The sequence below is a fragment of the Microbacterium sp. zg-YB36 genome (assembly GCF_024623575.2).
Lineage (GTDB): Bacteria > Actinomycetota > Actinomycetes > Actinomycetales > Microbacteriaceae > Microbacterium.
This window is the reverse complement of the sequence record NZ_JANJFD020000001.1, coordinates 1,234,730-1,452,214: the sequence shown is the minus strand read 5'-3', so window position 1 is coordinate 1,452,214 and position 217,485 is coordinate 1,234,730. Positions and strand designations below refer to the sequence as shown.

Sequence of the window (217,485 nt, the reverse complement as noted above, 5' to 3'; positions counted from 1 at the left end):
GCGCTGTCGATCGAGGACCTGCGGGACACCTATTCGGTGTCGTACGAGACAGCCGCGCACCGGTTCACGAACCTCGCGACGATGCACCTGGACATTCCGGTGCACTTCCTCAAGGTGCACGAGTCGGGCACGATCACCAAGGCGTACGAGAATGACGACGTCAACTTTCCGACCGACCGCCTCGGCTCCATCGAGGGGCAGCTGTGCTGTCGCAAGTGGACCAGCCGCGTCGTGTTCGACGTCGACGACCACTTCAATCCGTACTACCAGTACACCGACACCGGCAACGGCACGTACTGGTGCACCGCGCGCGTGGAGGCATCCAGCGAAGGCGCTCACTCGGTGAGCGTGGGGGTGCGCTTCGACGACACCAAGTGGTTCCTCGGGCGCGACACCACCAACCGCGGGGTGTCGAAGCATTCCGTCGAGGTGTGCTGCCGGCGTGCCCCGGCCGACCTCGAGTCCGCGTGGCGCGAGCAGTCGTGGCCGAACGTGCGCACGCCCCGCACCCTGCTGGCGACGCTGCCGACAGGGGCGTTCCCCGGGGTGGACACGACCGAGGTGTACGAGTTCCTCGAGGCCCACGCCCCCCGCTGAGCCTGCCGCCCTGCGGGGCGCCCCCGCCCGCCGCTCCGGTGTCACTCGCGCACAGTCCCGTGCCGCGGCATCCGCCATTCGTGACACTCGAGCCCGCGCTCGGTCGCGCCGCGCCGCGCGGGCGCTCGGTCGTCGCGAACGCACCCCTGAGCGCGCGCGGAAGGGTCGGATGCGACGACCGAGATTCCAGGTAGGGGAGCCCAGGCGCTCGGTCGTCGCAAATGCGCGCTCGAGTGCGCCCGGGAGGGCCGGATGCGACGACCGAACGACCCCCGGGTTACGGGCCGCGCGACGGCCGCCGGGTCAGCCGAGCGCGGCGAAGGCGGCCCACAGCTCGGCGCGGAACGCGAACGCCGCCAGATCCCGCCCGAGCACGGCCTCGGCCGCGGCCAGCCGGGTGCGCACGGTGTGCCGGTGCACCCCGAGAGCGCGCGCCGCGGCCTCGTGCGAGCAGTCGGCATCCAGCCACGCGCGCAGGGTCGGCACCAGCGACGTCGCGTGGGCGGCGTCGTGTGCCACCAGCGGTTGCAGCAGCGCCGACGCGAGCGCCCGGCCTTCGTGAGTGGACAGCGCAGAGAGGATGCCGGTGCGCGAGGCATCTGCGAAGTGCGTCACCCCTCGTCCGCCGCGGTCGCGGGCGACGCGGGCCTGCTGGAGCGCGGCGTCGAACCCGTCGTACCCGGTCGGCGCGGAGACCCCGAGGGCCAGCGCGAACAGCGTCGCGACCTCATCGAGGATCTCCGTCTCCGCCGCGGCGACAGCCAGCACCATGCCGTCGTCGCCCTGCCCGTAGAACAGTGCGCCGCGTCGCTCGTCGGCACGCAACTCCAGCAGTTCGCCGAGGGCGTCGGATGCCGCGGCGGCATCCGTGACCGCCACGACGATCGGGGCGACCGGCATCGGCCCCCACGCGTCGCGCGAGATGCGCCTCGCCAGTCCCGGGTCGCCGGTGCGCAGCGACTGCAGCATCCCGGTGCGCAGCACGTCGCGCGCCCGTCCCAGTCGCTGATGCTGCTCGAGCGCGAGGCTGGCCATGGAGATCACCGACGTCACGACGTCGCGGCCTTCACGGTCCAGGTCACCCGCCGCGATCGCCACCACGCCGCGCAGCCTCCCGCCGCGGCCGAGGGTCTGCAGGGTGAACGCACGCCCGTCGCGCCGCAGCGACGAACCGGCGCGGGCACCGCGCCGCAGCACGGCGCCGACCTCATCGTGCACGCTCCGTGCAGCGTCGGCGTCGAGCGCGTCCGCGGGATGCTCACGCACCAGCTCGCCGGCCGCGTCGTACATGCCCACCCAGGTGTTCAGCTGGCGCGCCAGCTCGCCGATCGTGGCACCCAAGCCGTCGGGGCGCAGCGCCGCCAGCGAGATCGCCCGCTGCGCGGCCAGCGCCCAGCTGCGCCGGGCGTACGCCTGCGCCGCGATCGTCTCGGCGTTCGCGCGGGCGACCGCGATGAACGGCGTGTCATACGGCACCTCGAACAGCGGCATCCCGGCGTCCCGGCACGCCCGCTCCAGGGCGGGTGGGATGCCGGTGCGGGCGACCTCGGTACCGAAGCCGAGCCCGGCGACGGCGCGGCCGCTCAGCCGCCGCACGTAGTCGACGTACGGCTGCGCGTCCACGTCGCCGGCGGCGGCGAACTGGGTGCCGGTGGTCAGCAGCACGAGGTCGTCGGCCAGGAACGGGGTGGGGTCGGCCAGGTCCGAACCGTGCACCCAGCGGATCGGGCGATCCAGGGCGTCGCCCGGCAGATCGTGCACGTCGGACGCGAGCCGCAGGCGCAGTTCCCGCCTTCCCAGCAACGCCCCCAGCGTCGGTTCGAGGTCGGCTGTGGCCGCCACGGCACGCTCCGCTCTTATACGCCAGGTATAGCAATTGCCATGAAATATACCGCGTGGCGAGTGTCGTGACGCCCGCAGGCTCCTACGCTCGCCCCATGACCCTCATCGACGCGACCCCCACGACGCCGCAGGGCGGACCCGGCCTGCCGCAGGTGCGGCGGCTGACCACCGCCATCCCCGGACCCCGCTCGCAGCAGATCCTCGAGCGCAAGGCCGCGGCGGTCCCGGCGGGAGTCGGGCACACCGTGCCGATCGCGGCGGTCGCCGCCGGCGGCGGGGTGGTCGTCGACGCCGACGGCAACTCGCTCATCGACCTGGGTTCGGGCATCGCGGTGACCACGGTCGGATCTGCCCACCCGAAGGTCGTCGAGGCCATCACGGCGCAGGCGTCGCAGTTCACCCACACCTGCTTCATGATCTCGCCATATGAGTCGTACATCGCCGTCGCCGAGGCGCTCAACCGCCTCACCCCTGGTGACCACGCCAAGAAGAGCGCCCTGTTCAACTCCGGCGCGGAAGCGGTCGAGAACGCGGTGAAGATCGCCCGCAAGTACACCGGCAAGCAGGCCGTCGTCGCGTTCGATCACGGTTACCACGGCCGCACCAACCTGACGATGGCGCTGACGGCGAAGTCGATGCCCTACAAGAGCGGGTTCGGGCCGTTCGCCCCCGAGGTCTATCGCGCCCCGGCGTCGTACCCGCTGCGCGATGGGCTGAGCGGACCGGATGCCGCGGTGCGGGCGATCGGGCTCATCGAGAAGCAGATCGGCGCCGACAACCTCGCCGCCGTCATCATCGAGCCGATCCAGGGCGAGGGCGGCTTCATCGTGCCCGCCGACGGGTTCCTGCCGGCGATCGCCGACTGGTGCCGCGACAACGGCGTGGTCTTCATCGCCGACGAGGTGCAATCCGGGTTCGCCCGCACCGGCGCGATGTTCGCCAGCGAACTGTTCGGCATCGTCCCGGACCTGGTCACGACGGCCAAGGGAATTGCGGGGGGCATGCCGCTGGCCGCCGTGACCGGCCGGTCCGAGATCATGGATGCCGCCCATGCCGGGGGCCTGGGCGGCACCTACGGCGGCAACCCGGTGGCGTGCGCCGCCGCCCTGGCCGCGATCGACGCGTTCGAGAACGACGGCCTCATCGAACGGGCTCAGCAGATCGAGCAGATCCTGCTGAGCCGCCTGGAGGCCATCGCGGCCGCCGATCCGCGCATCGGCGAGGTGCGCGGCCGCGGCGCGATGATCGCCGCCGAGTTCGTCGACCCCGCCACCGGCGCCCCCGACGCGGCGCTGACCGGAGCGGTCGCGAAGGCGTGCCTGGCCGAAGGGGTGATCGTGCTCACGTGCGGCACGTACGGCAACGTGATCCGCTTCCTGCCACCGCTGTCGATCCCCGACGAGCTGCTCCACGAGGGTGTGGACGTCGTGGCATCCGCGCTCGCCGCACGATGACATCGACCTGACGGCCCACCGAAGGAACCCGCATGACTGAGATCACCCGAGACGTCGTCATCGTCGGGGCCGGTGTTGCCGGCCTCACCGCCGCCAACGAGCTGCGCAAGGCCGGGTTGTCCGTCGCCGTCCTGGAGGCCCGCGACCGCGTGGGCGGGCGGCTGTGGACCGACACGATCGACGGGGCCATGCTGGAGATCGGCGGCCAGTGGGTGTCACCAGATCAGGACGCGCTCATCGAGACGCTCGCCGACTTGGGCCTGGAGACTTTCAATCGCTACCGCGAGGGCGAGAGCGTCTACATCGGCCCCGACGGCACTGCTTCCCGCTTCACCGGTGAGGCGTTCCCCGTCGCCGCCGACACCGAGCGCGTGATCGCGGAGATCACCGAGCGACTGGACGCGATGGTCGCCGAGATCGACCCCGACCGGCCCTACGCCCACCCGAGGGCGCAGGAATGGGACACGATCTCGTGGGACGCCTGGCTGCGGTTGCAGACCGACGACGACGAAGCGGTGCGCAACCTCGCGTTCGCCACCGGGTCGGCGATGCTCACCAAGCCCACGCACGCGTTCTCGCTGCTGCAGTCGCTGCTCATGGCCGCGAGTGCGGGCAGCTACTCGAACCTCGTCGACGCGGATTTCATCCTCGACAAGCGGGTCGTGGGCGGGCTGCAGCAGGTGCCGCTGCTGCTGGCCGAGCGTCTCGGCGACGACGTGTTCCTGGGCCAGCCGGTGCGGACGCTGGCGTGGTCGGATGCCGGTGTGACCGCGACCGCGGACGGCATGACGGTGCGGGCGCGCGCGGCGATCCTCGCCCTTGCCCCCGTGCTCTACAACCGCATCTCGTTCGTCCCGGCGCTGCCGCGGCTGCAGCACCAGATGCACCAGCACCTGTCGATGGGGTTCGTCATCAAGGTGCACGCCGTGTACGACCGTCCGTTCTGGCGCGAGCGGGGCCTGTCGGGTACCGCGTTCAGCCCCTACGAGCTGGCGCACGAGGCGTACGACAACACCAACCACGGCGACGAGCGGGGCACGCTCGTGGGCTTCGTCTCCGACCGCAACGCCGACGATGTCTTCCGCCTCAGCGCCACCGAGCGCAAGGAGCGCATCCTCGAGTCGCTGTCGCACTACTACGGCCCCGACGCGAAGAACCCGGTCGTGTACTACGAGAGCGACTGGGGGAGTGAGGAGTGGACGCGGGGTGCGTACGCGGCCAGCTTCGACCTGGGCGGCCTGCACCGCTACGGCGCCGATCTGCGCACGCCGGTCGGCCCGATCCGCTTCGCGTGCAGCGACCTGGCGGGTGCCGGCTACCAGCACGTGGACGGCGCGATCCGCATGGGACGGCTCGCGGCGCAGGGCATCATCGAGGGGAGTCGCTCATGACCGCACACATCGTCGTGGGCTACACCGCCACCAAGGCAGGGCGCGATGCGGTGGCCTTCGCGTCACGGCTGGCCGCGGCATCCGCCGCCGAGCTCGACATCGTGATCGTGCTGCCCTCCGACGGGCGCAGCGTCATCACACCGCCGGATGCCGGGTACGACCGGTACCTGCGGGAACAGGCCGACACCTGGCTGGCCGAGGCCGCCGCCGGGGTGCCCGACTCCGTCGTGCACCGCGAGCAGGCCCGCTACGCCGACTCGTTCGCCGAGGGTCTGATCGACATCGCCGGTGAACTCGGCGCCGGTCTGATCGTCGTGGGCGCCGCGAACGGCGGTTCCCGCGGCCGCCACCGGCTGGGATCCACCACGACGCAGCTGCTGCACTCCTCCGACGTGCCGGTCGTGCTGGTGCCGCGGGGGGCGCGCAAGGTCGCCCCCGAGGTCGGCATCAGCCGGCTGACGGTCGCCGTCGGCACACGCCCCGGCGCGGAGGCCCTGATGGCCGAGGCCGTGACGCTGTCGCGGGCGACCGGCGCACCGCTGCGCCTGCTGTCGCTGGTGACGGTGGATCTGCCGCCCTCGGTGGACACCGGCGTGATCCGCATCGCCGGGGCTGCCCACGCCGAAGAGGTGCTCGCCGAGACGCGGCAGGCGCTCCCCGGCGGGGTCGAGGCCGAGGCAGTCGCAGCGCGCGGGGCGAGCATCGAAGAGGCAGTGACCCACCTCGACTGGCAACCGGGCGAAGTCATCCTGGTCGGCTCCAGCCGGCTCGCCCAGCCGCGGCGGCTGTTCCTCGGCTCCACGGCAGCGAAGATGCTGCACGAAGTCCCGGTGCCGATGGTCGTCGTGCCTCGCACCCGCACCCGCGAAGGAGCAGGAGCAGGAGCATGAGCCAGCAAGAACGCACTGCAGGCGACACCACGACCGGCGGCCTGTCCAAGAAGGGCCTGAGCGCCGGCACGGTCGGGCTGCTCGGCGCGATCGTCATCGGGATCTCCTGCATCGCCCCCGCCTACACCCTCACCGCGGCGTTGGGGCCGACGGTGTCGGAGGTCGGCTTCCAGGTGCCGGCGATCATCCTCGTCGGGTTCATCCCCATGCTGCTGGTGGCGTTCGGCTACCGCGAGCTCAACAAGCAGATGCCCGACGCCGGCACGTCCTTCACCTGGGGTGCCCGCGCGTTCGGGCCGTGGGTGGGCTGGATGGCAGGGTGGGGACTGATCGCCGCGATGATCCTGGTGCTGTCGAACCTGGCGGGGGTCGCGGTGGACTTCCTGTTCCTGCTGATCGATCAGATCGCCGGCAGCCCCGGGACGATCGCGGCGCTCGCCGCCGAACCGGGAATCAACGTCGCGGTGTGCCTGCTGTTCATGGTCGGGGCGACGTTCGTGTCCTACCGCGACATGCAGACCACGCAGAAGCTGCAGTACGTGCTGGTCACATTCCAGGTCGTGGTTCTGGTGATCTTCGCCATCGCCGCGTTCGTGCACGTCGCCGGCGGCAGCGCGTTCGACGCCAGCCCGGTGGAGCTTTCCTGGTTCAACCCGTTCGCCGTCGGCGACCTCGCCGCGGTGGTGGCGGGCCTTTCGCTGTCGATCTTCATCTTCTGGGGGTGGGATGTCACCCTCACCATGAACGAGGAGACCAAGGACCCCGAGCGCACCCCCGGCCGGGCAGCGACGCTGACCGTCGTCACGATCGTGGTGCTGTATCTGCTGCTTGCTATCGCGCTGCTGTCGTTCGCCGGCATCGGCGACGGCGAACTGGGGCTCGGAAACCCCGACATCCAGGACAACGTGTTCTTCTTCCTGTCGGGACCGATCCTGGGGCCCCTGGCGTTCCTGGTCTCCCTCGCGGTGCTCACCAGTTCCGCGTCGTCGCTGCAGTCCACGTTCGTCGGGCCATCCCGCACGCTCCTGGCGATGGGGCACTACGGCGCGCTGCCGAAGCAATTCGCCACCGTCAGCCCCCGGTTCTTCACGCCCGGGTTCGCCACCGTTGTGTCGGCGGTCGTGGCATCCGGCTTCTACGCCGTCATGCGTTTCGTCAGCGAGAACGTGCTGTGGGACACCATCACGGCGCTGGGCATGATGATCTGCTTCTATTACGGCCTGACGGCGTTCGCGTGCGTCTGGTACTTCCGCAAGCAGTGGTTCGATTCGGCCCGCTCGTTCTTCTTCACGCTGCTGTTCCCGCTCGTGGGCGGGGTGAGCCTGGCGGCGCTGTTCGTCATCACCCTGCGCGACAGTATGGAAGCCGACTACGGCAGCGGCTCGAATATCGCCGGCGTCGGGCTGGTGTTCATCCTGGGCGTGGCGATCATCCTGCTCGGGATCGTGATCATGGTGTGGCAGGCCATCAAGCGGCCCGCCTTCTTCCGCGGCGAAACCCTCTCAATCGATGCCCCGCCGAGCCTGCGCCGGGCAAAGCACAACCGAACTGGAGTCACATGATGACCGCAGCGAACGAAGCGAACCTGCTCGAACGGGTTCCGGCCCGCCTGTTCATCGACGGGGAGTGGACGGATGCCGCCGGCGGCCGCACCTTCGCGGTGCGCGACCCCGCCACCGGCCAGGTCATCCGCGAGATCGCGGACGCCTCGCCCGAAGACGGCATCCGTGCCCTCGACGCCGCCGTCGCCGCGCAGGACGCGTGGGCGGCGACGGCGCCGCGCACGCGCAGCGAGATCCTGCGGCGCGCGTTCGACCTGGTGCAGGAGCACAAGGAGGACCTCGCGCTGCTGATGACGCTGGAGATGGGAAAGCCGCTGGCCGAAGCCCGCGGCGAGGTGGGGTACGGCGGCGAGTTCCTGCGCTGGTTCAGCGAGGAGGCGGTGCGCATCGCCGGCCGCTACGGACTGAACCCCGAGGGCACCGGGCGGATGATCGTCTCGCAGCGCCCCGTCGGGCCGTCGTTCTTCATCACACCGTGGAACTTCCCGCTCGCGATGGCCACCCGCAAGATCGCTCCCGCGCTGGCAGCGGGGTGCACCGTGGTGATCAAGCCTCCCGAGCTCACGCCGCTGACGACGCTCTTCTTCACGCAGCTGCTGGTGGAGGCGGGTGTGCCCGCCGGGGTGGTCAACGTCGTCACGACGACGACCTCTGCCGATGTGTCGGGCCCGATCATCGCCGACCCGCGGCTGCGCAAGCTCTCGTTCACCGGGTCGACCCCGGTGGGACGCAAGCTCATCGCGCAGGCGGCGGAGGGGGTGCTGCGGGTGTCGATGGAGCTGGGCGGCAACGCGCCCTTCGTCGTGTTCGACGACGCCGACCTCGACAAGGCGGTCGACGGGGCGATACTGGCGAAGTTCCGCAACATCGGGCAGGCCTGCACCGCGGCGAACCGGTTCATCGTGCACGCCGCGGTCGCCGAGGAATTCACCCGCCGGGTGACCGAGCGGGTCACCGCGATGCCGGTCGGTCGCGGCACCGAGGACGGCGTGCAGATCGGCCCCCTCATCGACGACAAGGCGGTCGCGAAGGCGACCGAACTGGTGGCGGATGCCGTCTCGCGCGGTGCCCGCGTGCTCACCGGCGGCAACTCCATCGACGGCCCCGGCACCTTCTACCAGCCGACCGTGGTCGCCGGCGTCCCCGCCGGCAGCGCGATCCTGAGCGAGGAGATCTTCGGCCCGGTGCTGGCGATCGCCACCTTCACCGACGAGGACGAAGCCGTGCGCCTGGCCAACGACACCGAGTACGGCCTGGTGTCGTACGTCTTCACGCAGGATCTCGCCCGCGGACACCGGATGATCGACCGCCTCGAGACGGGCATGATGGGCCTGAACGTCGGGGTCGTCTCCAACGCCGCCGCGCCGTTCGGCGGGGTCAAGCAATCCGGTGTCGGGCGCGAAGGCGGCCTCGAAGGCATCCACGAATACCTCTCCACCAAGTACACGCTGATCCCCGTCGACTGACCGGGGGAACGGAGCATCATGAGCACGTATGCGGTCGTCAACCCGGCCACGGGCGAGACCCTCGCCACCTACCCCACTGCGACCGCGGATGAGGTGGAATCCGCCCTCGCCGCCGCCGACGCGGCCTACCGCGGCTGGCTGCGCCGGTCATCGACCGCCGAGCGGGCGCGGCTGCTGCGCCGCGTCGCCGAACTGCACCGCGAGCGCCGTGACGACCTCGCCGCGATCATCGTGCGTGAGATGGGCAAGCCCCTGGCCGCCGCGGAGGGCGAGGTGGACTTCGCCGCCGACATCACCGAGTACTACGCCGACCACATCGACCAGATCACCGGGGACACCCCGGTGGACATCCTGGGGGAGGGCACCGCTGTCATTCGCAGGGCGCCGCTGGGCGTGCTGCTGGGGATCATGCCGTGGAACTTCCCGTACTACCAGGTGGCCCGCTTCGCTGCCCCCAACATCGCGCTGGGTAACGCGATCCTGCTCAAGCACGCCTCGCAGTGCCCGCAGTCGGCCGCCGCGATCGCCGAGATCTACGCCGATGCAGGCTTCCCTGCGGGGGTGTACACCGACCTGCGGCTCACCAACGAACAGGCGGCCGAGGTCATCGCCGACCGACGGGTGCAGGGCGTCTCCGTCACCGGGTCCGAGCGCGCCGGCGCCGCCGTGGCGGAGGTCGCCGGCCGCAACCTGAAGAAGGCCGTGCTCGAACTCGGCGGCTCGGACCCGTTCCTGCTGCTGTCCACCGACGACCTCGACCAGGTGGTGCAGGCGGCCGTCGACGCGCGGCTGGACAACGTCGGGCAGTCCTGCAACGGCGCCAAGCGCTTCCTCGTCGTGGACGAGCTGTATGACGCGTTCCTGGAGAAGTTCACCGCGGCCATGGCGGCAGCAACCGTGGGCGACCCGTTCGCGGAGGACACCGTGCTGGGCCCGCTGTCGTCGGTGACCGCCGCCGAGCGCCTCGCCGACCAGGTCGACCGCGCCGTCGCGCAGGGGGCGACGCTGGTCACCGGGGGCACCCGCGATGGCGCGTTCTACCCCGGCACCGTACTCACCGGGGTCACGCCGGACATGGATGCCTATCAGGAGGAGTTCTTCGGACCCGTCGGCGTGGTCTACCGCGTCGCGGACGAGGACGAGGCCGTCCAGATCGCCAACGACACCGGGTTCGGACTCGGCTCCTACGTCTTCACGACGGATCCCGCGCAGGCCGAACGCGTGGCCGACCGGATCGAAGCGGGCATGGTCTACGTCAACCTCGTGCTCGCCGACTCGCCGGAGTTGCCTTTCGGCGGGGTCAAGCGCAGCGGCACCGGACGCGAACTGGGCCTGCTCGCAGCAGACGAGTTCGTCAACAAGAAGCTCATCCGGGTGGCGCCGGGTGCGGCGGGTGGGGACGGCGGGGCGTAAAGCACTGGCATCCGCGCCCCCTCCACGCTTGGATGTGGGCATGGACCAGACGCAGGAACCCGTTGCCGCCCTGTCCGACCAGGAATGCTGGGACAAGCTCGCCCAGCAGGAGCTCGGCCGCATCGTCACGCACGTCCACGACGTGATGGACATCTTCCCGGTGAACTACGTCGTCGCCGACGGGGCGATCCTGTTCCGCACCGCGCCGGGGAGCAAGCTGTTCGAGCTCAGCGTGAACGACGAGGTGCTGTTCCAGGTCGACGATCACACCGATGTCGACGCGTGGAGCGTGGTCGCCCGCGGCCGTGCCCGCGTGCTGGACACCAGCGATGAGGTGCGCGCCGCCGACGCGCTGGCGCTGCGGCCGTGGGTGCCCACGCTGAAGTACCACTATGTGCGGATCGATCCGCACGTGCTGTCGGGGAGGGCCTTCCAGCGGTGGCCGGAACCAGACCGCTACGGCATCGCAGATTACTGATCCCGGCCGCCGCCGGCCCCGGGTGATTCGCTGGGCAGTGAAGGCATGCCGTACACTGGGATGTGCAGTCGAAATCTGCATTCTTTCGCCGTGCCCGCCGACGGGAAGCCCCGCAGCGACACGACAGGAGTGCGATTTCACCCAAGACCTCCGGGTCTTAGGGCGGTAGCTCAATTGGCAGAGCAGCGGTCTCCAAAACCGCAGGTTGCAGGTTCGATTCCTGTCCGCCCTGCGCGTCAGCACATGCTGGCACACCAAGGTCACTAACAGGCGGAGTTGATGGTCCAGGACGAATCGAAGGGCGAGGTCGTCGAGACCGGCGATGCTCCGCGCGTCGCCCCCAGCGACACGCCGCGCTCGAAGAAGCCCAACTTCTTCCAGCGCATCGCCAACTTCTTCCGGCGCATCGCCAACTTCTTCCGCGAGGTCTTCGCGGAGCTCCGCAAGGTCGTGACCCCGACCCGCCAAGAACTCCTGAAGTTCACGGGGGTCGTGCTCGGATTCGTCGTCGTCATGATGGCGATCGTCTACGGTCTCGACTGGGTGTTCACCTGGGTCGTCCAGATCGTCTTCGGCGTCCCGAGCTGAGCCGCGCAGACGTACGCAATCCGGTGACCTCGGCTGAGATGTCACCGGAACCACGAACGGAAGAGAACCCAAGTGACTGAAAAATATGTCGACGACGCCGACTGGGCGACCGCCGCAGAGCAGTCCAGTGAGGACGACGAAGCCCAGGAGGGCAACGTGCTCGCCGCTGAGGAGCGCGCCGCCGAGCCGGCTGAGCACCTCGCGCTGCACATCGTGGACGACAACGCCGAGGACCAGGACGGCGACGACGCGGACCTGAGCGAGCTGGACGACATCGAAATCGACGACCCGGAGGCGGATGCCATCGTGAACGACGCCCTGGAGATCGACGAGGCCGCCGAGGTCGAGGCTGCTGCCGAGGTGCTCACCGACTCGCTCGCCGAAGAGCAGGCCGAGCGCGTCGCGGAGGAGGCCGACGAGGTCACTCCTTACGACGGCCCCGACGTCAACGGCGAGCCCGATGAGCCCGCCCTGGACGACGACTTCCTGAGCGACTTCGCGGCCGCCGCAGGTACCGCCAGCGCCGCTGAAGACGCCGACGAAGACGCCGAAGAGGACCCGTACGAGGCCTTCCGCACCGAACTTCGCAGCCTGCCGGGCAAGTGGTACGTCATCCACTCCTACGCCGGCTTCGAGCGCAAGGTGAAGGCGAACATCGAGCAGCGCAAGTCGACGCTCGAGGTGGAAGAGGACATCTACCAGGTCGAGGTCCCCATGGAGGACGTCGTCGAGATCAAGAACGGTCAGCGCAAGATGGTCACGCGCGTCCGGATCCCCGGCTACGTGCTCGTGCGCATGGAACTGAACGAGGACACCTGGTCGGTCGTGCGTCACACGCCCGGCGTGACCGGCTTCGTCGGCAACGCGCACAACCCCACGCCGCTTCGCTTCGAAGAGGCCTTCAACATGCTCAAGTCGCTCGTGGAGATCAAGGAGGTCGCATCCGCAAAGGGTGGCGGCGCCAAGGGCTCCGCGACGCAGGCGCGCTCCATCCCCGCCGAGGTCGACTTCGAGGTCGGCGAGACGATCACGATCAAGGAAGGCTCGTTCGCCGGTCTTCCCGGCACGATCAGCGAGATCAAGCCCGAGAGCGGCAAGCTCACGGTGCTCGTCTCCCTGTTCGAGCGCGAGACCCCCGTCGAGCTCTCGTTCGACCAGGTCACGAAACTCTGATTCGGCCCGGTGGTTGAGTAGCCGCCGCAGGCGGCGTATCGAAACCCCCGAACGCACCCGAGAACGCCCCGCCCGGCTCACGCCAGACGGGGCGTTCTCGCGTGCACCGGGCATCGGGTAAGATTGTGGGGTTTGCACGTTCGTTAACGCGCGCGCAGACGAACCGCCGTCCGGAACCGCCGGATTCGCGGGAGATGGATACGGTCCGCGCTAAGGACCGGTCCCTCGAGGAGAGGAAGCAACACATGGCACCCAAGAAGAAGGTGACCGGCCTGATCAAGCTCCAGATCAAGGCTGGCGCCGCCAACCCGGCGCCGCCGATCGGCCCCGCGCTCGGTCAGCACGGCGTCAACATCATGGAGTTCTGCAAGGCGTACAACGCCGCGACCGAGTCGCAGCGCGGCAACGTCATCCCCGTGGAGATCACCGTCTACGAGGACCGCAGCTTCACGTTCATCCTGAAGACGCCGCCTGCAGCCGAGCTGATCAAGAAGGCCGCCGGTGTGGCCAAGGGCTCCGCCGTGCCCCACACCACCAAGGTGGGCAAGCTCACCAAGGACCAGGTCCGTCAGATCGCCGAGGCGAAGCAGCCCGACCTGAACGCGAACGACATCGAGGCCGCCTCGAAGATCATCGCCGGCACCGCCCGTTCCATGGGCATCACGGTTGAGGACTGAGGGGATAACGAACATGGCTAAGTCCAAGGTTTACAACGCTGCCGCCGAGAAGATCGAGCCCGGCAAGTTCTACTCGTCCACCGAGGCGGTGCAGCTGGCCAAGGAGACCGGGTCGAAGAAGTTCGACTCGACCGTCGAGGTCGCGCTCAAGCTCGCCGTCGACCCGCGCAAGGCGGACCAGATGGTCCGTGGCACGGTCATCCTGCCGCACGGCACGGGTAAGACCGCCCGCGTCATCGTCTTCGCGACGGGTCCGGCCGCTGAGGCCGCCATCGCCGCAGGCGCCGACGAGGTCGGTGGCGCCGAGCTCATCGAGAAGGTCGCCGGCGGCTGGACCAACTTCGACGCCGCGGTGTCGACCCCTGAGCTCATGGGCCAGGTCGGTCGCCTGGGTAAGGTGCTGGGTCCCCGTGGCCTCATGCCGAACCCCAAGACCGGCACCGTGACCCCCAACCCGGCCAAGGCCGTGGAGGAGATCAAGGGCGGCAAGATCGAGTTCCGCGTCGACAAGCACGCCAACGTGCACTTCGTCGTCGGCAAGGCCTCGTTCACCGCTGAGCAGCTGGATGAGAACTTCAACGCCGCTCTCGAAGAGATCGTGCGTTTGAAGCCGTCCAGTTCCAAGGGCCGCTACATCCAGAAGGGTGCCATGTCGACCACGTTCGGCCCCGGCATCCCGCTGGATGTCAACGTGTTCTGAGCCACCGCGCTTACACGAAGGGACCTCGCCTTCGGGCGGGGTCCCTTCGTCGTTCCCGGGGCACTTCGCTTGATCCCTCGCCTGTCGCAGATGGTCGCCGCCGGCCGTCATGCGTGACAGGGGAGCGGGTGTTGCGGGCACGCGCGGACGGGTGACTCAGGCGTCGGGGAGCACCTCGAACGTGGCCTCGCCGCTCGGGTCGCGCTCAGTGACGGCGGCGTCGTCGACGCGGGATCCCGGCGGGCCCTCGGCCATCCACGCGAGCACCTCATCGACCTGGTCGTCGGTGCCCTCGATCTCCGCCTCGACCGAGCCGTCGCGGCGGTTGCGCACCCATCCCGAGGTGCCGGCATCCCGTGCCACCATGCGCATCGTGTACCGGTAGCCGACGCCCTGAACGTCGCCTCGAACGATCACGTGCACGCGCCTCATAGCCTCCATCGTGCCGTGCATCGGGTGTCACCGCGACCGGGCTCACCGCGGCAGCACGAGGCTGACCGCGAGCGCCGCCATCACGACGGCGATGATACCGTCGAGCACCCGCCATGCGCGAGGCGTCGCCAGCCATCGGCCCAGCACGCGCGAGCCGTATGCCAGAGCGAAGAACCACACGACGCTCGCGGTCATCGCACCCGCGGCGAACACCCAACGATGGTCGCCGTGGGTGCTGGCGACGCTGCCCAGCAGGAACACCGTGTCGAGGTAGACGTGCGGGTTCAGCCAGGTCAGTGCAAGGCACGTGAGCAGCACAGGGCCCAGGCGCGTGCCCGTCGAGACGGCGCCGTCCGGCGTCGCCGGAGCCGACTCCGCCGCGGGCGCCCCACCCGCCGCAGTCGCCCGGAGTGCTGCGCCCGACGGCCGCCACGCGCGCCGCGCCGCCAGCAGCGCGTAGCCGAGCAGGAACACCGCGCCCGCCCAGCGCACCACGTCGATGAGCCAGGGCACCGCCTGCAACACGAGGCCGAGTCCCGAAACCCCCGCCGCGATCAGCGCGGCATCCGACACCGCGCACACCGTCGCCACCGCCGCGACGTGTTCGCGGCGCACCCCCTGCCGCAGCACGAACAGGTTCTGCGCGCCGATCGCGACGATGAGCGAGAGGCCGAGCGCGAATCCGGCGGCGAGGGAGGGGAGCACGGTTCGACGCTACGACCGCGGCGGCTATCAGTACAGCTCAGGATTCTTCCGTACCATTAGCATGATTGATGATGCGAGTTCCTGCTGAGCTGGCCGAGACCCTCGCCGTCGTCGTCGACGAGGGCACGTTGGATGCCGCGGCGCGCCGCCTGCACGTGACCCCGTCCGCCGTCAGTCAGCGCATCAAGGCACTCGAGGAGCACGTCGGGCGGGTGCTGCTGGTGCGGGCGAAACCCGTGCGGCTCACCGAGGCCGGGGGAGCCGTGGTGCGCCTGGCCCGCCAAGTGGGGCTGCTCGAGCACGACGCGCTGCGTGAGCTCGGCGACCCGGACGAGGGTGGGGTCTCGGTGCCGCTCGCGGTGAACGCCGATTCCCTCGCCACCTGGTTCCTGCCACCGCTGGCGCGGCTGGCGGCGCGGCATCCGGTCGTGTTCGACCTGCACCGCGATGACCAGGACTTCACGGCAGCGCTGCTGGAGAACGGCACCGTCATGGGCGCGGTCACGTCGCGGGCGACCCCGGTCGCAGGGTGCGCGGTCAGCGCCCTCGGCACGCTGCGGTACGAGGCGGTTGCAACGCCGGCCTACGTCGCCCGCCACCTGCCCGACGGGGCGAGCGCGAGTGCGCTGGCTACCGCGCCGCTGGTGGACTTCGACCGGCGCGACGATATCCAGCGCACCTGGCTCGCCGGTCGCGGCGTCGACCCGGATGCAGCGCCGCGGCACTATGTGCCGGCATCCAACGACTTCGCCGCAGCCGTGCGACTCGGCCTCGGCTGGGCGATGCTGCCCCGCCTGCAGTCGCAGCAAGCGCTGGATGCCGGTGAACTGGTGCCGCTCGGTGGGGCAGGCGTGGACGTGCCGCTGTACTGGCAGCAGTGGAACCTGCGCTCCCCACTGCTGGACGCGATTGCCGGCGAACTGATCGCCGAGGCGCGGCGGGTGCTCGCCCCTTCCGGCGCATGACTCAGGAAGAACGCGGCCGTGAGCGGGCGGCAGCGGGCGGGTGGGCTCGGGGCGGTCAGTCGTCGCTGACTCGAAGCACCGACTTACCGCGGGTGTGCCCACGCTCGAGTTCGAGATGCGCCGCTGCCGCCTCGTCGAGGTCGAAGACCCGGTCCAGGAACACCCGGATCGAGCCCGACTCCAGCAGGCGCGCGAGCGTCGCGAGTACCCCGCCGTCCGGGATGACCTTGTACGACGTCGCCCGCATGCCGGCGGCCGCGGCCGCCTCCGCGTAGCCCGGCCAGCCACCGGTGGGCACCAGCACGTACAGCCCGCCGGGACGCAGCACCGACAGCGACCGCGAACCGGTGTCGTCGTACACGTTGCCGACCAGGTCGATCACGACGTCCACCTCGCCGGCGACGTCCTCGAAGCGCGTGGTGGCGTAGTCGATCGCCACGGATGCGCCGAGGTCGCGCAGCCACGAGAGGTTGCGCTCCGAACCGGTCGCGATGACGTAGGCGCCGAAGTACGCCGCCAGCTGTACGGCGAAGTGGCCGACGCCGCCGCTGCCGGCGTGGATGAGGATGCGTTGACCCTCGTGCGCATGGGCGGTCTCGACGACGAGCCCCCAGGCCGTCAGGGCGGCCAGCGGGACGCCAGCGGCTTCGGCGTGGGAGAGGGATGCGGGTTTCCGGGCGACCGACAGCGACGGGACGACCACGTACTCGGCGTAGGTGCCGCCGGACCGGGGGAACGGCACCATCCCGTAGACCTCCGTGCCGGGCGGCAGTGGGTGGGACTCATACGGTGTCTTCACGACGACGCCGCTGAAGTCGAAGCCGATCGTGCTGGGGTAGGACGTGATCCCGGCAGTCGCGCCGCCGCCGCCGCGCGTCTTGGCATCGATCGGGTTGACGCCGGCGGCGACGACGCGCACCAGCACCTCGCTGAGCACCGGCGCGGGCACCGGCACCTTGGCGACGTGCAGCACGTCGGCAGGGCCGGGCTTGTCGAACAGCACCGCCTTCATCATCGGGGGCGGGTCGGACACGACAAGGGGTCCCGCATCGGGTACGGCGGTCGATCTCAGCGGCCGGAATCTCATCGGTCGCTCCTTTCGCGCTCCGCGGGTGGCGGCAGGTGCTGCTCGGTTCGGCCCGGGATGGGGCTGGGGGTCCCAGTCAACCCGGAGTATGTCTCGCCCGTGTTACGCGGGTGAAAAGACTCGCCCCCGCGTCGCGGATGCCGCGCCGCCCGTGCCCGCCGCCTGCGGCATCCGCTCAGGGTCGCGTCCCCCGCCGCGCCCCCCCCCCCCGCGTCACACCACCGGGGGCCGCCGCCCCCGTGGGAAACACCCACTGTCTCGGCCACCAGCTGTGGTCTCACGGTCTTGGGGAGGGTGGGGACCCGCGCCGGGTCAGGCACGGGCGGCGAGGGCGTCGACGTTGGCGGGGGCCAGCACGTGCCGGGTGACCATGATCGCGGCCCCCAGCACCGCGGCGGTCTCGCCTGCTTGCGACTGCACGATGCCCAGATGCTGGGTGGCCAGCGGGATCGACCGCCGGTAGACGACCTCGCGCACCCCCGCGAGCAGGTGTTCGCCGGCGCGGGCGATGCTGCCGCCGATCACGATGAGGGAGGGGTTGAGCATGTTCACCACCGTCGCCAGCACCTCACCGACCTCGCGGCCGGCCTGGCGGGTCGCCGCGATGGCCGCCGGGTTCCCGGAGCGCACCAGCGTGACCACGTCCGAGCTCGCCCTCGCCTCGATGCCCTGTGCGCGCAGTTCCGCGGCGATCGCGGTGCCGCTGGCGATGGCCTCGAGGTCGCGTTCGTCGCCCGGTGGCCGGGGGGAGTCGTGGCTGTACGGCACCTGCACGTGGCCCATGTCGCCGGCCGATCCCTGCGCGCCGCGCTGCAGTTGCCCACCGGAGATGATGCCCGCGCCGATTCCGGTGGCGACCTTCACGAAGACCAGGTCCTCGACACCAGGCCAGCCGAGCGCCTGCTCGCCGAGCGCGAGGATGTTCACGTCGTTGTCCACGAGCACCGGCACCTGGTACGTCGCCTGCACGTACCCCGGCACGTCGAACCGATCCCACCCCGGCATGATCGGCGGGTTGGTGGGGCGGCCGGTGGAGTGCTCGACAGGCCCCGGCACGCCGATGCCGACCCCCACCAGCCGCTCCGGCGGGGCGCCGACGTCGCCGAGCAGTGCGTCGGCATCGGCCAGCACGCTGTCGAGCACCGGCTCCGGTCCATCGGCGATGTCGAGCTGCCGCGTGCGGGAACCCAGGATGTGCCCGGCGAGGTCCGCGACCGCAACGGTGGCGTGCGTCGCACCGAGATCCACGGCGAGCACGAACCCCGCGAGTGGATTGAACGCGATTCGCACGGGCGGCCGCCCGCCGGTGGAGACCGCCTCGCCTGCGGGGCGGACGAGACCGGATGCCAGCAGCGCATCGACCCGGGACGACACGGTCGACCGCGCCAGTCCGGTCAGCGTCGCCAGCTCAGCCTTCGTGCGCGCCCTACCGTCGCGAAGGATCTGGAAGATCTCTCCCGCCTCCGGATTCGCAGCTCCTGTGCTGCGTGCGGCATCGACCATGGGCACAGTAAATCACAGGACTTCTCCTCGACACCCGCACATCATTCGCATCTCAACTCGGTCCCTTTTGCCACCCCACTAGCAAAAGTCCCTCGCTGCTGTGAGAATCGCCGGCATGACAACGGGCGTCATCGAGACCGGCGTCGGAACGATCCGAACCGGGGTACTCGGCGGGGGCTTCATGGCCCGCGTGCACGCCGCCGCCGCGCAGGCGGCAGGCTCCCCGCTCGTCGCCGTCGCCTCCTCCACACCGGCTCGCGCCGCGGACGCCGCGCGCCGACTCGGGGCTGGGCGGATCGAGGCGGATGCCGCGGCGCTCGTGGCGGCATCCGATATCGACGTCGTGCACGTGTGCACTCCCAACGCCACGCACGCCCCGTATGCGCTCGCCGCGATCGCGGCCGGGCACCACGTCGTCTGCGAGAAGCCACTGGCGACGACCACCGCCGACGCGCGCCGGCTCGTCGATGCGGCGGCGGATGCCGGTGTGGTCGCCGCCGTCCCGTTCGTCTACCGCTACCACCCGATGGTGCGCGAGGCCAGCGCCCGCGTCGCCCGTGGGGATACCGGCACGCTGCTGAGCGTGCAGGCGGCGTACCTGCAGGACTGGATGCTCGCCGCGTCCGACGACGACTGGCGGGTGGATGCCGAATCCGGCGGCCCGTCGCGGGCGTTCGCCGACATCGGCTCGCACCTGTGCGACCTGCTGGAATTCGTCACCGGGGAGCGCATCGCGCGCCTGACCGCGGTGACCCGGCGCGTGTTCGATCGGCGCGCCGATCGCGAGGTGGGCAACGAGGACATCGCGGCCGTGCTCGCCGAACTCGGCTCCGGGGCCGTCGCGACGCTGCTGGTGTCGCAGATGGCCCCCGGCCGCAAGAACGGACTCGTCCTGGAGCTGCACGGCACCGGCGAGAGCCTCAGATTCGCGCAGGAGCGGCCGGAGGAGCTGTGGGTCGGGGGGCGTCACGGTTCCCAGCTGCTCCTGCGCGATCCCGCCACCGCCGATGCGGCATCCGCCCGGCTGCAGCGGATGCCGGCGGGGCACCCGATGGGGTATCAGGATGCCTTCGACAACTTCGTCGCCGACGTGCACACCGCGATCCGGGGAGGTGCGCCGGACGGGCTGCCGACCTTCGCCGATGGCCTCCGGGCGGCGCACCTCACCGAGGCGGTGCTGGCCTCGGCGGAGCGCCGGGAATGGGTGGAGGTGGACGCATGACCGACACCGCGCTGGCCGGCGCCCCGGTCCCGGCTGGTCCGGGCGACGTGGTGCTGCGCGCCCACGGCATCGGCAAGAGCTTCTTCGGGGTGTCCGTGCTGCAGGACGTCGGCATCGAGGTGCGCCGGGGCGAAGTGCATGGCCTGGTCGGCGAGAACGGCGCCGGAAAGTCGACGCTCATGAAGATCCTCGCCGGGGTCTACCAGGCAGACGCCGGCACGGTGGAGTACGAGGGCCACCCGGTCTCGTTCACCCACCCGAGGCAGGCGATGGATGCCGGGCTCGTCACGGTGTTCCAGGAGTTCACCCTGCTGCCCGAGCGCACCGTCGCGCAGAACGTCTTCCTCGGCCGGGAGCCCCGCCGCGGCGGCTTCGTCGACAGGCGGGCCATGGTGCGGCGCACCCGCGACCTGCTCAGCGACCTCGGCGTGACCTTCATCGACCCCGCGGGACGGGTCGGGTCGCTCACCGTCGCCGAGCAGCAGATCGTCGAGATCGTCAAGGCGCTCTCGTTCGACGCACGGGTCATCTCGATGGACGAGCCCACGGCGGCGCTGAGCGACCACGAGGTGGAGCTGCTGTACGCGATCATCCGCAAACTCACCTCGCGCGGTGTCGCCGTGATCTACGTCTCGCACCGGCTGAAGGAGATCTTCGACCTGTGCGACCGCATCACGATCCTCAAAGACGGTGCGCTGGTCTCCACCGATGCCACCGCAGACCTCACCACCGGTGAGCTGGTGCGGCGGATGGTCGGCCGCCCGATCCAGGCGTACTTCCCCGGGCCGGTCGCCGGCACCGAGCGGGGCGCCGCCCGGGTGGAGCTGGCGGGGTGCGGCAACGACTTCGTCGACGCGGTGACCCTCGCCGTCCACGCCGGCGAGATCGTGGGCGTCGCAGGGCTGCAGGGATCCGGCCGCACCGAGCTGGTCGAGGGGATCTTCGGGGTGCACGGCTTCAGCCGCGGCACGATGCGCCTGGACGGCCGCCCGGTGAAGCTGACCACCGCCCGCGCCGCGGTGAAGGCGGGGCTCGCGCTGGTCACCGAGGATCGCAAGGCGCAGGGCCTGGCGCTGAGCCAATCGGCGCTGGACAACACCCTGCTGGTGGTGCGCAGCGTCTTCGCAGGACGCACCCGCGCTGCGCGGCGTGAGGTACCCGGCATCCTGGGGTCCCTCGAGATCACCGCCGGGCGGCTCGATCAGGAGGTGCGGTTCCTCTCGGGCGGCAACCAGCAGAAGGTCGTGCTGGCGAAGTGGCTCGTCACCGCCCCGCAGGTGGTGCTGTTCGACGAACCCACCCGCGGCATCGACGTCGGCGCGAAGATCGCCGTCTACCAGCTGATGCGCCAGCTCGCCGCCGAGGGCAAAGCGGTGCTGATGGTCTCCAGCGAACTGCCGGAGGTCATCGGCATGAGCGACCGCATCCTCGTCATGCGCGACGGCGAACTCATCGCGGAGCTGCCGGCGGGGTCGGCCGAGCATGAGGTGCTGGCCGCCGCGACCGGATCCGACGACCTCGATCAGGCCCCGGATGCCGAAGGGAGGCAGCCATGAAGCGCGTGCGCCTGGACGCCAGTCTCATCGTGCTGGGCATCCTCATCCTCGTGATCGCGGTGGGTGCGATCCTGGTGGCGACCACCGGGCGCAGTTTCTTCAGCCCCGGCAACATCCGCGACATCCTCACCGGCATGAGCGTGCTGGGGCTCGTCGCGATCGGGCAGACCCTCGTGATCCTGGGCGCGTCGCTGGACCTGTCGGTGACCTACGTGATGAGTCTGGCGAGCCTCATCGCCGCGACGACCATGGCGGGAAACCCGGCGAACATCCCCTGGGCGGTCACGCTGACGCTGCTGGTGTGCGCCGGCATCGGCCTGGCCAACGGGCTGATCGTCACGGTGCTGAAGGTCAACGGGTTCATCGCCACGCTCGGGGTGGGGCTCATCCTGCAGGGCGTGCTCAACACGAACTTCCAGGGGAGCGCCGGCTCGGTGCCCTGGGCGTTCCAGCTGCTGGGCGCCACCGGCGTCGGGCCGGTGCCGGTGTCGACGATCATCATGCTGGCGCTGGCCGCGGTGGTGTGGTTCCTGCTGGATCGCACCCGTACCGGTGCGCACCTGTTTGCCGTCGGCGGCGACCCCGTCGTGTCGCGACTGTCTGGCCTGCGCACCCAGCCGCCGCTGATCGTCGCGCACGTGCTGTGCTCGGTGTTCGCCGGGCTCGCCGGCCTGCTGCTGGCCAGCCGCCTGGGGGTGGGCAGCCCCACCGTCGGGCAGCAGGGCGGATACGCGCTGCTGTCGATCGCGGCGGTCGTGCTGGGAGGCACGCTGCTGCTGGGTGGACGCGGATCGGTGTGGGGCACGATCGGCGGAGTCGCGATCTTCGCCGTCGTCGACAACGTCATGAGCGTCATGCAGGTGAACCCGTTCCTCAAGGACGTCGTGCGCGGAGTCGTCATCGTCGCCGCCGTGGCCGTCTACAGTCGCCGCGCCATCGTGCGCCGGCGTGCGCGGTTCGGCCTTGGCGGTACCCGCACCGGCGGGGATGCGGCGGCGGCCACCGCCGCTCCGGCGATGGTCGCCGCCTCCGCCGGCCTCATCGCCGAGGCCGAGCATGCGCCGGGCAGGCCCGGCTCAGGGGACGCACCGGAAGGTGGTGACCGCCGATGAACGCCATCCGCACCCTGCTGAGCCCGCGCGGGGCGGTGTTCCTGCTGCTGATCGTGCTGCTGGTCGCGGTGATCATCCTCAACCCGTCGTTTGCCCAACCCGGTCAGATCATGCGGTTCATCCAGCGGGTCGCCCCGATCGCGATCGTCGCCATCGGACAGTACTTCGTGATCATCGCCGGCGAGTTCGACCTGTCGCAGGGGTCGCTCGTCACCGCGCAGGTGATCATCGCCGGAAACCTCGTCGGGCAGGACGACTCCCGGACGCTCCCGGTGCTGGCACTGATGGCGGTGTTCGGCGTGATGGTCGGGATCGTCAACGGCCTGCTCACGACACTGCTGAAGGTGCCGTCGTTCATCGTGACGCTCGGCATGATGCTGGCGCTGCTGGGCGGGGTGATGTGGTGGACCGGCGGGGCCGCCACCGGTAACCCCGCCGACAGCTTCCGGCAAATCGGCCGCGGTGGCATCCGAGACCTGCCGCTGATCGACTTCGTGCCGTGGTCGGTGCTGATCCTCGCGGCCTGGCTGGCGCTGGGCATCTGGCTGACCACCCGGCCGCTCGGCAAGACGCTCATCGCCGTGGGCGACAACGCCCGGGCGGTGCGGTACGCCGGCGCCCGCGACTGGTGGGTCACCACGCGCGCGTTCATCATCTCGTCGCTGTCGGCGACCCTGGCGGCCGTCGTGCTGGTGGGCCACGCCGGCGTGCACCCGTCGGTCGGGCGCGGTTACGAATTCGTCGCTATCACGGCGGTCGTGCTCGGCGGTGTCGTGCTCGGGGGCGGCCGAGGTTGGATCGTCGCGGCCGTGGCAGGTGCATTCGTGCTCGAAGCACTGTTCCTGCTGATGAACATCGCCGAGGTGCCCGCGACGCTGCGCGATGCCGTGCAGGGCGTCATCATCATCGCGGCCGTGGCCTATTCGGGCGTCGCGTTCCGCGCGCGCCGGCCTCGCGCGGCACCACCCGCTTCTCCCGATCAGGGGAAGGAGCCCGACGCGCTCGCCGGCGCCTCGGCTCGACTATCCGCATCACCTGCCCCTGCCGCCGACGGTGGCACAGCAACCAGAGGAGACTAGAAATGCGACGATCAATGAAGATCGCCACCGCGGCGGTGGCCCTCGTCGGCCTGTTCGCGCTTGCGGGGTGCACGACCGATCCGAACGTCGACCCCGCCAACACCGAGAGCCCCGCCGCCGAGGAGGAGCAGGAGTGGTTCGACCAGGAGATGTACGACACCCAGCTCGCCCAGCGCGAGGTGGCGCCGGCCGGGCCCGAGGACGAGCCCTACCTGCAGCACATCGACGCCGAGATGGTCGACACGTCCGAGTTCGCGAGCACCGGGGCCAAGAAGGCGTGCTTCGCCAACGCGTCGATCTCCAACCCGTGGCGCCAGACCGGCTGGATCACCATGAACCAGCAGCTGCAGGCGCTGCAGGATGCCGGTGCGATCAGCGAGATGGAGACCCGCGACGCGCAGGACTCCGATGACACCCAGATCGCCGACATCGACTACTTCATCGCCGAGGGCGAGTGCGACGTGTTCATCATCTCGCCCAACTCCACTGCGGCTCTGACTCCGGCGGTGGAGCGGGCGTGCGAGACGGGCAAGCCGGTGATCGTGTTCGACCGCGGCGTGAACACCGACTGCCCGGTGACCTTCATCCATCCCATTGGCGGGTTCGCCTGGGGCATCGACACCGCCGAGTTCCTCATCGACAACCTCGAGGAGGGCGACAAGGTCGTGGCGCTGCGGATCCTCCCCGGTGTCGATGTGCTGGAACACCGGTGGGCCGCGGCCGAGAAGCTGTTCAACGAGGCGGGCATCGACGCGGTGGACTACTTCACCGGAGCCGACCCCGCCGAGATCAAGAACATCATCGCGGACGAGCTGGCCACCGGCGACGTGGCAGGCATCTGGATGGATGCCGGTGACGGCGCGGTCGCCGCGATCGAGGCCTTCGAGGATGCCGGGGTGGACTACCCCGTCATGACCGGGGAGGACGAGATGAGCTTCCTGCGCAAGTGGCAGGAGACGGGGCTGACCGGCCTCGCGCCGGTGTACTCGAACTTCCAGTGGCGTACCCCGCTGCTGGCGGCCCAGATGATCTTCGCCGGCGAGGAGGTGCCGGCCGAGTGGGTACTGCCGCAGAGCCCGATCACCGCCGAGGAGCTCGACCAGTACCTCACCGAGAACGACGGCATGCCCGACGGGCACTACGCCAAGTTCGGCGGCGAGAACCTGCCCGGATACCCCGAAGTCTGGCAGCAGCGCCAGATGCCATGATGCCCCGCACGATCGGCGTCAACACCTGGGTGTGGACCTCCCCGCTGACCGATGAGTCCCTCGCGCGCTTGGCTCCGCGCATCGCCGCGATGGGGTTCGGGGCGATCGAGCTGCCGCTGGAGAGCGTGGGGGACTGGTCGGCCCAGCGGGCCCGGGACCTGCTGGCGGAGCTGGGGCTCGCGGCGGTCGTAGTGGGGGCCATGGGTCCGGGCCGGTCGCTGCTCGAGCGCGCCGGCAACGTCGCGGCGACCCAGCAGTACCTGACGGTGTGCATCGAATCGGCGCGCGTGCTGGGCAGCCCGGTGGTGGCAGGTCCCTTCTACACCCCCACCGGCGTCGCCTGGCGGATGAGTCCGGAGGAGCGGGAGGATGCCACCGCGCAGCTGCGCCGGAACATCGCGCCTCTGGCCGACGCGGCATCCGCAGTCGGTGTGACCCTCGCGATCGAACCGCTCAACCGCTACGAGACGAGCGTGGTGAACACCGTCGAACAGGCGGTGGAGGTGTTCGGACCGCTGTTCGGGGCCGGGGTGGGCCTGGCGCTGGACACCTATCACCTGAACATCGAGGAGAAGCGGCCCACCGACGCGATCCGCGCCGCCGGCGCCGCGATCGCCCACGTGCAGGTGTGCGGCAGCGACCGCGGCCCGGTCGGCGACGACCACACCGACTGGCCCGCGACGCTCGCCGCGCTCGACGACGCCGGTTACGACGGGATCCTGGGCGTGGAGAGCTTCACGGGGGACAATGCCACCATCGCGGTGGCAGCGTCGGTGTGGCGGCCGCTCGCGGCATCCCCGGATGCGCTCGCCGAACGATCGCTGGCGTACCTGACCGCGCTGACCGCGCGCTGACGGTCATCCCACCCGAAGGAGCCGAGCCATGGCAGAACATCCCGTCACCCTCTTCACCGGACAGTGGGCCGATCTGCCGTTCGAGGAGATCGCGCGCCTGGCGGCCGGGTGGGGCTACGACGGGCTGGAGGTCGCGGCATCCGGGGATCACCTGGACCTGCGCCGGGCCGACGAGGACGACGCCTACGCGCGGTCGCGGCTGGAGATCCTCGATCGGCACGGACTGCGGCTGTTCGCGATCTCGAACCACCTCGCCGGGCAGGCGGTGTGCGATGCGCCGATCGACTTCCGCCACCAGGCGATCCTGCGCGACTACGTCTGGGGAGACGGCGACGCGGAGGGGGTGCGGCGGCGCGCTGCCGAGGACATGCAGCGCGCCGCGCGGGTGGCCCGCAAGCTCGGCGTCGACACGGTCGTGGGGTTCACCGGGTCGTCGATTTGGCCGTTCGTGGCGATGTTCCCGCCGGTGCCGGAGTCGGTCATCGAGGCGGGGTTCGAGGATTTCGCGACGCGCTGGCATCCGATCCTCGACGTGTTCGACGGGGAGGGGGTGCGATTCGCGCACGAAGTGCACCCGGGGGAGATCGCGTACGACTACTGGAGTTCGGTGCGGGCGCTGGAGGCCATCGATCACCGGCCGGCGTTCGGGTTCAACTGGGACCCGAGCCACATGATGTGGCAGAACATCGATCCGGTGGGCTTCATCTGGGACTTCCAGGACCGGATCTACCACGTGGACTGCAAGGACACCCGGATGCGGCCGCGCAACGGCCGCGCCGGGGTGCTCGGGTCGCACCTGCCGTGGGGGGACCCGCGGCGCGGCTGGGACTTCGTCTCAACGGGGCATGGGGATGTGCCGTGGGAGGACTCGTTCCGGGCGCTGGATGCGGTCGGCTACACCGGGCCCATCTCGATCGAGTGGGAGGATGCCGGCATGGACCGCCTGCACGGCGCCGCCGAGGCGCTGCACTTCGTGCGTTCCCTGCTGTGGCCGCCGCCCGACGCCCCGTTCGACGCCGCCTTCCGCACCCAGTGACGTTCGGTGTCGGCGCCGCTCAGTCGCTGAAACCACAGCTGGTCGCCGAGACGTTGGGAACTTCCCACGGTCTCGGCGACCAGCTGTGGTCTCACGGGGTGGGTGCTGGGGCTGGGGCCGGGGGCTCGGGCGGGGTGCCGGCGGTCAGGGCGTGCAGGAGCCGGGTGAGGTTGTCGATGTCGGCGACCGACCAGGCATCCAGCGCATCCATCATGGTGTCCTGCTGGGGGGCGCGGGCGGCTTCGAGCCGCTCCAGGCCCAGGGCCGTCGGTGACAGCAGGCTCGCGCGGCCATCGGTCGGGTCCGGCGTTCGCTGGATGAGGCCCAGCTCCTCCAGCTCACGCACGGTGCGGCTGAGCTGCCCCTTGTCCAGGAGCAGCTGTTCGGCCAGCGCCGACTGGGTGACCGACTCGCGGCGCACGATCGTGGTGAACACTTTGTAGGCGCCGGGGAGCATGCCGGGGTTCACCCGGTGGGCGTTGTCGGTGACGATCCGGCGGAACCGGTTGATCAGTTCGCCGAACTCGGCCTCCAGTGCGCGCACCGCGACGGTGCGCTCCACGGGGGTCTCATCGCCGGCCATCGCGCTCACTTTAGCGTCGGCTGTCGCGCGCGCCGGATGAGTCGGATGCGGCATCCGCGTCTACTACGGCATCCGTCTCGGCATCCGCATCGACCTGCGGCAGGGATCCCGTCGCGGTGAGGGTGGCCATCCCGACCGGGACCGAGACCGTCGCGAGGTCTGCCTCCGCCGCGCGCAGGCGCTCGGCGGTGGTCATGTTCGTCAGCGGGGTGCTGGGCAGGAACACGATCGCGATGAGGCTGATCACGGCGAACGGCACCGCGATGAGGAACGCGCGGGAGATGCCGTTGGCATAGATCTGCTCGAAGACGACGCGCAAGGCTTCGGGCATGGCGGCGACCTCGGGAAGCGCGCCGGTCTGCAGCTGCGCGGCCCACCTCACGCCTTCGTCGCCCAGGCTGGCCAGCGCCGCGGTGATGTCGTCGGTGCGTTCGGTGACGAGGTCGCTGACGCGGGTGGCCAGCGCGGCGCCCATCACGGCGACGCCGATCGTGCCGCCGAGGCTGCGGAAGAACGTCACCCCGGAGCTGGCGACTCCGATCTGACTGGGGTTGGCGGTGTTCTGCACCACGAGCACGAGGTTCTGCATCGTCATGCCGATGCCGGCGCCGAGGGCGAACATGTAGATCGACACGAGCACGAAGTTGGTGTCGGACTCGATGGTTGCGAGCATCGTGGAGCCGGCGACGAGCAGGACCGCGCCCACCACGAGGAACGCCTTCCAGCGGCCGGTCTTGGTGATCAGGGCGCCGACGCCCATCGACGCGATCAGCAGACCGGCGATCATCGGGATCGTCATGATGCCGGCTTCGGTCGGCGTCGCTCCGCGCGCGAGCTGCATGTACTGGCTGAGGTAGACCGACGCGCCGAACATCGCGATGCCGGTGGCGATGGATGCCACGACCGACAGTGAGAAGGTGCGGTCGCGGAACAGCGACAGCGGCACCAGCGGCTCGGGGGAGCGCAGTTCGACGATCACGAACAACACCGCGCCGAGCAGCGCGCCGCCGGCCATGAGCACGGTCTCCAGGCTCCACCAGGCGAAGGAGTCGCCGGCGAGCGAGATCCACACCAGCAGCAGCGACACCGATACCGACAGCAGCACGATGCCGAGGTAGTCGATCTTGGCCTTCACCTTCGGGCGTGCCGGAACCTTCAGCGTCCGCTGCACGATGATGAGGGCGGCGATGGCGACGGGAAGCGCGACGAAGAAGTTCCAGCGCCAGCCCCAGGCATCCGTGATGAGGCCGCCCAGGAGCGGACCACCCACGGTCGCGACGGCCATGACGGCACCGAACAGGCCCATGTACTTGCCGCGCTCACGCGGGCTGATGATGTCGGCCATCAGCACCTGGCTGAGGGCGGCCAGGCCACCGGCGCCGATGCCCTGGAGCGCACGGAAGGCGATGAGCGTCTCGGGGTTCTGCGAGAAGCCGGCGGCGGCGGTGGCGAGCACGAAGATGACGATCGAGATCTGGTACAGCAGCTTGCGGTTCATCAGGTCGGCGAGCTTGCCCCAGATCGGGGTCGAGATCGCCGTGGTCAGCAGCGTCGCGGTGACGACCCAGGTGAACGCCGACTGGCCGCCGCCGAGATCGTGGATGATGACCGGCAGCGAGGTGGAGACCACCGTCGAGGCCAGCATCGAGACGAACATGCCGAGGATGAGGCCGGAGAGCGCCTCGAGCACCTGGCGATGCGTCATCTTCGAGGGTGCGGCGGGGGTTGCCGGGGTGGACAAATGGAACTCCTTGGCGGGTCGGTGCGAGTCCGCGCGACGACACTGGCGACCGGAAAGTTGATGCGAGTCAATAGTTGAGACTGGTCAACTATAGGTCACTTGTTGACGTTCATCAACCAAGAGGCAGGGGCGGGCGCTACCGCGAATACTCACTCGACGCCGCGAATACTCACTCGGCGGCGGGAATACTCACTCGGCGAGGGCCAGGGCGCGGAAGGGTTCGCGCGGGGCGACGGGGGGAGCGATGAGGGCGCGGCGCTGGGTGGTGCGGTGGTAGAGCTCGTCGATCAGCGCGGTCGCGAGCTTGACCAGCTTGGCGATCTCGTATTCGTCCCGGTCGACCCAGGCGCAGCGCGGCTCGTCGCCGATCGGTACGAAGTCCACATGCTGCTCCCACGCCACGAGCGTGCGCTCGGCGCCGAGCACGTGCTGCTGCCACCACACCTGCCGCATGTACGACCGCGGGATCGACCGCCAGTGCTTGTTGGTCGTCTTGATCTCCGCGAGCGTCACCCGACCGCCGGCGTCGAGGCCGACCCCGTCGGGCGTTGCCAAGTGCCGCTTCTCGACCACGGCGTGAAACAGCGCAGACGAGGGTTGGATGCCATGGGTCGCGGCGACCCACGCGGCGATCTCCGGCTCGCGGCGGCGGCCGTGATCGGTGTAGGCGTTGCCGGAGAATCCCGAGCCCATCAGCTTCGCGTCGGCAGCCCGGGCGATCGACTTCTCGGACGTGAGGGATGCCACGTCGGTCGCGGTGATGCCGCGCGACCGGGCCCGCACCCACGCCACCCTGTCGCGGGAATCCGCGACGATGCGAGCGGAGAGTTCGGGGGTCACGTCTTCGACCCTAACCCCGCCTCGCGACGGCCGCAGTGCGGCACGCGGTCGGGCGGATTTGGCGGGTGCGATCACGTCACGTAGACTCGGAGCCAAGCCAAAGACCGTCGGTCATCGGTGTGCGCGCAAGCGCATGACGATCGAAGCTCTGCACAGCAGGGGCCCACGCAGGTGTACAGAACTTATTCTTCGGAATCCAGCTCCGTGCGCTTGCGCCGGAGCTTTTTTGTTGCCCGAGCACCGGACCGAGGCTGGCGCCCCGCCACTGCGGAGCGCCTCGTACATACCAAGGAGTGACCATGGCGCAGAAGGATGCATCGGTCGCCGAGCTCACGAAGAACTTCGAGAACTCGAACGCCGTCCTGCTGACCGAGTACCGCGGTCTGACGGTTGCCCAGCTCAAGCAGCTGCGTAACAGCATCCGTCAGGACGCGCAGTACGCCGTGGTGAAGAACACGCTGACCAAGATCGCCGCCAAGAACGCGGGGATCACCGCGCTGGACGACGACCTCAACGGTCCGTCGGCTGTCGCATTCGTGCACGGCGACTTCGTCGCCACCGCGAAGGCTCTGCGTGACTTCGCCAAGGCCAACCCGCTTCTCGTGATCAAGGGCGGCGTTTTCGAGGGCAACACCCTCACCGCCGAGGAGATCAACAAGTACGCCTCGCTCGAGAGCCGTGAGGTTCTGCTGGCGAAGGCGGCGGGCATGATGAAGGCGACGATGGGCAAGGCTGCGGCCACCGTCGACGCGCTTCGCGAAAAGCTGGAGACCGCTGAGGCCGCGTAAGCGACCTGCGGACTCTTTCCCACAAACCCCATCTATCTAGGAGATACATCATGGCGAAGCTCACCACTGAGGAGCTGCTCGAGCAGTTTGCCGGCCTGACGCTGGTCGAACTCAGCGAGTTCGTGAAGGCGTTCGAGGAGAAGTTCGACGTCACCGCTGCTGCCCCCGTCGCCGTTGCCGGCGCTGCTGGTGCGGCCGCCGAAGAGGTCGAGGAGCAGACGGCATTCGACGTCGTGCTCGAGGCCGCTGGCGACAAGAAGATCCAGGTCATCAAGACGGTCCGCGAGCTCACCTCGCTGGGCCTCGGCGAGGCCAAGGCCGTCGTCGATGGTGCCCCCAAGGCCGTGCTCGAGGGCGCGACCAAGGAAGCCGCCGAGAAGGCCAAGGCCGCTCTCGAAGAGGCTGGCGCGACGGTTACCCTCAAGTAATCACGCTTGTTCGATGAAGGCCCCGGATGCTTCGGCATCCGGGGCCTTCGTCATGTTCGGCGAGGTTCAGAGCAACGCGTCGGGGTTATGCAGTTGTGACCAATCGTCGTTGTGTGCACTCGGGCGTTCCCGTACCGTGAGCCTGGAATCGGTTCCCGTACATCGCTGTGCGAGCCCGGCGGGGACACACTCGACGAGGAGGCAAGATGTCGAACCGAACACGCACCCGGCTGACGATCGCGCTGGCCGGTATGGGGGTCGCAGCGCTCGCGCTCGCGGGATGTACGGGTGATGTGCAGGATGGTGGCGCTGCGGCGGACTGCGCGGATTACGAGGAGTACGGCACGTTCGACGGGGCCGAAGTCACCATCGGCGGCACGATCCTCGAAGTGGAGGCCGATGCGCTGGTGGAGTCATGGGCCGACTTCGAAGAGTGCACCGGGATCACGATCGACTATCAGGGATCCGGAGAGTTCGAAGCGCAGATCGCGGTGCTCGCAGAGGGCGGCAACGCCCCCGACATCGGCATCGTTCCGCAGCCCGGCCTGGTCGCGCGACTTGCTGACGGCGGCTGGCTCATCCCGGCATCCGAAAGCGTCGAGGCCAACACCGACGAATGGTGGGATCCGATCTGGAAGGAGTACGGGACGGTCGACGACGTGTTCTACGCGGCGCCCCTGATGGCCAGCATCAAGGGCTATGTCTGGTACTCGCCGGCCGAGTTCGAGGAGAACGGGTGGGAAGCCCCGACGACGATCGACGCGCTCATGACCCTGTCCGAGCAGATCGCCGAGGACACCGGCCGCCAGCCGTGGTGCGCCGGTTTCGAATCCGCCGAAGCGACCGGCTGGCCGGGAACCGACTGGGTTGAGGACTACGTGCTGCGCCAGTCCGGCCCCGATGTCTACGACCAGTGGGTGGCGCACGAGATCCCCTTCAACGACCCGCAGATCGTGGAGGCGTGGGACGGCGTCGGCGAGATCATCAAGAGCGATGAGATGGTCAACGGCGGATTCGGAAACGTCTCGACGATCGTCGCGACGAACTTCCGTGACGCCGGGCTGCCCATCCTCGACGGCGACTGCTCGCTGCACCACCAGGCGACGTTCTACTCGTCCTTCTGGCCTGAGGGCACCGAAGTCGCTGAGGATGGCGACGTCTTCGCCTTCCTGCTCCCGCCGGTCGACGCAGATGCCGGGCAGGCTGTCACCGGTGCCGGTGAGTTCCCGGTCGCGTTCCGCGACGCCGAGGAGATCGAGGCGGTGCGCACCTACCTGTCCAGTGACCTGTGGGCGAACAACCGAGTGAGCCTGGGTGGCGTGATCAGCGCCAACAAGGGACTGGACCCCGAGAATGCCGGCAGCGACCTGCTGCGTCAGGGCATCGAGATCCTGCAGGACCCCGACACCACGTTCCGGTTCGACGGTTCCGACCTCATGCCCGGCGCCGTGGGAGCAGACACATTCTGGAAGCAGATGGTCGCCTGGGTCACCGGCAACGCCACCACGCAGCAGGCCGTCGACGCGGTCGAGGCCAGTTGGCCGACGCCGTAGGCGGATCCACATCCCTGTAGGTCCGGGGCGGGAGGTGATGCCTCCCGCCCCGAACCGCCCTCGACGACGAGAGGTGCAAGCGCATGACGACCGGCGATCTGATCGGAAAAATCCTGCAGGTGGTGATGGGCCTCGTCGTCTTCGCGGCGGTCGTCGGGCTGCTGATCCTCCTGATGAGCCGTTCCCCGAAGCGTGGCCGCGACTACTGGCAGCTGCTGTGGTTCCTGCTTCCGGCCGTCGCGCTGCTCGCGGTCGGACTGATCTGGCCCGCGATCCGCACGACCGGGCTTGCCTTCCTCGACAACTCGGGCAACTTCAGTTGGTCGAACTTCGTGTGGATGTTCACTCAGCCCGCGGCGATCCGTACACTCATCAACACCGTGATCTGGGTGCTGCTGGTGCCTACTTTCGCAACGGCGCTCGGCCTGCTCTACGCCGTGTGGATCGATAAGTCCCGCGGTGAGAAGTATTACAAAGCGCTCGTGTTCATGCCGATGGCCATCTCGTTCGTCGGCGCCGGCATCATCTGGCGGTTCGTCTACGAGTACAAGGCGGCGGGCCGCGAACAGATCGGTCTGCTCAACGCCATGGTCGTGGCGTTCGGTGGTGAGCCGGTGCAGTGGATGCAGGCGGATCCGATCAACACGGTGCTCCTGATCATCGTGATGATCTGGATTCAGACGGGGTTTGCGATGGTCGTGCTGAGTGCGGCAATCAAAGGCATCCCGACCGAGCAGATCGAAGCCGCGCAGTTGGACGGAACCAACGCCATCCAGCGGTTCACCAACGTCACCGTCCCCGGCATCCGGGGCTCGCTCGTCGTCGTCCTCACGACGATCTCGATCGCCACCCTGAAGGTGTTCGACATCGTGCGCACCATGACCGGCGGCAATTTCAACACGAGCGTCGTCGCCAACGAGATGTACACCCAGGCGTTCCGCGCCAGTGAGGTCGGTCGTGGCTCGGCCCTGGCAGTGGTCCTGTTTCTCCTCGTGCTGCCGATCGTCATCTACAACGTCAACGTGCTTCGCAAGCAGAGGGAGATCCGATGAGCAGCGTGGCTCCAGTCGACCTGCCGACCGACGACGGACGGGATATCTACCGAGAGGTCCTGGAGCCGACCAAGGTCGCCCGCACAAAGCGCCGCCTCACCTCCCGCACGGCGACCGTCGCCGCCCTGATCATCGCGGTGCTGTGGACGATCCCCACATTCGGTCTGCTGGTCTCGTCGTTCCGCCCGGCCGAACTCATCGACTCGTCCGGCTGGTGGACGATATTCCAGAACCCCGGGTTCACACTCGACAACTACCGCGAGGTGCTGCTGTCGCCATCGCGGTCCTCCCCGCAGCTGGGCGCATACTTCGTCAACTCGCTGGCGATCGCGATTCCGGCGACGATCTTCCCGCTGGTGTTCGCGTCGATGGCCGCCTACGCGTTCGCGTGGATGAGGTTCCGGTTCTCGAACTGGCTCTTCATCTTGATCTTCGCGTTGCAGATCGTGCCGATCCAGATGGCGCTCGTCCCGCTGCTGCAGACGTTCTCGATCTGGCTGAAGCCGGGGATGGGGTGGCTGCACGACGTCATCCCGATCATCCCGGCGCAGAACTACCTGCCGCTGTGGATCGCGCACACGATCTTCGCGTTGCCGCTGACGATCTTCCTGCTCCACAACTTCATCTCGGAGATACCAGGCGAAGTCATCGAAGCCGCCCGAGTGGACGGCGCGTCCCACAGCCAGATCTTCCTGCGGGTAGTGCTGCCGCTGGCCACGCCGGCGATCGCATCCGTCGCCATCTTCCAGTTCCTGTGGGTGTGGAACGACCTGCTCGTCGCGTTGATCTTCTCCGGCGGTACGCAAGACGTCGCGCCACTCACACAACGATTGGCGGAGATGGTCGGCACTCGTGGCCAGGACTGGCAGCGGCTGACCGCGGGCGCCTTCGTCTCGCTGATCGTCCCGCTGATCGTGTTCTTCTCCCTGCAGCGGTACTTCGTCCGGGGCCTGCTGGCAGGCTCCACGAAGGGCTAGCGCGGCGCCGGCGCCAGAATCGCTGAAACCACAACTGGTGGCCGAGACCGTGGGAAACAACCACTGTCTCGGCCACCAGCTGTGGTCTCACGGATTTGGGGGCGGGTCAGGCCGGGCAGGAGAGGCGCTGGTGCATCGAGGTCATCGCGTCGATCTCGAACTGCTGGCCGTTGCGCATGCTCTTCGCGACGGCGAGGGTGCGCGGTTCGGAGCCCAGCTCGAGCACGGCTTCGGCCATCGGGATCGCGCCCTCGTGGTGGCGGATCATCAGCTCCAGGAACAGGCAGTCGGCGGCTGTGCCCTCGGCGTCGGCGAGGGCGGTGAGCTCATCGGCGGATGCCATGCCCATCGCCTCCCGCTCCTGCTCGGCCGTCAGCGGCTCCGCCGACGAGACGCCGTGGTCGTGTCCGGCCTCGGACTCGGACATCCACGCCATCGCCGGGCCGCCCGCCTGCGGAAGTCCCCACTTGACCAGCCAGTCGTACATCTCGCCTCGCTGGGCCGACTGGCCGGTGGCGATGTCGTAGGACAGTGCCCGGATGTCTTCGTCCTCGGTCTTGCGGTAGATCGTCATCGCCATGTCGATGGCCTGCGCGTGGTGCACCTGCATGTCGCGGGCGAACCCTGCCTCCGCCGAATCCGTCGTCGGCAGCGCCGGGCCGGATGCAGCGAAGGTCGAGAAGCGGCCGATCGCGAAGGCCACCGCGGCGACGGCGACCGCGATCAGGACGATCGCGATCCACCGGCGCCGCGGCGCCTCGGTCATGACTGCTTGCCGGGCGCGTCCAGCCCGCCGGTGCACGCGGCGTTCGGTTCGGGCACGCTCTGGCTGCGCCAGAACGCGGTGAGGAACTCCTCGACCCGCTCGTCGTCGGCCGAGTCGAGCTTCAGCTGCGCGTTCCAGCCGCTCATCACGACCGGGGCGTCCAGTCCCGTCACGGGGGAGAGGATCACGTAGCTGGAGGGAAGCTTGGCCTTGAGGCCGTCCAGGGCTGCACTGTCGACGGCATCCGGGTCGTAGGTGATCCACACCGCGCCGTGCTCCATCGAGTGCACCGCGTTCTCCTCGGGAACCGGCTCGGAGTACACGGCGCAGTTGAGCCAGCCGGCGTGGTGGTCGCCGCCGGCGGGCGGGCTCTGCGGGTACGCCACGTCGCCTTCGACGTGGTTGGCGGTGTTCTCGAACGTCTCGAGACCCGAGATGGACGACCCATCACCGTCGCCGCGGTCGAAGGTGACCGGCTTCGGCGTGAGCATGATGGATGCCGCGATGAGCGCGATGATCGCAAGGGTGGCGGCCCCGCCGACGGTCCACCAGACCAGCTTGCTGCGGCGGCGCTTGGCGAGCTGCCGCTGATACTCGGCGAGCTTCTCCTGCTTCTGCTGCTCACGCTGCTGCTTGACGGTGAGGGTGATGCCCGCCTGGGTGGCGGGGTTGCCGCTCACGCGCTTGGCGGAGGGGCTCGGGGGCGTCGGGGTCATTGTGATCTCGGCTCGATAGCGGGTGCGCAAGCGCGTGGGTGGGTTCAGCCTATTCGTGCGCATGGGCCTGTGGCTGGGAAGACGCTAGACTCGATCGGTTCTCGAATCGTTTCGACGTCGCCCGAACGCGACAGCTCTGGATACTGTGCTCGATACCGCCCCCGTTCCCACCGTCTCCGCATCCCACGGTCCGCACGCCGCGCGCCCCTCAACGGGGGCTATCAGCACGCTCGGTGCCAACCCGATCACCGCACCGGTTGTGGTGCATCCGGGCGACTCGCTGTCGACCCGCCGCCGCGTGCTCTACATCATCCTGCTCGGCGCGCTGACGGCCCTGGGGCCCTTCACGATCGACCTCTACCTCCCGGCATTCCCGGTGCTGGAGGCCGACTTCCAGACCAGCGCGGCCGCGATCCAGCTCACCCTCACCGGCACGATGATCGGCTTCGCGCTGGGTCAGCTGGTGGTGGGGCCGCTCAGCGACAAGGTCGGCCGCCGCATCCCGCTCATCGTGGTGACCGCACTGCACGTGCTGGCCAGCACCGCCGCCGCGTTTGCCCCCACGCTGGAACTGCTCTCGGTCACGCGCGTGCTGATGGGTGCCGGTGCTGCCGCGGGTGGCGTCGTGGCCGCTGCGATCGTGCGCGACCTGTTCGGCGGACGCCGGCTGGTCGTCATGCTCAGCCGCCTCGCGCTGGTGTCGGGCGTGGCTCCCGTCGTGGCCCCGCTCGTGGGTTCCGGGTTGCTGGCCGTCATGCCGTGGCGCGGCATCTTCATCGTCCTCGCCGTCTACGGCGCGGTCATGCTCGTGTGCGCCCTGCTGTTCCTGCCCGAGACGCTCCCGCCTGCCCGCCGGCGCGAGAGGGGCTCGACCACGGTGCTGCAGCGTTACCGCAGCGTGCTGAGCGACCGGGTCTTCATCGGCGTGCTCATCATCGGCGGCATGACATTCAGTGGCCTGTTCTCGTACCTGTCGGCGTCGTCGTTCCTGTTCCAGCAGACCTACGGCTTCGACGCGCAGCAGTACGGACTGCTCTTCGCGATCAACTCCGTCGGCGTCGTCATCGGCGTGCAGAGCGCCTCGCGGCTGGCGACCCGGTTCGGGCCGCAGTGGGTGATGGCGTTCTCCACCGGGACTCTCGTGATCGCGGCATCCGCCATCATCCTCTGCGACGCGCTGGGCGCGGGGCTGTGGGGCGTGATGATCCCGCTGTTCGTCTTCATGACCGCGTGTGGGTTCACCTTCCCGTGTGTGCAGGTGCTGGCGCTGGACCGCCACGGCAAGGCGGCGGGCACGGCGCAGTCCCTCATCGGCGCGGTGAACTTCGGCGTCGCCGGCATGGTTTCGCCGGTGGTGGGCTGGGTCGCCGGCGACGCCGGGATCACCCCGACCACGATGGCCACGGTGATGGTCGGCTGTGCGGTGATCGCGACGCTGTCGCTGTGGCTCGTGGTGCGGCCGAAGACGGTTGCGCGGCTGGCTCCGTAGCGTCCGCAGCGCATCGCGCGCAAGGCCCATGCCGGGTGACGGACTGAGCACGCACAATGGGCTCATGGATCCCCTTCGTCGCCCCGTGGCAGGACTGCTCGTACCCGGCCTCGTGCTCATCGCGTTCGCGTGCGGGCTCGGTGGCTGGATTCTGCTGCGGGGGACCACGCCGTTCATCGTCGACGACTGGTGGAACCTCACCCTGCTGCAGTGGACGGTGGAGCCGGTGACGCTGTTCTCCTACGCGATGAACTGGCTCGGCGGGGGAGTGGTCGGGGTGTTCGTCGTACCGATCGGCGGCGCCCTGGTGCTGGTGCTGCTGCGCCGCTACATCGGGGCGCTGTTCTTCATCGCCGCGTCGGTGTTCAGCGCCGCCGGGGTACAGGTGCTCAAGCATCTGTTCGGCCGCGCCCGCCCAGAAGAGATCATCGTGATCAGCGACTACGGATCGTTCCCGTCCGGACACACCGCCAACGCCGCGACGATCGCGGTGGTCGCGGTGGTGCTGTTCCCGCGCGTGTGGGTGGCCGTGGCCGGGGCGGTGTGGGTGGCGCTGATGGCGTTCAGTCGCACGTATCTGCACGCGCACTGGCTGAGCGACACCCTGGGCGGGGCGTTCGTGGGAGCCGGAGCCGCCCTCGTGGTGGCGGCGGCGTTCGCGGTGCAGCTGCGGGCGGAGCAGAACCGGGTGAGCCGCAGGGTCGCGTCACTGCCGGCGTGATCCGGTGTTCGGCACCGGCCGCCGCCGAGCGACCGGCGCCGAATGCGTTGTCGCGCGCATCCCGTAGCATCGGCGATCCGTGCAGGCTGTGCAGAACCCGGGGGTCCTGGCCGGGCGACCGGGATGCGGCCTAGCATCGGAGCATGGCATCGAAGCCCCCCGCCGACGACATCGACGAGTCGCAGATCCGCATCACCGCGCCCAAGACGGTGGCGGTCGGGATTCCCGCGGTCCTCAACTCCCTGCGCGTCGCGAACGACCAGATGGGCATCGCCCGGTCGGTACAGACCCTGGTGCGCATCAACCAGAAGGACGGCTTCGACTGCCCTGGCTGCGCTTGGCCCGAGGAGAACAAACGGCACGCCGCGGAGTTCTGCGAGAACGGCGCGAAGGCCGTCGCCGAGGAGGCGACGCTGCGCCGCGTCGGCCCGGAGTTCTTCGCCGAGCATTCGCTGGCCGAACTGCGCGGCCACGACGACTGGTGGCTCGGTCAGCAGGGCCGGCTCACGCACCCGATGCTGCTGGAGGAGGGCGCGACGCATTACCGGCCGATCGGGTGGGACGAGGCGCTCGAGATCATCGCCGCGGCGTTGCGCGACCTGGGCGACCCCGACGAGGCGGTCTTCTACACCTCGGGTCGCACGTCCAACGAGGCGGCGTACCTCTACCAGCTGCTGGTGCGGGGATTCGGGACCAACAACCTTCCCGACTGCTCGAACATGTGCCACGAGTCGTCGGGGTCGGCCCTGAACGAGACGATCGGCATCGGCAAGGGCACCGTCTCGATCGAGGACATCCACGACGCAGACCTGCTGATCGTGGCCGGCCAGAACCCCGGCACCAACCACCCCCGCATGCTGAGCGCCCTGGAGAAGGCCAAGCAGCGCGGCGCCACCATCATCGCCGTCAATCCGCTGCGGGAAGCGGGGCTGGTGCGCTTCGAGAATCCGCAGACCCCGCGCGGCATCGCGTTCGGCGGCACGACGCTGGCCGACCTGTTCCTGCAGATCCGTCTCGGCGGCGACCAGGCGCTGTTCCAGGCGATAGGCAAACACCTGCTGGAGGCGGAGGACCGCGACGGCGGGGTGTTGGACCACGACTTCATCGCCGCCCACACCAGCGGACTGGACGCCTACCGGCGTGAGCTGGCCGACGCCCGGTGGCCCGACTTCGAGGAGGCCACCGGCCTGACCGAGCAGACGCTGCGCACCGTCGGCGAAGCGGTGCGCACCTCGAAGTCCACGATCGTCTGCTGGGCGATGGGGCTCACCCAGCACAAGCACTCGGTGCCGACGCTGCGTGATGTCGTGAACGTGCTGCTGCTGCAGGGCAACATCGGCCGGCCCGGCGCCGGAGTGTGCCCGGTGCGGGGACACTCGAACGTGCAGGGCGACCGCACTGTCGGGATCTATGAGAAGCCGTCCGAGGGGTTCCTCGCGGCGCTTGACGGCGAGTTCGGGTTCCGGGCGCCGCGCGAGCACGGGTTCGACACCGTCGAGGCGATTCGGGCGATGCGCGATGGGCGGGCGAGGTTCTTCTTCGGGATGGGCGGCAACTTCGTCAGCGCCACCCCCGACACCGCCGTGGTCGAGCAGGGCATGGCGAACCTCGATCTCACGGTGCAGGTGTCGACCAAGCTCAACCGGTCGCACGTGGTCACCGGGCGCCGCGCCATCATCCTTCCTACGCTCGGCCGCACCGACCGCGATCGCCGCGGCGGCGCGGAGCAGCGGGTGACCGTGGAGGACTCGATGGGAGCCGTACACGCCTCGCGCGGCCGGCTCACCCCGCCCGCCGACGATCTGCTCAGCGAAGTCGCGATCGTCGCGCGACTGTGCGCCCTGGTCTTCGACGGTGCCGCCGTCAACGCCCCGCGGGCGGACTGGGCGGCGCTGGAGAAGGACTACGCGCTCATCCGCGCACACATCCAGCGCACCATCCCCGGGTTCGACGACTACGAGCAGCGCATCGAGAAGGGCCGCACCTTCTTCCTCCCCAACGGTCCGCGCGACGCGCGTCGGTTCGCCACGGTCGACGGCAAGGCGCGGTTCACCGCGAACCCGCTGGAGTACCCGCACATCCCTGAGGGGCGCCTGCTGCTGCAGACCCTCCGCTCGCACGATCAGTACAACACCACCATTTACGGCAAGGACGACCGCTACCGCGGCATCCACGGCGGGCGCCGGGTCGTGTTGATCCACCCGCAGGACATCACCGAGCTGGGCTTTTCCGACGGCGACCTCGTCGACCTGGTCTCGGAGTGGTCGGGGCCTGCCGGCGTCGAGGAGCGCCGCGCCGAGGCGTTCCGCCTGGTCGGCTACGAGACTCCCCGCGGCAACGTCGCGGCGTACTATCCCGAGACCAACGTGCTGGTGCCGCTGGATTCGGTGGCCGACGTCTCGGGCACGCCGACGTCGAAGGCCGTCATCGTGCGGCTGGAGCGCCGCCCAGCCTGATGCCGGTCCGGCGTGCACGCCGAGGCATCCGGCGCAAGACCAGGCGCGGACGGATGCCACGACGTAGCGTCGCGGCATGAGCGAATTGACGGCTCCCACCGGGCAGGAACCGGCGCTGCGTGCCGTGCCGCGGGCCGACGGGTCGGCGCCGCTGGCTCTTGTGCTGGGCGGCACCGGGTACATCGGCGGCCGACTGGTCCCGCGTCTGCGGGGCGCCGGGTACCGGGTGCGGGTGCTGGCGCGCGACCCCGCACGGCTGGCTGCCTTCCCCTGGGGCGGTGACGTCGAGGTCGTGGCCGGGTCCGCCGACGACGCGGCAGCCATGGCCGAGGCGGTCCGCGGCGTCGACGTCCTCTACTACCTCGTGCATTCGATGGCGGCCGGACCCGGGTTCGACACCGCAGATCTGCGGGCGGCGGAGACGGTCGCGGATGCCGCCGCCGCGGCATCCGTCCGTCGCCTCGTGTACCTCGGCGGGCTGCATCCCGCCGGCGGGGACCTGTCGCCGCACCTGCGTTCGCGGGTGGCGGTGGGGGAGGTGTTCCTGCGGTCGGCCGTGCCGACGCTGGTGCTGCAGGCCGGAGTGGTGATCGGGTCGGGCTCGGCGTCGTTCGAGATGGTGCGCCACCTCACCGAGGTGCTGCCGTATATGCCGGCGCCGCGGTGGGTGCGCAACCGCATCCAGCCGATCAGCGTGCGCGACGTGCTGTATTACCTGCTGTCGGCGGCACGGGTGGATGCCGATGTGAACCTGGCCGTCGACATCGGCGGGCCCGACGTGCTGCGGTATGGGCAGATGATGAACGGCTACGCCGTCGAGGCGGGGCTGCCGCAGCGGGCGATCGCGTCGCTGCCGGTGTTCACGCCGGGGCTCGCGTCGCACTGGGTGAACCTCGTCACGCCGATTCCGCGGGCGATCGCCCGCCCGCTGGTGGCATCGCTGCAGAACGAGTGCGTCATGGATGACCATGCCATCGACGACCTCATCCCGCTGCCCGAGGGTGGCCTCATGCCGTACCGGCGGGCGGTGGCCCTCGCGCTCGGGCGAGTGGCGGCCGACGACGTGGAGACCAGCTGGCAGGACGCCGAGGTGCTCGGGGCGCCGTCGGACCCGTTGCCGTCCGACCCGGAGTGGGCGGGGCGCACCGTCTACGTCGACGAGCGGTCGGCGTTGACATCGGCCGCTCCGGAGCGGCTGTGGGCGGTGATCGCCGGGATCGGCGGTGAGAACGGCTGGTACTCCACCCCGGTGCTCTGGGCGGTGCGCGGCTGGATGGACAAAGTCGCCGGCGGCGTGGGGCTCGCCCGCGGCCGGCGCAGCCGCTCCCGGGTGTCCGTGGGCGACGTGATCGACTTCTGGCGGGTGGAGACGGTCGAGGAGGGGCAGGTACTGCGCCTGCGCGCCGAGATGAAGGTGCCCGGCCAGGCGTGGCTGGAACTGCGGGCCACCGCGGCCGACGGCGGGTCGCGGTACGACCAGCGCGCGGTGTTCTTCCCGCGTGGCCTGGCCGGCCGGCTGTACTGGCTCGCGGTGCTGCCGTTCCACGGGTTCGTGTTCCGCGGGATGGCCAACCGCATCATCGCCACGGCCGAGGCCGAGGCGGCCGGGGCGCCGGCGGCGGGGCGGCGGAAGTCAGCCTGAGGCGGCGCGGGGGCCGGTTTTCGGGGCGGAATCGGTCGCTGAGGCTGAATTCTGCCGCGGCGGGCGGGCGCGGGCTGTCGGAATTCAGGCTGAGGTGATGTCGGAGCCGGTTTTCGGGGCGGAATCGGCCGCGCAGCCTGAATTCCGACGGCGCCGGGGCTCGTAGGCTGTGGGGATGCCGCACACCGCCGTCGTCGTGACCGTCTCCGACCGGTCCGCCGCCGGTCTGCGCCCCGACAGCAGCGGCCCCGTCGCCGTCGCCGCCCTGCGCGAGGCGGGGTTCACCTGCGACGACGCCGTGGTCGTGGCCGACGGCAGCAACAGCGTCGAGCGTGCCCTGCGGGATGCGCTCGCCGCCGGGGCACACCTGATCGTCACCACCGGGGGCACCGGAGTCTCGCCGCGCGACCAGACGCCGGAGGGCACCGCCCGGGTGCTCGACCGTGAGATCCCCGGCATCGCCGAGGAGCTCCGCCGCCGCGGCGCGGCCGAGAAACCCGCCGGTCTGCTGACCCGCGGACTGTCGGGGGTGGCCGGTGGCGCGCTGATCGTCAACCTCCCCGGGTCGCCTGCGGGGGTGACAGCCGGGATCCCGGTCGTCGTGTCGGTGGCCGGTCACGTCATCGACCAGCTCGCCGGCGGGGACCACCCGTGACCGCCGTGCGCCTCGCCCGCATCAGCGGGGAGGCCCTCGATATCGCCGAGCACCTCGCCGCCGTCGAGGACGACACCGCCGGCGCCGTCACGACGTTCATCGGCCGGGTGCGCGACCACGATCCGGATGCCGCGACCGCCGTGGTCGCGCTGGAGTACTCCGCACACCCCGACGCCCAGGCGACGCTGCACGCGATCGCTGACCGCGCGATCGGCGACGGCCGGGCGATCGTCGCCGTCAGCCACCGCATCGGGCGGCTGGAGGTCGGCGACCTCGCGGTGGTCATCGCCGTCGCCTCCCCGCACCGCGCGGAGGCGTTCGAGGTGTGCCGCGCCCTCATCGAGACGATCAAGACCGAGCTGCCGGTGTGGAAGCGTCAGGTCGAAGCCGACGGCACCAGGGCCTGGAAGGGCATCGGCGGCTGACGCGGCTGAAGCCCCGGCTACCCGCCGGCGAACGGCGGCAGCACGTCGACCAGGTCGTCGGCCCCCAGCGGGGTGTCGTCGTCGACGCGCGCACCGCCGACAAGCACGGCGCAGCGGGGCAGGATGCCGCCCAGCCCAGGCCGCTCCGATACGAGAGCGGCCCGCAGGTGGCCGAGGGTCGGTTCGTCCCGGTGCTCCTCGGCGCGGCCGGCCATCTCCTCGGCGGCGGCGAAATAGCGCACCCGGGCCATCAGGCCTGGCCCTCGCCCTGCCAGCCCGCGGCGAGCTCGGTGATCGCGGCCACGGCGGCGCGGACGTCGTCGGGGGTGCCGCCGGCGCGACCGGCGACGAGTCCGGCGACGAAGGCGCTGAGCGGCGCGGCAGGGCGCGCGACGCCGGTCGCGACATCGCGGGCGAGGTCGAGGATCAGCGCGATCGGCACGTCTTCGGGGCTCAGGTCGAAGCGCTCGCGCAGGGCAAGCGCCCACGCGTCCAGGGCCTCGGGCGGGAGGGTGCGATCGCTCATGGGGAGTCCTCCTGGGTGAACCGGCGCCGGGCTTCGGTGAGATCCTCCCACGTGTCCACGTCGGCGGTCTCGGCGGGGGGAGCGACGACGGTCGCGATGGCGAGGTCGTCGAGCAGCTCCCGCATGGATGCCCCGTGGCCCCGTGCCGGCAGCGCCGCTGCGCCACGGCGCAGCGGGGCGGTGCGGTACACCCCGGTCAGCCACTGCGGCCGCGACGTGGCGTCGGCCAGGCACAGGCCCTCGGTGTCGGTGGGAAGCAGCACCATGTCCCGGATGAGGCGGGCGGCGGCGGCCCCGGCACCCGGTAGGTCGCACGCGAGCACGAGGGTCCACTCCGGGTCGGCATCCCACGACGCCAGAGCCGCGGCGATGCCCGCGGCCGGGCCGCCGAACGGCGGGTCTTCCCGTACCCAGGTGACCTGGGCGGGGATGGATGCCGCGGCGATCGCGACCTCGGGGTGCATGGCGGCATCCGGTTGCGGACCCACGATCGTGATCGGCGTGGCACCGACGGCAGCGGCGGCCTCGACGGAGTGGCGCAGCAGGGTGCGCCCGCCCACGTCGAACAGTGGCTTGGCCGCGCCGTCCACGCGGGTCGCGCGGCCGCCGGCCAGCAGGATCGCGGCGAGGGTGCTCACGGCTCGCCTGGGCGCGTCCAGGTGCCCGAGCGCCCGCCTTCCTTCGCGGTGATGCGGACGTGCTCGATTGAGGAGGACTTGTCCATGCCCTTCACCATGTCCACGACGGCGAGTGCGGCGACGGACACGGCGGTCAGCGCCTCCATCTCCACACCGGTGCGGTCGGCGGTGCGCACGGTGGCTTCGATCTCGACGCCGTCGTCGACGATCGCGAGATCCACCGTCGCGCCGTGCACGCCGATGACGTGGGCGAGGGGGAGGAGCGCCGGGGTCTGCTTGGCCGCTTGGATGCCGGCGATGCGCGCGACTGCGAGCACGTCGCCCTTCGGGACCGACCCGTCGCGGAGTGCGGCGACGACCTCCGGTGCACAACGTACGAACCCGCGCGCGGTCGCGGAGCGCACGGTGGGCTGCTTCGCGGTGACGTCCACCATGCGGGCGTGACCGGTGGCATCCAGGTGCGTGAAGCTCATGACACCAGCATGACATCCACGGGGTCGCCGGGGGCGACCGCGTCGACCGCGGCTGCCACGATCGCGTAGGCCTCGGCGCGGCCGAGTCCGCCGGCCAGGTGCGAGCCGGAGCCCCCGGCGGTCGCCGGGCGAACGGTCCAGCGGGCGGGGTCGGTGCGGTCGATCACGGCGGGCAGGTACTGTCGGCGCCCCTGCGGGGTGCGCCAGCCCACCGCCGCCGGCAGGCGCAGGAGCGGCCGGTGCCGGTCGGTGCGGCCCTGCAGGGCGAGCAGGGCGGGGCGGACGAACGTCTCGAACGACACCGCGGAGCTGACCGGGTTGCCCGGCAGGCCGAACAGCAGCGGGCCGTGCGGCATCCGCCCGAATCCCTGCGGTTTTCCCGGCTGCATCGCGACCTTGGTGAAGGTCATCGTGCCGGCGAGTTCGTTCTTGACCACTTCGTAGGCGCCCGCGCTCACGCCGCCGGAGAAGACCACGACGTCGGCGGCGTCGGGGCCGCGGGTCACGCGGTCGAGCACGCGGCGGAGGTCCTCGCCGTCGTCGTCGACGCTGGTGCGCGCGACGACCATGGCCCCCGCCTCGGCGGCGAGGGCGGCCAGGAGCAGGCTGTTGGACTCCGGGATCTGTCCGCGGCGCAGCGGCTGTCCCGGTGCCACCAGCTCGGATCCTGTCGAGACGACCGCGACCCGCGGGCGGCGTGAGACGACCACGGTGGCGACGCCGGCGGCGGCGGCCGCTGACACCTGCAGGGCACCCAGGACGATCCCGGCGGGCAGCACCTCGTCGCCGCGGCGGGCGTCTCCGCCGGCGCGGCGCAGGTGCGCCCCCGGTGCGCGGGGCGCGTGGGTGACGGTCACGGAGCCGAGGGAGTCGGCGAGGCCGCCCGCGGTGTCTTCGAACGGCACGATCGTGTCGGCGTCGGTCGGCACCGGGGCGCCGGTCATGATGCGTGCGGCCTCACCGGCGGCCAGCGGCGGGTCGTCGGGAGTGCCGGCGGGCAGGTCGGCGACGACTCGCAGGGTGACGGCGCGGTCGGGCGCGGCATCCGCGACGTCGGCGAAGCGCACCGCGAACCCGTCCATCGCGGAGTTGTCGAACACCGGGATGTCCACGGCGGCCCGCACCGGTTGCCGCAGCGTGCGGCCGGCGGCATCGGTGAGGTCGCGGTGTTCGGTCTCGAGCAGCGGGGTGACGGTCAGGATGCCGGCGAGGTGCTGCTCGACCGACTGCAGTTCGCTCACGCGGGGACCGTCTCGAAGCGCCACTCGGCCAGGCCGCCCGCGAGTACCGACGCGTCGATCCCGGCCAGGCGCAGGGCGGCGGCCGCGCGCTGTGCGCGGAAGCCGACGGCGCACACGACGATGACGCGCGCCGTGGGGTCGGGGAGCGCGTGCGCGGGGTTGGCGAGGAGGGGGTCCAGCGGGATGAGGAGGGAGCCGGGGATGACGCCGGTGGCCGTCTCGAACGGTTCGCGCACGTCGAGCAGCGTCGCCCCGGCATCCTGCGCCGCACGGGTCTGCTCGGCCGTGAGCATGGGGACGGCGCTGGGGGTCTTGGCCGTGGGGGTTTCGGTGGCGGTCGTGGGCCGCAGCGGCACCTCGAGCTGGCGGGAGCGGAGGGCGTCGATCACGAGGACGCGGCCCAGCAGCGGCTCGCCGATGCCGGCGAGGAGCTTGAGTGCTTCGATCGCCATGATGCCGCCCACCTGGAGGCACAGCGCCCCGAGCACGCCGACCTGTGCGCAGGTGGGGACCTCGCCGACGCTGTCGGGCGGGTACAGGTCAGCCAGCCGCACCGCCGGGTGGCCCGCGGGCGGGGTGGACCAGAAGACCGTGATCTGCGCGTGGAACTCCTGCAGCACGCCCCACACCAGCGGCGTCCCGAGCCGTTCGCAGGCGTCGGCGACGGCGGAACGGGTCTCGAACGTGTCGGTGCCGTCGATCACGACGTGGGCGCCGGCCAGCAGCCGGTCGGCGTTGTCGGGGGTGAGGCGCTCGCGCACCGCGTGCACGACCGTCTCGGGGGAGAGGTCGGCGGTGACGCGGGTGGCCGAGTCGACCTTCGGGGAGCCGACGTCGGCGTGGCGGTGCATGACCTGCCGGTGCAGGTTGGAGTGCTCGACCTCGTCGTCGTCGATGACCGTGATCGAGCCGATGCCGGCACCGGCGAGCGCGAGGACGACGGGGGAACCGAGCCCTCCCGCACCGACGACGGCGACGTGCGCGGCGGCGAGGCGACGCTGGCCGATGTCCCCGAGCCCGGCGAGCGTGCGGTGCCGTGCCGTGCGCGCGGTCTCGGCGTCCGAGAGCGCGGCGACGGGCTCGACCAATGGCGGCAGCGGCATGCAGCCAGCGTACGCCCGCGGCATCCGCGCCCGCGTGGCGCGCCCCTGTCACGAATGGTCGCCGGGCGCGCCCGTTTGTGACAGGGGAGCAGGGGCGCCGGGGAGGGGACGACGGCTGCCGCGGGTGCGGGAAAATCGGGCTCGAACCTCCGCGGCTGCGGTGCTAGCGTCGGGGCGTGGACAGCTTCCGCATTTCCGAGGCCGCGCGCCTGCTCGGCGTCAGCGACGACACCGTGCGCCGCCTCGTCGACCAGGGCACCTTGCCGACGACGGGGGAGAGCCCGGCGCGCATCCCCGGCGATGCGCTCGCCGCGCACGCGACCGAACTCGCGCGCACGACGGCCGACCCCACCGACGTGCTCTCCAGCGCACGCAACCGGTTCGTCGGACTCGTCACGCGCGTGCAGATCGACGGCGTCATGGCGCAGGTCGACATCCAGGCCGGGCCCCACCGCGTTGTGTCGCTGCTGTCGGCCGAGGCCGTGCGCGAACTGGCGTTGGAACCCGGCTCCCTCGCCGTCGCGGTCGTGAAGGCCACCAACGTCATCGTCGAAACCCCGAAGGCCTGACGTGCGCGCGCGTCACGCCGTCGCCGCCGCGCTCGCGGCCATCGCGCTGACGCTGGCCGGCTGCGCCGCCGGCGCGACCGCCCCCGGCACCGGCACCGCCGCCGGCCCCGACGAAGACCCGAACGCTCCCGCCGCGCCCGCGGCCGACCCCGGCCCGGAACTGACCGGCGAACTGTCCATCGCCGCCGCGGCGTCGCTGCAGGCCGCGTTCGACGACCTCGCGACGGCGTTCGAGGCGCGGCATCCGTCACTGGAGGTGCTCCCCATCGCCTATGACGGCTCTCCCACCCTCGCGACGCAGATCGTCGAGGGTGCCGCCGTCGACGTGTTCGCCGCCGCCGATCAGGCCACGATGCACGCGGTGGTGGATGCCGGTCTGGCCACCGACCCCGCCGCGTTCGCCACCAACACCCTCGCCTTGGTTGTCCCTCCCGGCAACCCCGGCGGCGTGCAGGACCTCGCCGACCTCGCCGACCCCGACCTCATCGTCGTCGCCTGCGCCGGCGCGGTGCCGTGCGGTGCGGCATCCGAAGCCCTGCTCGACGCGGCGGGCGTGACGGCGAGCATCGACAGCCACGAGCAGAACGTCACCGCCGTGCTGACGAAGGTCGCGACCGGCGAGGCCGACGCGGGGCTGGTGTATGTGACGGATGCCGCGCGCGCCGCGGTCGACACGATCCCCGTCGCCGGTGCCGCCGACATCGTGAACCGCTACCCGATCGTCGCGCTCGCCGAATCCGCCAACCCCCGCGCGGCCGCGGCGTTCGTCGCGTTCGTCCGCAGCCCCGACGGGCAGGGCGTGCTCGCCGGCCTCGGGTTCGGGGCGCCGTGAGCGGGCCGGCTGCCCGCAACACCCGGCCGGCAGGCACCACCCGCCGGGTCCGGCCCGCCCGCGCCACGCGTGGGTTCATGCCGCCGGTGCTCGCGATCCCCGCGGTCGTCGGCCTCGCGCTGCTGGTGGTGCCGCTGGCGGCGCTCATCGGGCGGGTGGAATGGTCGACGCTGTGGGCGGATGTCACCGCGCCGGCAGCACTCGCGGCACTGGGACTGTCGCTGCGGACGGGGCTCGCGGCCACCGCGGTGTGCCTCGTGCTGGGCGTGCCGCTGGCTCTCGTGATCGCCCGCGCCGGCGCACGCACCGCCGCGGTGCTGCGGGCGCTGGTGACGGTGCCCCTCGTGCTGCCGCCGATGGTCGGCGGTGTCGCGCTGCTGTTCCTGTTCGGGCGCAACGGCTGGCTGGGGCAGGCGCTGGCGCAGTGGGGCGTGCAGATTCCGTTCACCACGACCGCGGTCGTGCTGGCGCAGACCTTCGTCGCGCTGCCGTTCCTGGTGCTGGCGCTGGAGGGGACGCTCCGCTCCACCGGCGTGGGCTACGAACAGACCGCCGCCGGGCTCGGTGCCGGACACTGGACGACGCTGTGGCGGGTGACGCTGCCGCTGGCCGCGCCGGGCCTGGTCGCCGGGACCATTCTGTGCTTCGCGCGCGCCGTGGGGGAGTTCGGGGCGACCGCGCTGTTCGCCGGCAACGCTCCGGGCGTCACCCAGACGATGCCGCTGGCCATCTACACCGCGTTCAACGGTGCCGGAGTTTCGCAGGGCACGGCGGTGGCGCTGTCACTGCTGCTGCTGGTGACCGCCGTCACGGTGCTGCTGCTGGTGCGCGCCTGGCGACCGGGAGCTCTGCGGTGAGCACGGCCCTGCACATCGACATCGACGTGGTCCGCCGTGGCTTCCGGCTGCAGGCGGCGATCGAGGCGGCACCGGGGCAGACGGTCGCCGTGATGGGGCCCAGCGGCGCCGGCAAATCCACGCTGCTGGATGCGCTCGCCGGTTTCGTGCGGCCCTCGGCGGGCACGATCCGGGTCGGCGACCGCGAGGTGTCCGGCCACGGCGTGCACGTGGCCCCGCACCGGCGCGGCATCGTGCTGCTCGGCCAGGATCCACGGCTGTTCCCGCACCTGAGCGCCCGCGACAACGTCGCCTTCGGGTTGCGTGCCCGGGGTGTGCCGCGCGGGCAGGCCGCAGCGGGGGCGGACGAGTGGCTGTGGCGGGTGGGCCTGCCCGGTGCAGGCGACCACGCGCCGCGGGAACTGTCCGGAGGCCAGCAGCAGCGGGTCGCCCTGGCGCGCGCGCTCGCGGCGGCCCCCGACGTGCTGCTGCTGGACGAGCCCCTGACGGCGTTGGACCCCGAGACCGCCGCCGGCATCCGCACCATGCTCGCCGAGCAGCTCGCCGCGGTGCACACCACCACGGTGCTCGTGACGCATGACGCGGTGGATGCCGCGGCCGCGGCCCAGCAGCTGGTGCTGCTCGAGGACGGGCGGGTGACCCAGCAGGGGCCGGTGCGAGAGGTGCTGCATGCGCCGACCACCGGGTTCGGAGCGGCGATCGCGGGCCTCAACCGGGTGCTCGGGGAGACCCGTGATGGCGCGTGGTCGGCGGGCGGGTTGCGACTGCCGGAGGGCGTCGTCGGCGCGAGAACACCCATCGGCCGCGCGCCAACCGACGGCCCCGCGGCCGCTCTGTTCCGCCCCGGTGCGGTAGCCGTCGACGCCGTCGCCGATCCGACCTGGACCGGCGCCCTCCGCGCTGCGGAGACAACGAGCCCGGTCGACGGACAGTGGCTCGCACGGGTCGTCCGCCTGGAGCAGACACCAGCCGGCGTGCGCGTGCACACCGCCGAGCCTGCGGTGGCCGCCGACGTCTCGGTGGACGACGTCGCCGCCTTGGGGCTGGCTCCCGGGCGACCGGTGCGGCTGCGCGTCGCGGCTTCCGACGTCCGCATCGTCGGTGTCGACGCCGATGCTGCCAGGATGGCGGGATGACTCACATCCGTCCCTACCGCCCCGGCGACGAAACCGACGTCGCCCGCGTGTGCCTGCTGACGGCGGATGCGGGCACGGATGCCACCGGCGTCTTCGCCGACGACGACCTCTGGGCCGAGGTGTTCGTGCTGCCGTATGTGGCCCGGCATCCGGACCTCGCGTTCGTCGTGGAGACCGACGACGGCCGCGTGGCCGGCTATGTCGTGGGAGTGCCCGATACCCGGGCTTTCGAGGAGTGGTTCGCGACCGAGTGGTGGCCGCGCTTCGCGGAGCGCTGGCCGAAGCCCGACATCGAGCGCAGCAGGCAGGACGGCACGCTGATCTACGCGTATGGTCGCGGCCCCGGCGCGGAGCCCTACGGCGACACGCATCCGGCGCACCTGCACATCGACCTGCTGCCCGAACTGCAGGGGCAGGGCTGGGGGCGCCGGCTCATCGACACGCTCGTCGAGGCGCTGCGTGCGCGGGGCGTCACCGGGTTGCACCTGGTCGCATCGGAGGACAACGCCGGCGCGCTGGCGTTCTACGACCGTCTCGGGTTCGAGCGGGTGCCCTCGCACGACGGCGTGCAGGCCTTCGCCCGCGACCTCTGACGCTTCACGTCGCTGCCGCGATGGGGAGATCTCCCCATCGCGTGGGTGACCGGCCGGTGGTGCACTGGATGCCAGGAGGTACCCGATGACCGCCGTCACCGTGCCGCCCGCCGCCGGGTGGGACTCAGCCGACGCCTGGACGGCGTTGCATCGGGCGGAGACGACTGCGCACGATCTCGCCGCGATCGCGGCGGCGTACCCGGACTACGCCGAGCAGATCGCCGAGCATCCGCAGGCGTATCCGGCGCTCATCGAGTGGGCCGGCATCGTCGCATCCACCCGCCGAGCCCCGCGCACCCCCGGATCGCCACCGCAGGTGGCCGGGCTCACCGACCTGATCGCTGGCAGGCGCCGCGATTCCGGGGCGCATCCGCTGGCATATTCCGCGGACGCCGATGCCTGGCGCGCGGCGGTCGCCGCCGGGTCCGCGCGGGGCCAGAGCGCCGATGCGGCGCCGGGCGCCGGCCGTCCCGTGACGGCCATCGGCCGCCTGGTGACGGATGAGGGCCGTCCGTTGACGGACGCGGGCCGTCCCATGACGGAGGCCGTCCGGCTGGTGACGGATGCCGCAGCCGATCGCGTCCGGTGGACCCCGGCCGGAGTGGAAGACGCCGCGGCCGACGCCACCGTGTCGACCGCCGAACTGGCGGCCGCCCGCGCCGCCGCGGCTGCGCTGAGCGTCACTGCTGCCGAACCGCAGCCCTGGTGGGTCACCGACGCCCCCGCGCCCGGTGACGCATTGGACGCCGCCGCCGCCCACACGATGCATCGCGCCGATTTCGCCCCGGTCGGCCCGCAGCGGGCGGAGGCGATCGCCGTCGGATCCGCAGCAGGCGAGGCCGCGGCGAAGGCCCAGTCGGCCGTACCGGAGCGCCCGGCACTGCCGAACCGCAGTGCCGCCGATGCCGCGGGCTCCTACCCCGTGGCATCCGCCCCCGCATCGGCGGTCGCGGCCGCGGTCAACGCCAAGGCCCTCCTCGCGCTGGTCTTCGCGTTCGTGCTGGCGCCGCTCGGGATCGTCTTCGGCCACCTCGCGCTGCGCGAAGTGGCCGCCACCGGCGAACCCGGCCGCGGCTACGCCCGCGCCGGCCTCGTCGTCGGGTACGCCCTCGCCGCGCTCACGGTGGCCGCGGCGACCATGACGGCGCTCGTGCTGCTGCTCGGCTGACCCCGGCCACCACGCCGGAGACGTTCGTGACGACCAAGGCCTCCTGCGCACGCGCTCGGTCGTCGCAAACGGCCCCGCCGCGGCCGACGCCGGGGGCGTTCGTGACGACCGAGGCATCCAGCGCCCGATTCGGTCGGCGCACACGGCCGTGTCGCGGCCCACTCCGGGGCATACGTGGCCACCGAGGCCCCGTCCTGTCCGGTCGTCGCAAATGCCCCTCCCGCGGCCGACGCCGGGGACGTTCGTGACGACCGAGGCATCCTGCGGCCGATTCGGTCGGCGCACACGGCCCACCCTGGCCCCAACGAGGGGGCGTGCGCGACGACCGAACGCGAGCGTCAGCGCAGCCGGCCGCTGTCGAGCCGTACGACCCGATCGACCAGGCCGGCCGGCACCGTGACGTGTGAGATCAGCACGACCGCCTGCTCGGGCGAGACCGCCTGCAGCAGGTCGGTGAGCAGCGCATCGGATGCCGCGGGGTCCACGCCCGCGGTGGGTTCGTCCAGCACGAGCACCGGGAAGCCGTGCAATAGTGCCCGGGCCAGCGCGATGCGCTGCGCCTGACCGCCGGACACGAGGGCGCCGCGTTCGCCGACGCGGGCATCCAGGCCGCCGCGCTCGACCAGCCACGGGCCCAGACCCACGCGCTCGAGCACAGCGACCAGCTCGTCGTCGGTCGCGGTGTCCCGGGCGAACAACAGGTTCTGCCGGATGTCCTCGTCGAAGAGCATCGGCTGCTGCTCGCACAGCCCCACCGTCAGCCGCACGTCGTCGGGGGGCAGCTCGCGCACCGACCGGCCGCCGATCTCGTACGTGCCGGTGCACTCCAGGAACCGCACCAGCACGTGCGCGAGCGTCGTCTTGCCCGCGCCGCTGGAACCCACCACGAGCAGCCGTTCCCCGGCGTGCACGTCCAGGTCCACTCCGCTGAGCGAGGGCTCCGCGGCACCCGGCCACTTCGCCGACACCCCGCGCAGTCGCAGGCCATCGCCCAGTGCAGGCGCCTGACCGGTGGCCGGCACGTCGTCGCGGACGAGTCCGGTGGGGATGCCGTCGGGCACCGCGTCGGCGATCCGCTCGGCCGACGCGCGCACCTGCCGCCACGAAGCGGCGGCCAGCGGCACCGCGCCGAACACCTCGAACACCGCCATCGGCACCAGCACGGCCACCGCGAGGGCGGGACCGCCGAGCCCGGCGGCATCCGGAGCCGTCACCATGACCGCGAGGATCGAGGCGGCACCGGCCAGCAGCGACACGATCGCCGTGGTTGCCGCCTGCGCGCCGGCCCGGCGCACCACAGCGCGGCGCACGGCGGCGTCGGCCTGGGCGATGCGGGCACGACTGGCGGACTCGGCGCCGTAGGCCAGCAGCACGTCGAGGCTGCCGAGGTGATCGGTGACGGCGTCGGCGAGCGTGGCACGCAGCGGCGCGATGGCCCGCTCGGCCCGTCCGCCGGCGGCCCAGCCCCACACCGTCGCGACGACGGCGGCCAGGAGCAGGCAGCCCAGCAGCGTCAGGGCGGCCGGCCACGACACGAACGCAATGAACACCACGGCGGCGATCGCGACCACCGCCGATCCGACGAGGGGTTCCACGACCCGCAGCGGCAGGTTCTGCAGGTCGTCGACGTCGTCCACGAGGGCACCGAGCACCGAGCCGCGCCGCGTGCGGGTGAGCCCGTCGGGGGCCAGCGGAATCAGTCGGCGCACGAGCGAGGTGCGCGTGGTGGCGAGCTGGCGCAGCGCCGCATCGTGGGCGGTGAGGCGCTCCAGATACCGGAACGCGGCACGCGAGAGCGCGAACGCGCGCACCCCGACGACCGCGGCGGTGAGGTACATCACCGCGGGCTGTTCGCTGGCCCGCACGATGAGCCAGGCGCTGACGGCGAGCAGGGCGACGGCGGATGCCTCGGTGGCAAAGCCCGATGCTGCGGCGCGCCAGAAGCGCCGCCACGGCGGCATCGCGCCGCGCAGCACGTCCGCGGCGGTCGTGGACGGTGCCCGGCGGGTCGGCTGCATCGTCATGCCGGCACCTCCGCGGCATCCAGGCGCACGATGCGGTCGGCGTACGCGCGTGCCGTCGTGCGGTGCGAGATGAGCAGCACGATCGCGCCCTGGTCGGCCATGCGCCGCAGGCTCAGCCACAGCCGCTCCTCGGTCTCGGCATCCAGCGCGGCGCTGGGCTCATCCAGCGCGAGCACGGATGCCGTGCCGCGCAGCTGCCGGTGGATCGCGCGGGCCACGGCGACGCGCTGCGCCTGCCCGCCCGACAGTCCCGCGCCCTGCACACCGAGCTCGTAGTCGGGGTTCAGGTCCTCGGCGCAGGCGAGGTCCAGCGCCCGGTGGATCGTCGCGGAGTCGGAGGTGTCGTCACCGAGGGCGACGTTGTCCGCGATCGTGCCGGCGATGAGCCCGGCGCGCTGCCCGGCCCAGCCCAGCCACCGATGCGGCGACAGTTCGGTCACCGGCGTGCCGCCCAGCGTCGCCTCGCCGTCGAACTCGGCTGCTCCTCGCAGGGCCGCGAACACGCTGGACTTTCCGGCGCCGCTGGCGCCTTCCAGCAGCACCAGTTCGCCGGCGTGGGCCACCAGGTCCACCGGCGGCAGCACGCGATCGCCGTAGCGCACCCGCAGGTCGCGCAGTACGAGCACTCCGGATGCCACTGTGGTGGGCTCGGGGGCCGACGAAGCGGCGCCGTCCGATCCCGCATCCGCCGCTGTGGCGCGGCGTGCCGCGCGGGCCTCGTCGAGCACCGCGAACACGTCGTTGGTGGCCGAGATGCCCTCGGCGGCGGCGTGGAACTGCACTCCCACCTGGCGCAGCGGCAGATAGGCCTCCGGCGCGAGCAGCAGCACGAACAGGCCGACCAGCAGCGCCAGCTCGCCGTCGAGCAGCCGGAAGCCGATCGACACGGCGATGATCGCCACTGACAGGCTCGCCAGCAACTCCAGCGCGAAGCCGGAGAGGAAAGACACCCGCAGCACGCGCATCGTCTCGTCGCGGTAGCGCTCGGTGACGCGCTGGATCGAGGTGACGGCGCGATGCTGGCGGCCGAACACGGTGAGGGTGGAAAGCCCCCGGACGGTGTCGGCGAACCGCGCGGCCAGCTGCCGCAGCGTCTGCCACTGCTTGTCCTGCACGGCGCGGGTGGCCATGCCGATGAGGATCATGAAGAACGGGATGAGCGGGATGGTGAGCACCACGGTCAGTCCCGAGACCCAGTCCATCCACCACATCACCAGGATGATCAGCGGGGTGGCCAGCGCGGTCTGCACCAGCTGGGGGAGGTAGCGGGCGAAGTACGCGTCGAGGGCATCCAGGCCCCGGCCGGCGGTGACGGCGAGGTGGGCGGAGTTGTGACGGGCGAGCCACCCCGGTCCCAGCGTGTCGACGGCTTCGACGAGGTTCGCGCGCAGCTGGGCCTGCACCCGGGCGGACGCGCGGGCGGCGACGACTTCGCGCAACCACAGCAGCAGCGCGCGCAGCGCGACGACGCCGGCGAGGGCGGCGAGGATGCCGGACAGCTCACCCCACGGCATCCCGTCGATCGCGCCGACGATCGCGCGGGTCAGCAGCCAGGCGAACGCGACGATGACCAGGGTCTGGGCGAGCCCGATCGCCCCGATCGCGAAGAAGAACGCCCGCGATGCGCGCGCGTATGTCAGCAGCCGGGGGTCGAGGGGCCGGCCGCCCGCGCGCGGTGGTGCTTCCGCGTCCTGCGAAGCCATGATTCGATCCTCCCACGGTGTGCCCGACGCGCCGGCACAGCAGACCGCCCCGGTCCGGCGCGCGACTCGCGCGGCCCGCGACGGGGACGGTCAGGGTTCAGTGCACCGTCGCGGCGGCCTTTTCGATACTCGAGCGCATGACGCGCTTGCGGAACACCCAGTACGTCCAGCCCTGGTACAGCAGCACCAGCGGCAGGAAGATCACCGCAGCCCACGTCATGATCGTGAGGGTGTAGTCGGTGCTCGACGCGTTCTCGATCGTCAGGTTGAATGCCGGGTCGGTCGTGGACGGCATGACGTTGGGGAACAGCGCCAGCCACAGGGTCAGCACCGCGAACATCACGGTGCCGGCGCCGAACCCGAAGGCCCAGCCTTCCCGGTCACGCCGGTTGGCGATGACGGAGCCGATCAGCAGCACCGCGGCGAGGACGGCGCAGGCCATAGACAGCATCAGCAGCGGGGCACCGCCGCCGGCGGCCATCGCCACCGTCCACACCAGGAAGATCGCGGCGACGACGACGGTGAGCATGCCGGACTTCGCCGCCAGCGCCCGGGCGTCGGTGCGCACCTGGCCGTCGGTCTTCAGCGCGACGAAGTAGACGCCGTGCGTGAAGAACAGCAGCAGCGTGGTCAGCCCCCCCAGCAGCCCGTACGGGTTGAGCAGGGTCAGCAGCGAACCGACGAACTCGTGGTCGGCATCCAGGGGCACTCCCTGCACGATGTTGGCGAAGGCGACACCCCAGAGGAACGCCGGCACGGCCGAGCCGATGATGATCATCTTGTCGAAGCCCCGCTTCCAGCGGAGGCTGTCGCGCTGGTGGCGGTATTCGAACGAGACGCCGCGGAGGATGAGGGCCAGCAGGATCAGCAGCAACGCCAGGTAGAACCCGCTGAACAGGGTGGCGTACCACTCCGGGAACGCCGCGAACAGGCACGCCCCGGCGACGATGACCCAGGTCTCGTTGAGGTCCCAGACCGGGCCGATGGTGTTGATCACCTGGCGGCGGGAGACTTCGTCCTTGCCGAGGAAGGGCAGCGACATGCCCACGCCGAAGTCGAACCCGTCGAGCACGAAGTACCCGACGAACAGCACTCCGACGATGAAGAACCAGAGATAGGCGAGATCCATGACGTGCTCCTAGTAGACCGTCGTCGGGGTGTCTTCGAGGGGTACCGGCTCCGCGGGGCCGTCGACGCCGGAATCCGGCACCGCATCAGGACCCTTCTGTGCGGCCTTGAGGATCAGCCCGAACTCCACCACCGCGAGGGCGGCGTAGATCAGGGTGAACGCGACGAGCGATATCAGCACCGTCCAGCCGGGGACGTTCGGGGAGACGCCGTCCTCGGTGAGCATGAGGCTGAACACGATCCAGGGTTGGCGGCCCATCTCGGTGAAGACCCAGCCCACGAGGCTCCCCAGCAGGGGCAGCGGCGCGGACCAGATCGCGACCCGCCACATCCAGTCCGCGACCGGACGGGTCGCCTTCTTGCGGGTGACCCAGAGGCCGGCGACCGAGATGAGGGTGGCGACGCCGCCCAGGCCCATCATCCAGCGGAACGACCAGTAGGTGACCCAGACGACGGGCATGTAGTCCACGCCGTCGCCGAACTGCTCGGTGTACAGCGCCTGCAGGTCGTTGAGGCCTTCGACGCAGCCGTCGAACGTGTGCGTCGACAGGAACGACAGCAGGTACGGCACGCGCAGTGACCAGATCTCCTCGGAGCCGTCGGGCGTGCCGAGGGAGAACAGCGAGAAGGAGGCATCCGCGCCGCAGGCGTTCTCCCACAGCGCTTCGGCGGCCGCCATCTTCATCGGCTGCGTCTCCACCATCACCAGACCCAGCTGGTCGCCCGAGATGGCGACGCCGATGAAGGAGATGATCATGAACCACATGCCGAACCGCAGCGATTTGCGCAGTGTCACCAGGTGCTGACCGCGGCGCAGGTGCCACGCGCTGACGGCGATGACGACGGCGGCGGCGAACATCCATGCGGAGAAGATCGTGTGAGGGAAGGCGGCCAGGACGACGGGGTTGGTCAGGACCGCCCAGAAGTCCACCATCTCGGCCCTGCCGCCGTCGGCGGCCATTTCGTACCCCACCGGGTTCTGCATGAAGGCGTTGGCGGCGAGGATGAAGTACCCCGAGAGGGTCGAGCCGAACACCACCATCCAGATGGATGCCAGGTGCAGCGCCTTGGGGAGCTTGTTCCACCCGAAGATCCAGACCCCGATGAAGGTGGCTTCGAAGAAGAAGGCCATGAGGCCTTCGAATGCCAGCGGCGCGCCGAAGACGTCACCGACGAACCGGGAGTACGACGACCAGTTCATCCCGAACTGGAACTCCTGCACGATGCCGGTGACGACACCCATCGCGAAGTTGATGAGGAAGATCTTGCCGAACAGCTGCGTCAGGTGCAGCCAGGCGATGTTCGCCGTGCGGTGCCACGCGGTTTGGAAGATCGCGACGACCAGCACCAGGCCCAGCGTCAGCGGCACGAAGAGGTAGTGGTACAGCGTGGTCAGTCCGAACTGCCACCGGGCCAGCAGCAGTGGATCCAGAAAATCCATCGGAGTCCTCCCTCGTGCGGTTTCCTTCGGGCTGAAGGTATCCGCGGTTTTCGTGCGCTTGAAGGGCGACCAGCCGTGAATAATCCCGGCTGTGGTCAGACCACAAAGTCCAGTTACGAGAGTACCCTTGAAATCGTGATTGCGGACACACTGTCGTGACGGTGACATCGGTCGCCATCGGCGTGCGCCCGACGACGGGCGTCGCGCCGCTCGGCGAGCGGTCGTCAGGGGCGCTGTCGGACACGTTCGGCCGCGTACACCGCGACCTGCGCATCTCCCTCACCGACCGCTGTTCGCTGCGCTGCACCTACTGCATGCCCGAGCAGGGCAACGAGTGGCTCGCGCGCAGCGGCATCCTCTCGCTCGACGAGATCGAGCGCATCGCCCGCGTGGCCGCAGGCGTCGGCATCACCACGTTCCGCCTCACGGGCGGCGAGCCGCTGCTGCGCACCGACATCGTCGAGGTGGTGCGGCGGCTGGCCGCCATCACCGGGCCCGATGGCACGCCGGTGGAACTGGCGATGACCACCAACGGCATCCGCCTGCCCGAGCTGCTGCCGGACCTGATGGCGGCGGGACTGCAGCGGCTGAACGTCTCGATCGACACCCTGCACCGCGACCGCTTCGCGGCGCTGACACGTCGCGACCGGCTCGACGACGTGCTGGCCGGCATCCGCGCCGCGCAGGCGTCGGGGCTGCGGCCGCTCAAGCTCAACGCCGTCGCGATGCGCGGCGTGAACGACGACGAGATGGTGCAGCTGGTGGAGTTCGCGCTCGCGCACGACGCGCAACAGCGGTTCATCGAGCAGATGCCGCTGGATGCCGGGCACACCTGGGATCGTGCGCAGATGGTGACCCGCGAGGAGATCCTCGCCGCGCTCGCCACGCGGTGGGCGCTCACGCCGGTGCCCGGTCGCGGCGGCGCCCCCGCCGAGCGGTGGCTGCTGGACGGCGGCCCGCAGACGGTCGGGGTGATCGCGTCGGTGACGGCACCCTTCTGCGGCGACTGCGACCGGCTGCGCCTGACGGCCGACGGCCAGCTGCGCAATTGCCTGTTCTCCACGGCGGAGTACGACCTCATGCCGACGCTGCGGCCGGCGGGCGGGCAGGGTGCGGAGCCGATGGATGCCGCGATCGAGCGGGTGCTGCGCGCGTGCGTGCACGGCAAGCTGCCCGGCCACGCGATCAACGACCCGTCGTTCCTGCAGCCGGCTCGGGGGATGAACGCCATCGGCGGCTGACGCCTACGATGTGCGCATGGGACGGATTACGGCACGCAAGCCCATCGTCAAGGTCACCGTGGGTGCGGGCGAGGTGCGCCGCGTCGACGTGCTGGCGGTGGAGGAGCCGCTGGAGATCCGCGTCGGGGGAGTGCCGCTGGCCGTGACGATGCGCACGCCCGGCCACGACGTGGAGCTGGCGACGGGCTTTCTCATCTCGGAGGGGATCATCTCCCGCGGCGACGAGCTGCGCTCGGCGATCCACTGCGGCGGCCCCGGCACCGGCGGCGGCGACACCGGCAACACGTACAACGTGCTGGATCTGACCCTCGCGCCGGACGTGGCGGTGCCGCAGCGCGACCGCAACTTCTTCGTCAGCAGCTCCTGCGGGGTGTGCGGCAAGGCGTCGATCGACGCGGTGGAGACCGTCTCGTCGTACGACGTCGCCGCCGACGCGGCATCCATCGACGCCCGGGTGCTCGCGAGCCTCCCCGACGAACTGCGGGTGCAGCAGGCGGTGTTCGCCAAGACCGGCGGGCTGCATGCCGCCGGACTGTTCGAGGCGGCGACCGGCCGGGCGCTGGTGGTGCGCGAGGATGTCGGGCGGCACAGCGCCGTCGACAAGGTCGTCGGGTGGGCGGCGCAGCAGGGCCGGCTGCCGCTGAAGGGTACGGTGCTTCAGGTGTCGGGCCGGGCGAGCTTCGAGCTGGTGCAGAAGGCGGTCATGGCCGGCATCCCGATGCTGGCCGCCGTGTCGGCGCCGTCGTCGCTGGCCGTCGATCTCGCGGTGGCGTCGGGCCTGACCCTCGTCGGGTTCTCGCGGGGCGAGACGTTCAACGTCTACGCGCACCCCGAGCGGGTGAAGACGGGTTGATCAGCCCCGCGCCGACAGCTGCACGATGCAGTCGCGCGGGTCGCACGAGGAGCGCATGCCGTCGACGGTGAGCGGGCCGCCCGCCTGGGCGATGACGCTCTGCATGAGGCTGAGGTGTACCGAGCACAGCACCTGACGGTGCGCGGCCTGCACTTCGGCGTGCGCACAGGGGGTGAGGTCGATCGTGAGGTCGGATTCGTCGACGATGGGGTCGAACCCGGCGTCGACGAGGTTCTCCACCAGTGCGTCCACCTGGTGCAGCGCCTCGGTGGTCAGCTCCGGCGGCAGCTCGCTGGGGAGCACCCGGCGCATCAGGTCACCGCGGTGGGCGGCTTCTTTCACCTTGCGCTGCTGGACGGCGCTGGACGACCCGGCGCCGTCGGCGGCGCTGTACAGCACGCGTGGCCGACCGCGAGTGGTGCGGTGCTCGACCTGCGACACGATGTAGCCGTCGTCGAGCAGGCGGTGCAGGTGCTCGCGCACCGTGTTCGCATGAAGCTTTGTGGCGCCGACGAGGTCGGTCACGGTGCGCTGCGGATTCTCCTGAATACGGTGCAGGATCTCCACTCGGGAGTAGCTGGAGATGGCGCTGTACCCTGCTGCCTTTGTCGTCACGGTCCCCATTATTCACGGAATCTGGTCTGACCGCACTCATCAACTTGCCGGAGTGGCGGCAAGGTCCTGTGATGGGGTGTCGGCTGGCGTCTGGGCCGCTGCTCCACCAGAGTGGGGGGATGATCGGTATCGTCTTCAACCCCACGAAAGTGGACCGTTCCGTGCTCGAAGACGCCCTGGCCACGCGCCGGGAACCGGTCGAGGTGCGCTGGTACGAAACCACCGTTGCGGATGCCGGGCAGGGATTCGCCCGCACCGCACTGGAAGACGGGTGCACCCTGGTGGTGGCAGCCGGCGGTGACGGCACCGTGCGCGATGTCGCTGCGGCGCTGGCCGGCACCGACGTGCCGCTGGGCATCGTGCCCGCCGGAACCGGCAATCTGCTGGCGCGCAACCTCGGGATCGGCCTGGGCAACCCGGCGGCGGCGCTGGCCCGTGCCATCGACGGCGAGGACTCCCCGCTGGACGTGGGTCACCTCGAACTGGGCGACCGCGGCGACGAGTTCATCTTCCTCGTCATGGTGGGGTTCGGCATCGATGCGCAGATGCTCGCCGAGACCGACGACGACGCCAAGGACAAGGCGGGTTGGCTCGCCTACGTTGGGGCGCTCGGCCGCGCGATGGCCGCGACCGATCTCGTGGACGCGACGATCGTGTTCGACGCGGACCTGCCGGTGACCGAACCCGCCCACACCGTGCTCATCGGCAATTGCGGCATGGTGCAGGGCGGCTTGCGCATCCTCCCCGACGCTCAGCCCGACGATGGGCTGCTGGACATCGTGCTGGTGGGCGGCGAAGGTCCGGAGGGCCTGCAGTGGCTGGATGCGCTGAAGTCGGTCGTCTGGGACAACGGCATCCGTCGAGCGGTCGCCCGCGACGACGCGGCCGTCGACACCGCCACCACCCGGCACCGCCAGGCGACGTCGGTGCGGGTGACCCTGCCCACGCCGTTGCCGTTCGAGGTGGACGGTGAAGAGGTGGGGAGCACCGCCGACATCCTCGCGACCATCCAGCCCGGCGCGCTGCTCGTGCGGCGCTGAGCCGCGGCATCCGCCCGCCCTACCGCGCTCACGAAAACAGGAGGACTCACCGGTACAGGACGTTTCTGTCGAAATCGTCCTGTGTCGGTGAGTCCTCCTGTCTTGGGTAGGACTCCGTCGGGTCAGCCGACCATGTTCGCCCGGGTGTTGGGGACGCAGTGCGTCATGACCAGCCCGGTGACATCGCGGGGACCGTTGTTGCCGAGGTTCCCCAGCCGGGCCAGTTCATCCTCGTTGAGGGTCTGCGACTGCAGCGGGGGCAGGTCCTTGACCTCATCGAGCGTGATGCCGAGCCCCTCACCGACGCGACGGCCGAGGTCGTCCTCCACCATGTAGAAGTGCCAGAGCATGCGCTCCTGCACCTCGCGGGCGGCCTGCGAGATCAGCTCGACGAAGTTGCGCACCAGGTCGTCACGCTCCCAGTCCTCCATGAGGAGGTAGCGCTGGCCGGCCTGGGTGTAGTCGTTCGTGCGCGGGATCCGCTTGCGCGTGAGGCGACCGACGATCTCGGGCCCCTGCTCGTCCGCGGTCGGGTACTGCGCTTCGCGCAGCCCACCGGTGATCGACGGCTCGTAGTTGACGTGCGGGTTCTCGCCGGCGTTGTCCTGGTAGTAGGCCATCTGCCCATCGCGCTGGTTGGTGGCCACCCGGGCGTGCTTCGGCGAGTTCACCGGCAGCTGCAGGTAGTTGGGGCCGACGCGGTACCGCTGCGTGTCGGAGTACGAGAACGTGCGCCCGACGAGCATCTTGTCGTCGGAGAAGTCCAGGCCGTCCACCAGCACACCGGTGCCGAAGGAGATCTGCTCGTTCTCGGCGAAGTGGTTCGACACGTTGCGGTTGAGCACCATCTTGCCGACGGTCTTGGGCGGGAAGTCGTTCTCCGGCCACAGCTTGGTGTCATCCAGCGGATCGAAGTCCAGCTCGGGGTGGTCGTTGTCATCCATCATCTGGACGCGCAGCTCCCACTCCGGGTACTCGCCGCGTTCGATGGCCTCGTAGAGGTCCTTCGAGGCGTGCCCGAGGTCGCCGCCCTGCACCGCTGCGGCATCCGCTTCGGTCATGGAGTGCACGCCGACGCTGGGGATCCAGTGGTACTTGACGAGTTTGGTGTCGCCCTGCTCGTTCACCCACTTGTAGGTGTTCACGCCGAACCCCTGCTGGGTGCGGTAGTTGGCCGGGATGCCGCGCGGGCTGAACAGGTTCATCAGCATGTGCATCGACTCGGGGGTCTGCGACATGAAGTCGAAGATGCGGCCTGGCTCCTGCCGGAAGGTGACCGGGTCGGGCTTGAGGGAGTGGATGACGTCGGGGAACTTGATCGCGTCGCGGATGAAGAAGACGCCGAGGTTGTTGCCGACCAGGTCCCAGTTGCCGTCTTCGGTGTAGAACTTCACCGCGAAGCCGCGGGGGTCGCGGGCGGTCTCGGACGAGTCGCGGCCGCCGATGACGGTGGAGAAGCGCACGGCGAGGTCGGTGCGCTTGCCGGGCTGCTGGAACAGCTTGGCGCGGGTGAACTGCGAGATCGGCTCGTTGCCCCACATGCCGGTGGCCTCGAAGTAGCCGAACGCGACGAAGCCGCGCGCGTGCACGACGCGCTCCGGGATGCGCTCGCGGTCGAAGTGGCTGATCTTCTCGAGGAAGTGGTAGTTCTCCAGCGTCGCGGGGCCGCGCGCCCCGACCGTCCGCTGGTTCTGGTTGTCGTAAACGGGGTGACCCTGACGGGTGGTCAGCACCGGTCGGTCGTCACCTTCCGCGGAACCTTGGCTCGATACGTCGGTCATGGTGTTTCCTTCGTTCATGGCGTCCCGGGTGGGGGACTGCCGTGTCTTGGCAGCGACGCTACCTGCGCCCGGCGATGGGCGCAGGCACTTGCCAAACCCGGTTTCGGCGCCTACGCGGGTTAGGTTGGGTGGGTGACCGAGCGCGTTTCCGTCGATGACTTCTGGGCCGGATGCCGCGCAGAGCTGCCGCAGTTGCCGGAGACGCTCCCCGAGGCGTGGGCGTTCGGAGCCACGCCCGCGCACGCCGATGAACTGCTGGCGCTTGTGCTCGCCGGAGTGAAGACGGGCACGGCATCCTCCCTCTGGGACTACCAGGAATCCGGCGATCCGCTGCCGCAGGAGGGCGAGTTCAGCATCATCCTCGACGGTGAGGGTGCGCCCCGCGCCGTGATCGAGACGACGCGCATCCGCACCATCCCGTTCGACGAGGTCGACGCGGAGCACGCGCACGCCGAGGGCGAGGGCGATCGCACGCTCGCGCACTGGCGCGAGGTGCACGAGCGGTACTGGCGGAATCACTCCGAGAACCCGCGCGGCTACGAGCCGGACATGCCGGTCGTGTGCGAACGGTTCCGCCTGCTCTATCCGCCGGCGGCGTCGGTAGCCGCGCGTCGATAGCGCGCGGCGATCGCGCCGTTGCGCAGCGGCTCCGCCGATATCAGTTCGAGGCGTCGGGTGCCGGGCAGTCCGCCCTGGTACAGGGTGGGGCCGTGGCCGGTGATCATGGGATGGATGAGGAACCGGTATTCGTCGATCAGGTCCAGTCGGTCCAGCTCCGTCGCGAGTTTGCCGCTGCCGACGAGCACTCCGCGCGGAGTCCGGTCCTTGAGCTCCCGCACCGACGAGCGCAGATCGCCGGTGACGTGGTGGCTGTTGTGCCACGGGAAGTCGCTTCGCGTCGACGACACGACGTACTTCGGCTTGGCCTCCAGCGTGGTCGCCCACGCGCGCATCGCCGGCGGCGCATCGACGTCGCCTCGTGCGACGGCCGGCCAGTAACTCTCCATCATTTCGTACGTGGTGCGGCCCCAGAGCATGGCGCCGCTCTCGTCCAACAGGCGAGTGAAAAGAGCGTGTGTCTCGTCGTCGACGATGCCCTCCTCGTGGTCGACGCACCCATCCAGGGTGACGTTGATGCTGAACGTGAGAAGACCCATCGGACGATTCCTCCTCTGCCATCGGCTCCTGCCGCACGGGCGGTGGGGCGTCATGTATACGGCGTGTACATGGACAGTAGGGTGGTCCGTGTCACTCGTCAAGAGTCAGGAGATGGTGCGAGGTGCAGACGGCGACGCGGGGCAGTTACCACCACGGTGACCTGCGCACGGCGCTGGTCGAGACCGGCCTGGAACTGACGCGCGCCGGTGGCCCGGACGCGCTGCGCCTGCGGGAGGCCACGCGCAGGGCCGGAGTCACAGCGCGGGCGGCCTATCGGCACTTCGCTGATCGCGAGGCGCTCCTGGCGGCGGTCGCCGCGAGGATTCAGGACAAGATGGCCCAGTCCATGCGCGAACGGATGGATGACGGCGAGAGTGATGAGGCGGGCGACCGTGCCATTGCTCGGCTGCGGGGCGTGGGCATGGGGTACATCGAGTTCGCGCTGCGCGAGCCCGGCTGGTTCCAGCTCGCCTTCTTCGCGCCCGATGGCATCGTGCGCCCGGATGGCCGCACACCCCCGCCACTCCAGCTGCTGCGGGAGGCTCTCGACGGCCTCGTCGCGGCCGGCTTGTTGAGCGCCGAACGGCGCGCGGGTGCGGAATGGTCGTGCTGGTCCACCGTGCACGGCTTTGCCGAACTCGCCATACACGGGCCGCTGCGGGGTCAGGATCCCGCGGATCTCCGCCCGCTCGCCGCGCAAGCGGTCGACGACGTGATCGCGGGCATCCGCCGTGAGGGCTAGGCCTGGGTGGTCGGCTGGGTGGTCGGTTGCCATCCGAGCGCGGGCGCGACGTACTTCGCGAACGACTCGATGATGCGCAGGTTGAACTCGACACCCAGCTGGCTCGGGATCGTGAGCATGAGGGTGTCGGCACTGGCGATCGCGGCATCCTGCAGCAGCTGCTCAACGAGCACGTCGGGCGCGGCCGCGTAGGTCTTGCCGAACCTGGACCGGATGCCGTCGATGTAACCGACGCCCTCGCTGTCGGCGGAGTGCCCGAAGTACAGCTCGTCCTCTGCGGTGGTGATCGGGAAGATCGACCGGCTCACCGAGACGCGAGGTTCGCCGGCATGACCGGCCTCGCGCCACGCGGCGCGGAACGCGTCGATCTGCTCGGCCTGCAGCACGTCGAACGGCACGCCGCGGTCTTCGGTCAGCAGCGTGGAGGACATCAGGTTCACGCCCATCGTGCCCGCCCACTGCGCGCTGTCGCGGTTGCCGGCGCCCCACCACACGCGCGAGCGCAGGCCGGGGGAGTACGGCTCGACCCGCTGCATCCCGGTGCCGCCGCCGAAGGGGCTCTCCGGGTCGCGCTGGGCCAGGCCTTCGCCGTCGATCGCGCGCAGGAACAGGTCGAAGTGTGCGCGGGCGAGGTCGGCGCCGCGGGGATCGGTCGACCCGGTGTACCCGAACGCCTCGTAGCCGCGCACGACGGATTCCGGTGACCCGCGGCTGACGCCGAGGGCGAGGCGGCCGTCGCTGATGAGGTCCACCGCGGCGGCCTCTTCGGCCAGGTGCAGCGGGTTCTCGTAGCGCATGTCGATCACACCGGTGCCGACCTCGATGCGCTTGGTCGTCGCGGCGATTGCCGAGAGCAACGGCATCGGTGAGGCCTGCTGCCGCGCGAAGTGATGCACGCGGAAGTAGGTGCCGTTGACGCCGAGGTCATCCATCCCCTGCGCGAGGTCGATGGCCTGGCGCATCGAATCGCCGGCGGTCAGCTGCCGGCCCTGGCCCAGGGGACCGTAGTGGCCGAACGAGAGCGTTCCGAAGCGTTGCATTCTCAGTGCAACGGATGCCGCGCGGCATCCATTCCGGTGCGTCGGGTTCGTGCGGGCTCGGGGGCCGTCGGTTCGGTCGTCACGAACGGCCGGTTGCGGGGCCGGTGGGGGACGTTTGCGACGACCGAGCGACGCGGGCGCGGCGGGGCCGCCGCACCGCGGCCGCGATGAGCCGCCAGCCCACCAGCAGGAACAACAGGGTGAGGGTCGCCACGATCACGAACGGCAGCGCGGTGCCCTGTCCGCTGAGCACGCGCAGCAGCATGCCGCCGGCGACGGTGATCGCCCAGATGCCCAGGCCGCTGCGCACTGGCGCGGCGGGGCGCCGCCACGCGCGCAGCACGAGCCAGCCGACCACGAGCGCCACGACGAATGGCCACGCCGTCGTGATCAGGCCCAGGCCGAACGCGTCGGACTCGTGGCTCGCGCGCCCCAACGCGGCGAACGCGATGACGAGCACGGCATCGAGGGCGAACGCGGCGAGGGCGGAGCGGGTCATGCCTCCATTGTCGGCGACGGCTACAGCGGCCCCAGCACGCGACACTGGCGTCAGCTTCGGGGTGCGGCCGCAGGTGCGGGGCGTTCAGGTGTCAGTTCGTGCCGCTTCAGCGCGGGCGAAGCGGCATCAGCTGACACTGGAAGCTGCGGGGGCTGCGGGCCCGGCGGTCTCGGGCTCGACCTCGACGGCCTCGGCGGTCTCCGCGACCAGTTCCAGCACGATCTGCCGCCAGCGCAGCAGGAACGCCGGCTCATCCAGGCGCCGGCGCCGCATCCATGAGGTCACTTCGTCGTTGGATTTGCTCGCGTTGCACGAGCGGCACGCCGGCACGACGTTGTCGATCGTGTACCGGCCGCCGCGGGAGATCGGCAGCACGCAGTCGCGCTGCAACCCCGCGCCGTCGGCGCCGCAATAGGCGCAGGCCGCCCAGGCATCCAGAATGCGGAACCACTGCGCATCGGTCAGATCGCTGCCCGACGCCGCCACCCGCTTCACGCGGCGGCGCTGCGCACGGGCGCGACGGGTCTGACGAACGGCCATGTCGCCAGGGTAACCAGCAGAGGGCGACGGATGCCGGTGGCGCGCGGCGCCGCGCCCGGTCCCGCGCCCACGGGGCGCCGCTAGCGTAGGGGCATGACTACCCAGGCAGAACGCGCCCAGACCCTGTCCGAACTGCATGCGGCATCCGAGATCCTCCGCGTCGTGAACGTGTGGGACGTCGTGTCCGCCAAGGCGATCATCGCCCTGCCCGAGACGAGGGCCATCGCCACCGCGGGCCATTCGATCGCCGCGACGTTCGGGTACCCGGACGGTGAGAACATCCCGCTGGAACTGATGCTCGACATGGTCGGGCGCATCGTCGCCGTCGCCGGTGACCTGCCGGTCTCCGCCGACCTGGATGCCGGGTTCGGCGACCCGGGCGAGACGGTGCGCCGCGCGATCGGCGTGGGCGTGGTCGGCGCGAACGTCGAGGACCGGCTCAAGCCGCTGGCCGAATCCGTCGCCGCCGTCGCGGCGATCGTCGCCGCCGGCGAGGCCGAGGGCGTGCCCTTCGCCCTGAACGCGCGCACCGACGCGTTCGTGCGCGCCGGCGACCGGCCGGTCGAGCAGTCGATCGCCGACGCGATCGAGCGGGGCCGCGCCTACCTCGATGCCGGCGCCGATGTCGTCTTCGTGCCCGGCCCGCTCAATGCCGACATCACACGGCAGCTGGTCGACGGCATCGGCGAGCGCAAGGTCAGCGTCATCGGCGCTCCGGGCGCGCTGACGGCGGCGGAGTACGAGGCGCTCGGTGTCGCGCGCATCTCGTACGGTCCGATGACGCAGCGCGTTGCGCTCACCGCGCTGCAGGACCTCGCCACGAGCCTCTACGCCGACGGCGTCATCCCCGCCGGCACGCGCGCGCTGAACTGACCGGCGCGACGGGCGGAGCCGTCTGCGGCCATAGGATCGAAGCGGCGTTTCGTACAGCGTCGCAGGGAGGTCGCAGTGAGCGACGCACAGGGCGCATGGGTTCTGGTCGACGGCGAGAACATCGACGCGACGCTCGGCGGATCGATCCTCGGCCGACGGCCCCAGCCTGAAGAGCGACCCCGCTGGGATCGCATCCTTTCGTTCGTCGCGCGCACCTGGCAGCAGCCCACGCGCGGGCTGTTCTTCCTCAACGCCACGACGAACCTGCCCATGACGTTCGTGCAGGCTCTCGTCGCGCTCGGCTATGAGCCGGTGCCGCTGTCGGGTCCCGCAGACGCGAAGATCGTCGACATCGCCATCCAGCGGACGCTGCGTGCACTGCGCGACCGCGACGAAGACGTCATGCTCGTCAGCCACGACGGCGACTTCGTCGAGGACCTCGGCGCGCTCGCCGACGGAAAGCGCCGCCTGGGCGTGCTCGGCTTCGGGGAGTTCCGCAGCAGCGGCTTCGTCGGCATCCCGGGACTGGAGACCTACGACCTCGAGTTCGATGCGGGCGCGTTCGACGCCGCGCTGCCGCGGATCCGGGTCATCCCGATCGAGGAGTTCGACCCGCTGCAGTTCCTGCGCTGACGCACTGGTTCACCTGTCACGTATCGTCGCCGCGCGCGACCATTCGTGACAGGCGATCCCACGGGGGTAGCGGTGCCGCGGCGCCCGCGCGCGGATCGCACGGCCCCGGCGCGGTTGTCAACCCGCAGGCGTCCTCCGGCGCTCTCGCCAAGACTGGATGCATCCAGGGCGAGAGGGAGCAAGCGTGACGTGTCAGCCGATCGAGTCGTACGCCCCGATCGGCGACGGCCGCACGGTCGCTCTGGTCGGCTCCGACGGCAGCATCGATTGGATGCCGCTGCCCGAACTGGCCTCCGACGCGGTGTTCGCGCGCATCCTCGATGACTCCACCGGCGGATGCTTCGAACTCGCCCCGGCGGCGGAGTTCACGATGCGGCGGCGCTACGTCCCCGAGACCAACGTGCTCGAGACGACCTTCACGACCGCGGACGGCGTGGTGCGGGTGACCGACGCGCTCGTCTCGGGCGTCGCGGGACGTCTGCCGTGGGCGGAGCTGGCGCGACGGGTGGACGGGGTGAAAGGCGAGGTGCCCATGGCATGGGCCGTGCGCCCCGGCACCTCGCTGCAGACCGCGTCGCCGTGGATCGAGCAGACCCCGCACGGCGCCGTGATCCGCTGCGGCCGCACCGGCATGAGCGTCGTCGGACTGGACCACGGCCCGTACACGCCCGATGACGACGGCGCGGCCGGACCGGTGCTCGCGGGAGCATTCACCACGACGCCCGGGTCGCGCCACCTCGTGGCGATCGCGGCGACGCACGACGAGCCGCTGCCGTTCCCCGACCCGCACGCCGCCGACGAGGGGATCGATCGCACCATCGCCAACTGGCGGATGTGGTCCCGCGTCTTCTCCTACGACGGACCCTGGGACGCACACGTGCAGCGCAGCGCGCTCGCGCTGAAGCTGCTGATCTACAGCCCTACGGGCGCGATCGCCGCCGCCGCGACCACGTCGCTGCCGGAGAGCCCGCGCGGCGGCAAGAACTGGGACTACCGCTTCGCGTGGGTGCGGGACCTCGCCTACACCGCGCACGCGCTGGTGCGGTTCGGACTGCGGGAGGAGACGCACGCGGCGCTGTCGTGGATGCTGCAGACGATCCGCGCCCACGGCCCGAACCTGCACGTCATGTACACGCTCGACGGCGCCCTCGTCCCGGCCCCGACCACGGCCGACGTGCCCGGCTGGCACGGCATCGGTCCGGTCGTCACCGGCAACCCGGCCAAGGAGCAGTTGCAGCTGGGGGTCTACGGCGACCTGATGGCGATCTGCCGCACCTACGTCGAAGCCGGCAACGTGCTCGACACCGGGACGGGACGCATGCTCGCCGGCATCGCGGACCGCGCCTGCGACCTGTGGCGCAACCCCGACTCCGGTATGTGGGAGCTCCCCGAACTGCAGCACTACACGTCCTCGAAGATGGGCTGCTGGAAGGCGCTGGACGATGCCGTCTGGCTCGCCGAGGCGGGTGTGATCCCGGGCAGTGCCGCGAGGTGGCAGGCCGAGCGCGATCGCATCCGTGAGTGGATCGAACAGCGCTGCTGGTCGGAGGAACGCGGCGCCTACGTTGCGGTGGCCGACGGTGACGACCTGGACGCCTCGGTGCTGCTGCACGCCGCGAGCGGATTCGATCGCGGCGAGCGGATGTCTCGGACGATCGACGCCCTCACCGCCGAGCTCGGTGCGGGCCCGCTGCTGTACCGCTTCACCGGCGCCGACCAGATCGAGAAGACCTTCGTCGCCTGTGCGTTCTGGCGCGCGCACGCCATGGCGTGCGTCGGCCGGCATGACGAGGCGCTGGAACTCATGGATGCCCTCGTCGGCACCGCCAACGACGTGGGCATCTACGCCGAGATGATCGATGAGACCGACGGATCGGCCTGGGGCAACACCCCGCAGGCGCTCAGCCATCTCGGGTTCCTCAGCGCCGCCCTGACCATCCGCGAACTCGTCCCGGAGCACAAGCTCCGCGGCCGTTGACCATCACGAGAGAGGAACACCATGTCACGGGACCAGTACACGTTCACCGACCCGGCGAAGCTCTACGCCGACATCGAGCCCGAGAACCAGGAGATGTCGGAGCCCGGCCTGGATGCCGAGCTCACAGACAAGGCCGACCTCGGCGAGGACAGCTACCGCGGCTCCGGCCGCCTGACCGGCCGCAAGGCGCTCATCACCGGCGGCGACTCCGGCATCGGCGCCGCCACCGCGATCGCGTTCGCGCGCGAGGGCGCCGACGTCGCCCTGTCGTACCTTCCGGAGGAGGAGAAGGACGCCGAGCGCATCGCCGGCATCCTGCGCGACGCCGGCGCGACCGTGCTGACGCTGCCGGGCGACCTCAAGGACCCGGCATACTGCCGCGACCTCGTCGCCCAGACGGTCGAAGGGCTCGGGGGCCTGGACATCCTCGTCAACAACGCCGGCAAGCAGGTCTACAACGAGGACCTGACGACGCTGACCGATGAGCAGTTCGATCACACGTTCAAGACGAACGTGTACGCGATGTTCTGGATCACCAAGGCGGCGCTGCCGCACCTGACCCCGGGATCGACGATCATCAACACCACGTCGATCCAGGCGTACTCGCCGTCCGGCATCCTGGTGGACTACGCCTCGACGAAGGCCACCATCAACGCTTTCACGAAGGGCCTGGCCGAGCAGCTCGCGCCCAAGGGGATCCGGGTGAACGCCGTCGCCCCGGGACCGATCTGGACGCCGCTCCAGCCCACCGACGGCCAGCCGCCGGAGAAGCTCGAGGAGTTCGGCGAGCAGACGCCCCTCGGGCGCATGGGACAGCCCGCCGAGCTCGCGCCGGCGTACGTCTTCCTCGCCTCGGCGGAGTCCAGCTACGTCATCGGCGAGACGCTGAACGTCAATGGCGGGATGCCGACCCCCTGAGGACGCCCGCCGCAACGATGAAAGCCCGTCCGGCGAACCGGACGGGCTTTCGTTTCACCTGCGCGAGAGGATCAGCGCTTCGGCGTGCGATTCTCCGCGCTCACCATCCACGAGAGCTGCTCAAGGCGTTCCAGCACCGCGTGCAGGATGTCAGCGCTCGTGGGGTCTTCCTCGTCGACGTCGTCGTGCACGTCGCGGCAGGTGCCGCAGACATCGTCGAGACGCTCGGTCATGAGGTCGATGACCTCGGTGGTGGCGATCTCGCCCTGCGGGAACTCCGGCAGGGTGGTGGTCTGCGCGACCACGTCGCTGCGGCCGTCGGGGAGGGCATGCAGGGCGCGCATGCGCTCGGCGATCGTGTCGGCGAATTCGCGGGCCGAATCGATGATCTCGTCCAGCTGCTGGTGCGTGTCGCGGAAGTTCGTCCCCACCACGTTCCAGTGGGCCTGCTTGCCCTGCAGCGACAGTTCGATGAGGTCCACGAGCACCTTCTGCAGGTTCTCGCTGAGGTCGGCCGTGGCGGTGAAGCCCTTCTCGGCGTTCTCCTCCTTGGTCAGCTTCGCGCCGGCACCGCCGCGGGCGCTGCGCCGGCGGTTGGGCGTCGCGGTCGTCGAGGTGCTCTTGTTCGTCGTGGTCTTCGCCATTTCGGGCTCCTGTTCGATCGGGGTGTCTACGAACGTAGGCCGGTGCCCGTAAGGTGTGCACGTGCTTGCAGCCGTGCGCGCTGAGTGCTAGAGGCCGGGCGCGCCGTGGCCGGCCCGCGCTACGCTCACGCCATGACGCAGGATGCCGGGGGCGGCGCGGTCGCAGCGGATACGTCGCTGCAACGCACGTACCGCTACCTGCGCCTGGGGGTAGCGGGGACGGCGGTGGCGATCGCCGTCGCCGTCGGTGTGGCCGTGCCCGACGTCGGCGTGCTGGAATCGATCAGCGCCTACTACTACACCGCCGCGCAGGTCGCCTTCGTGGGGGCGTTGATCGCGGCATCCCTGGGCCTGCTCGCCCTCTCCGGGCGTGGGCCGCAGCGCGCACTGCTGGACGCGGCGGCGCTGCTCGCCCCGCTCGTGGCGGTCATCCCGACCCCGGTCTTCGCGATCGCCGACGCCCCCGTGTGCGGCGGCGTCCCGTGCGTGCCCGCCTCCGTGCACCCGGCCATTGACAACGGCATCGTGACCTACCTCATCGTGGGCGCGCTCGCCGTGGTGGTGGCCGTCCTGATGGGCGTGCGGGCGGATGCCGGGGGCGCCGCCCTTTCGCGCACCTGGCCATCGATCGTGGTCGCCGTCGTCGTGCTCGGAGGCGTGTGGGCGTGGTGGGCGCTGGGCCGCGAATCGTTCGTCGGGTTCGGGCACGGGGTGGCGACGACCGGGTTCTTCGGGATCCTGGCGGTCGTCGCCCTGCTGGACGCGCTGCGCACCGACTGGGCGCCCGAGCCGCCGCCGTCCCAGGCCGTGCGCGTCGGGTACGCCGTGATCGCGGCGCTGATGGCGGCGGACCTGCTGGTGGTCACCGTCTTCGTGGCCGTCGGCAGGCCGGCTGCCTCGGACTTCCCGTTGGTGTTCGTGTGCGAGTTCGCCGCGCTCGCGCTGTTCTGCCTGTACTGGGTGCTGCGCACGACGCAGACGTGGGACCAACCAGACCCAGCGCTGGTCGGCGCCGGGTAGCCGGCGTCAGAGCACGCCGTCGACCTCGCCGCTGAGCCGGCCGTGCAACGCCGCGGTGGAATCGTTCATGCCGACCAGCTCCACCTGGATGCCGCGGGCGGCATACTTCGTGACGATCGCGTCGAGGGCGGCCACCGTCGAGGCATCCCATACGTGGGACCGGGTCATGTCGATCACGACCCGCTCGGGGTCGGCGGCGTAGTCGAACTGAGTCGTGAGGTCGTTGCTGGAGGCGAAGAAGAGCTCACCGTCGACGGTGTAGCGGGCCACCGGTCCTTCGGGGGAGTCGTCGACGGTGCGGGTGACGGTGGTGAAGTGGGCGACGCGCCGGGCGAAGGCCACCATCGCGGTGAGTACGCCTGCGGCGACGCCGAGGGCGAGGTTGTGGGTCCACACCGTGACCGCGACGGTCACGATCATCACGAGGGTTTCGCTGCGCGGCATCCGCTTGAGGGTGGACGGGCGGATGCTGTGCCAGTCGAACGAGCCCACCGACACCAGGATCATCACCGCGACCAGCGCGGCCATCGGGATGATCGCGACGATGTCGCCCAGCACCACGACGAGGATCAGCAGGAACACCCCCGCCATGAATGTGGAGATGCGGGTGCGCGCGCCGGAGGCCTTCACGTTGATCATGGTCTGGCCGATCATGGCGCAGCCGCCCATGCCGCCGAACAGGCCCGAGGCGACGTTCGCGACGCCCTGACCCCACGCCTCGCGGGTCTTGCGGGAGTGGGTGTCGGTGATGTCGTCGACGAGCTTGGCGGTCAACAGCGATTCCAGCAGGCCCACCACCGCGACGGCGAGGGCATATGGGGCGATGATCTGCAGCGTTTCCCACTGGAGCGGCACGTTCGGGATGAACAGCTCCGGGAGGCTGCGGGGCAGCTCGCCCTGGTCGCCGACGGTGGGAACGGCGATGCCGAAGACCACCACGACGCCGGTGAGCACGACGATCGCGATGAGCGGTGCCGGCACGGCGCGGGTCAACCGCGGCCACAGGTACAGGATCGCCAGCCCCACGACCACGAGCGGATACACCGCCCACGGCACCTCGGTCAGGTGCGGCAGCTGCGAGACGAAGACGAGGATCGCGAGCGCGTTGACGAAGCCCACCATGACGCTGCGGGGGATGAAGCGCATGAGCTTCGCGACCCCGAGCGCGGCGAGCAGGATCTGCAGCACGCCCGCGAGCATCACGGTCGCAATGAGGTAGTCCATGCCGTGCTCGCGGGCGACGGGTGCGATCACGAGCGCGACCGCTCCAGTCGCGGCGGTGATCATCGCCGGGCGGCCGCCGGTGAAGGCGATGACGACGGCCATGACGAACGAGGAGAACAGCCCGACGCGGGGGTCCACGCCGACGATGAGGGAGAACGCGATCGACTCGGGGATGAGGGCGATCGCGACGACCAGTCCGGCGAGCACCTCGCGGGTGAGCAGACGGGGGCTGCGCAGGGCCTGCACCACGGTGGATTCGATGCGAGGGCGGGCGGGGGCGGTCACGCGGACTCCTTGACGGGGGTGCGCGGAGGCACAAAGGCGGGCGTGTCGATTGTATGTTTTCCGGGGTGGCGGTCTGCGCGCGCGGCGTTGCGGTCTTGCCGGGGGGAGGGGATCTGCCGGGGTGAGGGCCGCTGGCGCGCAGGCATCCGCGTTCCGGCGGATCTCCGCATTCCGGCGAACGGATGCCGACCGGGACCCGCCCCGTAGGCTCGGGGCGTGATCTTCCGCACCTTCGACGACGGCGCTGTGCTGCGCGCCGCCCGGCCCGGCGACGAGCCCGGCATCCTCGCCCGCATCGTGGATCTCGCCGTCTACGAGCGCGAGCCGGATGCCGTGGCCAACACCGAGCCCGCCATCACCGCCGCCCTGTTCGGGGACGAGCCGCGCGTGTTCGCGCACGTCGTGGAGCGCGAGGGCGAGATCGTGGGGATCGCGATCTGGTTCCTGACGTACTCGACGTGGACCGGTCGCCACGGCATCTGGCTCGAGGATCTGTACGTGCATGAGCAGCACCGCGGCAGCGGATACGGCAAGGCGCTCATCGCGTCGCTGGCCGCGCTGTGCGTGGAGCGGGACTACTCGCGCCTGGAGTGGACGGTGCTGGATTGGAACGCGCCGTCGATCGCGTTCTACCGCGCGATCGGCGCCGAGCCCATGAGCGAGTGGACGACCCAGCGGCTCACCGGGGACGCGCTCGGCGAGCTCGCTCGGGGATAACAGACGAGCCGGTTCCGGGCAACCCCTTCACCACGGTGGGGCGTGCGCGACACGATGGGCGTGTCATCCCGTTCGGAGAAAGGAATGCCCATGGCCCGTATCACCGAGAGCATCGATGTCAACGTCCCCGTGTCGGTCGCCTACAACCAGTGGACCCAGTTCGAGTCGTTCCCCGAGTTTCTGACCTTCGTCGACTCGATCACCCAGGGCGATGACCAGACCACGCTGTGGAAGGTGACCGTCGCTGGAGTGCACCGCGAGTTCACCGCCAAGATCAGCGAGCAGCACCCCGACGAGCGCGTCGCGTGGAACAGCATCACCGGCGATGTCGACCACGCCGGTGTGGTGACCTTCCACCGGCTCGACGACACCACTACGCGCGTGACGGTGCAGCTGGACTGGACGCCGGAAGGCTTCGCCGAGAAGGTCGGCGCCGCGATCGGCTGGGACGACCATGCCGTCAAGAAGGACTTGAAGAAGTTCAAGGAGTTCATCGAATCGCGCGGCACCGAGACCGGTGCGTGGCGCGGCGACGTGAGCTGACCGCCTGAGACCCCGCCGCGCCTTGTGCCGGCGGGGTCTTCGCGTGGGTGCGGATGCCCTCCGTGCGCTCCGTAAGCTGGAGCCCGTGCCTGCCGTCCTCAACATCTCGGCGTATCTGTTCACCCGGATCGACGACCGCGAGACCCTCCGCCCGCTGCTGCGCAGCAGAGCGGATGCCGCGGGGCTGAAGGGCACCATCCTGCTCGCCGAGGAGGGCATCAACCTCTTCCTCGCCGGCGACGCCACCGCCGTCCGCGGCTTCGTGGCCGACCTGCGCGCCGACCCGCGCTTCGCCGCCCTCACCCCGAAGGAGAGCTGGTCCGAGGCGCAGCCCTTCGGCAAGATGCTCGTGAGGCTCAAGCGAGAGATCATCCGCATGGACCGCCCCACCATCCGCCCCGAGGCGGGCCGCGCGCCCGCCGTCGCCCCGGCGACGCTGCACCGCTGGTTGCAGCAGGGACACGACGACGACGGCCGCGACGTCGTGCTGCTGGACACCCGCAACGCGTTCGAGGTCGACTACGGCACGTTCCGCGGCGCGGTGGACTGGCGCATCGAGCGCTTCACGCAGTTCCCGGATGCCGCGGCGTCGCATCGCGACGACCTGGAAGGCAAGACGGTGGTCAGCTTCTGCACCGGTGGCATCCGCTGCGAGAAGGCCGCGATCCACCTCCGGGAAGAGGGGATCGACGCGTTCCAGCTGGACGGCGGCATCCTCGGCTACTTCGAGCAGGTCGGCGGCGACCACTGGACGGGCGAGTGCTTCGTCTTCGACGAGCGCGAAGCCCTGTCACCCGACCTCGCGCCGCGCTAACGCGTGCCCGTGTGCGTCTGAATCTCGCGGATGATCTCGCCGAGGACGCCGGACGCGAGCAACCCTGGCCCGAGCGGCCCGGCGGAGTCCTCGCCCAGCGGTGGCAGGAGGGCAAGCGCCGCCTTGGTCGGATCGCTCATGTGCGCGAGCTGCCACCGCACCTCGTCACGCGCGGCATCCGGGGCGTCGGGCGAGGCCAGCGCTGCGGCTCGCGCCGCGTAGGCGGCCGCACCCAGCGCATGAGCGCCCATGTGGGCGACACCCGCAGCCTGCGCAGCGGCCCGCGCCGCAGCCTTCGCGGCCGGTGAGTCGGCGGCGCCGGCCGCGCGCCCGGCGACGAAGCGCCGCTTGATCTCACCGGCCGCACCGAGCTCACCCCGGGCGAAGGCGCGCGCTCGGGCGATGGCGTCGCGCGCCCGGTCGTCGGCCGGCGCGTCCGCCTCGAAGATCCACAGCACCCGCTCGGCGCAGTCGGCCGCCCACGCGGCGACGGTGCGGCGATCGGGTTCGCTGAGCGCCTGCGGGGAGACCATACGGACACCCTGCCACGGCGCGAGTAGCGTCGAAGCATGGCCGCACGCATCGTCATCCTCACCGGGGCGGGAGTGTCGGCGGAGTCGGGGCTGGCGACCTTCCGCGCCGCCGATGGGCTGTGGGAGGAGCATCGCATCGAGGACGTCGCCACCCCCGAGGGCTTCGCCCGCAACCCGGCGCTCGTGCACGCGTTCTACGACCAGCGGCGCCGGGCGGCGCGCGCGGCCGAACCCAATCCGGCGCACCGCGCGCTCGCCGAACTGGAGCGGGCGCTGGAGGGGGATGTGCTGATCGTCACGCAGAACGTCGACGACCTGCACGAGCGCGCGGGGTCGCGCAACGTCATCCACATCCACGGCGAGCTTGCGAGCGCCCGCTGCACGACGTGCGGGCAGCGGATGCCGTGGGCCCAGGACCTGGCCGACGAGCCGCCGTGCCCGTCGTGTGGACACCGCACGCTGCGGCCGGACGTGGTCTGGTTCGGCGAGCAGGTGTACCGGCTGGATGAGATCTATGACGCGGTGGGGCAGTGTGAGGAGTTGTGGGTGATCGGCACGTCGGGCAATGTGTCGCCGGCATCCACCCTCCATGCGCTCGCCAGCGCGGTCGGCGCGAAGACGGCGCTGCTGAATCTGGAGACCCACGAGGACACGTCGCTGTTCGACGAGGTCGTGCTCGGCCCGGCATCCGTTGTCGTCCCGGAGTACGTCAGGCGGCGACTGGGCGTTTAAGCCCTTTCAAAGGTGCGCCGCGCTATCCTTGAGCCGGTGCGTCCGCAACGTGCGGCGCACGACACGGTGCATCTACCTGCTGGGAAGGCAAGGCGGCACGTCTGTCCGCTGGCCGAACCGAGGTACCCCACCATGTCTGCACCCGCCCCACGTGATCGCTCGCTGATCGACCACACCGGCCGGTCGTACTTCCCGATCGCGTTCATCGCGCGGCTGCCGTTCGCCATGATGGTGGTCGGCGTGCTGACGCTCGTGGTCTCGGCGACCGGGTCGGTCGCCCTCGGTGGGCTCACCTCCGCCGCCGTCGGCATCGGAACCGTGATCGCCGGGCCGCTCGTGGGCGACGCCGTCGACCGCCTCGGTCAGCGTCGCGTGCTCGTGCCGCTGGGGCTGGTCAACAGCGCGCTGCTGGCCGCGTTCCCGTTCGTGGTGTTCTCCGGCTCGGCCGAATGGATGCTGCTGCTGTCGGCACTGCTCATCGGCCTGTCCGCGCCGCAGGCTGCCGCGATGTCGCGCAGCCGCATGATCGCGATCATCGGTAACCTGCTGTCGCCGCACCGCCGGGAGCGCACCTTCTCCCGGACGATGGCGTACGAATCCGCCGCCGACGAGACCGCGTTCGTGATCGGGCCGGTGGTCGTCGGCATCCTCGCCTCGTTCATCGCGCCGTGGGCGCCCATCGCCGGCGCCGCGGTGCTGAGCTTCGTCTTCGTCACGGCGTTCGCGCTGCACCCCACCGCCCGTGCCGGAGCAGGCACGCACGCCGATGCCGGCCCCGCGGAGATCGCGCCGGCGCGCGAGCTGCTGCGCGCCCCGGTGCTGGTGCTGGTGGCGGCGACCTTCGCGGTCGGGATGTTCTTCGGCTCCACGCTGACCTCGCTGACCGCGTTCATGGAGGAGCAGGGCGACGTGGACTCGGCGGCGCTGCTGTACGGCCTGATGGGGATCGGCTCGGCCGTGCTGGCGCTGGCGGTCGCGGTGCTGCCTGCCCGGTTCGCGCTGCGGTGGCGTTGGCTGCTGTTCTCGGGCGTGCTGGCCGTCGCGACGCTCGGCTTCACGCTGAGCGGGTCGGTGCCGGCCGTGACGGTGATGCTCTGCATCATGGGACTGGGCGTCGGTCCGACCCTGGTGACGCTGTTCAGCCTGGCCGGGACGCGCAGTCCCGTCGGGCGGTCGGCGACGATCATGACCGTGCTCGGGTCGGCGATGGCGCTCGCGCAGTCGCTCGCGGCCGCCGTGACCGGTGCCGTGGCCGAGAGCGTCGGCGCGGGCGCGGCGATGGTGCTGCCGCTGGTCGCGGCCGTGCTCGCGTTCGCGCTGGGTGTCGTGAACCTCGTGGTGGAGCGCCGCGCGCGGGTCGCGTCGTCGTCGGTCGCGGCCGTCCCGGCATCCGTCCCCGCCGCGCCGCTGCGCGCCGCTGTCGAGTGAGTATTCGCGCCGTCGAGTGAGTATTCGCGGCGTCGAGTGAGTATTCGCGGCGTCGAGTGAGTATTCGCGCTGTCGGGCGCTGGAGTGGATGCCGGCTCGTTCGCCTGTCGCGTGATGTCGCTTCGCGGCCTCGGCACCGACAGGCAGAAACCGGCTTGCACCCCCGCGAGAGTTTCCACTAGTGTCTCCAACAGCGCCTTAGTAAGCGCTTACGTTCGCAATGAGGCGGTGGGTCAATGGTGACGGTGTACGACGTGGCGCAGGCGTGCGGACTGTCGATCGCAAGCGTTTCCCGCGCCCTCAACGGCCAGCCCGGCGTCTCCCAGAGGACCGCCGAACGCATCTGTCTGATTGCGGATCAGCTCGGCTACCAGCGCAATGAGGTCGCGCGTTCCCTGGTCGCGAAATCGACCCAGACCATCGCGCTGTTCGTACCGGACATCACCAACCCCTTCTTCCCCGAGTTGGTCAAGGGCGTGCAATCCGTCGCCGACGAGCGTGACCTGCTCCTGCTCCTGCTGGACGCACCGCGCAGCGCGGTGGCGCTGAGCGCTCGGCTCGCTGCGCTGCGGCGAAAGCAGGTCGACGGCATCCTGCTCGTCGCCAGCGATATCGACGCCGACACCGAAGAGCTCGTCGCCGGCACCCCCGCCGTACTCCTGGACCGTGGGCGCTCCGGTCGGCACGCCAGCGTCGGTGTGGATCAGGAAGCAGCCGGTTTCGCCGCGACCCGGCACCTCATCGACGCGGGCCACACGCGCATCGGACACATCGCGGGCCCTCAAGGGTTGGCGGTGTCGGAACTGCGTCGCGCCGGATGGGAGCGCGCGTTGCGCGAGGCGGGCCTCCCCGTCGGGGACCACCTCGTCGCCGTCGGAGACTTCGAGGAGGAGGGCGGGCACCGCGCCGGTGCCGAACTGCTTCAGCGTGAGCCGGGTATCACCGCGGTCTTCGCCGCCAACGACCTCAGCGCGATCGGCTTTCTCGCGTGCTGCTCGGTGCGGGGGATCCCCGTTCCCGAGCAGATGTCCGTGATCGGTCTGGACGGCATCGGACTGTCCCGCTACACGACTCCCATGCTGACCACGATCGCGCAGCCGATCCGCGAGCTAGGCGTCGCGGCGGGCCGACTTCTGCTTAGGCAGCTCGACGGCGACGGCCAGGCGCTGGATGTTGTGCTCCCGACGACGCTTGTCGAGGGCGCCAGCGTGAGCAGGCGAGGAGGAGCGTGATGCCGGGTTCGCGAGTAATGGTCGTCGGCTCGATCAACGCCGACGTGACTTTCGAGGTCCGCCGCATCCCCGTCGTCGGGGAGACGATCATCGCCGACGCCGTGCACCGAAGCTCCGGCGGCAAGGGGGCCAACCAAGCGCACGCGGCCGCGCGCTCTTCGAAGGATGTGCACGTGGCGATGGCCGGTGCCGTGGGGCAGGATGCCGTCGGCGCGCAGATGCGTGATGAGCTTGCCTGCGCCGGGGTCGATGTCAGCCTCATCCGCGAGGTCGACGAGGTGTCCGGCATGGCGATGATCGCCGTCGACAGCGAGGGTGGAAACGTCATCGTGGTCGCGCCCGGTGCGAACAACGCCTGGCCGGCGGAGCCGTACGTTCCCATCGACGCCGGCGACATCGTCGCCCTTCAGCTGGAGCTGCCCCTGGCCGTGGTGGAGCACGTCGCCGACACAGCGCACGCCCGCGGTGCGCGCGTGGTCCTGAACGCCGCGCCGGTCACCCCGGGCGCAGCGCGTCTGCTTCCCCTCGTCGACACGCTCATCGTCAACGAGGGCGAGGCATCCGACCTTCTGGGACTGACCGACTTCAGCCCGGATGCCGTCGCCGAGGTGGCGGCGCGGCACGATCTGAACCTCGTGGTGACGTTGGGACGACAGGGCGCGGTGCTCTCTCCGCGAGGCGGCGTGCCCTCCCGCGTTCCGATCATCGCGGTCAACACCGTCGACACGGTCGGCGCCGGCGATGCCTTCGTCGGCGCGCTGGTGGCCGCGCTCGCTGCTGGTGACGACCTGCTCTCCGCGGCGCGCCGGGGGGCGGCGGCCGGCGCGTTGACGGTCACCGCGCGCGGGGCGCGGCATCCGGAGCTTTCCGCCGACGTGATCGACGAGCTGTTGCGTCGACACCCCCTTCATGACGCTGACCAAAGATGAGGATTCCTGTGACAGACCCGAACGCCCAGGCCCGTGTTCCGCTGCTCGTCGACGTCGATACCGGCATCGACGACTCGCTGGCGCTGCTGTATCTAATGGCCAGCCCGGAAGCGGAGATCGTCGGCATCACCTGCACGGCGGGAAACGTCCCGGCGCAGCAGGTGGCGATCAACAACCTCGCGTGGCTCGAGCTGTGCGGCTACGACGATGTCGAGGTGGCCCTCGGTGCTGAGATCCCCATCGTGCAGCCGCTGATGACCACCGAGGAGACGCACGGGCCGCAGGGTATCGGGCACGCTGAGCTGCCCGCGCCCAGCCGCACCGTGTCGAAGCGGCACGCGACCGAAGTGTGGATCGATGCGGTGCGCCGACGCCCCGGCGAGGTCGTCGGCCTGGTCACCGGTCCTCTCACCAATCTCGCCCTGGCGATCAAGCTGTTCCCCGAACTGCCTTCGCTGCTGAAACGGCTCGTCATCATGGGCGGCGCCTTCAACCACCCGGGCAACACCACCCCGACGACGGAGTGGAATATCGCGGTGGATCCGGAGTCGGCGAAGATCGTGTTCGACGCGTTCAGCGGACTGCCCGCCGGGCGCCGCCCGATCGTCTGCGCGCTGGATGTCACCGAGCGCATCGAGATGAAGCCGGCGCACCTCGCCGCCCTCGCCCGGGCAGCCGGCAGCACGCCCGAGGAGGTCGTCTCACCCGAGGACGCGATCGGGACGCGCTCCACCGCGTCGAACGCGGTCATCCGTCATCTATCGGATGCCGTGCGGTTCTATATGGAGTTCCATCGCGCCTACGACCAGGGCTTCCTCGCGCACATGCACGACCCCTTCGCAGCGGCGATCGCACTGGACCCGTCGCTCGGGATCACCCGCGCCGCCACTGTCGACATGGAACTGGCGGGCACGCTGACGCGCGGTCAGACTGTCGCGGACTGGCGAGGCATCTGGGGTCGTCCGAAAAACGCCGACATCGTCGTCGACACCGATCCGGAGGAGTTCTTCCGCCGCGTCGTCGATCGCGTCGGCCGCCTGGCCCGTCAGGTCGGCTGACCGTTTTCACCCACCCGTAGAGAATGCAAGGAGGCATTCATGTTCAGCACCACAACAACCAAGAACGTCGATCCGAATCGGCTGAGGAACACCATCCTGGTCGCCGTCGGCTCACTCGTCATCGTGGCGACCTATCTCTACCTCGTGGTCGGGCAGCCGACCGAGGTCGCTGAGAGCAGCACGAGCCAGGCCTCGCTGATCGCCATCGGAGGCTACGTCATCGGCGCGATCCTGCTCGCAGCCGGATCCATCCACCGGCTGCCCACGGCAACGATCGCGATGATTCCGGTGGCGATCGCCTTGAACATCGTTGTCGGGCAGATCGTGGCGGTGCTCGGGCTCCCGGTGTACATCGACTCGATCGGCACGGTCCTCGTCGCGGCGCTCGCCGGTCCCGCGGCCGGTGTCGTCACCGGCATCCTGACCAATGTGATTTGGGGTCTGACACTGAGCCCGATCGCCCTGCCGTTCGCGGTGGTGCAGGTGATCATCGGCGTGATGGCCGGCTACGCCGCCCGGATGGGGATGTTCCGCCGGTTCTACCTCGCTCCGGTTGCGGGCTTCGTCACCGGAATCGTCGCCGCCGTGATCTCGGCGCCCATCTCCGCCTTTGTCTTCGGTGGCGCGACCGGTGGGGGCACGGGAGCGATCGTGGGGGCGTTCCAGGCGATGGGGCAATCGATCCTGGGAGCGACGACCCTGCAGGGCTTGCTGTCGGATCCGCTGGACAAGGCGATCACGTTCACGATCGTCGTGCTCATCCTGGCGGCATTGCCCAACCGGTTCCGGCAGCGTTTCCCGTTCGTGCGGCAGTACCGCGTCTTCGGCAAGGCGGCACCCACCGTCACGAGCAAGAGCGAAAGCGCGAGCTGACCACCCATGGCGTCGACGCTGTACGTCGATCGGGAGTCGCCGGTTCACCGGTTGAACCCCGTGACAAAACTGGTGACTCTGCTCACCCTGATCGTCGTAGTGTTCGCGATCCCCTTCTGGTGGGTCGCGGGCATCGCCGTCGTCGCCGTCATCGTGCCGGCCGCCGTCGTCTCCGGTTGCGGCGGCCGGCTCGCGAAGCTGGGATTCGCGATCCTCACGCCGATCATCCTGGTGCTCTTCATCGTGCAGGGGCTCACCTTCCCCGGCGGCAAGACCGCGCTGTGGGAGTGGGGCGGGATCGCCATCACGACCGAAGGCCTGTACTTCGCCCTCGGGATCGGCTCGCGAATCATCTGTCTCGTCTTTGCATCCATCCTCTTCGTCCTGACCACGCACCCGGGGGATCTGCTGTCGGCCCTCACCGAACGCGGGATGTCTCCGAAGTTCAGCTACATCATCAGCTCGACGCTGCAGCTGATCCCGGCCTTTCAGGATCGGGCCAACGGCATCCTGCTGGCGCAGCAAGCGCGGGGACTTGCCATCGGCAAGGGCCTGCGAGGCAGGGTTGGGGCGATGATGCCCTTGCTGGCGCCGCTCGTGCTCGGCATGTTCACCGACGTCGAGGAGCGGGCGACCGCGATGGAGGCTCGCGGGTTCGGATCGACGGCGAGGCGCACCGCCTTGACACCGGTCCCCGACACCACTGCCCAGCGCGTCTTCCGCTGGACGATGCCGGTCGTCGCCGTTGCCGCCATCGTCCTTCCCATCGTTACAGGAGCACTGTGATCACCCTCAGCGATATCTCATACGCCTACCCGGATGCGGAGCATTTCGCGCTCGAGCACGTCGACCTCGAGGTGGCGCAGGGCGAGATCGTCGGCATCGTCGGCGCATCCGGGGCCGGCAAGACGACGCTCGCGAAGATCATCGCGGGATTCATCCCGCATGTCGATGGCGGCGAACTCACCGGCACGGTCACCGTGGACGGCGCCGACGTCGCCGACCTCAAGCTGGCGGACGCAGTGGCGAAGGTGGGCCTGGTCATCCAGAACCCCTTCAACCAGATCTCCGGCGCGAAGTACACGGTGCGCGACGAGATCGCGTTCGGGCTGGAGAATCTGGGCGTGCCTCGTGCAGAGATGGCGCAGCGGGTGGATGCCGCAGCCGAACTGCTCGGGATCTCTCACCTGCTCGACCGCTCGCCTTACGCGTTGTCCGGCGGGCAGCAGCAGTTGCTCGCGATCGCGTCGATGGTGGTGCTGCGCACTCCGGTGCTCGTCATGGACGAACCCACGTCGCAGCTGGACCCCGCTGGCACCCGAATGGTCTTCGAGGTGCTGGCTGCGTTGCGCGACGCCGGGACGACGATTGTCGTGTTCGAGCACAAGGTGGAACTGCTCCGCCAGCACTGTGACCGGATCGCGGTCATCGCCCACGAGCGCGTCGCCGCGATCGGTGAACCTCGCGAGATCCTCTCGGACGAGCGCCTTGACCAGTGGGGGATCGAGGCCACCCGTTACGCCGCAGCTGCACGAGCAGCGGTCCGCCGCGGCATCCTGTCGGCGGAGATCGACATTCCGGTGTCACTGGAAGAAGCAGCCGCCGTCTTCACGGTAGGAGGAGCGAAATGACCGGCATGGACATCCGGTTCGTCGACGTGCGGTACACCTACCCCAACGGGGCGGAGGCGTTGCGTGGCGTGAACCTCGACGTACGCGCTGGCGAGCGCGTTGCCATCGTCGGGCAGAACGGTGCAGGAAAGACCACGCTCGCGCGGCATCTCAACCGCATCTTCGTGCCGACCAGCGGCACCGTCCACGTGGGGGATTGGACCACCGAACCGCGCACGATCGCGCAGATGGCCGAGCGTGTGGGCTATGTGTTCCAGAATCCGGATGAACAGATCTTCGCTCGCACCGTGATCGCAGACGTCTCCTTCGGTCCGCGCAATCTCGGACTCGAGGAGGATGCCGCGCGGGAGCGTGCGATGACGGCGCTGGAGACCGTCGGGCTCGCCGAGACGGCCGACGTGCATCCGCACCAGCTCGCCCTGTCCGAGCGCAAGCGGGTGGCACTGGCCGGAGTGCTGGCCATGCAGACACCTGTCCTGGTGCTCGACGAACCCACAACGGGACAGGACGCCCGTGGAATTGCGATGGTCGCCCGCGTCGTGCGGGAAGTCAGCGAGCAGGGACGCACCGTGATCGCGATCACGCACGACATGGACTTCTGTGTCGAGCATTTCGATCGGGTCATCGTCATGACACAGGGCCAGGTGCGCGCTGACGGCGCACCAGAGGACGTGTTCACGCAGCGCGAGATCGTCGAGGCCGCGCGCGTGGAGCCGCCGCAACTCATGCGCCTGGCATCACACCTGGGGTGGCGCGCGCAACCGCGCACAGTCGATGCGTTCGTCGACGCGGCGGCGAGCGAGCGCAGGGCCGTCGGGTGACCGCTGCGCTCGCCCTGCTCGCCTCGCTGTTTCTGGGTATCGCCGATTTCTTGGGCGGTGCGCTCTCACGCCGGGTGCCGCAGATCACCGTGCTCGTGCTCTCGCAACTGGTCGCAACGCTCGCCGTCATTCCGCGAGTGCTTGCGGAGCCCATCGGCGCCGACGCGCTCCCCGCCTATGGGTGGGGAATCGTCAGCGGCGTAGGGGCCGCCGTGGGTGTCTCAGCGCTGTATCGAGCCCTCGCGATCGGAACGATGGGGGTGGTCGCGCCGATCGCAGCGCTCAGCGTGCTGGTCCCCGTCGTCGCGGGTTTCGTCGGGGGAGATGCTCCGGGGGCGCTGCTGCTGGCAGGCATGACCGTCGCCATCATCGGCACGGTCTGTGCGAGCGGGCCCGAACTGCGTCGAGGCAAGGGCGGTGGCGGGCTGAAGCCGATCCTGCTTTCGCTTGTTGCCGCGCTCGGGTTCGGCGTCAACAATCTCGCAGTCGCGTGGGGGAGCGATTACGACATCTCCGCGACGCTGGTGGCCAACGTCGTGACGACGCTCGTCATCTACGTCGTCGCGATGCTGATGCTGCGCGTGGTCCCCCGTGCGAGGGGGCGCAACCTCGTCGGCATCGTGGCCATCGGCGTGCTCGGCTTTACGGCGAACCTCTGCTTCGCCATCGCGAGCGAGTCGGGGATGCTGTCGGTCGTCGCCGTGTGCGCGTCGGTCTTCCCTGCCGTCACCGCTGTGCTGGGGTGGTGGTTCCTCAAGGAACGGCTGCTCTTGGTGCAGATCCTCGGGGTGGCACTTGTGCTCGGCGGGGTGGCGGTGGTGGCGTTGTCGACGTAGGCCGAAGCAACGTCAGGATGCCGGCGCGGGGTACGGCCGCTCTTTCAGGAGCTTCGCCAGGTGCGCCGCATGGCGCGCGAGGGTTTCGGTGGTGCTCGCTACCTTCTCGGGCGTCTCGGGCAGGTCCTTGTAGTCGGTGGACTGCATGGCCTCGCCGTTCCAGTAGACGCCGCCCTGCGACGGGACAGTGAAGCCCACGTCATTCAGACCCTGGAACAGATCGGCGATGATCGCATGGGCGCCGTCTTCGTTGCCGACCACGACAGCGACCGCCACCTTGCCGGCGATGATCGGCCGGCCCTCATCGTCGGTCTCGGAGATCTCGGCATCCAGTCGCTCGAGCACGCGCTGCGCGACGCTGGACATGTGACCCATCCAGGTGGGGGTGGCGAAGACCAGGATGTCGGATGCCAGCACCCGCCCCCGGATCAGGGGCCACTCGTCGCCGTCGCCCATGTCCGCCTCGACGCCGGGCTTGACGTCGTGGTCGACGACGCGGATGCTCTCGCCGTGCACGTCGTACTTGGCGAGGGCGTCGAGCACCTGCCCGGCGAGGACGTCGGAGCTGGACTCGGCAGGAGAGGGCTTGAGGGTGCAGTTGAGAACGAGTGCGCGAAGCATGGGGCATCCTTTCGATCCCGCTCAGCCTATGAAGGCGCCGCAGCGACCGACGAGGGGTTGACAGCGGATGCGCGGTCCCCACGCCCGCGAATACTCACTCGACGCGACGAATACTCACTCGGCACCGCGAATACTCACTCGACGGCGCGAATACTCACTCGGTGGCTCAGGGACGCCAGGCTAGGCCGGCGGCGGCGATGCGGGTGGCGACCTCGGCGGCGGGGACGTGCTCGCCCACGTTCGCACCGCGCTCGAGCGCGACGGGGGAGTGCACGATCGTCTCGGGATACACGTGCACCAGGTTGTAGCCCTGACCGCCATCGTGACCGCGCGTCGAACCCACGACGGTCGCGAGATCCTGCCCGTACGCGCTGGAGGACGCGACCGACACCGGGATCCCGGCGAAGCTGCCGAACGACGGGTGATGCACGTGCCCGGCGAGGATCGCCCGCACGTCCGATCCGCGCAGCACATCGGCCAGTGCCTTCTGCTCGCGCAGCTCGACGGTGACCGCCAGATCCAGCACCGTCGGCAGCGGGGGGTGGTGCACGACGAGGATGCTGCCCTCCGGCGCGGGCCGCGACAGCTCATCGCGCAGCCACTCCAGTTGCGCCGGGCCTGCCTCGCCCCAGTGCGCGCCGGGCACGGTGGAGTCCAGCACGAGCACCCGCAGTCCGCCGAACCACCGCGTGAAGCAGATCGGCGCATAGGGGTCGGCCGTGCCGGCGTCGTCGATCGGCAGCTCTTCGCGCATCGCGGCGCGGTCGTCGTGGTTGCCCGGCGCCCACACGATCTCGGCGCCGATGCGCTCGGCGACCGGTTCCACCAGCGCCCGCAGGCGCCGGTACGCGGAGCGGTCGCCGCGGTCGACCAGGTCGCCGGCCAGCAGCAGCGCGTCGGGCCGCAGCCCGCTCGCCTCGATGCGCTTCAGCAGCGTGGCCAGGTGCCCGTCGGCATCCGCAGCGCCGTACAGCAGCTCCGGGTCGCCCGGCAGGTGCGTGTCGGCGAGGTGCACGAACACCCTGCGGGGGCGGGGGTACTCGCTGAGGATCATCGGATGGTCCCTTCGGGGATATCTCGGAGCAAGAGCAGTGAGGTCATCACGACAGCGGCGCTGCGGTCGCGCCGGGCACGAGCGGCCCGGCATGCGACCGGCGCACCACCGTGTCCTCGCCGGTGTCGAGCAGGTGCTGTATCGCTTCGATGGCGCCCCGCGCCACCTGTTCCACCGGAATGCGCACGGTGGTCAGGCCCAGCAGGTCCGCCCCGGGCAGGATGCCGTCGCACCCGGTGACGCTGAGGTCGCCGGGCACATCAAGCCCCGCCGCGCGCGCGGCGCGCAGCACGGCCAGCTGCCGGTAGTCCGAGGAGCACAGCACCGCGGTGATGCGCCCGGCGGATGCCAGTGCGAGCACGTCCGCGACGCCGTCTTCCGGCGCCGCGCCCACCGGGACGGCCACGACGTTCGCGCCGGCGGCTTCGAGCCATTCGCGCATCGCGGTGGCCCGCACGTGCTCGGGGAAGGAGGCCACCGGGTCGGTGGCGAGCACCGCGACGCGGCGGTGACCGAGGGCATGGATGTGCTGGGCGAGCAGCTCGCCGTGAGCGTGCTCGTCATACGCGACGGCATGGATGCGGTCACCGGTCTCGTCCCGGCCGGCGCGCAGGATCGGCACCTGGTCGGCGAACGGCATGAGCTGCTCGTTGGTCACGCCACCGGTGGCGACGATCAGGCCGGCGACCCGCATGCCCAGCAGCCGCTGCAGCGCCGTGACCTGCTTGGTGCCGCCGGTGTCGGCGCCGATCGTGACAGTGACCAGATCCAGGCCGCGCGCGTGGGCTTCGTCCTGCAGCCGCGAGAACAGCAGACCGTACGCCGGGTTGCTGGCGTCGCGCAGCATCAGCCCGACCGTCCCGGTGCGCCCGGCGGCGAGCTCGGCGGCCATCGTGTTGGGCACGTAGCCGAGGCGCGCGCAGATCTCGAGGATCCGCTCCCGCGTGGATTCGGAGAACCGGCCCTCGCCCTTCAGCGCACGCGTCGCGGTCGCCCGCGACACTCCCGCTGCGGCGGCGACGTCACTGATCGTCACTCGCAGCGGGGCGCGGTCGGGCGTCTCGCTCATGCGCCGTTCTTCCTCCTGGCGGCACGGCGGCCGCCGGCGACACCCGCACCCGCGCCATCCGCGCCCGCAGGCGCGACACCCGCACCCGCGCCGGCAGCAGCACGCACACCGGCATCCTGCGCCGCGCGTGCATCGCGCGCAACGGCGTCGCGCGCCAGAGCGCGACGACCGACGCGGCGCGGCGAGCCGGCCTTCGAGCCGCGTCCGTAGACGAGGTACATCGTGATCCCCATGATGACCATGAGCAGCACGGTATAGACGAAGGTGATCGGCATCGCGTCCAGGTTGTTCTCGCCGCGCGTGCTCTCCTGGATCGCCACGCCGAGCGGCTGGTACAGCGGGTGGTAGAGGAAGATCGCCGCGTCGTAGTCATCCAGCAGGCTGTTGAAGTTCAGCGCTGTGATGGCCGCGGCCGTCGGCAGCACGAGCGGGATGATGACGCGCCGGAACGCCGTCAGCGACCCGGCACCGAGGATGCGCGAGGCGTCCTCCAGTGAATCCGGCACCGACGCGAACGCGGCCTTGAGCAGGCGCAGCGTGAACGGGATCTTCACGATGATGTACGCGATCAGCAGCAGTGCCGGCGTACCGGTGAGCACCAGGTTGCCGATCCAGCCGTTGGGCTTGTCGAAGGTCATCACCAGCCCCAGCGCGATGAGCACGGTCGGCAGGATCCACGGGATGTGCAGCACGTACTCGATCGCCGAGGTGAGCGGGTTGCGGTAGCGCTGCAGCATCCGGGCGACGAACAGCAGCCCCACCACGGCGATCACCGAGGCCAGCGCGCTGTAGACGACGCTCACGACGAACGGACGCATCGCGTCAGCGGTCGTGAACACGGTGATGTAGTTGTCCAGCGTGAAGCTGTCGAACGTGATGCTGCCGGCGAGGATGCTGCGGGCGTCGACGAACGAGAACACCACGATCAGCACGACGGGGATGAGGTAGATCAGCCAGACGACGTATGCCAGCACGTGCACGACCGCGTTGGCGAGCGGGTTCTGGATCTGCTGCTTCTGGATGGGGGTGGCAACCTTGGCGACGGAGAAGTACACGCCGGACTTCTCGGCGCGGTTCATGATCGCCAGCAGGATGATGGTCGCCACACCCAGCACGATCGCCAGCAGCGCCGCGATGTCGCGGGTGACGGGGCTGCGGGAGAGGTCGACGATGAGCGGGGCGACGGTCTGGAAGTCGGGCCCGCCCAGCACGAGGGGAGCCGTCAGCGCGCCGAGGCCGATGAGGAAGGTCAGCACCGTGACGGCGAAGAGCATCGGTCGCATGACCGGCAGCACGATGCGTCGCAGGATCGTCCAGGTGGAGGCGCCCATGAGCTTGGCGGCCTCGATGGAGGCGTAGTCGATCTTCGCCAGCGATGACGACAGGAACAGCATGTGGTTGGTCGTGGAGGCGAAGGTCATCACGAACACGACGGCGAAGTAGCCCGAGAACCAGTCCCGGTCCAGATCCGGCCACCAGTTGGCTGCCATGTTGGTGATGAACCCGAAGCGGCCGTAGATGAAGTTGTAGCCGGCGGCCAGCACGATGCCGCCGTAGATGAGGGTGGTGGCGTAACCGAGCCACAGCAGGCGCGCGCCGCGGATGCGGAAGTACTGCGTCACCAGCACGATGAAGACGCCGACCACGTTGACGGTGATCGACAGCGTGATCGCCAGCAGGAAGCTGTTGCCCAGCGTGCTCATGGCCCGCTCGCTGCCGAACAGCTTCTCCAGTGCCCGCAGGCTCAACTGGCCGTCCGGGAAGAAGGTCGCGCCCAGCAGCGTGACGTTGGGGAGCACGAGGAACGCGGCGGAGAACCACAGCACCGCGATGCCGGTGACCCACACGATGGGCGAGCGCAGCATGGCGCGGATGCTGCCCGGCTTGCGGCCCCGGCGGCGCGGACGGCCCGGAGTGGGGCCGAGGGGTGCGGATGCCGCGGGCAGCTCGTCCGCCTCCGGTGGCGGGGGAGGAGTGGTCAGCGCCATCTCAACGCCCCGGGTACTGGAGCACCCAGCGGGGGTCGATGCCGAGGGTGACCTCGGTACCCGGCTCCCATCGCCGCGCGGCGGCCGTGCCGGCCACGCTCACCCGCAGCGGGGTGTCGTCCACGGTGACCGTGTAGACGCTGTGGCCACCGTGGTAGGTGCGGTCCTGCACCGTCCCGTACACCGGGGCGGCACCCGAGGAGGATGCCGTCTCGGTGCCGGCGACGATCGCGACCTTCTCCGGTCGCACGTAGCTCTCGGCGTGCTCGTCGAGGGCGGCCGCAGGCGTCCCCGCCTCTGCGCCGGAGCGCAGTCGGCGCAGCACCGCCGGCGACAGCCGGTTGCTTTCGCCGATGAAGCGGCAGACGAACGACGTCGCACTGCGGTCGTAGATCTCCTCGGGCGTGCCCACCTGCTGCAACTGCCCGGCATCCAGCACTGCGATGCGGTCGCTGAGCGTCAGCGCCTCTTCCTGGTCATGGGTGACGTAGACCGTCGTCACGCCCAGGTCGTTCTGCAGCTGCTTCAACTGTTCGCGAAGCTGCACGCGCAGCTTGGCGTCGAGGTTGGACAGCGGCTCATCGAGCAGCAGGATCTTCGGGGTCAGCACCAGCGCGCGGGCGATCGCCACGCGCTGCTGCTGACCACCGGAGAGTTCTGCGACGCTCTTGTCCAGCTGAGCGGATGCCAGGCCGGTGCGATCCGCGATCTCGTCGACCAGCCAGCGCTGCTCTGCCTTGGACGACTTGCGCACCGCCAGACCGAACGCGATGTTCTCGCGCACGTTCATGCTCGGGAACAGGGCGTAGTTCTGGAAGACCATGCCGACGCCGCGCTTCTCGCTGGCGACGTTGGTCACGTCCCGGTCGCCGATCCAGATGCGGCCGCCGCTGGGCTGGATGAATCCGGCGAGCGACCGGAGTGCGGTTGTCTTACCGCACCCCGACGGGCCGAGGAGGGTGAAGAACTCGCCTTCACGGATCTCCAGATTCAGCCCGCGCACCGCACGGTGTTCGCCGAAGGTGACGTCGACGTCTTCGAAGCGGATCACGATCGCTGCCTGTCCCTTGTTCAGCCGATGTATTCGAGAGTGACCTTCTCGACCCAGTCGCCGAGGTGCTCGCTCACGAAACCGAAGTCGATGTCCTGACGCGGCAGCTCTGCCAGCAGCGCGACGACCTCAGGGTTGGCCTCGGCGATCGCGCCCTCGTTGACGGGCATGGCGTTGAACTCGGCGGCGAAGGCACCCTGCACCTCGGCGCTGCCGAACCAGTCGATGAACTCCTGCGCGCGGGTCTCGTTGGCGCTGCCGTTGATGACGGCGACCTGTTCGGTGACGTACGGCACGCCGTACTCGGGGACGATCATGCCGGTTTCGGTGCCGTACTCGGTGTCGCGGGCCTCGATGGCGCTGGAGGGCAGCACGCCGTAGTCCACCTCGCCGCGGGTGATGCGGGCGTAGAGGTCGGTGCCTTCCACCACCGGGGAGCCATTGGCGTAGTACGCCTCGACCAGTTCCCAGCCCTCGTCGCTCACGCCGAGGTCGCCGTCTTCATCGAGGTGGCGGGTCAGCATGCCCGCCAGCACCAGCTGGGGGGTGGCCTGGCCGAGGGCCGGGTTCACTTCGTAGCGGCCCTGGTAGGCGGCATCCGTCGCCAGCTCGTCGACATCGTCGGGAGCGGTGGTGTTGGTGTTCTGGTCGTACACGGTGACGATGGCCTGCTCGACCAGCGGCCAGTAGACGCCGTCGGCGGGGTCCCCGGCGTCGGCGGGGACTTCGCCGCTCCAGCTGGGCTCGTAGCCGGCGATGGCCTCTTCGGCCTTGAGCTGCTCGAAGAACATCGTGTTGAGGCCGAAGACGACATCGCCCACGGGGTTGTTCTTCTCCGCGATGATGCGGTTGGTCAGGTCCGCGCCGCCGAGCCCGACGATCTCGATGTCGAAGCCGGCCTCTTCGGCCTGGGCCTGCAGCCACTCGCCACGGCCGTCGGAGTTGGAGTTGGTGTAGACGATGAGCGTCGCGTCGGCCGATTCGGCGGCGTCGCCGGTGTCGGCTTCCTCTTCGCCCGCGGCGCATCCACCCAGAGCCAGCACGGCAGCTGCCGTCGCTCCGATGATCGCCAGGTGCTTCTTGCGTGCTCCGAACATGCCGTGCCTCTCGCTCGTCCTTGAGGTGATTCCCACCGAAGGGACACTATCGCAATCGTTTGTGACAAAGGAACAACCTATGACCGGAATTAATGGCGCGGTCGCGCGTTCGCAACCCACTCGGCTGCGTCAGCGCATGCCGTCGTGTCAAGCCCCACTTCCGATCAGCGGCGATCGGGGATCGTAATGGGGAAGGAGCGTGACATGACCGACAAACGATTCCAGGCGCACGGCCCCGAGCAGATGCCCGACCGCCAGCCGGTGCCGGCCACCGCCGACCCGTCCGCCGATCCGAACCTGCCTGCCGGTGCGCCCTCGCGCTGGCTCGTCCCCGCCGGTGTGCTGGCCGCGGTGGCGACCGTGCTGTACGTGATCGCATTCCAGACCGGCCAGGTGCTGCTGCCGATTCTCGGCATCGTGTGGGTCGTGGCGCTGTGGGTGACGATGTTCCTGGCGTCGCGCGGCACCTCCGGCATCCACCGCAGCACCCGTCGCCTCGCGACGCTGATGATCGTGCTCGCCGCCGGCGCGGTGCTGATCTTCGTGGGGATCTACCTGGTCGCCACCCTCGGCTCCATGTCCTGACCGAAGCGACCGGGGACGGATGCCGCCGATGAGCACGAGCCTGCTGCTCATCTCCGACACGCACGTGCCCGCACGCGCGCGGGTGCTGCCTGCCGCCGTGCTGCGCGCCGCCGATGCGGCCGACCTGGTGATCCATGCCGGGGATTGGGTGACGGCATCCGTGCTGGACGAACTCGAGCAGCACGTCGAGGTGCTCGGCGTCTATGGCAACAACGACGGGGCGGATCTGCGCGCCCGGCTGCCGGAGATCGCACGGCGCGAGATCGAGGGGGTGCGCTTCGCGGTCGTGCACGAGACCGGCCAGGCGCGCGGCCGCGACGAGCGGATGCAGCAGACATTCGGCGACTCCGACGTGCTGGTGTTCGGGCACAGTCACATCCCGTGGGACACCACGGCCCCGGGCGGGCTGCGGCTGCTGAACCCCGGGTCGCCCACCGACCGGCGGCGGCAGCCGCGCCACACCATGATGACCGCGCGCGTCGAGGACGGTGCCCTGCGCGAGGTGCAGCTCGTCGTGCTCTGAGGCACACGTGTGGCACGCGTCGGCGTGATTGGCAACCCCCGCGCGCGGGTTTTTCGCCCGGGTGAGACTGAAGGACCACAAGGAGGCGTGATGAAAGCGATGACCTACCGCGGGCCCTACAAGGTGCGCGTCGAGAACAAGCCGGACCCGAAGATCGAGCACCCCAACGACGCCATCGTGCGCGTGGAGCTCGCCGCGATCTGCGGGTCGGACCTTCACCTGTACCACGGCATGCTGCCCGACACCCGGGTCGGCCACACCTTCGGCCATGAGTTCATCGGGCGGGTGGAGCAGGTCGGTTCGTCGGTGCAGAACCTCTCCGTCGGCGACCGCGTGATGGTGCCCTTCAACATCTTCTGCGGCAGCTGCTACTTCTGCTCGCGGGGACTGTTCTCCAACTGCCACAACGTCAACGCGAACGCCACCGCGGTCGGCGGCATCTACGGCTACTCGCACACCGCAGGCGGCTACGACGGCGGCCAGGCGGAGCTCGTGCGCGTGCCGTTCGCCGATGTCGGACCGATGGTGATCCCCGACGGGGTGGACCCCGAAGACGCGCTGATGCTGACGGATGCCTTCTCCACCGGATACTTCGGGGCGCAGCTGGGTGACATCACGCAGGGCGACACCGTCGTGGTATTCGGCGCCGGCCCCATCGGGCTGGCAGCGGCGCAGTCGAGCTGGCTGATGGGCGCCGGACGCGTGATCGTCGTGGATTACCTGGACTACCGGCTGCGCAAGGCCGAACAGATGGCCCATGCCGAGACGATCAACTTCGGCCAGGTGAACGACATCGTCCTGGAACTGAAGAAGCAGACCGGCGGACTCGGTGCCGACGTCGTGATCGAGGCTGTGGGAGCCGAGGCCGATGGCCACGTCATGCAGCACGTCACCGCGGCCAAGCTCAAGATGCAGGGCGGATCGCCCGTCGCGCTCAACTGGGCGATCGACTCGGTGCGCAAAGCCGGCACCATCTCGGTGATGGGTGCCTACGGGCCGCTGTTCAGCGCCGTCAAGTTCGGCGACGCGATGAACAAGGGCCTGACGCTTCGCACCAACCAGGCGCCGGTGAAGCGCCAGTGGCCGCGCCTGCTCGAGCACCTCGCCGCCGGCCACATCAAGCCCAGCGAGATGATCACCCACCGCATCCCGCTCGAGCACATCGCCGAGGGATACCACATCTTCTCGTCGAAGCTCGACGACATCATCAAGCCCGTGATCACGCCGACGGCGTGAGCCGACGGCATCCGAAGGAGACCGACATGCCGTACACCTCCGAAAAGCCCGGCGCGACTCCCGATCCCGACGAGCTGCGCGCCCGCATCCCCGGGTGGGGCAGTGACCTCGATCCGGCCAACCGCCCCGCGTTCCCGCGCGAGCAGCCGGACATCGTCACCGGCGCGCACTGGGACCTGCCCGAGCAGCAGCCGGGTGGCGCGAGCCGTGAGCGTTCCGTCGAGCACGAGCGCCTGACCCCCGTGTTCGGCACCGCGCAGCCGCTGCACGGTGTCGCCGGCCGCATCCGCCGCCTTGCCTATGACCGGTACAGCGAGGGCCAGACGGCGCACTGGATGCTGCTGATACTGGGCGACCGGGTGGATGCCATCACGGCGCACGTCGCATCGCTGGTGAGCAAGCGTCCCGACGAGCCGTTCACCCAGTCGGGTGTGACCGGAGAGGTGGCCCACCACCCGATCGCGTCGCGCTTCGGCCGCGGCCGGATCGACCTGAAGCACTCCTGGCTCGACCCGCTGCTGGTCGTGGGCCCCTGGGTGCTCGCGGTGTTCGCCGTGTTCAAGCTCGGCCGGGCGATCATGCTGCCCGCGTCGAAGCGCCACCGCTGACACCGGCTGTCTGCCTGCCCGCCGCCCGCCGCTTCAGGTGGCAGTTGTTGTCGCTTCGCGCGTGCTGAAGCGACACGAACTGCCACCTGAGCGTCGCGGCATCCGCGTCCGCGTCCGCGCGAATACTCACTCGAGGACGCGAATACTCACTCGGCGGCGCGAATACTCACTCGGCAGCGCGAATACTCACTCGGGCGCGCGCGGGGGCGGCGGAGCGGTACCACTGGGCGCAGAGGATCACGATCGTGGCGGCCTCCACCCACGCCCCGGCGTAGTACATCAACTCCGCGCCCGCGCGCACGTCCACAGGATCCAGACCTGCGGGCGGGTGTGCGTACAGGTATTTCGCGAGGATGCCGTGGGCCGCGATCGTCGCGATGAGCGCCACCGCGGTGAGCACGCGGCTCGGCGCGTGCGGCCGCGGGTCGAGTCCGATCACGGCGCTGAGGAACAGGCACCCGGCCGCCACGAGGTGGGCATGCACCAGCACATGCACGAGCGGCTGCGTGCGCATCGCGTCGAACACCGGTGTGAGGTAGATCAGCCACAGTCCGCCGGCGCTCAGCACCGCGGCGGTGACGGGGTGCGAGACGAACCGGGCGGGCGCGCTGCGCAGCAGCCGTGACAGCCGCCGGGCCGGAGTGACCTCGAGCGAACGCAGCGCAAGCGTCACCGGGGCGGCGAGCACCAGCAGGAGCGGCGCGATCATGCCGCCCAGCAGGTGTGCCCACATGTGTGCGGTGAAGCTCTCGTGGGCGGCGGCCGCGAGCGGACCTGCGGCGGCGGCTGCGCCGGCAGCGACACCGGCGCACCACAGGATCGTGCGCGAGACCGGCCAGTCCCGCCCGCGGCGGCGGGAGCCGAGGACGCCGCCGACGTACATCGCGATCGCGACGGCAGCGACAGCCAGCACCAGGAGGTCGAGCGAGAACCCGCCGCCGTGGGAGTGCGCGGCATCCGTCATCACCGGCATCCGCTCACTCCGCCGTGGTCTCGACGCGGGCAAGGGCCGCGCGGCGGGTGAGATAGGTGAGCACCACCCCCGCGACGATCAGGGCCACAGCGGTCACGTTCCAGACCACGTCGTAGACGAACACGTCCTCGACGTAGCGGATTTGGTGGATGCCGAGCAGTTTGTGATGCACGGTGCCGTCGTACAGCTGGAAGACACCGGTGCCCAGCAGCACGCCGCCGATCCACCGACGCCAGTGCAGCGCGTCGTGGCGGCGGAGGTCGGCCAGCAGGAACAGCCCCGCAATCGTCGCGAACCAGCTGATCGCATGGAAGACGCCATCCGAGACGAGCCCCAGCGCCGGGGTGCCGAGGTCGTAGAAGTGGTGCCAGTGCAGCAGCTGGTGGAAGACGGCCTCATCGATGAACGCGACAAGTCCGACGCCGAACAGCACGCCGGACCACAGGTTCTGTGCGGAGCGAGTCGCCCGCGGTGACGCCGCGCTCATCCTCCCGAGGGGTTGTCGACCGGACGGTCGTTCTCGTCGGTGGTGTCGGGCAAATCGGGCAGCTCAGGCAATTCGGGCTCTTCGGGCGCGCCGCCCGAAGCGGTGTCGGCCTCGACGTCGCCGTCGGGTGTGCCCTGAGTGTTGTGCGGATCGGTGCTCATGATCGCCTCCCATGATCTTCCATGAACCTGAAACCCAGTAGAGCACCGCGTTCGCACACACGCTCCGCCCTTGCGCGCGGGGGGCGGGTGTGGCAGTCGACTACGCGTCGGGACGCTCCAGCCGCACGTACGCGACCAGGGTCGACGCGAGGGCGGCGCCGAGGCTGCCGATGGCCATGTCGCCGATCGTGTCCTGGTAGGTGACGAAGATCGCGTCGGTGATGAAGGCGTAGCCGAACCACTCGATCATCTCCCACACCGCGCTGGCGGCCAGCCCCAGCACCGTCACGAGAACGAAAGCTGTGCGGGCGCGGAATGCCGGGTCGCGGGGTGCGGTCACGATCGAGAAGCGGGCCAGTGCGAGGTAGGCGACCACCGCGATCAACCCGGTGCACACGAAGTGGGCGACCAGGTCCCAGCCGGGGATCGTGCGGTACAGATCCAGCACGTTGCTCCACGCCGCCACCAGCACCGTCGCGCAGTACGCGATGTCGAGCCCCGCGCGCACGCCGAGAAAGCGCGGCACGAGCAGGGCGGGCAGGGCCAGGGACAGGATGCCGGCGTCGGTCGCGGTGCTCCAGATCGCCGCCGCCACGACGCTGAGCAGTGCCACGACGCGCAGCGCGTCCGCCGTCCACTCGGCCACGCCGCGGGGGCGCCGCAGGAAGTTCTCGATCACGCGGTGCCCTCCGGCCGCGGCATCCGCACGACCGCCTGCACCGGCAGGTGATCCGACGGCCAGCCGCCGTCGATGGACTGCGCGTTGATCCCGGCACTCTGCACCGCAATCCGGGGGGACACCGCGGTCCAGTCGATGCGGCGCCCGGGCCGGGGGTCGCGGTAGCCGCCGTAGGTGCCCCACTCCGGCGTCAGGGTGGCGGATGCCGCCGTCCAGGCATCCACGAGGGTGTCGCCGGACAGCAGTTCGCGGACCGGCTCGGAATCGGGGCCGGCGTTGAGGTCGCCGGTGACGATCGCCGGCCACGGCTGGTCGGCGACGAGCCCGCTGATCTCCTGCGCGGCGCGCACCCGAGCCCGCGCGGAGAACGCATCGAGGTGCGTGTTGACGGCGAGGAAGACGGCGGAGGTCGCCAGGTCGCGGAACGTCGCCTGCACGAGAACGCGGGGGAGGAGGTTGCCCCACGAGACCGAGCCCGGTTCATCGGGCCGGTCGGACAGCGCCTGCTGCCGCCACTGCAGCAGCTCCAGCCGGTCTGTGTCGTAGAACAGCGGGGATGCCTCGCCGCGCGGGCCGGGCTGTCGGCCGTGACCGATGAAGCGGTAGCTCGCCCCGAGGGCGTCGCTGATCGCTGCGGCCTGGTCGGGCAGCGTCTCCTGCAGGCCGAGGAGCGTGGGTCGTTCGGCGCGCAGCAGGGCCTGCACGCGCGGGCGGCGCAGTCGCCAGCGGTCGGCGCGCCGCGCGGCCAACGCCGGCAACCGCCGCCGGACGTTGAAGGTCATCACGTGCAGGTCGGGGGCGCCGGTGGGGCCGATCAGCGGGGTCATCGGGCACGCTGTTTCGGGGTCGGCACGTTCAGGCTGTGCAGTCCGCGGCGCATCGCGAGTTTCTGCCACCGCACCGGCGGGAACTCCTCGGGCCAGTGCACCGTGACGGTGTGCACGCCACGCCACACCCGGCGGCGGAAGCCGACGCGGTCGCCGAAGGGGCGCATCGAGATGCCCATCGCGGCGCGGCGGAGATACCGGATGCGGTGGCGGTCGCCCAGGTGGAACGCCAGGTCGAGATCGTCGTGCACCTCAGGGTCGTGCCGGTGGACCCCATCGCGCACCTCGCGCCAGGCGGAGGCGCGGAAGGCGAGGTTGGAGCCGAACAGGGGCAGGTGGCCCAACGCCGACGCCGTGACCACGGCATAAGCGCCGAGGTAGACGGCGGCCAGCGGCCGACGCAGCCGGCGGGGGCCGTCGATGAACCGGGCGCCGCCGGTGAACGCGGCGACTTCGGGACGTTGCTCGAGCGCCTCGGCCATCGTCTGCACCCACGTGTGCGAGGGGCGGCAATCGGCGTCGAGGCGCAGGATGTAGTCGCCCGTCGCGACGTCGTAGCCGCAGGCGCTGGCGGCCGGGATGCCGGGCTCGTCGCAGCGCACGACGTGTGCACCGAGAGCCCGCGCCACCTCGGCCGAGGAATCGGTGGAGCCGTTGTCGACGACGACGATCTCATCGGGCAGGCGGGTCTGCAGCGCGAGGGCGCGCAGGCACCGCCGCAATTCGGTGTCGTCGTCCTTCACCGGGATCACCACCGACACGGTGGGCCTGCTCCCGGTTTCTGCGGTCACGTCTCCTCCTCGGCGGCACGTGGGTGCAACGCTAACCCTTCTCCGCTCCGGCCACCGGGATTACGCTTACGCGCGTGCACCGGATCTTCACGCTCGTGGACGAGCTGGCCCGCGGCAAGGCGATGGCGAAGGTGCTGCGCGCCGCATGAACTGGTCCGGCCGGCCGCCTCGTTTGCGTGCGGGGCGGCCGGCCGGGTCGTGAGGGGTCAGGAGGTCGCCGGGGCGTCCGGGGTGACCTCGGGGGTCGGGACGTCGGACTGGTCGTCCTGGGGCGTCCGCTGGTTCTCGTCAGGCGTTACCTGGTTGGACTCGCCGTCGTCGGGCGTGGTGTTGTCACCGGGCATGCCGCCCCGCGGGCCACCGAAGGGGCCGCGGTCGGAGTCGCTCGAGTCCCCGGGCCGACCGGGCATGTCGCCGCGGTCGTCCCACATCTCCGAGTCGCCGGGTCCATCGGAAAGCTCGCCGACGGCTGCCGCCGTGGCGAAGCCGGCGCTGAAGCCGATGCCGAGCAGAAGCAGCACGGCCAGGATGGCTCCCACGATCCGCACCCACGTGCGGTGCAGGAACGGAGTCGTCTCGGCCTGGGCCGGCGCGGTGGGAACGTACGCGACGTGCTCGGTGTGCACGTGCTGCTGTGGGTGCGACGGGGTCGGGGGGACCGGTGCGTGCGCGCCCGGCGCCGGGTGCGTCGGCTGCGGTGGCGTGTGCGCGGCAGGCGTCGCGTGCGCGGCGGGGTCGGGGGTCAGGTCTTCCTTGTTCTGGTTGGGGTTGGTGTTCTCAGGCATGACCACACTGTCGCGCGCGCGTTCCAAGACGGTTCCAAGAGTCGGCCGGTCCAAGCCAGTTCATAGCATCGTGATCGGGGACTGTCAGTCAGCCCGGGCTGCGCCGTGCCTGCCGCGCGCCGGCAGCGTCAGCAGGAACGCCGTCCCCTGCGGCGACGTGCTCTCCAGCTCGATCGATCCGCCGAAGCGCGTCGCGATGTCGCGCACCAGCGCGAGCCCCAGCCCGAATCCGCTCCGGCCGCTCGGCTCGGTCGATCGCGCGAAGCGCTCGAACAGGCGGTCGGGGGCGATGCCGGCGATGCCGGTGCCCTGATCGATCACGCGGATCGCCACGTGCCGCCCGGCCGGCCGCGCCTGCACGCGCACCGCGGATCCGGCGGGGGAGTACCGCACCGCGTTGTCGATCAGGGCGATCAGCGCGCGGGTGAGCGCGGCGCGGTCGGCCCCGACCTCGAGCTCGGCAGGCGCGTCCACGACGATCGCAACCCCTCGCTCGGCCGCACGCGGCTCGATCACCGCCGCGGCGTCGGCGGCGGCCGCCGCCACCGGCGCGACCGCGCTCTCGTCCCCGGCGCGAGCACCCGCCGACTCGGCGCTGACGAGCAGGTCGGTCAATGCGGCATCCATCACCGCAGCATCCCGGCGCAGGTCCGCCAGCACCGCGTCAACGTCGCCGCCGCGTTCGGCGCGGTGCTGCGCCAGCTGGATGCGGCTGGTGAGCGTGGTCAGCGGGGTGCGCAGCTCGTGACTCGCGTCGGCGACGAACGCGCGCTGCACGCGGAGGGCTTCGGCCAGCGGCAGCGCCGCGCGTTTGGAGGCGTACCAGGCGATGACACCGAGGGCGATGACGCCGAGGATGCCGAGGGCGATCGCGAGGGGCACGACATCGTCGAGGTCGATGACGCGCGCTCGGGGACCGCCGTCACCGAAGTCGCCGAAGCCACCGTCGCCGTCGCGCGGCGGCCGGCGCTCGGGGCGCGAGGCGACGATCATCACGGTCACCGTCACCGCCGTGATCAGCCCGACGACCGCGGCGGATGCCAGCGCCACCCACAGGCCCGCGCGCAGTGCGGCGCGCTGCACCCGCCGCTGGTCCGCGGCGATGGCGGCATCCGTCTGCTCACTCATCGCGGTGTCCCGGCGCGGTAGCCGCGGGCGCGGACGGTGTCGATGATCTCGGGCGTGGACTTGCGCCGGATGTAGTGGACGTAGGTGTCGACGGTGGCGGCGGAGCCCCCGGGGAAGACGCTCGCGATGATCTCGTCGCGGGAGAACACGTGCTCGGGGCTGGAGGTGAGCAGTTCCAGCAGCTCGGTTTCGGCCTGCGTCAGCGCGATGCGGCCGTCGGACGGCGAATACAGCGCCTGGCTGGCCGGGGTGAACACCCAGTCGCCGATCTCGCGGCGATCGCCGGCGCCGCGGCCGCGGCGCAACGCTCGGAGCCGGGCGCGCAGTTCGGCGAAGTCGAAGGGCTTCACGAGGTAGTCGTCGGCGCCGGCATCCAATCCGCTCACCTTGTCGTCGACGGCGCCGAGCGCCGTGAGCATGATCGCCGGGGTGGCGATGCGGGCGGTTCGCACCGCTTCGAGCAGGTCGACTCCCGACATGCCGGGCAGGCGCCGGTCGATGACCATCACGTCGTAGCGGCGGCCGAGCGCGAGGCGCAGGCCCTCTTCGCCCGTGGTCGCGTGGTCGATGTCGTACTCATCGGCGAGCACTTCGTTGACGATCGAGGCGATCTCCGATTCATCCTCGACATAGAGCAGTCGAGGCTTCTGGTCCATCCGGCCAGGCTAGGAGAGCGGATGGGTGCAGGAAAGGGGCCGGGCAAGCCTCAGCGCTTAGACCTGACCGCACTAGGTTCGGCTTGTGCGTGAATTCGTGCGATATCAGAGCATGGTCCCGAGCCGGAGCGGTCGGTTCCCCGGCGTGTTCGCTCTCGCGAACGGCCTCGTCAATTCCGCGCTGCTGTCTCCCGACGATGCGATGTGGGTGCGGTCATCGAACGATCGAGCCAATGCCGCATACGCTGATCCGACGACCTTGGTCGCGAACTGCTACGACCCGATCGTGAATCCAGGAGCCCGCTCGTGGTTCAGATCCTCGGCGCAGGACCTCCTCGCGCTCACCCGCGGATACCTCGATCTTCTGGATCGTTACGAGGTCCGATGGGTTGAGTTACGGACGAACACGCCTGGCAGGATCACTTACGAAGACGATGTCCAGGTCGTCGCGGTCCCGTGCGCCTATCCCGATGGTTCGGTGTCTGACCGCTGACTCCCATGTTCAACTCGGATGCACCGGAAGACCTCGTTCACCGGTTCGCTCCAGACGTCCTGGTGTGTCAGCCTGTGGCCGGGAGGAACAGATGGCGAATCACAACGTGAACTCTGCCGAGGCGAAGGTGGTCGCGATCACGGGTGGATCCCGCGGGATAGGTGCGGCCATTGCCCGCCGACTCGCGGCCGACGGTTTTCGCGTAGCAATCGGATACCGCGCCGACGAGGCGAGCGCTGACGCGCTGGTCGACGAGATGCTCGCTCAGGGCTATGTCGCTCAGTCTTTTCTCGTCGACATCACCGACTTCGACTCGCTTGAGAGATTCCTTGACGGAGCGATTGAGATGGGCGAGTTGGTTGGCGTCGTTGGGAACGCGGGTGCTGTCCGCGCCGTGGGCGTTCTGACATCTCTCGATCCCTCCGAGATTCGTCGCGACATCGACGTCAACTTCCTCGGGCCCGTGCTGACCTGCCGCGCCGCCGCAACGCGTCTTGCCGACACCGGAGGATCAATCGTCCTCATCGGGTCAGCTGCCACAACGAGTGGCAGCCCGGGAACCTACGTTCACTATGCCGCCGCAAAGTCTGCCGTCGCGACGCTCACGGTCGGCCTCGCACGTGAACTTGCCTCCAGTGGAGTTCGCGTGAACTGCGTGGAACCCGGCACCATTTGGACCGACTTCCACGCCGACCCGGAGCGGCCAGCGAAAGTGGCCAGTTCCATCCCGCTCGGCCGAGCGGGAAGCCCCGAGGAAATCGCGGGAGCCGTGGCGTGGTTCCTGTCTGCGGATGCTGCGTATGCGACTGGCGCCGTGCTGAGAGTCGCCGGCGGTCTCTGACCTCGGCGCCCACGCCCGACGAGTCTCAGTCCGCCAGAAGCGATCGTTTGCGGCGATGGATGAAGGCACGCCGATCTGATGACTGCGGTTTCTTCGCCTCGACCGAGGCGATTACCAGGGGCACGGGGGTCCGGTCGGAAAGAGATCGTCTGTTGCTACATCAACCGCCCAGAGCCTCTTTTCCGCCTCCTAGAATGCTCTCATGATTGCCCTGGGCATCCGACGCATCAAGCCGGAGCATCGCGCAGAACTACAGGCCTGGCTACTGCGGGTCAATACCGAGTTGCGAGACGAGGCGATAGCAACTCTCGTCGCCGAGGGAGTGACGCACGAGAAGGCTGTCATCGTGGACACGAGCGACGGCCCACTCCTGGTCTACGCGATGGAGACGAACGACCCTCAGCGCGCTGAGGAGGTGTCGAGTGCGTCCGAATCATGGCTGGATGCCGAGCATCGGAGAGTGATGCATCTTTCCGACGGTGGCGCCCCTAGTCGTCGGAAAGTACTAGATGTCTCAGCGCCTATCGACCTCTCCCGGTGAGGCTCCCCAACGAACAGCACATCGCCCTCAGGCAGACCGCCCGCGGAGCACGCCGACAAGCCTTGCCGAACCGGGGTTACGGGGCGCGTTACCGGCAGCTCACGAGAGCGCCCGGCAACGTCACCGCAAACGATCGTTACCGGTTGATAATCGGGGTGCCCTGGTGAAATCTCATGCGAGGCGCATCGCCCGCGGTATCCCGCGCACTGGTTCGTAGCGTGCTTCTCTGCCGCGCCGTATCTGGCGCAGACTCTCGGCCTCGGGGTCGTTGCCCTCGTACTTGCTTCCCGCGTGCGTGACGGCGCTGTGGAGGTGTTCCGCTCGGCGTGATCTGACCGTCCCTATACGAGCGGTATCGGGTCGAAGATCGGGGATTCGGCGGCGCGCTTCGGGACGCCTGCATTGCGGAGGAGCCGTAGGCGACTGGCCATACGGAAGGCATCGGGGCGCCGGGAGGCATCCGCGAGGAAGTCGTCGAGGTAGACGGCAGCGGAGAATCCGACCGGCACGTCCGCATCAACGAGGACGTCCACGAGGTTGATGAAACGCTGTTGAGCCTCGGGATCGGCGGCGCTGAATGCCGGCACCTCCGTTATCGACCAGCGGCTGAACTCGCGGGCCCATTGCAGGTATTCCACCGTTGACGTAGGCGTGCGGCATAACTGATCGAATGTCGCCGTCAGCTCGCCGTTGTCTGTCGAGGCCACCGGGAATGATCTTCCCCGCACGGTGACACTGCGCGGCTGGAACGACCTGAGCGGAGGTGTCGCTGTCGACCAGGTGCCCGCTGCGAAGCCGCGCGTGTGGTTGTGGGTGACCGTCCGGTAGTCAATGGGGCCGTTGAGCGGCCAGACCTCCATGTTGGCTTTGATCAGGGCGATGCCCGGCTCAAAAATGTGGTTCCAGATCGGGTTAGGCAGAAGGTCGTCGGGCGCGTAGTTCGATGTCGCCAGGACAGTCAGTCCTCGAGCGAACACGTGGTCGAGCAGCCGCGTGAGGAGGCGAGCGTCGCCGGAATCATGCACGTGCAGTTCGTCGAAGAAGAGAAGCCGGGTGCTCCCAGCCACGTCATCGATCGCGCGTTCCACAGCGTCGCGTTCACTCCGGTGATTGTGGATGCTGCGATGCAGCTCGTCGAAGAATCCGTGGAAGTGAACGCGCGTCTTCTGCTGGATCGGAAGCGCCGCGTAGAACGCATCGGCCAACCAGGACTTGCCTCGGCCGGCGTCGCCGTGCACGTAGAGGCTGCGCGCGGATCCCCGTCGGACCGAGCCTCCGGTCAGCTCGCCGCCCAGCACAGCGAGCCGATCCAATGTGGCGCGTTGGGCCGGATCGAGCGAGAACCCGTCAGCGGAGGCCGCTGCCGCTACGGCGCGAACGAGTTCGTCTGTCCGTTTCACGGTTCCAGCGTGGCACGCCCTGACGTCATGACAGCTGTCCGGGGCGCCCCGTCCACCCAGGACGCCCCGAAATGCTGGTCGGATGCGACGCCGCTGCCGGGCCCTAGGCTGGCGCGCATGTCGCTGCTTTCGATCGTCCGCTCCGCCGCGGGAGCGGCCCTGCTGCTCAACGCCGTGCCCCACGGAGTCAAGGCCCTGCAGGGGGAGCCGTTCCCCTCGCCGTTCGCCGACCCGCCGGGAGTGGGGATGTCGCGGCCCGCTGTCAACGTGGTGTGGAGCGCGATCAACGCCACCGCAGGCTCGCTGCTGCTCGGTCGCGGCGTGCGCACCGTCGGCGAACGCATCGCCGCGGGGCTCGGCGCGCTCGGCATGGCCTTCGTGCTCGCGGCGCAGTTCGGCGACGTGATGCGGGGCGGCACCGGCCTGGCAGGCAAACGCGTCAGGAGCTGACCCCTGTCCTCGCCCGTTGAATCTGACCCGGGCGGTGCGCAGACTGGCCCCATGGATTTCGAGGTCTCCGACTTGCTCCGGCTCGAGACCGCCGGCTGGCAGTCGCTGTGCGACGGCACGGGGGGCGACTTCTACGGGTCGGTGATGACAGACGACGGCGTCATGGTGCTCGCCGACGGAACGGTGCTCGACCGCGCACAGGTCATCGCCGCGCTGGCTGACGCCCCGGTCTGGTCGGCATACGAGATCACCGACGAGCGATTGGTCGAGCTCGGCCCGGATGCCGCGGCATTCGTCTACCGCGGCCGGGCCTTCCGCGCATCGGGCGGTCCGCCGTTCGACGCCGTGATGTCGAGCGTCTACGTGCGCCGGGAAGGAACGTGGCGCCTCGCCGTGTACCAGCAGACTGCGGTGCCAGACGAGGAGAGCGTCGAGCTCTGAGACGGATGCCGCCCGGGGCGGCGGTGCGGAGGTTGTCAACCCGTTCCGCCGCAGCGGGGATCACGGTGGGATGGCACTCATCCGCTGTCCAACGAAAGGACGCCCCATGGCTGACACGACCGAGCTTGAGAAGCTGAACGAGCTGCTCAAGAAGTTCCGCTTCGCGATGGTGACCACGCGGCAAGCCGACGGCAAGCTGACCGCGCACCCGTTGACCGTGCAAGAGACCGAGTCCGACGGCGACCTCTGGTTCGTCATCGGTCGTCACGCCGCCGCCGCCCAGCACGTGCTGCACGACCCCAAAGTGGGGGTCTCGTTCAGCTCCAACGACGCCTGGCTGTCGCTGGCCGGCACCGCCGAGATCGTCGATGACAAGGCCAAGTTGAAGGAGCAGTGGAACTCGGGGCTCGAAGCCTGGTTCCCGCAGGGTCCGGAGGATCCCGAGATCGTGCTGCTCAAGGTCAACGCCGAGAGCGGCGAGTACTGGGACAGCCCGGGCGGCCGAGTCGCGAGCGCGCTGGCATTCGTCAAGCACAAGGTCACCGGTGAGCGCCTCGAGGGCGAGAACGAGAAGTTCGATCTCACGTGACACGTCCGGTACGCGAGGAGGTCGGCCCCGGGCAGGAGTCGGTGTGGGACTATCCGCGACCGCCTCGCGTCGAACGTGTCGACCGGCGGGTGCGGATCGAGCTGGGCGGACAGCAGATCGTCGACACCCGCGACGTCGTACGGGTGCTTGAGACGAGTCATCCGCCGGTCTACTACCTGCCGATCGCCGATTTCGCGCCGGGGTCGCTCAGCCCAGGCCAGGGGACGTCATTCTGCGAGTTCAAGGGGGCCGCGCGCTATCTCGACGTGCAGGCCGGCGAGGTGAACCGTCCGGCGGCGGCGTGGAACTACCCACGTCCCTCGCGCGGGTACGAGTTACTGGCCGACCGCGTGGCGGTGTACCCGCAGGCGATGGATCGGTGCCTCGTGGACGAGGTCGTGGTGACACCGCAGCCCGGCGACTTCTACGGCGGGTGGATCACGCCGGACGTCGTGGGACCGTTCAAGGGCGCGCCCGGCTCCACCGGGTGGTGACAGCAGAGGGGTGGGTGGCCCCGGCAGCGCGGCCACCCCCCCCACGCTTCGCTTTCGCGGTCAGCGGAGCGGTGTGCCCCATGTGCGGGGGCGCCCGGCCGCCCCGGTGGGTGGCCCCGGGGGGGGGGGGGGGGCGCCCCCCCCCCCCCCCCCCCCCCTCCGGTTCGATTACGCGGTCTGCGTCGCGGTGTCCCGCTTCGGCAGCACCCAGCCGGGGCGCACGAAGTGGCAGGTGTACCCGTGGGGGATCCGCTGCAGGTAGTCCTGGTGCTCGGGCTCGGCCTCCCAGAAGGGACCGGCGGGCTCGATGGTGGTGACGACCTTGTCGGGCCAGATTCCCGAGGCATCCACGTCGGCGATGGTCTCGCGCGCGGTCTGCTCCTGCTCGGGCGTCAGCGGGAAGATCGCCGAGCGGTAGCTGGTTCCGATGTCGTTGCCCTGCCGGTTGAGGGTCGACGGGTCGTGGATCTGGAAGAAGAACGCCAGGATGTCGCGGTACGTCGTCTTGGTGGGGTCGAAGACGATCTCGACCGCCTCGGCGTGACCGGGGTGGTGGCGGTAGGTGGCGTGGTCGTTCTGCCCGCCGGTATAGCCGACGCGGGTGTCCAGCACGCCGGGCTGGCGGCGGATCAAGTCTTCGACGCCCCAGAAACAGCCGCCGGCGAGCACGGCGGTCTCGGTGCCGGGGGTGCGGGTGATGGCTCCGGTGTCGGTCATGATGCGTGCTCCTCGTGCTGTCGTGTCAGCGGCCCGGTGGGGCTCCTGAAGTATTTCAGCCTCTGTGGGTCCCTGGCGCTGTGTCGGTCATAGAGAGCAACGGATGCCGGGGCGATTTTGGTCCCGTGAACCTGGGAGCGGGCTTTGAGTTGTGCGCGCTCGCCGATGATCAGGTGGCGGATGCCTGCCAGCCGCCGGGGCCGAGCTCGGCCGCGGAGCGCGCGAACTGATCGAAATACGCCCGCGAGACCAGTTCGCGGCGGCTCGTGACGCCCGCCTTGTCGAACACCGACTTGAGGTGATCCTGCACGGTGTAGGGGGACAGGTGCATCGCACCGGCGATCTCCCGGGTGTCGGCGCCGCGCAGCACCATCCCGACGACCTCGCGCTCGCGCACCGTCAGTCCGAAGGCGGCCGCGACGAGGTCGACGACCTCCTGCGGGCGGGCCTGCTCGATGGTCACGACCACGTCGCCGGCTCGGTCGCCGCTGCCGCCCAGGGGCGCGGCCTGCAGCACCAGCCACACGCCGTCGTGGCGCCGGACGCGCACGCGCGGCATCCGGTCGCTCTCGCTTCGCGTCAACCGGCGCGCGGCGCTGACCAGAGCCTGCACCGCCACCAGCGGGTCTCCCATTCCGGCGGCGGCGGACACCTGCCGCAGCTGCTGCTCGGCGGCGGGGCTCGATTGCACGATGCGGTCGTGCGCGTCGATCACGACCACGGCGGGGCCGGCGGCGGGCGGTTCGTCGACGCTGCCCTGCTGGGCGAGCAGGCCGGTGCGGATGCCGCGGGTGAACGCAGGCGCAACGGCCGCGATGAAGGCGATCTCGTCCGGGGAGAACGGCGCGTCGTCGCTGCCCCGGAAGACAGCGAAGGCGCCCCAGCTGCCGTTGCGGTCCGTGAACACGGCCCGGGCTTCGTCGTGAAAGTCGAACTGCGGCCGCAACAGCTGCGCCATGCGCGGGGAGCGCTCCACCTCGCCGGCAGTCGCCTCGTGCAGCCCGAGGGCGACCTCGCCAGCGGCGAGCATCGCGCTGTAGGTGGTGGGGTCGTCGCCGCCGTACTCGATCTGCGCCCAGAGGATGTCCCCTTCATTGCGTCCGGTGAGCGCACCGAGCTTGGCGGTGCTGGACACCATCGCGGTGGCCGGGTCGAGCGTCGACAGGCAGGCTGCGACGAACGGGACTGCCGTCTGCAGGGCGGCGGCGGCCTCATCGGCGAAATGCAGCAGTGGCAACCCGGCGCGCGACATCACATCGATGTCGCTGCGGGCGCGCCCCAGGGCGAGTGCCGAGGCCATGCAGATCAGTGTGCTCGCGCCGCGCGGATTGCACCATCCCCCAGGTTTCTGGGAGTGACGAATTCCCTTCTGCACTGGGATGGTGGCGCCGCGGGGGCCTCGGCAGACTCGGCGTCGGCCCTATCCGTACGAGACAAAATCGGAAGAAGTTGAAATGACACTGCAAGACCAGCCCGTCGACACGCGTGCAACGCAGTTGCGGGACGCGCTCGGGGACCGCATCGTGCTCGCCGGCGACGCCGAGTACGACACCGCCCGCCTGCCCTGGAACGTCGTCGCCGACCAGCGCCCGTTCGCCGTCGCCCGGCCCGAGAGCGCCGAAGATGTCGTGGACGTCGTGCGCGCCGTCGCCGCCGCAGGGTTGCGCGTCGCGCCGCAGTCGACCGGTCACGCCGCCGGGGCGCTGTCATGGGCGGACCTGTCCGACGTCGTGATCGTGAGCCTCGCGCGGCTGCGCGGGGTGACCGTTGACCCGGCCGTGCGCACCGCCCGGGTGCTCGGTGGATCGCACTGGAACGACGTGCTCGCCGCCAGTGCCCCGCACGGTCTGACCGCACTGCACGGCAGCGCGGGCGACGTTTCGGTCGTCGGCTACTCGCTCAACGGCGGGGTGTCGTTCTACGCCCGAGCGCACGGCCTGGCCGTGGGCAGCGTACGCGAGGTGCAGCTGGTGACCGCCGACGGTGCGCTCGTGCGTGCGAGCGCCGACGAGCACAGCGACCTGTTCTGGGCGGTGCGCGGCGGATCCGGCGCGTTCGGCGTGGTCGTCTCGGTCGAGATCGACCTGCTGCCGTATCCCGACGTGTTCGCAGGGATGCTGCTGTGGGACGTGTCGCACGCAGCGCGCGTCTCGCACGCGTGGGCGCAGTGGACCGCGGCGGCGCCGGAGAGCGTGACCACAGCGCTGCGCATCCTGCACCTCCCGCCGATGCCCGAACTGCCACCGTTCCTGAGCGGGCGGTCGCTCGTCGTGATCGATGGCGCGATTGTGGAGACCGATGCCGCGGCATCCGCCCTGCTCGAGCCGCTGCGCGCGCTGAGCCCCGAGATCGACACGTTCGCGCGCATTCCCGCGGCCGGACTCGTCGAGATCCACATGGACCCGCCGGCGCCCACGCCCTCCGTGTCGGCGCACGCGGTGCTCGGCGGGTTGCCCGCCGAGGCCGTCGACGCGTTCGTCGCTGCGGCGAATACCCCCGGCGTATTCGTCGCCGAGCTGCGACACATCGGCGGGGCCGTGGCGCGACCGGCTGCCGGCGGCGGCGCGCTGTCGGCGATCGTGGGGGAGTACGTCGTGCAGGGGATCGGTATGGCTCCCATGCCGGACGCCGTGCCGATGGTGGATGCCGCCGTGCGCGCGACCGTCGCCGCGCTGGCGCCGTGGCACACCGACGCGGTGGCGCTCACATTCATCGATGTCGCCGACGCCGATGCGACTCCCGCGTACGGTGCGGGGCTGGAACGGCTGCGGCAGCTGAAAGCCGAACATGACCCGCAGGGGGTATTCGTGCCGGCGAGGCCGTTCTAGGGCCGGTGCGCTCGGTCGTCGCGAACGATCCTTCGCGGGGGGGGTGCGGGGTCGGATGCGACGACCGAGCGCGCGGGCTTCGGCATCCACCCCGCTCGGTCGTCGCGAACGTCCCTGCAGCGCGCTCGCGGGGGCCGGATGCGACGACCGAACCCGGCCCCGGTCACGATGATCCGTGCCTCGCAGAAGCTGCGCCGGACCGCCGCCTCCGGCTCCGTCGCGCTCGTGATCAGCTGACCGCTGGGTTCACTCGGCGGCCTGCGGCACTCGCCCCAGTCGCACCAGGATCTCGAAGCGGTCGGGCACTCCCCAGTGCTCGACGATGCGGCCATCGCGCACGCGTGCGACGTCGATCACGGTGAAGCTCACCGGTCGCCCCGTCGCCGGTCCCAGGAACGGTCCGGTGTTCGTGGCCGCTGCTTCGGCGCGCACCCAGACGATGTCGTCGTGCTCGGCCCAGTCGGCGACCCGGAAGACGAGGTCGGGCATCGCGCGGTGCACGTCGGCGATGCCGCGCTTGACCTTCGCGATCGCCTCGAGGCCGCTGCCGGAGAGCCCGAACTGATGCTCGATGAGATCGGGCGAGCACAGCTCGTCGACGATGTCCTGATTGCCGGTGGCGAAGCCCTCGTGCAGCATCCGCTCGACCACCTGCAGGGCGGTCGATTCGATCCGTGTGGCATCCATGTCCTTGCCCCTCCGTTGGGTGCATTGTCTATGCATTCAATGCAGCAACACTGCAACGAATGCAGTAGCTAGTGTTGCTCTCGTGGAGCCGGACGTCAAGACCCATGGTTCGTCGTACCGCCAGGAGCAGGCGGAGGCGACACGCGTGCGTATCGCGGAGGCCGCGCAGAGCCTGTTCGCGCGCGATGGCTACGCGGCGACGAGCATGGATGCCATCGCGAAAGAGGCCGGCGTCGGCAACCGCACCGTGTACGCCGCGTTCGGAGCCAAGCGCGAGATCCTCAACCTCATCTGCGAGCGCTGGCTGGAGCGCGCCGACGCTCGGGGGCTCGCCCGCGGCATCCTGGCCGAGCCCGACCCGGTCGCACGAGTGCGCGGCGCCGCGCACTGGCTCACGGTGCTGTACGCCACCGACTTCGACGTCGTGCGCATCCTCGATACCGCCATGGACGAGGATGCCGACACCCGCGCCGTGCTGCGCGCGAAGCTTCGCGGCCGCAACCGGGTGATGGACCAGCTGATCGCGTCGGTGGAGGAGTCGCTCGTGCAGCCGCTGGCGGATGCGCAGGCGATCTACCGGGCGTTCGCCGCGCCCGGGGTCTTCGGCGAACTCGTCGTCGACTCCGGCTGGGAGCCGGAGCGCTTCGAGGAGTGGCTCGCCGGCATGCTGGTGGCGCAACTGCTGCGCGCGACGCCGTGATGCGGCCCGCGTCTTCGGACCCGTCCAACCTGCGAACTACGATCGAAGCACCGACCAACCCGAGGAGTCCCTTCGTGCCTGCAGCCGCCGATGCGCTCGCCCATGCCGACGACCTGGCCGCGTTCGTCGCGTCGTCCCCGTCGAGCTTCCACGCCGCCGCCCATGTCGTCGAGCGACTGCTGGATGCCGGGTTCACGCTGCTGAACGAAGGCGAGTCGTGGCCGCACGTTGCAGGCGGTCGCTTCGTCGTCGTGCGCGACGGCGCGGCGATCGCGTGGGTCGTGCCGCAGGGCGCGACCGCGCAGACGCCGGTGCGGGTGTTCGGCGCGCACAGCGATTCGCCCGGGTTCAAGCTCAAGCCGCAGCCGACGACCGGCAAGCTCGGCTGGCTGCAGGCGGGCGTGGAGATCTACGGCGGCCCGCTGCTGAACTCGTGGCTTGACCGTGAGCTGCGCTTGGCCGGCCGGCTGGTGCTCGACGACGGCTCGTCGGTGCTGACGGCGACCGGCGCGCTGTTGCGACTGCCGCAGCTGGCGATCCACCTCGACCGCGAGGCCAACGACCACCTGGCCCTGGACAAGCAGACCCAGACCCAGCCGGTGTGGGGTCTGGGCGAAGCGGAATCTGCGGACATCCTCGGTGAACTCGCGCGGGAGGCGGGGGTGGATGCCGCGCGAATCCGCGGCTACGACATCGTCACCGCCGACGCTGCCCGCGGCACCGTCTTCGGGCTCGACGACGTCTTCTTCGCGTCCGGGCGCCTGGACGATCTGGCATCCGTTCATGCCGGCGTCGTCGCGCTGGTGCGTGCCGCCGACGGGTTCGACGGCGACCACATCCCGATGCTCGCCGTGTTCGACCATGAAGAGGTCGGTTCGGGGACGCGGTCGGGGGCGGCGGGGCCCTTCCTCTCGGACGTGCTGGAGCGGGTGTGGATCGGGCTCGGCGCCGACCGCGAGGAGCAGCTGCGTGCGCTCGCTGCGAGCTGGTGCGTCTCGAGCGACGTCGGTCACGCCGTGCATCCCAACTACGCGCACAAGCACGACCCGGTGGTGCAGCCGAAGCTCGGGCAGGGTCCGATCCTGAAGATCAACGCGAACCAGCGCTACGCGACGGATGCCATGGGAGCGGCGGCCTGGAACGGCTGGTGCGCCGCCGCGGGAGTCGCCTCGCAGGAGTTCGTCTCGAACAACGCGGTGCCCTGCGGCTCGACGATCGGCCCGATCACCGCGACGCGGCTGGGCATGCGCACGGTGGACGTGGGCATCCCGATCCTGTCGATGCACTCCGCCCGCGAACTCGCCGGCGTGAGCGACCTGTGGGACCTGCAGCGCGTCGCGGAGGTCTTCTTCCGCGGCTGAGCCTCGCCGGGAGCGGGGCGCGCGGAGGTCACTCGCGGGGGAGCGGCTCGACCGCCGGCGCGGGGTCGGTGGCCAGCCGCGCGTGCAGTTCCACGTCGAAGCGGTCGTCGCCGTAGCGGAGCTTCGCGCGTTCGATCCCTTCGGCGATGAACCCGGCCCGGGTGGCGACGGCGCAGGATGCCGGATTGTTCACCCGGTGCCCGAGCTCCAGCCGGAAGAGGGCGCCGTCGGTGAACGCCCACTCCGCGGCGGCGACCACGGCGCGGACCGCCAAACCTCGACCGCGGAATCCGGATGCCAGCCAGTACGAAACCCACGCGGTGTTGTGCCGGGCATCGATGTGGGTGAGCGCGACGTTGCCGACCGGCAGCCCGGCGGCGACGATGACCCAGTTGCGCGTTGTGGCATCCGATCCGAGCGACTCCGCGATGAACGCGCCCGCTGCAGCGGGGGAACCCAGTCGATCGACGGGCAGCTGCGTCACGAGATCGGGCGTGGCGGTGACCGCGTCGACGAGTGCCGGTGCGTCGTCGGCGGTCCAGGCGCGCATCAACGTCGTCATCCGACCAGCGTATGGGGGCGGGCCGGGACGGGCTCACGCGTCGGCGGTCACGCGCCACGCCAGCCCGGGATAGTCGATGACCATGCCGTTATGGTCCACCGTGATGTCGGACGTGAACTCCCCGTCGCCGGTGCGATAGCGCACCTTGCGCTCGACGCCGTCGTAGTGCGAGCTGTACAGCTGCTCCTTGCGCAGCACCCGCAGCGTCGGCACTTCGACCCACGCCATGGCCAGCCGTGTCTCGTCGTGATCGCTGCGATGCAGGTCGAGTCGGCGGATCGGCATGACGTTCGTCACGGGACACAGCCCCAGGTCGCAGTCCACCGCATCGTGCAGGTCCACGTCCGGGCCGATGCCCGGCGCGGGCAGGTCAACGGTCCCGGTCTGCGCGACGGTCGAACGCCACTCGCCCGCGCTGTCGCGCCGCAGGTCGAGGGAGCGCGACCAGCCCTTCCCGAGAACCCGCACTCGCAGGTGTTGCGTCAGCCAGCCCTCGCCCACGTCGAGCGTCCACGACAGGGTGTACTGCCGCGTGACCGAGGAGCCGTGCGCCCGCATCGCGGCGGGCCGGAACCGCACATAGGCGGTGTCGATGCGCGACGGGTCGTCCTCACCGCGCCATTGGTATCGCTCGCTGTCCACGCATCCGGTCTACCTGGTGCCCTGTTGCGGGGCAATGGCCTTGCGTGGCGACGGATACCGGGTCATACGGCGCCGCGCGGCAGCGTCATGCGCACCTGCAGCCCACCCTCGCGCAGCGCGGTGATCTGCAACTGGCCGCCGTGCGTCCGCACCACGGACGCGACGATCGCGAGCCCCAGCCCCGCCCCTTCCTCCCCGGTGGGGCGGGCACGCCCCGCGCCGCGGACGAACGGCTCGGTCAGCGTCTGCGCCACCGCCGGATCGATGACCGGTCCGGTGTTCGACACCGTCAGCACGGCGGCACCGCCCGGTGCGGTATCGGTCGACACCGCCAGCTGCCCGCCCTCGGGCAGGTTGTGCACGAGGGCGTTCTGTACGAGGTTCGCCACAGCGCGGGTCAGCAGGCCGCGGTTGCCGTAGGCGGATGCCGCGTGCAGCGCCTCCTCGATGTGCACCGTGCCCGCGCCGCGCGAGCCCTCTCTCACGTCGTCGAGGACTTCCGCGACGAGCGTGGCGAGGTCGACCGCCTCCTTCGCGACGTCGCCGCGACCGGCGCGCGCGAGCAGCAGCAGCGCCTCGGTGCTCGCGATCGCCCGCTCGTTGGTCGCGGCGATACGCTGCAACACCAGGTCGATGTCGCGCCCCTCGGGGTCGGCCTGCGCGACCTCGACCATCGTGCGGATGATCGCGTGCGGGGTGCGCAGCTCGTGCGACGCGTTCGCGGCGAACCGGCGTTCCTCTTCGATCGTGTGCTGCACGCGGTCGAGCATTCCGTCGAAGGCATCCGCGAGGTCGGTCAGCTCGTCGCGCCGCCCGGGCAGGTTCACCCGATCGTCGAATCCGGCATCGCCGGCACGCTGGACGACCTTGGCGATGCGGTCGATGGGCGCCAGCATCCATCCCGCGAGGAACCAGCCGCCGGCCAGGCCGATGACGACCAACAGCGCCAGTGCCCAGCCCGCGCAGCGGACGAACACGTCCATCAGGTCGCTTCGGTCGGGCACCCAGCCGCCCTCGAGCAGCGTGAGGTTGCCCTCGGGCACGAACCGCAGCAGCAGCGCCCCGACCGCGAAGAGCGCGAGTCCCGCGATCAGCAGGAACACTGCATAGCTCAGGGTGAGCTTGACGCGTACGGACGGGCCGGGCAGGCGCGGCGTCACGATGCGGCATCCGTCATGCGATACCCGACGCCGGGGACCGTGTCGATCACCCACGGCTCGCCGAGCCGCTTTCGCAGTGACGAGATGGTGATGCGCACGGCGTTGGTGAAGGGGTCGGCGTTCTCGTCCCAGGCCCGTTCGAGCAGGTCTTCGGCGCTGACCACGCCGCCGGCGGCGTTCATCAGCACCTCGAGCACGGCGAACTGCTTGCGCGAGAGCGCGACGTAGTGACCGTCGCGGTAGACCTCGCGGCGGAAGGGGTCCAAGCGGATGCCGGCGAGCTCGAGCACCGGCGGGTTCCCCACCGCCGGGCGTCGCCCGAGGGCGCGCAGGCGCAGCACCAGCTCGCGCAGCGCGAACGGTTTGGTGAGGTAGTCGTCGGCGCCGGATTCGAACCCGGTCTGCTTGTCGTCGAGCCGGTCGGCGGCGGTGAGCATGAGGATGCGGGGGCCGCCGGGCGTGGCCGACAGCCGTCGGGCGATCTCGTCGCCGTTCGGACCGGGGATGTCGCGGTCGAGCACGACCACGTCGTAGCTGTTGACCGCCAGCTGCTCCAGCGCGGTGTCGCCGTCGCCGGCGATGTCTGCGGCGATCGCCTCGAGCCGCAGCCCATCGCGGATGGCCTCGGCGAGGAACGGTTCGTCCTCGACGATCAGCACCCGCATGCGCCCATCGTAGGTGCGCCGGTGTATCGGGAGCGTATGAGTTTTCGGCGATGCCCTGGCAACACGCGCCCGCGTGGGATGGGTGTCATGTTCCAGAGCACCCAGCGCCCCGTGCGCCGCCGTCAGACCGTCGTCATTGCGTCCCTCATCCTCGTGATCGTCGCGGTGCTGCTGAGTCTGGCGATGCTGTCGCCCATCCTGTGGGGTCCGATGAAGGCGGCGCTGCACACGCCGGGCGAGGCCGACGGCCGGCTCGCCGACGGCATCTCGGTGACGCTCGACGCGACGCACCTGCCGGCGATCTCGGGGCTCGACCCGGAGCTGCGGGAAGCGATGCTGCGGGCCGAGACGGATGCCGCCGCAGACGGCATCACGTTCGAGATCACGAGCGGCTGGCGCAGCGCCGAGCTGCAGCAGTGGATGCTCGACGAGCGCATCGAGCTGTGGGCCGATGAGGAGTTGGCGCGCCAGTTCGTCGCGACGCCGGAAAACTCGCACCACGTCACCGGGGACGCCGTCGACATCGCGTCGCTCGATGCGCAGCTATGGCTGATCGACAACGGATCCCGGTACGGGCTATGCCAGACGTACTCGAACGAGCGGTGGCACTTCGAACTCGCGACAGAGCCCGGGGGAGTGTGCCCGACGATGCTGCCGGATGCCGCGGGGTGAGGAGTCTGGGTCGGCGCCTCCTCTCAGCCCGCGGCGCGGTGGCGCGTGACACGCGTGCCGAGCTCGCCGAGCCCGTCGGTGATCAGCTCAGTGAGCCGGCTCGCGTAGAGGCCGGTGGGATCGAGGTCGGGATCGAACACGGTGATGCTTGCGCCGACGGCATACGGCGCCAGCGCGAGGAGCAGTTCCCGCAACTGGTTGGGAAGCAGCCCGCCCGGGTCGGGACTGTCGACCGCCGGCATGACCGATGCGTCGAGCACGTCGACGTCGAGCTGCAGCCAGAACCCGTTCATCCTTGCAGTGGCCGGGTTCGATGCCGGATACGCGCCCCAAACGCGGGGTATCGCGCGTTCGGTGCCGGATACGCGCCCCAAACGCGGGGTATTGCGCGTTCGGTGCCGGATACGCGCCCCAAACGCGGGGATCCGCGATCGCACGAGCCCCTGTCGCATCCGCCGTGAACGATATATCGTCAGGTATCGGTGAGACTCGCCGACAGTAAGAGGGGGACCATCATGAACGGTTCATTCGGTACGGGCGGCTTCGGCGGAAGCGGCAGCGGCGGAGCCAGCGGTTTCGGCGGCGCAGGCTCGCACGGCTTCGGCATCGGCGACCTCGGCCAGGGCGTGTGGGACGCGGTCGACCAGCTGCGCCGCGCATTCGAACCCCGCCCGAGCGGCACCAGTCGCATGGGACGCGGCGACGTGCGCACCGCGGTACTCGCGCTGCTCGCGGAGCGCCCGATGCATGGCTACCAGATCATCCAGGAGATCGAGGAGCGCAGCGGCGGCTCGTGGAAGCCCAGCGCCGGCAGCGTCTACCCGACCCTGCAGCTGCTTGCCGACGAGGGCCTGATCACCGCGGAAGAGGCGGGCGGTCGCAAGACCTACGCCCTCACCGAGGCCGGGCACATCGAAGCGGATGCCGCTGCAGGCAAGTCCGCGCCCTGGGAGAGCACCACCAAGGAGAACGTCCGCGTCACCGCACTGCCGAAGGCCGGCATGGACCTGGCTCAGGCCGCAGCTCAGGTCGGCCGCTCGGGCACGCCCGAGCAGGTGCAGGAAGCCGTCGAGATTCTCAACGAGGCCCGGCGCCGGCTGTACGCGCTTCTCGCACAGAGCTGATCCGCGTGACGACGGAGCGCCGGGAACCGCACGCGAGCGTTCCCGGCGTGGGGAGCATGCGCGCTCGCCGCGGGCGCATCCTGCGCTTCGCCGCGCGCTACATGCTGCAGTCGTGGTGGTACGAGCTGTTCCTGCCGCGCATCGGGCTGGCACGGGTGACGGCGCGCAGCCGCGCGGCGCGCATGACGCGCATCGCGGAGCGCTTCCACGTGCTGGCGGTCGAACTCGGCGGCCTGATGATCAAGGTCGGGCAGTTCCTGTCGTCGCGCCTCGACGTGCTCCCGCCCGAGATCACCAAGCAGCTCGAGGGGCTGCAGGACGAGGTGCCGCCGGTGCCGTTCCCGGCGATCCGGGAGCTTGCCGAAGCCGAACTCGGGGTGTCGCTCGACCGCGCCTACGCCTGGTTCGACGAGGTGCCGGTGGCTGCGGCATCCCTCGGTCAGGCCCATCGCGCCGGGCTCGCGCCGCTGGATGCCGAAGTGCTGGGCTCCGACGCGGTCGTGGTGAAAGTGCAGCGGCCCGGCATCCAGCAGGTCGTCGACGTCGACCTGGAAGCGCTGCGCAGGGTCGCGGTGTGGCTCAGCCGCGTGCAGGCCGTCTCGCGTCGCGTGGACATGCCCGCCCTCGTCGAGGAGTTCGCCCTGACGAGCCTCGCCGAGATCGACTACCTGCTCGAGGCGGGCAATGCCGAGCGCTTCGCCGAGAACGCCGCTGGCGACCCGCGTGTGTCGGTGCCCGAGATCGTGTGGGAGCGCACCACCCGGCGCGTGCTGACACTGTCGGATGTCACCGCGATCAAGATCAACGACGTCGCGGGGCTGCGCGCGGCCGGCATCGACCCGAGCGAGGTCGCGAACGTCTTCGCCTCTGTCATGTTCGGGCAGCTGTTCGGCGACGGGTTCTTCCACGCCGACCCGCACCCCGGCAACATCTTCGTCACGCCCGTGCTCGCTTCGGGCAATGGGACGGATGCCGCGGGGTCGCGGCCGTTCCAGCTGACTTTCGTCGACTTCGGGATGATGGGCGAAGTGTCGGAGTCGCTGCGCCGCGGCCTGCGCCGGCTCGTGATCGCCGTCGCCGCGCGCGACGGTAAGGGGCTGGTGGACAGCATCGGCGACGTAGGCGTGCTGCTGCCGTCGGCCGACACCCGCGAGCTCGAGCGCGCGATGACGCAGCTGTTCGCGCGGTTCGGCGGCATGGGGTTCGCCGAGTTGCAGCAGGTGGATCCGAAGGAGTTCCGCGACTTCGCCGTGGAGTTCGGCGACGTCGTGCGCGAGATGCCGTTCCAGCTGCCGGAGAACTTTCTGCTGATCATCCGGTCGATGTCGCTGGTTTCGGGGGTGTGCAGTTCGCTGAACCCCGCCTTCAACATCTGGGAGGCGATCGAGCCGTTCGCCGGTCAGCTGATGCGCGACGAGCAGGGCAACCTCGTGCAGGACGTGATGAAGCAGGCGGGCTCGGCGCTGTCGGTCGCTGCCGCGCTGCCGGGGCGTCTGGACGCGTTCATCGATCGGATCGAGTCGGGTGGGCTCGCGGTCGAGACGCCGCGGATCGACCGGCGCCTGGCGCGGCTGGAGCGCGCGGCGCGGCGGATCATCTCGGCGGTCCTGTTCGGGGCGCTGCTGGTGGGCGGCGCGCTGCTGCGGGGGACGGACGAGGTGTTCGGGATCGTGCTGATGTGGGCGTCGGTGCTGCCGCTGCTGCACGCCGTGTTCGCCGGGTGGCTCGGCGGCGGCGGGTCGCGCGGGGCGGGTTAGCGGAGCTCGCGCGGGTTCGAATCCTACGAGGAGAGCAACTTGCGGCGGTAGGGATTCACGACCAAGAGGCGCGGGTACGCGTACCGGCGAAGTCGCTTGGCCAGCTCCAGATACTCGCGGCTCAGATCGGTATCGGGCTCACCGTCCTTCAGGACGTATCGGTCGAAGATGCTGTTGTCGCCGGTGTACTGCAGCATTTTGGAAAGCCACAGGCGCGTTTCATCGATGGTCTCGGGTGACGAATCGGCGAGGAGTTTCTCTGCCTGCTCGATGAAGTCCACGGCGGCGGAGGGTCCGGGTCGGGCTACCTGCTTGAGAAGCGCCGCGAATCGGAGCATGTCCGTGGTCAAAGCGGAAACGTCAGTGTTCACCTAATCACCGTTCACATACGAGTCGTCGGGCACTATGCGGAGTTGGTGCAATGCGAAACAGCATATGCGTGCGGGGAAGGCGGAGAAAAGGATTGAGTTATGCGCGACAATCGGTCGCGCGACCAGGCCTCGCCAATACGGCTCGCTGAGGGCGTGGCGCACTCAGCGAGTGATGAAAGCCGACACGAGCCCGGGGAGCACAGCCAGAAAGGCGTATGCAGCCGGGAACAACGCGGCTAGTCCGACCACCGCCCATGCGAGCCGACGCCGGTGCGCGCTCACCACATCGGCGCGGAGCTTGTCGAAGGCGCTCAGATCGGCGACTGGCAGTGGCTGGTTCCCCCAGGTGGCCAGGTCGGACGCACGGTCGACGAGCTGAGCGACCTGGGACGCGTCGAGTGTCTGCGGGCGGCGACGCAGCCACCTGGCGAGCTGGGACGCGCGCAAGATGATCACCCTGTCGGGCCGCTCGCGCACCGTGATGTCCTTCGCACCGACGACGGCGACGATCGGGGTGACGGAAACGGGTGCGCCGACCGCGAGCGTGAGCAGCTTTGCCGCTCGGTCGGCCTCATGTTCGGCGTTGCGCAGGTGCTTTGTACGCTGCCCGTTGACGAGCAGCGCCTTTCCGGCCACCCATACCTTGCCGCCGTCGTGATTCTTCGAATTAATCGTGAAGACGCCGCCGGGTCCGATGACAACGTGGTCGATGTCGCTGCCCTTGGTGCCGACGGGAACTGCATGGATGGCATGCCATTCGGGGCCGACCTGGTCGAGCACGCGAGCGATCTCGAGCTCGCCGAGCGCGCCCATGTACCAGGGGCGAGCTTCGACGCCGAGCGGGGAGGCGCCGAAGAAGCGTGCAACTCCAGTGCGCGGTGGGGTCGCGGCGTGCTCGCGAAGCATCTCGGCAATGACGGCCGAACCGGGTGGGCGCAACCGCAGGGCGTCGGAGGCCTCGCGAGCGGGCGGAGTCGGTTCCCTGTCGGGAACCGGCACGGACGTTGGCGTCGGCGCTGGCGGGGGCACGGTCGCCGGTACCTCGCCACTAACACACGAGACGCACCGCACGCGGCGGCGGCCCTGTTCATAAATCGCTTCGGATCCTGCGGCCAGTGGCGTCGCGCAGAGATGGCATACCCCCGCGTATCGCAGCCGCATGCGCCGCTCGTTGTCAGCGATAGGTGTGTCAGTCATACGTCCCTCCGGGCATCGCGCCGAGTGATCAGCAGGCGGATGCCGAGACCGATCGCGGCCGTCACGACGGTGGTGATGATCGGTCGCAGGGCCAGTTCGGGGATGAGGAGCGCCGATCGGAACACACCGAGCCCGAAGTCGAGCATCTCGGCTGGATGGTCGACGTATACGCGCGCACCCAGGGCGCTGCCGATGCCGGTCATAGCCGCGGGTGCGACCCAAGCCAGCACCACTGCGACCACTGCCGAGATGACGCGGCCGACCGTGTTGATGCCTGTCCAAGCGATCGCGACGCCCACCAGCACCGGGGTCACCCACTGCGCAACGATGAGCGCGTCGGGGATACCGGCGGATGCCGAGCCGAACGGGACGATGAGCGAGGCTATCCACGCGCGCATAGCGATCGCGCCGACCGTGAGCCCGAGCAACGCGCCGGCGCGTGGCGCACGCACGATGAGTCGCGTGACGAGCGCCCCGACGGCGATCGTGAAGACCGAGCCGCCGGTCAGGCCCGCGAGGTAGATCGTGGACTCGACGCGGTCCTGCAGGCTGCCCGCGACGGTGATGGCGGTCTGGACCGTCGCGATGAGCTGCGGGACGACGACTCCCGCGATGAGGAGGGCAGTGGCCAACGGGATGTCGCGTGCGCGAAGCGCCCGGCCGGCGATGCCCGCCGCCGCCGCGCCGACGATCAGCAGCGCGAAGATCAGGTCCACGGCGTACTGGCTGAACGGCAGCAGCACGACCGGCAGGTCGGTCGGCTGGAAGGCCCACAGGTTCTGCATCGGCATGTGCGCGCCGGTCATGAGCCAGGGGAGTAGGCCGACGAGGGCGCTGGCAGCGCCGATGGCGAGAAATAGCCAGGGGGAGCGGACGCGCATCGGCAGGGCTGCGGAATCGGAAGTGGTGACTTCGGCGGTCAACGTGCCCCCTCTGGTCATGCCGCCATGGCGATGGTCGACAGCCTAGGGCCCTCTGATTCTCTATTCGTATTTGACGTGCTCGAATCCACCTCCAATTGAGGCGCAGCGACAAATGTAAAAGCGGTCGCCGATTACGAGCGCGCAACGAACTCGCTGATATGACTCGAGCGTTAGATCACCGCCGCGAACAAGTCACGTGGACTCGCTCGCAAAGGAGCCGACGCGCTAGGGCTTATCGGAGACTCAGTACCAGCCGACCGACTGCGACTGACCCCACGCGCCGCACGGGGTGCCGTAGCGGCCGGAGATGTAGCCGAAGCCCCACGCGATCTGGGTGGCGGCGTTGGTCTGCCAGTCGGCGCCGGCGCTGGCCATCTTGCTGCCGGGCAGTGCCTGCGGGATGCCGTAGGCGCCGCTCGAGGGGTTGTGCGCCTTGTAGTTCCAGCCGGATTCCTTCTGCCACAGCGACACGAGGCATCCGAACTGGTCGTCGCCCCAGCCGTAGCCGCCGAGCATCGAGCGGGCAGTCGCCTGCGCGTCTGCCGGGCTGCTGCCGCCGACGGCACCGCCGGTGGCGTAGACGGGGTTGGCAGGCGCGGCCGCGGGGGAGGACTCTTCCACCGCGGCGGCGGCGGTGGCGGCGGCCGCTGCGGCCTCGGCTGCGAGACGTGCCGCCTCGGCGGCAGCGGCTTCCGCAGCGGCCTTGACGGCGATCGCGGCGTCTAGCTGACCGCGCAGTCCGGCGGCCTGCTCGGTGACCGAGGCGGCCTCGGCGGTCACATCTTCGGTGACCTCCGAGAGATCGGCGAAGGGCAGCGCCTGCGCGCGCTCGAGTTGCTGCACCGACGTCGCAAGCTCCGTCGTGTCGACAGTGGTGACGGGGCTACCGATGTCGAGCCCGGATGCCGTGATGTCTGCCGTGACCGTCGTCGACGCCGTCATCGCGGACTCGGCGAGGGTACGCGCCTCATCGGCTGCGGAGGCGACCTCGATCGTCGAGTTCGACTCGACGGCACCGGGCTGCAGCGGAGCAGTCGACGATGCGAGCACGAAGTTCGGCGATGCCCCGGATGCCTGTGCGGTCGAGGCCGACGTTCCGGTGACTCCGACGGCGGCCACGAGGCCGACCGTCAGGGTTGCCACGACCAGAATCGGGCGGCGCTGGATGCGGCGCTCAGCGCGGCGTTCCGTGCGGCGCGCGGTGCGGCGATCGGGCAGTGACGTGGAGGTAGAAAGCAAGAGAAAACCGGTTCCGTATGTCGATGGCACGCCGATGTGCGACGCGTGGCATCCGTTCGGGCGGACGCAAGTGCCCGAGTCTGGTTGCACTTTCTGGACGGTTCCGGTGCGTTACCTGGGTGGTTCCTGGCAACGGCGTCGAGGAAAAGGCTCGATCAGCGCCGAATCGGCGCGTGGATTCGCGGGCTCAGACGAACCGCACCCAGTTCGCACCGTTGCCGGTTTCGGCCTGCTGCAGCAGCACCACGCTGGAGCCATGGACCGAGTACAGCGAGACCGTCGTCGAGCGCTCGCCGGCGGTGACGAGGTAGGCGCCGTCGGGGCTCACGGCGAATCCGCGGGGCTGCGGCTCGGTCTCGAAGAAGATCTCCGGAGCCGACACGGTGCCGTCGTCGGCGATCGACACGGCGCCCAGGGTGCTCTCGGTGCGCTCGGAGGCCCACAGTAGGCGGCCGCCGTCGGCCAGGTGCAGGTCGGCGCCCCAGATGAAGTGGTTCGCCATCGGGTCGGCACCGAACTCGCTGTGGCCGAGACCCAGCGTGGTGTCGTACGCGGTGGTTGCGCCCTGCAGGCTCAGCGTGCCGGTCTCGGTGTCGCGGGCGTAGTGCAGCACCTCGCCGGAGAACTCGGTCAGCACGTAGACGGCATCCTGCGCGTCGCTCAGCACGAGGTGCCGGGGGCCGCTGCCCTCGGGTGCCGCAACGGTTGCGGGGTCGAGGGGAACCAGGGCCAGGTCGTCGGCCAGCGCATACTGCGCGACGAGGTCGGCGCCCAGCGAGACGAAGTAGGCGAAGCGGCCATCGGCGCTGGGGAGCACGGAGTGCAGGTTCGGGAACTCGATACGCGACACCGGCTCGCCCACGACGCCATCGACGATGGGGGAGCTGATGCCGAAGCCGCCGCTGTACGAGGCGCCGAGCAGTCCGGCGCCGTCGCGGGTGAGCGCGAGGTAGTTCATGCCGCCGCCCTCGAGGTCGCGGCTGCTCTGCGGCGTGAGGCGCCCGCTCGCGCGGTCGAGCGACAGCGTCAGGATGCGGGAGGGGTCGTCCTTCGAAGCGCCCTTGACACCGGCGTAGACCAGGTCGCGGTCGGCGTCGACGGCGAACGTGGAGCAGCCGTTGAGACCGTCGGTGACGGCGAGACGGTCGAGCGTGCCCTCGGTGAGACGGAAGGTGCTGATGGAGCCGTCTTTGGCGTTGGCGACGAGGACGAGGTGCGAGTCGGTCATCCTTCGATCGTAGGTGGGAGGTGAGATCGGGCCGAAGGGGTTGCGCGTTGCGTCTCGTGACTCCGGCGCTCGCTCAACGACCGAAAGCGGCGAGGATCCGGCGCAGCGTGCTCTCGCCGAGCCGACTCATGCCGGGACTGGTCTCGCGGTAGTACCAGACCAGCCCCATCGACTGCTGCAGCGCCCACGCCGCGCCCCGGCGCCACTCGAGATCGTCGCACTCCAGCTCGGCGCGCAGCACCGCGCGCATGTCGACGTCGAGCAGGTGCCACGCCCCGACGAGATCCAGTGCCGGGTCTGCGGGCCCGAAGCCGCCGCCGTCGAGCACGCCGACGAGGTGCTCGCCGTCCACGAGCAGGTTGCCGGGGATCAGGTCACCGTGCGTCATCACATCGGGCCCGGCGGCGGGGAGTGCGCGCAGCTCCGCCCACAGCGCGCGAAGGCGATCCACCGGCAACAGCCCGACGCTGCGCTCGAAGCACACCTGCATCCACTCATCGGCATCCGTCAAGCTGCCGCCACGGCCGGACCCGGCGAATGCGCGCCCCCTCGTGTCGGCGGCGCGGAGCGACTGCACGAGGTGGACCAAGTCGCGGGTGAAGCCCTCGGAGCGCGCCAGTCCGTCGGGCGTCGCGACGGTACCCGGGAGCCACGTCTGCACCGACCACGGCAGCGGGTAGCCCGCACCGGGAGCGCCTTCGGCCACCGGAAGGGGTGTGGGAAACGGGCAGGATGCCGCGAGCTCGCGCATCGCCGCGGTTTCTTCCGCGATGAGGGCACGCGCCTCGCGCGGGTCGGCGTCACGGAGCGGGAACCGCGCCGCGAGGGCGTCGCCGATGCGGAAGATGGCGCTGACGGTGCCGTCCGTCGTCATGCGGTGCACCGGCTCGTCGCGCCACTGCGGAAACTGCTCGGCGATCAGCCTGCGCACGACGTGCTCGTCGATCGCGAGCTCGTCGGCGTGCATCGGCATGCGGTGACGTTAGCGCGGTTCGGCCCGCCTGCGGCTCGCTCAACGACCCGGGGTGCGGGCAGCGCACCGCGGCATCCGGGATTCGGGATTCGGCGTAGCCTGAACGAATGCCCGCCGACGAGACGCCGCAGTACGCGCGGGCGCAGCTGGCCGCCCTCGCCGACGCGGCCGCAGCCGGTGACGGGCCCGGTTTCGAGGCGCTCAACGAACTGCCCGCCCCCGCGGACGCCCGCGCGGCCGCCGTGCTGATCCTGTTCGGCGTGCTCGACTCGTCGCCCAGCGCGCACGATGCCCAGGATGCCGCGGTGTCGCGCGATCTGGACGTGCTGCTGCTGGCGCGCGCGACGACCCTGCGTGCCCACCCGGGTCAGGTGGCGTTCCCCGGCGGACGCATCGACCCCGGTGACGGCGGCCCCGTCGCCGCCGCGCTGCGGGAAGCGCAGGAGGAGACGGGGCTCGATCCCGCCGGCGTCGAGGTGCTCGGCCCGCTGGAGAACATCCCGCTCGCCTTCTCCCGGCACCTCGTCACACCTGTGCTCGGGTGGTGGCGGCATCCGTCGCCGGTGCACGCTGTCGACCAGGCGGAATCGGCCGACGTGTTCCGCGCGCCCGTCGCCGACCTGCTCAACCCCGCGAACCGCGGCATGACGGTGATCCATCGCGACGGCGCGGAGTACCGCAGTGTTGCGTTCCACGTGCCGAACGCGGACGGGGTGCACCTGGTGTGGGGCTTCACGGCGATGGTGCTGGACGCCCTGTTCGACCGGCTCGGGTGGACCGAGCCGTGGGATGCCACGCGCGAACTGCCGCTGGAAATCCTGCCCGATCGGTGAGGTGCGGGGCAGTCAGGTGACCGCTTGCTGCTGCTGAATCGGGACGAAGTCATCGATGAGGTACCGCTGCACGACGGCGCCGACCGAGGCGACCAGGTCGTCGTGTCCGAGCGCGACGATCGGCAGAATGTATCGGCCCTGTTCGCGTGGCAATACACGGCGGGCTGGTTCCAGGACCAGACCGGCCTGGACAACTCGACCGTGCTGCAGCCCGTCGACCGTGCTGCAGCCCGTCGACCGTGCTGTGCCGTTCACGCTCGTCAACCACTGCCGCTGGGACCACCTGCGCGACGTGCCCCCGGGGGTCATCGCCGACCGGATCACGTCTCCCGGCACCGCGCCCTCGAGCAGGTTGGTCTGCTCGATGCCCGACCACGCGAGCCGTGGTCGCGCGGGCGGTGAATCTCGGTGTTATTCGTCGTCGTTATTCGTCGTCGCGCCGGCACCACTCCACGAACTTCTGGGCGCGGCCGTCGGGCGCGAAATGCACCTCCCAGAGGTTGACGTAGGAGGAGTGCCCGGGGTAGGTGACGTGGCCGGAGATGATGCCGACCTGATCGTTCTCGACGAGCACGTCGAGGTTGTGCTCGGCCTTGGTCGGCTCGGGGTCGAGCCATTCCTCGATGATCTTGTCGATTCCGCGCGCCGCCTCCGGATCGTCGGGTTGGAAGAAGTACTCGGCATCCTCGGTGAAGATCTTCCGCACGTCGTCGGGGTCCTTCGACTCCCACGCCGTGATGTAACCGTTCAGCCATTCGCGTGTTCTGCTCATGCGACCGGTCTAGCGCGGGGGTCGGACATGGGCAACGGGGTGGTAGCGGCGGCCTCTCGGGGTCCGGGGTGGGGGATTCTTGAGTCCGGCATCCGTCGTGTCGGGGGTGGCTGCCATCATCCGGTCATGACTCGGTTCGCAATCGACGCGCCCACGGCGCTGCGGCTCCTCGCCGACGGCCGCCCGCTCGGCGCCGGACACTCGCTGGTGGCACCATCGGTGCTGCGCTCGCACGCGCTCTCGTACCTGTACCGAGCGGTGCGGGAGGGAACGCTCGACGAGAAACTCGGGCGCGCGCGCCTGGAGGGAGTCGCCGAGTTGAAGATCCGGTTGCTCGGCGACCGCGTTTCACGCGCGACGGCGTGGAAGCTTGCCGCGCAGCTGGGCTGGGAGGACACCCCGCTCGCCGAGTACCTCGCGGTCGCGGTGCTGCAGGCCGATGCTCTCGTGGCCGAGGACGCGCGACTGCTCGCCGGAGCGCAGGGGGTGGTCGCTGTCGCGGAGTTCGAGGAACTGATGAAGTGATTTGGTATGGGTCGGTGCGGCTGGGCCCGGTGCCTATGCGTCGGATCCGAAGCGGTTGACCAGGCGCGCCAGGGTGCGCAGGCCGCGCGAGGTCGCGGGGTGGCCGGTGAGCTGCTCGATGACCGGCGTGCCGTTCCCGTCCCCCTCGATGTCGTTCAGCGACACCGCCCAGCCGTCGGCGAACTCGAGGATCCGGCACCGGTACTCGGCGGCGGCCCGCACGACGTCGGGGTCGGCGATGTCGATGCTGCCGCTGCGACGGCCGTGGAAGCTCACCTCGCGCCGACTCGCGTCGGGCTGATCGGCGTGCCCGGCGACGATGCGCTCGATCTCGGTGAACGGCAGCGCGTGCGCGGCACGCTGGAGCCCGGTGCGGGCGGCCAGTGCGGTCACGGCATCCGCGATGACGGCTTGCGGATCGTCGGCGGTGAACAGGACCGTCCCATTGCTCTGGAACGTGACGGCGTCGGGAGCCCCGGCGTCGGCGAACGCCGCGAGGATGTCGGCAGCGGACGGGTGCCCGCGCTGGCCCTGGTTGACGTTGCGCAGGAATCCGACGGCGTAGATCACGGTCGGATGCTACGCCGCGGGGGAGCGGTGCGGCGGCGCCTCCCCAGCCGGCTACGCCGGCGAGTTGTCCACATCTCGCCCCAACCCTCGAACAAATGTCCGAGGGTAGGAGCATGATGTCGGTATGACCTTCCTCGCCGAGTTCGCCACGAGAGCGCAGGCCGTCAGCGGCCACGACGCTCTCGATGTCGAGCCCGATGCGTTGCTTGCGGCAGTGCGGAACCTGTCCGACGACGACGTCGTGGCGCTGTTCCAAGACTCCGCCGCGGTCATCGGGTGCGCCGAGCGGCTGCAGGTCGTGGCGGCGGCTGTCATCACGGAGCGGTCCGCGGCGCCGCACGGTGGTCTCGCGGGCAAGCGAGGGCATCGGTCGCCGGTGACGATGATCCAGGACATCACGGGCGGTTCGCGCGCGGATGCCACCCGCACGGTGCGGGTGGGCTCGTCGCTGCTTGACGACGTGGCGGCGGTGGAACCGCGGGATTTGGGTGCGCCGGGTGGGCCGGTGCCGGTGGTCGCGCCTCCGCCGCCGTGGCACGCGGGGCTACGGGCGGCGATGCTTGACGGCACGCTGACGACGGCGCAGCACGACGCGATCCGGCGCGGGCTGGGGGAGCCGTGCGACGGCGACGGGGCGGCGGCCGTCTGGGCGATCGCGGCCGAGCAACTCATGGACGAGGTGCACGGGATGCCCGTGGAAGAACTGGCCAAGCGGGCGCGCGCCGTGCGCGATGCGCTGGATCCCGCCGGCGCCGAGGAGCGGTTCGCGCGCCGGTTCGCCGCCCGCTCGTGGCGCATGTGGACCGACGCCGACGGCGTGCACCACGCGCGCATCGACTTCGACGACGAGATGTACGCGTGGGTGGACTCGATGATCTCCGCGGCATTGCGGCCGCGACGGGGTGGTCCGCGGTTCGTCACCGATGCCGAGCGCGCCGAGGCTGAGGCGCTCACGCACGACCCGCGCACGAACGACCAGCTGACCTACGACCTCATGATGGACCTGCTGCGGGCCGGCGCCCTCGCGTCCGCCGAAGACGTGTTCGGCGTTCGCCAGCCCGGCGTGCGGCTGATCGCGGTGAAGGATGCCGTCGGTCCGCGTGACGCGTTCGGGCGGCTGTTGAGCGTCGCCCACGTCGAGGACGGCGGGGCAGCGATGCCCGGCTCAGTGCTCGACCGGACGCTGTGCGACACCGCGTCGGTCGTGGTGACCGTCGACAGCTGTGGCAACCCGCTGGATGTGGGGCGCGAGCGGCGCCTGTTCACGGCGAAGCAGCGCCTCGCGCTCGCGGCGCGCGACGGCGGCTGCATGGCGCCGCGGTGCGACCGCCCGGCTTCGTACTGCGAAGCGCATCACATCGACCATTGGGGTGAGGATCAGGGCCGGACCGACATCGACCGCGGCATCCTGCTCTGCCGCTTCCATCACATGCAGCTGCACAACGCGGGGTGGAAGATCACCCGCGATGGGCAGGGACCGTTCATCCTGCACCCGCCGGGTGGGGGTGCGCCGATCGTGCTGCGGTCGAAGTCCCCGGTGAAGTGGGCGTGGGACCCGCCCCCCGACAGATCCGGTTGGCGCGCGGCGTGAGCGGCGGATCAGCCCGCGCCGGCCGCGCCCGTCTCGTCGGCCGCGCCGGCTGCCGCCGCGGCGGCTGCGGCCGCGACGGCTGCGGCCACCTGCTCGTACGTCGCCGCGTCGAACGCGACGATCCGAGCCTCTTCCACCGCGGTGTCGGCGGCGGCGATCGTCTCCACGGCGGCGGCGATGGCATCCGCCTTCGGCCAGCCGTAGATCCCGGCGCTGATCAGCGGGAACGCCACGGTGCGCGCCCCCAGCTCATCGGCGACCTGCAGCGAACGTCGATAGCACGACACCAGCAGCGACCGGTCGCGCTGACCGGCGGCGTAGTTCGGGCCGACGGTGTGGATCACCCACTGCGCAGGCAGGTCGCCGGCGGTCGTCCAGCCGGCGTCACCGGTGGCGAGCCCGTCCGGAAAGCGCGAGATGCAGTCTCGCAGCACCGCCGGGCCGCCCGCCCGGTGGATGGCGCCGTCGACCCCGCCGCCACCGCGCATGCCGTTGTTCGCGGCGTTCACGATCGCGTCCACCCGTTGGTCGGTGATGTCCCCGTGCACCGCGATGATCTTCGTCATGACGCCAGTGTCACCCGCGACCGCACTGCGCAGCGAGGGGTTGCGCCGCGTCCACGCCGCGGCACCCAGCGACGCGGAGTCCGTCGCCGCAGACTGCGCTGGGTGCGGCCGGCGTGGTATCCGTTGGGGGACCGAAGGGACGCCATGGCCACGACGAGCGCCGCCCCGCTGCCCGAGCTGCCCGACCTCACCGGCCGCAACGCGCTGGTCACCGGCGCTAGCGACGGGGTCGGCCGCGAGATCGCCCGCGCGCTCGCCGCCGCCGGCGCGCACGTCATCCTTCCGGTGCGCAACCGCGACAAGGGCCGCCGCGCGATCGACGACATCCGCCGCACGGCACCCGACGCGAGCCTGCAGTTGCGCGACCTGGACCTCGCGCGCCTCGACTCCGTCACGGCACTGGCTCGCGAGCTGAACGACGAGCGCACCCCGATCCACCTCTATCTCGCCAACGCCGGCGTCGTGATGCTGGGCGACAGTGAGCGCCACGTCACCGCCGACGGCTTCGAACTTCACTTTCAGACCAACTTCCTCGGCCACTTCGCCCTCACGGTGGGGCTGCTGCCGCTGCTGCAGGCATCGCGGGCGCGCACCGTGATGCAGACCAGCCTCGGCGCCGCGGTGTGCCGCATCCATTGGCACGACCTGCAGCTCGAACGCCGCTACGGTGCGCTGCGCGCCTACGGCCGATCCAAGCTCGCGCTGGCGCTGGTCGGCACCGAACTCGCCCGCCGCAGCGCCGCCGACGGCTGGGGGATCACCGTGGCGCAGGCGCACCCCGGCATCGCCCCCGGTTCGGCGATCGCGTCGGACCTGCGCCGCCGGCTGCCGCAGGGGTTCGTCCACGCGGCAGCGACGAACTTCGGCAACCCGCTGACGCAGGCCGCGCAACCGGCGCTGCAGGCGCTCACCGTGGATGCCACGGATGCCACGGACGCCACGGATGCCGCGGATGCCGCGCACGGCCACTTCTTCGCACCATCGGGGTTGCTGCAGATGGTGGGAGCCGCGCGCCGGCGGCATCCGTTCCGCCGCGTGGTGAACGCCGACGACGCGACGCGGATGTGGACCGTCGCGGAGGAGTTGTTGCGCACTGGTGCCCCGCGGGGCACCTCTGGACTAGCGTCGAGCCCGTGACCCACCGGCTCACCCTCGACCAGGCGCGCCGCATCGCGGTGCGCGCGCAGCTGCTCGACGCGGTGCGGCCCGGCGACGTCGTCGAAGTGGCCGAGCAACTCGGCAGCATCAAGATCGACCCGACCGCCACGATCGCGCCCTGCGAGCACACCGTGCTGTGGTCGCGCATCGGGTGGTCGTACGAACCGGGGCAGCTGCGCAAGGTGGTCGAAGGCGACCGGCTGCTGTTCGAGTTCGCCGGCACCTTCCGCCCGATGAGCATGCTGCCGCTCATGCTCCCCGAGATGCGGGCGTGGCCGCAGCGGGAGAGCAGCCGGCGGTGGCTCGAGGCGAACGACCGCTTCCGCGCCGACGTGATCGCGCGCCTGCGGGCCGAGGGGCCACTGCTGGCCGGGCAGATCCCCGATACCGCGCAGGTCAGCCGCCCGCCCGACGGCTGGTCGGGGGCCAACCAGGTTCCGCAGATGCTGGAGTTCCTCATGTGCCAGGGCGTCGTCGCGATCGCCGGCCGCGAGGGCCGCCAGCGCGTGTGGGACCTCGCCGAACGCGTCTACCCCGCCGACCTGCCCGAGTACGACCCCGAGGAGGCCGCGCGCCTGCGGAACATGCGGCGGCTGCAGGCGGCGGGCATCGCCAAACAGCGGTCACCGTGGACGCGTGTCGGCGACGCGGGGGAGCCGGCGACGATCGAGGGCAGCACGCGGAAGTACCGCGTCGACCCCGATGCGCTCGCCGCCCTCGACGAGGACGACGGCGGGCGCGTGGCCTTCCTCAACCCGTACGACGGGATGCTGTTCGACCGCCCGCGGCTGAGTGAGATCTTCGAGTTCGACTACGTGCTGGAGCAGTTCAAGCCCAAACCCCAGCGCCGCTACGGGTTCTTCGCGCACCCCATCCTGATGGGCGACCGGTTCGTCGGGATGCTCGACGCCGAGGTCGACAAGAGCCGCGGCGTGCTGCGCGTCAACGCGGTGCACGAGTTCCTGCCGTTCGAGCCAGAGGAGCACGAGATGGTGCGCGCCGAGATCGCCGAGCTCGGCGAGTGGCTCGGGATGCCGGTCGACGGGGAGGAATGAAGGCCGATGTCCAGCGTCAACCAGGGAAGCTGCGCCCGGCCCACGGGTCGTAGTCGACCTCAAGCGGCTCCTGCGCCGGGCGTTCGGCCTCGCGAACGTGCTGCAGATTGACGCGGATGCGGTACCAGAGCGTGCTCGACCCGCGCATGCCGTCCACGAGCACGTCGGCGGGGGACAGCTGCGACACGACCTCCGGATGCCGCGCCTTCCAAGCCTCCAACCCCGCCAGCGCCTCGTCCTTCGTCTTGGCGCGCGCGATCTCGATGAGCGGCATGGTCGACACGCGCCGCCCCTCGGCCGTGCCCGATCCGCGCGGCGCCCGCTCGGCCGGACCCAGCTGCTCCGCCAGCGCCAGCAGCGCGTCGAGCGACCCCGGGGCGTCGTCGATGCCGGCGTGCGGGTCGCCCCGCTCGGCGAACCGGGTGCGCACCGTCGGCACCGTGAACTCCTCGGGGCGGCGCGTGCGCAGCTCGTCCCACTCCAGCGGGGTGGACACCCGGGCATCGGGGAGCGCCCGCACCGAGTACGCCGATGCCACGGTGCGGTCCTTGGCGTTCTGGTTGAAGTCGACGAACACGCTCTCGCCGCGCTCCTCCTTCCACCAGTGGGCGCTGGCCAGCCCCGGCGCGCGGTTTTCCACTTCGCGGGCGAGCGTCTGGGCGGCCAGCCGCACGGCGGCGAAGTCCCACTCCGGCCGCAGCCGCACCAGGATGTGGATGCCGCGCGACCCCGACGTCTTCGGCCACCCCACGAGCCCGTGGTCGGTGAGCACGTCCTGCACGACGAACGCGACATCGACGATCTGCTGCCAGTCGACCCCCGGCATCGGATCCAGATCGATGCGCAGCTCGTCGGGGTGATCCAGATCCCGCGCGCGCACCGGATGGGGGTTCAGGTCCAGGCAGCCGAGGTTGACGATCCACGCCAGCCCCGCGGCATCCTGGATCACCGCCTCTTCGGCGCTCGTGCCCGACGCATACCGCAGCGTGGCGGTCTGCACCCAGTCGGGGTGGTTCTCCGGCACCCGCTTCTGGAAGAACGCTTCGTGGTCGATGCCCTTCACGAAGCGCTTGAGCACCATCGGCCGGTCGGCCGCTCCCCCCAGCGCGCCGTCGGCGACGGCGAGGTAGTAATCGACCAGGTCGAGCTTGGTCAGACCGGGTACGGGGAAGACGACCTTGTGCGGGTGGCTCACCCGCACATCGTGGTCGCCGATCTGCAGCATGACGGCGTCGTCCTTCGCGGATGCCATGCGGTCACGATACGCCCAGGGCCGCGGTGGCGCGGGGTTGTCGCGGCGAATGACGGGGACCGGTGCCCCGGGGGGCGCGACGTGCCTACGATGGGCTCCGAGGGGTCCAGCCGGATGCCTCGGGTCGAAGGGAGCACACATGGTGCAGGTGCGTGTGGCCGGTGTCGCCCTCGACCCCGAGGGGCAGCGCGTCGTGCTGCTCAAGCCCATCGACGCCCTCCCCGGCGAAGGCGCCATCCTGCCGATCTGGATCGGCGCGCAGGAGGCGACGTCGATCCTCATCGCCGTCGAGGGGGCGATCACCCCGCGGCCGCTCGCGCACGACCTGATGCGGTCGATGCTCTCCACGCTCGGTGCCGAGGTCGATCGCGTCGAGGTCGCGCGCATCGACGACGGCACCTTCTATGCCGAGGTCACGCTGACCTCGCCCCGCGGCACGCAGTCCGTCGACGCCCGTCCGTCGGATGCCATCGCGCTCGCCTCGCGTACGGCCGCCCCGATCTTCGTCGCCGACGAGGTGCTCGCCGAAGCAGGCATCCCCGATGTGCTCGCCGCGGCTGACGCCGAGGACAACATCGAGGAGTTCAAGCACTTCATCGACGACGTGGAGCCCGAAGACTTCCGCGAGTGACCGCGGTGCGCGCGTCGCTGCGCGGGCCTACACTCGGCCCATGATCTTCGCCAACGTGGGCACTCTCGGCGCCATCGCCGGAAAGCGCGATGCGCTCGTGGCGCTGCTCATCCAGCGCAGTGACACGCTCGATCATGTCGGATGCCTCGCCTACGAGGTGGGCATCAGCGACCGCGAGCCCGACACGGTCTTCGTGGTGGAGCTGTGGACGAGCGCGGACGCGCACCGCGCGTCGCTGACCCTGCCCGAGGTGCAGGCGGCGATCGCCAAGGCGCGGCCGTTGCTCAGCGGCGAGGTCGGCGGTTTCCAGTTCGACGTCGTCGGATCGCCGCTGCGCGACTGAGAGCGTCGTGCCCGCCGGATCCGAGGCGATTACTTCGTCAGCTGGCTGAGCAGTTCGGCGTGGTCGGTCGTGCCGGAGAACTCCGCGATGCGTCCGTTGGTCACGCGGTACATCGCGAACTCCGCGACGTTGACGTGCCGTCGCGTCGGCGCGATGCCGCGGAACGGTCCCTGGTGTGTGCCGCTTGCGCGCAGGTGCGCGGCGATCCGATCATCCTCGACGACGAGCTGGATGCGGCGCCAGCGCCAGTCGGGGAACGCACGGAACAACTCCGCCATGTCGGCGACCCAGGCATGGGCTCCGCCAGGCAGGTGCGCGCGCCGCACCGACGGATCGACGAAGGCGCGGATCGCTTCCAGATCGTGACGGTTGCAGGCATCCAGGTAGTCGGCGTACCACTCGCGCATCTCCCACGGCTCCACCCGATCATTATCCGCGGCGGCCGCGGCGGCGGCCGCGGCGGCCGCTGCACCCGGTGAAGCGTGAGCGGCCTAGATGGCGCGAAGCACGTCCGGGTCTGCGCACCCGCGCGCGAACCCTTCGAGCCGTCGGTCGATGTCGCGCTGCAGGACGCGCTCACCGATCCACTCCGCCACGGGCGCGAGCCAGCGGGGCCGGCACGCGAAGTTGTACTTCCACGTGGCGATCGTGCTCGTCGGGTCGTTCGGGGCGGGCGCGAACCGCCAGCCTCCGCCGAGCCGTTCAAAGAACCACGACCCCGTCACCATCTTCATCCCGACGTTCGTCGGCGGGTTGTAGGAGACGTATTCGCTGACCATGCGGAAACCGAGACGATGCACCGTCAACGTGCGGACGCCGGGCGCGGGCACTTCGGCGCCATCGACGAAATACTGGCGTCGAATGAAGGGGTCCCAGCGCAGGCGGGCTTCGCCGGTCGTCTGCGAGACGGCGAACGCCACCTCGACCGGCACAGGGATGGTGACCTGGGACTGAACGACGGGCATGAGTGTTCCTCCGGGGGGCCGCGCTCTGGCCGCGCTCTGCGGTTCTCCGCAACCTATCGCACGTCCCACCAACCACCCCTTGTACAAATGCATGTTTGTGATCAGAATGAGCGCGGAGGAACCATGACAGCTCCCGCTCTGGACGACGCGTTCCACGCTCTCGCTGACGGCAACCGGCGGGCGATCCTGGCGCTGGTGCGCGATGGTCGTCGCCCGGTGGGGGAGATCGCGACCGAACTCGGCCTGTCGCAGCAGATCGTGTCGCACCATCTGAAGGTGCTGCGAGAGGCGGGACTGGTCTCGGGCAGCCGGGCGGGCACGCGACACCTGTATGCGGTGCGCGTGGAGGGGCTCGCGGTGGGCAAAGCGTTCTTCGACGACTTCTGGCCCGAGCGCCTGACGCGCCTCAAGCAGGCGATCGAGCAGACCGGGGAGCGCGACGGGGGAGTCCGCGATGGCTGAGCACCGGTCGACCGTGGACATCGCGGCAGCGCCCGAGCGGGTCTTCGAGTACCTGGTGACCGCGGCGGGGATCACCGCGTGGATGGGTGACTGGGCCCGCGTCGAGCCGACCCCCGGCGGCGAGTTCGCCGTCAACATCGCCGGCTACGGCGCCCGTGGGACCTTCCTCGAAGTCGACCGGCCGCGCCGGGTGACCGTGTCGTGGGGCTTCGAGGGCAGCGACACCCTCCCACCGGGGGCGTCCACGGTGTCGTTCGAGTTGAGCGAGACCGCGGACGGCACGCGCCTGGAGGTGATCCACACCGACCTGCCGGAGGGAGAGGTCGCCGGCCACGTCGGCGGATGGGAGCATTTCGTCCCACGGCTCGCGCTCGCCGCAACGGGGCAGATCCTGCCCCCCGACAGCTGGACCCCCAGACCATGACCGAAATCGAAGGAGATGACCGGATGCCGAACACCACCACACCTGTTGCCATCGTCGACGCCTACCACCGCGCCTGGACCGGGGGCGACGTCGATCGCGCACTGACCTATCTCGCCGACTCGGTCGTGTGCTCCGCGCCCGACCCGGAGATCACGACGAAGGCGCACTGGCGGGAGTACCTCGCCGGGTTCGTCCCGATGCTCACCGGAGCCCCCGAGCTGACCCGCATGGCCGACGGCAGCCGCGTCGCCCTCTGGTACTACCCGCAGACAGCGGTCACCGACAGCACCCTCGCCAGCGAACTCTTCACCGTCGAAGGCGACCAGATCACCGAGATCCGCCTGGCCTTCGACCGGCTCGGCTACATGCCGGCACCGCCGCAGTGACCGATGAGAATCGATGACCGCCGCGCGCTCCTCGACAGGATCGTGCGCCTGCTGCCCGGCGGCTCGATCCGCGAGGTGGCGATGTTCGGGGCGATCGCGGTCATGTTCGACGAGGCGATGCTTGTCGCGGTAAACGGCGACGGCAGCCTGCTCGTGCGCGTCGCACCCGAAGCGGATGCCGCGCTGCTTCACCGCGGCGGAGCCGCGCGCGCCGAGATGGGTACTGGTCGATCCATGGGGATCGGATGGATGCGCGTCACAGGCAACACGATCTCCGGCGACGCGGAGCTGGCGCTGTGGCTAGAGCATGCGCTGCGCCGACGCGGGCGAGCGGTCGGAGAAATCGGCGGAGGATAGGGGATTCGAACCCCTGAGAGCTTTCACTCAACACGCTTTCCAAGCGTGCGCCATAGGCCACTAGGCGAATCCTCCGTGGCCCCGAAGGGCCGCGGGACAGTCTACCTGGTGCGCGAGGCCGCTCGTGCCGCAGGCCACCGAAGGGCCGGGTCAGGCAGGGACCCGCGCTGCGGCATACGCGCTGCCGGGGCGCACCACGAGCGAACGCGGCACCATCACCGCCAGCAGCCGCCGCCCGCGGGTGGCGCCGGACAGCAGTCCGCTCTGCACCGCCGACGCGGCAGCGGCCAGGTCACTGCGCTGCGAACTGGGCTGCGAACCACGCCCAGACGCCGCACCAACCGCACCCACAGCCCCAGCCGGCGCGTACGACGCTCGCTCGATCGCCGACACGAGCAGCGCCACCGCATCGGCGGGCACGTCGTAGTCGGCGACGAGGCGCGCGCCGAACGCCCGCGGCGATTCCGACGCCGGCACCGGGATGCCGAGGTCGACGGCCGTCTCCCGCACACTCAGCCACGCTGCGGCGGCATCGCCCCGGCCGGCTGCCGCCAACCTTCGTCGGCGCACGACGTCGCGCACTGCGCCGGGGATCGCCAGCGCCAGCAGGACTCCGAGCGCCGTCAGCGCGGTCGTGAGGGAGACTCCGCGGCTCGCGGCCTGACCTGCGCCCGCCTGGTCCTCGAGTTCCGGCGCCAGCGCCGGGTCGGTGGGGCCGGCAGACGGCACCGGTGCCTCCGCCGCCGCCGCACCCTCGGTGATGTCCTCACCGGCATCGTCGGCGGCCGGCACACGCTCGGGCAGGAACGACGTGGGCGTGCCGAGGCTCTTTGTCGGCTCGAACGACACCCAGCCGATGCCGTCGAAGTGCACTTCGGGCCACGCGTGCAGCTGGTCGCTGGTGACCTCGTACTGCGTCTGGCCGTCGACCAGGTCGCCCGTGCCGTTGCCGGGGAGGTAGCCCACCACGACCCGCGCCGGCATGTCCAGCAGTCGCGCCATCACGGCGAACGCCGACGCGAAGTGCACGCAGTAACCCTCCTTCTGCTCCAGGAACTGACTGATCGCGGCGATGCCCGAGCCGTCGAAGCCGTCGGCGACAGGCGCCTGCAGCGAATAGGTGAACTCGTCGCCGCGGAACCAGCCCTGCAGTGCGATGAGTTTGTCGTAGTCGGTCTCCGCACCCGTGGTGACCGCCAGCGCCGTCTGCAGGATCGTGTCCATCGGCACGTCGGGCAGCGCGTACGTGGCGTCGCGCAGCACGGTGCCGCCCGCGCTGGACGCGCGGATCTGCTCGCGGGTGGGGCGCGGCAGCTGGCTGATCACCTCGTACGCCTGACCCTGCGTGTTCGAGGTGCTGCTGATCACGGTGCGGTTGAAGGGCATCGCCTCCCACTGCCCGTCGAGGCCCTCCACGGCGACCGCCGGGAACGACACCGGCAGCCACGTCGAAGCGAGGTTCGTGATGTCGACGGTGGTGCGGTATTCGGTGATCCGCAGCGACTCGTCCACCTTCAGCTCGCCGAACCCGTACTCGCTGTCCAGCGGGAGGGTGCGGATGCGGTCGGGCTGCCATCGGCTGCCGTCGAACGTCGACAGCGTCGCCACCCGCAGATAAGGCGGCAGGGGCGAGTTGGCGCGCAGATACAGCACCGGAACGTTGTTCAGCCGCCGCAGGTCCTCGCCCAGATCCAGGCTCGGGTTGATCGTCGCCGCCACCCCGAGTCCAGCGGCCCCGGGCCGCATCGTCGGGGTGGGAAGCAGCGGGGTGACGGCGATGGCCACGACGACCGCGATCGCCCCGATGCCGACGGCGGTGGCGCCCACGCCGGCGCGGCGGCCGGTGTCGGCGGCCGGTGTCGACGGCGGCTCGGCGACCTCCCGCGTGCGGGTCTCAGCGCGCAGCAGATACAGGATCGCCACCGCCAGGAACGTGAACGACCACACGTCCATGTCGCTGGGAGCGGCGATGGCGGGAACCAGCCACACCGCGACCACGCCGACCGCCGCCAGCAGCGGCATCCGCGCCGTCACGACGACATGGTCGAGCGCGATCGCGAACAGCCCGACCGCGGCGACCAGCAGGAACGCGAGGCCCTCGCTGGCCTCCAGCGGCGCGGAACCGACGAGGATCTCGTTCATCCCGGAGGAGAACAGCGCCGGCACCTGGCGCACCGTCTCGGGAGTGGGAACAACCCACACCAGGCCGGTGTCGGGCAGATACACCGTCGTGAGGAAGACCGCCCACAGCACCAGTTGGATGCCGCTGACGGCCACCGCCGGCACCCGCCGGGCGTGCGCGAGGTGGCCGGCGGTCAGCAGCAGCCCGGTGAGGAAGAGCGACTCGCCGAGCCACTGCCCCGGAACGATGACCCGTAGCAGCGGCAGCATCGCCGCGACGACGACGCCCGCCACCGCGAGCGTGAGTCGCAGGTCGGGTCGCCGCCGCCGGCCGGTGCGCGGCGGCGGTGGAGCCGTGCGCTGGGTGGTGGTGATCGGGTTGGCGAGCACGTGCACGCTATCGAGGTGCGCCACGTCAGGCGACCACATGACCGGCCCCCCGTTCCACGGCCCCCGCCCAGGCGGCGGCGAGGTCGGCGTCCGGCCCGATCGCGGCGACATGCCAGCCGGATGCCACGGCCTGCGGCAGCGCGTCGGCGATGGGGGCGACGGCGAGCAGCACGGGCAGCGACGTGTGATGCGCGACGGGGGCGAGCGTCGCGGCATCCGTCTCATCGAAGTGCCCGACGATCACGACCACCGGCCCGCCGATCGCCCCGGCGAACAGCGGCACCAGCTGCGGGAGGCGGTCGTCGCGGCGGGTGAGGAGGGTGGCGAAGTCGATGGCGAGGATCTCGACCGCCGCCATGTCGCCGCCCTCGATGGGGTCGGCGAGGGCATGCCCGTCGGAGTCGATCACCGCCACGGTGTACCCCTCCCGCACCAACCGGGCAACCGCCGACACGCACGCACTGACGGCCGCTTCGAAGCCGGGGTCCAGGCCCGGCCCGCGCATCGCGGCGACGGTGAACCGGGGCGTGGACAGATCGATCACGACGGTGGCGGACGGTGTGGACTCCTGCTCCTCTTGACGCACCATCAGCTCATCACGGTGTGCGCTGGCGCGCCAGTGGATGCGGCGGCGGGAGTCGCCTGGCACATACGCGCGGGGAATGAGGTTGTCGGTGCCCTGCCCGAGCTCGTTGGTCGCGGCGTGTCTGGTGCCGCCCGCCTCGCCCGGCAGGTCGCTCAGCGCGGGAAGGTCGACGATCTCGGGTGCGACGATCACGGTGGTGCGGGTGCTGAGCACGTGAGTGCGCCGCACCAGCCCGAACGGATCGGTCGAGGACACCGTGAGCGGGCCGAGCGTGTGCATGCCCCGACGGATGCCGCGCACCCGGTAGTCCACGTCGACGGTGTGCGCTTCGCCGCGCAGTCCGGAATCGAGTGCGGGAAACACGCCGCGGGCAGAACCCTCGGCGCGGGCGCGCCCATCCGGGCGCGCGAAGCCGAAGCCGCGCCCCGCGCCGTCCGTCTCGCTGTCGGAATCCGCCTCCGGGCCGCTCCACGCCAGCCCCGGCGACAGGGTGTCGCGCCAGGCGCCGGGCCCCGAGGCGAGCGCGGCGCGCACCGACACCCGCACCGTGACCCGGCCTTCCCGTCCGACGGCGAGCACGTCCGGCTCCACGGTGCGGGTGAGACCGTCAGCCCGCCGCACCGCGAAAAGCGTGAACAGGGCCGCCCCCACCACCGCGAACAGCAGCATCGCCACGTACAGCAGCTCGACCAGCCCGCGGTCGGCGGCGACGATCAGGCACACCAGGCCCAGCAGCACCGCGCCGGTGCCCCGGATCGTCAGCGGCCACAGGCGTCCCACGGTCACCTCACGCGCGGGCGGTGAGCGGCACCCGCACGGATGCCGCGATCTGCGTCAGCACCGCGGCGATCGCGTCGGTGGTCGTGCGGGCGCGGGCGGTGCCGGCGCTGCGGGTGGCGATGAGACGGTGCGCGAACACCGGGACGAGCAGGGCCGCGATGTCGTCGGGGATGACGAAGTCGCGGGCGTCCAGGGCGGCGCGCACCTTCGCGGCCCGCACCAGCTGCAGCGTCGCGCGGGGGCTCGCCCCCAACCGCAGGTCCGCGTGCGTGCGGGTGGCCTGCGCGAGCGCGACGGCGTACTCCTCGACGGCGGGGGACAGGTGCACGCTGCGCGCCCACGCGATCAGCTCGCGGATGCGGGTGGCGTCGACGACGGGCGTGATGGCCAACAGCGGATTGACCGAGTCGCGCTGGCGCAGCATGAGCTTTTCGCTGGCGGCATCGGGGTATCCCATCGAGATGCGCATCATGAACCGGTCGCGCTGCGCCTCGGGGAGGGCGTAGGTGCCCTCCATCTCGAGCGGGTTCTGGGTGGCCACCACCAGGAACGGCTCCGGCAGCGGATGCGACTCGCCGTCGACGGTGACCTGGTGCTCCTCCATCGCCTCCAGCAGCGCCGACTGCGTCTTGGGGGAGGAGCGGTTGATCTCGTCGGCGATGACGATGTGCGCGAAGATCGCGCCGCGCTTGAACTCGAACTCGCGGTCCACCGGGTTGAACACCGACACGCCGGTCACGTCCCCCGGCAGCAGATCGGGGGTGAACTGGATGCGGCGCACCGTGGCATCCACCGATGCCGCCAGTGCCCTGGCGAGCATCGTCTTGCCCACGCCGGGCACGTCCTCGATCAGCAGGTGCCCCTCGGCCAGCAGGCACATCAGCGCCGACCGCACGGCATCCGGCTTGCCGTCGATCACGCGGGTGACCGAATCGATGATCGCTGTGGTCGACCGGGCGAATGTCTCTGCGGTGATCGGCTCGACGGACTGGTCGCTCATGCCATCCCCTCGACGGTGGCGGGGTGCGGCGCATCGATGCGTCGCTGCCACGATCGTATCCCGCGGGCGCGACCGGTGGGTCGATCGGGATACACTGGTGTCAGCTCTCCGCGAGGCGGCATCCAGGCCAACTCCCCCAGGACGGAAACGTAGCAAGGGTAACCAGGCTCTGCCGGGTTCGCGGAGAGTCTTAATCTTCCCCCCGGCACTGTCGCCGTGCGAGGGTCAGGAGCGACTGCGCTCGTAAGTGATCTGCACCATGCCGTTGCCGAACGCCCGTTCGCGCACCAGGCGCAGCCCCAGCCACAGTCCCTCCGGGAACACGCGCATGCCGCCCCCGAGGACGACGGGGCACAGCAGCAACTCCACCACGTCGACCAGTTCCATGTGCAGCGCGCTCTTGGCGATGGTCGGCCCCTCGATGGTCAGGTCCCCGTGCGACTCGGCCTTGGCCCGCTCGATCGCCTCGGCGGTGAGGGTGTGCTCCAGCCGCGTGCGCTTGGTCCACACCGCTCCCAGCGTCGAGGAGAACACGACCTTACGGGCGCGCTTCCAGGTGTGGGCGTACGCGGCCGACTCCGGCGATTGCGCGGCGGCGGACGGCTCCGTCTCCCACACCGCCATCGTCTCGTACATGCGGCGCCCGTAGAGGTAGGTGCTGACGGATGCCGCGTCCGCCGTGAGTGCGGCGATCACCTCTTCGTCGGGGACGGTCCAACTGAAATCGCCCTGCAGATCGGTGTGATAGCCGTCGAGCGAGGAGGCGACGGAGTAGATGACGCTACCCATGCGCACACTCAACCGGGCGGCCCCGCACACCCGCAAGGGGGGCCGTCGGGATTATTCACGGACCCCTGCCTGTTCGCCCGGCGGGGGCCCGCCTAGGGTGGGCGTGTGGCGCAGAGCATATACATCACCTCGGTCGAAGGTCATTCCGGCAAGTCCACCATCGCCCTCGGGGTGCTGGACGCCCTGAGCCGGGCGACCCCCCGGGTGGGGGTGTTCCGCGCGATCGCACGGTCGACGGACCGGCGCGACTACGTGCTGGAGATGCTGCTCGACCACGACGGGGTGGACCTCGAGTACGACGAGTGCATCGGCGTCACCTACGACGACGTCCGCTCCGACCCGGAGGGGTCGCTGGCGACGATCGTCGAGCGGTTCAAGGCCGTCGAGCGGCAGTGCGACGCGGTCGTGGTGGTCGGCAGTGACTACACCGACGTCGGCAGCCCGGCCGAACTGGCCTACAACGCGCGCATCGCCGCGAACCTCGGCGTCCCGGTGCTGCTGGTCGTCGGTGGGCGTGACCTCCAAGGTCAGAGCGAGCAGCTGGGCACCACCATCGCCCGCACCCCCGAGGAGATGGGGCAGATCACCTCGCTCGGCCTCGCCGAACTTGCCCACGGGCGCGCCGACCTGTTCGCCGTCGTCGCCAACCGTGCCGACGCCGATCGCCTCGGCGAGACCGTCGACGCCCTCACCGCCGCCGTCGCCGCAGCGCTCCCCGGCCGCGATATCCCGGTGCGGGCGATCCCGGAGGATCTGTACCTCGTCGCTCCGTCGGTGCGCGACATCCTGCACGCGCTCGAGGGCACGCTGGTCAAGGGCGATCCCGAGATGCTGACCCACGAGGTGGTGAACATCGTCGTGGCGGGCATGTCGATGGTCAACGTGCTGCCGCGGCTGACTGAGTCGGCCGTCGTGGTGATCCCCGCCGACCGTACCGAGGTGCTGCTGGCGACGCTGCTGGCTCACACATCGGGTACCTTCCCGTCGGTGGCCGCGGTCGTGCTCAACGGCCCGTTCCCGCTGCCGGAGACGATCGACAGCCTGATCGACGGGTTGGGGTCGACGCTGCCGATCATCGCGACCGACCTCGGCACCTACGACACCGCGGTGCGCGTCATGGGCGCCCGCGGGCGCCTCGCCGCCGACTCGCCGCGCCGGTACGACACCGCGCTTGCCCTGTTCGAGAAGCACGTCGACACCGAAGATCTCACCCAGGCACTCGGGGTGGCCAAGACCACCGTCGTCACGCCGCTGATGTTCGAATACGGCCTGATGGAGCGTGCCCGCAGCGCCCGTCGCCGCATCGTGCTGCCCGAGGGCGACGACGACCGCGTGCTGCGCGCCGCGGCCACCGTGCTCACCCGCGGCATCGCCGACGTCACGATCCTCGGCAAGGAGACCGATGTGCGGGGCCGCGCCCGGGACCTGGGTATCGACCTGACCGGCGCCGACATCATCAGCCCGTTCGACGGCGAGTACGTGGACAAGTTCGCGCAGGAGTACACCCGACTGCGCGCGCACAAGGGCATGACCTACGAGCGCGCCGCCGACACCGTCACCGACGTGTCGTACTTCGGCACGATGATGGTGCACCTGGGCCTGGCCGACGGCATGGTCTCGGGCGCCTCGCACACCACGGCGCACACCATCCGGCCGGCGTTCGAGATCATCAAGACCAAGCCGGGCGTCTCGGTCGTCTCGAGCGTGTTCCTGATGGCGCTCGCCGACCGCGTGCTCGTCTACGGCGACTGCGCCGTGATCCCCGACCCCACGAGCGAACAGCTCGCCGACATCGCGGTGTCGTCCGCGGCGACGGCGTCGCAGTTCGGCATCGAACCGCGCGTGGCGATGCTGTCCTACTCGACAGGCGAGTCGGGTACCGGTGCCGACGTGGAGAAGGTGCGGGCGGCCACCGTGCTGGTGCGCGAGCGCGCGCCGCAGCTTCCGGTGGAGGGACCGATCCAGTACGACGCGGCAACCGACGCCGCCGTGGCATCCAAGAAGATGCCCGGCTCCAGCGTCGCCGGCCGGGCGACGGTGTTCGTCTTCCCCGACCTGAACACCGGGAACAACACCTACAAAGCTGTGCAGCGCTCGGCCGGCGCCATCGCCATCGGCCCGGTGCTGCAGGGACTCAACAAGCCCATCAATGATCTGTCGCGCGGCGCACTCGTCGACGACATCATCAACACGATCGCCATCACTGCGATCCAAGCGCAGGGAGAGGCAACCGCATGAGCGTCGTGCTCGTCGTCAACAGCGGATCATCGTCGTTCAAATACCAGCTGGTCGAACCGGAGGACGGGCGCGTCCTCGCCTCGGGTCTGGTCGAGCGCATCGGCGAGTCGATCGGCGCCGCCAAGCACAAGGTCACCATGGGGCTGCCCTCGGGCGGGGGCACCGAGGCCGTGACGGCGACGGCTGCCACGTACACCCGTGAGCTGCCGATCCCCGATCACACCACCGGCTTCGGCGTGATGCTCGCCGCGTTCGCCGAGTGGGGGCCGTCGCTGACGGAGAACCCGCCGGTCGCCGTCGGTCACCGCGTCGTGCACGGCGGGGCGCGCTTCTTCGAGCCGACGCTGGTGTCCAACCTCGTGGAGATCAACATCGACGAGTTGTCGGTGCTCGCGCCGCTGCACAACCCCGGTGCGCTGCAGGGCATCCGTGCCGCCAAGGCCGCGTTCCCCGAGCTCGCGCACGTCGCCGTCTTCGACACCGCGTTCCACCAGACGCTGCCGCCGGCCGCCTACACCTACGCGATCGACAAGGACCTGGCCGAGGCGCACCGTATCCGCCGTTACGGGTTCCACGGCACGTCCCACAAATACGTCAGCCGCACCGCAGCGGAGTTCCTCGGCCGGCCGCTGGAGGAACTCAAGCAGGTCGTGTTCCACCTCGGCAACGGCGCGTCGGCGACCGCCGTCGACGGCGGCAAGTCCGTCGACACCTCGATGGGCCTCACGCCGCTGCAGGGCCTGGTCATGGGCACCCGCTCGGGCGACATCGACCCGGCGGTGCTGTTCCACCTCGCCCGCCGCGCCAGGATGACCATCGACGACCTCGACGACATGCTCAACAAGACCAGCGGCGTGCTGGGGCTGGCCGGGGTCACCGACATGCGCGACCTGGAAGAACGGGTCGGAGCCGGTGACGAGGATGCCACGCTCGCGATGGACGTGTACCTGCACCGGCTGCGCGCCTACGCGGGCTCCTACATGGCCCAGCTGGGCGGGGTCGACGTGATCGTGTTCACGGCCGGCGTGGGCGAGAACTCCCCGATCGTGCGTGCCGGGGCCGTCTCGACGCTCGGTTTCGCCGGTGTGAAGCTGGACCCGGAGCGCAACGAGGCACGAGGTCGCGGCATCCGCGTCATCTCCGCCGACGACTCCGCGGTCACGGTGCTCGTCGTCCCCACCAACGAAGAGCTCGAGATCGCCCGCCAGGCGCTCGAGGTCGTCGCCGGGCTGTGACGCGCAGGCGCATTCCGGCGTACAGAATGCGCGACTACGCTGACTGAGTGTCCACACGCACTCTTCCCGAGTTGACCTCCTACGACGCCGTTCTTTTCGACCTGGACGGGGTGCTGACTCCGACCGCCGAAGTGCACATGCACGCCTGGCAGGCGATGTTCACGGAACTGTTCACGGCGTGGGGCATCACTCCGCCGTACACCGAGCGTGACTACTTCCAGAGCCTGGACGGCAAGAAGCGCTACGACGGCGTCGCGAGCCTGCTGCGCAGCCGCGACGTGGAAGTCCCCTGGGGCGACCCGTCGGACCCGCCGACCGCCGACACGGTGTGCGGCATCGGCAACCGCAAGAACATCGTTTTCGAGCGGGTGCTGCGCGAGGAGGGCATTGCGCCGTACCCGGGGTCGCTGCGACTGCTGGACAAGCTGCAGGCGGCGGGGATGCCGGTGGCGGTCGTGTCGAGTTCGAAGAACGCCCGCGAAGTGCTCACCGTCGCCGGGCTCATCGACCGGTTCCCGGTGATCATGGACGGCCTCGTGGCCGAGCGTGAGCACATCCCCAGCAAACCCGCACCCGAGATGTTCCTCGTCGCCGCGCAGATGCTGGGCGTGGACCCCGCCCGCAGCGCCGCGATCGAAGACGCCCACAGCGGCGTGCAGTCCGCCGCTGCCGGTGGCTTCGCGCTCGTCGTCGGAGTCGACCGCGGTGTGGGGGCGCAGGTGCTCCTCGACGCCGGCGCTCACGTGGTCGTCGACGACCTCGACGCCTTCCTCGACTGACTTTTCCCGAACCTGACAACACCCGGAAGGCCCCCCATGATCGACCGCGATCGCTTCCCCGTCGACCCCTGGCGTCTCGTCGAGAAGAACTTCTCGCTCGAGGACGTCGGTGTGACCGAGACCCTGTTCGCCGTCGGCAACGGGTACCTCGGCATGCGCGGCAACCAGCCCGAGGGGCTGCACGGCCATGAGCACGGCACGTTCATCAACGGGTTCCACGAGACCTTCCCGATCCGTCACGCCGAGCAGGCGTACGGGTTCGCCGAGGTCGGGCAGACCATCATCAACGCCCCCGACGCGAAGGTCATGCGCATCTACGTCGAGGACGAGCCGCTGTCGCTGGACATCGCCGACGTCCGCGAGTACGAGCGGGTGCTCGACATGCGCGACGGGGTGCTGCGCCGCCACGTGCTCTGGGTGACTCCCAGCGGCAAGGAGGTGCAGATCGACTTCGAGCGGATGGTGTCGTTCGAGGAGAAGCACCTCTCGGTGATGTCCATCACCGTCACCGTGCTCAACGCCGACGCCCCCGTCACGATCAACTGCCAGCTGGTCAACCGCCAGGACGGCGAGGACGTCTACGGCGGCACCGCCGTCACGCCGCGCCGCGCCGGCTTCGACCCGCGCAAGGCCGATCGGATGCAGGAGCGGGTGCTGCAGCCGCAGGACTACTGGCAGGACGGCGCGCGCACCGCGCTGTCGTACCGCGTGACGGCGTCGGGGATGACCCTCGCCGTCGCCGCCGACCACATCATCGAGACCGAGAACGAGTACGACGTACGGGGCCTCATCGAGCCCGACATCGCCAAGAACCTGTACCGCGTGCAGGCCAAGGCGGGCGTGCCCACCACGGTGACCAAGATCGTGACCTACCACACGTCCCGCGGCGTGCCGGCGCGGGAACTCGTCGACCGGTGCCGTCGCACCCTGGATCGCGCGCAGAGCGTGGGCGTGCCCGCCTTGTTCGAGCAGCAGCGCCAGTGGTGCGCCGACTTCTGGGAGCGCTCGGACGTCAAGATCGCCGGTCACGACGACCTGCAGCAGGCGGCGCGCTGGTGCCTGTTCCAGCTGGCGCAGGCCGCGGCCCGCGCCGACGGCATGGGCGTGCCGGCCAAGGGCGTCACGGGGTCGGGCTACAGCGGCCACTACTTCTGGGACACCGAGATCTATGTGCTGCCGTTCCTGGCGTATACGACCCCGCGGTGGGCGCGCAACGCCCTGCGCATGCGGTACCTCATGCTGCCGGCCGGCCGCAAACGCGCCGCCCAGCTGAACGAGGCCGGCGCGCTGTTCCCGTGGCGCACGATCAACGGCGAGGAGGCGTCGGCGTACTACGCCGCCGGCACCGCGCAGTACCACATCAACGCCGACGTGTGTTTCGCGCTGGCCAAGTACGTGCGCGCCACCGGCGACCTCGACTTCCTCTACACCGACGGCGTGGACATCGCGGTGGAGACGGCGCGCCTGTGGGCGACGCTGGGCTTCTGGCGCACGAGCGACGGCATCCATGACGACGACGATGACGCCGACGGCGACACGTTCCACATCCACGGCGTCACCGGGCCCGACGAGTACACCACCGTCGTCAACGACAATCTGTTCACCAACGTCATGGCCCGCTTCAACCTGCGCTTCGCGGCGCGGACGATCCGCGACATGCAGCAGGACGCGCCCGACGCGTACCAGCTGGCGGCGGACCGGCTGGGACTGGAACCGGGTGAGGCGGAGTCGTGGGATCGCGCGGCCGATGCCATGCACATCCCGTTCAGCGAGGCGCTCGGCATCCACCCGCAGGACCACGTGTTCCTGGAGAAGGAAGTCTGGGACCTGGAGAAGACTCCGGCGGACCGCCGGCCGCTGCTGCTGCACTTCCATCCGCTGGTGATCTACCGCTACCAGGTGCTCAAGCAGGCCGACGTCGTACTGGCCCTGTTCCTGCAGGGCAACCACTTCACCGACGAGGAGAAACTCGCCGACTTCAACTACTACGACCCGCTGACGACGGGGGATTCCACCCTGTCGGCGGTCGTGCAGTCGATCCTGGCGGCGGAAGTGGGCTATCAGGAGCTCGCGCTGGAGTACTTCCTGGAGTCGATCTACGTCGACCTCGGCGACCTGCACCACAACGCCTCCGACGGCGTGCACGTGGCATCGGCCGGCGGGGTGTGGACGGCGCTGGTGTCGGGGTTCGGCGGCATGCGCGATCACTTCGGCGACCTGTCGTTCGACCCGCGCCTGCCGGCCGACTGGCCGTCGCTGTCCTACTCGCTGCTGTGGCACGGCACGCGGCTGGACGTGGAGATCACCGCAGACGCGATCACGCTGAGTGCCGGCCCCGGTGGACCGATCGTGCTGTCGGTGCGGGGTGCGGGCCACGTGATCGCCGGCGGCGAGACGCTCGTGGTGCCGCTGCAGGGGCAGGGGCCGAACATCCCCGGCCGCCCGTCGCTGCGCCAGATCGAGGATGCCCGTCGCGACGACGGCACCTTCCTGTCGGCGTCGATCCCCACCCTCACCAGCTCCATTCCCGTCATCTCCGACGAGGAGCTGCTGTCCGGCGACGACGCGAACGTCCGGGCCGACACGTAAGCACCCGATGAACGGCCGGCGGCGGGGCCACGTGAGGTCCCTGGCGCCGGCCGTTCGGTTGTGCGGGTTGTCGGGGGCGCGGGCGCGGTCGCGCGGCGTCAGCCGACGGTCGCGAAGGTGACCACCCCGACCACGACGGCCACCGGACCCGCGTCGGCGCCGAGGCCGCGCACCGACGGGACGTGGTCCCGCGTGAGCACGACGCTCTCATCGGCGACCTCGGTCCCCACCACGCGCAGCAGATGCGCGGCGGGGTCCGTGCCGTCCTTCCGGGATGTCGTGGTGTAGCCGGCGGCCTCAAGCACGGCGATGGCGGCGTCGGCGTGGGCCGCGGCCGCCGCGGCATCCGGCAAGACCCACGCCCGCACATCCGAGGTCGCCTCGAGCTCATCGATGTCGGTGAAGGAGCGGTGGGTGCCGCGGAACGCGCAGGCGGGGGCGGAGAGCCGGGTGAAGTCCACCGTCGGGTCGCTCGGCGCGGGCGTCGCGACGCGCTCGTCGGCGATGAGTCCGGATTCGCCCAGGATCCACGCCGCGAGGTCGTCGGTGCACGACAGCGCCGCGTCGGCGCTGTCGGGGGATTCCGGGATGGTCGCATCGGGCCGCGGCGCCGGTGTCGTCGGGGTCGGCGTGACCGTCGCGGTGGGGGTGGCAGGTGCGCGGATGCGCGGGGTGCAGGCGACGAGCATTCCGGATGCCGCGACGGATGCCGCCAGTACCGCGGCCACGATCGCCCTGGCGCGGGTGGTCGGGAGCGGGCGGCGGGATGGGCGGTGTGCCATGCAGGAAGTCTCCCGCAGGCGGCGGACACGCGACAGGTCCGATTCGAGCCTGGGAATTGTGCCGGGCGCGATGTCGTGGGCACGCCGTAGGCTAGTGAAGTGACCACCGCCCTCTATCGCCGCTACCGTCCCGAGGCGTTCGGCGAGATGATCGGGCAGTCCCAGGTCACCGACCCGCTTATGACCGCACTGCGCAGTGACCGCATCGGGCACGCGTATCTGTTCTCCGGCCCGCGCGGCTGCGGCAAGACCACGTCGGCGCGCATCCTCGCCCGCTGCCTCAACTGCGCCCAGGGACCGACCGACACCCCGTGCGGCACCTGCCCGAGCTGCGTCGAACTCGGCCGCGGCGGCGGCGGTTCGCTCGATGTGGTCGAGATCGATGCGGCATCCCACAACGGCGTCGACGACGCGCGCGACCTGCGCGAGCGCGCGATCTTCGCGCCCGCCCGCGACCGGTTCAAGATCTTCATCCTCGACGAGGCGCACATGGTGACGCCGCAGGGCTTCAACGCGCTGCTCAAGCTCGTCGAAGAGCCGCCGGACCACATCAAGTTCATCTTCGCGACCACCGAGCCCGAAAAGGTCATCGGCACGATCCGCTCGCGCACCCACCACTATCCGTTCCGGCTCGTCCCGCCCGGGCCGATGCTCGACTACGTGCAGGAGCTGTGCACGCAGGAGGGCGTGGAAGTCGAAACCGGCGTGCTGCCGCTGGTCGTCCGGGCCGGTGGCGGGTCGCCGCGTGACACCCTGTCGCTGCTGGACCAGCTGATCGCCGGGTCGGATGCCGCAGAGAACGGCGCCGTGCGCGTGCGTTACGAGCGCGCCGTGGCGCTGCTGGGTTACACCCACGCCGAACTGCTGGACGAAGTCGTGGAGGCCTTCGGTTCCGGTGACGCCGCCGGTGCCTTTGCCGCCGTCGACCGCGTCATCCAGACCGGCCAGGACCCGCGTCGTTTCGTCGACGACCTGCTCGAGCGCCTGCGCGACCTGATCGTGGTGGCCGCCACCGGGGACGGCGCCGCCGGAGTGCTGCGCGGCGTCCCGGAAGACGCGCTCGAGCGCATGGGCCGGCAGGCCGGTGTCTTCGGCACCGAGCGCCTGTCTCGCACCGCCGACCTGGTGGTCGCGGCCCTCGACGACATGACCGGGGCGACGTCGCCGCGGCTGCAGCTGGAACTGCTGGTCGCGCGCGTGCTGGCGCAGACCCCGCCCGCCGGGCGTGCGCCTGTGGGTGCGGGTGTCGCGGCTCCCACCGCGGCTGCGCCTGTCGCTGCGCCTGGCGTGGCGGCGCCGACTGCGGCGCCTGCGGCCGCGCCTGCGCCTCGGCAGGAGCGCCCGGTCGCGCCTGCTGCAGCGCCTGCCCCTGCCGCCGCTGCGGCTTCCGCCGCTGCTCCTGCTGCCGCCGCTGCGCCCGCCGCGCCGCCGGCCGCCGCACCGCCGGCGACGTCCGCAGCGGCATCCGCTGCTCCCCTCACCGACACGGCACCCGCCGATCCCTCCGAGGCGCCGCCGTACGACGAAGAGGAGCACGGTCCCGACCCGACCGTGCCCGACCCCGGACCCGACGCGGCGGCCGCCGATGCCCCCGTGGTCCCGGCCGGCCCCATCACCTACGCACACGTCCGCGACGCGTGGCCCGAGATCCTCAAGCGCCTCGAGAACGTCAGCCGCACGTCGTGGCTGGTGGCCACTGTCGCCCGCGTCGCCGCGTTCGACGACGACGTGCTGACGCTGGCGTTCCAGAGCCAGGCCGACGTCACGGCGTTCAAGAAGCTGCAGGCGGGCCAGGGGCCCAGTGAAGACCTGCGCGGCGTGATCCAGCAGGTGCTCGGCATCCGCGTGAAGTACATCGCCCGCCACGACACCGACCCCACGCCGCCGCCCGCCGGCGCCGTTCCGCCGGGTCCGCCGTCGGCCGGCCCCGAAGGATCCGGACCCGCCCCGAGCGGTCCCCGCGACGGTGGGGGCTCCGGTGGCTCGCGGGTCCCGTCCGCCGGTCCGGCCGCACCCGCACCGGCATCCGCGTCGGCGCCCGTCACGCAGTGGGCGGTCGCGGCTATTCCCGCCGACGACCCCACCGTGCCGGTGGCTCCCGCCCAGTTCGCCGTCGACGACGAGCCCGAAGATGCCGCCGCCCGAGCACGCGTGGCCACACTCGCGCCGGTGCGCGAGGGTGACGTGCTGCCGGCGGATGTCGTCGCGCCCCCGGAGCCCGAAGACGACGAGCCGGACGTCCCCGATGTCCCCGTCGACGTGCCCGTGCCGCCGGTGGTCGTCACGAGCCGTCCGATCGCGACGCGCGGGGGAGTGGAGCGCTACGGCGAGCCGGTCGTGCGCCAGATGCTCGGCGCCACTTTCGTGCGCGAAGAGCCGTACACCCCGCCGACGAGGTTCAACTAAGCCATGTACGACGGCATCGTCCAGGATCTGATCGACGAGTTCGGGCGCCTGCCCGGCATCGGTCCGAAGTCTGCCCAGCGCATCACCTTCCACATCCTGCAGACCCCCAACTTCGACGTCGCGCGGCTGGCGTCGCTGCTGAGCGATATCCGCGAGCGGGTGCGCTTCTGCGAGGTCTGCGGCAACGTCTCCGAGCAGAACCGGTGCGGCATCTGCCGCGACCCGCGGCGCGATCCCACCCTCATCTGCGTCGTCGAGGATGCCAAGGATGTGTCGGCCATCGAGCGCACCCGCGAGTTCCGCGGGCTCTACCACGTGCTCGGCGGCTCGATCAGCCCCATCGCCGGCATCGGACCCGACGACCTGCGCATCACGCAGCTCATGCAACGCCTGGCAGACGGCACCGTGCAGGAGGTGATCCTGGCCACGAACCCCAACCTCGAGGGCGAGGCCACCGCGACCTACCTCAGTCGCCTGCTGCACACGCTGGAGATCAGCGTCACCCGTCTCGCATCGGGCTTGCCCGTCGGCGGAGACCTCGAGTACGCCGATGAGGTGACCCTGGGGCGCGCGTTCGAGGGTCGCCGCTCGATGTGAACCACACCGGGCGCCACATCGGCGCCCGGGGATGGCTGCTCTACGCCGTCGAGTCCTAGTCGCCGGCATCCATCGTCGCCGGATGCCGCGCCCGCCGCGTGCCGAGCGTAGGAGATGTGCCCGGCGTAGGACGTTTCCGCGGTGATCGGTCCTACCGTCGCTACATCTCCTACGCTCGCGACGCCCGGGCGCCGTCACATGGCAGAGCGGGAATGGCGGGATCCATAGAATGGAGCGTCGGGCGCGCGTGCGCCACCATCCCTTGGAGCTTTCCCTATGGCGTTGATCGTGCAGAAGTACGGCGGCTCATCGGTCGCCGACGCGGAGAGCATCAAGCGCGTCGCCAAGCGCATCGTCGACGCGCGCCGCGCCGGCCACGAAGTGGTCGTCGCCGTCAGCGCGATGGGCGACACCACCGACGAACTGCTCGACCTCGCCCACGAGGTCGCCCCCATGCCGGCACCCCGCGAGCTGGACATGCTGCTCTCCAGCGGTGAGCGCATCTCGATGGCGCTGCTGGCGATGGCGATCCATTCGATGGGGTTCGAGGCGCGCTCGTTCACCGGCAGCCAGGCGGGCATGATCACGGATGCCACGCACGGCGCGGCCCGCATCGTCGATGTGACCCCGGTGCGGCTGCGGGAAGCGCTCGACGAGGGCGCGATCGTCATCGTCGCCGGGTTCCAGGGGTTCAACCGCGACACCCGCGACATCACCACGCTCGGCCGCGGCGGCTCCGACACCACCGCCGTCGCCCTCGCCGCTGCGCTCAACGCCGACGTGTGCGAGATCTACAGCGACGTCGAGGGCGTCTTCACCGCCGATCCGCGCGTGGTGCCCAAGGCCCAGAAGCTCAGCGTCGTCAGCAGCGAAGAGATGCTCGAGATGGCCGCCAACGGCGCCAAGGTGCTGTATATCCGTGCGGTGGAATACGCCCGCCGCCACGGCGTCATGATCCACGCAAGGTCGACGTTCTCGTCGGGCGTCGGCACCTATGTGCTTGCGCCCGGGATGAGCATGCCGGACAGCGAAGAGGGAGCAGAGATGGAAGAGCCGATCGTCGCGGGAGTCGCAACCGACCTCGGGCAGGCCAAGGTCACCGTCACCGGCGTTCCCGACGTGCCTGGCAAGGCCGCCGAGATCTTCAAGGTCGTCGCCCGGTCCGGCGCCAACGTCGACATGATCGTGCAGAACGTGTCGGCGGCCACCACCGGTCGCACCGATATCTCCTTCACGCTACCCAAGAGCGACGCCGCCACCGCGCTGCGTGCCCTTGCCGCTGACCAGGCCGACATCGGGTTCGAGAACCTCGTGCACGACGACCAGATCGGCAAGCTCTCGGTCGTCGGCGCCGGCATGCGCACGCACTCCGGGGTTTCGGCGACGCTGTTCGAGGCGCTGAGCACGGCGGGCATCAACATCGAGATGATCTCCACCTCGGAGATCCGCATCTCGGTCGTCGTCCGGGGCGACGACCTGGCCGCCGCGGCACGCGTCGTGCACACCGCATACGGCCTCGACGGCGACGGCGAAGCCGTCGTGCACGCCGGCACCGGGCGCTGACGCGGCATCCATCCTCTCCCCACCACAGGAAGACTCACCGACACAGGACGTTCCGGCTGGAATCGTCCTGTTCCCGGGAGTTCGCCTGCGCTGGTGACGGATGCCTCCGACCGCCCCCTGCCCGACCCCACCGGGTAGAATCGCGGCACCGCCCACTCGGGCACGACCGCACCCCGCACCCCGGCGCCACGCAAGGATCCACCATGACCCGCATCTCCGATTCAGGACTCACCGTCGCCGTCGTGGGCGCCACCGGCCAGGTCGGCACGGTCATGCGCGACATCCTGGCCGAGCGGGCCTTCCCGATCAGCGAGCTGCGGCTGCTGGCCACCAGCCGGTCCGCCGGCACGGCCGTGGAGTTCGGCGGCCACACCGTGATCATCGAAGACGTCGCCACCGCCGACCCCGCCGGCATCGACATCGCCCTGTTCTCCGCCGGCGCCACCGGCTCCCGCGCGCACGCCCCCCGGTTCGCCGCGGCCGGCGCCGTGGTCATCGACAACTCCAGCGCCTGGCGCATGGACCCCGACGTGCCGCTCGTAGTGAGCGAGGTCAACCCGCACGCCATCGCCGAGGCGACCAAGGGCATCATCGCCAACCCCAACTGCACGACCATGGCCGCGATGCCGGCGCTCAAGCCCCTCGACGCCGAGGCGGGCCTGGAGCGGCTCATCATCAGCACCTACCAGGCGGTGTCGGGCTCGGGCATCGCCGGCGCCGAAGAACTGCTCGGCCAGGTCGAGGGCGTCCTCGCGCAGGGCGACACGCTGCGCCTCGTGCACGACGGCTCGGCCGTCGACTTCCCGCAGCCGGAGAAGTACATCGCCCCCATCGCGTTCGACGTGATCCCGCTTGCCGGCTCCATCGTCGACGACGGCCTCAACGAGACCGACGAAGAGAAGAAGCTGCGCAACGAGAGCCGCAAGATCCTCGAGCTGCCGGACCTCCGCGTCGCCGGCACGTGCGTGCGCGTGCCCGTGTTCACCGGCCACTCGCTGTCGATCCACGCCGAGTTCGCCCGCGACATCACGCCGGAGCGGGCCCGCGAGATCCTGGCATCCGCCCCCGGTGTCGTCCTCGAAGAAGTCCCCACGCCGCTGCAGGCGGCGGGCAAGGATCCGGCCTTCGTCGGCCGCATCCGCGCGGACCAGTCCGCCCCCGAGGGCAAGGGTCTGGTGCTGTTCATCAGCAACGACAACCTGCGAAAGGGCGCCGCCCTCAACGCCGTGCAGATCGCCGAGATCGTCGCCGCGCGCCTCGGCGTCACCGCCTGACGCACACCGCACGCGCCGGCACGCGGCGGCATGCGGCGGCGAATGCTGGATGCCGCGCGGTCCGGTGCCCCTCGCAAGGCCAACTAGACTGGCTCATCGTGATCGAGACGTACGATGCCGTGCTGGTCGGGGGCGGAATTATGAGCGCCACCCTGGGCACCCTCCTCAAAGAACTCCAGCCAGACTGGAAGATCGTCGTCTACGAACGGCTGGGCGATGTGGCGCTGGAAAGCTCCAACGCCTGGAACAACGCAGGCACCGGACACGCCGCCCTCTGCGAGCTGAACTACATGCCCGAGGGCAAGGACGGCTCCGTCGATCCCGCCAAGGCGATCGCCATCAACGAGCAGTTCCAGCAGAGTCGGCAGCTGTGGGCGTCGCTGGTCGAACGCGGCATCCTGGATGATCCGTCGACGTTCATCAACGAGACCCCGCACATGACCTTCGTCCGCGGGGAGAAGGACGTCGCGTACCTCAAGAAGCGCTACGAGGCGCTCAAGGGACAGCCGCTGTTCGAGGGCATCCAGTACAGCGAGGACTCCCGCGTCATCCACCAGTGGGCACCGCTGCTGATGGAGCACCGCCGCAAGGGCGAACCGTTCGCGGCCACGCGCGTGCCGGCCGGTACCGACATCGACTTCGGGGCGCTCACCCGGCAGATGTTCGCCCACCTGAAGGAGCAGGGCGTCGAGGTCGTCACCAACCGCGAGGTGAAGCGTCTGAAGAAGCAGAAGGATGGCACCTGGAAGGTGTCGTTCCGCAACACCATCGGCCGCACGCCCGGAAGCATCAACGCCCGCTTCGTCTTCGTCGGCGCCGGCGGCTGGGCACTCAAGCTGCTGCAGCGCTCCGGGATCCCCGAGGCATCCGGCTACGGCGTGTTCCCCATCGGCGGGCAGTTCCTCAAGACCTCGAACCCCGCTGTCGTGGCCAAGCACAAGGCGAAGGTGTACTCGCAGGCATCCGTCGGCGCCCCTCCCATGTCGGTGCCCCACCTCGATACCCGCGTCGTCGACGGTGAGGCATCGCTGCTGTTCGGGCCGTTCGCCACGTTCAGTCCCAAGTTCCTCAAGACCGGCTCGTTCCTGGACATCATCACCCAGGTGCGCCCGGGCAACCTCTTCCCGATGATCAAGGTCGCCATCGACAACCCGTCGCTGCTGACCTACCTCGTGGGGGAGCTGGCCAAGAACCACGCGAAGAAGGTCGACAGCCTGCGCGACTTCGTGCCGACGGCCAAGGATGCCGACTGGGAGCTCATCCAGGCCGGCCAGCGTGCCCAGGTGATGAAGAAGGATCCCGACAAGGGCGGTGTGCTGCAGTTCGGCACCGAAGTGATCGCGGCCGCGGACGGCTCGATCGCGGGCCTGCTGGGCGCCTCACCCGGGGCCTCGACGGCGGCGTCGATCATGCTCGGCCTGCTGAAGGACTGCTTCCCCGACCGTGTCGACGAGTGGGAGCCGCGGCTGCGGGAGTTGATCCCCAGCTACGGCGAGACGCTCAACGCCCGACCGGATGCCGCGCGGGCGTCGATGGCCGCCACGGCCGCTGCCCTCGGCATCCACCCCTAGCGAGCCGCATGCGGCTCTGGTCCCTGCACCCGGCGCTGCTGGACCGGGCAGCCCTCGTCGCCGGCTGGCGCGAAGGGCTGCTGGCGCAGGCGGTGCTCGTGGGGGCCACGCGCGGTTACACGCGGCATCCGCAGTTGGAGCGCTTTCGTGCCCAGCCCGACCCGGAGGGCGCAATCGGACACTTCCTGGGGAGCCTGCAGGCCGAGGCGACCTCACGCGGCTACCGGTTCGATGTGACACGCATCCGGTGCGCGGATGCCGCGAATCCGGCGATCCCGGTGACCGAGGGCCAGCTGGCGTTCGAACTGGAGCACCTGCGCCGCAAGGTCACCGAACGATCGCCGGAGTGGCTCGAGCGGCTGCCCGCCGACGCGCCGGCCGCCGGCCCGTCGTTCACGGTGGTGGCCGGGCCGATCGAGACGTGGGAGCGGCCGTAGCGCGGGGTTCGGCGCCGGTTACGCGCCCCGAACCGGGGGATTGCGGGGTTCGGCGCCCGTTACGCGCCCCAAACCGGGGGATTGCGGGGTTCGGTGCCCGATACGCGCCCCGAACCGGGGGATCGCGGGGTTCGGTGCCCGTTACGCGCCCCAAACCGGGGCGTGGGGAGGAGAGGGGAGGGACGAATCACAGCGCGGCGGCCTTGCCGCGCAGCACCGCGGCCTCGCGGTCGTTCGCGGCCAGCGCCGCCGCCGTGAGCAGCTCCGACCGTGCCTCGTCGACGCGGCCGAGCCGGCGCAGCAGTTCGCCGCGGACGCTCGGCAGCAGGTGCGAGCCGCGCAGCGCACCGTCGGCCTGCAGCCGGTCCACGATCCGCAGGGCGGTCGCGGGGCCCGTGGCCATCGACACCGCCACGGCACGGTTGAGGTCCACCACGGGGCTCGGCGCGATGCGCCCGAGGGCCTCGTACAGCAGCACGATGCGGTCCCAGTCGGTCGACTCGACGCTCGGCGCCACCGCGTGGCACAGCGCGATCGCCGCCTGCAGCGCGTACGGACCCCGCCCGCCCCGGCCATCGGTCTGCGCCAGCGCCCCGCGCCCCCGCGCGATCTGCCTGCGGTCCCACAGCGTGCGATCCTGGTCGGCCAGCAGCACCGGCGTGCCGTCGCGCGCGGTGCGCGCGGCGAACCGCGACGACTGCAGCTCCATCAGCGCGACCAGGCCCCATACCTCCGGCTCCCGCGGCAACAGGCCGCTGAGGACCCGGCCGAGCCGCAGCGCCTCCTCGGCGAGCTCCTCGCGCATCCAGCGGTCGCCGCTGGTGGCGGCGTACCCCTCGGTGAAGATCAGGTAGATCACCCCGAGCACGCCGCCCAGTCGCTCCCGCCAGTCGGCGGGGTCGGGGGTCTCGAACGGGACGTGCGCGGCAGCGAGGGTCTTCTTGGCCCGCGTGATGCGCGCCTGCACGGTGGGCACCGGCACCAGCAGCGTCCGCGCGATCTCCTGCGTCGACAGTCCGCCCACGACCCGCAGCGTCAGGGCCACCTGCGATTCCCGCGACAGCACCGGGTGGCAGGCGGTGAACACCAGCCGCAGCATGTCGTCGTCGATCGGCTCCCACTCGTCGGCCGTGGTCGCCGACAGGTCGTGTGCGATCGCGCGGTAGCGCTCATCCAGCGCGCTGCGCCGCCGCCACCGGTCGATCGCGCGACGTTTGGCGACGGCGGTCAGCCATGCCCCGGGATTGCGGGGGATGCCGGCATCCGGCCACTGCTCGATCGCTTCGACCAACGCCTCCTGGGCGAGATCCTCCGCCAGCCCGACGTCGCCTGTCACCTTCGCGAGCGTCGCGATGATGCGCGCGCTCTCGATACGCCAGACGGCGTCGACTGTGCGGTGGATGTGGTCGGTCATGAGGGCACGGCGTCAGGGGGTGTCGGCGCCCACGCTGAGACCGAGTTCGTCGCGCCAGCCCTTCTCCTTCTTCACGTACTCGTTGTCCTGGTAGTCGGCGAAGTCCGAGTCGTCGGTGACGCGGCGCACTTCGATCTTGTTTCCCGGTCCCAGGGGAGCGCGCTTGGCCCACTCCACGGCTTCCTCCCGGGTGGAGGCCTGGATGATCCAGAAGCCGTTGAACAGCTCGTGCGTCTCGCCATAGGGGCCGTCGGTGACGATCGGGGCGTCGTCGGTGAATTCGACCACCGCGCCCTGCGCGGCATCCGTCAGCCCATCGCCGCCGAGGAGCACCCCGGCCTTGATCATGGACTCGTTGTAGGCGCCCATGGCGTTGATCACAGCCTCGACGTCCATGTCTTCGTAACTCTGCTCGGAGCCGCTGTTGCGCATGACCAGCATGTATTTCGACATCTTCGCGTTCCTTCGTCTCGATGGGGCTCGTTGTCGCCCTCTACTATCGCGTCGAACGGCGACCGCGGGAATCGACATCGCACGTAGAATCCACGGGTGGCCAAACTGTACTTCCGCTACGGAGCGATGAACTCCGGCAAGTCGACGGCTCTGCTGCAGGCGGCCTACAACTACGAAGAACGCGGTCAGCGCGTGCTGCTGGCCAAGCCCGCGATCGACACGAAGGGTGCCGGCGAGGTCGCCAGTCGTCTGGGGATGACCCGTCCGGTTGACTTCCTCATCGCTCCGGATGCCGATCTGCGGTCGCTGTTCCGCGAACACCGGGAGCAGGTGCGCGCCGGCGCGGCCGACGAACTGCTCCCCGAGGCGCCCACCGACGTGGCATGTCTGCTCGTGGACGAGGCGCAGTTCCTCACGCGCGAGCAGGTGGACGATCTGCTGCGCATCGTCGTGATGGACGGGGTGCCGGTGCTCGCCTACGGCATCCGCACCGACTTCCGCACCAACGCGTTCCCGGGTTCGGCGCGGCTGATGGAACTTGCCCACTCGCTCGAGGAGCTCAAGACCATCTGCCGGTGCGGGCGTAAGGCGCTCTTCAACGCCCGGCTCGTCGGCGGCCGGTTCGTCTTCGACGGTGACCAGGTGGCCATCGACGAACTCACCGCCGATCGCGTCACCTACGAGTCGATGTGCGCGGAGTGCTACCTGCGGGAATCCGGGGGCCGTCTCGACGGGTGACGCCCGGGGGTTGCATGGTCTGACCACATCGATTATCGTGGTCGGACCACCAACGAAGGGGACCGTGCCAATGACGGACACCGCACCAGCGCCCGCGCGCGCCTGGAAGGTCGTGCTCGACAAGATCGAGACCGACCTGATCGAGGGTCGCCTCGGCCCGGGGGACAGGCTTCCCTCCGAACGAGACCTCGTCGCGCAGCTCGGCGTCGGCCGCTCCAGCGTCCGTGAGGCGCTGCGAGTGCTCGAGGTGATGGGACTCATCCGCACCGGGACCGGCTCCGGGCCCTCCGCCGGCGCGATCGTCATCTCGTCCCCCACCGGTGGGATGTCGGCGCTGCTGCGGCTGCAGGTGGCCGCACAGGGCTTCCCCATCGAAGACGTCGTGGCCACCCGCCTGTTCGTCGAGGAGTGGATCGTCGGCACGCTCGCCGCGCAGTCGGACACCGACCTCGCCGTCGCGCGCGCCACCATCGACGCGATGGATGCCGAGCCGCTGCCCCCGGAGGACTTCCTCGCGCTGGACGCCCAGTTCCACTACGCCCTCGCCGCGGCATCCGGAAACACCGTCGTGGCGGCCACGATGGCCGGACTGCGCTCGTCGATCCAGGGCTACACCGCGCAGATCGCCCGCCACATCGAGGACTGGGGCACGGAGTCGCAGCGCCTTCGCGATGAGCACCACGCCATCCTCGAAGCGATCGAGGCAGGCGACGTCGAGCGCGCGCGTGCCCTCGTGCCTCTACACATTGCCGGCTACTACACCCACTGATCGCGAGAGGTCACCCCAAAATGGTCCAGCGCCAACTTCCCAAGCCAGCAGAGCTGCTCGAGCTGATGCAGTTCAAAAAGCCGCAGTTCAACGCCACCAAGCGTCGCCTCGACGGCGCCCTGACGATCGCCGATCTGCAGAAGATCGCCCACCGCCGCACCCCCAAGGCCGCCTTCGACTACACCGACGGCGCCGCCGAGGGCGAGCTGTCGCTCGCACGCGCCCGCCAGGCGTTCGAGGACATCGAGTTCCACCCCGACATCCTGCGCCCCGCCGCGCACGTAGACACCTCGGTGGAGATCCTCGGCGGCCGCTCCGCGATGCCGTTCGGCATCGCGCCGACCGGCTTCACCCGCCTCATGCAGACCGAGGGCGAGACCGCTGGCGCCGGCGCCGCGGCCGCCGCCGGCATCCCCTTCACGCTGTCGACCCTCGGCACCGCCTCGATCGAGCAGGTCGTCGCCGCCAACCCGAGCGGGCGCAACTGGTTCCAGCTGTACGTCATGCGCGACCGCGACATCTCGTACGGTCTGGTCAAGCGTGCCGCCGCGGCCGGGTTCGACACCCTCATGTTCACCGTCGACACCCCCATCGCCGGTGCCCGCTTGCGCGACAAGCGCAACGGGTTCTCGATCCCGCCGCAGCTGACCGTCGGCACGATCATCAACGCGCTGCCGCGGCCGTGGTGGTGGATCGACTTCCTCACCACCCCGAAGCTCGAGTTCGCGTCACTGTCGACCACCGGCGGCACCGTGGGCGAGCTGCTCAACGCCGCGATGGACCCGACCATCAGCTACGAGGACCTCGAGTACATCCGCAGCATCTGGCCCGGCAAGATCGTCATCAAGGGCGTGCAGAACGTCGCCGACAGCAAGCGCCTCATCGACCTCGGTGTCGACGGCATCATCCTGTCCAACCACGGTGGACGTCAGCTGGACCGGGCGCCGATCCCGTTCCACCTGCTGCCGCACGTCGTGCGTGAGGTGGGCAAGGATGCCACCGTCATGATCGACACCGGCATCATGAACGGTGCCGACATCGTGGCATCCGTCGCCCTGGGGGCGAAGTTCACCCTCATCGGTCGCGCGTACCTCTACGGCCTGATGGCCGGCGGCCGGGCAGGTGTCGACCGTGCGATCGAGATCCTCCGCACCGAGATCGAGCGGACCATGACGCTGCTGGGCGTGTCGAGCCTGGAAGAGCTGGAGCCGCGCCACGTCACGCAGCTGCAGCGCTTGACGCCGGTGGCGCAGCCCACCGACGCCGCGCGCGCCATGGCGGCGATGCAGGACTGACCCCGCACCCCCGAATGCAAGAACGGCCCTCCGCGTGGGGGCCGTTCTTGCGTTGCTTCGCTTCAGCCGTCGCGTATGTCCCTGCGGCGCCGGATGCTGGGGCGTTTGCGACGACTGAACGGTTCGCCGCCGCGCGCGCCGCGCCATCATCTCCTTCGGTCGTCTCGAATGTCCCTGCGGCGCCGGATGCCGGGGCGTTTGTGACGACTGAACCAGAGACGCTCGCATGCGCCCCGCAGGGCCCCCAGGACGCGCTGGGAGGTCTGGGTCAGACCCGGACGGGGAGGGTGGGGATCAGGGTCGTCAGGAAGGCGGCGGTGTCCTCCCAGCCCTCGACGGCCTGGCAGGCCACGCCCATGGCCAGCACCGGGTAGTCATTGCCGTCGGGGTCGAGGCGGTCGCCCACGAACAGCATGTCATCCAGGGCGATGCCGGTCTGCTCGGACAGCTGACGCATGCCGTAGGCCTTGTCGATGCCGCGGTGGGTGATGTCCACCGACGTCGACCCGCCCGATCGCACCTCGAGGTCGGGGATGCGCGCGGCCACGGCCTCGCGCAGGGCGTTTTTCTTCGCCCCGGTGGGGTCCCACGCGACCTTCACCGCGAGCGGTGCCGTCTGGCCGAGCGCCGAGAACGTGATCTGCGAGCCGCGGTCCTCGAGGATGTCACCCCAGGTCTCGCTCTCCCACAGCCCCAGTCGACGCGCCTCACCCTCGACGGCGGCGAGGGCACGGACCTTCTCGTCGTCGGTCAGCCGGTGGGCGTACACCGTCTCGACGCCGGCGTCGGTGAGTCGGTAGTACTGGGTACCGCAGGTGGGCATGAGGTGCAGCGAGGCCAGCACCGCGGCGGATGCCGCCGGCAGGTTGTCCACGACCTGCACCTGGAACTGCTGCAGCTGTCCGCCGGAGATGATCGCCACCTCGACGCGCTCGGCCAGTGCGACCAGCAGCTCGCCGATCACGGGGTCGATCGCGCTCTTGGACGGAGCGAGCGTGTCGTCCAGGTCGAACGCGATGAGGCGGGGGGTCGGCATCGGGCTGCTCCTGTCGAACGCTTCTTGAACGAAGGGCCCCACCTTGCGGCGGAGCCCTTCTGATGTCGGGGTGACAGGATTTGAACCTGCGGCCTCGTCGTCCCGAACGACGCGCGCTACCAAGCTGCGCCACACCCCGTGGCAACCCATCCAGCCTACCCGATGTGCGGGTGTGCTCCGAACCGGGTCACGAACGCGGGACCAGCGTCAGCAGCGTCGCTTCGGGCGCGCACCCGAAACGCACCGGGGCGTAGATGGAGTGTCCGATGCCGGCACTGACGTTCAGCGGCACGGTACTGCCGCCGCTGGTCCAGGTGCTCAGTCCCCGCGCCTGGTGGAGCGGGATGTCGCAGTTCGCCACGAGGGCCGAGGGTGACCCGGGGATGCGCACCTGTCCGCCGTGGGTGTGACCGGCCAGCACCAGATCGGCCCCGCGCGCGGTGAAGTCGTCCAGGATGCGCCGGTACGGGGCATGCGTGACGCCCAGCTCGAGGTCGCCGGCGGGGACGGGGGAGAGGGCGGCCGCCATCGCGTCGAGGTCGTCCCAATCGCGGTGGGCGTCGCTGACGCCATACGCACGGACGCGCAACCCGCCGGCATCCACCGTCGTCGCCTTGTTGTTCAGATCCGCCCAGCCGAGATCGTCGGTGAGGAACCTGTCCAGCGCGCCGGTGTCGAGCCGCGTGGTCTTGCGGCGGCGCTGCGAAGGTCCGCTGAAGTACCGCAGCGGGTTGCGCGGCGACGGGGCGACGAGGTCGTTGGAGCCGTGTACGAACACGCCGGGGATCCCGGCGAACGGTGCGAGGGCGATGCGGATGCCGCGGATGCCGTCGACGTGCCCGAGGTTGTCGCCGGTGTTGACCACCAGGTCGGGCTCAAGTTCGGCGAGCGAGGCGATCCATCGCTGCTTGCGGCCCTGCCACGGCGCCATATGCGCATCCGAGATATGGAGGATGCGCAGCGGCCGCGAGCCGGGGGCGAGCACGGGGAGCTCGTGACGGCGCAGTGTGTACAGGTGCCGCTCGATGCCGATGCCCCAGATCGCGGCGCCCGCGCCCACCGCTCCCACCGCCGCGAGGGCGGTGAGAGCGGCGCGCGGTGCTCGGGCGCGGTCAGCCACAGACGAGCGTGATGGTCGCGCTGCGGCCGGTCACGGTGCCGGCCGCGGGGTCGGTGCCGGTGACGGAGCGATCGTCATCATCGTCGTTGCCCGGGCCGCCGCCTCCACCGCCGTCGGTGCACGGTGTGATGGAAGAGAACCCGGCGCTGCGCAGCGCGTCGACGGCCTTGTCCATGTCCATTCCGGCCACGGTGGGCACAGCCACGCCCTGGCCGTTGCTGGGACTGATCACGATGGTGGTACCGCTGGTCACGCGCCCGGCACCGGGATTTTGCACCGTGATGGTTCCGGCGGGCTGGACCCCGTCCACTGGCTCGGTCACATCGACGTTGAAGCCGGCATCCTCCAGAGTCCTGGTGGCATCATCGACGCCCATGCCGATGACGTTCGGCAGGTCCACGTAGACGCGGCGGGTCAGGTTGTTGTCGGGCGCGGGGAACGCGTCGCCGCCGTACTTGGCGTTCGCGGCGCGCTGCATGTCGGGCCAGATCGCGTGCCGCATGCGCCATAGTGCGTAGCCGTTGGCGTAAAGACGGTGCAGCTGGGACTCACCGATCACGTTGCCGACCCAGACGACCGTGGCGACCTTGGTCGAGCTGCCGTCCATCCAGGTCTGGAACTGCTGGTGGATGCCGGTCTTGCCGATCACCGGCACACCGTCGTAGGTGCGCGAAGCGACCGCCGATCCGTTGCTCAGCACGTTCGCCAGCGTGTAGGCCGCAGTGGCGGCCACCGACTGGTCGAGCACGCGGGTGCAGGTCCTCTGGGGGATGGGCAGTTCGGCCCCGGCGGAGTCGGTGATCCGGTCGATCGCCTTCGGCTCGCAATACGTGCCGCCCGAGGCGATGGTGGCGTAGACGCCCGCCATGTCGATCGGCGCGATGTTCATCGAGCCGAGGATGTCGTACGGCGCGTTGCCGGCCTCGTATGTCTTGGTGCCATCGGCGAGGGTCACGCCCATGCGGTCGGCAAGCTGGTTGATCTCGCAGACGTTGAGCTTCTCGGCCATCGCGAAGAATCCGGTGTTGAGCGAGTCGGCGGTGAACTTGAACGGGCTGCTGGTGTAGCCGCGCGACCCCTCGAAGTTGCCGATGTCCGCACCGACGACGGTCTGCACGCCGCCGTCGCAGCCGCGGTCGATCTTGAAGTTGCGCACCGTGCCGTTGAGGGTCTCGTTGATGGAGTGGCCCTTCTCCAGCCAGTCCAGCAGCGTGAACACCTTGTAGGTCGAGCCGACGTTGAAGCCGTTGGAGCCGCCGTTGACCTTGCGGGTGTTGAAGTTGATCGCGGAGTACGCCGGATCGGCCAGCTGGTCGCTGGATTGCGAGTACAGCGTGTTCTGCGCCATCGACAGCACGCGGCCGGTGCCGACTTCGATCTGTACGCCGGTGGAGCCGAGCTCGATGCCGGTCATCGTGGCCGGAACGATCGACAGGGCCTCTTCAGCCGCGAGCTGCAGATCCAGATCCAGCGTCGTGTAGACGCGCAACCCGCCCTGGCGCAGCATCGCCTTGCGTTCGTCGGGCGTTTCTCCGAAGACCGGATCGTTCTCGATGATCGTGCGCACATAGTCGCAGAAGTAGGCCGACCCGCCGGCCATCTGGCAGCCCTGATCGGTCGGGGTGATCTGTGGCGTGATCGGCTCAGCGACGGCCGCGTCGTATTCCGCTTGGGTGATCTTGCCGTCCGCGAGCATGCGGGTGAGCACGTAATTGCGCCGGTCGAGGGTCTTCTGGAACCCGTTGGCGGCGTTGTTGGACTCGCTGTCGCGGTCGATGCGGTACCCGTTGGGCTCCTGCACCATGCCGGCGAGAGTCGCGGCCTGGGCCAGCGACAGGTTCGCGGCATCCACCCCGAAGTAGTACTTCGCTGCGGCGCCGATGCCGTAGTTCGATCCGCCGAAGTTCACGATGTTGAGGTACCCGAGAAGGATCTCGTCCTTCGTGTACGTCTTCTCCAGCTGGATCGCGAAACGCATCTCCTGCAGCTTGCGCTGCAGTCCGCCCTCGGAGATGTTGGAGTTGGTCGCCTCGGAGTAGCAGGCGTTCTTCTCGTCTACCGTCGCGGCGTTCATTTCACAACGCTGCACGAGGATGTTCTTGACGTACTGCTGGCTGATCGAGGATCCGCCGCGGTCGTCGGTGCCGCGCACGTTGGCGATCAGGGCGCTCATCGTGCCGGCGAGGTCGACGCCGCCGTGCTTGTAGAAGTTCTTGTCCTCGCTGGAGAGCACCGCGTCGTAGGCGAGGGTGCTGATCTGGTCGAACTCCAGCGGTACGCGGTTCTGGTCGTAGAACCGTGCGAGCAACTGTGGCTGGTCGCCGACGGTCGCGTAGATCTCGGTGGGCTCCATGAGTTCGTCGATCTCGAGGTAGCTGGGCATGTTCTCGAACATCGAGATCGCGTTGCCTGCTGCATACCCGGATACGGCGATTGCGGGGGTGACCGTTGCGGTGATGAGAATGCCGGCCACGGTGCTCAAGCCGACCAGGCCGAGCACTCCGCCGAGCACGCCGCTGGCCGTCCGTTTCTTATGGGGCATAGGCTGATCGTAAGCCAGAACCCTGGGCGAAGGCTCGACAGGATGCCGTGCGTCGCGCCCTGTGGTATCGGCGAAACCACCCCCGAACTGTTCAGATCCGGAGCCGCGATGACCACGTGGGAATACCTCACCACGCCCCTGTTGATCCACAATACCGCCGCAATCCTCAACAACTGGGGCAAGCAGGGCTGGGAACTGGTGCAGGTGGTGACCGGCCCGGAAGGCGGGCTTGTGGCCTACCTCAAGCGCCCCACCGGCGGTGGCTCGACCAACGCCGGGTTGGATGCCGCCGCGCAGGCGGCCCGCCAGTTCGAGCAGGAGTGACCGTGAGCGTCACGCAGCGCCTGGCCGAACTCGGCATCGACCTGCCCACCGTCGTGCCGCCGGTGGCCGCGTATGTACCGGCGAAGGTACACGGCGATCTCGTCTACACCGCCGGCCAGTTGCCGATGGTCTCCGGCGCCCTGCCGGCGACCGGAAAGGTGGGCGACGGCCATGGCCTCGTGCCCGCCGCCGATGCCGCCATCTTCGCGCGGCAGTGCGCGCTGAACGCCCTCGCGGCCGCGGCTGACGCCGTCGGCGGTGTCGACCGCATCGCCGGTGTGCTCAAGGTCACCGGCTTCGTGGCATCCGTTGCGGAATTCACCGGCCAGCCCGGGGTCATCAACGGTGCCAGCGAAGTGCTGGGCGAGATCTTCGGCGACGCCGGGCGGCACGCCCGCTCGGCCGTCGGTGTGCCGGTGCTGCCACTGGACAGCCCGGTCGAGGTCGAGGTGGTCTTCATCGTCGGCTGAGCCGGCGGCGCGCGCATTCCCCGAGTGGATGCCGGTGGGGCGGATGCCGCTCAGCGCACCTGCGCACTGATGACGCTCATGACGGCGGTATCGGCCAGCGTCGTGGTGTCGCCCACCTCGCGGCCTTCGGCCACGTCCCGCAGCAGGCGCCGCATGATCTTGCCGGAGCGTGTCTTGGGCAGCTCGCCCACGATGTACACGTCGCGGGGGCGGGCGATCGGGCCGATCTGCTCGCTCACCCAGGTACGCAGCCCGCCGGCCAAGCCGGCGGGGGAGTGCGCCGACAGGTAGCTCTGCTTGATGATGACGAACGCCACCACGGCCTGTCCGGTCGTCTCGTCGGAGGCGCCGACCACCGCCGCTTCGGCAACGGCCTCGTTCCCGACGAGGGCGGATTCGATCTCGGTCGTCGACAGCCGGTGCCCCGACACGTTCATGACGTCGTCAACGCGGCCCATCAGCCACACGTCGCCGTCGTCGTCCAGGCGTGCGCCGTCGCCGGCGAAGTAGTAGCCCTGCGTGCGGAACTTCTCCCAGTAGGTCTCGACGAACCGGTCCGGGTCGCCCCAGATGCCGCGCAGCATGCTGGGCCAGGGCTCGGTCACCACGAGCAACCCGCCGTTGCCGTTGCCGACGTGCGTGCCGTCCTCGTCGACGACGTCGATCGCGATGCCGGGAAGAGCCACCTGCGCCGAACCCGGCTTGGTCTCGGTCACTCCCGGCAGCGCCGAGATCATGATCGCGCCGGTCTCGGTCTGCCACCACGTGTCCACGATCGGGGTGGTCTTGCCGCCGATGATCTTGCGGTACCACATCCACGCCTCGGGGTTGATGGGTTCCCCCACCGAGCCGAGCAGCCGCAGCGATGACAGATCGAAGCGCTGCGGCACCTCGCGCCCGATCTTCATGAACGACCGGATCGCGGTGGGGGCGGTGTAGAGGATCGACACCTTGTACTTCTCGACGATCTCCCACCAGCGGCCCGGATGCGGCATGTCGGGGGTGCCTTCGTAAAGCACCTGCGTCGCGCCGTTGGACAGCGGCCCGTACACGACGTAGCTGTGCCCGGTCACCCAGCCGATGTCGGCCGTGCACCAGAACACGTCGGTTTCGGGGTGCAGGTCGTGCACCACTTTGTTCGTGAAGGTCGTCTGCGTGAGGTACCCGCCAGAGGTGTGCAGGATGCCTTTGGGCTTACCCGTCGTCCCCGACGTGTACAGGATGAACAGCGGGTTCTCGGCGGGGAACGGCTGCGCCGTGTGGTCGGCCGAGGCCGCGGGCACGACGTCGTGCCACCACAGGTCGCGGCCCTCGGTCCACTCCACCTCGTTGCCGCCGCGACGGACCACCAGCACGTGCTCGACGGTCTCTTGGGCGCCGCTGCCGTTGCGTCCGGCCAGGGCGAGATCCACCGCGGTCTTCAGCGGTGACACCTTTCCCTTGCGGTACCCGCCGTCGGCGGTGATCACGAGCTTCGCGCCGGCGTCGTCGATGCGGGTGCGCAGGCTGTCGGCGGAGAACCCCCCGAACACCACCGAGTGGACGGCGCCGACGCGGGCGACGGCGAGCATGGCCGCCACCGCCTCGGGGATCATCGGCAGGTAGATCGCGACGCGGTCACCGGCGACCACGCCGAGGTCGGTGAACACGTTGGCGAGGCGTTTGACCTCGTCGGTGAGCTCGGCGTACGTGACGCGGCGCTCGTCGCCCGGCTCGCCCTCCCACAACAGCGCCACCCGGTCGCCGTTGCCCGCTTCGACGTGACGGTCGAGGCAGTTGTATGCCACGTTCAGCTCGCCGTCGGCGAACCAGGTCGCAAACGGCGGGTTCGACCAGTCGAGCACCTGCGTGAATGGGGTGTCCCAGTGCAGCAGCTCGCGGGCCTGGGTCGCCCAGAACCCCTCCCGGTCGCCCGCGGCCTGCTCGTACAGCTCGGCGGTCGCCACGGCGTTGGCCGCGAAATCCTCGGCCGGAGCGAACCGGCGGGTCTCGTTCAGCAGGTGGTCGATCTGGCTGCTCATGTCGGCGCGCTCCTTTGCGGGTCGGCGATGACGGGTCTTCGGTCATCGCGGGTCACTCTATGCAGCGACGCGGCGCGGTCACTACCGCCGATAGTGGGTGGCGCGCGCCGCGACGAGACGAATCTGCTTTGACACGGCGCGCATATTTGGTGCGGCGCGTAGAGGTTTGTATGCTCGGGCCCAGCCGAATTCAAATTCTGGCATATGCAACGCCCGTCCTCCCCCCGGACGGTGTTCGTTGCCCTGGCGGCATCCCATTCCCCCCATGGGATGCCGCCACTCTTCTGCCCGGCGAGTCCACCGGTCGGTTCCGTCGCGGCAGGGGAGTCGACCCTGTTCGTCCCCGTGCCGCGCGCGCGCCTTGATTCCTCCTGCTCGTTTTACCGAGGTGGCGGTCCGGCCGGAGCGCCGGGCGGCGGGGGCGGAACCGGGAAGGGATCGAGCTGCGAGCTGAACGTCGTCCGCATCCGGGCCACGTCATCGAGGATGCTGGTGAGCACGACGCCCGGGCGCAGCAACTGGCCGCGCGCCAGACCAATGCCTCCCGGGGTGCCCATGAAGATGAGGTCGCCGGGCAGCAGCTCGACCGTCTCGGACAGCCGGGCGATCACCTCCGGAACGCCGTACACAAGCTCCCCGGTCGAGGCCGCCTGCACGGTCAGTACCCCGTCCACCCCCGGTCCTTCCAGGGTGGCGCTATAGGGGATGTCGTCTGGGTCGTCGAATTCGTCCGGCGTAACGAGGTACGGGCCGAACGGACCCGCGCCTGCGAAGGACTTGGCCATGCTGAACTGCTGAGGCACGGAAGCGTGCAGCATCCGGTCCCGGTCGCTGAGGTCCTGACCGACGCAGACCCCCGCCACGTGGTCCCACGCCTCGTCGGCGGGATGCCCCGACCGCCACGGCCGACGGCCACCACGACCGCGGTCTCGTAGTCCACCATCGGCCCGCCGAGCGACACGTCCTCGAACGGGCCGGTCAGTGACGAGCGGAACTTCGTCAGCACGATGAGCTCTTCCGGGATGCTCATGCCGGGCAGCGCTGCGCCGTCGGGGTGGTTCGTCATGAGCGTGAACACCTGCGCGGGCCGCGGCACCGGCGCGAGCAGGCCGGTCTCGTCGAACGGCTCGCTGGCGGCAGAGTGGCGGAGCCCGCCCAGGAAGCGAAGTCCGGCCACGCCGCAAGCACGTCCATGGGATCCGGTCCGAAGCGACCGTCGCTCGCGACGGCGACGTCGACGGCACGGTCGCCGTCGATGACCACGGCGCGGCCACCAAGGTTGCCTACGCGCATGTCAGTCCTCCGACCGCGCGACGCCGAAGCGCACGCCAGGGGCGGCTGAGGCGGGCCGAGTGGCGCTGCCCCAGATGCCGGACTTGCCCGGGCTCAGGATGCCGTTCGGGTCGAGGGCATTCTTGATGCGCTCGTAGAGCTCCGCCCTGGTTCCGCCGGCGAAGTCCTGCTCGGCGAGCACCTGGTCCATGAACAGCGTGCCGGCGCGATACTCGGTCCAGCCGCGCTGCGCGCACTCGTGAATGAGATCGGACACCAGCGCAACCGACACCGCGTTGTCGATATCCGCACCGCGGTTCGGAAGCATCGGCATCCCCTTGAGCGGCACCGGCGGGATCACGACGAGCGAGCGCGCGGAGTGCATGTGGAACCCGGGCGGCATACCTCCCACGCGACCGTGTCGCTCGAACACCTCGTTGATGAGGTTCCATACCTCGACGTATGCCTCTCCAATGTTCGGAATGACCGGGGCGATGAACAGGCCGTAGTGCGCGTTCTCCCAGTCTGGTTCCTCGAGGTCGGTCGGAAGCCCCGCGGCCATCCGCGCGTTCGCATTCCACATCGTGTAGTCGTAGGGCGCCTCGTACACCGCGGTGTCGTACGTGAGTCCATCGATGCCCTGGAGCGCCGCGAGCGTCGCCTCCCACTTTGCGTCGATGACGGAGCGGGGGCCGTGCCAGCCGAGGCGAGAGCGCAGGCGCTGAGGTGGTGGGCCGGCCGGAGCAGCGTCGTGGGGCGGGGCCATATCACCCGGCGCGCTGGCGGGGAAGTCCGGTCCGCTACTGACCCCATTCTCGAGGATGCGGCGCCGACGCAGGTCGCCGAGGATGTCCATGAACTCCGCCATCCGGCTGAAGTCCTCGAGGTACAGCTCGGAGTGGCGGAATGCCGCCGGCTCGGGGCTCAGCCAGAATCCGGCCTTCGTCACGATCCCGAAGTTCGACTGCGAGAACAGTCCATCAACGATCGGGCCGTAGCCGTACTTGTTCTCGTGCCACACGGTCGAGCCGTCCATCGACCCGGACCCGGTGCGCACCAGCGTGCCGTCGGCGAGGACGACCTCGAGCCCGCACAACGACTCGAAGCGCTCGGACATGATGTCGTAGCCGATCCCGCGCTCCAGCGCGTTGCCGATGATGCTCGAGTACGGGGACGACGTCGTGCCCGGCCACAGCTTCAGGCCGCGCCGCTCGATCTCTGCGAGCAGCTCACCGGTGGCCACCCCGGGCTCCACGACAGCGTAGGCGCGCTTCTCGTCGATCTCCAGGATGCGGTTCATGCGCTGCAGGTTGAGCGCGACATCCCCGCGACGAACCGGCGCCGGCCCGCCGTAGCCGAAGTTGCGGCCCCGCGAACTCGTCCACAGCGCCACGCCGGTCTCGTTGGCCAGCCGCACGATTGCCTGCACCTCCTCCGTAGAGGCGGGGCGCACGGCCCCGCCCGGGCGGGGCTCGTGCTCGGTCTCGTAGTAGGCGCCGAACCGGTCGCGCAGGGTGTCCAGCCGTTCGTCGTCCGACGCGTACACGTGCGCTTCGCCGACGATTTCGCGCGCACGGTCGAGGAAGAGGTGAAGCTGAGGTGATGTCATCGTGTTCTCCAAGATGTCTGAGATTGCATGCTCGCCCCTATCGACGCCGGGGACGCTGACCAGTTACGAACTTGAGCGCGCTGACGACGCCCACCGCTTGGGCAGGGTCATCCCACGAACCGGTCTCCCGCATGCTCAGCCGGTCACCCCGCCCTCGGTCAGCCCCGCCAGGACCCGGCGCTGCAAGAAGATGTAGGCGATGAGAAGCGGCACGCTCGTGAGCACGACGTTCGCGAAAACGAGGTTCCACCGGACGCCGTAAGTCCCCGAGTTGGCGAACTGGTACAGCGCGAGCGGCAAAGTCGCCGATTCGCTCCCCTGCAGCAGGAACAGCGCGAAGAAGAAGTCGTTCCATACCGAGATCACCAGTAGCACCGCCGCGGTGAACAGCACAGGTGCGAGCAACGGCAGGACGACGTGCCAGTAGATCTGCCAGCGGTTCGCGCCGTCGATCTGCGCGGCCTCCTCATAGCTGGTCGGGAGGGCCTGAACGAACCCCGTCGCGATGAAGACCACCACCCCCAGCCTGGTTCCGATGATCGTGAGCGCGTAGCCCGGCATCGATCCGGTTCAAACCCACCTGCGTAACTCGATGGTGTTGCCGGAGTGCTCCTCGTACGCCTTGTAGAGGTTCAGCAGCGCGTCGCTGTCGGCGGTGATGTGCCACATCGTCAGCGTCACGCCGGTGGGCACCTCGCTGGCACCAGCGGTCCCGCCAGAGGAGCACGCCGCCAGGGACAGGGTTACAGCGGCCGCGGCGACAATGCCGGGGGCGCAGCGAAGTTTCTTTTTCGTCATGTGATCGCACCTTGCGCAGGATTCGGGTAAGCGTCCCGGCCGCGACCGACCGGATTGCTCCGTCTACTTTGACGAGCGGAGAAAGTGAACAACTTCGTTCAGTGGGAAACTATCGTAAGAATCAACAAGATATCAAAGTGGCGGAAAACGCGGGAACCGTCACCCTCCTCGCCCCCCGTTGGGACAGCAGGAGAAGTGTACGAGACGGTTCTGTTGAACGTCGCAAACGGCCGCGGGGCCGACGTGCGGTCTCACTGCGGTCGACGAAGATCGTCCGCAGCCCCCGTGTCAGCTCCGTGACCACGGCCGCGATCGCCCTCAATAATGCGAAGCTGTCGGCGGGTGTTGTCGAATTGTTGTCACGGCGCGCGGGCGAGGTCCGCCGCCACGCGGCGCGCTCGTTTGGTCGGCGCGTGCGGTGTTTGTAAGCTCGATCCGAGCCGATTTCTTTCGGCATTCGCAGCGCCCGTCCTCCCCCCGGACGGTGTTCGTTGTCAGGGCGGCATCCCATCCCCCCATGGGATGCCGCCCATCCTTGTTCCCGCCTCCTCCCAGGGCGGCTGCAGCCGGCGTTCGTCCACCGATCGCCCGGTGGGCACTCCGCCGCGTCCTGGACACGGCCTACCGTCGGTGCATGACCAGCACGTTCGTCGTCGTCCCGCGCCGCGCAGCGGCGGTGACCCCCACGGCTGAGGTGTCAGCCCTCGTCGGCGTCGAGCCCCGACCGACGACCCTCTCGGATCCGTTGCTGCGCCCGCCCGCCGCCGTGGCCGCACCCCGCCAAGTGCTCGCTCGCAAGCTGCCCACCGATACCGCGCTGGCACCGCTCGCGCCCTACCTGGCCGACCCGGCGGTCACCGACGTGTTCGTCAACGGTGCCGAGGGGCTCTTCGTCGACCGCGGTCACGGCGCCCAGCCGGTGCTCGCGTGGCGGGCGGACGAGGCGGACGTCCGAGCGCTCGCCGTCGACCTCATCGCGCTCGGCGGGCGTCATCTCGATGACGCGACGCCCTGCGTCGACGTGCAACTGGCCGGCGGCATCAGGGTGCACGCCGTGCTGCCGCCGGTGTCGCGGGGCGGCACCATGATCTCGGTGCGAGCGCCCGCCGCCGAGGTCCCCGACCTCGACGCGCTGCAGACCCGCGGCATGTTCGGCATCCGCACCCGGGAGCTGCTCGAGGCGGTCGTCGACGAGCGCGTCAACGTGCTGATCACCGGTGCCACCGGGGCGGGAAAGACGACCCTGCTTGCGGCCCTGCTCGGCCGGGTGCCGTCCACCGAGCGGATCGTCACGATCGAGGACGTCGCCGAGCTGCGTCTGCGGCATCCGCATCACGTGCGCTTGGAGGCACGTCAACCGAACCTCGAGGGTGCCGGTTCCGTCTCCCTGGCGCGGCTGGTGCGCGAGGCGCTGCGGATGCGTCCCGATCGTCTCGTGGTGGGGGAGTGCCGCGGCGAAGAGGTGCGGGAGTTGCTCACCGCGCTCAACACCGGCCACCACGGCGGGGCCGGCACGCTGCACGCCGGCGGCATCGACGACGTGCCCGCCCGGCTGGAGGCTCTGGGCGCGCTTGCCGGGATGGATGAGCGCGCGGTCGCACGGCAGGTCGTCAGTGCGATCGGCTGCATCGTGCACGTGGCGCGCGGGGCGGACGGGGCGCGCAAGGTCGCGGGGATGGCGTGGCCCGTGCTGTCCGGCGGGGCGTTGTCGCTCGAGGCGGTGCCGCGGTGATCGGCTGGCGCCCGCGAACTCCGGATGCGAATGCCGCGGCGATCCGCCGACGCCGACGCCCGCAAGCCCCCGATGCGGATGCCGCGGCGACCACCGTGCTGCAGCTTGCGGTGCTGCTGCAGGCCGGGATCACACCGGACCGTGCCTGGCAGCACCTCGCCTCGTCCGGAAACGCCACGGCGGCGGGCGTGTGCGCGCGGGTCGCGGAGGGTGCGGCGCTGCCGGCAGCCATCGCGGGGGCCGATGGCACCTGGCGCCACGTCGCCGACGCCTGGTCGGTGGCGACGACCGTCGGGGCCCCGCTGGCCGTGAGCCTGCGGGCGGTCGCCGAAGCGCTGCGCGATGCCCAGGCGGCCGCCGACGACGTGCGGGTCGCGCTCGCCGAGCCGATCGCGACGGCACGACTCATCGCCTGGCTGCCGCTGGTCGCGGTCGCCCTCGGCGCAGCGCTCGGCTTCAACGCCGTGGGCGTCGTCTTCACCCAGCCGCTGGGCACGGTAGCGGTCGTGGCGGGCGCCCTGCTCATGTTCGCCGCGCGCGGGTGGACCGCCCGGCTGATCGCACGCGCGCAGCCGCCCCCGGGAGTTCCCGGCTTGGATGCCGAACTGCTCGCCGTCGCCCTCGCCGGCGGCGTCTCGATTCCCCGCGCCCGAGATCTCGTCACTGCGACCGGCATGCAAGAGCACCCGCGCACCGTCGCCGTGCTCGACCTCTCCCGCACGGCCGGCGCGCCCGCGGTCGAGCTGCTGCGCGCCGACGCCGCCCACGCCCGCCACCGTTCGCGCGTCGAGGGGCGGCTGCGCGCGGCGCGCCTGTCGTCACGCCTGCTGCTGCCGCTCGGCGTCTGCACGCTCCCCGCCTTCCTCCTGCTCGGGGTGGCGCCCATGCTCCTCGGCGTGCTCGCGACGACGCCGCTCACTCTCTGACCCGTGCCCGAACCACCTCACGACAAGGAGAATCATGACGAGAACGACACCCGACCCCCTGCCCGGCCTCACCCGCCGCCGCGCGGCCCGGCTACTGAAAGAGGACTCCGGCGCCGCCACCGCCGAGTATGCGATCGCGACGATGGCCGCCGTTGCGTTCGCCGGGCTGCTGGTGATCATCATGCGTTCGGACGAAGTGCGCGGCATCCTCACCGATCTCATCCGCCGAGCCCTCACCGTCGCCTGATGAGCAGCCGCCGGTGGGACGATCGCGGCTCGGCCGCCGCCGAGTTCGCGGTCGCCCTGCCGGCGGTGATCATCGTGTTCCTGCTGTTCGCCGGGGCGCTGACCGCCTCGGGGCGCCAGGTCAGACTCGAGCAGGGCGCGGCGCAGGGCGCGCGCCTCGCGGCGCGGGGCGAAGCCGACGGGCGCGTGCAGGATGCCGTGTCGCGCGCGGTCACCGGTGCCGCCGCCACCATCGGATCCGACGGCGACCTCGTGTGCGTCACCGCGACCGCGCCGACGGGCCTGCCGTTGCCGCTCGGCGACCTGCGCGCGACGGCGTGCGCCGTGGGGGAGGGGCGCTGATGCCCGGTACAGTCGCCACTGTCGGCGTGCTCGCGGCCGGCGTGCTGTTCGGCGCGTCGCTGTTGAGCGTCGGAACCGCGGCGGCGTGGAGCCAGCGGCTGGCGGGAGCGGCCGATGCCGCCGCGCTCGCCGCCGCCGACGCGGCATCCGGCGCCCTCGCCGGCGTGCCCTGTGAACGTGCCGCGCAGGTCGGCGCCACCGTGGGGGCAGAGGTGATCGCGTGCGAACTCGACGGCCTCGTGGCCACCGTCACCCTCGGTGCGACGTACGGCGTGCTGCCCGTCTCGGCGGCGGCGCGCGCAGGTCCGCCTCCCGCTGCGCCGTGACGCGCAGTGACGGACGTCACGGATTTTTCATAGCAGCTTCCAAATTGAGCCGCGAACGTCGCAGTGGTTATCCTGTCGCCGCGACTCTAGCGGTGGTCCCGACCGTCAGCTTCATTCGTCCGGGCCACCGATGGGTATGCGGCGTGGTCATTCCGCCGCATTGCCACGCAAGTCGGAAGGCAATCATGAACTCACACCTCTCTTCCCCCGCCCGTTCCCGCCACCGCAAACACGGTCTGCTCGCGCTTGTGGGCACACTCGCCGCCGCAGCCTTGGTGGTGACGCCGTTGACGGCCGCACAAGCGAGCGTCGACGACGGGACCCCGGTGGCCGACGCCAGAATTGGACCGAACACCGAGATCGTCACCAAGGCCCCCGCCGAGGGACTGCGGACCACGGTCTATCTGCCACCCACGGCCATCGTGCCCGACCCCGCAACCCCGTATCCGGACGATGCAGCGGCGGACTTCACCTCGCAGTACGGGTTCATCGGCATCATCACCACCACGTCGGTCGGTGACCCGTCCCTGATCGGCGAGATGTACTGCATCTCCGTGCGCACTCCCGCCGCCGCAGGCATCAGCTACCAGTCGGGGACGTGGTCCGAGGCCAACGTGCCGAACATCGGTTACGTCACCTACCTCCTCAACAACTACTTCCCGGCGGTCGCTGCGCCGGCGGGGCTGACGCCCGACCAGCAGGCGGCCGCCGTCCAGGCGGCGATCTGGTACTTCACGGACGGGGTGGTGCTGGGCGCCGATTCGCCTGTTCGCGCTGCCACCGAGGCGATGATCGCGGCCGCCCAGGCCAACGGGCCGGTCACCGAGCCGGCGGCGCCCGAGGTGGCGATCAACCCGGCATCCGTCTCTGCACCCGTGGGGAGCGTGGCAGGCCCCTACGTCGTCACGGCCGAGGGCGCCGCGGCGGTGACCGTGAGCGTGCCGGACGGCTACACGATGTACAGCGACGCCGCCGCCACGACGCCGATCCCGAACGCGAGCAGCGTCCCACTCCCATCGGGGACAACATCCATCTGGATCACCGGGCCAGGGGCGACGGACGTGGAAACCGTCCTCAATGCCCGAGCCACCGTGACGGTGCAGCGCGGCAACATCTACCTCTACGACGGCGACACCCCGTTGTACAGCACCGCGCAGCCGCTGATCCTCGCCGACACGACGCAGTTGGATGCCGTCGCGACGGCGATGACGGAGTTCTTCACCGCCCGGGAGCTCACCGTCAACAAGGCATATGCCGGCGGCGCGGTGGGTCAGCAGGGCGCGGCCCAGCTCGTGATCGACTGCGGCGAGGGCTACACGTTCACGCAGGACATCCCTGCAGGGACCAGCGCGACCCAGACCTATAGGTTCCCCGGCATCCCGGTCGGCAACACCTGCACGGTCACAGAGCCGGCCACCGGCGCCACCACCGAGGTGGGCGTCACCACCGACGCGCCGCAGACGGGCACGATGGTGGAGGCGGGTCTGGCGCTGACGGTGACGAACACCGTCGAGCTCAACCCCGGCTCGCTCAACGTGGTCAAGGTCATCAACGGCACGGGAGCCGGGCAGCAGTCCACCATCTCCCTGTCGGTGATCTGCGAGAACGGGTTGGCCGAGACCTTCGACATCCCCGCCGGCGCGGTCGCCGGGGAGTATGCGCGGACGTTCGGCGACCTGCCCGCCGGCACGGAGTGCACCGTCGCGGAGCGGGAGGCCGGTGGCAACAGCTCGGTGAGCGTGGTCGCTGACGACCCGGTGACGGTGACGATCGCGCCGGGGGCGATCACGGATGCCAGGCTGATCAACACCGTGCAGCCGGCGCAGAGCACCCCGAGCGGTGGCGGGCAGAGCACCCCGAGCGGTGGCGGGCAGAGCACCCCGAGCGGTGGCGGGCAGAGCACCCCGAGCGGTGGCGGGCAGAGCACCCCGAGCGGTGGCGGGCAGAGCACCCCGAGCGGTGGCGCGGAGGGAACCCCGAGCGGTGGCGCGGAGGGAACCCCGAGCGGTGGCGCGCCCGGCACCCCGAGCGGGGGCGCGGAGACCACCGCGACCGGGGGCGCGCTGGCGATGTCGGGAGGCGACGCGCCGATGCCGTTGCTGGGGCTGGCTGCGGGCGTGATCGGTCTCGGTGTGCTGCTGATGGTGGCCGTCCAGGCGAACCGTCGCAACGCCGAATGAGATGAGGGTGGGGCGGATGCCGAGGCATCCGCCAGTCCGCCGCACTGCGAAGAATTCGGAAGGCAATCATGAACTCACCATTCTCTTCCCCCACCCGTTCCCGCCACCGCAAACACGGTCTGCTCGCGCTTGTGGGCACATTCGCCGCGGCAGCCTTGGTGGCGACGCCGTTGACGGCCGCACAAGCGAGCATCGACGACGCGACCCCGGTGGCCGATGCCGGGAGGGGATCGAACACCGAGATCGTCACCACGGGCATCGACGAGGGATTGCGGACCACGGGCTATCTGCCCCCCACGGCCATCGTGCCCGATCCCGCAACCCCGTATCCGGACGGCCCACCGGCGGACTACACCTCACGGTCGGGGTTCATCGGCATCATCACCACGAAGTCGGTCGATGACCCGTCCAGCACCCGCGAGATGTACTGCATCGCCGCACGCACTCCCACCGCCGTCGACATCGGCTACCAGTCGGGGACGTGGTCGGAGGCCAATGTGCCGAACATCGGTTACGTCACCTACCTCCTCAACAACTACTTCCCGGCGGTCGATGCGCCGGCAGAGCTGACGCCCGACCAGCAGGCGGCCGCCACCCAGGCGGCGATCTGGTACTTCACGGACGGGCTGGTGCTGGGCGCGGAGTCGCCTGTGGTTCGCGCTGCCACCGCGGCGATGATCGCGGACGCCCAGGCCAACGGGCCGGTCACCGAGCCGGCGGCCGAGGTGGCGATCAACCCGGCATTCGTCTCCGCACCCGCGAAGAGCGTGGCAGGCCCCTACGTCGTCACGGTCGAGGGTGCTGAGGCGGTGACCGTGAGCGTGCCGGACGACTACACGATGTACAGCGACTCCGCCGCCACGACGCCGATCGCGAACGGGAGCAGCGTCCCGTCGGAGACATCCATCTGGATCACCGGGCCAGGGGTGCCGGGCGTGGAAACCGTCCTGACCGCCCGAGCCACCGTGACGGTGCAGCGAGGCAGCATCTACCTCTACGACGGCAACACCCCGTCGTACAGCGAGGCGCAGCCGCTGGTCCTCGCCGACACGACGCAGCGGGAGGCCGTCGCGACGGCGACGACGGAGTTCTTCGAGCTCAATCCCGGCGCACTCAACGTCGTCAAGGTCATCAACGGCACGGGAGCCGGCCAGCAGTCCGCCATCTCCCTGTCGGTGATCTGCGAGAACGGGTTGGCCGAGACCTTCGACATCGCGGCCGGCGCGGCCGCGGGGGAGTACGCGCGGACGTTCGGCGACCTGCCCGCCGGCACGGAGTGCACCGTCGCGGAGCGGGAGTCGGGCGATAACAGCTCGGTGAGCGTGGTCGCTGACGACCCGGTGACGGTGACGATCGCGCCGGGGGCAGCCACGGAGGCCAGGCTGACCAACACAGTGGAGCCGGTGAAGGCCGTGCCCGGTGGCGCGGTGTCGATGTCAGGAGGCGACGCGCTGGCGAAGACGGGAGGCGATGCGCCGACGCCGCTGCTGGCGCTGGCAGCGGGCGTGATCGGTCTCGGAGTGCTGCTGATGGCGGCCGTCCGAGCGAAGCGCCGCAGGGCCGAGTGAGGTGAGGGTGGGGTGGATGCCGCGGTGTCCGCCCCACCCGCCACCGCGAAATGAGGGTCCTGCGCCCTGAGCGTACTCAGCATTTCCGCTGCCTGCCGGTGTGTATGGTGTGCACGGATAGAAAGGCGGCCACCGTGGCACAGGGCAAGAAGCTCGTCATCGTCGAGTCCCCGACGAAGATGAAGTCGATTCAGGGATACCTGGGCGATGACTACGAGGTGCTCAGCTCGGTGGGCCACATCCGCGATCTCGCGGATAAGAAGGACATCCCGGCGGACAAGAAGGCCGCCTACGGCAAGTACTCGATCGACGTCGACAACGACTTCGATCCGCTCTACGTCGTCAACGACCGCAAGACCAAGACGGTCGCCGAACTCAAGCGCGCACTGAAGGGTGCCGCCGAAGTGCTGCTCGCCACTGATGAGGACCGCGAGGGCGAGGCCATCGCGTGGCACCTCCTCGAGGTGCTCAAGCCCAAGGTGCCGGTCAAGCGCATGGTGTTCCACGAGATCACCAAGGACGCCATCCAGGCGGCCGCCGAGAACACCCGGGAACTGGACCACGCGCTCGTCGACGCGCAGGAGACCCGCCGGGTGCTCGACCGCCTCTACGGCTGGGACGTCTCGCCGGTGCTGTGGCGCAAGATCGGCAGTGGCCGCGAAGGGCAGGCGCTCAGCGCCGGCCGCGTGCAGTCCGCCGCGACCCGCATGGTCGTCGAGCGTGAGCGTGAGCGCATGGCGTTCGTCTCCGCGTCGTACTGGGACGTCGAGGCCACCGCCGCCAAGGACGGCGCGAGCTTCGGCACGCGCCTGGCCCGCGTCGACGGTCTGCCGCTGGCCCGCGGCACCGACTTCGACGACCGCGGTGAGCTGAAGAAGGCCGTCATCGTCTTCGATGAGAAGCAGGCGCGGGAACTGGCCGAGGCCATCGCCGCGAAAGCCACGGCATCCGTCACCTCCGTCGACTCCAAGCCCGGCACCCGCAGCCCGAAGGCGCCGTTCACGACGTCGACGATGCAGCAGGAAGCCGGCCGCAAGCTCTCGATGAGCGCGAAGCACGCCATGAGCGTTGCCCAGCGGCTCTACGAAAAGGGCTTCATCACTTATATGCGTACCGACTCGACGGCGCTGAGCACGCAGGCGATCGAGGCGGCCCGGGCGCAGGCGACGGCGCTGTACGGCGCGGCATCCGTGCCCGACAAGCCCCGCGAATACCGCAGCAAGAGCCGCAACGCCCAGGAGGCGCACGAGGCGATCCGCCCCTCCGGCGAGCAGTTCCGCACGCCGGCATCCGTGGCGGGCGAGCTCGACCGCGAGGAGGCGCGCCTGTACGACCTCATCTGGAAGCGCACTGTCGCGAGCCAGATGGCCGACGCCAAGTACGAGACCACCACGGTCGTCCTCACCGCCACCGCGGCCGGCCGCAGCGCCGAGTTCACCGCGTCGGGCACCGTTTACACGTTCAAGGGCTTCCTCGAGGCGTACGAAGAGGGCCGTGACGAGAAGCGCAGCGACGCCGACCGTGACGCCGACCAGTCGCTGCCCATCCTCGCCGTCGGCGACACCCTGTCGCTGCGCGAGGTGGAGCCCAAGGGTCACGCCACGAGCCCCAAGCCTCGCTACACCGAGGCGAGCCTGGTCAAGGCGCTGGAGGAGAAGGGCATCGGCCGTCCGTCGACCTTCGCCAGCATCATCGATGTCATCCTCGACCGCGGCTACGTCACCAAGCGCGGCCAGGCACTCGTGCCCAGCTGGCTGTCGTTCAGCGTCGTGCGTCTGCTCGAGCAGTACTTCGCCGACCTGGTCGACTACGACTTCACCGCCGCGCTGGAAGATGACCTCGACGCCATCGCCCGCGGCGAGCAGCAGCGGGTCGCGTGGCTGAAGGACTTCTACTACGGCTCCAAGGACCACGTGGGCCTGCGTCACATCGTCGACAACCTCGGCGACATCGACGCGCGCGAACTCAACTCCACGCCCATCGGCGACGTGGCCACGCTCCGCTTCGGCAAGTACGGGCCGTACCTGGAGGTCCCCGACCCCAGCGGCGACCCCGAGGCCAAGCCCCGCATCGTCAACGTCCCCGACGAGCTCGCCCCCGACGAGCTGACTCCCGCCCGCGCACAGGAGCTCATCGACGCTCCGGTGGCCGGGGACCGGGTGCTGGGGGAGAACCCCGACAACGGCAAGCTGGTCGTCGTGAAGGACGGCCGATTCGGCCCGTACGTGCAGGAAGTGGAGCCGGTCGATCCGGATGCCGCCGACGCCGAGACCGGTGTTGTCGAAGAAGCACCGAAGAAGAAGACCACGCGTAAGAAGGCGGATGCCGCCCCGAAGCCGCGCACCGCGTCGCTGTTCAAGAGCATGTCGGTCGAGACGGTCGACTTGAACACCGCGCTGAAGCTGCTCGCGCTGCCCCGCGTCGTGGGTGTGGACCCCGAAACGGGCGCCGAGATCACCGCGCAGAACGGCAGGTACGGCCCGTACCTGAAGAAGGGCACCGACTCGCGCACGCTGCAGAGCGAGGACCAGCTCTTCGACATCACCCTCGACGAGGCCCTTGCCGTGTACGCGCAGCCGAAGTACGGCGCCCGCGGCGCGTCGAGCGCGCTGAAGGAATTCGAGGCCGACCCGGTCAGCGGCAAGCCGATCAAGCTGAAGGACGGCCGCTTCGGTCCGTACGTCACCGACGGCACGACCAACGCCACCATCCCGCGCGGCGAGAACGCCGAAGAGATCACCTTCGAGCGCGCCGTCGAGCTGTTGGCCGACAAGCGCGCGAAGGGACCGGCGCCCAAGCGCGCCACCGCCCGCAAGGCTGCGCCGCGTAAGGCCGCGGCCAAGAAGTGAGCGCTGCGGGTCTCTGGGTCACGTTCGAAGGTGGCGACGGGGCCGGAAAGACCACCCAGGCCGGCCTGCTGCACGAGTGGCTGCAGGCGCAGGGGCGCACCGTCGTGCGCACCCGGGAACCGGGCGGCACCGAGGTCGGAGTGCTGGTGCGCGACATCGTGCTGCACCACCGCGGGGACATCGCGCCGCGCGCCGAGGCGCTGCTGTACGCGGCCGACCGCGCGCATCACGTCGCGACCCTCGTTCGTCCCGCGCTCGAGCGCGGCGACGTCGTGATCCAGGACCGCTACCTCGACTCCTCCGTCGCCTATCAGGGCGCCGGGCGGGTGCTGGATGCCGGTGAGGTGCGCGACCTGTCGCTGTGGGCGACCGAGGGCGCCCTGCCCGATGTCACGGTGCTGCTGGATCTGGACCCGGTCGCCGCGCGCACCCGCCTCGACGCCGACGACAAGCCGTTCGACCGGCTCGAAGCCGAGCTCACCGAGTTCCACGAGCGGGTCCGGGCCGGGTTCCTGGAGCTTGCGGCATCCGAACCCGACCGCTTCCTCGTGGTGGATGCCCTGCTGCCCGTCGACGAGATCGCCGCGCGGGTGCAGGCCCGCGTCTCGGCCGCGCTGTCCTGACCGGGCCTGTCGTGTCGATGCCCGTCGATAAGCTGGAGCCCATGGAATCCGCCCCCACCGTGCACTCATTGCCATGGGGGGAGATCTGGGGGCAGGACGAGGCGGTCGCGCAGCTGCAGGCCGCGGCATCCGATCCCGCCGCGATGACGCACGCGTGGCTCATCACCGGTCCACCCGGATCGGGCCGCTCCACCATCGCGCATGCCTTCGCCGCGCAGCTGATCGCCGACGAGGGCGAAGAGCATGTGATGCGCCAGGTGCTCGGCGGCACCCACCCCGACCTCACGACGCTGCGCACCGAGGGCGTGATCATCTCGATCAAGGACGCCCGCTCCCTCGTGGAGCGCTCCTACTTCTCGCCGTCGCTGGGCCGGTACCGCGTGATCGTGGTCGAAGACGCCGACCGCATGACCGAGCGCACCTCGAACGTGCTGCTCAAGGCGCTCGAAGAGCCACCTCCGCGCACCGTCTGGGTGCTGTGCGCGCCGAGCGACGCCGACCTGCTGCCGACGATCCGCTCGCGGGTGCGGACGCTGCGCCTGCGCGATCCCGAGATCGCTGACGTGGCGCGCCTCATCGTGCAGCGCACCGGGGTGGACGAGGCGATCGCCGAGCAGTCGGCCCGGCTCGCGCAGCGTCACATCGGCATGGCGCAGCGACTGGCGACGGATGCCGCATCGCGCGCCCGCCGCGAGCAGACCGTGCGCGCCGTGCTGAGCGTGCGCGGCGTGGGCGATGCCGTGGAGGTCGCCGGACGCATCGTGCAGGCCGCCACGGAAGACGCCAAGTCGCTCACCGCCGACCGTGACGAGGCCGAACGCGCGTCGCTGCGGCGCACGCTCGGAATCGCCGAGGGCGCCGCCGTGCCGCCGTCGGTGCGGGGGCAGATCAATGCCCTCGAGGACGAACAGAAGCGCCGCGCCACGCGCAGCCTGCGCGACGGCATCGACCGGGTGCTCACCGACCTGCAGTCGCTGTACCGTGACACCCTCATGCTGCAGTTCGGCCGCGACGGCGACCTGATCAACCGCGAACTCGAAGCCGACCTGCGCGCCCTCGCCGCGGCGTGGACCATGCAGCGCACCCTCACCGTGCTCGACCAGATCGCCGTCACCCGCACCAACCTCGAGCAGAACGCCGCGCCGGTGCTCGCGCTCGAGAGCATGCTCGTCACCGTCGCCAGCGGAAGGACCCCGTGAGCATTCGCCGCCGTCTCCTGCTCGTCACCTCATCACTCGCCGCGCTCACGCTCGCCCTCACCGGGTGCCTGTCGGCGATGATCCCCGACGAGGCCAAGCCTTCGCCGGGGCCGAGCCGTGCTCCCGTCGTCGACGGCGTCTCTGCCGAGCTGCTGCCGTTCTACGAGCAGGCCGTCGACTGGCAGCCCTGCGACGGCGTCGACGGCGGGTACTACGACTGCGCCACCGTCACCGCACCGCTGAACTGGGACGAACCAGGCGCCGGCGAGATCGACCTCGCCGTCATCCGCCGCCACTCCGACTCGGGTGAGCCCATCGCGTCGCTGCTGACCAACCCCGGCGGACCGGGAGCCAGCGGCGTCGCGCTCGTGCGTGATTCGGCGAGTTTCGCCACCGGTGAGGCGCTGCGGCAGAACTACGACGTCATCGGCTTCGACCCGCGCGGGGTGGGGGAATCCACCGCCGTGCGCTGCTTCGACGCCGCCGAGATGGACGCGTACCTGTACGACCTGCCGCAGAACCCACGCGGCTCCGTCGAATGGGAAGAAGAACTCACCGACCGCAACGCCGAGTTCGCCGAGTCCTGCGAAGCGAACAGCGACGGCATCCTCCCGTACATCACCACGATCCAGGCCGCGCACGACCTCGACCTGCTGCGCGGCGTGCTCGGTGACCACCAGCTGCATTACCTCGGCTACTCGTACGGCACGTTCCTCGGCGCCACCTACGCCAAGCTCTACCCGGAGCGGGTGGGCCGGCTGGTGCTCGACGGCGCCATCGATCCCGCCGTATCAGGGCTGGAGGTCGGCATCACCCAGGCCGTCGGTTTCGAGTCGGCACTGCGCGCGTTCATGGCCGCGTGTCTCGAGGGGCAGGACTGCCCCTTCCGCGGCACGGTCGATGATGCCATGGCCGACCTCGGCACGCTTCTGGCCAGCGTCGACGCACGCCCGTTGCAGGGCGCGGACGGCAGGCAGCTGGGAGCGGATTCGCTCATGACCGGCATCATCGCCGCGCTGTACGCGCAGGGCAGCTGGCCCTTCCTCATCGACGCGCTTGCCGACGCACTCGAGGGCAACCCCGACCTCGCGCTGCAGCTGGCCGACTTCTACAACGGGCGCCAGGGCGGGGTCTACACCGACAACTCGACCGAGGCGTTCCGGGCGTACAACTGCATGGACTACCCGGTGAGCGACGGCACCGAAGAGGCCGCCGCCGAAACGCTGCTGAACGCGCAGGCGCCGACGGTGGCGCCGTACTGGAGCGGCCCGGACTCCTGCTCCGTGTGGCCCTACCCGCCCACCGGCGTGCGCGAGCCGATCGCGGCAGAGGGTGCACCGCCGATCGTGGTGGTCGGCAGCACCAACGACCCCGCCACCCCGTACGAGTGGTCGGTGTCGCTGGCGAACCAGCTGGCCTCGGGTGTGCTCGTCACGCGCGTGGGCGAGGGACACACTGGCTACAACAAGGGCAACGCCTGTGTGGATGCCGCCGTCGAGGCGTATCTCGTGGACGGCACCGTGCCCGAGGACGGCCTGCGCTGCGAGTGATCCGCCGGTTCGCGAGCGCACTTTCGGCCATGTAAGATCGATGATCGTGCACCGCGCAAGCGGAGTACGCCACCTTAGCTCAGACGGCAGAGCGATTCACTCGTAATGAATAGGTCAAGGGTTCGATTCCCTTAGGTGGCTCGGATTGAGGCCCGGATTTCTGCGGAAGTTCGGGCCTCTTCGCTGTCTACGGGGCGCCGCGTGTAGCAAACGTGTAGCAAAACGGCCTAGATCGGGCGGTTCTCGGCACCCCCCTTGCGCCCTCGCCACCGCCGCGACCCGCTACGATCAGCCCGTGATGAAGCGAGCGGGCATTGTGGCCGGAATCCTGGGACTTGGACTACTGAGCGGGTGCGCGGCGGAGCCGGCGGACGACTTGGCCGCATGCGAGGCCGCGTACGACGAGCTGCGGGGCGCCGTGGCGGCCCTGGAGGCCGGTCAGACTGCACCCTCCGCCAGTGCCATGCGCGTACACCTGGAGGCGCTGGAAGAGTCGGCCGGTGCACTGGGTGGCATCCCCGAGCTTACGGACGTCCTGGAGCCCGTGGTGGCCAACCTGGAGGACATGGCGGCGGGTGGGCGGGCGGCACTGACCAACGGGGGCGACAGCAGCGCCCTATCGGCCGCCAGCGCCGAACTCGCCTACTCGATCACCGACCTCCAGGACCACTGCGTGGAGGTCGGTGGCGAGATCTTCACCTTCTGACAGGCACACACTGCGCCCGGAAAGGGTGCGGTCAGACAGCGCCCTTGGTCTGGACCTCCGCACCAACTCGGAGCGCCCAGTAGTCCGACATGGCCTTCTGTCCAGCGTCGTTGGGGTGAACCCCATCGTCGAACAGGGAGGCGAGTGGGGTCGCTCCGGTCGGGTCTGCCGGATCGGAAAGGACCGGGGCCCAGTCGATAACGAGCCCCGGCCAGTCGGCCGCGGACTCTCTGATCCACCTGTTGAGCGCGTGCCAGAGGTTGCGGCGGCTGTTGTTGTTGTGGGTCCGGGGGGGAACGGTGTAGCGGATCAGGGTCGCCCCTGCCGCAACCGCTGCGTCGTACATGGCGGTCAGGTTGGCGATGCTCGTGGCCGTGGGCACGTCCTGCCCAACATCGTTGGTCCCACCCATGACGTGTAGAACGTCGGGCGCAGTGGACAGGGAGGCGCCAACGCGGGCGAGCATCTGCGTGGTGTTGTTGCCCCCGACGCCGTGGTTGTGGAGACCCGAGAACGGAGAGCCGGCCAGCAGGTTGCCGCGGGTCCACCATGCCGGGTTGGCCGTGATGGAGTCCCCGAGCAGGGAAAGCACCTGGGGGGCGGACTCCGGGCCACTGACGGTGATGTGGGAAACCCATCGCCCCGTCGCCGGGTTGCACGTGAGCGTGTGCCCAGCCGCCGCTCCAGCCGCCTGCACGCCGTTCACCTCGATGGATGACCGGGTGGCGGCGTGGTCGTTGCTGATGCCGTGGTTGGCAAGGACCGTGATGGCGCTACACCAGAGCACAACCGCGTAATCGCCGGGCACGAGGAGCACGTTCCCTCCGAGGTCGGCACGCACGTTCGTGCCCGCGCTGGGGGCTGCGGTGATGGCCGACGCGCCGAGCACGTAGAGGCCGGTATGGGCGGCATTGAGGCGAGCGACGTAGACCTGATAGTTGCCGGTCCCGCCGCCGAGCCGGACGTTGACGTAGCGGACCAGGGTGGGCGAGTCCACGCGGAACACGTCCCCCAGCGCCTTGTTCGCGGTGTACCACGAGGCTCCCACACTTCCGGCGAGCATTGACGCGGGCGGGACGAAGTGGCTTCCCCCGGCCGCGGGGATGATGTCAGCCACTCGTGCTGCAACCTTGCCCGTGACAAACGTGGCGTTTAGGTTCGGTTCCGACAGCCGCCCGGTCTCCACGACGGCAGCGGTTTCCGCAACGACTTCCGAGGTCGCATCGACGGCCTGGTTGATCGTCTGGATGGCGACGTTCAGCTTCGTGTCGTAGGGCTTTTCGCCGCGTGTCGGCAGGCTGATATCAGGCATGGGTTACCATCCGTATCCGGTGGGTTCCGGGGTTACCGGAAGGGCGGGCGAGGGAAGCGAGGGGAGCGGCGCAACCGGCCACGGCGTGGCTTCAGGGCGACTGAAGGTGCGGCCTGCTCGGCCGCCGAACGGCACGATCTGGAAGAAGTCGCTGCCGCCCTCCAACTCATCCGCGCGGGCGTAGAAGTTCTTGGCGATCAGCAGGAAGTCGGAGCCCCGCTTGCTGGTGTTCAGCCGCAGGTCATCCGTGGTGATGTCCAGGCCGACCTGCGCGTACTGGGCGGCAAGCGCGGTGTACAGGTCACCGGCGGCGCGGTAGACGCTCCCACCGGCCAGGTTCAGGGCCGCCTCAAGCGCAACGTCGGACCAGACGGCGTAGGACGCGAAGCCGGGCTCGTCAGGCTCCAAGGGGGTGCTGGCGGTGTCGCCGACGGCACTGCGAAGCTGGCCCACCGGGGAGAGCGGATCGAGCGGGTACGCGCCCTTGTTAGCCATGCTGGCCCTTCGGGTTGGTCCGCCTCACCCGAGCGGGTATACAGCTCGGGTGAGGCGGGTTCATGGCTTACGGCGCGATGACGCCGGCGGTCCGCAGCTTGGCGAGCAGGGCGTTGAAGTCGGCGACCAGACCGGCCACGTCAGTCGCGGTGCTGTTGGCCTGCGCGGCGGCGCGCTTCACGCCGCCGTTGACGGTCGCGGTGGCGGCGGGCAGGGGGCCGACCAGCACGAACTCCTGGGGGTCAACGAGCGGGGACGGGTTGGCCCCGGCGACGAGGCTGATGGGCTTCGGGTTCGGCATGTTCACTCCTGGAGGTTTGGTTGCGCGCCCTCTCAGTTTAGTGGACTAAACGGCGTCGAATCAGGCGGCGATTAGTGGACTAACGCAAAGAGGGCCACCCCGCAGGGTGACCCTCTTTGGTCGCGTGCTTACGCGGTGCCGGTGCCCTTCGAGCGGACCACCCACACCGAGTCCCACAAAACGGCGCCACCGAAGAAGCGCAGTCGCAGGCTCGACACGTCGGCATCGAACGAGCCGGCACGGAAGCCAGCGACGTTGCCGCCGAGGATCTGGCCGCTGTCGGAGCGGAAGCGGATCTCGGGGCTCTCGAAGCCGCGGAGGTTCAGGCGCTCCAGCACCGGGCGACGCGTGGTGCCGGGGCGGGGGTACATGAACCACTCGGTGCCCGTGACGCGATCGCTCTCGATGATGTTGAGCGACGGCAGCAGGGCCTGGATCTCGCGGTCGGGCGAGAGGGTGAGCGCGCCGTCCTGGACTGCGATGACGCGGCCGAACTGCGCCAGGTCATACTCCAGGAAGCGAGCGGCGCCCATCGGGACGACGACGTTGACCGTGCCGACGCGGCCGATCTTCCGGCCGTTGATCTCGCGGTTCTCCAGGGCGACCGCCGCGGCGATCAGGCCCTGGGCCGAGAGCGGCGCGTTCGGCAGCGTGGTGGTGCCGTCCGGCAGCGTGACCGCCTCGAGGTACTGGTCAGCCTGGAGCAGTGCGCCCAGGATGTCCGCATACTTCGAGTCGAAGACGATCTGCTGGAACTCCTCCGGGATGCGGTCCAGTTCGCCGAGGAGGTCGTTGATGAGCGCCTCCACGGTGACGTTGAACTGCACACCGCGCTTGACGATGCTCGAGAAGTGAGCCTCCTCCGTCGAGCGAGCCTCGACGATGGGGAACGGCGTGCCCTCGGGGATGACCGCGGCCGCGCCGTACTGGTCGACACCAGCGCCCTCGAAGCCCGCGCTACCGATGACGCCGCGGAGGACGACCGGGTTCAGGTCCTTCACGGTACGCTGCCCCGCGAGGCCGTCGAGGGACTTCAGTTCCTCTTCGAGCTGCGGGATGGCGATCGCCGAGGACAGGTGGGCCACCGAGAAGCCGATGTCGGACGTGGTGAACAGCTCCGCGACGCGGGCCTCCTCCACGCGCGAGCGGCGGGCGGCGGAGAGCATTTCACGAGCGCGCGAGACGCTGGACTCGGTGACACCAACCTGCGGGTTGATGCGGTTGTCGAGCGTGAACTTGTCGCGGTACTGCTCGAGCAGTTCTGCGTAGGTCTTCATGCTCAGGCTCCGATCTTGATGGGGAGAACGCCGGAGGCCTTCTCGTAGGTGGCGGGGTAGTTCACGACGCCCACGCGGGTGTTGCCCGAAGAGGTCATCGTGAGCGCGCCAGCGCTGGTGATGAACACGGGCGTGCTCTGCTCGGTGGAGGTGTTGGCGCCGGTGACGCCCTCGAACTCCCAGGTGCCGTCCGTGGCGACGCCGGCGGCGTAGGTGCCGATGGCGGTTGCCTTGTCGTTGCTGAAGCCGGGGCGGGTGATGCCAGTGACCTTCACGCCGCCGTAGAGCACGTGATCGGGCTTGGTGACACCCACGGTGTCGGTGAGCGAGACGCCGTAGCGGCCGCCCTTGGTGACGAGTGTGCGGGCCGGGGTGGCGGCACCAAGGTCCCAGGTCTCGACGAGGGCGTCGGTCCGCTGGAAGACCTCCTGAGTTGCGACAGCCATCAGAAGCTCCAATCCGTGATCTTGCTGGTGGAGCCGCCGGCGGCGGACTCCGAGATGACGAAGCCGGGCAGCTTGCCTGCGACGGCTTCCTGTGCCTCGACGGCGACCTTCTTCGCGGACTCGATCAGCGGGGTGACGTCCTTGCCAGCCTTGGCGGCGGTGAGGATGTCACTCTCCTGCGAGGGGAGCAGCTTGGCCTCGGAGACCGCCTGGACAGCGGCGGCGTACGACTCGATGGCCGCATCCTTCTCTTCGGTTGCAGCGGTGGCCTTGGCCTCCGCCTCAGCCACTGCGGCATCCGCGGCGGCCTTCTGCTCGGCGACGAAGGCAACGACGGGCTCGAGGGTCTTGGCGAGGGCCTCAACGGCCGACACAAGCTCCTTCAGATCCATGTTGCTTTCCTTTTCTCCGGGCGCCGCGGTGGCACCAGGCTTGTTGCCCTCGGCGAGGCCGAGGGAAGATTCGATGACGCGCAGGGACTCGGTTGCGCGTTCAAAGCGCCCACCACGGCCTGCGGCGACTACGACATCCACGCTGGAGTAGGCGTCCCGCGCGAACGACTCGACTGCGATGCGGCCGTCCTCCATGACGTCGCCCTGTGCGGACATGAAGATCGACATACCGAGGACGTCGGCGAACTCCTCGAAGAAGCTCTTGTACTCGGAGCGGGGCTTGAAGTCGGAATAGAACCCGACTTCGCCCTCGTGCTCCTCAACCGATACGTCGCCCACGAGGCGGCCAGCGATCGACTCAACCGGGCGAAGGTGAGGTTTGCCGGGGTCGATCGGGTGATTCAGGAAGGAAGCCAGACCGGCGAACTTGTCCGCCTCTTCCTGAGTGAACAGTTCGCGGGGGTAGACGCCGGAAGATCCTTCACCAGCGTTGATGATCCGAATGCGGTAGGTGCCGTCGGTGCGCGCGGTCGCCATCGCGGATGACTCGAGCGCGTACCTCTTAACCATGATCCCCAGTCTACGGGGAATTAGTGGACTAAACGCGGTTTCGCGCGAGGTAGAGAACTGCGCGCTCGAGCCGCTCCGGCGAGTCGCCAAATGCACCGAGTCCAACGTTGCACCCCACGCAGAGGACGCCGCGGACGCATGCACCACAGCCGATCTCGCCAGGGCAGCAGGCATGGTCATGGTCGATTTGCATGGTGTCGCAGTCGATAGGCTGGCCACAGCAGCCGCACGCCCCGGTCCGGGCGAGCATGTCTAGCTGCATCGCGGACAAGCCGTATTTGTGTGCGCGCGCGTAGTGGTTGTTGCACATGCCGGCCGCCTTGTAAGGCCGGGCGCAACCATAGACGGTGCAGCGGCCGATGACGCTACCCTCGAGCCGCGTCCGGGTGTAGGAGCCCCGTCGCGCCATTCGGGCACGGTGATTCGGGCAGACCGCATTCGCTTGCGACGAGTCTGCCCGCTTCGCGCAACGAGGGACTGCGCAGTATGGGCGCTCAACTGCGTGAATGCGCTTCGGCGGTGCGTCCATGTCGTGCCCGCGGATTCGCCGCTGGGCGTGCATGCCACAGAGATCCTTGCTAGAAACAGGCTTGCTGCATGAGTCGATCGTGCAGACTAGGGTCACGCCCTTGGGGACGTAGGCGGTATGAGGGGGAGCATCCATGTCGCGACCGCTGCGACTCCGGTTGTAGTGCATGTGACAGTACCCCGCGGCGCCGTAGGGGCGGTCACACCAATCGATGGCGCACCTCTTCACCGGCGTTGATAGCGGTACACTTTCCACGTTGACTCCTCGCAGTCGACCACGCTCCCGGAGGCTGCAACCTCGCGGGAGCTTGTTCCTTCCAGCCTATCGGATTAGTGGACTAAACGGGGCTTTCACCCGGTCACGAAATGGTGTCGTCGCGGGTGTCCCGCGGCGCGCCGCTCGCGTCCCCGAGGCCCGACGAGCGCCCCTGCGTGGGGGCGCTGGTTGACCCCGTGCCGCCGTGACCGTCCTTGTCGATGTCGCGGCGGGCCATCGAAGCGATGTTGTTGGGGATGAGCACGCCATCGGGGGTAGTTCCCAGATCCGGGAGGCCGAGCACACCAGCCGCCAGCTCCTTGTACTTGTCATCGGTGATGACGCCCTGGAGCCAGGGCAGCGTGATGGCCTGGAGCCGGCGGTACACCTCCGCGCCGTCGTCGTAAGGCTGGAAGTAGACCTGGATGTCCTTGCCGGCGTTTTTGCCGGCCATCCAGCGCAGCACGCGCAGATCGAGATCTACGTGCTCGTCGCGGCGGACCTGCATGGCCAGCCGCACGGGCAGGTCCAGGGTTGCGGCCGAACCGTAACTGGAGCCCGCGTCGCCGGGGTTGGAGGTGAGGGCGATGTTGCTGACCGACAGGTTGGTCGCGATGACCGCGATGATTTCGCGGGCCTGCGAGAAGTCGAACGCCTTGCCGGCGGTGCTCATTGCGGAGAGCGTGTTGCCAGCCCCGACCACGGCTGCCCCGCCCGCGCCCGTCGCGGTGGCGAACTGGTTGGCGGCGTTCTGGGCGCCGGCGTTGGTCTTGCCGCTGGCGAGGTAGACGATGGAGGCCATCGCCTCCGACACGTCGAGGCCGTCCATGTAGAGCTGCTTGGCGAAGTTGTTCCAGATCCACGCACCCAGCGCGTCAGGGATGCCGAACTTCCACCCGTCCGTGCTGTTGGCGTGCATGTCGAACGCGGTCCAGCCGGTCTCCACTGTTTCGTTCGTGCCGCCGACGGTGATGTGCTCGGTCTGGAGGTGCTTGTACGTGTCCACGAAGTACCAGCGCTTCATCGGCTCGTACTCGCCGTCCGGCTTGCGATGGGTCCACTCGCGCTTGTAGGCGTAGATGATGGACTCGTCATCCGGGTCCGACAGCGTGCCAGTGACCTGATCGAGGGGGACCACCTTCAGGTCTTTGGTGGCGTCGTTGCCGACCCAGAGCGCGAGGCCTTCGGCGTATAGGCGCTTCTCGCGGCGCATGTGCGCCTGGCTGCTGAAGAACGCCCTCTGGTTGAGCGGGTCGTCGATCTTGTCCTGGACGTTCACTCCGCGGCCGCGGGATTCGCTGGGGATCTTGTCGTAGTGGATGCCGCCCTGCCAGATGTAGGTGGAGCGGAGCATGTAGCCCTGCTTCATCCAGCCGACCTGCGCCGACTCGTGGATCTTCGCGGCCCAGGCCTTCAGGTCGTTGAGGGTCAGCCCTTCCTCTGCGCGGCCGTTGCCGCCGCTGAAGATCTCCCAGCCCTGGTCTTCGCGGGCGAGCATGGCGCGAACGTTGTCCAGGCCCTCCTTGATGATGGAGGACGCGCCAGAGGCGGCACGGTGGTCGGCGTGCTGCGCAGCCTCGAGGACGGTGAGCATCTCTTCGACCAGCCTGGATTCGCGCATAGCCCAAGTCTATGGCCCGTTTAGCCCACTAATTCGGGCAGTTCAGACGGGGAGTGGCCTACGGCGCCGCCGCTCGGCGGTGATTTCGCGAGCTACATCACGCGCTGGCACTGCCTGGTCGACGCCAGCATCCGGGTCGACCCGCACTCGCAGTGCGGCGTACATGGCGGCATCCGCCCGGTCGGGGGAGCCGCCCATCATCGTCTTCATGTCGGACTTCTTGTCGATCTTGATGGCGCCGCTGAGCAGCTTGTAGGTGATGAGCATGAGTTCATCGCGGAGCTGGTTGTCGGCGGGGTCCAGGTCCAGCAGCCCGTCGCGCATCTGATCGGCGAAGTGGTCGTGGATCTCGTCGCGCCAGATTCGCCAGCGTGCGATGTCGGAGGACGACTTGGAGCCGACCACGCGGATGACGTCGTACTCCCGGTCGGAGAACTCGGCAGAGCGCATCAGGTCGGTCGCCACGCCGGAGCCGACTGCGTTACCGTCGATGCGGACTTCGGACGCGCCGAGGTGCTTGGCGATCGCGTGGATGCGGCGCGCGTTGGTGAGCGTGTCCTCCTTGGACCATACGCCGGTCGTCTCGCGCATCTCCAGGCCGTCCTGGTAGGTGATGGTGTCGGCGAAGAGGCGGAGGTTGCCGCCGCGGTTGACGTAGATGACGGACTCGTCGGAACCGGTGGTCGCGATGTCCACGCCGAGGACGACGGGGGTGGTCGGTTCGTACTCGATGACCGTCTCGCGGGCGAGGGTGATGTGCTCCTCGGCGAAGAACGTGTTGTCGGCGTCGCCGGGGAACTCGCCCAGCACCTTTGCCAGGAAGCGGCCATTCGGGGTGCCGCCCACGCGGCGCACGTACTGCTCATCGTCAGGAAACTCGTCGTCGGGCACGAGGTCTCCGCCGACCTTCCAGGCGCGCTCCTTGTGCGCGATCCAGGACTTGGAGGTGAGGCCCTTCAGCATCCCGGCCTGCTTCTGGGGGTCGTCCGGGTAGACGATCTCGCCGGTCATCGTGGGCAGCTCGTACGCGCTGATCGTGTGCAGGTTCCAGTCGGCGCCGGCGTCAGTGGTGAACAGGTTGTAGAACGGCGTTGCCCGGTTGTCGGGGTTTCCGATGCCGAGGATGCGGGAGTCCTGACCTGTCATCACGGCTTCCGCCGCGGTGAGCAGATCTTCGGGGAGGCCGCCCATCTCGTCCAGGCCGACGAGGGTGCGGTATTTTCGTGTTCCCTGGAAGGCGGACACGATGTCGGCGTCAGCGGGACGCTTGCCGATGGCGATGGCTTCCTTACCGGACCCGTCCGGCTTCTGGTAGTTCCATTCGAGCTGCTCGCTGATCCAGCCGATCGGGCGGGCGCCGCCGGTCTGCTTCGCCTGCGTGGCCATGTAGCCGTAGGCGTCCTTGAGGTACTTGAAGATGACGGTCTTGATCTGTTCGCGGCCGTTGGCGGAGAAGAGGGCGAGCGATTCTTCGGGCGGGAACGCGGTGATCCACCAGACGCCCAGGTCGCTGACGGCGAAGGATTTCCCGCAGCCGTTGGCGCTCTTGATCGCGTTGCGGATGCGGCCGTTGCTCGGGGTAGCGCACTCGACCATGATCCCGGCCATCTTCTCGTAGTACCGGCGGCCGAGGACGTCGGAGGCCCAGGCGAGGTAGTCGCGCTGGTAGAGGGACTTGCGGGACCGCTGGGCGATCTCATCCATCGCGGCGTCGAAGACCGCACCGTCAAGGATCATCCCTCGACCTGCTTCTCCTCGATCTTCTCCCGAGCCATCAGGACCGCTTCCTGGACCAGTTCATCCCAGCGGTCGGGGTCCACCTCGTCGCGCAGTGCGCCCTTCATGTAGGTGAGGGAGAGGTCGACAACGCGGCCGAGCTGGCGGCCGACGGTCTCACTGTAGGTGGTCAGGTCGAGTTGCGTGGCCGCGCGCCGCTTGTCGAGCCGCTCGCCGATCAGCTTCAGTGCGGCGAGCTGCGCCTTGGCGTTGTCCAGGTCCATGTACTGCTCTTCGAGCTTGGCCAGGATGCGGCGCATCTTCCAGGTGACGATCGCGTCCTGCTCGGCGTCGGTCAGCCAGTCCTGGGACTTCAGTAGCGCCTTGGTGTGGGCGGCGACGCGGGCGGGGGAGAGGGCGCCGCCCAGTTCGCGGCTGATCTCTTCGGGGGAGCAGTGGTCTGCGAGGCGCAGTATCTTCGCGTCCAGTTCGTTCCTCGCTAGGTCCATTCCCTCAGTTTAGTGGACTAAACGGCATTCCCTGGGGTAAAGTGGGTCTTGTCGGAATCTCCCTTCCGCCTGTGTGGTGCAGTGAAGGCCCCCACCGTTTGAGTCTGACTCCGGTGGGGGCCTTCAGCATGTGCCCTGCTACTTGCGACCTCGCGATGCCGTGCTGATCTCCTCGGCCTCGTTGCGGGCCTGCACACCAGCGGCCTTGCCGTCGTGGTCGGGGGCGAAGTCGATGCCTTCGTCCTCGTCGACCTCGGGAACCGGGGCGGGCTCGGGTGCTGCGTAGACGAACGGCGCCTTGTCGACCGCCCAGCCCCACATCGCCTCTGACAGGTTCACGATGTCCTGCCGGCGGCCGTTGGGGCCGGTGGCGCCCAGGTTGAAGGTCTCCTCGGGGGTGTACTTGATCCAGATGGAGTTGGCGTGCACGGGGGCCGCCATGTGCTGCGAGAGGGCGGTGAAATACTCCTCGACCATCGCGTTGGTGAAGGCGTGCTTCTGGCGCAGCTCGTAGTACGTGCCCGCCAGGATGCGCAGGAACAGCGGGGAGCCGAGGAGGCTGGTCTGGCGGAGCCGGTCGGGGGCCAGGCTGCCGTTCTCGATGGAGGCGATCTGCGGGAAGCATTTGACCAGCATGTCGAGGAAGGCGTCGGTGTTCTTGGCCACCTCGACCTCGTTGAGTTCGCGCTCCAGGACGCGCCCGATGCGGCCTTCGATGCCGACGTTCGTGGTGCGGATGATCTCGGTGACGTGGCGCGCGCTCAGCAGGTAGGGGCCGGTGCGGCCGAGCCGGTCGTTCTCTGGGTCGACGCGGTTCTTCAGCAGGTCGTGCTCGGTGACCAGCGCCAGTGCCCGGTTGACGACCTTGCGCTTGTCGAACAGTGCCTTAACGGAGGCGGTGATGCCGAGCGCGTTGTCGGCGATGTCGAAGAACATCTGCCGGTACTGCTGCATGTTGTCGGTGATCTGGATTTCGACGGACACGCGCTCCTGGACGAAGCGGTCACGCTTGCGCTCGAGAGCCTCGATTTCCTTGATGGCGTCCTTTGCCACCTTGGAGCCTTTGCCTTCGGTGCGCTCTGCGCGCTGGCGGTGGTCGCGGGCCTTCTCGATCTGCTCGGAGATCATCTCCAGGGCCAGGTGGAAGCCGAGGATACGGTGCTGGCCGTCGAGGATCTGGATGTCGGTGCGGCTGCGCTTCGGGTAGGACAGCACCCCGAAACCGATGTTGTCGTCGCCGACGTCCAGCGTCTCATCGAAGCTGAAGATGGCGGGCGCGCGGAGGATGAGACCGGGGATGACCCAGTTGTCGTGCTCCAGGTAATACTGGGCGAACCCGCGGGCGTGAGGCAGGCGGATTCGACGGTTGCCCGGATTCGGGGCGTCCGGGTTGGGGCGCGGGATGTTGTTGATGACCTGATCGGGCGTGAGCGCGACGAGGAAGACGGTTCGGCCACCCTGCTTGTAACGGGTGGCGATGAACCGCTCATCGGTCGTGTAGCCGGAGATCGGTGAGATCTTGGGCTCAGTGGCAGTGGTCATATCTGGTCCTTTGGAATGAACAGTGGACTAAATATGTATCACGGAAGCACTGGGGGCCGCAAGCACCTATATATCGGTTCTCGACGGAGCGAGTCAACCCCTTGCGGAATAGTGGCCCTGTGGTAGCGCAATGTCTGTACCAAGGCATACGTTAACTCGAACAGAGTTACTAATGGCAGGGAGGCTAGTGTGGCGGTCAATGTGAAAGAAACAGACGGCGCGAGGAGCATCGAGATCACCGAGCGGGATGGTGTGGTCTACGTCGATGGCGGGAGGTTCTGCTACGGGTTTGACCGCAGCATCTTCCTCCGCGCCATCGAACGCGAACTCGGGGTCTGGTTTCTCTCGTCAGAGGAGGAGGGTGTCGACCAGGCTGTATAGATGTTCGAGGGTGGAGTCGTTGAGGAGCTGTATATCGAAATCCTCGGCCTTCACCCCGTTCTCGCTGGCATGGGTGGACGCGGGCGTGGTGCCCGGACTTGGGCGTTCAACCCATGCGGTGAGGCCGCCGAACTGGTGGATCATGGCCAGCTCGTTGGGGAATCTCACTCCTGCCACCACGACGCGCTGGTCTGCGTAGAGGTGGTCGTCGATGCGGCGCGCCATGCGGTCCACCCAGACGTTCTCGCCGTGGAAGTGCCTGCCGCCCTCGGTGCCCGATCGCTGGAGGAATCTACGAACCTCGGGGTTCTTCTTCGCCTCCACGTAGCCGACCCGCTGCACCAGATCAGATAGCCGGATGAACTCGCCGGACAGCGTGCCGGCGGGGGAGTCTTGCGCGTTGACCGGGATGTACGGGTCGACGGTGAGGGCGTGCTCGAGCAGGGCGTCACTCATCCCGAGGCGAGTGAAGCCGTGCGCGCGTTCCAAGTGCATGGCGACTTCATCCTTGCCTGCGCGCAGCTTGCCGCCGACGCCAATGACGAGAGCGGTCATCGGGAGACCACCGCCTTCCAGATCGCCTGCTGCACTTCGCCCATGTCCCAGGAGTGCAGGCGGTGCCCGCGGACGTGCCGGTTGTAGGCGTAGTCGCCGAACACGATGTGCGCCCACTCCGGCGCCTGCGTCCCAGTCACGGACGGCTTGTCGTCGATCAGCACGTCGCCGCGCACGAACGTCTTGTCCGTTGTGAGGATGAGCCGCTGCGCCCAGTGGGTGCCGTAGTGCTTGGCAATCCACGCCATCTTGTCGCTCGCGCAGGTGGGATTACTGATGTACGGGGCGGAAACGATGCGGACGTCGTGGCCCTGCTTGAGGAGGGCCTTGAGCGCCTGCTTGGCCCCCGGAATAGGGGACAATTCGGCGTAGAAGCCGGGGAGGGTCATCACCTCGCGGATGATGGTCTTCTCGTCGTCCGTGCGACCCTCGTTGAGGTCCCAGGCCACCTGCTGCTTGAAGGTGGGGATGCCAACCGACCTGGCGCCGTATGAGGCGACGTGACGGTCATAGGCATGGTGCCAGTCCGCGATGACGCCATCCATGTCCACGAGGATGCGGAGGTTGGTGCTCATGCGGCTGCCTCCCGCCCGTAGTCGATGCCCGTCACGGTGAGTCGCTTCCCAAGGAGCGCACCCTGCGCCTCCGGGATGCCCGCGTGCGTCGCGATCACAGGCTTGAGGTACGCCAGGGTCAGGTGCGGCTTGTACGAGGCGTACGAGTCGACGTGGGGGAGGGCACTCAGCGCCGCGTTCATCTCGAGCAACTCCTCGCCACCGAGCCGCGCGACCAAGCAGCCGTAGCGCAGATCAGGGAAGGGAGACGGGAACACCTCGATGCCCACAATCTCCACCGAGACGGCGCGCGGCCAGCCGATCAGTTCGTTGATGATCTCCTTCTGCTGGTGGGCGGGGGTCAGGAGTCCGTACTTCGCGGTCGCATGGGCGCTCGTCTCGCCGACTGGCCCCTTGACCCAGGTGCGGTAGTCGCCGTCCGGCGCGTAGACGTAATCGCTGTCGATGATGTCGACGCCGTACGACATGCCGTGGAGGATCTCGCGCACTGGCAGTGGGTCGAACGTAAGCCCCACGAAGCCGAGGTTCTTCACGTCGACACCGGCTGCGGCGAGCAACTCCTCCCGGCCAACGAAGTGATTCTTGTCTGCGCTCATCGCACAACCCCCTTCAGGTTCAGCGAGACGGCGGGCACGACCTGCGTGTCCAGCCCGATGCGGATGATGGCGTTCATGCCGTCGTCGATGAGGCGGACGATCACCACCTCGTGGCCGTTCAGGCGGGCCTTGTCGCCCGCGCGCAGCTCAGCCATTGACGATGGCCTTCAGGAGGATTTCGCGGCCGTCCGCCGAGCGGTAGACCTCCCAGCCCTCCACGGGCTCGCGGGTGGCGAAGCGGCCGACAGGGGCGCGCTTGCGGTCGTCCAGGTTGATGATGGCTCGGTAGGGGCCGTACTCGGGGTGGTTCATGCTGCTGTCTCCTCTCCGAAGTGCTCGTCCCACTTGTCGAAGAAGCGGTCCAGCATCTCGTCGGTCTCGTTGATGGTGATCACCGACGCCTGCGGGGCGCCACTGCGGCTCACGATGCCCAGTCGCACCGCGATCTCGTACTTGATCCACTCGAACCACGCGGCTCGTGCGCGGTCGAACTTGGGGTCTTCGCCGAAGTCGGCCGCCAGCGGTCGGTCGGCGGGGCGGTTGTACGGCTTGCGGTAGTCTCCGGCGCTCATGCTGTTGCCTCCTGGATTTGGTTGATGATGTCGGACAGGTCGACGATCGTGTGAAGGCTGCCCCCGAAGCCGAAGACTGGCGCGGTCTGGAACCCCGCCGCCTTGAGCCGCCGTGCGGCCTCCGCGTCCTCGGTCACGTCGATGGTCGTGTGCTCGATGCCGAGTGACTTCAGACGCCTGATGGATGCGCCGCACGAGGCGCATCCGGGCTGGGTGTACACGGTCAAGCGGTTCATGCGGCCACCTCCGTGAGTCGGTAGTGCGTGAGCCGCGAGACAGGCACGGTCGCCGAGCGGGCGGACTGGCCGGACACGAGCGTGGCGTACACGAGGTTGTCGGCGGCCTGATGTAGGTTCAGGACCTTCCATGTGACCTTGCGGTCCAGCGGGCGCTGCGGCCCGACGAACACGATGTCGCCGGGTTTGAAGTCCTGGTCGATGTGGGTCATGCGGTGGGTTCTCCTTCGGGATTAGTGGACTGTTCGGCGATCGCGGCGAGCAGGGCGGCCTTCGGAAACCAGCCGCGAACCTCGGCGCCGTCCTCCGGGTCGATGAGTGTCAGGTGCACTTCGTCGCCGGTCCTGTTGCCTTTCCCGTGGGACACGTAGACGGTCACACGGTCGTCCTCGATGAAGTCGTCTTGGCCGGTGGCCGGTATGCGGATCATGCGTTGCCGCCGTTCGCCTGGAAGGCGTACTTCTCGACCCGCTGCCGGTCGGTGTGGCCGAGCAGCCGCTCCAACAAGGAACGTCGCTTATGTTTCACCGATATCGGCTCTCCGCTTATCGCCGGCGCATTGGTCGAGCCTGCAATGGCCGCGATGAGGCTGGCGGCGTGGAACGAGCCGAGCTTGAATACGTCGCATTCCTCCTCGGCGCCCTCCAGGCTGGTGACCTTCACGTAGCCGGGGTGGGCGGGGTCGCGCTCGATGGCCAGCGAGCCGCTCTGGTCGGCGTTCTCGATGTCGATCATTCGTCTTCTCCGACCATGATGTCGAACTCCGGGAGGAGGTTCTGCGGCTTCAGCACGATGCGCGTGTGGTATTCGCTCACATCAATCGACTCCTCCTGCGTTACGACCACCGAGTCCTGGTCGCCCAGGATGAAGACGTGCTTGCGGTACTCCTCGGGGCTGTACTTGCAGGTGACATCCACGCGCGCGGCTGACGGGTACTCGAATGAGCAACGACCTTCTGCGAAGAAGATCGTTTCGCCTGTGATGCCGTTGATCCCGACAATGGTGCGCTGCACCTCGAACGCCTCGGCGGCTGTCGCGATGTTCTCACTGGCCTTGTCTGCGTCGCTGGTGCACCCCACAAGCGCAGTGAGCGCGAGTGCGACGGTGGCGGCTGCCCAGATGCGGACCTTGGGGTAGTTGGTCTTGCGGCTCATTGCGTCTTCCTTCCGGTTCGTGCGGCCTCAAAGGCCTGAATGGGGATGTGTGCGCCCGCCAGTCGCGCGCGGCGGAGCATGGCGCTCGGCGAGTAGTAGATGGTGAACGCGGCGGCCACGATCAGGAACGCGGCGATACCGGGGAGGGCAGTCTTCATGCGGCCCACACGAACGGCGACGATGAGTTGACAGCCCAGATCAACAGGGCCGCCCCGAGCCAGGCAATGAGGAGGCTGAGCAGCGCCCACCACCGCGAGGGCCGCGGCTTGTCCTCCACGAACAGGTATGCGTAGGTGGCGGCGAGGGAGAGGACGCAAGCAAGGGCGCCCACCAGGGCAACCACGCCCGGCGCCGAGATCACTGCCCAGAGGGCCTGCGGGATGACCAGGAGGGCTTCGAGGAGGCTCACAGCAGCGCCTCCTCGATCTCGGCAATGCTGGCCTTTGCCGCGTTGAACTTGGCTTCGTGCTCCTCGGCCTCGGCGCGCAACGCGACCATCTTGTGCTCGTGGAAGTCGCGGGCCGTGCGCAGCGCGCTGAGCTGCTCCTCCACAGCGGCGGAAAGGGCAGGGTTCATGCGACGGACTCCTTGATCGAGTGGACATTCCAGTTGAGCGATTGGCCGAACACGGCAGCCCAGTAGGCGCCGAAATCGGAGAAGGCGCGGACGCGCACCGTCTTGAGGATGACCAGGCCAGGGACCGCCTCGGCTGTCGTGCCGAGCGTGACGTTCCACTCGGGGCCTTCGTGCGCATCCAGCGCCGGAGGCGCTTCAAGGGCGGCCACGGGGTTCATGCGAGGCCGCCGATGACCTTGGCGAAGTTCTGGGCGTAACTGATTGACCAGGCGATGTCGTCGGCCGCGCGGTGAGCGGTGCCGCTGTCGGGGATGGTGAACTTGTCCTCAACGCCGGCGGCCTGCGCGATCTGCTGGAGAGCGCGGACGTCCAGGTTGCGGTAGTGGACCGCCTCGGCGAAGTCCTGGCTGCGCGAACTGAGCATGCGCCGATCGAACTCGACGCTGTTGCCGAGTAGGTACGGCTTCTCGCCCTCTGGGACATGCTTCTCGATGTCGTCCAGCATCTGGTCGATCACGGTGCTGAAGAACTCACCCGCGTCTGGTGCCAGGACCTCCAGGAGGAGCCCGTTCTCCGAATGCATCTGGTAGGCGGCCGGGTTGGCGCGGAGCCGTCGGATCACTCCGTTGGGGCCGTTGCGAATGACGAACGACCGAAGCGGGCTGATCTGCCCCAGGTCGTGACCGAGAATGGTCCAGGCCACCTCGATGATGATGTCCTCCTCGAAGTCCAGGCCGGTGGTCTCGATGTCGACGGGGAAGTAGTGGGTCACTTGGAAGCCTCTCAGTTCTTGCGGATCTCGGATGCGATGATGCCTACGCCGAAGAAGAAGAGTGCGGCGCCCATCGCGAAGTAGAACCTCGCCCCATCCTCGGGGTAGTTGATGGAGGCGAAGATCCCGATGGCAAGGAAGACGATTCCGACCAGCAGGGCGCTCACTCCTTGCCCTTCTTGCTCTTGGCGGGCTTCTTCCCATCCACGCGCCGCGTAATGCCCTGGGGCGCCTTCTCCGGCCGCGCATCCTCGACGGTGGGCGTGCTGGCGGCGGGCGATGCCAGCTTGGTGACCGTATCCGCGAAGTCCGCGCCGTCGCCCTTTACGCCGAGTTCGTCGCCCATTCGCCGCACTACCGCGATGTCGCTGAATGAGACGGTGTTGTTCAGGCTGCCGATGTAGCCGCCGGTCGCCTTCGGGGCCTCGGGCTTGATGAGGCCTGCCACCTTCTCGGCGGTCTTCTCGTCCGCCTCGCGCTGGGCCTTCTCGGCGCGCACGCGCAGGGTGGTCTGGAGGTCATTCCAGAAGCGGTCGGCGTGGGCGGCCTGGAGTCGGTCGTGTTCGGCTTGCAGGTGGCGATCCGTCTCCTCGTTGCCGCCCATGAGGCTGGCGTAGAGGCGGGTTGCGGGGGAGTACCCCTTGATCCCCAGCGCCTCGATGACGGCGGCCAGCGTTTCGCGGCGGGTCTTCTCGGCGGCGTCCGCGCGGGCCTTCTCGATATCCCGCTTGAAGCTCCGCACAAGGTCGAGTTGGTACTCGCGGCGATCGTCTGCCTCCGCAGATTGCACCGCCTTCGCCTCGGGCGTGAGGTGCCAGGAGTATTCCAGACCCCCGCCGAAGACGCCCGGCTCCATGTGCTCCTCGTATCCGAGCGACTCGAGCTTCGATGCGGCGTCGTTCGCCCGGTCGTTGGCCTCATTGCGCTGCGCCACCATCGACTCCAGGCGCGTCCGCATCTTCCTCTTGCTTTCGTACATGCCTTACTTCCCGCCCTTCGTCTCGTCTGCGGGCCACTCGAACACGACGTGCAGCGCGGAGTAGACCGCCTCGTGGTTGCCGAACGTGGTGTCGCTGGTGACGTCCAGGTCGGCCTGCACGAGGGTCGCATCGGCGGGGATGCCGTAGTCCTCGGTGGCGTCGCGGAGCACGCCGGCCAGGTCGTCCAGCGTGCCGTTGATCGTCAGCGTGCGGCGCATCATCGTCCTGGACATCAGGCGGCCAGCTTCTCTTCGTCGAGCGCGTGCGCCGCGATGCCCTTGGGGGCCTCATCGCCCTCCAGCGTGGCCTTGAAGCCATGCCGGGCGGCCGTATGCCAGACCACGATGCCTTCGGGGCGCATGAAGCCGGGGGCGGCTGCGGAGCCATAGACGCCCAAGCGCCGTAGGGCGCGGTCAATCTCGATCTGATCGAAGATGCCCTCGTACAGCACGGGGACGACACCGAGGCCGGGAACCCCGCCCATGGCGGGCGTATCGGAGTCGCCGATCCAGACGGCCTCCTTGCCCCACCGCGCGGTGTTGAACAGCGAGAATCGCTTGTCGCCGCCTGTGAGGCCGTACTTGCGCTGGATGCCGGAGCCCCACCACTCGCCGAAGTGCGTTCCGGCGCCGAGGGTATCGACGAGCGCCTGCGCGTTGTTCTGCACCCAGCGGGCGAAGCCGTAGTTGTCCCGTTCGGGCGTGATGAAGCGAGTGCGGGACTGCGCGAAGACGAGGTATCCGCCCTGCACGGGTCCGGCTGCTGTTGCCACGAGGTTCCTCGCGTCGTCATCAAATAGGCGAATGGAGGCGCGTTCGGTCTTGATGTGGTCGAGTTCGCCGAGTGTCACGATCACCACGGCGGCATTGGTGCCGTCGAGCTTCTCGCTGATGGTGATGTCGCGGTTGAGCCTCGGCAGCTTTGGGAACGGAGTGAATTCTAGAACGGACATGCAGCCTCCTTGTGGTCGCGGATTAGTGGACTAATCTGGTGTGGTTACCTCAATCTAGCACGCATCACGGCCAAATGCCCACCTTTTTAGTGGACTAAATGTGAAGACCCGCCCGGAGCATCTGACTGCTCGACGGGCGGGTCTGCGGCCCAGGACCACACTCGGCCGCAACACCAGTTTACGGGCGAAAACAGCCGTTTAACGGGCTAAGCGGGTGGGATCGGTCACGAGCCGAACCCGTCCACGACTGCCGCCTCGAACTTGCCGGAGAACGGTAGAAGGGGGAGCGTCTGCGGCAAGTCGTACCGGCGGCCACAGCGCGCGCATTGCACGGCGTAGGCGTAATCCACGTCCCCGTGCCCGAAGTCGCCCTGCGAGTCTTCGCTCACACATTCGCACCAGAAGTCGAAGCAGGCCGTGGTGGCCTTCCATTGGACCCAGATGTGCGGCAGCGCACCCTCCAACGGGGCGGCGCCCAAGAGGGCTTCGATCGCGTCCGCGGCGTCGCGCATCAGGCTGGCGCGCGCGGACGTGGAGCCCTCGGCGAAGCCGCGCAGTTCGGCGATCAGTGCGGTGGGGTCGGTCATGTCCAGCCCGCTTCCGTCAAGTCCTGCCGATGCTGGATGGCGCGCCGGGCGGCTGCGTCGATCGCGTCCCACTGCTCCTCGGTCACGAAGATGCCGAGGCCGCTCTGGTCCTGCGTGAAGCGCACAAAGACGTCGCCCATGTGCTGGCTCATCGCAGAGTCGATGTAGACCTCCGTGGGGCGTTTGCGGCCGTCCGACCAGATCCACTCGGCGCTCTCCTCGTTCGGGTCCGTCACCACGTCACCTCTCCATGGATGAGCCACGTGAGCAGGCAGTGGCCACCGACCAGCACGACCGTGAAGATGGCGCCGCCAAGTAGGCCCGCCACGCCTGGCATGTCATACCAGCGCTCATCACGCACTTCCCGCTCGCTCACTTCCCCACCCCCTTGAACGTGTCGGGCACCGCGGCGAGCGGCGGGTAGACGGCCAGCACGCGCTGGGCGAGTGAGTTCGCCATGCTCGTGAACGGGCTCTCCATCGGCTCGCCGGCGGCCCTCGCCGCGCGGTAGCGCTCCAGCCACTCCTCGGTGGTCTCATCCGGCACCCACCGCTCCGTCTCCAGGGGCTCCAGTGTGATGTCTTCCTCCATGCGGCCCACGTAGAGGTACGGGTTCACCTCCAGCTCCTCCAGCACGGCCTTCGCGCGGGCATGCTGGGCAACCTGCTCAGGCGTCGGGGTGACCGGCTCGTAGTGGCCCTTGCGGGGGAAGCCGGACATCATCGCCAGCATCTCCTCGCTGACGCTCACGCGGTAGCCGCGCTTCTGGACGGTGGGCTCGGTCATGCTTGCTCCTTCTGGAATCGTCGGGGGGCTGTCGGCTGGCTGGATGCGTGCCACTTTCCACATAGGCACTCGTATGCCCGCATCGGCTTGCCCCACGACCGGGCGGACATATAGGTGAAGTGCAGGGCATCTTCTTGCCGCCGGTACGCACGCTTCTGGGGCGTCGGGCATTCGGGCTTGCCGCGCTTCTCTGGGTGCGCCTCCAGTTCGCGTTGACGAACCAACTTCTCCAGGGTGTGCCGCTCCCCGCCGTGCACGAGGCGAAGGCAACGGCCGTACGACGGGTGCACATACTCGCACTGCCGGCGGTCCCTTCTCATGCCGTCGCCCCCTCTCGGTAGGGGTTCTTCATGCTGACAATCTCGACGGGCGTGCCGTCCTCGTACCGCATGGCAGCCACGGCGGCGTCCCAGCCGATTGCGGCGGCGGCCTGCTGCGAGGCGGCTCTGGAGGCGAGGATGGCGTCGATCATGTCGTCCACGCAGGTGCAGTAGTCCGGGTAGCGGTCGGGGTGCTCGCACCGCCATGAGTGCGGCGTGGCGCCGTTGTCGTCCAGGCCTTGCTCGGCGAGGATGCGGCGGAGAGTGTCGCGCGCATCCAGGTCGCTCATGCGGTGGCCTCCTCGTGCCGGTGGCTCTCCATATCGGCCCACCAGCGCTGGTAGGCGAGGCGCGCCAGCTCGTGGTTTGCCGTTCGCGCGTCCCGCACGGCCTGCTTGAGGGCGGGGTCGCTGCTGAACGGGCGGCGGGTCAGGTTGATGGCGTACGGGCGGCCCTCCTGCGCTTCGAGGAGGTCCAGTGCCCCCTCCATGCCGTAGAGCTGGAGCCACGCGGCCTCCCAGCCGTCGGGGCGCCGTTCGGACTCGCGCTGTAGCCAGGCGCGGTTCTCGTCGCGGGCGCTCATGCCGCCCCCTCCTTCGCTTCCAGGGCGGCCTCCAGCACGGCGCGGGAGAGCGCGATGCGGGCGGGCAGTGCCGCCCAGCCGTCCAGCACGCCGGCACCGGCGTGGACCATCTCGTCGGTGATCTCGGCGGTGGACCCGGCCATGTAGCCAGCCATGAACATGCGGTACTCGCCGTAGAGGTGCCCCTCGTCTCGCCAAGTGAAGCCAATCGAGTGGTCGGCCCAGGCGGCCTCAGCCTGCTCTGCCAAGGTGCTCATGCGGTTCCTTCCTTCTCGATGCGGGCGGCCTCGGTTTCCAGGTCGTCGACCACCTCGTGCACGTCCGGCATCACGATCCCGTAGCAGTGCTGCTGGTGGGCGATCAGCTTGTCGCGGAACTCGCGGAGCGCCGTCGCGGCCACCTGGGCGTCGTTGGCGGCCTTCCAGCGGTCGAACTCAGCCAGCAGCGGGGGGTGGTGCCGCTCGCCTTCAGGGAGGTTCGGGCGGTAGCTGTAGCCCAGCCGCACATTCTCGGTCTGGGGTGTGTAGTCGCTCATGCGGTGCCCTCCTTCTCTGCGGCCTTGGACCGCAGGGCGTCGGCGGGGCTCAGGTTCTCCCCGGAGCCGTCATCGAACTCGCGATACAGCGTGCCGTCCTCGCCAGTGAACTCATCCAGGAAGTCGGCGGCCTCCCGCAGCACTGCTGCGTCGTTCGCGGCCTTCCAGCGGTCGAAGTCGGCGGCATCCATGGACCATTCGATGCCGAGATGCTTGACCAAGTCGCGCACGTCGTCGGTGGTGGGGGTGTAGTCGCTCATGCGGTGGCCTCCTTCTGGGTCGGGGTGTCGTAGCCAGTCGCGCTACGTGCGGCCATCTCTCGGCGGCGCTGGCGCAGATACGCAGCCTCCTCGCGTCGGATGGACCGGTCGCCGGCACTCTTCGCCCAGGCGGCGGTGGGGCGCCAGTATTGCCGGGTGGAGGAGGGCTGGTACGACTGAATTGTGCCGTACACGACTCTCCCCACGTAGCCCCCGCGGCGGTGCGGGTGCACGATGGTCGCTCGCTCCAGCACGCTCATGCGGTCACCTCTTCGCACCAGGCGGCGTTGAGCGTGTAGCGGAACCCGCTCGTCGTCTCCAGCACGTAGCAGGGCTGGTCGACGAACGCGATCGCGCGGCCCTGCCAGTCGACTCCGGGGAGGTGCGGGTTGGCGGCGCGCACCATCTTGCCCACCAGTTCGCCCTGCGCGCTCATGCGGTGGCGTCCTTCGTGTCGGACGCCCCGGCGCCCAGTGCGGCCTCGAGCGCGGCGTGCACGTTGCGGTGCACGTAGGAACCACCGTCAGCGTCCTTTACTGCTGACCGCATGTATGCATCGACGGCGACGTTGAGCACCTCGTCGGTGATCTCGAGTTTCGGGTGCTTGTGGCTGCGCGCGTAGAATTCCACCATCAGCACGAACGCCTTGTCAGGGAAGCGGCGCACTGCGGACGGCGACCAGCCGACGCTCTCTAGCGCTTCTCGTGCCTCGTCCTCGCTCACGCGGTGGCCTCCTTCTCTGTCAGCCACGGGCCAGCCAGCATGGACAGCCCTTCCGTGACCGCGCGCACCAGTACCCCATCGGGGTCGGGGTCCTCGAAGAGCCCCTCGTTGACAACCGAGAAGATGCCGTTGTGGATGAAGCCTTCCGCGCTCTCAGCCTCGGCCTCGCGGATCACCAGGTACTCGTAGGGCAGTTCGCGAACGTCCGGGGTGTCTATGCCCGGATCGGTCCCCTTGTAGACGTCCACGACGAGGTGGATGCGGGCCGCCAGGGTCTCGCCCCCCGCTTCCTGGTCGCTCATGCGGCTTCCTCGGCGGGCGCCGCGTCCTCGAGATTCAGCGTGTCGATCCGTTCGACATGCGCACCCTCCACTCCAGCCGTGACGCGGGCGGAGTTCTCGAAGTTGCTGGACTGCTCCAGCAGGCGGCGCAGGTCGCCGAGCGTGAGGTAGCCCTCCTCGGTGTACGCGGTGATGGTCTTCGTGATGGTGCTCAAGGTGTGGTCCTCTCCTTGTGGCCTCGCAGCCGTGTGGTGGTGTGGTATCGCCAGTTTAGTGGACTAATCCGTGGGCGTCTACCCCCAATGCGGGCGGAAAAGGCCAAAAATAGCGCGGTAGCGCGGCGTTTACGGCGGTTCGATCGGCCGGCGTGCTTGCGTGGGAGCGGTGCAACGAGAAGCGGAGAGCCACCGGGTTATGACTCCGGTGACTCTCCGTGGCTGCTCCGTAGGAAGAACAAGGCCAGTCTTGCGGTTAGTGGACTATCTGTCAACCGCTACGCGGCTTAAAGGGCAGTGTGGCGGCCATGCTGTGCGCGGTGCCCCTCTTCATGGCAGCAGGTGGAGCCGGTACAGGTTGCGCACAACTTCGGCCGTGAAGTCGCCGACGAGGTAGGCCATCGCTTCGTGGTCGCCCACGAGGTGCGTCCTGGCTCGGGAGTCCCATCCGGGAATGGAGTCCATGAAGAAGAACGCGGCCGCGGCGTGGGTGGATTCGTGCGCGATCGTGCGGGTAGTGAGCTGCCCGGTCCACAGTCGCATGGTGACCATCGCGACATCAGGTTGGGGCCAACGGAATCCATCCCAGGCGACTCCGCCCGCGATGTCATTATCGGGGTCGTATGGGCGTTGCAGTGCGGCACAGTGCGCCCGCGCTAGCTCTTGCCTGTCGTCGTACACGAGCACGTGGATTTGGCGGCGCCGCCCGGTTGCACGTGACGCCACACGGAACCGGGCGACGATGCTCACTCGTCCGATCCGTAGGCGGTCACTCTGCCGCCACCTTCCGGTAGCCAGCGGCGAGGATGCGCTCGATCAGCCCGTCGCGATCGGTGATCGTTCGGTACTCGAATGTGATCTCCGGGTGGTCACGAATTGAGAGCGGCACAGGGTCATAGCCGATCGCGACTATCAAGCCCTCGCGGTCGGCGTCGGTGGGTGCCGCTGGGCGAGCCCACTCGGCCCCAGCGATGAACGCCTGTCGCGCCGTCTCGGCGTATCCCCAGTCGTCGTGCGAGACCCGCTCGCCCGTGTTCTCGTCCAGGATCGTGTCGCCGTCGTAGCGCTTGAACGCCTCGGCGCGGGCTTCTTCTGCCTTCGTCATCGGTGGTCCTTTCGGTTGAGTGTGGTCCCGCTATTTTAGTGGACTAACGGGGTGTGCGTCTACCCCTTGGGGCAGCGAACCTGAATGCTGAAAATTTTCGGGGGAGGGTCTGGCCTTTGGGCCTTTACCCCTGTTGGATGGTTTCAGGCGGAAAATTATGCGCGGCCCTCCTTTGGGCTTATGCCCCCGGCCACTGGCTTGAAGGCGAAAAATATGCGCGGTGGCAGCCCAACCCCCAAACCGCCCCGCCGGCCACACAATCCGGCGACATTGCCACCCTCCCGCAAACGGTAACGCCGGCCCCGCAGCTCGCCGGCACCGCACCCCCGCTCCCCTCCCGTCCCACTGCCACGCCGGCGCACCATCCATGCGGCGCGGCATGCGCAGCGGATATCCCCTCCCACCTGCGCTTGTTACCAAACTGTTACCAAATTAACCCACTAATCCCTATACATATTTGGTCCACTCTGCCATGCTTGTCTTATGACCAACCACACCGGACTCCTTGCCCCCGCTCCCGCTATGCTGCCGGCTATCGGTACTCGTATCCGCGCCATGGACAACGACGGCGAGGTTGCCGGCGGGGGAGAAGTCATCGCGCTTGACCCGTTCGGTGTCACCGTCCTACAGGGTTACGTGCACCGGCACAACGGCGTTGTCGTTGAGCAGGGAGCAACCCCTATGCGCTACCAGCGCGCGAACCACACGTTTGAGCCCATCGAGGCCTGACAGCACCATAGCCCTAGCGCGTAGGCGTAGGCCCGTCATGGGGCCACTAGGGCACGCATTAACCCACTGTCACACAGTCAACTAGGGAGACTGACACTATGTCGCACGCTATCGCCACCGCCGTCGCAGCCGCTCGCATTCCCACCCCCGCATTCCGCGGTCTCATTGTCACTGTCGACCCTTACGGCGACGGCGTGGCAGACAGCGGCGCCGCCTACCGCACCTTCGATGTCGCCCGCCCGCGTGCTAACGGCAACTACCCCGTGCAGCTCGCATCCCTCACCGTTTACTCGGATGGCAGCGCCCTTGTGTGGGACCGCCTCACCAACTACACGGCGGCCGACCTGCGCGCCGCGGGGCGCCTGCGCGACATGCTCGCCACCGCCTACCCGAACGCGCAGCACAACACGTACCGATACGTTTCTGTCTAAACAGCCTCACCGCCCTAGCGCGCTTACAGGCGTCGGCCGTCGAAGGCCGCTAGGGCACGCAATTAACCCACTGTTACACAGTCAACTAGGGAGACTGACAGCATGCCGCACACCACCGAACCGACCGCCTACGTCGGCACCCTCGCCACCGTGACCAACAGCGACGGCGAAACGGTCACCGTCGCCGGTCCCAGCATCCCCGCATGGGGTTTGCTCACCGCCGATTGGATCGCCGGTTATCGCCCCCTCGCCCTGGAAATGGCCGTCGACGCCGGCCTCACCGTCTACCCCCAGGGCATGCGCGTTTCGTGGCGCCGCGTCGCGCTGGAAGAGGCCTAACGCCATGTCCCCCGAAACGCTCGACCGCGACACCCTCGCCGCCCGCACCCTAGACGCATGGCTGAAGGCCGGCATCCAAGACACCGCCGACGCCCTCGCCGCCCGCTCGCAGCGCGAGAACCGGACACCGGCCTACCTGCTCACCCGCGCGGCATGTCGCGCCCTGGCCCTGCTAGCAGGCTGCGCAGCAGCACTTTCCAGCACGTACGCGCTTGGCATCATCGCCGCATTCTTCGGAGGTTGAACGACCATGACTCAGAAACTCACCATCGAAGCGAAGTCC

The 217,485-nt window shown here is 69.7% G+C and carries 249 protein-coding genes, 4 tRNA genes and 1 other RNA gene (2 of these 254 only partly in view); 124 read left to right on the top strand and 130 right to left on the bottom strand.

Annotated features, from left to right (window positions below; translation table 11 throughout):
- Nucleotides 1–597 carry the final stretch of a helix-turn-helix transcriptional regulator gene (locus NQ151_RS07460; RefSeq protein ID WP_257527847.1) on the top strand. Its footprint begins 828 nt before the window's first position, so only the last 597 of its 1,425 coding nucleotides appear in the window; its start codon lies beyond the left edge, outside the window; its stop codon occupies nt 595–597.
- 303 nt (nt 598–900) lie between these two features.
- Here NQ151_RS07460 and NQ151_RS07455 read toward each other — a convergent pair whose 3' ends face one another.
- Nucleotides 901–2,439 (bottom strand): PucR family transcriptional regulator, encoded by a 1,539-nt coding sequence (locus tag NQ151_RS07455; protein WP_257527588.1) that lies wholly within the window; start codon nt 2,437–2,439, stop codon nt 901–903.
- A gap of 95 nt (nt 2,440–2,534) precedes the next feature.
- Between NQ151_RS07455 and gabT the strand changes: the two genes are divergently transcribed.
- The 12 genes from gabT to rplA all read left to right on the top strand — a co-directional run bounded on the left by gabT (nt 2,535) and on the right by rplA (nt 14,231).
- Nucleotides 2,535–3,893, top strand: coding sequence for a 4-aminobutyrate--2-oxoglutarate transaminase (gabT, locus tag NQ151_RS07450; protein WP_257507961.1), 1,359 nt, complete (start codon nt 2,535–2,537; stop codon nt 3,891–3,893).
- Nucleotides 3,894–3,925: 32 nt separating this feature from the next.
- Nucleotides 3,926–5,284 carry a flavin monoamine oxidase family protein gene (locus tag NQ151_RS07445; protein ID WP_257527587.1) on the top strand — a complete coding sequence of 453 codons (1,359 nt, stop codon included), beginning with the start codon at nt 3,926–3,928 and terminating at the stop codon, nt 5,282–5,284.
- Nucleotides 5,281–6,174, top strand: a complete 894-nt coding sequence (locus NQ151_RS07440) for a universal stress protein (protein ID WP_257527586.1) — start codon at nt 5,281–5,283, stop codon at nt 6,172–6,174. Before NQ151_RS07445 ends, NQ151_RS07440 begins: the two co-directional genes overlap by 4 nt.
- Nucleotides 6,171–7,736, top strand: coding sequence for an APC family permease (locus NQ151_RS07435; protein ID WP_257527585.1), 1,566 nt, complete (start codon nt 6,171–6,173; stop codon nt 7,734–7,736). The genes NQ151_RS07440 and NQ151_RS07435 overlap by 4 nt, the downstream gene beginning before the upstream one ends.
- Nucleotides 7,736–9,202: an NAD-dependent succinate-semialdehyde dehydrogenase gene (locus NQ151_RS07430; protein WP_257527584.1), complete on the top strand. Its 1,467-nt coding sequence runs from the start codon at nt 7,736–7,738 to the stop codon at nt 9,200–9,202. The genes NQ151_RS07435 and NQ151_RS07430 overlap by 1 nt, the downstream gene beginning before the upstream one ends.
- 18 nt (nt 9,203–9,220) lie before the next feature.
- Complete coding sequence (locus NQ151_RS07425) at nt 9,221–10,615, top strand: NAD-dependent succinate-semialdehyde dehydrogenase (RefSeq protein ID WP_257527583.1); 1,395 nt, start codon at nt 9,221–9,223, stop codon at nt 10,613–10,615.
- Nucleotides 10,616–10,655: 40 nt separating this feature from the next.
- A complete protein-coding gene (locus tag NQ151_RS07420; RefSeq protein ID WP_257527582.1) occupies nt 10,656–11,093 on the top strand; it encodes a pyridoxamine 5'-phosphate oxidase family protein in 438 nt (145 codons plus the stop codon).
- Nucleotides 11,094–11,252: 159 nt separating this feature from the next.
- Nucleotides 11,253–11,325 (top strand) — tRNA-Trp (locus tag NQ151_RS07415).
- A gap of 47 nt (nt 11,326–11,372) precedes the next feature.
- Nucleotides 11,373–11,681, top strand: a complete 309-nt coding sequence (gene secE / locus NQ151_RS07410; RefSeq protein ID WP_257507968.1) for a preprotein translocase subunit SecE — start codon at nt 11,373–11,375, stop codon at nt 11,679–11,681.
- A 72-nt stretch (nt 11,682–11,753) separates the two neighbouring features.
- Nucleotides 11,754–12,854: a transcription termination/antitermination protein NusG gene (gene nusG, locus NQ151_RS07405; RefSeq protein ID WP_257507969.1), complete on the top strand. Its 1,101-nt coding sequence runs from the start codon at nt 11,754–11,756 to the stop codon at nt 12,852–12,854.
- A gap of 245 nt (nt 12,855–13,099) precedes the next feature.
- Complete coding sequence (gene rplK, locus NQ151_RS07400) at nt 13,100–13,531, top strand: 50S ribosomal protein L11 (protein WP_257507970.1); 432 nt, start codon at nt 13,100–13,102, stop codon at nt 13,529–13,531.
- 13 nt (nt 13,532–13,544) lie between these two features.
- Nucleotides 13,545–14,231 carry a 50S ribosomal protein L1 gene (gene rplA, locus NQ151_RS07395; protein WP_257507971.1) on the top strand — a complete coding sequence of 229 codons (687 nt, stop codon included), beginning with the start codon at nt 13,545–13,547 and terminating at the stop codon, nt 14,229–14,231.
- Between the two features lie 156 nt (nt 14,232–14,387).
- Here rplA and NQ151_RS07390 read toward each other — a convergent pair whose 3' ends face one another.
- The gene (locus NQ151_RS07390) at nt 14,388–14,663 is read right to left on the bottom strand and encodes an acylphosphatase (RefSeq protein ID WP_257507972.1); all 276 of its coding nucleotides are present in this window, start codon (nt 14,661–14,663) and stop codon (nt 14,388–14,390) included.
- 42 nt (nt 14,664–14,705) lie between these two features.
- Nucleotides 14,706–15,368, bottom strand: coding sequence for a LysE/ArgO family amino acid transporter (locus tag NQ151_RS07385; RefSeq protein WP_257507973.1), 663 nt, complete (start codon nt 15,366–15,368; stop codon nt 14,706–14,708).
- Nucleotides 15,369–15,436: 68 nt separating this feature from the next.
- On the opposite strand from NQ151_RS07385, the gene NQ151_RS07380 reads away from it, so the two are divergent.
- A complete protein-coding gene (locus NQ151_RS07380; RefSeq protein ID WP_257527581.1) occupies nt 15,437–16,333 on the top strand; it encodes a LysR family transcriptional regulator ArgP in 897 nt (298 codons plus the stop codon).
- A 55-nt stretch (nt 16,334–16,388) separates the two neighbouring features.
- Here NQ151_RS07380 and NQ151_RS07375 read toward each other — a convergent pair whose 3' ends face one another.
- Both NQ151_RS07375 and NQ151_RS07370 read right to left on the bottom strand, forming a co-directional pair.
- Complete coding sequence (locus tag NQ151_RS07375; protein ID WP_257507975.1) at nt 16,389–17,420, bottom strand: NADP-dependent oxidoreductase; 1,032 nt, start codon at nt 17,418–17,420, stop codon at nt 16,389–16,391.
- Between the two features lie 312 nt (nt 17,421–17,732).
- Entirely contained in the window at nt 17,733–18,923 is a 1,191-nt protein-coding gene (locus tag NQ151_RS07370) for an ROK family transcriptional regulator (RefSeq protein ID WP_257527580.1), read from the bottom strand.
- A gap of 115 nt (nt 18,924–19,038) precedes the next feature.
- On the opposite strand from NQ151_RS07370, the gene NQ151_RS07365 reads away from it, so the two are divergent.
- The 7 genes from NQ151_RS07365 to NQ151_RS07335 are packed head-to-tail and all read left to right on the top strand — an operon-like array spanning nt 19,039 to nt 26,990.
- Nucleotides 19,039–20,145 carry a Gfo/Idh/MocA family protein gene (locus NQ151_RS07365; protein WP_257527579.1) on the top strand — a complete coding sequence of 369 codons (1,107 nt, stop codon included), beginning with the start codon at nt 19,039–19,041 and terminating at the stop codon, nt 20,143–20,145.
- Nucleotides 20,142–21,701, top strand: coding sequence for a sugar ABC transporter ATP-binding protein (locus NQ151_RS07360; protein ID WP_257527578.1), 1,560 nt, complete (start codon nt 20,142–20,144; stop codon nt 21,699–21,701). Before NQ151_RS07365 ends, NQ151_RS07360 begins: the two co-directional genes overlap by 4 nt.
- On the top strand, nt 21,698–22,813 hold the full coding sequence (locus tag NQ151_RS07355) for an ABC transporter permease (RefSeq protein WP_257527577.1): 1,116 nt from the start codon (nt 21,698–21,700) through the stop codon (nt 22,811–22,813). The genes NQ151_RS07360 and NQ151_RS07355 overlap by 4 nt, the downstream gene beginning before the upstream one ends.
- Nucleotides 22,810–23,892 (top strand): ABC transporter permease, encoded by a 1,083-nt coding sequence (locus NQ151_RS07350; protein ID WP_257527576.1) that lies wholly within the window; start codon nt 22,810–22,812, stop codon nt 23,890–23,892. Before NQ151_RS07355 ends, NQ151_RS07350 begins: the two co-directional genes overlap by 4 nt.
- Before the next feature lie 14 nt (nt 23,893–23,906).
- A complete protein-coding gene (locus tag NQ151_RS07345) occupies nt 23,907–25,100 on the top strand; it encodes a substrate-binding domain-containing protein (RefSeq protein ID WP_374113795.1) in 1,194 nt (397 codons plus the stop codon).
- Nucleotides 25,100–25,954, top strand: a complete 855-nt coding sequence (locus NQ151_RS07340) for a sugar phosphate isomerase/epimerase family protein (protein WP_257527575.1) — start codon at nt 25,100–25,102, stop codon at nt 25,952–25,954. Before NQ151_RS07345 ends, NQ151_RS07340 begins: the two co-directional genes overlap by 1 nt.
- Nucleotides 25,955–25,982: 28 nt before the next feature.
- Nucleotides 25,983–26,990 carry a sugar phosphate isomerase/epimerase family protein gene (locus tag NQ151_RS07335; protein WP_257527574.1) on the top strand — a complete coding sequence of 336 codons (1,008 nt, stop codon included), beginning with the start codon at nt 25,983–25,985 and terminating at the stop codon, nt 26,988–26,990.
- Between the two features lie 91 nt (nt 26,991–27,081).
- On the opposite strand, the gene NQ151_RS07330 is transcribed toward NQ151_RS07335, so the two are convergent.
- The 3 genes from NQ151_RS07330 to NQ151_RS07320 all read right to left on the bottom strand — a co-directional run bounded on the left by NQ151_RS07330 (nt 27,082) and on the right by NQ151_RS07320 (nt 30,154).
- Complete coding sequence (locus NQ151_RS07330) at nt 27,082–27,573, bottom strand: MarR family winged helix-turn-helix transcriptional regulator (RefSeq protein ID WP_257527573.1); 492 nt, start codon at nt 27,571–27,573, stop codon at nt 27,082–27,084.
- Between the two features lie 10 nt (nt 27,574–27,583).
- Nucleotides 27,584–29,278 (bottom strand): MDR family MFS transporter, encoded by a 1,695-nt coding sequence (locus tag NQ151_RS07325; protein WP_257527846.1) that lies wholly within the window; start codon nt 29,276–29,278, stop codon nt 27,584–27,586.
- Between the two features lie 225 nt (nt 29,279–29,503).
- Entirely contained in the window at nt 29,504–30,154 is a 651-nt protein-coding gene (locus NQ151_RS07320; RefSeq protein WP_257507985.1) for a YqaJ viral recombinase family protein, read from the bottom strand.
- Between the two features lie 299 nt (nt 30,155–30,453).
- Here NQ151_RS07320 and rplJ point away from each other — a divergent pair, with 299 nt between their 5' ends.
- The 5 genes from rplJ to NQ151_RS07295 all read left to right on the top strand — a co-directional run bounded on the left by rplJ (nt 30,454) and on the right by NQ151_RS07295 (nt 34,952).
- The gene (gene rplJ, locus NQ151_RS07315; protein WP_257527572.1) at nt 30,454–30,942 is read left to right on the top strand and encodes a 50S ribosomal protein L10; all 489 of its coding nucleotides are present in this window, start codon (nt 30,454–30,456) and stop codon (nt 30,940–30,942) included.
- Between the two features lie 50 nt (nt 30,943–30,992).
- Nucleotides 30,993–31,370 carry a 50S ribosomal protein L7/L12 gene (rplL, locus tag NQ151_RS07310; protein WP_257507987.1) on the top strand — a complete coding sequence of 126 codons (378 nt, stop codon included), beginning with the start codon at nt 30,993–30,995 and terminating at the stop codon, nt 31,368–31,370.
- A 206-nt stretch (nt 31,371–31,576) separates the two neighbouring features.
- Entirely contained in the window at nt 31,577–32,923 is a 1,347-nt protein-coding gene (locus tag NQ151_RS07305) for an ABC transporter substrate-binding protein (RefSeq protein WP_257527571.1), read from the top strand.
- 83 nt (nt 32,924–33,006) lie between these two features.
- The gene (locus tag NQ151_RS07300; protein ID WP_257507989.1) at nt 33,007–33,975 is read left to right on the top strand and encodes a carbohydrate ABC transporter permease; all 969 of its coding nucleotides are present in this window, start codon (nt 33,007–33,009) and stop codon (nt 33,973–33,975) included.
- The gene (locus NQ151_RS07295; protein WP_257507990.1) at nt 33,972–34,952 is read left to right on the top strand and encodes a carbohydrate ABC transporter permease; all 981 of its coding nucleotides are present in this window, start codon (nt 33,972–33,974) and stop codon (nt 34,950–34,952) included. The genes NQ151_RS07300 and NQ151_RS07295 overlap by 4 nt, the downstream gene beginning before the upstream one ends.
- Nucleotides 34,953–35,058: 106 nt before the next feature.
- Here NQ151_RS07295 and NQ151_RS07290 read toward each other — a convergent pair whose 3' ends face one another.
- Both NQ151_RS07290 and NQ151_RS07285 read right to left on the bottom strand, forming a co-directional pair.
- Nucleotides 35,059–35,718 (bottom strand): DUF305 domain-containing protein, encoded by a 660-nt coding sequence (locus NQ151_RS07290; protein ID WP_257507991.1) that lies wholly within the window; start codon nt 35,716–35,718, stop codon nt 35,059–35,061.
- A complete protein-coding gene (locus NQ151_RS07285) occupies nt 35,715–36,434 on the bottom strand; it encodes a thioredoxin-like domain-containing protein (RefSeq protein WP_257527570.1) in 720 nt (239 codons plus the stop codon). The genes NQ151_RS07290 and NQ151_RS07285 overlap by 4 nt, the downstream gene beginning before the upstream one ends.
- A gap of 145 nt (nt 36,435–36,579) precedes the next feature.
- On the opposite strand from NQ151_RS07285, the gene NQ151_RS07280 reads away from it, so the two are divergent.
- From NQ151_RS07280 to NQ151_RS07255, 6 genes are all read left to right on the top strand, one after another.
- Nucleotides 36,580–37,923, top strand: coding sequence for a multidrug effflux MFS transporter (locus tag NQ151_RS07280; RefSeq protein ID WP_502883558.1), 1,344 nt, complete (start codon nt 36,580–36,582; stop codon nt 37,921–37,923).
- Between the two features lie 64 nt (nt 37,924–37,987).
- Nucleotides 37,988–38,644, top strand: coding sequence for a phosphatase PAP2 family protein (locus NQ151_RS07275; RefSeq protein WP_257507993.1), 657 nt, complete (start codon nt 37,988–37,990; stop codon nt 38,642–38,644).
- Between the two features lie 143 nt (nt 38,645–38,787).
- On the top strand, nt 38,788–41,100 hold the full coding sequence (locus NQ151_RS07270; RefSeq protein ID WP_257527569.1) for an FdhF/YdeP family oxidoreductase: 2,313 nt from the start codon (nt 38,788–38,790) through the stop codon (nt 41,098–41,100).
- 76 nt (nt 41,101–41,176) lie between these two features.
- Nucleotides 41,177–42,742, top strand: a complete 1,566-nt coding sequence (locus tag NQ151_RS07265; RefSeq protein WP_257527568.1) for an SDR family oxidoreductase — start codon at nt 41,177–41,179, stop codon at nt 42,740–42,742.
- Nucleotides 42,743–42,917: 175 nt separating this feature from the next.
- Nucleotides 42,918–43,397, top strand: coding sequence for a MogA/MoaB family molybdenum cofactor biosynthesis protein (locus NQ151_RS07260; RefSeq protein ID WP_257527567.1), 480 nt, complete (start codon nt 42,918–42,920; stop codon nt 43,395–43,397).
- Entirely contained in the window at nt 43,394–43,822 is a 429-nt protein-coding gene (locus NQ151_RS07255) for a molybdenum cofactor biosynthesis protein MoaE (RefSeq protein ID WP_257527566.1), read from the top strand. Before NQ151_RS07260 ends, NQ151_RS07255 begins: the two co-directional genes overlap by 4 nt.
- 17 nt (nt 43,823–43,839) lie before the next feature.
- Here the strand turns inward: NQ151_RS07255 and NQ151_RS07250 are convergent, their stop codons facing one another.
- From NQ151_RS07250 to NQ151_RS07225, 6 genes are read right to left on the bottom strand one after another with little or no spacing between them, the layout of a single operon-like run.
- On the bottom strand, nt 43,840–44,073 hold the full coding sequence (locus tag NQ151_RS07250; RefSeq protein ID WP_257527565.1) for a MoaD/ThiS family protein: 234 nt from the start codon (nt 44,071–44,073) through the stop codon (nt 43,840–43,842).
- The gene (locus tag NQ151_RS07245; RefSeq protein ID WP_257527564.1) at nt 44,073–44,348 is read right to left on the bottom strand and encodes a DUF6457 domain-containing protein; all 276 of its coding nucleotides are present in this window, start codon (nt 44,346–44,348) and stop codon (nt 44,073–44,075) included. The genes NQ151_RS07250 and NQ151_RS07245 overlap by 1 nt, the downstream gene beginning before the upstream one ends.
- Nucleotides 44,345–44,986, bottom strand: a complete 642-nt coding sequence (gene mobA, locus NQ151_RS07240) for a molybdenum cofactor guanylyltransferase (RefSeq protein ID WP_257527563.1) — start codon at nt 44,984–44,986, stop codon at nt 44,345–44,347. The genes NQ151_RS07245 and mobA overlap by 4 nt, the downstream gene beginning before the upstream one ends.
- The gene (moaC, locus tag NQ151_RS07235) at nt 44,983–45,459 is read right to left on the bottom strand and encodes a cyclic pyranopterin monophosphate synthase MoaC (protein WP_257527562.1); all 477 of its coding nucleotides are present in this window, start codon (nt 45,457–45,459) and stop codon (nt 44,983–44,985) included. The genes mobA and moaC overlap by 4 nt, the downstream gene beginning before the upstream one ends.
- Nucleotides 45,456–46,700: a molybdopterin molybdotransferase MoeA gene (locus tag NQ151_RS07230; protein ID WP_257527561.1), complete on the bottom strand. Its 1,245-nt coding sequence runs from the start codon at nt 46,698–46,700 to the stop codon at nt 45,456–45,458. The genes moaC and NQ151_RS07230 overlap by 4 nt, the downstream gene beginning before the upstream one ends.
- Nucleotides 46,697–47,803, bottom strand: coding sequence for a ThiF family adenylyltransferase (locus tag NQ151_RS07225; protein WP_257527560.1), 1,107 nt, complete (start codon nt 47,801–47,803; stop codon nt 46,697–46,699). Before NQ151_RS07225 ends, NQ151_RS07230 begins: the two co-directional genes overlap by 4 nt.
- Nucleotides 47,804–47,979: 176 nt before the next feature.
- On the opposite strand from NQ151_RS07225, the gene NQ151_RS07220 reads away from it, so the two are divergent.
- The 6 genes from NQ151_RS07220 to NQ151_RS07195 all read left to right on the top strand — a co-directional run bounded on the left by NQ151_RS07220 (nt 47,980) and on the right by NQ151_RS07195 (nt 52,958).
- Nucleotides 47,980–48,372: a TOBE domain-containing protein gene (locus tag NQ151_RS07220; RefSeq protein ID WP_257527559.1), complete on the top strand. Its 393-nt coding sequence runs from the start codon at nt 47,980–47,982 to the stop codon at nt 48,370–48,372.
- 1 nt (nt 48,373) lies between these two features.
- Nucleotides 48,374–49,204, top strand: coding sequence for a molybdate ABC transporter substrate-binding protein (gene modA, locus NQ151_RS07215; protein WP_257527558.1), 831 nt, complete (start codon nt 48,374–48,376; stop codon nt 49,202–49,204).
- 77 nt (nt 49,205–49,281) lie between these two features.
- The gene (locus tag NQ151_RS07210) at nt 49,282–50,061 is read left to right on the top strand and encodes an ABC transporter permease (protein ID WP_257527845.1); all 780 of its coding nucleotides are present in this window, start codon (nt 49,282–49,284) and stop codon (nt 50,059–50,061) included.
- Nucleotides 50,058–51,197 carry a sulfate/molybdate ABC transporter ATP-binding protein gene (locus tag NQ151_RS07205; protein ID WP_257527557.1) on the top strand — a complete coding sequence of 380 codons (1,140 nt, stop codon included), beginning with the start codon at nt 50,058–50,060 and terminating at the stop codon, nt 51,195–51,197. Before NQ151_RS07210 ends, NQ151_RS07205 begins: the two co-directional genes overlap by 4 nt.
- Nucleotides 51,194–51,790, top strand: a complete 597-nt coding sequence (locus tag NQ151_RS07200; protein WP_257527556.1) for a GNAT family N-acetyltransferase — start codon at nt 51,194–51,196, stop codon at nt 51,788–51,790. The genes NQ151_RS07205 and NQ151_RS07200 overlap by 4 nt, the downstream gene beginning before the upstream one ends.
- A gap of 85 nt (nt 51,791–51,875) precedes the next feature.
- Entirely contained in the window at nt 51,876–52,958 is a 1,083-nt protein-coding gene (locus tag NQ151_RS07195; RefSeq protein ID WP_257527555.1) for a DUF4190 domain-containing protein, read from the top strand.
- A gap of 338 nt (nt 52,959–53,296) precedes the next feature.
- On the opposite strand, the gene cydC is transcribed toward NQ151_RS07195, so the two are convergent.
- The 4 genes from cydC to NQ151_RS07175 all read right to left on the bottom strand — a co-directional run bounded on the left by cydC (nt 53,297) and on the right by NQ151_RS07175 (nt 59,254).
- Entirely contained in the window at nt 53,297–54,982 is a 1,686-nt protein-coding gene (cydC, locus tag NQ151_RS07190; RefSeq protein WP_257527554.1) for a thiol reductant ABC exporter subunit CydC, read from the bottom strand.
- Nucleotides 54,979–56,685 carry a thiol reductant ABC exporter subunit CydD gene (gene cydD / locus NQ151_RS07185; RefSeq protein ID WP_257527553.1) on the bottom strand — a complete coding sequence of 569 codons (1,707 nt, stop codon included), beginning with the start codon at nt 56,683–56,685 and terminating at the stop codon, nt 54,979–54,981. The genes cydC and cydD overlap by 4 nt, the downstream gene beginning before the upstream one ends.
- 97 nt (nt 56,686–56,782) lie before the next feature.
- Nucleotides 56,783–57,814, bottom strand: a complete 1,032-nt coding sequence (gene cydB / locus NQ151_RS07180) for a cytochrome d ubiquinol oxidase subunit II (RefSeq protein ID WP_257527552.1) — start codon at nt 57,812–57,814, stop codon at nt 56,783–56,785.
- Nucleotides 57,815–57,823: 9 nt separating this feature from the next.
- Nucleotides 57,824–59,254, bottom strand: coding sequence for a cytochrome ubiquinol oxidase subunit I (locus NQ151_RS07175; protein ID WP_257508012.1), 1,431 nt, complete (start codon nt 59,252–59,254; stop codon nt 57,824–57,826).
- A gap of 155 nt (nt 59,255–59,409) precedes the next feature.
- On the opposite strand from NQ151_RS07175, the gene moaA reads away from it, so the two are divergent.
- Both moaA and fdhD read left to right on the top strand, forming a co-directional pair.
- A complete protein-coding gene (gene moaA, locus NQ151_RS07170; protein ID WP_502883557.1) occupies nt 59,410–60,495 on the top strand; it encodes a GTP 3',8-cyclase MoaA in 1,086 nt (361 codons plus the stop codon).
- A gap of 16 nt (nt 60,496–60,511) precedes the next feature.
- Entirely contained in the window at nt 60,512–61,348 is an 837-nt protein-coding gene (fdhD, locus tag NQ151_RS07165) for a formate dehydrogenase accessory sulfurtransferase FdhD (RefSeq protein WP_257527551.1), read from the top strand.
- Here the strand turns inward: fdhD and NQ151_RS07160 are convergent, their stop codons facing one another.
- Nucleotides 61,349–61,963, bottom strand: coding sequence for a helix-turn-helix transcriptional regulator (locus NQ151_RS07160; protein ID WP_257527550.1), 615 nt, complete (start codon nt 61,961–61,963; stop codon nt 61,349–61,351). It lies immediately after the preceding gene.
- Nucleotides 61,964–62,082: 119 nt separating this feature from the next.
- Here NQ151_RS07160 and NQ151_RS07155 point away from each other — a divergent pair, with 119 nt between their 5' ends.
- Complete coding sequence (locus NQ151_RS07155; RefSeq protein ID WP_257508015.1) at nt 62,083–63,003, top strand: diacylglycerol/lipid kinase family protein; 921 nt, start codon at nt 62,083–62,085, stop codon at nt 63,001–63,003.
- 122 nt (nt 63,004–63,125) lie between these two features.
- Here NQ151_RS07155 and NQ151_RS07150 read toward each other — a convergent pair whose 3' ends face one another.
- Nucleotides 63,126–64,784: a catalase gene (locus NQ151_RS07150; protein WP_257527549.1), complete on the bottom strand. Its 1,659-nt coding sequence runs from the start codon at nt 64,782–64,784 to the stop codon at nt 63,126–63,128.
- 132 nt (nt 64,785–64,916) lie between these two features.
- Between NQ151_RS07150 and NQ151_RS07145 the strand changes: the two genes are divergently transcribed.
- A complete protein-coding gene (locus tag NQ151_RS07145; RefSeq protein ID WP_257527548.1) occupies nt 64,917–65,402 on the top strand; it encodes an ASCH domain-containing protein in 486 nt (161 codons plus the stop codon).
- Here NQ151_RS07145 and NQ151_RS07140 read toward each other — a convergent pair.
- Nucleotides 65,366–65,941 (bottom strand): dihydrofolate reductase family protein, encoded by a 576-nt coding sequence (locus tag NQ151_RS07140; protein ID WP_257527547.1) that lies wholly within the window; start codon nt 65,939–65,941, stop codon nt 65,366–65,368. The two genes, NQ151_RS07145 and NQ151_RS07140, sit on opposite strands and share 37 nt — an antisense overlap.
- 122 nt (nt 65,942–66,063) lie before the next feature.
- Here NQ151_RS07140 and NQ151_RS07135 point away from each other — a divergent pair, with 122 nt between their 5' ends.
- Nucleotides 66,064–66,684 carry a TetR/AcrR family transcriptional regulator gene (locus NQ151_RS07135; RefSeq protein ID WP_257527546.1) on the top strand — a complete coding sequence of 207 codons (621 nt, stop codon included), beginning with the start codon at nt 66,064–66,066 and terminating at the stop codon, nt 66,682–66,684.
- Here NQ151_RS07135 and NQ151_RS07130 read toward each other — a convergent pair.
- The 3 genes from NQ151_RS07130 to NQ151_RS07120 form a co-directional block, all read right to left on the bottom strand.
- On the bottom strand, nt 66,681–67,724 hold the full coding sequence (locus NQ151_RS07130) for an LLM class flavin-dependent oxidoreductase (protein WP_257508020.1): 1,044 nt from the start codon (nt 67,722–67,724) through the stop codon (nt 66,681–66,683). The two genes, NQ151_RS07135 and NQ151_RS07130, sit on opposite strands and share 4 nt — an antisense overlap.
- Nucleotides 67,725–67,803: 79 nt before the next feature.
- Nucleotides 67,804–68,223, bottom strand: a complete 420-nt coding sequence (locus tag NQ151_RS07125) for a DUF3054 domain-containing protein (protein ID WP_257527545.1) — start codon at nt 68,221–68,223, stop codon at nt 67,804–67,806.
- 126 nt (nt 68,224–68,349) lie between these two features.
- On the bottom strand, nt 68,350–68,763 hold the full coding sequence (locus NQ151_RS07120) for an HNH endonuclease (RefSeq protein WP_257527544.1): 414 nt from the start codon (nt 68,761–68,763) through the stop codon (nt 68,350–68,352).
- A gap of 93 nt (nt 68,764–68,856) precedes the next feature.
- Between NQ151_RS07120 and NQ151_RS07115 the strand changes: the two genes are divergently transcribed.
- The 4 genes from NQ151_RS07115 to NQ151_RS07100 all read left to right on the top strand — a co-directional run bounded on the left by NQ151_RS07115 (nt 68,857) and on the right by NQ151_RS07100 (nt 73,165).
- Nucleotides 68,857–69,636, top strand: coding sequence for an isocitrate lyase/PEP mutase family protein (locus tag NQ151_RS07115; RefSeq protein ID WP_257527543.1), 780 nt, complete (start codon nt 68,857–68,859; stop codon nt 69,634–69,636).
- Between the two features lie 75 nt (nt 69,637–69,711).
- Complete coding sequence (locus tag NQ151_RS07110) at nt 69,712–70,269, top strand: NYN domain-containing protein (protein WP_257527542.1); 558 nt, start codon at nt 69,712–69,714, stop codon at nt 70,267–70,269.
- Between the two features lie 184 nt (nt 70,270–70,453).
- Nucleotides 70,454–72,247: a glycoside hydrolase family 15 protein gene (locus NQ151_RS07105; protein ID WP_257527541.1), complete on the top strand. Its 1,794-nt coding sequence runs from the start codon at nt 70,454–70,456 to the stop codon at nt 72,245–72,247.
- Between the two features lie 21 nt (nt 72,248–72,268).
- Complete coding sequence (locus NQ151_RS07100) at nt 72,269–73,165, top strand: SDR family oxidoreductase (protein WP_257508026.1); 897 nt, start codon at nt 72,269–72,271, stop codon at nt 73,163–73,165.
- Between the two features lie 71 nt (nt 73,166–73,236).
- On the opposite strand, the gene NQ151_RS07095 is transcribed toward NQ151_RS07100, so the two are convergent.
- On the bottom strand, nt 73,237–73,809 hold the full coding sequence (locus NQ151_RS07095) for a Dps family protein (RefSeq protein ID WP_257508027.1): 573 nt from the start codon (nt 73,807–73,809) through the stop codon (nt 73,237–73,239).
- A gap of 132 nt (nt 73,810–73,941) precedes the next feature.
- Between NQ151_RS07095 and NQ151_RS07090 the strand changes: the two genes are divergently transcribed.
- Nucleotides 73,942–74,829 (top strand): hypothetical protein, encoded by an 888-nt coding sequence (locus NQ151_RS07090; RefSeq protein WP_257527540.1) that lies wholly within the window; start codon nt 73,942–73,944, stop codon nt 74,827–74,829.
- A gap of 6 nt (nt 74,830–74,835) precedes the next feature.
- On the opposite strand, the gene NQ151_RS07085 is transcribed toward NQ151_RS07090, so the two are convergent.
- Nucleotides 74,836–76,338 (bottom strand): SulP family inorganic anion transporter, encoded by a 1,503-nt coding sequence (locus tag NQ151_RS07085; RefSeq protein WP_257527539.1) that lies wholly within the window; start codon nt 76,336–76,338, stop codon nt 74,836–74,838.
- Between the two features lie 216 nt (nt 76,339–76,554).
- On the opposite strand from NQ151_RS07085, the gene NQ151_RS07080 reads away from it, so the two are divergent.
- The 3 genes from NQ151_RS07080 to NQ151_RS07070 all read left to right on the top strand — a co-directional run bounded on the left by NQ151_RS07080 (nt 76,555) and on the right by NQ151_RS07070 (nt 78,412).
- The gene (locus NQ151_RS07080; protein WP_257508030.1) at nt 76,555–77,055 is read left to right on the top strand and encodes a GNAT family N-acetyltransferase; all 501 of its coding nucleotides are present in this window, start codon (nt 76,555–76,557) and stop codon (nt 77,053–77,055) included.
- A 90-nt stretch (nt 77,056–77,145) separates the two neighbouring features.
- Nucleotides 77,146–77,598, top strand: coding sequence for an SRPBCC family protein (locus NQ151_RS07075; RefSeq protein ID WP_257508031.1), 453 nt, complete (start codon nt 77,146–77,148; stop codon nt 77,596–77,598).
- 85 nt (nt 77,599–77,683) lie between these two features.
- Nucleotides 77,684–78,412 carry a sulfurtransferase gene (locus NQ151_RS07070; RefSeq protein WP_257527538.1) on the top strand — a complete coding sequence of 243 codons (729 nt, stop codon included), beginning with the start codon at nt 77,684–77,686 and terminating at the stop codon, nt 78,410–78,412.
- Here the strand turns inward: NQ151_RS07070 and NQ151_RS07065 are convergent.
- Nucleotides 78,409–78,945, bottom strand: a complete 537-nt coding sequence (locus NQ151_RS07065) for a putative immunity protein (RefSeq protein WP_257508033.1) — start codon at nt 78,943–78,945, stop codon at nt 78,409–78,411. The genes NQ151_RS07070 and NQ151_RS07065 overlap by 4 nt on opposite strands.
- Nucleotides 78,946–78,981: 36 nt before the next feature.
- Between NQ151_RS07065 and NQ151_RS07060 the strand changes: the two genes are divergently transcribed.
- The 10 genes from NQ151_RS07060 (at nt 78,982) to NQ151_RS07015 (ending at nt 88,485) form a co-directional block, all read left to right on the top strand.
- On the top strand, nt 78,982–79,677 hold the full coding sequence (locus NQ151_RS07060) for an NAD-dependent deacylase (RefSeq protein ID WP_257508034.1): 696 nt from the start codon (nt 78,982–78,984) through the stop codon (nt 79,675–79,677).
- Between the two features lie 132 nt (nt 79,678–79,809).
- On the top strand, nt 79,810–81,105 hold the full coding sequence (locus NQ151_RS07055; protein ID WP_257527537.1) for an MFS transporter: 1,296 nt from the start codon (nt 79,810–79,812) through the stop codon (nt 81,103–81,105).
- Nucleotides 81,106–81,341: 236 nt separating this feature from the next.
- On the top strand, nt 81,342–82,337 hold the full coding sequence (locus NQ151_RS07050; RefSeq protein ID WP_257527536.1) for a LacI family DNA-binding transcriptional regulator: 996 nt from the start codon (nt 81,342–81,344) through the stop codon (nt 82,335–82,337).
- A complete protein-coding gene (locus NQ151_RS07045; protein WP_257527535.1) occupies nt 82,337–83,266 on the top strand; it encodes a ribokinase in 930 nt (309 codons plus the stop codon). Before NQ151_RS07050 ends, NQ151_RS07045 begins: the two co-directional genes overlap by 1 nt.
- Complete coding sequence (locus tag NQ151_RS07040; RefSeq protein WP_257508038.1) at nt 83,263–84,324, top strand: nucleoside hydrolase; 1,062 nt, start codon at nt 83,263–83,265, stop codon at nt 84,322–84,324. The genes NQ151_RS07045 and NQ151_RS07040 overlap by 4 nt, the downstream gene beginning before the upstream one ends.
- 39 nt (nt 84,325–84,363) lie before the next feature.
- Nucleotides 84,364–85,197 carry an ECF transporter S component gene (locus NQ151_RS07035; RefSeq protein WP_257508039.1) on the top strand — a complete coding sequence of 278 codons (834 nt, stop codon included), beginning with the start codon at nt 84,364–84,366 and terminating at the stop codon, nt 85,195–85,197.
- Between the two features lie 6 nt (nt 85,198–85,203).
- Complete coding sequence (locus tag NQ151_RS07030) at nt 85,204–85,983, top strand: energy-coupling factor transporter transmembrane component T family protein (RefSeq protein WP_257527534.1); 780 nt, start codon at nt 85,204–85,206, stop codon at nt 85,981–85,983.
- Nucleotides 85,980–86,828, top strand: coding sequence for an energy-coupling factor ABC transporter ATP-binding protein (locus NQ151_RS07025; RefSeq protein WP_257527533.1), 849 nt, complete (start codon nt 85,980–85,982; stop codon nt 86,826–86,828). The genes NQ151_RS07030 and NQ151_RS07025 overlap by 4 nt, the downstream gene beginning before the upstream one ends.
- Complete coding sequence (locus tag NQ151_RS07020; protein WP_257508042.1) at nt 86,825–87,649, top strand: energy-coupling factor ABC transporter ATP-binding protein; 825 nt, start codon at nt 86,825–86,827, stop codon at nt 87,647–87,649. The genes NQ151_RS07025 and NQ151_RS07020 overlap by 4 nt, the downstream gene beginning before the upstream one ends.
- Nucleotides 87,646–88,485, top strand: a complete 840-nt coding sequence (locus tag NQ151_RS07015; RefSeq protein ID WP_257527532.1) for an EamA family transporter — start codon at nt 87,646–87,648, stop codon at nt 88,483–88,485. The genes NQ151_RS07020 and NQ151_RS07015 overlap by 4 nt, the downstream gene beginning before the upstream one ends.
- Before the next feature lie 12 nt (nt 88,486–88,497).
- Here the strand turns inward: NQ151_RS07015 and NQ151_RS07010 are convergent, their stop codons facing one another.
- The 6 genes from NQ151_RS07010 to NQ151_RS06985 form a co-directional block, all read right to left on the bottom strand.
- Complete coding sequence (locus NQ151_RS07010) at nt 88,498–89,106, bottom strand: flavodoxin family protein (RefSeq protein ID WP_257508044.1); 609 nt, start codon at nt 89,104–89,106, stop codon at nt 88,498–88,500.
- A 166-nt stretch (nt 89,107–89,272) separates the two neighbouring features.
- Nucleotides 89,273–90,160: a metallophosphoesterase gene (locus NQ151_RS07005; RefSeq protein WP_257527531.1), complete on the bottom strand. Its 888-nt coding sequence runs from the start codon at nt 90,158–90,160 to the stop codon at nt 89,273–89,275.
- 46 nt (nt 90,161–90,206) lie between these two features.
- Nucleotides 90,207–91,229, bottom strand: a complete 1,023-nt coding sequence (locus NQ151_RS07000) for a LacI family DNA-binding transcriptional regulator (RefSeq protein ID WP_257527530.1) — start codon at nt 91,227–91,229, stop codon at nt 90,207–90,209.
- Nucleotides 91,226–93,217 (bottom strand): ABC transporter permease, encoded by a 1,992-nt coding sequence (locus NQ151_RS06995; RefSeq protein WP_353477562.1) that lies wholly within the window; start codon nt 93,215–93,217, stop codon nt 91,226–91,228. The genes NQ151_RS07000 and NQ151_RS06995 overlap by 4 nt, the downstream gene beginning before the upstream one ends.
- Nucleotide 93,218: 1 nt before the next feature.
- On the bottom strand, nt 93,219–94,268 hold the full coding sequence (locus NQ151_RS06990; protein WP_257527529.1) for an ABC transporter ATP-binding protein: 1,050 nt from the start codon (nt 94,266–94,268) through the stop codon (nt 93,219–93,221).
- A gap of 20 nt (nt 94,269–94,288) precedes the next feature.
- Nucleotides 94,289–95,365 carry an extracellular solute-binding protein gene (locus tag NQ151_RS06985; RefSeq protein WP_257508048.1) on the bottom strand — a complete coding sequence of 359 codons (1,077 nt, stop codon included), beginning with the start codon at nt 95,363–95,365 and terminating at the stop codon, nt 94,289–94,291.
- A 204-nt stretch (nt 95,366–95,569) separates the two neighbouring features.
- On the opposite strand from NQ151_RS06985, the gene NQ151_RS06980 reads away from it, so the two are divergent.
- The 4 genes from NQ151_RS06980 to NQ151_RS06965 all read left to right on the top strand — a co-directional run bounded on the left by NQ151_RS06980 (nt 95,570) and on the right by NQ151_RS06965 (nt 98,317).
- Nucleotides 95,570–95,950, top strand: coding sequence for a hypothetical protein (locus NQ151_RS06980; protein WP_257527528.1), 381 nt, complete (start codon nt 95,570–95,572; stop codon nt 95,948–95,950).
- Nucleotides 95,951–95,978: 28 nt separating this feature from the next.
- Nucleotides 95,979–96,473 (top strand): metallophosphoesterase family protein, encoded by a 495-nt coding sequence (locus NQ151_RS06975; protein ID WP_257527527.1) that lies wholly within the window; start codon nt 95,979–95,981, stop codon nt 96,471–96,473.
- Between the two features lie 90 nt (nt 96,474–96,563).
- Entirely contained in the window at nt 96,564–97,709 is a 1,146-nt protein-coding gene (locus NQ151_RS06970) for a zinc-dependent alcohol dehydrogenase (RefSeq protein WP_257508051.1), read from the top strand.
- Between the two features lie 26 nt (nt 97,710–97,735).
- Nucleotides 97,736–98,317, top strand: a complete 582-nt coding sequence (locus tag NQ151_RS06965; RefSeq protein WP_257527526.1) for a hypothetical protein — start codon at nt 97,736–97,738, stop codon at nt 98,315–98,317.
- 166 nt (nt 98,318–98,483) lie between these two features.
- On the opposite strand, the gene NQ151_RS06960 is transcribed toward NQ151_RS06965, so the two are convergent.
- From NQ151_RS06960 to NQ151_RS06920, 9 genes are all read right to left on the bottom strand, one after another.
- Nucleotides 98,484–99,290 (bottom strand): cytochrome c oxidase assembly protein, encoded by an 807-nt coding sequence (locus NQ151_RS06960; RefSeq protein WP_257527525.1) that lies wholly within the window; start codon nt 99,288–99,290, stop codon nt 98,484–98,486.
- 4 nt (nt 99,291–99,294) lie between these two features.
- The gene (locus tag NQ151_RS06955) at nt 99,295–99,777 is read right to left on the bottom strand and encodes a DUF2243 domain-containing protein (protein WP_257527524.1); all 483 of its coding nucleotides are present in this window, start codon (nt 99,775–99,777) and stop codon (nt 99,295–99,297) included.
- The gene (locus NQ151_RS06950) at nt 99,774–99,938 is read right to left on the bottom strand and encodes a hypothetical protein (protein WP_257508055.1); all 165 of its coding nucleotides are present in this window, start codon (nt 99,936–99,938) and stop codon (nt 99,774–99,776) included. The genes NQ151_RS06955 and NQ151_RS06950 overlap by 4 nt, the downstream gene beginning before the upstream one ends.
- Nucleotides 99,939–100,038: 100 nt before the next feature.
- Nucleotides 100,039–100,617: a DUF2238 domain-containing protein gene (locus tag NQ151_RS06945; protein WP_257527523.1), complete on the bottom strand. Its 579-nt coding sequence runs from the start codon at nt 100,615–100,617 to the stop codon at nt 100,039–100,041.
- Complete coding sequence (locus NQ151_RS06940) at nt 100,614–101,444, bottom strand: endonuclease/exonuclease/phosphatase family protein (RefSeq protein ID WP_257527522.1); 831 nt, start codon at nt 101,442–101,444, stop codon at nt 100,614–100,616. Before NQ151_RS06940 ends, NQ151_RS06945 begins: the two co-directional genes overlap by 4 nt.
- Nucleotides 101,441–102,235: a glycosyltransferase family 2 protein gene (locus tag NQ151_RS06935; RefSeq protein WP_257508058.1), complete on the bottom strand. Its 795-nt coding sequence runs from the start codon at nt 102,233–102,235 to the stop codon at nt 101,441–101,443. Before NQ151_RS06935 ends, NQ151_RS06940 begins: the two co-directional genes overlap by 4 nt.
- Before the next feature lie 206 nt (nt 102,236–102,441).
- Nucleotides 102,442–103,020, bottom strand: coding sequence for a hypothetical protein (locus tag NQ151_RS06930; RefSeq protein WP_257508059.1), 579 nt, complete (start codon nt 103,018–103,020; stop codon nt 102,442–102,444).
- Between the two features lie 84 nt (nt 103,021–103,104).
- On the bottom strand, nt 103,105–104,148 hold the full coding sequence (locus NQ151_RS06925) for a sensor histidine kinase (RefSeq protein WP_257527521.1): 1,044 nt from the start codon (nt 104,146–104,148) through the stop codon (nt 103,105–103,107).
- Nucleotides 104,145–104,804 (bottom strand): response regulator transcription factor, encoded by a 660-nt coding sequence (locus NQ151_RS06920; protein ID WP_257508061.1) that lies wholly within the window; start codon nt 104,802–104,804, stop codon nt 104,145–104,147. The genes NQ151_RS06925 and NQ151_RS06920 overlap by 4 nt, the downstream gene beginning before the upstream one ends.
- A gap of 85 nt (nt 104,805–104,889) precedes the next feature.
- Between NQ151_RS06920 and NQ151_RS06915 the strand changes: the two genes are divergently transcribed.
- The 3 genes from NQ151_RS06915 to NQ151_RS06905 all read left to right on the top strand — a co-directional run bounded on the left by NQ151_RS06915 (nt 104,890) and on the right by NQ151_RS06905 (nt 106,679).
- On the top strand, nt 104,890–105,297 hold the full coding sequence (locus NQ151_RS06915) for a hypothetical protein (RefSeq protein WP_257508062.1): 408 nt from the start codon (nt 104,890–104,892) through the stop codon (nt 105,295–105,297).
- Nucleotides 105,298–105,403: 106 nt separating this feature from the next.
- The gene (locus NQ151_RS06910) at nt 105,404–106,138 is read left to right on the top strand and encodes an SDR family NAD(P)-dependent oxidoreductase (RefSeq protein ID WP_257508063.1); all 735 of its coding nucleotides are present in this window, start codon (nt 105,404–105,406) and stop codon (nt 106,136–106,138) included.
- 202 nt (nt 106,139–106,340) lie between these two features.
- On the top strand, nt 106,341–106,679 hold the full coding sequence (locus NQ151_RS06905; protein WP_257508064.1) for a DUF6176 family protein: 339 nt from the start codon (nt 106,341–106,343) through the stop codon (nt 106,677–106,679).
- Between the two features lie 341 nt (nt 106,680–107,020).
- Here NQ151_RS06905 and zapE read toward each other — a convergent pair whose 3' ends face one another.
- Nucleotides 107,021–108,079, bottom strand: coding sequence for a cell division protein ZapE (gene zapE / locus NQ151_RS06900; protein WP_257527520.1), 1,059 nt, complete (start codon nt 108,077–108,079; stop codon nt 107,021–107,023).
- Nucleotides 108,080–108,196: 117 nt separating this feature from the next.
- On the opposite strand from zapE, the gene NQ151_RS06895 reads away from it, so the two are divergent.
- The 4 genes from NQ151_RS06895 to NQ151_RS06880 all read left to right on the top strand — a co-directional run bounded on the left by NQ151_RS06895 (nt 108,197) and on the right by NQ151_RS06880 (nt 110,053).
- Nucleotides 108,197–108,529 (top strand): hypothetical protein, encoded by a 333-nt coding sequence (locus NQ151_RS06895; protein ID WP_257508066.1) that lies wholly within the window; start codon nt 108,197–108,199, stop codon nt 108,527–108,529.
- A gap of 51 nt (nt 108,530–108,580) precedes the next feature.
- Nucleotides 108,581–108,970, top strand: coding sequence for a nuclear transport factor 2 family protein (locus NQ151_RS06890; RefSeq protein WP_257527519.1), 390 nt, complete (start codon nt 108,581–108,583; stop codon nt 108,968–108,970).
- Between the two features lie 106 nt (nt 108,971–109,076).
- A complete protein-coding gene (locus NQ151_RS06885; RefSeq protein ID WP_257508068.1) occupies nt 109,077–109,559 on the top strand; it encodes a pyridoxamine 5'-phosphate oxidase family protein in 483 nt (160 codons plus the stop codon).
- Complete coding sequence (locus tag NQ151_RS06880; RefSeq protein ID WP_257527518.1) at nt 109,556–110,053, top strand: DUF427 domain-containing protein; 498 nt, start codon at nt 109,556–109,558, stop codon at nt 110,051–110,053. The genes NQ151_RS06885 and NQ151_RS06880 overlap by 4 nt, the downstream gene beginning before the upstream one ends.
- 168 nt (nt 110,054–110,221) lie before the next feature.
- Here the strand turns inward: NQ151_RS06880 and msrA are convergent, their stop codons facing one another.
- Both msrA and NQ151_RS06870 read right to left on the bottom strand, forming a co-directional pair.
- Nucleotides 110,222–110,770: a peptide-methionine (S)-S-oxide reductase MsrA gene (gene msrA / locus NQ151_RS06875; RefSeq protein WP_257527517.1), complete on the bottom strand. Its 549-nt coding sequence runs from the start codon at nt 110,768–110,770 to the stop codon at nt 110,222–110,224.
- A 169-nt stretch (nt 110,771–110,939) separates the two neighbouring features.
- Nucleotides 110,940–112,070: a helix-turn-helix transcriptional regulator gene (locus NQ151_RS06870; protein WP_257527516.1), complete on the bottom strand. Its 1,131-nt coding sequence runs from the start codon at nt 112,068–112,070 to the stop codon at nt 110,940–110,942.
- 154 nt (nt 112,071–112,224) lie between these two features.
- Between NQ151_RS06870 and NQ151_RS06865 the strand changes: the two genes are divergently transcribed.
- Entirely contained in the window at nt 112,225–113,598 is a 1,374-nt protein-coding gene (locus NQ151_RS06865) for an FAD-binding oxidoreductase (RefSeq protein WP_257527515.1), read from the top strand.
- 246 nt (nt 113,599–113,844) lie between these two features.
- Here the strand turns inward: NQ151_RS06865 and NQ151_RS06860 are convergent, their stop codons facing one another.
- On the bottom strand, nt 113,845–114,285 hold the full coding sequence (locus NQ151_RS06860; RefSeq protein WP_257527514.1) for an ester cyclase: 441 nt from the start codon (nt 114,283–114,285) through the stop codon (nt 113,845–113,847).
- Between the two features lie 82 nt (nt 114,286–114,367).
- Between NQ151_RS06860 and NQ151_RS06855 the strand changes: the two genes are divergently transcribed.
- Complete coding sequence (locus tag NQ151_RS06855; RefSeq protein ID WP_257527513.1) at nt 114,368–114,985, top strand: TetR/AcrR family transcriptional regulator; 618 nt, start codon at nt 114,368–114,370, stop codon at nt 114,983–114,985.
- 74 nt (nt 114,986–115,059) lie between these two features.
- On the top strand, nt 115,060–116,346 hold the full coding sequence (locus NQ151_RS06850) for a M18 family aminopeptidase (RefSeq protein WP_257508075.1): 1,287 nt from the start codon (nt 115,060–115,062) through the stop codon (nt 116,344–116,346).
- A 28-nt stretch (nt 116,347–116,374) separates the two neighbouring features.
- On the opposite strand, the gene NQ151_RS06845 is transcribed toward NQ151_RS06850, so the two are convergent.
- The 4 genes from NQ151_RS06845 to NQ151_RS06830 all read right to left on the bottom strand — a co-directional run bounded on the left by NQ151_RS06845 (nt 116,375) and on the right by NQ151_RS06830 (nt 119,375).
- Nucleotides 116,375–116,908: a GNAT family N-acetyltransferase gene (locus NQ151_RS06845; protein WP_257527512.1), complete on the bottom strand. Its 534-nt coding sequence runs from the start codon at nt 116,906–116,908 to the stop codon at nt 116,375–116,377.
- Between the two features lie 33 nt (nt 116,909–116,941).
- Nucleotides 116,942–117,550 (bottom strand): putative glycolipid-binding domain-containing protein, encoded by a 609-nt coding sequence (locus NQ151_RS06840; protein WP_257508077.1) that lies wholly within the window; start codon nt 117,548–117,550, stop codon nt 116,942–116,944.
- 62 nt (nt 117,551–117,612) lie between these two features.
- On the bottom strand, nt 117,613–118,710 hold the full coding sequence (locus NQ151_RS06835) for a sensor histidine kinase (protein WP_257527511.1): 1,098 nt from the start codon (nt 118,708–118,710) through the stop codon (nt 117,613–117,615).
- Entirely contained in the window at nt 118,707–119,375 is a 669-nt protein-coding gene (locus NQ151_RS06830; protein WP_257527510.1) for a response regulator transcription factor, read from the bottom strand. Before NQ151_RS06830 ends, NQ151_RS06835 begins: the two co-directional genes overlap by 4 nt.
- A gap of 87 nt (nt 119,376–119,462) precedes the next feature.
- Between NQ151_RS06830 and NQ151_RS06825 the strand changes: the two genes are divergently transcribed.
- Nucleotides 119,463–120,047 (top strand): M15 family metallopeptidase, encoded by a 585-nt coding sequence (locus NQ151_RS06825; protein WP_257527509.1) that lies wholly within the window; start codon nt 119,463–119,465, stop codon nt 120,045–120,047.
- A gap of 23 nt (nt 120,048–120,070) precedes the next feature.
- Here the strand turns inward: NQ151_RS06825 and NQ151_RS06820 are convergent, their stop codons facing one another.
- Entirely contained in the window at nt 120,071–120,340 is a 270-nt protein-coding gene (locus tag NQ151_RS06820) for an arginase family protein (protein WP_257527508.1), read from the bottom strand.
- A 222-nt stretch (nt 120,341–120,562) separates the two neighbouring features.
- Here NQ151_RS06820 and NQ151_RS06815 point away from each other — a divergent pair, with 222 nt between their 5' ends.
- Nucleotides 120,563–121,171: a PadR family transcriptional regulator gene (locus NQ151_RS06815; RefSeq protein WP_257508082.1), complete on the top strand. Its 609-nt coding sequence runs from the start codon at nt 120,563–120,565 to the stop codon at nt 121,169–121,171.
- Nucleotides 121,172–121,227: 56 nt separating this feature from the next.
- Nucleotides 121,228–122,928 (top strand): ABC1 kinase family protein, encoded by a 1,701-nt coding sequence (locus NQ151_RS06810; protein WP_257527842.1) that lies wholly within the window; start codon nt 121,228–121,230, stop codon nt 122,926–122,928.
- A gap of 23 nt (nt 122,929–122,951) precedes the next feature.
- Here NQ151_RS06810 and NQ151_RS06805 read toward each other — a convergent pair whose 3' ends face one another.
- The 6 genes from NQ151_RS06805 to NQ151_RS06780 all read right to left on the bottom strand — a co-directional run bounded on the left by NQ151_RS06805 (nt 122,952) and on the right by NQ151_RS06780 (nt 128,859).
- Nucleotides 122,952–123,299: a hypothetical protein gene (locus tag NQ151_RS06805; RefSeq protein WP_257508083.1), complete on the bottom strand. Its 348-nt coding sequence runs from the start codon at nt 123,297–123,299 to the stop codon at nt 122,952–122,954.
- A gap of 162 nt (nt 123,300–123,461) precedes the next feature.
- Nucleotides 123,462–124,298 (bottom strand): nuclease-related domain-containing protein, encoded by an 837-nt coding sequence (locus tag NQ151_RS06800; RefSeq protein ID WP_257527507.1) that lies wholly within the window; start codon nt 124,296–124,298, stop codon nt 123,462–123,464.
- A 194-nt stretch (nt 124,299–124,492) separates the two neighbouring features.
- Nucleotides 124,493–125,437 carry a hypothetical protein gene (locus tag NQ151_RS06795; protein WP_257527506.1) on the bottom strand — a complete coding sequence of 315 codons (945 nt, stop codon included), beginning with the start codon at nt 125,435–125,437 and terminating at the stop codon, nt 124,493–124,495.
- Nucleotides 125,438–125,662: 225 nt separating this feature from the next.
- A complete protein-coding gene (locus NQ151_RS06790; RefSeq protein WP_257527505.1) occupies nt 125,663–126,562 on the bottom strand; it encodes an aggregation-promoting factor C-terminal-like domain-containing protein in 900 nt (299 codons plus the stop codon).
- 283 nt (nt 126,563–126,845) lie between these two features.
- Complete coding sequence (locus tag NQ151_RS06785) at nt 126,846–127,886, bottom strand: lactonase family protein (RefSeq protein WP_257527504.1); 1,041 nt, start codon at nt 127,884–127,886, stop codon at nt 126,846–126,848.
- Between the two features lie 73 nt (nt 127,887–127,959).
- Nucleotides 127,960–128,859 (bottom strand): aminoglycoside phosphotransferase family protein, encoded by a 900-nt coding sequence (locus NQ151_RS06780; RefSeq protein ID WP_257527503.1) that lies wholly within the window; start codon nt 128,857–128,859, stop codon nt 127,960–127,962.
- A 107-nt stretch (nt 128,860–128,966) separates the two neighbouring features.
- Here NQ151_RS06780 and NQ151_RS06775 point away from each other — a divergent pair, with 107 nt between their 5' ends.
- Entirely contained in the window at nt 128,967–129,692 is a 726-nt protein-coding gene (locus NQ151_RS06775) for an NUDIX hydrolase (RefSeq protein WP_257508090.1), read from the top strand.
- A 12-nt stretch (nt 129,693–129,704) separates the two neighbouring features.
- On the opposite strand, the gene NQ151_RS06770 is transcribed toward NQ151_RS06775, so the two are convergent.
- Complete coding sequence (locus tag NQ151_RS06770; protein WP_257527502.1) at nt 129,705–129,947, bottom strand: hypothetical protein; 243 nt, start codon at nt 129,945–129,947, stop codon at nt 129,705–129,707.
- Nucleotides 129,948–130,116: 169 nt separating this feature from the next.
- Complete coding sequence (locus NQ151_RS06765) at nt 130,117–130,464, bottom strand: nuclear transport factor 2 family protein (RefSeq protein ID WP_257508092.1); 348 nt, start codon at nt 130,462–130,464, stop codon at nt 130,117–130,119.
- A gap of 126 nt (nt 130,465–130,590) precedes the next feature.
- Here NQ151_RS06765 and NQ151_RS06760 point away from each other — a divergent pair, with 126 nt between their 5' ends.
- Nucleotides 130,591–130,989 carry a hypothetical protein gene (locus NQ151_RS06760; protein WP_257527501.1) on the top strand — a complete coding sequence of 133 codons (399 nt, stop codon included), beginning with the start codon at nt 130,591–130,593 and terminating at the stop codon, nt 130,987–130,989.
- Nucleotides 130,990–131,022: 33 nt separating this feature from the next.
- On the opposite strand, the gene NQ151_RS06755 is transcribed toward NQ151_RS06760, so the two are convergent.
- Entirely contained in the window at nt 131,023–131,559 is a 537-nt protein-coding gene (locus tag NQ151_RS06755) for a DUF1697 domain-containing protein (RefSeq protein ID WP_257527500.1), read from the bottom strand.
- Between the two features lie 124 nt (nt 131,560–131,683).
- Here NQ151_RS06755 and NQ151_RS06750 point away from each other — a divergent pair, with 124 nt between their 5' ends.
- Nucleotides 131,684–133,150: an HNH endonuclease signature motif containing protein gene (locus NQ151_RS06750; RefSeq protein WP_257527499.1), complete on the top strand. Its 1,467-nt coding sequence runs from the start codon at nt 131,684–131,686 to the stop codon at nt 133,148–133,150.
- An 8-nt stretch (nt 133,151–133,158) separates the two neighbouring features.
- On the opposite strand, the gene NQ151_RS06745 is transcribed toward NQ151_RS06750, so the two are convergent.
- On the bottom strand, nt 133,159–133,716 hold the full coding sequence (locus NQ151_RS06745; RefSeq protein WP_257527498.1) for an O-acetyl-ADP-ribose deacetylase: 558 nt from the start codon (nt 133,714–133,716) through the stop codon (nt 133,159–133,161).
- 144 nt (nt 133,717–133,860) lie between these two features.
- On the opposite strand from NQ151_RS06745, the gene NQ151_RS06740 reads away from it, so the two are divergent.
- Both NQ151_RS06740 and NQ151_RS06735 read left to right on the top strand, forming a co-directional pair.
- On the top strand, nt 133,861–134,853 hold the full coding sequence (locus NQ151_RS06740) for an SDR family oxidoreductase (RefSeq protein ID WP_257527497.1): 993 nt from the start codon (nt 133,861–133,863) through the stop codon (nt 134,851–134,853).
- Nucleotides 134,850–135,929, top strand: a complete 1,080-nt coding sequence (locus NQ151_RS06735) for a DNA glycosylase AlkZ-like family protein (protein ID WP_257508098.1) — start codon at nt 134,850–134,852, stop codon at nt 135,927–135,929. Before NQ151_RS06740 ends, NQ151_RS06735 begins: the two co-directional genes overlap by 4 nt.
- Before the next feature lie 16 nt (nt 135,930–135,945).
- Here NQ151_RS06735 and ligD read toward each other — a convergent pair whose 3' ends face one another.
- Nucleotides 135,946–137,181, bottom strand: coding sequence for a non-homologous end-joining DNA ligase (gene ligD / locus NQ151_RS06730; RefSeq protein WP_257527496.1), 1,236 nt, complete (start codon nt 137,179–137,181; stop codon nt 135,946–135,948).
- Nucleotides 137,182–137,320: 139 nt separating this feature from the next.
- Here ligD and NQ151_RS06725 point away from each other — a divergent pair, with 139 nt between their 5' ends.
- Both NQ151_RS06725 and NQ151_RS06720 read left to right on the top strand, forming a co-directional pair.
- Nucleotides 137,321–137,812 carry a bifunctional nuclease family protein gene (locus NQ151_RS06725; RefSeq protein ID WP_257508100.1) on the top strand — a complete coding sequence of 164 codons (492 nt, stop codon included), beginning with the start codon at nt 137,321–137,323 and terminating at the stop codon, nt 137,810–137,812.
- 40 nt (nt 137,813–137,852) lie between these two features.
- Entirely contained in the window at nt 137,853–138,155 is a 303-nt protein-coding gene (locus tag NQ151_RS06720) for a putative quinol monooxygenase (RefSeq protein ID WP_257508101.1), read from the top strand.
- Nucleotides 138,156–138,184: 29 nt separating this feature from the next.
- On the opposite strand, the gene NQ151_RS06715 is transcribed toward NQ151_RS06720, so the two are convergent.
- Nucleotides 138,185–138,577, bottom strand: coding sequence for an ester cyclase (locus NQ151_RS06715; RefSeq protein WP_257527495.1), 393 nt, complete (start codon nt 138,575–138,577; stop codon nt 138,185–138,187).
- Nucleotides 138,578–138,646: 69 nt separating this feature from the next.
- On the bottom strand, nt 138,647–139,120 hold the full coding sequence (locus tag NQ151_RS06710) for an SRPBCC family protein (RefSeq protein WP_257527494.1): 474 nt from the start codon (nt 139,118–139,120) through the stop codon (nt 138,647–138,649).
- A 123-nt stretch (nt 139,121–139,243) separates the two neighbouring features.
- On the opposite strand from NQ151_RS06710, the gene NQ151_RS06705 reads away from it, so the two are divergent.
- Genes NQ151_RS06705 through NQ151_RS06690 form a run of 4 tightly spaced genes read left to right on the top strand, consistent with a single transcriptional unit; the run spans nt 139,244 to nt 140,749 of the window.
- On the top strand, nt 139,244–139,582 hold the full coding sequence (locus tag NQ151_RS06705; protein WP_257527493.1) for an ArsR/SmtB family transcription factor: 339 nt from the start codon (nt 139,244–139,246) through the stop codon (nt 139,580–139,582).
- Nucleotides 139,575–140,006, top strand: coding sequence for an SRPBCC family protein (locus NQ151_RS06700; protein ID WP_257527492.1), 432 nt, complete (start codon nt 139,575–139,577; stop codon nt 140,004–140,006). The genes NQ151_RS06705 and NQ151_RS06700 overlap by 8 nt, the downstream gene beginning before the upstream one ends.
- A 23-nt stretch (nt 140,007–140,029) precedes the next feature.
- Complete coding sequence (locus NQ151_RS06695; protein ID WP_257527491.1) at nt 140,030–140,392, top strand: nuclear transport factor 2 family protein; 363 nt, start codon at nt 140,030–140,032, stop codon at nt 140,390–140,392.
- Nucleotides 140,393–140,395: 3 nt separating this feature from the next.
- Entirely contained in the window at nt 140,396–140,749 is a 354-nt protein-coding gene (locus tag NQ151_RS06690) for a TfoX/Sxy family protein (protein ID WP_257527490.1), read from the top strand.
- Here the strand turns inward: NQ151_RS06690 and NQ151_RS06685 are convergent.
- The 4 genes from NQ151_RS06685 to NQ151_RS06670 form a co-directional block, all read right to left on the bottom strand.
- Nucleotides 140,740–140,824: transfer RNA gene (locus NQ151_RS06685), tRNA-Ser, on the bottom strand. The two genes, NQ151_RS06690 and NQ151_RS06685, sit on opposite strands and share 10 nt — an antisense overlap.
- 75 nt (nt 140,825–140,899) lie before the next feature.
- Nucleotides 140,900–143,284 carry a transglutaminase TgpA family protein gene (locus NQ151_RS06680; protein WP_257527489.1) on the bottom strand — a complete coding sequence of 795 codons (2,385 nt, stop codon included), beginning with the start codon at nt 143,282–143,284 and terminating at the stop codon, nt 140,900–140,902.
- Between the two features lies 1 nt (nt 143,285).
- Nucleotides 143,286–144,626: a DUF58 domain-containing protein gene (locus NQ151_RS06675; protein WP_257527488.1), complete on the bottom strand. Its 1,341-nt coding sequence runs from the start codon at nt 144,624–144,626 to the stop codon at nt 143,286–143,288.
- Between the two features lie 7 nt (nt 144,627–144,633).
- Complete coding sequence (locus tag NQ151_RS06670) at nt 144,634–145,626, bottom strand: AAA family ATPase (RefSeq protein WP_257508110.1); 993 nt, start codon at nt 145,624–145,626, stop codon at nt 144,634–144,636.
- A gap of 99 nt (nt 145,627–145,725) precedes the next feature.
- Here NQ151_RS06670 and ffs point away from each other — a divergent pair.
- Nucleotides 145,726–145,822, top strand: an RNA gene (gene ffs, locus NQ151_RS06665) — signal recognition particle sRNA small type.
- A 29-nt stretch (nt 145,823–145,851) separates the two neighbouring features.
- Here the strand turns inward: ffs and NQ151_RS06660 are convergent.
- On the bottom strand, nt 145,852–146,415 hold the full coding sequence (locus NQ151_RS06660; RefSeq protein WP_257527487.1) for a dihydrofolate reductase family protein: 564 nt from the start codon (nt 146,413–146,415) through the stop codon (nt 145,852–145,854).
- 105 nt (nt 146,416–146,520) lie between these two features.
- Between NQ151_RS06660 and pta the strand changes: the two genes are divergently transcribed.
- Genes pta through NQ151_RS06640 form a run of 4 tightly spaced genes read left to right on the top strand, consistent with a single transcriptional unit; the run spans nt 146,521 to nt 153,256 of the window.
- Nucleotides 146,521–148,653 (top strand): phosphate acetyltransferase, encoded by a 2,133-nt coding sequence (gene pta / locus NQ151_RS06655; protein ID WP_257527486.1) that lies wholly within the window; start codon nt 146,521–146,523, stop codon nt 148,651–148,653.
- Nucleotides 148,650–149,888 carry an acetate/propionate family kinase gene (locus NQ151_RS06650; protein ID WP_257508113.1) on the top strand — a complete coding sequence of 413 codons (1,239 nt, stop codon included), beginning with the start codon at nt 148,650–148,652 and terminating at the stop codon, nt 149,886–149,888. The genes pta and NQ151_RS06650 overlap by 4 nt, the downstream gene beginning before the upstream one ends.
- A gap of 47 nt (nt 149,889–149,935) precedes the next feature.
- Entirely contained in the window at nt 149,936–150,667 is a 732-nt protein-coding gene (locus NQ151_RS06645) for an HAD family hydrolase (protein WP_257508114.1), read from the top strand.
- 36 nt (nt 150,668–150,703) lie between these two features.
- Nucleotides 150,704–153,256, top strand: coding sequence for a glycoside hydrolase family 65 protein (locus tag NQ151_RS06640; RefSeq protein ID WP_257508115.1), 2,553 nt, complete (start codon nt 150,704–150,706; stop codon nt 153,254–153,256).
- A gap of 98 nt (nt 153,257–153,354) precedes the next feature.
- Here the strand turns inward: NQ151_RS06640 and NQ151_RS06635 are convergent, their stop codons facing one another.
- Nucleotides 153,355–154,038: a hypothetical protein gene (locus NQ151_RS06635; RefSeq protein ID WP_257527485.1), complete on the bottom strand. Its 684-nt coding sequence runs from the start codon at nt 154,036–154,038 to the stop codon at nt 153,355–153,357.
- Between the two features lie 99 nt (nt 154,039–154,137).
- Here NQ151_RS06635 and NQ151_RS06630 point away from each other — a divergent pair, with 99 nt between their 5' ends.
- From NQ151_RS06630 to NQ151_RS06605, 6 genes are all read left to right on the top strand, one after another.
- Nucleotides 154,138–156,444: a DNA polymerase III subunit gamma and tau gene (locus NQ151_RS06630; protein WP_257527484.1), complete on the top strand. Its 2,307-nt coding sequence runs from the start codon at nt 154,138–154,140 to the stop codon at nt 156,442–156,444.
- Between the two features lie 3 nt (nt 156,445–156,447).
- Nucleotides 156,448–157,041: a recombination mediator RecR gene (gene recR, locus NQ151_RS06625; protein ID WP_257508118.1), complete on the top strand. Its 594-nt coding sequence runs from the start codon at nt 156,448–156,450 to the stop codon at nt 157,039–157,041.
- A 276-nt stretch (nt 157,042–157,317) separates the two neighbouring features.
- Nucleotides 157,318–158,604 (top strand): aspartate kinase, encoded by a 1,287-nt coding sequence (locus tag NQ151_RS06620; protein WP_257527483.1) that lies wholly within the window; start codon nt 157,318–157,320, stop codon nt 158,602–158,604.
- 203 nt (nt 158,605–158,807) lie between these two features.
- Nucleotides 158,808–159,878 (top strand): aspartate-semialdehyde dehydrogenase, encoded by a 1,071-nt coding sequence (locus NQ151_RS06615; protein ID WP_257527482.1) that lies wholly within the window; start codon nt 158,808–158,810, stop codon nt 159,876–159,878.
- Between the two features lie 140 nt (nt 159,879–160,018).
- Complete coding sequence (mqo, locus tag NQ151_RS06610) at nt 160,019–161,449, top strand: malate dehydrogenase (quinone) (RefSeq protein WP_502883568.1); 1,431 nt, start codon at nt 160,019–160,021, stop codon at nt 161,447–161,449.
- Between the two features lie 8 nt (nt 161,450–161,457).
- Nucleotides 161,458–161,886, top strand: coding sequence for a pyrimidine dimer DNA glycosylase/endonuclease V (locus NQ151_RS06605; RefSeq protein ID WP_257527480.1), 429 nt, complete (start codon nt 161,458–161,460; stop codon nt 161,884–161,886).
- Between the two features lie 187 nt (nt 161,887–162,073).
- On the opposite strand, the gene NQ151_RS06600 is transcribed toward NQ151_RS06605, so the two are convergent.
- On the bottom strand, nt 162,074–163,300 hold the full coding sequence (locus NQ151_RS06600; protein ID WP_257527479.1) for an RNA polymerase sigma factor: 1,227 nt from the start codon (nt 163,298–163,300) through the stop codon (nt 162,074–162,076).
- Nucleotides 163,301–163,312: 12 nt separating this feature from the next.
- The gene (locus NQ151_RS06595; RefSeq protein ID WP_257508124.1) at nt 163,313–163,753 is read right to left on the bottom strand and encodes a YciI family protein; all 441 of its coding nucleotides are present in this window, start codon (nt 163,751–163,753) and stop codon (nt 163,313–163,315) included.
- Nucleotides 163,754–163,849: 96 nt separating this feature from the next.
- Here NQ151_RS06595 and NQ151_RS06590 point away from each other — a divergent pair, with 96 nt between their 5' ends.
- The 3 genes from NQ151_RS06590 to NQ151_RS06580 all read left to right on the top strand — a co-directional run bounded on the left by NQ151_RS06590 (nt 163,850) and on the right by NQ151_RS06580 (nt 166,555).
- On the top strand, nt 163,850–164,491 hold the full coding sequence (locus NQ151_RS06590; RefSeq protein ID WP_257508125.1) for a thymidine kinase: 642 nt from the start codon (nt 163,850–163,852) through the stop codon (nt 164,489–164,491).
- 70 nt (nt 164,492–164,561) lie between these two features.
- Nucleotides 164,562–165,260, top strand: coding sequence for a FadR/GntR family transcriptional regulator (locus NQ151_RS06585; RefSeq protein WP_257527478.1), 699 nt, complete (start codon nt 164,562–164,564; stop codon nt 165,258–165,260).
- A 20-nt stretch (nt 165,261–165,280) separates the two neighbouring features.
- Nucleotides 165,281–166,555, top strand: a complete 1,275-nt coding sequence (locus tag NQ151_RS06580; RefSeq protein ID WP_257527477.1) for an alpha-hydroxy acid oxidase — start codon at nt 165,281–165,283, stop codon at nt 166,553–166,555.
- Nucleotides 166,556–166,823: 268 nt separating this feature from the next.
- On the opposite strand, the gene NQ151_RS06575 is transcribed toward NQ151_RS06580, so the two are convergent.
- The 4 genes from NQ151_RS06575 to NQ151_RS06560 all read right to left on the bottom strand — a co-directional run bounded on the left by NQ151_RS06575 (nt 166,824) and on the right by NQ151_RS06560 (nt 171,253).
- Nucleotides 166,824–167,591, bottom strand: a complete 768-nt coding sequence (locus NQ151_RS06575) for an HAD-IIB family hydrolase (protein ID WP_257527476.1) — start codon at nt 167,589–167,591, stop codon at nt 166,824–166,826.
- A 65-nt stretch (nt 167,592–167,656) separates the two neighbouring features.
- Nucleotides 167,657–167,730, bottom strand: a tRNA-Pro gene (locus NQ151_RS06570).
- Nucleotides 167,731–167,778: 48 nt separating this feature from the next.
- A complete protein-coding gene (locus NQ151_RS06565; protein ID WP_257527475.1) occupies nt 167,779–168,711 on the bottom strand; it encodes a metallophosphoesterase in 933 nt (310 codons plus the stop codon).
- Complete coding sequence (locus NQ151_RS06560) at nt 168,704–171,253, bottom strand: transglycosylase domain-containing protein (RefSeq protein ID WP_257508130.1); 2,550 nt, start codon at nt 171,251–171,253, stop codon at nt 168,704–168,706. The genes NQ151_RS06565 and NQ151_RS06560 overlap by 8 nt, the downstream gene beginning before the upstream one ends.
- Before the next feature lie 108 nt (nt 171,254–171,361).
- On the opposite strand from NQ151_RS06560, the gene sp36 reads away from it, so the two are divergent.
- Together sp36 and NQ151_RS06550 are read left to right on the top strand one after the other, a co-directional pair.
- A complete protein-coding gene (gene sp36 / locus NQ151_RS06555; RefSeq protein ID WP_257508131.1) occupies nt 171,362–171,577 on the top strand; it encodes a Sp36 family protein in 216 nt (71 codons plus the stop codon).
- 2 nt (nt 171,578–171,579) lie between these two features.
- Nucleotides 171,580–172,047 (top strand): RidA family protein, encoded by a 468-nt coding sequence (locus tag NQ151_RS06550; protein WP_257508132.1) that lies wholly within the window; start codon nt 171,580–171,582, stop codon nt 172,045–172,047.
- A 50-nt stretch (nt 172,048–172,097) separates the two neighbouring features.
- Here the strand turns inward: NQ151_RS06550 and acs are convergent, their stop codons facing one another.
- From acs to NQ151_RS06525, 5 genes are all read right to left on the bottom strand, one after another.
- Complete coding sequence (gene acs, locus NQ151_RS06545; RefSeq protein ID WP_257527474.1) at nt 172,098–174,068, bottom strand: acetate--CoA ligase; 1,971 nt, start codon at nt 174,066–174,068, stop codon at nt 172,098–172,100.
- A gap of 380 nt (nt 174,069–174,448) precedes the next feature.
- Nucleotides 174,449–175,312, bottom strand: a complete 864-nt coding sequence (locus NQ151_RS06540) for a fumarylacetoacetate hydrolase family protein (RefSeq protein WP_257527841.1) — start codon at nt 175,310–175,312, stop codon at nt 174,449–174,451.
- Between the two features lie 50 nt (nt 175,313–175,362).
- Entirely contained in the window at nt 175,363–176,949 is a 1,587-nt protein-coding gene (locus tag NQ151_RS06535) for an FAD-binding oxidoreductase (RefSeq protein WP_257527473.1), read from the bottom strand.
- 135 nt (nt 176,950–177,084) lie between these two features.
- Nucleotides 177,085–177,510, bottom strand: coding sequence for a carbohydrate ABC transporter permease (locus tag NQ151_RS06530; protein ID WP_257527472.1), 426 nt, complete (start codon nt 177,508–177,510; stop codon nt 177,085–177,087).
- Between the two features lie 9 nt (nt 177,511–177,519).
- Entirely contained in the window at nt 177,520–177,747 is a 228-nt protein-coding gene (locus tag NQ151_RS06525) for a hypothetical protein (RefSeq protein ID WP_257527471.1), read from the bottom strand.
- Nucleotides 177,748–178,381: 634 nt separating this feature from the next.
- Here NQ151_RS06525 and NQ151_RS06520 point away from each other — a divergent pair.
- From NQ151_RS06520 to NQ151_RS06460, 13 genes are all read left to right on the top strand, one after another.
- Nucleotides 178,382–179,479 (top strand): TadA family conjugal transfer-associated ATPase, encoded by a 1,098-nt coding sequence (locus NQ151_RS06520; protein ID WP_257527470.1) that lies wholly within the window; start codon nt 178,382–178,384, stop codon nt 179,477–179,479.
- Entirely contained in the window at nt 179,476–180,405 is a 930-nt protein-coding gene (locus tag NQ151_RS06515; protein WP_353477561.1) for a type II secretion system F family protein, read from the top strand. Before NQ151_RS06520 ends, NQ151_RS06515 begins: the two co-directional genes overlap by 4 nt.
- Before the next feature lie 34 nt (nt 180,406–180,439).
- Nucleotides 180,440–180,652, top strand: coding sequence for a DUF4244 domain-containing protein (locus NQ151_RS06510; protein ID WP_257508140.1), 213 nt, complete (start codon nt 180,440–180,442; stop codon nt 180,650–180,652).
- Nucleotides 180,652–180,993 (top strand): TadE family type IV pilus minor pilin, encoded by a 342-nt coding sequence (locus tag NQ151_RS06505; RefSeq protein WP_257508141.1) that lies wholly within the window; start codon nt 180,652–180,654, stop codon nt 180,991–180,993. Before NQ151_RS06510 ends, NQ151_RS06505 begins: the two co-directional genes overlap by 1 nt.
- Entirely contained in the window at nt 180,993–181,319 is a 327-nt protein-coding gene (locus NQ151_RS06500; RefSeq protein WP_257527469.1) for an Rv3654c family TadE-like protein, read from the top strand. Before NQ151_RS06505 ends, NQ151_RS06500 begins: the two co-directional genes overlap by 1 nt.
- A 185-nt stretch (nt 181,320–181,504) precedes the next feature.
- Nucleotides 181,505–183,499 (top strand): DUF5979 domain-containing protein, encoded by a 1,995-nt coding sequence (locus NQ151_RS06495; RefSeq protein WP_257527468.1) that lies wholly within the window; start codon nt 181,505–181,507, stop codon nt 183,497–183,499.
- 68 nt (nt 183,500–183,567) lie between these two features.
- Entirely contained in the window at nt 183,568–185,067 is a 1,500-nt protein-coding gene (locus NQ151_RS06490; protein ID WP_257527467.1) for a DUF5979 domain-containing protein, read from the top strand.
- A 134-nt stretch (nt 185,068–185,201) separates the two neighbouring features.
- Entirely contained in the window at nt 185,202–187,916 is a 2,715-nt protein-coding gene (topA, locus tag NQ151_RS06485) for a type I DNA topoisomerase (RefSeq protein ID WP_257527466.1), read from the top strand.
- Nucleotides 187,913–188,539, top strand: a complete 627-nt coding sequence (gene tmk / locus NQ151_RS06480; RefSeq protein WP_257527465.1) for a dTMP kinase — start codon at nt 187,913–187,915, stop codon at nt 188,537–188,539. The genes topA and tmk overlap by 4 nt, the downstream gene beginning before the upstream one ends.
- A 41-nt stretch (nt 188,540–188,580) precedes the next feature.
- The gene (locus NQ151_RS06475) at nt 188,581–189,738 is read left to right on the top strand and encodes a DNA polymerase III subunit delta' (protein ID WP_257527464.1); all 1,158 of its coding nucleotides are present in this window, start codon (nt 188,581–188,583) and stop codon (nt 189,736–189,738) included.
- A complete protein-coding gene (locus NQ151_RS06470; RefSeq protein ID WP_257527463.1) occupies nt 189,735–191,288 on the top strand; it encodes an alpha/beta hydrolase in 1,554 nt (517 codons plus the stop codon). The genes NQ151_RS06475 and NQ151_RS06470 overlap by 4 nt, the downstream gene beginning before the upstream one ends.
- Before the next feature lie 68 nt (nt 191,289–191,356).
- Nucleotides 191,357–191,429, top strand: a tRNA-Thr gene (locus NQ151_RS06465).
- Nucleotides 191,430–191,583: 154 nt separating this feature from the next.
- On the top strand, nt 191,584–191,994 hold the full coding sequence (locus tag NQ151_RS06460) for a hypothetical protein (RefSeq protein WP_257527462.1): 411 nt from the start codon (nt 191,584–191,586) through the stop codon (nt 191,992–191,994).
- 31 nt (nt 191,995–192,025) lie between these two features.
- Here NQ151_RS06460 and NQ151_RS06455 read toward each other — a convergent pair whose 3' ends face one another.
- From NQ151_RS06455 to NQ151_RS06410, 11 genes are all read right to left on the bottom strand, one after another.
- Entirely contained in the window at nt 192,026–193,306 is a 1,281-nt protein-coding gene (locus NQ151_RS06455; protein WP_257527461.1) for an SGNH/GDSL hydrolase family protein, read from the bottom strand.
- A 3-nt stretch (nt 193,307–193,309) separates the two neighbouring features.
- Nucleotides 193,310–193,801 carry a hypothetical protein gene (locus NQ151_RS06450; RefSeq protein WP_257527460.1) on the bottom strand — a complete coding sequence of 164 codons (492 nt, stop codon included), beginning with the start codon at nt 193,799–193,801 and terminating at the stop codon, nt 193,310–193,312.
- A 67-nt stretch (nt 193,802–193,868) separates the two neighbouring features.
- A complete protein-coding gene (locus NQ151_RS06445; RefSeq protein WP_257527459.1) occupies nt 193,869–194,102 on the bottom strand; it encodes a head fiber protein in 234 nt (77 codons plus the stop codon).
- A 128-nt stretch (nt 194,103–194,230) separates the two neighbouring features.
- On the bottom strand, nt 194,231–195,379 hold the full coding sequence (locus tag NQ151_RS06440) for a phage major capsid protein (RefSeq protein ID WP_257527458.1): 1,149 nt from the start codon (nt 195,377–195,379) through the stop codon (nt 194,231–194,233).
- A 2-nt stretch (nt 195,380–195,381) separates the two neighbouring features.
- The gene (locus tag NQ151_RS06435) at nt 195,382–195,825 is read right to left on the bottom strand and encodes a hypothetical protein (RefSeq protein ID WP_257527457.1); all 444 of its coding nucleotides are present in this window, start codon (nt 195,823–195,825) and stop codon (nt 195,382–195,384) included.
- The gene (locus tag NQ151_RS06430) at nt 195,825–196,787 is read right to left on the bottom strand and encodes a hypothetical protein (protein WP_257527455.1); all 963 of its coding nucleotides are present in this window, start codon (nt 196,785–196,787) and stop codon (nt 195,825–195,827) included. The genes NQ151_RS06435 and NQ151_RS06430 overlap by 1 nt, the downstream gene beginning before the upstream one ends.
- A 28-nt stretch (nt 196,788–196,815) precedes the next feature.
- Nucleotides 196,816–197,097: an endonuclease domain-containing protein gene (locus tag NQ151_RS16755; protein ID WP_353477560.1), complete on the bottom strand. Its 282-nt coding sequence runs from the start codon at nt 197,095–197,097 to the stop codon at nt 196,816–196,818.
- A 577-nt stretch (nt 197,098–197,674) separates the two neighbouring features.
- Nucleotides 197,675–199,192 carry a hypothetical protein gene (locus tag NQ151_RS06425; RefSeq protein WP_257527454.1) on the bottom strand — a complete coding sequence of 506 codons (1,518 nt, stop codon included), beginning with the start codon at nt 199,190–199,192 and terminating at the stop codon, nt 197,675–197,677.
- Between the two features lie 42 nt (nt 199,193–199,234).
- Complete coding sequence (locus NQ151_RS06420) at nt 199,235–200,929, bottom strand: hypothetical protein (RefSeq protein ID WP_257527452.1); 1,695 nt, start codon at nt 200,927–200,929, stop codon at nt 199,235–199,237.
- The gene (locus NQ151_RS06415) at nt 200,926–201,417 is read right to left on the bottom strand and encodes a hypothetical protein (protein ID WP_257527450.1); all 492 of its coding nucleotides are present in this window, start codon (nt 201,415–201,417) and stop codon (nt 200,926–200,928) included. Before NQ151_RS06415 ends, NQ151_RS06420 begins: the two co-directional genes overlap by 4 nt.
- A gap of 138 nt (nt 201,418–201,555) precedes the next feature.
- Nucleotides 201,556–202,959: a DNA sulfur modification protein DndB gene (locus tag NQ151_RS06410; protein ID WP_257527448.1), complete on the bottom strand. Its 1,404-nt coding sequence runs from the start codon at nt 202,957–202,959 to the stop codon at nt 201,556–201,558.
- Nucleotides 202,960–203,148: 189 nt separating this feature from the next.
- On the opposite strand from NQ151_RS06410, the gene NQ151_RS06405 reads away from it, so the two are divergent.
- On the top strand, nt 203,149–203,340 hold the full coding sequence (locus tag NQ151_RS06405) for a hypothetical protein (protein ID WP_257527447.1): 192 nt from the start codon (nt 203,149–203,151) through the stop codon (nt 203,338–203,340).
- Here NQ151_RS06405 and NQ151_RS06400 read toward each other — a convergent pair.
- The 36 genes from NQ151_RS06400 to NQ151_RS06225 all read right to left on the bottom strand — a co-directional run bounded on the left by NQ151_RS06400 (nt 203,308) and on the right by NQ151_RS06225 (nt 215,703).
- Complete coding sequence (locus NQ151_RS06400) at nt 203,308–203,895, bottom strand: deoxynucleotide monophosphate kinase family protein (RefSeq protein ID WP_257527446.1); 588 nt, start codon at nt 203,893–203,895, stop codon at nt 203,308–203,310. The two genes, NQ151_RS06405 and NQ151_RS06400, sit on opposite strands and share 33 nt — an antisense overlap.
- On the bottom strand, nt 203,892–204,470 hold the full coding sequence (locus tag NQ151_RS06395) for a 5' nucleotidase, NT5C type (protein WP_257527445.1): 579 nt from the start codon (nt 204,468–204,470) through the stop codon (nt 203,892–203,894). Before NQ151_RS06395 ends, NQ151_RS06400 begins: the two co-directional genes overlap by 4 nt.
- On the bottom strand, nt 204,467–205,066 hold the full coding sequence (locus NQ151_RS06390) for a 2'-5' RNA ligase family protein (protein ID WP_257527444.1): 600 nt from the start codon (nt 205,064–205,066) through the stop codon (nt 204,467–204,469). The genes NQ151_RS06395 and NQ151_RS06390 overlap by 4 nt, the downstream gene beginning before the upstream one ends.
- Entirely contained in the window at nt 205,063–205,221 is a 159-nt protein-coding gene (locus NQ151_RS06385) for a hypothetical protein (RefSeq protein ID WP_257527442.1), read from the bottom strand. Before NQ151_RS06385 ends, NQ151_RS06390 begins: the two co-directional genes overlap by 4 nt.
- The gene (locus NQ151_RS06380) at nt 205,214–205,378 is read right to left on the bottom strand and encodes a hypothetical protein (protein ID WP_257527440.1); all 165 of its coding nucleotides are present in this window, start codon (nt 205,376–205,378) and stop codon (nt 205,214–205,216) included. Before NQ151_RS06380 ends, NQ151_RS06385 begins: the two co-directional genes overlap by 8 nt.
- Nucleotides 205,375–205,638 (bottom strand): hypothetical protein, encoded by a 264-nt coding sequence (locus NQ151_RS06375; protein ID WP_257527439.1) that lies wholly within the window; start codon nt 205,636–205,638, stop codon nt 205,375–205,377. The genes NQ151_RS06380 and NQ151_RS06375 overlap by 4 nt, the downstream gene beginning before the upstream one ends.
- Entirely contained in the window at nt 205,635–205,874 is a 240-nt protein-coding gene (locus NQ151_RS06370; RefSeq protein ID WP_257527437.1) for a glutaredoxin family protein, read from the bottom strand. The genes NQ151_RS06375 and NQ151_RS06370 overlap by 4 nt, the downstream gene beginning before the upstream one ends.
- Nucleotides 205,871–206,086, bottom strand: a complete 216-nt coding sequence (locus NQ151_RS06365) for a hypothetical protein (RefSeq protein WP_257527436.1) — start codon at nt 206,084–206,086, stop codon at nt 205,871–205,873. The genes NQ151_RS06370 and NQ151_RS06365 overlap by 4 nt, the downstream gene beginning before the upstream one ends.
- Nucleotides 206,083–206,304, bottom strand: a complete 222-nt coding sequence (locus NQ151_RS06360) for a hypothetical protein (RefSeq protein ID WP_257527435.1) — start codon at nt 206,302–206,304, stop codon at nt 206,083–206,085. The genes NQ151_RS06365 and NQ151_RS06360 overlap by 4 nt, the downstream gene beginning before the upstream one ends.
- The gene (locus NQ151_RS06355) at nt 206,301–206,609 is read right to left on the bottom strand and encodes a hypothetical protein (protein WP_257527434.1); all 309 of its coding nucleotides are present in this window, start codon (nt 206,607–206,609) and stop codon (nt 206,301–206,303) included. Before NQ151_RS06355 ends, NQ151_RS06360 begins: the two co-directional genes overlap by 4 nt.
- Nucleotides 206,606–207,028 (bottom strand): beta-sandwich lipoprotein, encoded by a 423-nt coding sequence (locus NQ151_RS06350; RefSeq protein ID WP_257527433.1) that lies wholly within the window; start codon nt 207,026–207,028, stop codon nt 206,606–206,608. Before NQ151_RS06350 ends, NQ151_RS06355 begins: the two co-directional genes overlap by 4 nt.
- Nucleotides 207,025–207,186 carry a hypothetical protein gene (locus NQ151_RS06345; RefSeq protein WP_257527432.1) on the bottom strand — a complete coding sequence of 54 codons (162 nt, stop codon included), beginning with the start codon at nt 207,184–207,186 and terminating at the stop codon, nt 207,025–207,027. The genes NQ151_RS06350 and NQ151_RS06345 overlap by 4 nt, the downstream gene beginning before the upstream one ends.
- Complete coding sequence (locus NQ151_RS06340) at nt 207,183–207,437, bottom strand: DUF308 domain-containing protein (protein WP_257527431.1); 255 nt, start codon at nt 207,435–207,437, stop codon at nt 207,183–207,185. Before NQ151_RS06340 ends, NQ151_RS06345 begins: the two co-directional genes overlap by 4 nt.
- On the bottom strand, nt 207,434–207,604 hold the full coding sequence (locus NQ151_RS06335; RefSeq protein WP_257527429.1) for a hypothetical protein: 171 nt from the start codon (nt 207,602–207,604) through the stop codon (nt 207,434–207,436). The genes NQ151_RS06340 and NQ151_RS06335 overlap by 4 nt, the downstream gene beginning before the upstream one ends.
- A complete protein-coding gene (locus tag NQ151_RS06330; RefSeq protein WP_257527428.1) occupies nt 207,601–207,813 on the bottom strand; it encodes a hypothetical protein in 213 nt (70 codons plus the stop codon). Before NQ151_RS06330 ends, NQ151_RS06335 begins: the two co-directional genes overlap by 4 nt.
- A 5-nt stretch (nt 207,814–207,818) precedes the next feature.
- On the bottom strand, nt 207,819–208,376 hold the full coding sequence (locus NQ151_RS06325; RefSeq protein WP_257527426.1) for an exonuclease domain-containing protein: 558 nt from the start codon (nt 208,374–208,376) through the stop codon (nt 207,819–207,821).
- An 11-nt stretch (nt 208,377–208,387) separates the two neighbouring features.
- Entirely contained in the window at nt 208,388–208,543 is a 156-nt protein-coding gene (locus NQ151_RS06320) for a hypothetical protein (RefSeq protein WP_257527425.1), read from the bottom strand.
- Nucleotides 208,540–209,313, bottom strand: coding sequence for a hypothetical protein (locus NQ151_RS06315; RefSeq protein WP_257527424.1), 774 nt, complete (start codon nt 209,311–209,313; stop codon nt 208,540–208,542). The genes NQ151_RS06320 and NQ151_RS06315 overlap by 4 nt, the downstream gene beginning before the upstream one ends.
- Nucleotides 209,314–209,358: 45 nt before the next feature.
- On the bottom strand, nt 209,359–209,589 hold the full coding sequence (locus tag NQ151_RS06310) for a hypothetical protein (protein WP_257527423.1): 231 nt from the start codon (nt 209,587–209,589) through the stop codon (nt 209,359–209,361).
- Nucleotides 209,589–210,308, bottom strand: coding sequence for an RNA ligase family protein (locus NQ151_RS06305; RefSeq protein WP_257527422.1), 720 nt, complete (start codon nt 210,306–210,308; stop codon nt 209,589–209,591). Before NQ151_RS06305 ends, NQ151_RS06310 begins: the two co-directional genes overlap by 1 nt.
- A gap of 224 nt (nt 210,309–210,532) precedes the next feature.
- Nucleotides 210,533–210,895: a hypothetical protein gene (locus NQ151_RS06300; protein ID WP_257527421.1), complete on the bottom strand. Its 363-nt coding sequence runs from the start codon at nt 210,893–210,895 to the stop codon at nt 210,533–210,535.
- On the bottom strand, nt 210,892–211,131 hold the full coding sequence (locus NQ151_RS06295) for a hypothetical protein (RefSeq protein ID WP_257527420.1): 240 nt from the start codon (nt 211,129–211,131) through the stop codon (nt 210,892–210,894). Before NQ151_RS06295 ends, NQ151_RS06300 begins: the two co-directional genes overlap by 4 nt.
- Nucleotides 211,128–211,271: a hypothetical protein gene (locus NQ151_RS06290; protein ID WP_257527419.1), complete on the bottom strand. Its 144-nt coding sequence runs from the start codon at nt 211,269–211,271 to the stop codon at nt 211,128–211,130. The genes NQ151_RS06295 and NQ151_RS06290 overlap by 4 nt, the downstream gene beginning before the upstream one ends.
- On the bottom strand, nt 211,268–211,681 hold the full coding sequence (locus NQ151_RS06285) for a hypothetical protein (RefSeq protein WP_257527418.1): 414 nt from the start codon (nt 211,679–211,681) through the stop codon (nt 211,268–211,270). Before NQ151_RS06285 ends, NQ151_RS06290 begins: the two co-directional genes overlap by 4 nt.
- A gap of 316 nt (nt 211,682–211,997) precedes the next feature.
- On the bottom strand, nt 211,998–212,291 hold the full coding sequence (locus tag NQ151_RS06280; RefSeq protein ID WP_257527417.1) for a hypothetical protein: 294 nt from the start codon (nt 212,289–212,291) through the stop codon (nt 211,998–212,000).
- Nucleotides 212,288–212,584, bottom strand: coding sequence for a hypothetical protein (locus NQ151_RS06275; protein ID WP_257527416.1), 297 nt, complete (start codon nt 212,582–212,584; stop codon nt 212,288–212,290). Before NQ151_RS06275 ends, NQ151_RS06280 begins: the two co-directional genes overlap by 4 nt.
- Nucleotides 212,581–212,841 carry a hypothetical protein gene (locus NQ151_RS06270; protein ID WP_257527414.1) on the bottom strand — a complete coding sequence of 87 codons (261 nt, stop codon included), beginning with the start codon at nt 212,839–212,841 and terminating at the stop codon, nt 212,581–212,583. Before NQ151_RS06270 ends, NQ151_RS06275 begins: the two co-directional genes overlap by 4 nt.
- Complete coding sequence (locus NQ151_RS06265; RefSeq protein ID WP_257527412.1) at nt 212,838–213,119, bottom strand: hypothetical protein; 282 nt, start codon at nt 213,117–213,119, stop codon at nt 212,838–212,840. Before NQ151_RS06265 ends, NQ151_RS06270 begins: the two co-directional genes overlap by 4 nt.
- Nucleotides 213,116–213,379 (bottom strand): hypothetical protein, encoded by a 264-nt coding sequence (locus NQ151_RS06260; RefSeq protein ID WP_257527410.1) that lies wholly within the window; start codon nt 213,377–213,379, stop codon nt 213,116–213,118. The genes NQ151_RS06265 and NQ151_RS06260 overlap by 4 nt, the downstream gene beginning before the upstream one ends.
- On the bottom strand, nt 213,376–213,639 hold the full coding sequence (locus NQ151_RS06255) for a hypothetical protein (RefSeq protein WP_257527409.1): 264 nt from the start codon (nt 213,637–213,639) through the stop codon (nt 213,376–213,378). Before NQ151_RS06255 ends, NQ151_RS06260 begins: the two co-directional genes overlap by 4 nt.
- The gene (locus NQ151_RS06250; RefSeq protein WP_257527408.1) at nt 213,636–213,815 is read right to left on the bottom strand and encodes a hypothetical protein; all 180 of its coding nucleotides are present in this window, start codon (nt 213,813–213,815) and stop codon (nt 213,636–213,638) included. Before NQ151_RS06250 ends, NQ151_RS06255 begins: the two co-directional genes overlap by 4 nt.
- Entirely contained in the window at nt 213,812–214,102 is a 291-nt protein-coding gene (locus NQ151_RS06245; protein WP_257527406.1) for a hypothetical protein, read from the bottom strand. The genes NQ151_RS06250 and NQ151_RS06245 overlap by 4 nt, the downstream gene beginning before the upstream one ends.
- Nucleotides 214,099–214,404: a hypothetical protein gene (locus tag NQ151_RS06240; RefSeq protein WP_257527405.1), complete on the bottom strand. Its 306-nt coding sequence runs from the start codon at nt 214,402–214,404 to the stop codon at nt 214,099–214,101. The genes NQ151_RS06245 and NQ151_RS06240 overlap by 4 nt, the downstream gene beginning before the upstream one ends.
- Complete coding sequence (locus tag NQ151_RS06235; RefSeq protein ID WP_257527404.1) at nt 214,401–214,598, bottom strand: hypothetical protein; 198 nt, start codon at nt 214,596–214,598, stop codon at nt 214,401–214,403. Before NQ151_RS06235 ends, NQ151_RS06240 begins: the two co-directional genes overlap by 4 nt.
- A 330-nt stretch (nt 214,599–214,928) precedes the next feature.
- Nucleotides 214,929–215,150 (bottom strand): hypothetical protein, encoded by a 222-nt coding sequence (locus NQ151_RS06230; RefSeq protein ID WP_257527402.1) that lies wholly within the window; start codon nt 215,148–215,150, stop codon nt 214,929–214,931.
- A gap of 217 nt (nt 215,151–215,367) precedes the next feature.
- Entirely contained in the window at nt 215,368–215,703 is a 336-nt protein-coding gene (locus NQ151_RS06225) for a hypothetical protein (protein WP_257527401.1), read from the bottom strand.
- Between the two features lie 483 nt (nt 215,704–216,186).
- Here NQ151_RS06225 and NQ151_RS06220 point away from each other — a divergent pair, with 483 nt between their 5' ends.
- The 5 genes from NQ151_RS06220 to NQ151_RS06200 form a co-directional block, all read left to right on the top strand.
- On the top strand, nt 216,187–216,432 hold the full coding sequence (locus tag NQ151_RS06220) for a hypothetical protein (RefSeq protein WP_257527400.1): 246 nt from the start codon (nt 216,187–216,189) through the stop codon (nt 216,430–216,432).
- Nucleotides 216,433–216,530: 98 nt separating this feature from the next.
- Entirely contained in the window at nt 216,531–216,863 is a 333-nt protein-coding gene (locus NQ151_RS06215; RefSeq protein ID WP_257527399.1) for a hypothetical protein, read from the top strand.
- A 102-nt stretch (nt 216,864–216,965) separates the two neighbouring features.
- Nucleotides 216,966–217,202 carry a hypothetical protein gene (locus tag NQ151_RS06210; RefSeq protein ID WP_257527398.1) on the top strand — a complete coding sequence of 79 codons (237 nt, stop codon included), beginning with the start codon at nt 216,966–216,968 and terminating at the stop codon, nt 217,200–217,202.
- Nucleotides 217,203–217,206: 4 nt separating this feature from the next.
- Nucleotides 217,207–217,446 carry a hypothetical protein gene (locus NQ151_RS06205; protein WP_257527397.1) on the top strand — a complete coding sequence of 80 codons (240 nt, stop codon included), beginning with the start codon at nt 217,207–217,209 and terminating at the stop codon, nt 217,444–217,446.
- A gap of 6 nt (nt 217,447–217,452) precedes the next feature.
- Nucleotides 217,453–217,485, top strand: the beginning of a protein-coding gene (locus NQ151_RS06200; protein WP_257527396.1) for a hypothetical protein. The gene runs 261 nt beyond the window's last position; only the first 33 of its 294 coding nucleotides appear in the window; it begins with the start codon at nt 217,453–217,455; the stop codon falls past the right edge of the window.

Excerpts from the sequence above, each read along its gene's own strand:
- NQ151_RS07375 (WP_257507975.1), bottom strand. The coding sequence starts at position 17,420 with ATGAGATTCCGGCCGCTGAGATCGACCGCCGTACCCGATGCGGGACCC.
- NQ151_RS07330 (WP_257527573.1), bottom strand. The coding sequence starts at position 27,573 with ATGGCCGGCGATGAGACCCCCGTGGAGCGCACCGTCGCGGTGCGCGCA.
- NQ151_RS06535 (WP_257527473.1), bottom strand. The coding sequence starts at position 176,949 with ATGACATCACCTCAGCTTCACCTCTTCCTCGACCGTGCGCGCGAAATC.
- NQ151_RS06505 (WP_257508141.1), top strand. The coding sequence starts at position 180,652 with ATGAGCAGCCGCCGGTGGGACGATCGCGGCTCGGCCGCCGCCGAGTTC.
- NQ151_RS06710 (WP_257527494.1), bottom strand. The coding sequence starts at position 139,120 with ATGCCCGTCGTTCAGTCCCAGGTCACCATCCCTGTGCCGGTCGAGGTG.
- NQ151_RS06815 (WP_257508082.1), top strand. The coding sequence starts at position 120,563 with ATGAACGGTTCATTCGGTACGGGCGGCTTCGGCGGAAGCGGCAGCGGC.
- NQ151_RS07095 (WP_257508027.1), bottom strand. The coding sequence starts at position 73,809 with ATGGCGAAGACCACGACGAACAAGAGCACCTCGACGACCGCGACGCCC.
- NQ151_RS06965 (WP_257527526.1), top strand. The coding sequence starts at position 97,736 with ATGCCGTACACCTCCGAAAAGCCCGGCGCGACTCCCGATCCCGACGAG.
- NQ151_RS07270 (WP_257527569.1), top strand. The coding sequence starts at position 38,788 with ATGGCATCGAAGCCCCCCGCCGACGACATCGACGAGTCGCAGATCCGC.
- NQ151_RS07060 (WP_257508034.1), top strand. The coding sequence starts at position 78,982 with ATGGCCGCACGCATCGTCATCCTCACCGGGGCGGGAGTGTCGGCGGAG.
- NQ151_RS07200 (WP_257527556.1), top strand. The coding sequence starts at position 51,194 with ATGACTCACATCCGTCCCTACCGCCCCGGCGACGAAACCGACGTCGCC.
- NQ151_RS07120 (WP_257527544.1), bottom strand. The coding sequence starts at position 68,763 with ATGGCCGTTCGTCAGACCCGTCGCGCCCGTGCGCAGCGCCGCCGCGTG.
- NQ151_RS06420 (WP_257527452.1), bottom strand. The coding sequence starts at position 200,929 with ATGATCCTTGACGGTGCGGTCTTCGACGCCGCGATGGATGAGATCGCC.
- NQ151_RS07030 (WP_257527534.1), top strand. The coding sequence starts at position 85,204 with ATGGCGTCGACGCTGTACGTCGATCGGGAGTCGCCGGTTCACCGGTTG.
- ligD (WP_257527496.1), bottom strand. The coding sequence starts at position 137,181 with ATGGCATCCGCGAAGGACGACGCCGTCATGCTGCAGATCGGCGACCAC.
- sp36 (WP_257508131.1), top strand. The coding sequence starts at position 171,362 with ATGACCACGTGGGAATACCTCACCACGCCCCTGTTGATCCACAATACC.
- NQ151_RS06750 (WP_257527499.1), top strand. The coding sequence starts at position 131,684 with ATGACCTTCCTCGCCGAGTTCGCCACGAGAGCGCAGGCCGTCAGCGGC.
- cydB (WP_257527552.1), bottom strand. The coding sequence starts at position 57,814 with ATGGATCTCGCCTATCTCTGGTTCTTCATCGTCGGAGTGCTGTTCGTC.
- NQ151_RS07225 (WP_257527560.1), bottom strand. The coding sequence starts at position 47,803 with ATGCCGCTGCCGCCATTGGTCGAGCCCGTCGCCGCGCTCTCGGACGCC.
- cydC (WP_257527554.1), bottom strand. The coding sequence starts at position 54,982 with ATGACGATGCAGCCGACCCGCCGGGCACCGTCCACGACCGCCGCGGAC.
- NQ151_RS06745 (WP_257527498.1), bottom strand. The coding sequence starts at position 133,716 with ATGACGAAGATCATCGCGGTGCACGGGGACATCACCGACCAACGGGTG.
- NQ151_RS06400 (WP_257527446.1), bottom strand. The coding sequence starts at position 203,895 with ATGACCGCTCTCGTCATTGGCGTCGGCGGCAAGCTGCGCGCAGGCAAG.
- rplA (WP_257507971.1), top strand. The coding sequence starts at position 13,545 with ATGGCTAAGTCCAAGGTTTACAACGCTGCCGCCGAGAAGATCGAGCCC.
- NQ151_RS07355 (WP_257527577.1), top strand. The coding sequence starts at position 21,698 with ATGAAGCGCGTGCGCCTGGACGCCAGTCTCATCGTGCTGGGCATCCTC.
- NQ151_RS06270 (WP_257527414.1), bottom strand. The coding sequence starts at position 212,841 with ATGAGCACCTTGGCAGAGCAGGCTGAGGCCGCCTGGGCCGACCACTCG.
- cydD (WP_257527553.1), bottom strand. The coding sequence starts at position 56,685 with ATGGCTTCGCAGGACGCGGAAGCACCACCGCGCGCGGGCGGCCGGCCC.
- NQ151_RS06975 (WP_257527527.1), top strand. The coding sequence starts at position 95,979 with ATGAGCACGAGCCTGCTGCTCATCTCCGACACGCACGTGCCCGCACGC.
- NQ151_RS06980 (WP_257527528.1), top strand. The coding sequence starts at position 95,570 with ATGACCGACAAACGATTCCAGGCGCACGGCCCCGAGCAGATGCCCGAC.
- NQ151_RS06995 (WP_353477562.1), bottom strand. The coding sequence starts at position 93,217 with ATGGCGCTGACCACTCCTCCCCCGCCACCGGAGGCGGACGAGCTGCCC.
- NQ151_RS06725 (WP_257508100.1), top strand. The coding sequence starts at position 137,321 with ATGGTGCAGGTGCGTGTGGCCGGTGTCGCCCTCGACCCCGAGGGGCAG.
- NQ151_RS06615 (WP_257527482.1), top strand. The coding sequence starts at position 158,808 with ATGACCCGCATCTCCGATTCAGGACTCACCGTCGCCGTCGTGGGCGCC.
- NQ151_RS06215 (WP_257527399.1), top strand. The coding sequence starts at position 216,531 with ATGTCGCACGCTATCGCCACCGCCGTCGCAGCCGCTCGCATTCCCACC.
- NQ151_RS07285 (WP_257527570.1), bottom strand. The coding sequence starts at position 36,434 with ATGACCCCGACGCCCCCGAGCCCCTCCGCCAAGCGCGTGAGCGGCAAC.
- NQ151_RS06360 (WP_257527435.1), bottom strand. The coding sequence starts at position 206,304 with ATGATCCGCATACCGGCCACCGGCCAAGACGACTTCATCGAGGACGAC.
- NQ151_RS06525 (WP_257527471.1), bottom strand. The coding sequence starts at position 177,747 with ATGACGAAAAAGAAACTTCGCTGCGCCCCCGGCATTGTCGCCGCGGCC.
- NQ151_RS06825 (WP_257527509.1), top strand. The coding sequence starts at position 119,463 with ATGTTCCAGAGCACCCAGCGCCCCGTGCGCCGCCGTCAGACCGTCGTC.
- NQ151_RS06255 (WP_257527409.1), bottom strand. The coding sequence starts at position 213,639 with ATGAGCGTGCTGGAGCGAGCGACCATCGTGCACCCGCACCGCCGCGGG.
- NQ151_RS06740 (WP_257527497.1), top strand. The coding sequence starts at position 133,861 with ATGGCCACGACGAGCGCCGCCCCGCTGCCCGAGCTGCCCGACCTCACC.
- NQ151_RS07250 (WP_257527565.1), bottom strand. The coding sequence starts at position 44,073 with ATGGCCCGGGTGCGCTATTTCGCCGCCGCCGAGGAGATGGCCGGCCGC.
- NQ151_RS06415 (WP_257527450.1), bottom strand. The coding sequence starts at position 201,417 with ATGGACCTAGCGAGGAACGAACTGGACGCGAAGATACTGCGCCTCGCA.
- NQ151_RS07140 (WP_257527547.1), bottom strand. The coding sequence starts at position 65,941 with ATGGGTCTTCTCACGTTCAGCATCAACGTCACCCTGGATGGGTGCGTC.
- NQ151_RS06435 (WP_257527457.1), bottom strand. The coding sequence starts at position 195,825 with ATGGCTGTCGCAACTCAGGAGGTCTTCCAGCGGACCGACGCCCTCGTC.
- NQ151_RS06820 (WP_257527508.1), bottom strand. The coding sequence starts at position 120,340 with ATGAACGGGTTCTGGCTGCAGCTCGACGTCGACGTGCTCGACGCATCG.
- NQ151_RS07055 (WP_257527537.1), top strand. The coding sequence starts at position 79,810 with ATGTCTGCACCCGCCCCACGTGATCGCTCGCTGATCGACCACACCGGC.
- NQ151_RS07175 (WP_257508012.1), bottom strand. The coding sequence starts at position 59,254 with ATGGATTTTCTGGATCCACTGCTGCTGGCCCGGTGGCAGTTCGGACTG.
- NQ151_RS06905 (WP_257508064.1), top strand. The coding sequence starts at position 106,341 with ATGATTGCCCTGGGCATCCGACGCATCAAGCCGGAGCATCGCGCAGAA.
- NQ151_RS07035 (WP_257508039.1), top strand. The coding sequence starts at position 84,364 with ATGTTCAGCACCACAACAACCAAGAACGTCGATCCGAATCGGCTGAGG.
- NQ151_RS07130 (WP_257508020.1), bottom strand. The coding sequence starts at position 67,724 with ATGCAACGCTTCGGAACGCTCTCGTTCGGCCACTACGGTCCCCTGGGC.
- NQ151_RS06705 (WP_257527493.1), top strand. The coding sequence starts at position 139,244 with ATGACAGCTCCCGCTCTGGACGACGCGTTCCACGCTCTCGCTGACGGC.
- NQ151_RS16755 (WP_353477560.1), bottom strand. The coding sequence starts at position 197,097 with ATGTGCAACAACCACTACGCGCGCGCACACAAATACGGCTTGTCCGCG.
- NQ151_RS06280 (WP_257527417.1), bottom strand. The coding sequence starts at position 212,291 with ATGAGCGACCTGGATGCGCGCGACACTCTCCGCCGCATCCTCGCCGAG.
- NQ151_RS07365 (WP_257527579.1), top strand. The coding sequence starts at position 19,039 with ATGACAACGGGCGTCATCGAGACCGGCGTCGGAACGATCCGAACCGGG.
- NQ151_RS06510 (WP_257508140.1), top strand. The coding sequence starts at position 180,440 with ATGACGAGAACGACACCCGACCCCCTGCCCGGCCTCACCCGCCGCCGC.
- NQ151_RS06865 (WP_257527515.1), top strand. The coding sequence starts at position 112,225 with ATGACACTGCAAGACCAGCCCGTCGACACGCGTGCAACGCAGTTGCGG.
- NQ151_RS07050 (WP_257527536.1), top strand. The coding sequence starts at position 81,342 with ATGGTGACGGTGTACGACGTGGCGCAGGCGTGCGGACTGTCGATCGCA.
- NQ151_RS07295 (WP_257507990.1), top strand. The coding sequence starts at position 33,972 with ATGAGCAGCGTGGCTCCAGTCGACCTGCCGACCGACGACGGACGGGAT.
- NQ151_RS07115 (WP_257527543.1), top strand. The coding sequence starts at position 68,857 with ATGACTACCCAGGCAGAACGCGCCCAGACCCTGTCCGAACTGCATGCG.
- NQ151_RS06275 (WP_257527416.1), bottom strand. The coding sequence starts at position 212,584 with ATGAGCGCCCGCGACGAGAACCGCGCCTGGCTACAGCGCGAGTCCGAA.
- NQ151_RS06445 (WP_257527459.1), bottom strand. The coding sequence starts at position 194,102 with ATGCCGAACCCGAAGCCCATCAGCCTCGTCGCCGGGGCCAACCCGTCC.
- NQ151_RS06845 (WP_257527512.1), bottom strand. The coding sequence starts at position 116,908 with ATGACGACGTTGATGCGCGCCTGGACCGCCGACGACGCACCGGCACTC.
- NQ151_RS07195 (WP_257527555.1), top strand. The coding sequence starts at position 51,876 with ATGACCGCCGTCACCGTGCCGCCCGCCGCCGGGTGGGACTCAGCCGAC.
- NQ151_RS06240 (WP_257527405.1), bottom strand. The coding sequence starts at position 214,404 with ATGAGCGACCAGGAAGCGGGGGGCGAGACCCTGGCGGCCCGCATCCAC.
- NQ151_RS06895 (WP_257508066.1), top strand. The coding sequence starts at position 108,197 with ATGTCGCTGCTTTCGATCGTCCGCTCCGCCGCGGGAGCGGCCCTGCTG.
- NQ151_RS07390 (WP_257507972.1), bottom strand. The coding sequence starts at position 14,663 with ATGAGGCGCGTGCACGTGATCGTTCGAGGCGACGTTCAGGGCGTCGGC.
- NQ151_RS06795 (WP_257527506.1), bottom strand. The coding sequence starts at position 125,437 with ATGACCAGAGGGGGCACGTTGACCGCCGAAGTCACCACTTCCGATTCC.
- NQ151_RS07420 (WP_257527582.1), top strand. The coding sequence starts at position 10,656 with ATGGACCAGACGCAGGAACCCGTTGCCGCCCTGTCCGACCAGGAATGC.
- NQ151_RS06985 (WP_257508048.1), bottom strand. The coding sequence starts at position 95,365 with ATGTTCGGAGCACGCAAGAAGCACCTGGCGATCATCGGAGCGACGGCA.
- NQ151_RS07210 (WP_257527845.1), top strand. The coding sequence starts at position 49,282 with ATGCCGCCGGTGCTCGCGATCCCCGCGGTCGTCGGCCTCGCGCTGCTG.
- NQ151_RS06225 (WP_257527401.1), bottom strand. The coding sequence starts at position 215,703 with ATGACGAAGGCAGAAGAAGCCCGCGCCGAGGCGTTCAAGCGCTACGAC.
- NQ151_RS06230 (WP_257527402.1), bottom strand. The coding sequence starts at position 215,150 with ATGGTCACCATGCGACTGTGGACCGGGCAGCTCACTACCCGCACGATC.
- NQ151_RS07260 (WP_257527567.1), top strand. The coding sequence starts at position 42,918 with ATGCCGCACACCGCCGTCGTCGTGACCGTCTCCGACCGGTCCGCCGCC.
- NQ151_RS06960 (WP_257527525.1), bottom strand. The coding sequence starts at position 99,290 with ATGCCGGTGATGACGGATGCCGCGCACTCCCACGGCGGCGGGTTCTCG.
- NQ151_RS06500 (WP_257527469.1), top strand. The coding sequence starts at position 180,993 with ATGCCCGGTACAGTCGCCACTGTCGGCGTGCTCGCGGCCGGCGTGCTG.
- NQ151_RS06355 (WP_257527434.1), bottom strand. The coding sequence starts at position 206,609 with ATGATCGACATCGAGAACGCCGACCAGAGCGGCTCGCTGGCCATCGAG.
- NQ151_RS06600 (WP_257527479.1), bottom strand. The coding sequence starts at position 163,300 with ATGACCGACCACATCCACCGCACAGTCGACGCCGTCTGGCGTATCGAG.
- NQ151_RS06760 (WP_257527501.1), top strand. The coding sequence starts at position 130,591 with ATGACTCGGTTCGCAATCGACGCGCCCACGGCGCTGCGGCTCCTCGCC.
- NQ151_RS06390 (WP_257527444.1), bottom strand. The coding sequence starts at position 205,066 with ATGAGCGCAGACAAGAATCACTTCGTTGGCCGGGAGGAGTTGCTCGCC.
- NQ151_RS06700 (WP_257527492.1), top strand. The coding sequence starts at position 139,575 with ATGGCTGAGCACCGGTCGACCGTGGACATCGCGGCAGCGCCCGAGCGG.
- NQ151_RS06440 (WP_257527458.1), bottom strand. The coding sequence starts at position 195,379 with ATGAAGACCTACGCAGAACTGCTCGAGCAGTACCGCGACAAGTTCACG.
- NQ151_RS06300 (WP_257527421.1), bottom strand. The coding sequence starts at position 210,895 with ATGACCGACCCCACCGCACTGATCGCCGAACTGCGCGGCTTCGCCGAG.
- acs (WP_257527474.1), bottom strand. The coding sequence starts at position 174,068 with ATGAGCAGCCAGATCGACCACCTGCTGAACGAGACCCGCCGGTTCGCT.
- NQ151_RS07335 (WP_257527574.1), top strand. The coding sequence starts at position 25,983 with ATGGCAGAACATCCCGTCACCCTCTTCACCGGACAGTGGGCCGATCTG.
- NQ151_RS07275 (WP_257507993.1), top strand. The coding sequence starts at position 37,988 with ATGGATCCCCTTCGTCGCCCCGTGGCAGGACTGCTCGTACCCGGCCTC.
- NQ151_RS06660 (WP_257527487.1), bottom strand. The coding sequence starts at position 146,415 with ATGGGTAGCGTCATCTACTCCGTCGCCTCCTCGCTCGACGGCTATCAC.
- NQ151_RS06365 (WP_257527436.1), bottom strand. The coding sequence starts at position 206,086 with ATGACCCACATCGACCAGGACTTCAAACCCGGCGACATCGTGTTCGTC.
- NQ151_RS06810 (WP_257527842.1), top strand. The coding sequence starts at position 121,228 with ATGCGCGCTCGCCGCGGGCGCATCCTGCGCTTCGCCGCGCGCTACATG.
- NQ151_RS07245 (WP_257527564.1), bottom strand. The coding sequence starts at position 44,348 with ATGAGCGATCGCACCCTCCCGCCCGAGGCCCTGGACGCGTGGGCGCTT.
- NQ151_RS06305 (WP_257527422.1), bottom strand. The coding sequence starts at position 210,308 with ATGTCCGTTCTAGAATTCACTCCGTTCCCAAAGCTGCCGAGGCTCAAC.
- NQ151_RS06780 (WP_257527503.1), bottom strand. The coding sequence starts at position 128,859 with ATGCCGATGCACGCCGACGAGCTCGCGATCGACGAGCACGTCGTGCGC.
- NQ151_RS06350 (WP_257527433.1), bottom strand. The coding sequence starts at position 207,028 with ATGAGCCGCAAGACCAACTACCCCAAGGTCCGCATCTGGGCAGCCGCC.
- NQ151_RS06830 (WP_257527510.1), bottom strand. The coding sequence starts at position 119,375 with ATGCGGGTGCTGATCGTCGAGGACGAACCGTTCCTCGCCGAGGCCATC.
- NQ151_RS06530 (WP_257527472.1), bottom strand. The coding sequence starts at position 177,510 with ATGCCGGGCTACGCGCTCACGATCATCGGAACCAGGCTGGGGGTGGTG.
- NQ151_RS07345 (WP_374113795.1), top strand. The coding sequence starts at position 23,907 with ATGAAGATCGCCACCGCGGCGGTGGCCCTCGTCGGCCTGTTCGCGCTT.
- rplK (WP_257507970.1), top strand. The coding sequence starts at position 13,100 with ATGGCACCCAAGAAGAAGGTGACCGGCCTGATCAAGCTCCAGATCAAG.
- secE (WP_257507968.1), top strand. The coding sequence starts at position 11,373 with ATGGTCCAGGACGAATCGAAGGGCGAGGTCGTCGAGACCGGCGATGCT.
- NQ151_RS06490 (WP_257527467.1), top strand. The coding sequence starts at position 183,568 with ATGAACTCACCATTCTCTTCCCCCACCCGTTCCCGCCACCGCAAACAC.
- NQ151_RS06870 (WP_257527516.1), bottom strand. The coding sequence starts at position 112,070 with ATGGCCTCGGCACTCGCCCTGGGGCGCGCCCGCAGCGACATCGATGTG.
- NQ151_RS06955 (WP_257527524.1), bottom strand. The coding sequence starts at position 99,777 with ATGAGCGCGGCGTCACCGCGGGCGACTCGCTCCGCACAGAACCTGTGG.
- NQ151_RS06670 (WP_257508110.1), bottom strand. The coding sequence starts at position 145,626 with ATGAGCGACCAGTCCGTCGAGCCGATCACCGCAGAGACATTCGCCCGG.
- NQ151_RS07325 (WP_257527846.1), bottom strand. The coding sequence starts at position 29,278 with ATGACGCATCGCCAGGTGCTCGAGGCGCTCTCCGGCCTCATCCTCGGC.
- NQ151_RS06520 (WP_257527470.1), top strand. The coding sequence starts at position 178,382 with ATGACCAGCACGTTCGTCGTCGTCCCGCGCCGCGCAGCGGCGGTGACC.
- mqo (WP_502883568.1), top strand. The coding sequence starts at position 160,019 with ATGAGCGCCACCCTGGGCACCCTCCTCAAAGAACTCCAGCCAGACTGG.
- gabT (WP_257507961.1), top strand. The coding sequence starts at position 2,535 with ATGACCCTCATCGACGCGACCCCCACGACGCCGCAGGGCGGACCCGGC.
- NQ151_RS06385 (WP_257527442.1), bottom strand. The coding sequence starts at position 205,221 with ATGGCTGAGCTGCGCGCGGGCGACAAGGCCCGCCTGAACGGCCACGAG.
- NQ151_RS06690 (WP_257527490.1), top strand. The coding sequence starts at position 140,396 with ATGAGAATCGATGACCGCCGCGCGCTCCTCGACAGGATCGTGCGCCTG.
- NQ151_RS07305 (WP_257527571.1), top strand. The coding sequence starts at position 31,577 with ATGTCGAACCGAACACGCACCCGGCTGACGATCGCGCTGGCCGGTATG.
- NQ151_RS06860 (WP_257527514.1), bottom strand. The coding sequence starts at position 114,285 with ATGGATGCCACACGGATCGAATCGACCGCCCTGCAGGTGGTCGAGCGG.
- NQ151_RS06970 (WP_257508051.1), top strand. The coding sequence starts at position 96,564 with ATGAAAGCGATGACCTACCGCGGGCCCTACAAGGTGCGCGTCGAGAAC.
- NQ151_RS06395 (WP_257527445.1), bottom strand. The coding sequence starts at position 204,470 with ATGAGCACCAACCTCCGCATCCTCGTGGACATGGATGGCGTCATCGCG.
- NQ151_RS06650 (WP_257508113.1), top strand. The coding sequence starts at position 148,650 with ATGAGCGTCGTGCTCGTCGTCAACAGCGGATCATCGTCGTTCAAATAC.
- NQ151_RS06250 (WP_257527408.1), bottom strand. The coding sequence starts at position 213,815 with ATGAGCGCGCAGGGCGAACTGGTGGGCAAGATGGTGCGCGCCGCCAAC.
- recR (WP_257508118.1), top strand. The coding sequence starts at position 156,448 with ATGTACGACGGCATCGTCCAGGATCTGATCGACGAGTTCGGGCGCCTG.
- NQ151_RS06310 (WP_257527423.1), bottom strand. The coding sequence starts at position 209,589 with ATGTCCAGGACGATGATGCGCCGCACGCTGACGATCAACGGCACGCTG.
- NQ151_RS07380 (WP_257527581.1), top strand. The coding sequence starts at position 15,437 with ATGATGCGAGTTCCTGCTGAGCTGGCCGAGACCCTCGCCGTCGTCGTC.
- NQ151_RS07100 (WP_257508026.1), top strand. The coding sequence starts at position 72,269 with ATGTCACGGGACCAGTACACGTTCACCGACCCGGCGAAGCTCTACGCC.
- NQ151_RS06775 (WP_257508090.1), top strand. The coding sequence starts at position 128,967 with ATGCCCGCCGACGAGACGCCGCAGTACGCGCGGGCGCAGCTGGCCGCC.
- NQ151_RS06925 (WP_257527521.1), bottom strand. The coding sequence starts at position 104,148 with ATGAGTGAGCAGACGGATGCCGCCATCGCCGCGGACCAGCGGCGGGTG.
- NQ151_RS06885 (WP_257508068.1), top strand. The coding sequence starts at position 109,077 with ATGGCTGACACGACCGAGCTTGAGAAGCTGAACGAGCTGCTCAAGAAG.
- NQ151_RS07440 (WP_257527586.1), top strand. The coding sequence starts at position 5,281 with ATGACCGCACACATCGTCGTGGGCTACACCGCCACCAAGGCAGGGCGC.
- NQ151_RS06890 (WP_257527519.1), top strand. The coding sequence starts at position 108,581 with ATGGATTTCGAGGTCTCCGACTTGCTCCGGCTCGAGACCGCCGGCTGG.
- NQ151_RS07000 (WP_257527530.1), bottom strand. The coding sequence starts at position 91,229 with ATGAGCGAGACGCCCGACCGCGCCCCGCTGCGAGTGACGATCAGTGAC.
- NQ151_RS06495 (WP_257527468.1), top strand. The coding sequence starts at position 181,505 with ATGAACTCACACCTCTCTTCCCCCGCCCGTTCCCGCCACCGCAAACAC.
- NQ151_RS06375 (WP_257527439.1), bottom strand. The coding sequence starts at position 205,638 with ATGAGCGCCGGAGACTACCGCAAGCCGTACAACCGCCCCGCCGACCGA.
- NQ151_RS06285 (WP_257527418.1), bottom strand. The coding sequence starts at position 211,681 with ATGACCGAGCCCACCGTCCAGAAGCGCGGCTACCGCGTGAGCGTCAGC.
- NQ151_RS06220 (WP_257527400.1), top strand. The coding sequence starts at position 216,187 with ATGACCAACCACACCGGACTCCTTGCCCCCGCTCCCGCTATGCTGCCG.
- NQ151_RS07150 (WP_257527549.1), bottom strand. The coding sequence starts at position 64,784 with ATGACCGACGTATCGAGCCAAGGTTCCGCGGAAGGTGACGACCGACCG.
- NQ151_RS06720 (WP_257508101.1), top strand. The coding sequence starts at position 137,853 with ATGATCTTCGCCAACGTGGGCACTCTCGGCGCCATCGCCGGAAAGCGC.
- fdhD (WP_257527551.1), top strand. The coding sequence starts at position 60,512 with ATGGGACGGATTACGGCACGCAAGCCCATCGTCAAGGTCACCGTGGGT.
- NQ151_RS07425 (WP_257527583.1), top strand. The coding sequence starts at position 9,221 with ATGAGCACGTATGCGGTCGTCAACCCGGCCACGGGCGAGACCCTCGCC.
- NQ151_RS06455 (WP_257527461.1), bottom strand. The coding sequence starts at position 193,306 with ATGCCTGATATCAGCCTGCCGACACGCGGCGAAAAGCCCTACGACACG.
- NQ151_RS06315 (WP_257527424.1), bottom strand. The coding sequence starts at position 209,313 with ATGGTGGCGCAGCGCAATGAGGCCAACGACCGGGCGAACGACGCCGCA.
- NQ151_RS06695 (WP_257527491.1), top strand. The coding sequence starts at position 140,030 with ATGCCGAACACCACCACACCTGTTGCCATCGTCGACGCCTACCACCGC.
- NQ151_RS06345 (WP_257527432.1), bottom strand. The coding sequence starts at position 207,186 with ATGAAGACTGCCCTCCCCGGTATCGCCGCGTTCCTGATCGTGGCCGCC.
- NQ151_RS06765 (WP_257508092.1), bottom strand. The coding sequence starts at position 130,464 with ATGAGCAGAACACGCGAATGGCTGAACGGTTACATCACGGCGTGGGAG.
- NQ151_RS07350 (WP_257527576.1), top strand. The coding sequence starts at position 22,810 with ATGAACGCCATCCGCACCCTGCTGAGCCCGCGCGGGGCGGTGTTCCTG.
- msrA (WP_257527517.1), bottom strand. The coding sequence starts at position 110,770 with ATGACCGACACCGGAGCCATCACCCGCACCCCCGGCACCGAGACCGCC.
- NQ151_RS06425 (WP_257527454.1), bottom strand. The coding sequence starts at position 199,192 with ATGCGCGAATCCAGGCTGGTCGAAGAGATGCTCACCGTCCTCGAGGCT.
- NQ151_RS06785 (WP_257527504.1), bottom strand. The coding sequence starts at position 127,886 with ATGACCGACTCGCACCTCGTCCTCGTCGCCAACGCCAAAGACGGCTCC.
- NQ151_RS07435 (WP_257527585.1), top strand. The coding sequence starts at position 6,171 with ATGAGCCAGCAAGAACGCACTGCAGGCGACACCACGACCGGCGGCCTG.
- NQ151_RS06580 (WP_257527477.1), top strand. The coding sequence starts at position 165,281 with ATGGTCCAGCGCCAACTTCCCAAGCCAGCAGAGCTGCTCGAGCTGATG.
- NQ151_RS06920 (WP_257508061.1), bottom strand. The coding sequence starts at position 104,804 with ATGGACCAGAAGCCTCGACTGCTCTATGTCGAGGATGAATCGGAGATC.
- NQ151_RS07360 (WP_257527578.1), top strand. The coding sequence starts at position 20,142 with ATGACCGACACCGCGCTGGCCGGCGCCCCGGTCCCGGCTGGTCCGGGC.
- NQ151_RS06260 (WP_257527410.1), bottom strand. The coding sequence starts at position 213,379 with ATGAGCGACTACACCCCCACCACCGACGACGTGCGCGACTTGGTCAAG.
- NQ151_RS06475 (WP_257527464.1), top strand. The coding sequence starts at position 188,581 with ATGGAATCCGCCCCCACCGTGCACTCATTGCCATGGGGGGAGATCTGG.
- NQ151_RS07370 (WP_257527580.1), bottom strand. The coding sequence starts at position 18,923 with ATGGTCGATGCCGCACGCAGCACAGGAGCTGCGAATCCGGAGGCGGGA.
- NQ151_RS07005 (WP_257527531.1), bottom strand. The coding sequence starts at position 90,160 with ATGATCCTCAGCGAGTACCCCCGCCCCCGCAGGGTGTTCGTGCACCTC.
- NQ151_RS07340 (WP_257527575.1), top strand. The coding sequence starts at position 25,100 with ATGCCCCGCACGATCGGCGTCAACACCTGGGTGTGGACCTCCCCGCTG.
- NQ151_RS06605 (WP_257527480.1), top strand. The coding sequence starts at position 161,458 with ATGCGGCTCTGGTCCCTGCACCCGGCGCTGCTGGACCGGGCAGCCCTC.
- NQ151_RS06450 (WP_257527460.1), bottom strand. The coding sequence starts at position 193,801 with ATGGCTAACAAGGGCGCGTACCCGCTCGATCCGCTCTCCCCGGTGGGC.
- NQ151_RS06575 (WP_257527476.1), bottom strand. The coding sequence starts at position 167,591 with ATGCCGACCCCCCGCCTCATCGCGTTCGACCTGGACGACACGCTCGCT.
- NQ151_RS06205 (WP_257527397.1), top strand. The coding sequence starts at position 217,207 with ATGTCCCCCGAAACGCTCGACCGCGACACCCTCGCCGCCCGCACCCTA.
- NQ151_RS06265 (WP_257527412.1), bottom strand. The coding sequence starts at position 213,119 with ATGAGCGACTACACACCCCAGACCGAGAATGTGCGGCTGGGCTACAGC.
- NQ151_RS07090 (WP_257527540.1), top strand. The coding sequence starts at position 73,942 with ATGACGCAGGATGCCGGGGGCGGCGCGGTCGCAGCGGATACGTCGCTG.
- rplL (WP_257507987.1), top strand. The coding sequence starts at position 30,993 with ATGGCGAAGCTCACCACTGAGGAGCTGCTCGAGCAGTTTGCCGGCCTG.
- NQ151_RS07445 (WP_257527587.1), top strand. The coding sequence starts at position 3,926 with ATGACTGAGATCACCCGAGACGTCGTCATCGTCGGGGCCGGTGTTGCC.
- NQ151_RS07265 (WP_257527568.1), top strand. The coding sequence starts at position 41,177 with ATGAGCGAATTGACGGCTCCCACCGGGCAGGAACCGGCGCTGCGTGCC.
- NQ151_RS06930 (WP_257508059.1), bottom strand. The coding sequence starts at position 103,020 with ATGCCTGAGAACACCAACCCCAACCAGAACAAGGAAGACCTGACCCCC.
- moaC (WP_257527562.1), bottom strand. The coding sequence starts at position 45,459 with ATGAGCTTCACGCACCTGGATGCCACCGGTCACGCCCGCATGGTGGAC.
- NQ151_RS07290 (WP_257507991.1), bottom strand. The coding sequence starts at position 35,718 with ATGACCGAGGCGCCGCGGCGCCGGTGGATCGCGATCGTCCTGATCGCG.
- NQ151_RS07010 (WP_257508044.1), bottom strand. The coding sequence starts at position 89,106 with ATGCTTCGCGCACTCGTTCTCAACTGCACCCTCAAGCCCTCTCCTGCC.
- NQ151_RS07040 (WP_257508038.1), top strand. The coding sequence starts at position 83,263 with ATGAGGATTCCTGTGACAGACCCGAACGCCCAGGCCCGTGTTCCGCTG.
- NQ151_RS07430 (WP_257527584.1), top strand. The coding sequence starts at position 7,736 with ATGACCGCAGCGAACGAAGCGAACCTGCTCGAACGGGTTCCGGCCCGC.
- NQ151_RS06560 (WP_257508130.1), bottom strand. The coding sequence starts at position 171,253 with ATGCCCCATAAGAAACGGACGGCCAGCGGCGTGCTCGGCGGAGTGCTC.
- NQ151_RS06595 (WP_257508124.1), bottom strand. The coding sequence starts at position 163,753 with ATGTCGAAATACATGCTGGTCATGCGCAACAGCGGCTCCGAGCAGAGT.
- NQ151_RS07020 (WP_257508042.1), top strand. The coding sequence starts at position 86,825 with ATGACCGGCATGGACATCCGGTTCGTCGACGTGCGGTACACCTACCCC.
- NQ151_RS06410 (WP_257527448.1), bottom strand. The coding sequence starts at position 202,959 with ATGACCACTGCCACTGAGCCCAAGATCTCACCGATCTCCGGCTACACG.
- NQ151_RS07045 (WP_257527535.1), top strand. The coding sequence starts at position 82,337 with ATGCCGGGTTCGCGAGTAATGGTCGTCGGCTCGATCAACGCCGACGTG.
- NQ151_RS06335 (WP_257527429.1), bottom strand. The coding sequence starts at position 207,604 with ATGAACCCTGCCCTTTCCGCCGCTGTGGAGGAGCAGCTCAGCGCGCTG.
- NQ151_RS06380 (WP_257527440.1), bottom strand. The coding sequence starts at position 205,378 with ATGAACCACCCCGAGTACGGCCCCTACCGAGCCATCATCAACCTGGAC.
- NQ151_RS07065 (WP_257508033.1), bottom strand. The coding sequence starts at position 78,945 with ATGGTCTCCCCGCAGGCGCTCAGCGAACCCGATCGCCGCACCGTCGCC.
- NQ151_RS06620 (WP_257527483.1), top strand. The coding sequence starts at position 157,318 with ATGGCGTTGATCGTGCAGAAGTACGGCGGCTCATCGGTCGCCGACGCG.
- NQ151_RS06940 (WP_257527522.1), bottom strand. The coding sequence starts at position 101,444 with ATGACCCCGCTGATCGGCCCCACCGGCGCCCCCGACCTGCACGTGATG.
- NQ151_RS06585 (WP_257527478.1), top strand. The coding sequence starts at position 164,562 with ATGACGGACACCGCACCAGCGCCCGCGCGCGCCTGGAAGGTCGTGCTC.
- NQ151_RS07155 (WP_257508015.1), top strand. The coding sequence starts at position 62,083 with ATGATCGGTATCGTCTTCAACCCCACGAAAGTGGACCGTTCCGTGCTC.
- NQ151_RS06370 (WP_257527437.1), bottom strand. The coding sequence starts at position 205,874 with ATGAACCGCTTGACCGTGTACACCCAGCCCGGATGCGCCTCGTGCGGC.
- NQ151_RS06210 (WP_257527398.1), top strand. The coding sequence starts at position 216,966 with ATGCCGCACACCACCGAACCGACCGCCTACGTCGGCACCCTCGCCACC.
- NQ151_RS06635 (WP_257527485.1), bottom strand. The coding sequence starts at position 154,038 with ATGGCACACCGCCCATCCCGCCGCCCGCTCCCGACCACCCGCGCCAGG.
- NQ151_RS07075 (WP_257508031.1), top strand. The coding sequence starts at position 77,146 with ATGGCCCGTATCACCGAGAGCATCGATGTCAACGTCCCCGTGTCGGTC.
- NQ151_RS07125 (WP_257527545.1), bottom strand. The coding sequence starts at position 68,223 with ATGACCCGCTCCGCCCTCGCCGCGTTCGCCCTCGATGCCGTGCTCGTC.
- NQ151_RS07300 (WP_257507989.1), top strand. The coding sequence starts at position 33,007 with ATGACGACCGGCGATCTGATCGGAAAAATCCTGCAGGTGGTGATGGGC.
- NQ151_RS06950 (WP_257508055.1), bottom strand. The coding sequence starts at position 99,938 with ATGAGCACCGATCCGCACAACACTCAGGGCACACCCGACGGCGACGTC.
- NQ151_RS06640 (WP_257508115.1), top strand. The coding sequence starts at position 150,704 with ATGATCGACCGCGATCGCTTCCCCGTCGACCCCTGGCGTCTCGTCGAG.
- NQ151_RS06430 (WP_257527455.1), bottom strand. The coding sequence starts at position 196,787 with ATGGTTAAGAGGTACGCGCTCGAGTCATCCGCGATGGCGACCGCGCGC.
- rplJ (WP_257527572.1), top strand. The coding sequence starts at position 30,454 with ATGGCGCAGAAGGATGCATCGGTCGCCGAGCTCACGAAGAACTTCGAG.